The organism is Mesorhizobium sp. M0239, from assembly GCF_040321815.1.
In the GTDB taxonomy this organism is placed as follows: Bacteria; Pseudomonadota; Alphaproteobacteria; order Rhizobiales; family Rhizobiaceae; genus Mesorhizobium.
This window is the reverse complement of record NZ_JAMYSG010000014.1, coordinates 1-194,087: the sequence shown is the minus strand read 5'-3', so window position 1 is coordinate 194,087 and position 194,087 is coordinate 1. Positions and strand designations below refer to the sequence as shown.

The 194,087-nt window shown below is 61.2% G+C and carries 168 protein-coding genes, 2 tRNA genes and 6 pseudogenes; 62 read left to right on the top strand and 114 right to left on the bottom strand.

Annotated features, from left to right (window positions below; translation table 11 throughout):
* Positions 1-60: 60 nt before the first annotated feature.
* The 3 genes from NKI99_RS17100 to NKI99_RS17090 all read left to right on the top strand — a co-directional run bounded on the left by NKI99_RS17100 (position 61) and on the right by NKI99_RS17090 (position 2,862).
* Entirely contained in the window at positions 61-429 is a 369-nt protein-coding gene (locus NKI99_RS17100) for a four helix bundle protein (RefSeq protein WP_352440791.1), read from the top strand.
* A 56-nt stretch (positions 430-485) separates the two neighbouring features.
* Positions 486-1,772, top strand: coding sequence for an NAD(P)/FAD-dependent oxidoreductase (locus NKI99_RS17095; protein ID WP_352441043.1), 1,287 nt, complete (start codon positions 486-488; stop codon positions 1,770-1,772).
* Between the two features lie 262 nt (positions 1,773-2,034).
* Positions 2,035-2,862 (top strand): SH3 domain-containing protein, encoded by an 828-nt coding sequence (locus NKI99_RS17090; RefSeq protein WP_352611482.1) that lies wholly within the window; start codon positions 2,035-2,037, stop codon positions 2,860-2,862.
* 91 nt (positions 2,863-2,953) lie between these two features.
* On the opposite strand, the gene NKI99_RS17085 is transcribed toward NKI99_RS17090, so the two are convergent.
* Positions 2,954-3,700, bottom strand: coding sequence for an SDR family oxidoreductase (locus tag NKI99_RS17085; protein WP_128302651.1), 747 nt, complete (start codon positions 3,698-3,700; stop codon positions 2,954-2,956).
* 314 nt (positions 3,701-4,014) lie between these two features.
* Here NKI99_RS17085 and zwf point away from each other — a divergent pair, with 314 nt between their 5' ends.
* The 3 genes from zwf to edd all read left to right on the top strand — a co-directional run bounded on the left by zwf (position 4,015) and on the right by edd (position 8,079).
* A complete protein-coding gene (zwf, locus tag NKI99_RS17080) occupies positions 4,015-5,484 on the top strand; it encodes a glucose-6-phosphate dehydrogenase (RefSeq protein WP_023809187.1) in 1,470 nt (489 codons plus the stop codon).
* The gene (gene pgl, locus NKI99_RS17075) at positions 5,466-6,182 is read left to right on the top strand and encodes a 6-phosphogluconolactonase (protein ID WP_352611481.1); all 717 of its coding nucleotides are present in this window, start codon (positions 5,466-5,468) and stop codon (positions 6,180-6,182) included. Before zwf ends, pgl begins: the two co-directional genes overlap by 19 nt.
* Before the next feature lie 73 nt (positions 6,183-6,255).
* Positions 6,256-8,079: a phosphogluconate dehydratase gene (edd, locus tag NKI99_RS17070; RefSeq protein WP_352611480.1), complete on the top strand. Its 1,824-nt coding sequence runs from the start codon at positions 6,256-6,258 to the stop codon at positions 8,077-8,079.
* A gap of 68 nt (positions 8,080-8,147) precedes the next feature.
* Here edd and NKI99_RS17065 read toward each other — a convergent pair whose 3' ends face one another.
* From NKI99_RS17065 to NKI99_RS17050, 4 genes are all read right to left on the bottom strand, one after another.
* The gene (locus NKI99_RS17065) at positions 8,148-9,812 is read right to left on the bottom strand and encodes a vWA domain-containing protein (RefSeq protein ID WP_352611479.1); all 1,665 of its coding nucleotides are present in this window, start codon (positions 9,810-9,812) and stop codon (positions 8,148-8,150) included.
* 373 nt (positions 9,813-10,185) lie between these two features.
* Positions 10,186-11,184, bottom strand: a complete 999-nt coding sequence (locus NKI99_RS17060; RefSeq protein ID WP_032908654.1) for a GlxA family transcriptional regulator — start codon at positions 11,182-11,184, stop codon at positions 10,186-10,188.
* Between the two features lie 20 nt (positions 11,185-11,204).
* On the bottom strand, positions 11,205-12,104 hold the full coding sequence (folD, locus tag NKI99_RS17055; RefSeq protein WP_352611478.1) for a bifunctional methylenetetrahydrofolate dehydrogenase/methenyltetrahydrofolate cyclohydrolase FolD: 900 nt from the start codon (positions 12,102-12,104) through the stop codon (positions 11,205-11,207).
* A 180-nt stretch (positions 12,105-12,284) separates the two neighbouring features.
* Entirely contained in the window at positions 12,285-14,831 is a 2,547-nt protein-coding gene (locus tag NKI99_RS17050; protein WP_352611477.1) for a GumC family protein, read from the bottom strand.
* Positions 14,832-15,029: 198 nt separating this feature from the next.
* Between NKI99_RS17050 and NKI99_RS17045 the strand changes: the two genes are divergently transcribed.
* Positions 15,030-16,325 (top strand): lipopolysaccharide biosynthesis protein, encoded by a 1,296-nt coding sequence (locus NKI99_RS17045; protein WP_352611476.1) that lies wholly within the window; start codon positions 15,030-15,032, stop codon positions 16,323-16,325.
* Between the two features lie 2 nt (positions 16,326-16,327).
* Here the strand turns inward: NKI99_RS17045 and NKI99_RS17040 are convergent, their stop codons facing one another.
* From NKI99_RS17040 to NKI99_RS17030, 3 genes are read right to left on the bottom strand one after another with little or no spacing between them, the layout of a single operon-like run.
* Positions 16,328-17,257: a DUF6492 family protein gene (locus NKI99_RS17040; protein ID WP_352611475.1), complete on the bottom strand. Its 930-nt coding sequence runs from the start codon at positions 17,255-17,257 to the stop codon at positions 16,328-16,330.
* Positions 17,254-18,048, bottom strand: a complete 795-nt coding sequence (locus NKI99_RS17035) for a WecB/TagA/CpsF family glycosyltransferase (protein ID WP_023809196.1) — start codon at positions 18,046-18,048, stop codon at positions 17,254-17,256. Before NKI99_RS17035 ends, NKI99_RS17040 begins: the two co-directional genes overlap by 4 nt.
* Positions 18,045-19,217: a glycosyltransferase family 4 protein gene (locus tag NKI99_RS17030; protein ID WP_352611474.1), complete on the bottom strand. Its 1,173-nt coding sequence runs from the start codon at positions 19,215-19,217 to the stop codon at positions 18,045-18,047. Before NKI99_RS17030 ends, NKI99_RS17035 begins: the two co-directional genes overlap by 4 nt.
* A 171-nt stretch (positions 19,218-19,388) precedes the next feature.
* Here NKI99_RS17030 and NKI99_RS17025 point away from each other — a divergent pair, with 171 nt between their 5' ends.
* Genes NKI99_RS17025 through proC form a run of 3 tightly spaced genes read left to right on the top strand, consistent with a single transcriptional unit; the run spans position 19,389 to position 22,577 of the window.
* The gene (locus NKI99_RS17025; RefSeq protein WP_352611473.1) at positions 19,389-20,387 is read left to right on the top strand and encodes a glycosyltransferase family 2 protein; all 999 of its coding nucleotides are present in this window, start codon (positions 19,389-19,391) and stop codon (positions 20,385-20,387) included.
* Entirely contained in the window at positions 20,356-21,702 is a 1,347-nt protein-coding gene (locus tag NKI99_RS17020; RefSeq protein WP_352611472.1) for an O-antigen ligase family protein, read from the top strand. The genes NKI99_RS17025 and NKI99_RS17020 overlap by 32 nt, the downstream gene beginning before the upstream one ends.
* Positions 21,703-21,761: 59 nt before the next feature.
* On the top strand, positions 21,762-22,577 hold the full coding sequence (gene proC, locus NKI99_RS17015; RefSeq protein ID WP_128302663.1) for a pyrroline-5-carboxylate reductase: 816 nt from the start codon (positions 21,762-21,764) through the stop codon (positions 22,575-22,577).
* A 13-nt stretch (positions 22,578-22,590) separates the two neighbouring features.
* On the opposite strand, the gene NKI99_RS17010 is transcribed toward proC, so the two are convergent.
* The 3 genes from NKI99_RS17010 to NKI99_RS17000 all read right to left on the bottom strand — a co-directional run bounded on the left by NKI99_RS17010 (position 22,591) and on the right by NKI99_RS17000 (position 24,605).
* A complete protein-coding gene (locus NKI99_RS17010) occupies positions 22,591-22,983 on the bottom strand; it encodes a type II toxin-antitoxin system VapC family toxin (protein WP_352553694.1) in 393 nt (130 codons plus the stop codon).
* Positions 22,983-23,225 (bottom strand): type II toxin-antitoxin system VapB family antitoxin, encoded by a 243-nt coding sequence (locus NKI99_RS17005; RefSeq protein WP_352553696.1) that lies wholly within the window; start codon positions 23,223-23,225, stop codon positions 22,983-22,985. Before NKI99_RS17005 ends, NKI99_RS17010 begins: the two co-directional genes overlap by 1 nt.
* 66 nt (positions 23,226-23,291) lie before the next feature.
* Positions 23,292-24,605 (bottom strand): NAD(P)H-dependent oxidoreductase, encoded by a 1,314-nt coding sequence (locus tag NKI99_RS17000; RefSeq protein ID WP_352553698.1) that lies wholly within the window; start codon positions 24,603-24,605, stop codon positions 23,292-23,294.
* 339 nt (positions 24,606-24,944) lie between these two features.
* Between NKI99_RS17000 and NKI99_RS16995 the strand changes: the two genes are divergently transcribed.
* From NKI99_RS16995 to NKI99_RS16985, 3 genes are all read left to right on the top strand, one after another.
* The gene (locus tag NKI99_RS16995) at positions 24,945-26,351 is read left to right on the top strand and encodes a PTS galactitol transporter subunit IIC (RefSeq protein ID WP_352553700.1); all 1,407 of its coding nucleotides are present in this window, start codon (positions 24,945-24,947) and stop codon (positions 26,349-26,351) included.
* Positions 26,352-26,424: 73 nt separating this feature from the next.
* Positions 26,425-26,886 (top strand): PTS sugar transporter subunit IIA, encoded by a 462-nt coding sequence (locus NKI99_RS16990; RefSeq protein WP_127267974.1) that lies wholly within the window; start codon positions 26,425-26,427, stop codon positions 26,884-26,886.
* Between the two features lie 17 nt (positions 26,887-26,903).
* The gene (locus tag NKI99_RS16985; RefSeq protein WP_023809203.1) at positions 26,904-27,191 is read left to right on the top strand and encodes a PTS sugar transporter subunit IIB; all 288 of its coding nucleotides are present in this window, start codon (positions 26,904-26,906) and stop codon (positions 27,189-27,191) included.
* Positions 27,192-27,224: 33 nt separating this feature from the next.
* Here NKI99_RS16985 and NKI99_RS16980 read toward each other — a convergent pair whose 3' ends face one another.
* The 3 genes from NKI99_RS16980 to NKI99_RS16970 form a co-directional block, all read right to left on the bottom strand.
* A complete protein-coding gene (locus NKI99_RS16980; RefSeq protein ID WP_352553702.1) occupies positions 27,225-28,619 on the bottom strand; it encodes a multicopper oxidase family protein in 1,395 nt (464 codons plus the stop codon).
* Between the two features lie 103 nt (positions 28,620-28,722).
* Positions 28,723-32,532: a methionine synthase gene (gene metH, locus NKI99_RS16975; RefSeq protein ID WP_352611471.1), complete on the bottom strand. Its 3,810-nt coding sequence runs from the start codon at positions 32,530-32,532 to the stop codon at positions 28,723-28,725.
* Positions 32,533-32,663: 131 nt separating this feature from the next.
* Entirely contained in the window at positions 32,664-33,482 is an 819-nt protein-coding gene (locus NKI99_RS16970) for an alpha/beta fold hydrolase (protein ID WP_352553706.1), read from the bottom strand.
* Between the two features lie 190 nt (positions 33,483-33,672).
* Here NKI99_RS16970 and NKI99_RS16965 point away from each other — a divergent pair, with 190 nt between their 5' ends.
* The 5 genes from NKI99_RS16965 to NKI99_RS16945 are packed head-to-tail and all read left to right on the top strand — an operon-like array spanning position 33,673 to position 38,296.
* Complete coding sequence (locus NKI99_RS16965; RefSeq protein ID WP_352611470.1) at positions 33,673-34,926, top strand: ABC transporter substrate-binding protein; 1,254 nt, start codon at positions 33,673-33,675, stop codon at positions 34,924-34,926.
* Positions 34,927-34,929: 3 nt separating this feature from the next.
* Positions 34,930-35,667, top strand: a complete 738-nt coding sequence (locus NKI99_RS16960) for an ABC transporter ATP-binding protein (RefSeq protein ID WP_352611469.1) — start codon at positions 34,930-34,932, stop codon at positions 35,665-35,667.
* Positions 35,664-36,377, top strand: coding sequence for an ABC transporter ATP-binding protein (locus NKI99_RS16955; protein ID WP_136617183.1), 714 nt, complete (start codon positions 35,664-35,666; stop codon positions 36,375-36,377). Before NKI99_RS16960 ends, NKI99_RS16955 begins: the two co-directional genes overlap by 4 nt.
* A gap of 12 nt (positions 36,378-36,389) precedes the next feature.
* Positions 36,390-37,265, top strand: coding sequence for a branched-chain amino acid ABC transporter permease (locus NKI99_RS16950; protein WP_126067682.1), 876 nt, complete (start codon positions 36,390-36,392; stop codon positions 37,263-37,265).
* The gene (locus tag NKI99_RS16945; protein ID WP_352441065.1) at positions 37,262-38,296 is read left to right on the top strand and encodes a branched-chain amino acid ABC transporter permease; all 1,035 of its coding nucleotides are present in this window, start codon (positions 37,262-37,264) and stop codon (positions 38,294-38,296) included. Before NKI99_RS16950 ends, NKI99_RS16945 begins: the two co-directional genes overlap by 4 nt.
* 24 nt (positions 38,297-38,320) lie before the next feature.
* Here NKI99_RS16945 and NKI99_RS16940 read toward each other — a convergent pair whose 3' ends face one another.
* The 4 genes from NKI99_RS16940 to NKI99_RS16925 all read right to left on the bottom strand — a co-directional run bounded on the left by NKI99_RS16940 (position 38,321) and on the right by NKI99_RS16925 (position 42,809).
* A complete protein-coding gene (locus NKI99_RS16940; protein ID WP_352441067.1) occupies positions 38,321-39,637 on the bottom strand; it encodes a M20 family metallopeptidase in 1,317 nt (438 codons plus the stop codon).
* Positions 39,638-39,695: 58 nt separating this feature from the next.
* Positions 39,696-40,601 (bottom strand): MurR/RpiR family transcriptional regulator, encoded by a 906-nt coding sequence (locus NKI99_RS16935; protein WP_128302676.1) that lies wholly within the window; start codon positions 40,599-40,601, stop codon positions 39,696-39,698.
* Positions 40,602-40,771: 170 nt separating this feature from the next.
* Positions 40,772-42,412 (bottom strand): peptidoglycan L,D-endopeptidase MepK, encoded by a 1,641-nt coding sequence (locus NKI99_RS16930; protein ID WP_502895929.1) that lies wholly within the window; start codon positions 42,410-42,412, stop codon positions 40,772-40,774.
* Between the two features lie 322 nt (positions 42,413-42,734).
* A tRNA-Thr gene (locus NKI99_RS16925) sits at positions 42,735-42,809 on the bottom strand.
* A gap of 161 nt (positions 42,810-42,970) precedes the next feature.
* Here NKI99_RS16925 and NKI99_RS16920 point away from each other — a divergent pair.
* The 9 genes from NKI99_RS16920 (at position 42,971) to yacG (ending at position 48,522) form a co-directional block, all read left to right on the top strand.
* Complete coding sequence (locus tag NKI99_RS16920; RefSeq protein ID WP_023809256.1) at positions 42,971-43,165, top strand: hypothetical protein; 195 nt, start codon at positions 42,971-42,973, stop codon at positions 43,163-43,165.
* 146 nt (positions 43,166-43,311) lie between these two features.
* Entirely contained in the window at positions 43,312-44,604 is a 1,293-nt protein-coding gene (murA, locus tag NKI99_RS16915; protein ID WP_023809257.1) for a UDP-N-acetylglucosamine 1-carboxyvinyltransferase, read from the top strand.
* A 91-nt stretch (positions 44,605-44,695) separates the two neighbouring features.
* Positions 44,696-45,130, top strand: a complete 435-nt coding sequence (locus tag NKI99_RS16910) for a DUF2948 family protein (protein WP_023809258.1) — start codon at positions 44,696-44,698, stop codon at positions 45,128-45,130.
* A gap of 7 nt (positions 45,131-45,137) precedes the next feature.
* Positions 45,138-46,430, top strand: coding sequence for a histidinol dehydrogenase (hisD, locus tag NKI99_RS16905; protein ID WP_352611468.1), 1,293 nt, complete (start codon positions 45,138-45,140; stop codon positions 46,428-46,430).
* A 6-nt stretch (positions 46,431-46,436) separates the two neighbouring features.
* Complete coding sequence (locus NKI99_RS16900) at positions 46,437-46,922, top strand: UPF0262 family protein (protein ID WP_013530198.1); 486 nt, start codon at positions 46,437-46,439, stop codon at positions 46,920-46,922.
* A complete protein-coding gene (locus NKI99_RS16895; RefSeq protein ID WP_081734750.1) occupies positions 46,910-47,371 on the top strand; it encodes an arsenate-mycothiol transferase ArsC in 462 nt (153 codons plus the stop codon). The genes NKI99_RS16900 and NKI99_RS16895 overlap by 13 nt, the downstream gene beginning before the upstream one ends.
* Before the next feature lie 87 nt (positions 47,372-47,458).
* Positions 47,459-47,677 carry a translation initiation factor IF-1 gene (infA, locus tag NKI99_RS16890; protein ID WP_006200926.1) on the top strand — a complete coding sequence of 73 codons (219 nt, stop codon included), beginning with the start codon at positions 47,459-47,461 and terminating at the stop codon, positions 47,675-47,677.
* A gap of 21 nt (positions 47,678-47,698) precedes the next feature.
* On the top strand, positions 47,699-48,328 hold the full coding sequence (locus tag NKI99_RS16885) for a Maf-like protein (protein ID WP_128302679.1): 630 nt from the start codon (positions 47,699-47,701) through the stop codon (positions 48,326-48,328).
* Positions 48,325-48,522: a DNA gyrase inhibitor YacG gene (gene yacG / locus NKI99_RS16880; RefSeq protein WP_128302680.1), complete on the top strand. Its 198-nt coding sequence runs from the start codon at positions 48,325-48,327 to the stop codon at positions 48,520-48,522. Before NKI99_RS16885 ends, yacG begins: the two co-directional genes overlap by 4 nt.
* 4 nt (positions 48,523-48,526) lie before the next feature.
* Here the strand turns inward: yacG and NKI99_RS16875 are convergent, their stop codons facing one another.
* From NKI99_RS16875 to NKI99_RS16850, 6 genes are all read right to left on the bottom strand, one after another.
* Positions 48,527-49,897 (bottom strand): alpha-glucosidase/alpha-galactosidase, encoded by a 1,371-nt coding sequence (locus NKI99_RS16875; protein WP_128302681.1) that lies wholly within the window; start codon positions 49,895-49,897, stop codon positions 48,527-48,529.
* A gap of 19 nt (positions 49,898-49,916) precedes the next feature.
* Complete coding sequence (locus NKI99_RS16870; RefSeq protein WP_128302682.1) at positions 49,917-51,584, bottom strand: ABC transporter ATP-binding protein; 1,668 nt, start codon at positions 51,582-51,584, stop codon at positions 49,917-49,919.
* 10 nt (positions 51,585-51,594) lie between these two features.
* Positions 51,595-52,734 carry an ABC transporter permease gene (locus NKI99_RS16865; protein ID WP_128302683.1) on the bottom strand — a complete coding sequence of 380 codons (1,140 nt, stop codon included), beginning with the start codon at positions 52,732-52,734 and terminating at the stop codon, positions 51,595-51,597.
* Between the two features lies 1 nt (position 52,735).
* Positions 52,736-53,743 carry an ABC transporter permease gene (locus tag NKI99_RS16860; protein ID WP_127296635.1) on the bottom strand — a complete coding sequence of 336 codons (1,008 nt, stop codon included), beginning with the start codon at positions 53,741-53,743 and terminating at the stop codon, positions 52,736-52,738.
* A 111-nt stretch (positions 53,744-53,854) separates the two neighbouring features.
* Positions 53,855-55,933 carry an ABC transporter substrate-binding protein gene (locus NKI99_RS16855; protein WP_128302684.1) on the bottom strand — a complete coding sequence of 693 codons (2,079 nt, stop codon included), beginning with the start codon at positions 55,931-55,933 and terminating at the stop codon, positions 53,855-53,857.
* A gap of 132 nt (positions 55,934-56,065) precedes the next feature.
* The gene (locus NKI99_RS16850; RefSeq protein WP_352441086.1) at positions 56,066-57,532 is read right to left on the bottom strand and encodes an alpha-glucosidase/alpha-galactosidase; all 1,467 of its coding nucleotides are present in this window, start codon (positions 57,530-57,532) and stop codon (positions 56,066-56,068) included.
* A gap of 212 nt (positions 57,533-57,744) precedes the next feature.
* Here NKI99_RS16850 and NKI99_RS16845 point away from each other — a divergent pair, with 212 nt between their 5' ends.
* Positions 57,745-58,653, top strand: a complete 909-nt coding sequence (locus NKI99_RS16845; protein WP_352441087.1) for an AraC family transcriptional regulator — start codon at positions 57,745-57,747, stop codon at positions 58,651-58,653.
* Positions 58,654-58,680: 27 nt separating this feature from the next.
* Here the strand turns inward: NKI99_RS16845 and NKI99_RS16840 are convergent, their stop codons facing one another.
* The 5 genes from NKI99_RS16840 to NKI99_RS16820 all read right to left on the bottom strand — a co-directional run bounded on the left by NKI99_RS16840 (position 58,681) and on the right by NKI99_RS16820 (position 64,964).
* The gene (locus NKI99_RS16840; protein WP_352611467.1) at positions 58,681-60,708 is read right to left on the bottom strand and encodes an aldo/keto reductase; all 2,028 of its coding nucleotides are present in this window, start codon (positions 60,706-60,708) and stop codon (positions 58,681-58,683) included.
* 35 nt (positions 60,709-60,743) lie between these two features.
* Positions 60,744-61,838 carry an ABC transporter ATP-binding protein gene (locus NKI99_RS16835; protein ID WP_352611466.1) on the bottom strand — a complete coding sequence of 365 codons (1,095 nt, stop codon included), beginning with the start codon at positions 61,836-61,838 and terminating at the stop codon, positions 60,744-60,746.
* Between the two features lie 8 nt (positions 61,839-61,846).
* Positions 61,847-62,683, bottom strand: a complete 837-nt coding sequence (locus NKI99_RS16830; protein WP_023809271.1) for a carbohydrate ABC transporter permease — start codon at positions 62,681-62,683, stop codon at positions 61,847-61,849.
* Positions 62,680-63,540 (bottom strand): carbohydrate ABC transporter permease, encoded by an 861-nt coding sequence (locus NKI99_RS16825; protein WP_023809272.1) that lies wholly within the window; start codon positions 63,538-63,540, stop codon positions 62,680-62,682. The genes NKI99_RS16830 and NKI99_RS16825 overlap by 4 nt, the downstream gene beginning before the upstream one ends.
* 152 nt (positions 63,541-63,692) lie before the next feature.
* Entirely contained in the window at positions 63,693-64,964 is a 1,272-nt protein-coding gene (locus tag NKI99_RS16820; protein ID WP_352611465.1) for an extracellular solute-binding protein, read from the bottom strand.
* A gap of 85 nt (positions 64,965-65,049) precedes the next feature.
* On the opposite strand from NKI99_RS16820, the gene NKI99_RS16815 reads away from it, so the two are divergent.
* The 3 genes from NKI99_RS16815 to NKI99_RS16805 all read left to right on the top strand — a co-directional run bounded on the left by NKI99_RS16815 (position 65,050) and on the right by NKI99_RS16805 (position 67,863).
* Positions 65,050-65,943 (top strand): helix-turn-helix domain-containing protein, encoded by an 894-nt coding sequence (locus tag NKI99_RS16815; protein ID WP_352611464.1) that lies wholly within the window; start codon positions 65,050-65,052, stop codon positions 65,941-65,943.
* A gap of 321 nt (positions 65,944-66,264) precedes the next feature.
* A tRNA-Phe gene (locus NKI99_RS16810) sits at positions 66,265-66,340 on the top strand.
* Between the two features lie 212 nt (positions 66,341-66,552).
* On the top strand, positions 66,553-67,863 hold the full coding sequence (locus tag NKI99_RS16805) for a tyrosine-type recombinase/integrase (RefSeq protein WP_352611463.1): 1,311 nt from the start codon (positions 66,553-66,555) through the stop codon (positions 67,861-67,863).
* Positions 67,864-68,127: 264 nt separating this feature from the next.
* Here NKI99_RS16805 and NKI99_RS16800 read toward each other — a convergent pair whose 3' ends face one another.
* The 19 genes from NKI99_RS16800 to NKI99_RS16710 all read right to left on the bottom strand — a co-directional run bounded on the left by NKI99_RS16800 (position 68,128) and on the right by NKI99_RS16710 (position 89,009).
* Positions 68,128-69,438, bottom strand: a complete 1,311-nt coding sequence (locus NKI99_RS16800; protein ID WP_352611462.1) for a type II toxin-antitoxin system HipA family toxin — start codon at positions 69,436-69,438, stop codon at positions 68,128-68,130.
* A gap of 12 nt (positions 69,439-69,450) precedes the next feature.
* Positions 69,451-69,744, bottom strand: coding sequence for a helix-turn-helix domain-containing protein (locus NKI99_RS16795; protein WP_023689355.1), 294 nt, complete (start codon positions 69,742-69,744; stop codon positions 69,451-69,453).
* Between the two features lie 685 nt (positions 69,745-70,429).
* Positions 70,430-70,708: a DUF2274 domain-containing protein gene (locus NKI99_RS16790; protein WP_023689356.1), complete on the bottom strand. Its 279-nt coding sequence runs from the start codon at positions 70,706-70,708 to the stop codon at positions 70,430-70,432.
* Between the two features lie 13 nt (positions 70,709-70,721).
* Positions 70,722-71,939 carry a TraB/TrbI/VirB10 family type IV secretion system protein gene (locus tag NKI99_RS16785; RefSeq protein WP_023729046.1) on the bottom strand — a complete coding sequence of 406 codons (1,218 nt, stop codon included), beginning with the start codon at positions 71,937-71,939 and terminating at the stop codon, positions 70,722-70,724.
* Positions 71,940-71,949: 10 nt separating this feature from the next.
* The gene (trbG, locus tag NKI99_RS16780) at positions 71,950-72,978 is read right to left on the bottom strand and encodes a P-type conjugative transfer protein TrbG (protein ID WP_031245469.1); all 1,029 of its coding nucleotides are present in this window, start codon (positions 72,976-72,978) and stop codon (positions 71,950-71,952) included.
* The gene (trbF, locus tag NKI99_RS16775) at positions 72,968-73,699 is read right to left on the bottom strand and encodes a conjugal transfer protein TrbF (protein ID WP_023766656.1); all 732 of its coding nucleotides are present in this window, start codon (positions 73,697-73,699) and stop codon (positions 72,968-72,970) included. The genes trbG and trbF overlap by 11 nt, the downstream gene beginning before the upstream one ends.
* Positions 73,700-75,019, bottom strand: coding sequence for a P-type conjugative transfer protein TrbL (gene trbL / locus NKI99_RS16770; RefSeq protein ID WP_352611461.1), 1,320 nt, complete (start codon positions 75,017-75,019; stop codon positions 73,700-73,702).
* A gap of 36 nt (positions 75,020-75,055) precedes the next feature.
* A complete protein-coding gene (gene trbJ, locus NKI99_RS16765) occupies positions 75,056-75,781 on the bottom strand; it encodes a P-type conjugative transfer protein TrbJ (RefSeq protein ID WP_023669263.1) in 726 nt (241 codons plus the stop codon).
* Positions 75,778-78,228: a conjugal transfer protein TrbE gene (gene trbE / locus NKI99_RS16760; RefSeq protein WP_352611460.1), complete on the bottom strand. Its 2,451-nt coding sequence runs from the start codon at positions 78,226-78,228 to the stop codon at positions 75,778-75,780. Before trbE ends, trbJ begins: the two co-directional genes overlap by 4 nt.
* Entirely contained in the window at positions 78,222-78,494 is a 273-nt protein-coding gene (locus NKI99_RS16755) for a VirB3 family type IV secretion system protein (protein ID WP_352611459.1), read from the bottom strand. The genes trbE and NKI99_RS16755 overlap by 7 nt, the downstream gene beginning before the upstream one ends.
* A complete protein-coding gene (locus NKI99_RS16750) occupies positions 78,494-78,802 on the bottom strand; it encodes a TrbC/VirB2 family type IV secretion system protein (protein WP_023669260.1) in 309 nt (102 codons plus the stop codon). The genes NKI99_RS16755 and NKI99_RS16750 overlap by 1 nt, the downstream gene beginning before the upstream one ends.
* Positions 78,803-78,813: 11 nt before the next feature.
* Positions 78,814-79,782, bottom strand: a complete 969-nt coding sequence (gene trbB / locus NKI99_RS16745; RefSeq protein ID WP_023669259.1) for a P-type conjugative transfer ATPase TrbB — start codon at positions 79,780-79,782, stop codon at positions 78,814-78,816.
* The gene (locus NKI99_RS16740; protein ID WP_023708017.1) at positions 79,779-80,192 is read right to left on the bottom strand and encodes a CopG family transcriptional regulator; all 414 of its coding nucleotides are present in this window, start codon (positions 80,190-80,192) and stop codon (positions 79,779-79,781) included. Before NKI99_RS16740 ends, trbB begins: the two co-directional genes overlap by 4 nt.
* Before the next feature lie 117 nt (positions 80,193-80,309).
* Positions 80,310-82,340, bottom strand: a complete 2,031-nt coding sequence (locus tag NKI99_RS16735; RefSeq protein WP_352611458.1) for a conjugal transfer protein TraG — start codon at positions 82,338-82,340, stop codon at positions 80,310-80,312.
* Positions 82,341-82,727: 387 nt separating this feature from the next.
* Complete coding sequence (locus tag NKI99_RS16730) at positions 82,728-84,023, bottom strand: RES family NAD+ phosphorylase (protein WP_352611457.1); 1,296 nt, start codon at positions 84,021-84,023, stop codon at positions 82,728-82,730.
* Between the two features lie 323 nt (positions 84,024-84,346).
* Complete coding sequence (locus tag NKI99_RS16725; protein ID WP_031195071.1) at positions 84,347-85,441, bottom strand: hypothetical protein; 1,095 nt, start codon at positions 85,439-85,441, stop codon at positions 84,347-84,349.
* A gap of 76 nt (positions 85,442-85,517) precedes the next feature.
* Positions 85,518-87,410, bottom strand: a complete 1,893-nt coding sequence (locus tag NKI99_RS16720) for an ORC-CDC6 family AAA ATPase (protein ID WP_352611456.1) — start codon at positions 87,408-87,410, stop codon at positions 85,518-85,520.
* An 18-nt stretch (positions 87,411-87,428) separates the two neighbouring features.
* Positions 87,429-88,547 (bottom strand): phosphoribosyltransferase-like protein, encoded by a 1,119-nt coding sequence (locus tag NKI99_RS16715; RefSeq protein WP_352611455.1) that lies wholly within the window; start codon positions 88,545-88,547, stop codon positions 87,429-87,431.
* Between the two features lie 102 nt (positions 88,548-88,649).
* On the bottom strand, positions 88,650-89,009 hold the full coding sequence (locus NKI99_RS16710; protein ID WP_352611454.1) for a helix-turn-helix domain-containing protein: 360 nt from the start codon (positions 89,007-89,009) through the stop codon (positions 88,650-88,652).
* 35 nt (positions 89,010-89,044) lie between these two features.
* Between NKI99_RS16710 and ybiA the strand changes: the two genes are divergently transcribed.
* Positions 89,045-89,542 (top strand): riboflavin biosynthesis intermediates N-glycosidase, encoded by a 498-nt coding sequence (ybiA, locus tag NKI99_RS16705; RefSeq protein WP_032897321.1) that lies wholly within the window; start codon positions 89,045-89,047, stop codon positions 89,540-89,542.
* A gap of 38 nt (positions 89,543-89,580) precedes the next feature.
* Here the strand turns inward: ybiA and NKI99_RS16700 are convergent, their stop codons facing one another.
* The 3 genes from NKI99_RS16700 to NKI99_RS16690 form a co-directional block, all read right to left on the bottom strand.
* On the bottom strand, positions 89,581-90,489 hold the full coding sequence (locus tag NKI99_RS16700) for a carbohydrate kinase family protein (protein WP_196815060.1): 909 nt from the start codon (positions 90,487-90,489) through the stop codon (positions 89,581-89,583).
* 52 nt (positions 90,490-90,541) lie between these two features.
* Entirely contained in the window at positions 90,542-92,473 is a 1,932-nt protein-coding gene (locus NKI99_RS16695) for a hypothetical protein (RefSeq protein ID WP_352611453.1), read from the bottom strand.
* Between the two features lie 662 nt (positions 92,474-93,135).
* Positions 93,136-93,957 carry a hypothetical protein gene (locus tag NKI99_RS16690; RefSeq protein ID WP_352611452.1) on the bottom strand — a complete coding sequence of 274 codons (822 nt, stop codon included), beginning with the start codon at positions 93,955-93,957 and terminating at the stop codon, positions 93,136-93,138.
* 954 nt (positions 93,958-94,911) lie between these two features.
* Here NKI99_RS16690 and NKI99_RS16685 point away from each other — a divergent pair.
* On the top strand, positions 94,912-95,313 hold the full coding sequence (locus NKI99_RS16685) for an E2 ligase fold family C protein (protein ID WP_352611488.1): 402 nt from the start codon (positions 94,912-94,914) through the stop codon (positions 95,311-95,313).
* 253 nt (positions 95,314-95,566) lie between these two features.
* Positions 95,567-96,094, top strand: coding sequence for a hypothetical protein (locus NKI99_RS16680; RefSeq protein WP_352611451.1), 528 nt, complete (start codon positions 95,567-95,569; stop codon positions 96,092-96,094).
* Positions 96,095-96,293: 199 nt separating this feature from the next.
* Here the strand turns inward: NKI99_RS16680 and NKI99_RS16675 are convergent, their stop codons facing one another.
* A complete protein-coding gene (locus NKI99_RS16675) occupies positions 96,294-97,709 on the bottom strand; it encodes a mannose-1-phosphate guanylyltransferase/mannose-6-phosphate isomerase (protein WP_352611487.1) in 1,416 nt (471 codons plus the stop codon).
* Between the two features lie 240 nt (positions 97,710-97,949).
* Positions 97,950-98,936, bottom strand: a complete 987-nt coding sequence (locus NKI99_RS16670) for a nodulation protein NodZ (protein WP_352611450.1) — start codon at positions 98,934-98,936, stop codon at positions 97,950-97,952.
* Between the two features lie 969 nt (positions 98,937-99,905).
* Between NKI99_RS16670 and gmd the strand changes: the two genes are divergently transcribed.
* From gmd to NKI99_RS16655, 3 genes are all read left to right on the top strand, one after another.
* Positions 99,906-100,976, top strand: coding sequence for a GDP-mannose 4,6-dehydratase (gmd, locus tag NKI99_RS16665; RefSeq protein ID WP_023692482.1), 1,071 nt, complete (start codon positions 99,906-99,908; stop codon positions 100,974-100,976).
* A complete protein-coding gene (fcl, locus tag NKI99_RS16660; RefSeq protein WP_023772716.1) occupies positions 100,976-101,920 on the top strand; it encodes a GDP-L-fucose synthase in 945 nt (314 codons plus the stop codon). Before gmd ends, fcl begins: the two co-directional genes overlap by 1 nt.
* Before the next feature lie 340 nt (positions 101,921-102,260).
* Positions 102,261-103,682: a phosphomannomutase gene (locus NKI99_RS16655; protein ID WP_352611449.1), complete on the top strand. Its 1,422-nt coding sequence runs from the start codon at positions 102,261-102,263 to the stop codon at positions 103,680-103,682.
* A gap of 161 nt (positions 103,683-103,843) precedes the next feature.
* Here NKI99_RS16655 and tnpC read toward each other — a convergent pair whose 3' ends face one another.
* From tnpC to pdxR, 7 genes are all read right to left on the bottom strand, one after another.
* Complete coding sequence (tnpC, locus tag NKI99_RS16650) at positions 103,844-105,322, bottom strand: IS66 family transposase (RefSeq protein WP_352611486.1); 1,479 nt, start codon at positions 105,320-105,322, stop codon at positions 103,844-103,846.
* Positions 105,323-105,431: 109 nt separating this feature from the next.
* A complete protein-coding gene (gene tnpB, locus NKI99_RS16645) occupies positions 105,432-105,758 on the bottom strand; it encodes an IS66 family insertion sequence element accessory protein TnpB (RefSeq protein WP_224690299.1) in 327 nt (108 codons plus the stop codon).
* Between the two features lie 26 nt (positions 105,759-105,784).
* Positions 105,785-106,231: an IS66-like element accessory protein TnpA gene (gene tnpA, locus NKI99_RS16640; RefSeq protein ID WP_023772704.1), complete on the bottom strand. Its 447-nt coding sequence runs from the start codon at positions 106,229-106,231 to the stop codon at positions 105,785-105,787.
* Positions 106,232-106,336: 105 nt separating this feature from the next.
* Positions 106,337-108,733: a transketolase gene (locus tag NKI99_RS16635; protein ID WP_352611448.1), complete on the bottom strand. Its 2,397-nt coding sequence runs from the start codon at positions 108,731-108,733 to the stop codon at positions 106,337-106,339.
* A gap of 51 nt (positions 108,734-108,784) precedes the next feature.
* Positions 108,785-109,735: a PDR/VanB family oxidoreductase gene (locus NKI99_RS16630; protein ID WP_352611447.1), complete on the bottom strand. Its 951-nt coding sequence runs from the start codon at positions 109,733-109,735 to the stop codon at positions 108,785-108,787.
* Between the two features lie 6 nt (positions 109,736-109,741).
* Complete coding sequence (locus tag NKI99_RS16625) at positions 109,742-110,233, bottom strand: MOSC domain-containing protein (protein ID WP_023758446.1); 492 nt, start codon at positions 110,231-110,233, stop codon at positions 109,742-109,744.
* Between the two features lie 159 nt (positions 110,234-110,392).
* Positions 110,393-111,898, bottom strand: coding sequence for a MocR-like pyridoxine biosynthesis transcription factor PdxR (pdxR, locus tag NKI99_RS16620; protein ID WP_352611485.1), 1,506 nt, complete (start codon positions 111,896-111,898; stop codon positions 110,393-110,395).
* 74 nt (positions 111,899-111,972) lie between these two features.
* Between pdxR and NKI99_RS16615 the strand changes: the two genes are divergently transcribed.
* Together NKI99_RS16615 and NKI99_RS16610 are read left to right on the top strand one after the other, a co-directional pair.
* Positions 111,973-113,205, top strand: a complete 1,233-nt coding sequence (locus NKI99_RS16615) for a trans-sulfuration enzyme family protein (protein WP_352546075.1) — start codon at positions 111,973-111,975, stop codon at positions 113,203-113,205.
* A 52-nt stretch (positions 113,206-113,257) separates the two neighbouring features.
* The gene (locus NKI99_RS16610; RefSeq protein ID WP_352546074.1) at positions 113,258-114,160 is read left to right on the top strand and encodes a dihydrodipicolinate synthase family protein; all 903 of its coding nucleotides are present in this window, start codon (positions 113,258-113,260) and stop codon (positions 114,158-114,160) included.
* A 202-nt stretch (positions 114,161-114,362) separates the two neighbouring features.
* Here the strand turns inward: NKI99_RS16610 and NKI99_RS16605 are convergent, their stop codons facing one another.
* Both NKI99_RS16605 and NKI99_RS16600 read right to left on the bottom strand, forming a co-directional pair.
* Positions 114,363-114,554, bottom strand: a complete 192-nt coding sequence (locus NKI99_RS16605) for a hypothetical protein (protein ID WP_352582421.1) — start codon at positions 114,552-114,554, stop codon at positions 114,363-114,365.
* 3 nt (positions 114,555-114,557) lie between these two features.
* Positions 114,558-115,022, bottom strand: a complete 465-nt coding sequence (locus NKI99_RS16600; RefSeq protein ID WP_352604075.1) for an ATP-dependent DNA ligase — start codon at positions 115,020-115,022, stop codon at positions 114,558-114,560.
* A 305-nt stretch (positions 115,023-115,327) separates the two neighbouring features.
* Here NKI99_RS16600 and NKI99_RS16595 point away from each other — a divergent pair, with 305 nt between their 5' ends.
* The 3 genes from NKI99_RS16595 to NKI99_RS16585 all read left to right on the top strand — a co-directional run bounded on the left by NKI99_RS16595 (position 115,328) and on the right by NKI99_RS16585 (position 121,203).
* On the top strand, positions 115,328-115,786 hold the full coding sequence (locus tag NKI99_RS16595; protein WP_352604077.1) for a (2Fe-2S)-binding protein: 459 nt from the start codon (positions 115,328-115,330) through the stop codon (positions 115,784-115,786).
* A gap of 3 nt (positions 115,787-115,789) precedes the next feature.
* A complete protein-coding gene (locus tag NKI99_RS16590; protein WP_352611446.1) occupies positions 115,790-118,000 on the top strand; it encodes a xanthine dehydrogenase family protein molybdopterin-binding subunit in 2,211 nt (736 codons plus the stop codon).
* A 1,139-nt stretch (positions 118,001-119,139) separates the two neighbouring features.
* Positions 119,140-121,203, top strand: coding sequence for a carbamoyltransferase family protein (locus tag NKI99_RS16585; RefSeq protein WP_352611484.1), 2,064 nt, complete (start codon positions 119,140-119,142; stop codon positions 121,201-121,203).
* A 149-nt stretch (positions 121,204-121,352) separates the two neighbouring features.
* On the opposite strand, the pseudogene NKI99_RS16580 reads toward NKI99_RS16585, so the two are convergent.
* From NKI99_RS16580 to NKI99_RS16570, 3 genes and pseudogenes are all read right to left on the bottom strand, one after another.
* Positions 121,353-122,005 (bottom strand): annotated as a pseudogene (locus NKI99_RS16580) (transposase); the annotation flags it as partial.
* An 815-nt stretch (positions 122,006-122,820) separates the two neighbouring features.
* A complete protein-coding gene (locus NKI99_RS16575; protein WP_023783766.1) occupies positions 122,821-123,459 on the bottom strand; it encodes an FMN-binding negative transcriptional regulator in 639 nt (212 codons plus the stop codon).
* Positions 123,460-123,508: 49 nt separating this feature from the next.
* Entirely contained in the window at positions 123,509-124,153 is a 645-nt protein-coding gene (locus NKI99_RS16570) for a helix-turn-helix domain-containing protein (RefSeq protein WP_352553827.1), read from the bottom strand.
* Positions 124,154-124,242: 89 nt separating this feature from the next.
* Between NKI99_RS16570 and NKI99_RS16565 the strand changes: the two genes are divergently transcribed.
* Positions 124,243-125,388 carry a trans-sulfuration enzyme family protein gene (locus tag NKI99_RS16565; RefSeq protein ID WP_352604082.1) on the top strand — a complete coding sequence of 382 codons (1,146 nt, stop codon included), beginning with the start codon at positions 124,243-124,245 and terminating at the stop codon, positions 125,386-125,388.
* Between the two features lie 534 nt (positions 125,389-125,922).
* Positions 125,923-127,569, top strand: a complete 1,647-nt coding sequence (locus tag NKI99_RS16560) for an MFS transporter (RefSeq protein ID WP_023809301.1) — start codon at positions 125,923-125,925, stop codon at positions 127,567-127,569.
* 752 nt (positions 127,570-128,321) lie between these two features.
* On the opposite strand, the gene rlxS is transcribed toward NKI99_RS16560, so the two are convergent.
* The 8 genes from rlxS to NKI99_RS16520 all read right to left on the bottom strand — a co-directional run bounded on the left by rlxS (position 128,322) and on the right by NKI99_RS16520 (position 135,339).
* Entirely contained in the window at positions 128,322-130,292 is a 1,971-nt protein-coding gene (gene rlxS / locus NKI99_RS16555; RefSeq protein WP_352611445.1) for a relaxase/mobilization nuclease RlxS, read from the bottom strand.
* 187 nt (positions 130,293-130,479) lie between these two features.
* Positions 130,480-131,136: a lytic transglycosylase domain-containing protein gene (locus tag NKI99_RS16550; protein WP_434059680.1), complete on the bottom strand. Its 657-nt coding sequence runs from the start codon at positions 131,134-131,136 to the stop codon at positions 130,480-130,482.
* Positions 131,137-131,153: 17 nt separating this feature from the next.
* On the bottom strand, positions 131,154-131,702 hold the full coding sequence (gene lepB, locus NKI99_RS16545) for a signal peptidase I (protein ID WP_352611443.1): 549 nt from the start codon (positions 131,700-131,702) through the stop codon (positions 131,154-131,156).
* A complete protein-coding gene (locus NKI99_RS16540) occupies positions 131,699-131,968 on the bottom strand; it encodes a helix-turn-helix transcriptional regulator (RefSeq protein WP_023735797.1) in 270 nt (89 codons plus the stop codon). Before NKI99_RS16540 ends, lepB begins: the two co-directional genes overlap by 4 nt.
* A 170-nt stretch (positions 131,969-132,138) precedes the next feature.
* Positions 132,139-132,462 carry a DUF736 domain-containing protein gene (locus NKI99_RS16535; RefSeq protein ID WP_023762782.1) on the bottom strand — a complete coding sequence of 108 codons (324 nt, stop codon included), beginning with the start codon at positions 132,460-132,462 and terminating at the stop codon, positions 132,139-132,141.
* 654 nt (positions 132,463-133,116) lie between these two features.
* On the bottom strand, positions 133,117-133,332 hold the full coding sequence (locus NKI99_RS16530; RefSeq protein WP_198020838.1) for a hypothetical protein: 216 nt from the start codon (positions 133,330-133,332) through the stop codon (positions 133,117-133,119).
* 273 nt (positions 133,333-133,605) lie between these two features.
* Positions 133,606-134,568 carry an ArdC family protein gene (locus tag NKI99_RS16525; RefSeq protein WP_352611442.1) on the bottom strand — a complete coding sequence of 321 codons (963 nt, stop codon included), beginning with the start codon at positions 134,566-134,568 and terminating at the stop codon, positions 133,606-133,608.
* Positions 134,569-135,105: 537 nt separating this feature from the next.
* Complete coding sequence (locus NKI99_RS16520) at positions 135,106-135,339, bottom strand: helix-turn-helix domain-containing protein (protein WP_352611441.1); 234 nt, start codon at positions 135,337-135,339, stop codon at positions 135,106-135,108.
* Positions 135,340-135,443: 104 nt separating this feature from the next.
* On the opposite strand from NKI99_RS16520, the gene NKI99_RS16515 reads away from it, so the two are divergent.
* Positions 135,444-135,725, top strand: a complete 282-nt coding sequence (locus NKI99_RS16515; protein ID WP_081731037.1) for a DNA -binding domain-containing protein — start codon at positions 135,444-135,446, stop codon at positions 135,723-135,725.
* 94 nt (positions 135,726-135,819) lie between these two features.
* Here the strand turns inward: NKI99_RS16515 and NKI99_RS16510 are convergent, their stop codons facing one another.
* The 13 genes from NKI99_RS16510 to NKI99_RS16450 all read right to left on the bottom strand — a co-directional run bounded on the left by NKI99_RS16510 (position 135,820) and on the right by NKI99_RS16450 (position 149,936).
* Positions 135,820-137,730 (bottom strand): putative bifunctional diguanylate cyclase/phosphodiesterase, encoded by a 1,911-nt coding sequence (locus tag NKI99_RS16510; RefSeq protein WP_352611440.1) that lies wholly within the window; start codon positions 137,728-137,730, stop codon positions 135,820-135,822.
* A 292-nt stretch (positions 137,731-138,022) separates the two neighbouring features.
* Positions 138,023-139,204, bottom strand: coding sequence for a 5-demethoxyubiquinol-8 5-hydroxylase UbiM (gene ubiM / locus NKI99_RS16505; protein WP_352611483.1), 1,182 nt, complete (start codon positions 139,202-139,204; stop codon positions 138,023-138,025).
* A 692-nt stretch (positions 139,205-139,896) separates the two neighbouring features.
* Positions 139,897-140,295, bottom strand: a complete 399-nt coding sequence (locus tag NKI99_RS16500; RefSeq protein WP_245260241.1) for a BON domain-containing protein — start codon at positions 140,293-140,295, stop codon at positions 139,897-139,899.
* Positions 140,295-140,474 carry a CBS domain-containing protein gene (locus NKI99_RS16495; RefSeq protein ID WP_286462603.1) on the bottom strand — a complete coding sequence of 60 codons (180 nt, stop codon included), beginning with the start codon at positions 140,472-140,474 and terminating at the stop codon, positions 140,295-140,297. The genes NKI99_RS16500 and NKI99_RS16495 overlap by 1 nt, the downstream gene beginning before the upstream one ends.
* Before the next feature lie 162 nt (positions 140,475-140,636).
* Positions 140,637-140,807: a cbb3-type cytochrome oxidase assembly protein CcoS gene (gene ccoS / locus NKI99_RS16490; protein ID WP_023735807.1), complete on the bottom strand. Its 171-nt coding sequence runs from the start codon at positions 140,805-140,807 to the stop codon at positions 140,637-140,639.
* Positions 140,804-143,086 (bottom strand): cation-translocating P-type ATPase, encoded by a 2,283-nt coding sequence (locus NKI99_RS16485; RefSeq protein ID WP_352611439.1) that lies wholly within the window; start codon positions 143,084-143,086, stop codon positions 140,804-140,806. Before NKI99_RS16485 ends, ccoS begins: the two co-directional genes overlap by 4 nt.
* Positions 143,083-143,580: a FixH family protein gene (locus NKI99_RS16480; protein WP_023776424.1), complete on the bottom strand. Its 498-nt coding sequence runs from the start codon at positions 143,578-143,580 to the stop codon at positions 143,083-143,085. The genes NKI99_RS16485 and NKI99_RS16480 overlap by 4 nt, the downstream gene beginning before the upstream one ends.
* Positions 143,577-145,136 carry a cytochrome c oxidase accessory protein CcoG gene (ccoG, locus tag NKI99_RS16475; protein ID WP_352611438.1) on the bottom strand — a complete coding sequence of 520 codons (1,560 nt, stop codon included), beginning with the start codon at positions 145,134-145,136 and terminating at the stop codon, positions 143,577-143,579. The genes NKI99_RS16480 and ccoG overlap by 4 nt, the downstream gene beginning before the upstream one ends.
* 129 nt (positions 145,137-145,265) lie before the next feature.
* A complete protein-coding gene (gene ccoP / locus NKI99_RS16470) occupies positions 145,266-146,129 on the bottom strand; it encodes a cytochrome-c oxidase, cbb3-type subunit III (protein ID WP_023809313.1) in 864 nt (287 codons plus the stop codon).
* Between the two features lie 2 nt (positions 146,130-146,131).
* Entirely contained in the window at positions 146,132-146,281 is a 150-nt protein-coding gene (locus NKI99_RS16465; RefSeq protein ID WP_023766610.1) for a CcoQ/FixQ family Cbb3-type cytochrome c oxidase assembly chaperone, read from the bottom strand.
* 11 nt (positions 146,282-146,292) lie between these two features.
* Complete coding sequence (gene ccoO, locus NKI99_RS16460) at positions 146,293-147,024, bottom strand: cytochrome-c oxidase, cbb3-type subunit II (RefSeq protein ID WP_023735813.1); 732 nt, start codon at positions 147,022-147,024, stop codon at positions 146,293-146,295.
* A gap of 11 nt (positions 147,025-147,035) precedes the next feature.
* Entirely contained in the window at positions 147,036-148,646 is a 1,611-nt protein-coding gene (gene ccoN / locus NKI99_RS16455) for a cytochrome-c oxidase, cbb3-type subunit I (RefSeq protein WP_023809314.1), read from the bottom strand.
* Positions 148,647-149,189: 543 nt separating this feature from the next.
* On the bottom strand, positions 149,190-149,936 hold the full coding sequence (locus NKI99_RS16450; protein ID WP_023735815.1) for a Crp/Fnr family transcriptional regulator: 747 nt from the start codon (positions 149,934-149,936) through the stop codon (positions 149,190-149,192).
* Positions 149,937-150,090: 154 nt separating this feature from the next.
* Between NKI99_RS16450 and hemN the strand changes: the two genes are divergently transcribed.
* Positions 150,091-151,440 (top strand): oxygen-independent coproporphyrinogen III oxidase, encoded by a 1,350-nt coding sequence (gene hemN, locus NKI99_RS16445; RefSeq protein WP_023766605.1) that lies wholly within the window; start codon positions 150,091-150,093, stop codon positions 151,438-151,440.
* A gap of 335 nt (positions 151,441-151,775) precedes the next feature.
* Here the strand turns inward: hemN and queE are convergent, their stop codons facing one another.
* The 3 genes from queE to queC are packed head-to-tail and all read right to left on the bottom strand — an operon-like array spanning position 151,776 to position 153,561.
* On the bottom strand, positions 151,776-152,510 hold the full coding sequence (gene queE / locus NKI99_RS16440) for a 7-carboxy-7-deazaguanine synthase QueE (protein WP_023735817.1): 735 nt from the start codon (positions 152,508-152,510) through the stop codon (positions 151,776-151,778).
* Positions 152,507-152,863, bottom strand: a complete 357-nt coding sequence (queD, locus tag NKI99_RS16435) for a 6-carboxytetrahydropterin synthase QueD (protein ID WP_023673552.1) — start codon at positions 152,861-152,863, stop codon at positions 152,507-152,509. The genes queE and queD overlap by 4 nt, the downstream gene beginning before the upstream one ends.
* Positions 152,863-153,561 carry a 7-cyano-7-deazaguanine synthase QueC gene (queC, locus tag NKI99_RS16430; protein ID WP_023766604.1) on the bottom strand — a complete coding sequence of 233 codons (699 nt, stop codon included), beginning with the start codon at positions 153,559-153,561 and terminating at the stop codon, positions 152,863-152,865. The genes queD and queC overlap by 1 nt, the downstream gene beginning before the upstream one ends.
* 403 nt (positions 153,562-153,964) lie before the next feature.
* On the opposite strand from queC, the gene NKI99_RS16425 reads away from it, so the two are divergent.
* The gene (locus tag NKI99_RS16425; RefSeq protein WP_023735820.1) at positions 153,965-154,354 is read left to right on the top strand and encodes a hypothetical protein; all 390 of its coding nucleotides are present in this window, start codon (positions 153,965-153,967) and stop codon (positions 154,352-154,354) included.
* Between the two features lie 923 nt (positions 154,355-155,277).
* Here the strand turns inward: NKI99_RS16425 and NKI99_RS16420 are convergent.
* The 4 genes and pseudogenes from NKI99_RS16420 to bluB form a co-directional block, all read right to left on the bottom strand.
* Positions 155,278-155,532, bottom strand: coding sequence for a helix-turn-helix domain-containing protein (locus NKI99_RS16420; protein WP_023735822.1), 255 nt, complete (start codon positions 155,530-155,532; stop codon positions 155,278-155,280).
* 522 nt (positions 155,533-156,054) lie between these two features.
* Positions 156,055-157,875, bottom strand: a complete 1,821-nt coding sequence (gene glmS, locus NKI99_RS16415) for a glutamine--fructose-6-phosphate transaminase (isomerizing) (protein ID WP_352611437.1) — start codon at positions 157,873-157,875, stop codon at positions 156,055-156,057.
* A gap of 421 nt (positions 157,876-158,296) precedes the next feature.
* A complete protein-coding gene (locus NKI99_RS16410; RefSeq protein WP_352611436.1) occupies positions 158,297-158,473 on the bottom strand; it encodes a class I SAM-dependent methyltransferase in 177 nt (58 codons plus the stop codon).
* Between the two features lie 315 nt (positions 158,474-158,788).
* Positions 158,789-159,409, bottom strand: a pseudogene (gene bluB, locus NKI99_RS33845) (5,6-dimethylbenzimidazole synthase).
* Positions 159,410-160,138: 729 nt separating this feature from the next.
* Here bluB and NKI99_RS16395 point away from each other — a divergent pair.
* Both NKI99_RS16395 and NKI99_RS16390 read left to right on the top strand, forming a co-directional pair.
* A complete protein-coding gene (locus NKI99_RS16395) occupies positions 160,139-161,035 on the top strand; it encodes a hypothetical protein (protein ID WP_352611434.1) in 897 nt (298 codons plus the stop codon).
* 454 nt (positions 161,036-161,489) lie between these two features.
* Positions 161,490-162,269 (top strand): Crp/Fnr family transcriptional regulator, encoded by a 780-nt coding sequence (locus tag NKI99_RS16390; protein WP_023766597.1) that lies wholly within the window; start codon positions 161,490-161,492, stop codon positions 162,267-162,269.
* Positions 162,270-162,708: 439 nt separating this feature from the next.
* Here the strand turns inward: NKI99_RS16390 and NKI99_RS16385 are convergent.
* Positions 162,709-163,540 (bottom strand): annotated as a pseudogene (locus NKI99_RS16385) (hypothetical protein).
* Positions 163,541-163,569: 29 nt separating this feature from the next.
* Between NKI99_RS16385 and NKI99_RS16380 the strand changes: the two are divergent.
* The gene (locus NKI99_RS16380) at positions 163,570-163,782 is read left to right on the top strand and encodes a hypothetical protein (RefSeq protein ID WP_352611489.1); all 213 of its coding nucleotides are present in this window, start codon (positions 163,570-163,572) and stop codon (positions 163,780-163,782) included.
* A gap of 84 nt (positions 163,783-163,866) precedes the next feature.
* On the opposite strand, the gene NKI99_RS16375 is transcribed toward NKI99_RS16380, so the two are convergent.
* The 6 genes from NKI99_RS16375 to panB all read right to left on the bottom strand — a co-directional run bounded on the left by NKI99_RS16375 (position 163,867) and on the right by panB (position 167,997).
* On the bottom strand, positions 163,867-164,277 hold the full coding sequence (locus tag NKI99_RS16375) for a DUF2285 domain-containing protein (protein ID WP_023766596.1): 411 nt from the start codon (positions 164,275-164,277) through the stop codon (positions 163,867-163,869).
* Positions 164,278-164,335: 58 nt separating this feature from the next.
* Positions 164,336-164,710: a transcriptional regulator domain-containing protein gene (locus NKI99_RS16370; RefSeq protein WP_352487474.1), complete on the bottom strand. Its 375-nt coding sequence runs from the start codon at positions 164,708-164,710 to the stop codon at positions 164,336-164,338.
* Positions 164,711-164,732: 22 nt separating this feature from the next.
* Complete coding sequence (locus tag NKI99_RS16365) at positions 164,733-165,365, bottom strand: acyl-homoserine-lactone synthase (protein ID WP_352611433.1); 633 nt, start codon at positions 165,363-165,365, stop codon at positions 164,733-164,735.
* A gap of 93 nt (positions 165,366-165,458) precedes the next feature.
* Positions 165,459-166,184 (bottom strand): LuxR family transcriptional regulator, encoded by a 726-nt coding sequence (locus tag NKI99_RS16360; protein ID WP_023735835.1) that lies wholly within the window; start codon positions 166,182-166,184, stop codon positions 165,459-165,461.
* Positions 166,185-166,276: 92 nt separating this feature from the next.
* Entirely contained in the window at positions 166,277-167,140 is an 864-nt protein-coding gene (gene panC / locus NKI99_RS16355) for a pantoate--beta-alanine ligase (protein WP_352611432.1), read from the bottom strand.
* Positions 167,137-167,997: a 3-methyl-2-oxobutanoate hydroxymethyltransferase gene (gene panB / locus NKI99_RS16350; RefSeq protein WP_352611431.1), complete on the bottom strand. Its 861-nt coding sequence runs from the start codon at positions 167,995-167,997 to the stop codon at positions 167,137-167,139. The genes panC and panB overlap by 4 nt, the downstream gene beginning before the upstream one ends.
* A 173-nt stretch (positions 167,998-168,170) precedes the next feature.
* On the opposite strand from panB, the gene NKI99_RS16345 reads away from it, so the two are divergent.
* The 11 genes from NKI99_RS16345 to groL all read left to right on the top strand — a co-directional run bounded on the left by NKI99_RS16345 (position 168,171) and on the right by groL (position 180,146).
* On the top strand, positions 168,171-169,139 hold the full coding sequence (locus NKI99_RS16345; RefSeq protein ID WP_023735838.1) for an NUDIX hydrolase: 969 nt from the start codon (positions 168,171-168,173) through the stop codon (positions 169,137-169,139).
* A 67-nt stretch (positions 169,140-169,206) separates the two neighbouring features.
* Positions 169,207-170,181 carry a quinolinate synthase NadA gene (gene nadA / locus NKI99_RS16340; RefSeq protein WP_352611430.1) on the top strand — a complete coding sequence of 325 codons (975 nt, stop codon included), beginning with the start codon at positions 169,207-169,209 and terminating at the stop codon, positions 170,179-170,181.
* On the top strand, positions 170,178-171,719 hold the full coding sequence (locus NKI99_RS16335; RefSeq protein WP_352611429.1) for an L-aspartate oxidase: 1,542 nt from the start codon (positions 170,178-170,180) through the stop codon (positions 171,717-171,719). The genes nadA and NKI99_RS16335 overlap by 4 nt, the downstream gene beginning before the upstream one ends.
* Positions 171,719-172,573 (top strand): carboxylating nicotinate-nucleotide diphosphorylase, encoded by an 855-nt coding sequence (gene nadC, locus NKI99_RS16330; protein ID WP_023766589.1) that lies wholly within the window; start codon positions 171,719-171,721, stop codon positions 172,571-172,573. The genes NKI99_RS16335 and nadC overlap by 1 nt, the downstream gene beginning before the upstream one ends.
* Positions 172,574-172,667: 94 nt before the next feature.
* Positions 172,668-173,666, top strand: coding sequence for a biotin synthase BioB (gene bioB, locus NKI99_RS16325; protein ID WP_050592767.1), 999 nt, complete (start codon positions 172,668-172,670; stop codon positions 173,664-173,666).
* Positions 173,663-174,811, top strand: a complete 1,149-nt coding sequence (locus NKI99_RS16320) for an 8-amino-7-oxononanoate synthase (RefSeq protein WP_023814406.1) — start codon at positions 173,663-173,665, stop codon at positions 174,809-174,811. Before bioB ends, NKI99_RS16320 begins: the two co-directional genes overlap by 4 nt.
* Entirely contained in the window at positions 174,808-175,443 is a 636-nt protein-coding gene (gene bioD, locus NKI99_RS16315; RefSeq protein WP_023735844.1) for a dethiobiotin synthase, read from the top strand. Before NKI99_RS16320 ends, bioD begins: the two co-directional genes overlap by 4 nt.
* Positions 175,443-176,708, top strand: coding sequence for an adenosylmethionine--8-amino-7-oxononanoate transaminase (locus tag NKI99_RS16310; RefSeq protein WP_023766586.1), 1,266 nt, complete (start codon positions 175,443-175,445; stop codon positions 176,706-176,708). Before bioD ends, NKI99_RS16310 begins: the two co-directional genes overlap by 1 nt.
* Positions 176,705-177,688, top strand: a complete 984-nt coding sequence (bioZ, locus tag NKI99_RS16305) for a 3-oxopimeloyl-[acyl-carrier-protein] synthase BioZ (protein WP_352611428.1) — start codon at positions 176,705-176,707, stop codon at positions 177,686-177,688. The genes NKI99_RS16310 and bioZ overlap by 4 nt, the downstream gene beginning before the upstream one ends.
* A gap of 430 nt (positions 177,689-178,118) precedes the next feature.
* Positions 178,119-178,415: a co-chaperone GroES gene (gene groES, locus NKI99_RS16300; RefSeq protein WP_019863563.1), complete on the top strand. Its 297-nt coding sequence runs from the start codon at positions 178,119-178,121 to the stop codon at positions 178,413-178,415.
* Between the two features lie 63 nt (positions 178,416-178,478).
* Positions 178,479-180,146 carry a chaperonin GroEL gene (gene groL, locus NKI99_RS16295; RefSeq protein WP_352611427.1) on the top strand — a complete coding sequence of 556 codons (1,668 nt, stop codon included), beginning with the start codon at positions 178,479-178,481 and terminating at the stop codon, positions 180,144-180,146.
* A 1,059-nt stretch (positions 180,147-181,205) separates the two neighbouring features.
* Here the strand turns inward: groL and NKI99_RS16285 are convergent.
* From NKI99_RS16285 to NKI99_RS16220, 14 genes and pseudogenes are all read right to left on the bottom strand, one after another.
* Positions 181,206-181,364, bottom strand: a pseudogene (locus NKI99_RS16285) (ATP-binding protein); the annotation flags it as partial.
* Positions 181,365-181,591: 227 nt separating this feature from the next.
* Positions 181,592-181,693 (bottom strand): annotated as a pseudogene (locus NKI99_RS33840) (IS6 family transposase); the annotation flags it as partial.
* Positions 181,694-181,719: 26 nt separating this feature from the next.
* Positions 181,720-182,406 carry a response regulator gene (locus tag NKI99_RS16275; RefSeq protein ID WP_352611426.1) on the bottom strand — a complete coding sequence of 229 codons (687 nt, stop codon included), beginning with the start codon at positions 182,404-182,406 and terminating at the stop codon, positions 181,720-181,722.
* A gap of 720 nt (positions 182,407-183,126) precedes the next feature.
* Positions 183,127-184,167, bottom strand: coding sequence for a P-type DNA transfer ATPase VirB11 (virB11, locus tag NKI99_RS16270; protein ID WP_023814397.1), 1,041 nt, complete (start codon positions 184,165-184,167; stop codon positions 183,127-183,129).
* Complete coding sequence (gene virB10 / locus NKI99_RS16265) at positions 184,151-185,287, bottom strand: type IV secretion system protein VirB10 (RefSeq protein WP_031214017.1); 1,137 nt, start codon at positions 185,285-185,287, stop codon at positions 184,151-184,153. Before virB10 ends, virB11 begins: the two co-directional genes overlap by 17 nt.
* Positions 185,280-186,164: a TrbG/VirB9 family P-type conjugative transfer protein gene (locus tag NKI99_RS16260; protein ID WP_023814399.1), complete on the bottom strand. Its 885-nt coding sequence runs from the start codon at positions 186,162-186,164 to the stop codon at positions 185,280-185,282. Before NKI99_RS16260 ends, virB10 begins: the two co-directional genes overlap by 8 nt.
* Positions 186,161-186,874, bottom strand: a complete 714-nt coding sequence (locus NKI99_RS16255; RefSeq protein WP_031214019.1) for a type IV secretion system protein VirB8 — start codon at positions 186,872-186,874, stop codon at positions 186,161-186,163. Before NKI99_RS16255 ends, NKI99_RS16260 begins: the two co-directional genes overlap by 4 nt.
* Positions 186,871-187,029: a type IV secretion system lipoprotein VirB7 gene (locus NKI99_RS16250; protein WP_081731114.1), complete on the bottom strand. Its 159-nt coding sequence runs from the start codon at positions 187,027-187,029 to the stop codon at positions 186,871-186,873. Before NKI99_RS16250 ends, NKI99_RS16255 begins: the two co-directional genes overlap by 4 nt.
* A 27-nt stretch (positions 187,030-187,056) precedes the next feature.
* A complete protein-coding gene (locus tag NKI99_RS16245; RefSeq protein ID WP_023737139.1) occupies positions 187,057-187,944 on the bottom strand; it encodes a type IV secretion system protein in 888 nt (295 codons plus the stop codon).
* Positions 187,945-187,999: 55 nt separating this feature from the next.
* A complete protein-coding gene (locus tag NKI99_RS16240) occupies positions 188,000-188,683 on the bottom strand; it encodes a TrbJ/VirB5 family protein (RefSeq protein ID WP_023737138.1) in 684 nt (227 codons plus the stop codon).
* Positions 188,684-188,696: 13 nt separating this feature from the next.
* Positions 188,697-191,066 (bottom strand): type IV secretion/conjugal transfer ATPase VirB4, encoded by a 2,370-nt coding sequence (gene virB4, locus NKI99_RS16235; protein WP_023737137.1) that lies wholly within the window; start codon positions 191,064-191,066, stop codon positions 188,697-188,699.
* Positions 191,066-191,392: a type IV secretion system protein VirB3 gene (locus tag NKI99_RS16230; RefSeq protein WP_023679584.1), complete on the bottom strand. Its 327-nt coding sequence runs from the start codon at positions 191,390-191,392 to the stop codon at positions 191,066-191,068. Before NKI99_RS16230 ends, virB4 begins: the two co-directional genes overlap by 1 nt.
* Positions 191,392-191,697, bottom strand: coding sequence for a pilin major subunit VirB2 (gene virB2 / locus NKI99_RS16225; protein ID WP_023673707.1), 306 nt, complete (start codon positions 191,695-191,697; stop codon positions 191,392-191,394). The genes NKI99_RS16230 and virB2 overlap by 1 nt, the downstream gene beginning before the upstream one ends.
* A gap of 74 nt (positions 191,698-191,771) precedes the next feature.
* The gene (locus tag NKI99_RS16220) at positions 191,772-192,557 is read right to left on the bottom strand and encodes a type IV secretion system lytic transglycosylase VirB1 (RefSeq protein ID WP_023766572.1); all 786 of its coding nucleotides are present in this window, start codon (positions 192,555-192,557) and stop codon (positions 191,772-191,774) included.
* Between the two features lie 1,289 nt (positions 192,558-193,846).
* On the opposite strand from NKI99_RS16220, the pseudogene virG reads away from it, so the two are divergent.
* Positions 193,847-194,087 (top strand): annotated as a pseudogene (gene virG / locus NKI99_RS16215) (two-component system response regulator VirG); the annotation flags it as partial.

Below are 194,087 nucleotides of genomic sequence, written 5' to 3'. Positions count from 1 at the left end.
GAGTAGGGGAGTAGGGGAGTAGGGGAGTAGGGGAGTAGGGGAGTAGGGGAGTAGGAACGAATGGCCGAAAAAACAGGCTCCTACAAGGACTTGCTGGTTTGGCAGCAGGCGATGGACCTTGTAGTGGCTATTTACGGCGCAACGAAATCTTGGCCAAAGGAAGAACTTTATGGACTGACCAGCCAAGCGCGACGCGCTGCAAGCTCGGTGCCGGCAAACATAGCGGAGGGGTATGGCAGAGAAATTCGAGGCTCTTATCTGCAGTTTCTCCGTATTGCCCAAGGATCATTGAAGGAACTGGAAACTCAGCTTCTGATTGCTGAACGCACCGGCATCGCGCCGAAAGCGACGACGGCCTCGTTGTTGGCGAACACCGAAAGTGTGGGAAAGCTTCTTCGACTTCTCATCCGTAGACTTGCAACCGGATAGCCTCCCCTACTCCCCTACTCCCCTACTCCCCTACTCCCCTACTCCCTGCGAGCATCATGCCCTACCAATCCCCGATCTCCCCCGGCCGGTCCTGGTATGAGGACACAGCCGGTCCGAGACCTGAATACCCGGCGCTGGATGGCGACCGGGCATGCGATGTCGTCATCGTCGGCGGCGGCTTTACCGGTTTGTCGGCGGCGGCGCATCTGGCCAAGGCAGGCACCAATGTCGTGCTGATCGACGCTTACCGCTTCGGCGATGGCGCCTCCGGGCGCAATGGCGGGCAGCTCGGCACCGGCCAGCGCGTCTGGGCCGAGGACCTGGAAGCCGAGTATGGCTTGGCCCGCGCCAAGGCGCTGTTTGATCTTGCCGAAGAGGCCAAGGCGCATCTCCTCGAATTCACTGCCGCCAACCAGATCGATATCGACTATATGCCGGGCCAGCTCTCGGTGGCGCACAAGCCGCGCTATGTCGACGACTACAAGGCGCATGCCGAGATCATGGCGAGCCGTTTTTCCTACCCGCATATCTCGTTCATGGATGCCAGGGAGACGGCGGAGCGGTTGGGCTCGACCGCCTATTTCGGCGGCACGCGCGACACCGGCACCGGCCACATCCATCCGATGAAGCTGGTGATCGGCACGGCGCGGGTGGCAGCGCTTGCAGGCGCGCAGCTGTTCGAGGGGACGCCGTCGACCGGCATCATCTCCAGCGGCGGCAAGGTCAAGGTTTCGACACCGAGGGGGACGGTGACGGCGCAGAAATGCCTGATAGCGGTCAACGCCTATGGCGGCGCGCTCGAGCCGGTTAGTGCGGCGCACATCATGCCGATCGGTTCCTTCATCGGTGCGACCGTGCCTCTGGGAGCGGACTCGAACGTTTTGCCGGGCGGCGAGGCGGTCGACGATTCCCGCTTCGTCGTGCGCTATTTCCGCAGATCGAAGGACGGACGGCTGCTGTTTGGCGGACGCGAGGTCTATGGCGTCAACGATCCGAAGGATATCCACATTCACATCCGCCGCCAGATCGCGGAACTCTATCCGGCGCTCGGGGATGTCGAGATCACGCATGGCTGGGGCGGCTATGTCGGCATCACGGTGCCGAGAAAGCCTTTCGTGCGCGAAGTGATGCCCAATGTGATCTCGGCCGGCGGCTATTCCGGCCACGGCGTCATGCTGTCGAACTACTTCGGTAAACTCTATGCCGAAACCGTTGCCGGCAACCGCGACCGGCTGAAGCTGATCGAGGATCTGAAAATCCCGCCGTTCCCCGGCGGTCGGCGCTTCCGCACGCCGCTGCTGTTCCTGGCGCTCAACTGGTTTGCGTTGCGGGACAGGATCTAGCCGACCGACCTGGTGTAATATTGTAATATTCATTGTAACATTTGTTGCCCGTGCGACGCATTGCGCAATTTCCCGCAAAGGCGCAGAATCCCCTATAATGGCGTACTGATGCCACAATCGCAGGCGAAAGCTGCCGGTTCTGGGCGATTGTTCGGGGATTGTTGCGGGACTGCCCGCGTTGTTTTTTTGACCTATGCGGATCAGACGCCGGACTTCCGGCACCGACCGATAGAACGTCGGCCCGCTTATGGAGGTGGCAAGAGTGAGAGAGCCCTTCAGTTTCGGTACGCCGGAACGTCGGCGCTTTGCCATGCAGTTCGGATACGACATGCGGCCGTCCTTCTGGCAGGAAATCCGTTCGAACTCGCATCTGGTGATCGCCGCGATCGGCACCGCCGCACTGCTTGGCGTCGCCGCCGTGGCGCTGTGGCTGGCATTGCCGGCCAGCGACAGACAAGCGGCAGCGAGCCCCGAGCAGACCATTCCAACGGTTCCGGTGAAGACGACGAAAATAACCCCGGTTGGGGCCGCGGTCGCCGCGGCAGCCGTGCCGCAGGCGCGCAAGTCCGACGCTATTCCGACAACCGTGGCGGCCGCGCAAGCCAACATCCCCGCACTCGCCGCCAACGATCCGCGCTGGACCGGTTCGCAGCCGAAGGACGCCGCCACTTCCGATTCGACTGCTCCCAGCCAGGCAGCGGACAAGCAAGCTGCGGCATTCGCACAGCCGGCAGCCGATACCGATGCCGCCACCGAACTTGCCAAGGTAGCCGCGCCCAGCGCAGCCGCGGGCAACCACCCCGACGGCGCACAAACCGCCGCCATCCCCGCGGTGCAGCCGCAAGAGCCAGCGGCAGAAGGCGATGACAGCCAAGCCAAGGCGAAGCCCAGGAAAGCCGCAGCCGCCGGAACAGGGCGCATCCTGAGGGCCGTGACCATGCGAAGCGGCCCGAAGAAAAATGCCGCCGCCATCGGTACGGTGCCAGCCAAAACCTCGGTGCAGGTGATGAGCTGCAAGAAATGGTGCCAGATCACCTACAACGGCAAGACCGGCTGGATCTACAAGAGTTACATCAAGACTGGCGCGTGACGTACCCCGCTCTGCGTGAGGCAGGCCTGTTGTTCTGATGCATGTCGTTCTCCCAAACCGGGGCCGCTTTCGAGCGACATACATCAGGCTTTCAGATGCAGCGGCCGCCATCGACCTCCAGCGCCACGCCGGTGATGAAGGCGGCCTCGTCCGAGGCCAGCCAGAGTGCGGCGTTGGCGATGTCGAGCGGCGTCGAAAGCCGGCCGAGTGGGATCGATGCGCGGAACTTCTCGCGGATCTCGGGCGTGTCGGCGCCCATGAATTTCTCCAGCATGCCGGTCTCGCCGGCAACCGGGCAGAGGCAGTTGACGCGGATGTTCTTCGGCGCCAGTTCCACCGCCATCGATTTGGTGGCGGTGATCGCCCAGCCTTTCGACGCATTGTACCAGGTGAGGCCGGGGCGCGGCCGCAGACCCGCGGTGGAGGCCGTGGTCAGGATGACGCCGCCGCCCTGCCGCTCCATGATCGGCACCACGGCAAGTGCCGCGTGATAGATCGCCTTCATGTTGACGGCGGTTATCAGGTCGAAGGTGTCCTCGTCGACGTTGAGCATGTCGCCGTTGCGATGGGTGTAGCCGGCATTGTTGACCATGATGTCGATGCGGCCGAAGGCGCTTTTCGCGGCATAGACCATCTCGTCGAATTCGGAGCGCAGCGAGACATCCGTCTGGGTCCAGATCGCCGCTTCTCCGATCTCGCCGGCGACGCGCTCCGCGCCCCTGGCGTTGAGATCGGCGACAACGACCCTGGCGCCCTCCTGCGCAAAACGCCTGGCAATGCCCTCGCCAAAGCCCGACGCAGCGCCGGTGATGATCGCAACCTTGTTTTCCAGACGCATGTTTTTTCCGCTCACTATTGGTGACCATCAACGGGCACGTCATTGGCGCTCATCCGCGCAAAGCCACGGCTTCTGACCGGATTGGCCGAAAGATGTGGGTCCATCGCCGATTTCTCCTTTGGCTTTCGCGTCGATCCCGCTCTATGCTGCAACTGCGAAGGCTTCCGGAGCCGCGCCTTCGACAAGCCTCCGGGTCATCGGACTGTCAAGGGGCCGGCGCATACACCCAGATGTGACACCATGGCACTGGAAAATTTAAATCGATTAGATTATATCAGCCGCGTCACAGCGACCGGCGTCAAAGCGGACAGACCATGACCAGCCAGATCATCCCCGTCGAGCCTTTCGACTTCATCATTTTCGGCGGCACCGGCGATCTGTCGGAACGCAAGCTTCTGCCGTCGCTCTATTATCGCCAGCGCGACCATCAGTTTTCGGAGCCGACACGCATCATCGGCACGTCGCGCTCGAAAATGAGCGATGAGGAATTCCAAGCCTTCGCCAAACAGGCGATCTCCGAGCACGTCAAGCCGGCCGACATCGACGCCAAGGAACTGAAGACTTTTCTGGCGCGGCTGTCCTACGTCTCCGCCGATGCGACGAGCGGCGCCGGCTTCGACAAGCTCAAGAAGGCGATCGGAGACAGCGACCGCATCCGAGCCTTCTACCTGGCGGTGGCGCCGGCGCTGTTCGGCGACATCTCGCACAAGCTGAAAGAGCACAATCTGATCACGCCGAACTCGCGCATCGTGCTGGAAAAGCCGATCGGCCGCGATCTCGATTCGGCACGCAAGCTCAACGACCTGGTCGGCGACGACTTCCACGAAAGCCAGATCTTCCGCATCGACCATTATCTCGGCAAGGAGACGGTGCAGAACCTGATGGCGCTGCGTTTCGCCAACGCGCTCTACGAGCCGTTATGGAATTCAGCCCATATCGACCATGTCCAGATCACAGTCGCCGAGACCGTCGGTCTGGAAGACCGCGTCACCTATTACGACAAGGCCGGCGCGCTGCGCGACATGGTGCAGAACCATATGCTGCAGCTGCTGTGTCTCGTCGCCATGGAAGCGCCGTCATCGATGGATGCCGACGCCGTGCGCGACGAGAAGCTGAAGGTGCTGCGGGCACTGAAGCGCATCAACGGCAACGAAGCGCCGAAGCACACCGTGCGCGGCCAGTACCGCGCAGGCGCCTCGGCCAGCGGAGCTGTAAAGGGCTATGTCGAGGAGCTTTCCCACGACAGCAATACCGAGACCTTCGTCGCCATCAAGGCCGAGATCGGCACCTGGCGCTGGGCGGGCGTTCCGTTCTACCTCAGGACCGGCAAGCGGCTGGCAACCCGGGTTTCGGAAATCGTCATCGAATTCAAGCCGATCCCGCATTCGATCTTCGGCGACAGCGCTGGTCCGATCTTCGCCAACCAGCTGGTCATCCGGCTGCAGCCCGACGAAGGCGTCAAGCAGTTCATCATGATCAAGGATCCGGGTCCGGGCGGCATGCGGTTGCGCCAGATCTCGCTCGACATGAGTTTTGCGCAGTCCTTCGATGGCCGCGCGCCGGACGCCTATGAGCGGCTGATCATGGACGTCATCCGTGGCAACCAGACCCTGTTCATGCGCCGTGACGAAGTCGAGGCGGCGTGGAAATGGATCGACCCGATCCAGAATGCCTGGGAAAGTGCCAGGCAGGAGGCGCAGGGCTACACGGCGGGCACCTGGGGCCCATCGGCCTCGATAGCACTGATCGAACGTGACGGGCGGACATGGCACGAGAGCAATTGAACAGCGCCGCCTATAGCTGGAACGGCTTCGCCGGGCGCCAGGAACTGGCGGCCGCCCTTGCCGGCCATGTTGCAGGCAGACTGACCAAGGCGATCGCCGAGCGCGGCACGGGGCTGCTCGCCGTCTCCGGCGGCACCACGCCGGCAAAATTCTTCGCCGCCCTTTCGGCGATACCTATCGCCTGGGACAAGGTGATCGTGACGCTGGTCGACGAGCGTTTCGTGCCGGCCTCCTCGCCACGCTCCAATGCCGGGCTGGTAGCCGCCAATCTGTTGCAGAACGCGGCCAAGGCGGCTCGTTTCGTGCCGCTCTATCACGAAGCCACCAGCATCGAGGATGCGGCCTCGTCCGATGATGCAGCGCTCCGGTCCTTGCCATGGCCGCTCGATGTCGTCGTGCTCGGCATGGGGCCGGACGGCCACACCGCTTCGTTCTTTCCCGATGCCGACGATCTGGCAACGTTGCTCGACCCGTCTTGCGACAGGATCGTGCTGCCGGTTCATGCGGCAAGTGCGGGCGAGCCGCGGCTGACCCTGTCGCTGGCGCGCATCGTCGAAGCCGGCTTCATCGCGCTGCACATAGAGGGTGAGGACAAGCGTACCGCCTTCGACGGCGCGGTTGCGCCCGGGCCGCGAAAGCCAATCCGTGCCGTGCTCGACGCAGCACATAAGCCCGTAGAGGTTTTCTGGGCCCCCTGAATCTCGATTTACTCTGGTCCCGGCAAACGGCGGGAGGATGTTTCCGGGACCTCGCCTGAAAGGACCGACCGCCATGACCGCCAGACGCGACATCGAAGCCATCACCGAACGCATCCGTCAGCGCTCAAAACCAGGCCGCGAGCGTTATCTCGGCCGCATCGTCGAGGCATCGAACCGCACCGCCAACCGGGCTGTGCTGTCGTGCGGCAATCTCGCCCACGGCTTTGCGGTGTGCAGCCCCTCGGAAAAGCTCGCGCTTGGCGCCGACAAGGTGCCGAACCTGGGCATCATCACCTCCTACAACGACATGCTGTCGGCGCATCAGCCGTTCGAGACCTTCCCGGCGCTGATCAAGGACGCGGCCCGCGAAGCCGGCGGCATCGCCCAGGTGGCCGGCGGCGTACCGGCAATGTGCGATGGGGTCACGCAAGGCCAGCCCGGCATGGAGCTGTCGCTGTTTTCGCGCGATGTCATCGCCATGGCCGCCGCGATCGGCCTGTCGCACAACATGTTCGACGCCGCCGTCTATCTCGGCGTCTGCGACAAGATCGTGCCGGGGCTGGTGATCGCAGCGCTCACCTTCGGCCATCTGCCGGCGGTGTTCATTCCGGCCGGACCGATGACATCAGGCCTGCCCAATGACGAAAAAGCCAAGGTCCGCCAGCTCTTCGCCGAGGGCAAGGTCGGACGCGCCGAACTGCTGGAGGCCGAGTCCAAATCCTATCATGGGCCGGGGACCTGCACCTTCTACGGCACGGCGAATTCCAACCAGATGCTGATGGAGATCATGGGCCTGCACACGCCGGGCGCTTCCTTCGTCAACCCTGGCACGCCGCTGCGCGAGGCGTTGACCCGCGAGGCGACGAAGCGGGCGCTGGCGATCACCGCGCTCGGCAACGCCTATACGCCTGTCGGCCGGATGATCGACGAACGCTCGATCGTCAACGGCGTCGTCGGCCTGCACGCCACCGGCGGCTCGACCAATCACACCATCCACCTGATCGCCATGGCGGCGGCGGCCGGCATAGCCATCACCTGGCAGGATATTTCCGACCTGTCGGAGGCGGTGCCACTGCTGGCGCGGGTCTATCCGAACGGCCTCGCCGACGTGAACCATTTCCACGCCGCCGGCGGGCTCGGCTTCCTGATCCGCGAGCTGCTCGACGAAGGCATCTTGCATGAGGATGTGCAGACGGTGTGGGGCGAAGGCCTGCGGCCCTATGCGGTCGAGGCAAAGCTCGGCGCCGACGGAGGCGTGGTGCGCGAGGCCTCGCCGAAGGCAAGCGGCGACGAAAAGGTGCTGGCGCCGTTCAACAAGGCATTCCAGGCGACCGGCGGCCTGAAGGTGCTGTCAGGCAATCTCGGCCACGCCGTCATCAAGACTTCCGCGGTGAAGCCGGAGCGGCGTATCATCGAGGCGCCGGCCAAGGTCTTCGACAGCCAGCAAGGGCTGAACGATGCGTTCAAGGCCGGCACGCTGATCGGTGATTTCATCGCCGTCATCCGCTTCCAGGGGCCCAAGGCCAACGGCATGCCGGAGCTGCACAAGCTGACTACCGTGCTCGGCATCCTGCAGGATCGCGGCCAGCGCGTGGCGCTGGTCACCGACGGACGCATGTCGGGCGCCTCCGGCAAGGTGCCGGCGGCGATCCATGTCACGCCGGAAGCGGTCGAGGAGGGTCCTATCGCCAGGATCCACGAAGGCGACATCATCCGGCTCGACGCCGAAGCCGGCACACTCGAAGTGCTGGTGCCGGCCGGCGACTTCGCTTTGCGCCGGACGGCGGATGCCGATCTCATCGGCAACGAGTTCGGTTTCGGCCGCGAGCTGTTTGCCGGCTTTCGACAACTGGTCGGCCGCGCCGATCATGGCGCCAGCGCCTTCGGCACGGCTTGACGGCAGTTCTGCGTAGTTCACAAAAAAGGGCGGCACATGGCCGCCCTCTTGCGGTTGTGCATACGATTCTATTGCACGGTTAGCTCGGCTCGCTCGCCGGCCTTGACCGTCACGTTGCCTTCTTTGGAACTGTTGTCGGATTTCTCCGAGACGACGGCGTAGTCGCCCGCAGGGATCGCTGCCTGATACTTCTGGTCGAATGCATAGCCAAGCGACTTGCGGTTGCCGTTGATGTCCTTCTTGGCCTCGAAAATCTCGATCTTCGAGGCTCCGGGCGCGGTGATCGCCAGCACGCCGGCATTCATTGCGACCTTCAGATCCTGAAATTCGCCCACCTTGACAGTGAACGGCTGCTCGACGACGGCGAGATCAACCGTCGCAATCAACACATAGTCATCGGGTGGCAGATCGAATTTGCTGTCGGGTCCGTAGGCATAGGTCACCTCGTCCTTGGTTCCATCGATCTTCTTTTTTGCCTTGAGCACCTTGAAGCCGATGCCTGAACCGTCCGCCTTGTCGCCGCCGGCAGCATAGTAAGCATTGGCAACGACATGGCCGACACCGGCAATCATGTCCTTTTCCACGGTCTTGCCGGCAGCCAGCGGGATCGTATCGGTAGCCACGCCCTGCCCGATCGTGACAGTCACCTTCTGGTCGCCGGCCGGCAACACGGCTTTCGTCGTCCCATAAAAGGTCGCGGGCATGTCTGCACCCGGATAATCGATGACGACAGCCGCGCCATCGACGACATCCGCCCCCGCGTTCGGTCGCGGGTGGATGATCAGCGTGCCGGCATTCAAGTTGAAAAGCGGCTTGTAGACCTGGCCTGCCTCGATCTTGACCTTCTGCTCGGTCTTCGCCTGGCCGTCACTGGCCACGACGATATAGTCGCCCGGTTCCAGATTGGCCTTGTAGGCGCCGTATTCGGTGCTGACGTAGTCGCCGCGCGTACCGTCGGGTTTCGCCTTGTAGATTTCCCAGGCGTTGCCGTCGGTGACGGGATCGCCGCCCTCGGCAAGCACTGCTATCGGCTGGAAATTGAAGTCCGGTTTGGCCGGCTCCGGTGCGGGCGCTGGCTCCGGTGCCGGAGCGGGTGCCGGTTCCGGCACCGGCGCCGCCACGGTCTCGGCAAGCGCCTCCTGCAGCGCCTTCTCGTCGGAGGCCTGGATGTATTTGCCGCCGGTGTTGTCGGCGAGGCAGGCGATCTGCTTGCCCTCGTCGGCGGTGAGGCCGAAGCCGACGACATCGGCGGTGAAGTCGACGCCGGATGCCTCGAGCTCCTTGCCAAGCGCGCAGGGGTCGCCGCCGCATGTTTCGAGCCCGTCGGTGATGAGCACGACGGTCGCCTTGTCCTCGGTGTATTTCAGCGCCTCGGCCGCCTGTTTGACCGCCGCCGTCAGCGGCGTCTTGCCGAGGAATTTCAGGCTGTCGGCGGCGGCCGAAATGGCGCTGCCCGAACCTGCCTGAGGCGGCACGATCAGCTGGATGTCGTCGCAGCTGCCCTTTTCACGATGGCCATAGGCCATGAAGCCGATCTCGTCGTCGGTGGGGACCGATTGAAGCACGGTTCGAAGCGACTCGCGGGCGATTTCGAGCTTGGGCTTGCCGTCGATCTGCGCCCACATCGAGCCGGACGCATCGAGAATGATGATGACCTTGTTTGCGGCGAAGCCGAACGTCGTCATCGACAAAAGGAGGACCGCCGCCGCGACACTCCGTGCAAGTCCCGCCATCGAAATCTCCTAAATCCACCCCTGATCCGGGCGGCAAGCTATTTGACGCGGCGCCGGGACACACGTCCCGGCGCCCGGTGCGTAGGGCTCCGAACCCAGCTTGACAAGGACCTGACGACAGCCAGTTCGGTGGTGCCGGCAGTGCCGGCAGTTTTTGCGATAGGAATTTTTTCTTGACTCTATGCCCTCAGCTATGATACATTTTCGCCCATGGTGCTGATTTGCGCCAAGTGACCCGCCGCACAGGCGGGTTTTTCGTTTGATGCACCGTCAGCCTACGCGGCGAAGGCACCGAAGGAACCCGTTAACCCGAAGTCGCTGCCCTGGCCCGATGCGCCGGGCCGAATGCCGAACTTTTCAGCGGAAGCGGAATTCAATAGGTCGTGCGGCGCTCTTCCGAGGGCGGCCTGCCGAATTGCAGCCGGTAGCTCTGGGCGAAGTAGGAATGCGAGGTGAAGCCGGTCGCGATCGCCACGTCGAGGATCGGCATGTTGGTCTGGCGCAGCAGTTCGCGCGCCCGCTCCAGCCGCAACCGCATGTAATAACGGCCGGGCGTGACGCTGAGATGGCGCAGGAACAGGCGCTCGACCTGGCGCACCGAAAGGCCGGCGGATTTGGCCAGCTGTACCGCCGACAGCGGCTCGTCGAGGTGGTCGGCCATCAGTTCGACGATACGCCTAAGCTTCTCCGACTTGCCGGTCAGGTCGCGTTCCGGCCCGACGCGCTGACGGTCGCCGGCCGAGCGGATGCGTTCGTGCTGGAACTGGTTGGCGACGCCATTGGCGAGGTTCGAGCCGAAATCGCCGCGCACGATCTCCAGCATCAGGTCGATCGAAGTGGTGCCGCCGGCACAGGTGTAGCGCTTGCGATCGATCTCGAAGACGTTGCCGGTGCAGTTGATGTCGGGGAAGCGTTCGACGAAGCCGGCACGGTTTTCCCAATGGATGGTGCAGCGATAGCCTTCGAGCTGGCCGGCCTCGGCCAGCAGATAGGAGCCGACCGACAGGGCACCCAGCGCATTGCCGCGCCGGCCCCAGCTTCGCAAAGCCGCCAGCACCTTGCTCTTGCCGGGGAATTCCGTCGTCAGCCCAACCGAGACGAACAGGATATCGACCGGCGGCAGGTCGGCAACGGCATAGTCGATCTTGAGCGGCAGGCCGTTGGAAGCCATCACCGGATCGCCATCGGCCGACACCGTCGTCCAGCCGTAGAAGTCACGGCCGAGCAACCGGTTCGCCGACCGGAACGTATCGATCGCGGCAGCCAGCGAGAACATGGAGAACTTGTCGACCAGCAGGAATGCGAACTGCCGGCCACCTTGAACGGGGTCCGCGATGACCGGCCGTTCTGAGGGAACACTGGGGTTCGGCAAAGCTGCGGCTTTCTGGCGGGTCAGAAGGACGGCCGTTTCAATCCGGCCGCAAGGTAGGCCGAGGCTAACGTATTGGCCATCAGCATGGCAATGGTCATAGGCCCGACACCGCCAGGCACCGGCGTGATGGCGCCGGCGGCCTTGGCCGCTTCGGCATAGGCGACATCGCCGACGAGACGGGACTTGCCCTCGCCCTTTTCCGGCGCCGGAATGCGGTTGATGCCGACATCGATGACGGTGGCGCCTGGCTTGACCCAATCACCCCTGATCATCTCCGGCCTGCCGACGGCCGCGACAAGAATGTCGGCGGTGCGGGCAAGTGCCGGCAGGTCCCTGGTGCGGCTATGGGCGATGGTGACGGTGCAATTGGCGGCAAGCAGGAGGTTGGCCATCGGCTTGCCGACGATGTTGGAGCGGCCGACGACGACGGCGTTGAGACCGGACAAATCCTTACCGCGCACCCGCTCGATCAGAAGCATCGAGCCGGCCGGCGTGCAAGGCACGAAGGCTGTCTCGAGTTCACCGGTGCCGAGCTTGCCGACATTGATGAAATGGAAGCCGTCGACATCCTTTTCCGGCGCGATGGTCTGGATGATCTTGCCGGCGTCGATGTGGGCCGGCAGCGGAAGCTGCACGAGGATGCCATTGATGGCCGGATCGGCGTTCAGGTCGCCGATGATCTTCAGCAGTGCCGGTTCCGAGGTTTCGGCCGGCAGCGTGTGCTGAACGGAATGAAAGCCGCATTCCTTGGCGGTGCGCGACTTGGACGCGACATAGACCTGGCTGGCGGGATCCTCGCCGACGATGACCACTGCAAGACCAGGCTTGGCCTTGCCCTTGGCGACAAGTTCAGCCGTCAGGGTCTTGACCGTCCCCACAACGTCCCCGGCAACGCTCTTGCCATCAATCACTTCGGCCATGGACTACCCTCAACACCAGAATGCCCAAGTGCGTCGCGTTCCAAAGCGCCGCCCTTTTGGAAAGTTCACAGCGCGGCATTTTCACGAAAATTCCAACATGCAATCCCGCCAAAGCGCCGTCCCATGCCGTTTACGCGAAACCGGCATGTTTTTGTACGGCACCTGGAAGAATTTTCTGGCTCAGAAGTAGCGGCGGCGCGCGCGGCTCTCGGTCAGTTCGCGAACCGCTTCGCGGAATTCGCGCAGGCTGGCGCGGATTTCCTCGATTGGCGCTTGCTGCTCGGCATCCTCCACGGCCCGCGAAGGCTCCGCCGATCGCTGATGAGGCTGAGGCGTCTGCTGCTGCGGGAGGGGCGGCTGTGGATAGGACTCGGAAGCAGGCTGAGCCGGATCGGGCTGCTGCCCGGCATTGGCGGCCGGCATGGATTGCGAATAGGGATAGCCCGGCGGCTGCGCGTAGCCCAATGGCTGCGCGTAGGGATAGAGCTGCGGCCCGGAATATGGCCGCTGCTGCACCATGGGAGGCGGCAGTGGCGGCTGCGCCGCCTGCTGCGGATGGCCGCCGGGCTGGAAAGGCGGCGCCGGGGATGCTGTCGCGGCCGCCTGCCGAGGCTCGAAGGCCGGCGCCGACTGGGGATAAGCGCGGTATTGCGGATCCTGCATTGGTTTCGCGTTTTCGGCAGAGGCCCATTCAACGGTATCGAACGGCTCCTCCCGGGATGGCCTGCGGGAGACGGACTTATGCAGTCTCGACAGCAAGGCACCGATCCGGCCGGGACCTTCGGCCGGCGAGACCTCGGCTTGCTGGACAGGCGGTGGCGCGGCCGGCGGTGGTGATGCAGGCGGGGGTGTCGATGGCTGCGGCGCTGGTGTTTGTGGCGGCGCCGGCGGCGCTGCCCGATATGCCTTGTCTTCGTAAGGCGTCCGGCGTTCGTCCGTGCCATGGTCGCGGCGCGAGCGCGAATTGGCGGTGTCACGCAGGCTCTCATAGGCGCCACGCATGGCTCCGAGGCCAATGCCGGAGGCAAAGCCCAGCAACAGGCCGCCGAGCGCGACCACGACCCGCGACGGCCCGTTTGCCTCGAGCGGCGCGAAGGCCTTCGAGATCACGTTGATGTTGGCTGTGTTGATGTCCTTCTGCTCGCCGGTTTCCTTGGCGCGCAGCAGATACTGTTCGTAGACGGAACGCTTGGCGGTCGCCTCGCGCTCCAGTTCGCGCATCGACACCAGGTCGCTGTTGACGTCGCCGCTGCGGACCTTCAGCTGCGCCAGGCGAGAGGCAAGGTCCTGTTCGAGCTGGACCGCGCGCTTGAGGTCGACCTGCAGCGACGAGCCTATACGGCGCAGCTCCGCGGCGATGCGGTCGCGTGCGCCGGCAATCTGGGCATTGAGCGCCTGGAGTTCGGGATGACGCGGGCCGAACCGGATGGCGGCGCGGTCAGCCTCCTGCTTGAGCGACGCATATTGCGAACGCAGATCGCTCATCGTGTTGGAGTTGATCTCCTCCGGCAAGGTGCCGGTGAGGACCGAATTGACGTCGACCGACCGCGCCGAAGCGGCCCGGGCATTCAGCTCCAGCGTGCGGGCGCGGGCAATCGACAGTTGCTCGTTGAGCTTCAGCATCTCGTCATCGCTGATGAGATGGCCCTGCGCGTCGACAAGGTCGTGCGTGGCCCTGAAATCTTCGACCTTGCGCTCGGCGGCCTCGACTCCCTTGCGCAACTCGTCAAGCCGGGCCGTCAGTTCGTCGGTGGCGCGGCCTGCGGTGTCCGACTGTATCTGGCCGAAAGTCTGCAGAAAGACATCCGTCATCGTGTTGGCGATGAGGGCCGATTTCTCGCCATTCTGCGTGGTGGCACTGACGGTGATGACGAAGGTCTTGCCGCCGCGCTCGACCGAAAGGCTCTCGGCCAGATTGCCGACAGCAAGCGCGCGGCGGCGGGCGTCGTCGACACCGCCCGGCCCGTCATTGCGGGACAGGACGGAGCGGATGAGCGACATGACGCTGAGGCCGCCGCCGCCTTGCCCATTGAATTCCGGATCATTGACCAGATTGAGCTTGTCCACGACCTTGTTGAGAACGGTGCCTGATGTCAGCACCCGGACCTGGTTCTCGACGATGGCCAGCGTTGCATCGGAAGCCACGACCGACTGGGTGAGGTCGCGATCGGTGAGCTTCAGGTCGCGTGGGTCGACGATCAGTTCGGTGGTGGCTTCGTATTTCTTCGGCGTCGACAGCGCGATGGTGATGCCGAGCGCGGCGCCCAGTATCGTCGTCGTCACGATCAGCAGCTTCGACTTGCCGACACCGCGCACGACCTGCATCGGGTCGATCAGCGGCTTCCACTGCTGGCTGTCCATGCCGTCGTTTCGGGATACCGACGCGTCGCCCGCAGCGTAAGGTTCCGATGCATGATCGGCGCGACGGGCGCCAGCGGTTTCGGCGGCACTGATTTGTGTCCGTGGCGTGGTTTGCGCGCGGTGCGGCGATGAAGCCCGCTCCTGATCCCCGTCGGTTGCGACCGGATCCGACAGTTTCGGGTTGCGCGCCTCGCGCTGCGAACGGGCGAGGCGATGACGGGTGGCGGCATCCTCGCGCCATGACGGGTCTGCCCGATCGCCTATCGAGACCAGGGACGCGTCGGGTTCGTCGCCGCGCACAGCCTGGCCAAGCGCCAGCAATGAGCGCTCGCGCTTCCAGTCTTCGCGGTTTTCCCTGTCGACCATCGTCTGGAACTTTACCTTTGGCGACCTGCAAACGGCGATTGGCCATTCGTTAAGCCACGCTAAACAGGCATGGAAAACAAAAGGTTAATTTTCCCGCGCCGAAGCGTCGGTTTCTCGCTTCGGTTGCATCTATTTTCGACACAAGCCCAAGCTCCAGAACGGCACGTTAAGTTTTCCGGCCTAGGCTCTCCTCGAGACATGACGCAGGCCAGTGACATACCGCAAAGGCGGCCCCTCGCCCGGATCGGCAGCTTTTTGGCCGAACGACGGGGGCTGCTTCGCGACTATTTCTCGGCGATCAGCGGCGCCGGCGGGCGACTGGTGTTTTCGCTGGCCTATTTCATCGCGTTGGCCAACACGCTGTCCATTTCCGAATTCGGCATGTTCGCCACCGCATCGGCGGCCGGTGTCATGCTGTCGCGCATCCTCGCTTTCGGGTTCATCTCGGCGCTCTACCGCACCGCCACCATCCGCCCCAATCTGATCGGCATCTTCTCCGCCGGCTTCCTGCTGCTCGGCGTGCTGTCGCTGCCGCTGCTGGCCGCGGCCTCGTTCGGCGTCTATCTGCTTTTCTTCGCCGACACCGTGCCGCTGTCGGTGTTTGCGGCAATCGTCTTTGCCGAAGCGCTGTTGTGGCGGCCGGTCGAGGTAGCACTGATCGTCAACAACGGCCTGGGCAAATTCGGCCGCGCCGCGCTGCTGGCCATCCTGGCGACCGCGCTGCGGGCGCTCGGCGCGGTGCTGTTCATGTTCTCAGCACAACACAGCGTCTGGATATGGTCTTGGTTCTATATCGGCGCCAATGCCGCCTCGCTGCTGATTGCCTTCGGCTTCTTCTACCCGCGCCAGAGGCTGCGGCTGCGGGTCGCTCTGTATCTTCGGCGATTGGCCGATTCCATCTATGTGGCCGGCGCCGAAGTGCTGTTCTACCTGCAGATGGAGTTCGACAAGCTGCTGGTGCTGGCGATCGGCGGCCCGCATCTGGCTGGCATCTACGCCATCATCATGCGGCTGGTAGACCTGACGGCCATTCCGATCCGCACCTTCTCGATGATGCTGGTGCAGCGCATGATGCGCGCACCGGAACTGTTGTCACGGCTGGCGGTCAAGAGCGGCATCGAAGGCGGTGTGTTCGCGGTCTCCACGGCAGCGCTGCTGACGCTTGGCATCGTGCTGCACTTCTTCCCCAACGCACTCGGCAAGAATGTCGCCGAGGCTGCCCCGCTGGTGGTGCTGGCGATCTGCGTGCCGGGACTGCGCAATCTTGTCGAATACCAGGCCGAACTTTTGTTCGCGCGCGGCCAGACGCTGGTACGGGCGCTCAATCTCGGCCTGCTCGCCGCGCTGAAGGCACTGTTGCTGACCTATGTGCTGACGACCATCCTCGACACGCCGAATCTGGTGCTATCGCTCAATGTCGTCTTCCTGCTTCTGTATCTCGCCTCGGCGCTGCTCACCTATTCGGCGATGCGCAAGCCGGCAAAGGCGATTTAGCACTAAGAGCGGACTAGCCCGATCAGTCGGCGGATGCGGCCGATCTCGGTGCCGATAAAGGACTGCATGCCGATCGCCACCTGCTCCGGCGCCATGGCGGCAACGAAGCGGCGGAACTCGTCATCCGAAAGCGCTTCGCCGGTCCAGTGGACGCGGCAGAATTCTTCCGAACCGTGGAAGTGGCCGGCGCCCTCCAGCAGATCGTCGACATAGCGGCCGTAGATCATGCATTCGGAGAATTTGCGCGCCGAGCCGACGACCTCGATCCAGTCGCGGCCATGGACCTTCTCGATCTCGGCGCACATGGCCAGCACGGTGTCGCGCCGCCAGGCGATCAGCGTCGAGATATAGTCATGGATCGACGTCCGGGACGGGTCGATGCCGAGTGCCGATCCCGCATTGCGCGACCAGATGCGATGCTCCTCATGACCTTCGTCCGCCAGGACACCGTCGCGGCGAAACAGGCGCACCTTGCCGTCGCGCCAGAAGGCGCCGCAGTCGAAAGGTTTGAGGAAAGCGACGTCTGAATCGCAGAAGATGAGCACGTCTTGAGATGCATGCCCCGAGATGGCGATGCGGCGCAATTGCTGCACATGCCAGCCGCGCAGCGGCTGGGTCTTCAGGCTGAGCCAGACGCGCCGGCGAAACAGGCTGAGCGGATCGTCGACGGCGTGCAGCCAGCGCGGCAGCAATTCACGCTCGTCGACGACCGTGCGGCGGCCGGTTTCCAATTGGCGAAACAGACTGACGTCGCGATGTTCGACCAGGATGTAATGGTGCGCCGCGCCCGAAACGTGGCGATCAAGTGTCTCGCACAGCAGGCGGCAGCGCTCGAAGTCGGGCGCGTAGCTTGCCGTCACGATTGCCGCCGTCGGTGTCTGCCGCAGCGGGCTTGGCTCGACAGCGGCACCTGGCACGAACCTGCTGTTCACTTGATATCCCTCGCTGCTTCGGGTGTCCGCGAGAATTTCTGCCTGACGACGCGCAGCAGGAACAGGGGGTTGCCGACCACATAGCGGCGCCACAGGCGGCTCGGTTCGACAGCCAACCGGAACAGCCATTCGAGCCGCAGCCGGCGCATCCACAAGGGCGCGCGGGGCACCGCGCCGCTCAGGAAATCAAGCAACGCGCCGACGGCGATCGGCAGCGTGCAATGGCGCGCGTCGATGTGGCGTTCGATCCACAATTCCTGGCGTGGCACGCCCATGGCGACGAGCAGCACGTCGGGCCGAAGCGCGGCGATCCGGTCGACGATTTCCTGCTCCTGCGAAGCAGGGAAATAGCCGTCATGGATCACCACGAAGCTGTGCTGCACCGCCAATGCGGCCAGCTTGACCGACGCCGCTTCGGCATTGACGCGCGTCGCGCCGAGCAGGCCGACGGTGAGCGGCGTCGTTGAGGCCTGCAGGAAGGCCGGGACGAAATCGGTACCGTTGAGATTGTCGGGAAATGGCGCCCCGTAGAGGAGTCTCGCCGCCAGATCGATACCGATGCCGTCGGGCAGGATGAGGAAATCATCGAGTGCCTCGGCGAACACCGGGTCGGTATAGGCGATGTTGGCGTTGTGGGCGTTGAGGAAACTGACCTTGGTGAAGCGCCGCTCGGCAATCAACCGGTTCAGCAGGGCGATGGCATCGTTCCAGCGGACCGCAACCACCGGGATGCCAAGGATCGTCTTCAGCTTGTCGAGCCCGGACGCGGCGCGGGCGGAATGCATGTTCACGCAAACGCCTCCTGCCTGACGGGAGCGAGTTTTTCGAGGCCGAGCCGGATGGCGGCGTCGAGCGCCTTGACCTGCGAGCCCCGGAACGCGCTGCCGTCAACGTCGCGGATGTCGGCCGCCGCGGCCTCGAGTGCCCTGGCGAAGGCGGCGGGATCGTCGGTGACGACGCAATTGGACGGACGGTGGTCGATGCCGCGCAGCGAACGGCTGGTGGCGACGGAAGGCAGGCCGAGCTCGAAGGTTTCGATTGTCTTCAACTGGACGCCGCTGCCTGCGGTGCTGATCAGCGGAATGACGGCAGCACCGCGCACGAACGCCTGCGCGTCGGGCACGCGGCCGACAAATTCAACACCCGGATGCTTCGACGTGACGCCCGAAGGCATGTGGCCGGCGATGCGGATGCGAAAGTCGGGCCGCAGATGCGGCACGACTTTGCCCAGGAACCAGTCGAGGCCGATGCGGTTCGGCTGCCAGGTCCAGGTGCCGATCAGGGCGGCGTCGCAGTCGATGCGGCGCGGGCCTTTCAGGGTTGGCGCGTGGGCACCGGTCACCAGTGGCAGCACCGCCGAGCGGTCGTGCGAGGCGACACCGAGGGCGGCGCGGTCTTCTTCGGCCAGGGTGAAGACGAAGCGCGCCCGGCGGCAGAGACGCTCTTCGACGATCTTGAGCAGCCTCGCCTCGCGGCGAAACAGCAGGCGCTGGAAGAGGCTGCCAGCGGCAGCGGCATTCTCCCGCGCCGAAAGATGCTCGACATTGTGGGCAACGAAGATCGAAGGCCGGTCGGTGAACAGTTTTTCGAAGGCACCGGCGAACTGCACGGAATTCAGGACATAGCCATCAACCGGTCCAGCGCGCTCAATGGCAGCGAGAACATCGCTGTCGGACACGGCGCGCAGCTTGACCGACGCGAAGGTGAGACCCGAAAGCAGCGCCTTGCCGACCCAGGCCAGCTTTTGCCGCGCGGAGGCATTGTCCGTGCGCACGTCGATGGCACCCAGCACCACGGTGTTTTCGGGGTCGGCCGCGGGCTTCCCCGGCCAGGTGAAGCCGATGACGGTTACGCGCGCGCCAGCGCGCCGCAAGGCAGCGATGATCGCAGCGTTGGCGATCTCGTAGCCCGAGGCGAGTGCGCCGTCGGGCACGATCGATGTGGCGAACAGCAGATGCATCTCACCTATCCTGTGGTGTAGCCGGTAGCAAAGTGCGGTGAACCCTTGATTAAGCCAGCACATTCGACGGCCGAAAGTCCCTGTCTGGCGGGCTTCTCCGTGCAAGGTGATTAACGAAACCTTATCACCGTGGTGCTACCAGAGCCCAACTCACCATGTGGCTGGACACGGATGATCCCTTTGCCATCGGACGGTTCGGTATCGATCGCTGGACGCACGCCGCGGCTTGACGTCGAGGCCGTCGAAGCCGTCGTCACCTTGCCTACCTTCAAGCGCCCCGAGCAGGTGCTGGAAACGCTGGCGTCGCTGCGCGCGCAGCAAACCGGCAGGCGCTTTGCCGTCATCGTCATGGAAAACGAAGCCGAGGCGCGGGCCGGTGCCAAGGCAGCGCTGCCGCTGTTCGAGCGGGGCGAAATGTCGGGCCTGGTGATCATCGCGCATGAGCGCGGCAATTGCAGCGCCTACAATGCCGGCTGGCAGACGGCCATCCTGCAATTCCCGAACTTCAGACACCTGCTGGTCATCGACGATGACGAAATCGCCGATCCGCAGTGGCTGGAGCGGATGTGCCGGGCTGCCGAAACGCTCGGCGCCGATATCGTCGGCGGCCCGCAGGTGCCCGTGTTTGCCGACCCCGCCCATGCGCGATGGGCAGAGCATCCGGTGTTCGCGCCGCCTTACCGGGAAACCGGACGCGTGCCGGCGCTCTATTCGTCCGGCAATCTTCTGGTCGGGCGCAACGTGCTGATCGCCATGGGTCCGCCCTTTCTCGATCTCAGATTCAACTTCATGGGCGGCGGCGATTCCGACTTTCTCAGCCGATCGGCGCAAAAGGGCTTTGTTCTGGGTTGGTGCGCCGAGGCCAAGGTGCTGGAAACCGTTCCGGCGCGGCGTATCGAAGCCGACTGGATCCGTGCCCGCAGCCTGCGCAACGGCGTCATCTCGACACTGGTCGAAAAGAAGAAGCGCGCCGGCACGCCAATGGCCGGCGCCAAAGTGTTGCTGAAGAGCCTGGCACTGCTTGCCGCCTCGCCGTTTCGCGGCCTGATCCGGCTGGCGCGGACCGGATCGCCTGATATCGCCATCTACCCCGTCCATGTGGCGCTGGGCCGCGTGCTGGCCGAATTCGGATATGCCAATGAGCAATACCGCCAGCCTGAGAAAAACTGAGCGCGCGCCGCTCAGCGACGCGTTCACGCGCGAAGGCGTGGCCACCGCCATTGCCGCGCTGCTGTTCACCGTCATCATGGTGTCTTTCCGGCCGTTCCAGCCGGGCGGCGCCGAACTCACCGGTCAAGGCGGCGACATCGTCAACCAGCTTGGCTTCGGTTCGCTCGGCGCCATGTCGATCTTCTCGCTGATGGCCTTTGCCGATCCGCGCGTGGTGCGCTCGCTGCTCAGCCCGTCCTGGGTGCTGATGCTGGGTTTCTTTTTCCTCTCGGTGATCCTGTCGACCGATCCGCCTTCGGCGATGCGCGCCGCCTCCTTCACCCTGATCGGCATCCTGACGATGGCGACGATCCTGGTGCTGCCGCGCGACGCCGAGGCCTTCTCGAAGGTGATCATCTTCACCGCCGTCGTTGTCATGGGCCTTTCCTATCTCGGCCTCATCGTCTTTCCGCACGAGGCGATGCACACCGCCGACTCGCAGGAGCCCGAACATGCCGGCCTGTGGCGCGGCGTGTTCACCCATAAGAACATCGCCGGGCCGATCATGGCCTGCCTCAGCTTCGCAGGCCTCTATCTCTACCGGCGCGGGCAGCGCTACTGGGGTGCCGGGATCTTCTTCGCTGCGATGATCTTCATGCTGCACACCGGCTCCAAGACGACAGCCGGCCTGGTGCCGTTCTCGATCCTGATCGTCATGTTCCCGAGCCTGATAGGCATGCGGCTCGGCACGCCGATCCTGTTTGCGCTGGCGATCGTCGCGACAGCGGTCGGCACGCTGGGCATCGTCTTCCTGCCGCCTGTAAAACATCTGGCGGCGATCTATTTCCCCGGCATGACCTATACCGGCCGCACGACGCTGTGGGAGTTCGCCGGCAGCATGCTGGCGAAGAAGCCATGGACCGGCTACGGCTATGAAAGCTTCTGGGGCACGCCGCTGCTGCTCAACCAAGATCAGCCCTTCGACCGGCCGTGGGACATCAGGACCATCGTGCACGGCCATGACGGCTATCTCGACATCGCCGTGCTGATGGGCATTCCGGCACTGTGCGTGGCGGTCTACACTTTCCTCATCGCGCCGCTACGCGACTACATGCGAATTCCGTTGCGCAGGGAAAACATCTTTCTCGGCGACTTCTTCATGATGGTGGTGCTGTTCACGGCGCTGAACGCCTTCCTCGAAAGCTTCTTCTTCCATCGCGGCGACCCGGTCTGGCTGTTCTTCGTGCTCGGCGTGCTTGGCCTCAGGCAAGTGTCGCTGCAGCCAATCGCGGTACGCGATCCCGATCGTGGCTCGCGATCTTTCCGTCCATCCTGACAGGGCTTCCCCAGGGAAGCGCCAGCGTCTATGTGATGGCTTCCTTCGGAGGGCTTTCGATGACGATCAGACTTGTTCTCGCCGGCTGCGGCAATATGGGCTACGCCATGCTCTCGGGCTGGCTGAAATCCGGCAAGCTTGCGCCATCAGCGGTCTTCGTGGTCGAGCCCAATGCCGATCTGCGCAATCGCGCCGCAGCGTTGGGCTGCGGCACATCAGCCGATGCCGGCGATATTCCAGCAGACGCCGTGCCCGATCTCGTAGTCATCGCGGTGAAGCCGCAGGTGATCCGCGATGTCACCTCCGCCTACAAGCGTTTCGGCGACGGCCGCACCACCTTCGTCAGCATCGCCGCTGGCACGCCTGCCGCCACCTTCGAGGAAATCTTGGGCAACCGCGCGCCGATCGTGCGCTGCATGCCCAACACGCCCGCGGCGATCGGCAAAGGCATGATGGTTGTGTTCTCAAACAAGCTCGTGTCGGATGACACCAAGCGTTTCGTCGCCGACCTTTTGTCAGCGAGCGGTGAAGTGGCCACCATCGACGACGAGGGCCTAATGGACGCGGTGACCGCCGTGTCCGGATCGGGACCGGCCTACATCTTCCATTTCATCGAAGCGCTGACCGTCGCCGCCGAGAAGGCCGGTCTGCCGACGGCGACCGCCAAGTTGCTCGCCATGCAGACCGTCTACGGCGCCGCCTCGCTCGCCGCCGAAAGCGGCGAGGAGCCGGGCGTGCTGCGCCAGCAGGTGACCAGCCCCAAAGGGACGACGGCCGCGGCGCTGGAGGTGCTGATGGGCGAGGACCGGCTGACAAATCTGCTGACGCAGGCGGTGGAGGCGGCGCGGTTGCGGTCTGTCGAGCTGGGGAAATAGAGCGGACGTCCCGCTAAGCGAGATTCGTACGCGAAAAATCATTGCCCTTGTAGAGCAACACTGAGCCGTGGCTCTTCGCGCAAGCGTAGGACAGGCAATCGGCGAGATTGAGCTGTGCGGGATGCCCGCGTCCCTTTCCATAGTCTGAAAAGGCCTGGACCGCGAGCTTGGCGTCACCAGCGTCGATCGGCACGATTTCGATTTCGGCCTCACGCAGAAACGCCTCTATCGCCGCTTCCACAACAACAGGCTCGACAGCAAGCATGGTGGAGAGCCGCATTGCTGCTTCGAGCACGACTAGTGCTGAGGTTATTTTGCGTGGTGTTGCCTGGATTCGATTGCTCCATTCGCCGGCGTCCCCTTCTCTCGAAAGAATTGCGACAACCACCGAGGTATCAACGAACATCAGGAATGTCCCCACATGTCGTCGATCTCATCCTTACTTACAGGGCGGCCGCCCTGGCCGGCTTTGGCCTTAAGATCCTCGGCGATGGCAGCAAGTCGATCCGCTAGAGGAACGCGTCCGCTTTCCCGTTTCAATTCAGACTCAAGCGCTTCGATGACCGCCTCGGTCATGGAAATCTTGCGTTTGGCGGCGAGCCGCCGCGCCAGTTCGCGGGCGCGCGGATCCCTGATCTGGAGGTTCATTGGCCTGTCCTCAGTGACATTTGCCACTACAAGATAGTGCATTCGTCATGACAGTGCCACAACGGACTATCTTCCGTACAGCATCTCGTCCTGCAGCTGGCGCAAGGCGAACAGCCTTGTCGTCTGGTCGGGCGCCGCATTGTCTGACGTCAGCAACTCACCTTTCCTGACCGGTTTCAGCACCTTGCCGCCCTCGAGCAGGCCGACCGGCACAGCGCGCCGGGCGCGGGCTTCGCCGACGGTCATGGTCCAGGAGCGGTAGCAGGTCTCGCCGATCGCATCGAAGGTCTCGCCGGCGGCAAGGTCGCGCTTGGCGACGGCGCAGACTTCGGCGACCGGCCGCGGCAGCGGCACCATGTCGGGCTTGCCGAAAAGCACGATGCGGGCGGCGGTCAGCGGCACCTCCAGCGACGTCAGATGATAGGGCCGGAACAGGCTGTAATAGGGGCCGTGGCCGACATGCAGATCGTCCATGCGCTCGATGATGCGCGGATGCGTCGCCTCGACGATGACGAAGACGCCAGGCGCGACGCCTTTGCCGACCGTGTAGTCGACGACGCCTTTCTTCAACAGCAGACCGCCATCCTCGCGCGGGATCAGCACCTTGGCGAGATCATCGCGGTCGGCCTTGGGGCCGTGCATACCGGGCACGTCGGGCACCAGCCCGGTGGCGTTGGCGATGGCGCACATCTCGACCATGGTCTTGGAACCGTCGACGAACTCGACCAGCATGCGCGGGTTCATGTTGCGGCGGATGGCTTCGGCGCGATAGTCGTCCGGTACGGCATCGTGTTTGAGCGGGTTGTTCTTGCCCTTGCCGGCCGAGACGATGGTCAGCCCGAGCGCCGACGCGAATTCGATCAGTTCCATGCAGCTCGACGGCTCGTCGCCCGCACCCAACGAATAGACGACGCCAAGCCGGTCGGCCTGCTGCTTCAGATAGCAACCGATGGTGACGTCGGCCTCGACGTTCATCATCACAAGATGCTTGCCGTGCTCCATCGCCATGAGGTCGAAGTCGGCGGCGACACCCGGCTTGCCGGTGGCGTCGATGACGACGTCGATTAACGGATTGGTGACCAGCATCTCGTTCGAGGTGATGGCGATCTTGCCGCTCTCGATGGCGCCGGTGACTTTCGACGCGGTGTCGGCTTCGACCGCCATGGCTTCATCGCCATAGGCGATGCGGATGGCATCGCGCGCGGTGTGCGGGCGGCGCGTCGAGACGGCGCAGATCGAAATGCCTGGCATCAGCATGCCTTGCGTGACCAGATCGGTGCCCATTTCGCCCGAGCCGATGACACCAATGCGCACCGGGCGGCCTTCGGCGGCACGCCTGGCGAGATCACGGGCAAGGCCGGTCAGGGCGACGTTGGTCATGCAAGAATGTCCACAGCTTCGTGATTTGGGATCGGATAGCAGGGAACGGGTTCTATTTGCCAACGAAACCCGGTCTCGACCGGCAATTTCCACGAAATCGTCTCGGAAGGGACGTCCTTCGGGGCTCGATTGGCCGAAGCGCAACCAATTGACATCGCAGCGAACAACCCCAATAAAACATTCGTTTGTCAACAAAGGCAAATGTTCACCGACGCGACAGTCGGGAAGCATTCGCCTCTGGCGCAAATTGGGGAGTGTCTTTGCGCCACGGCGTCAAAGGCTGGATGGAGCATCGTTGCGAGGCGTCGAGCGAAGGCTCGCGGCTCCAGGGGAGGAAAAATGGATACTGTTCTCGCGGGCCTCAAAGGGGCCATCGATACGCTTGGCCCGACGATCCTGCTGCCGATCGTCATTTTCATCATCGCCGTGGTTCTGGGCGCCAAAGTGAGCAAGGCTTTTCGCGCCGCCGTCACCATCGGCGTCGCCTTCATCGGCATCAATCTGGTGCTTGGCCTGATGTTCACGTCGATTGGCGACGTCGCCAAGGCCATCGTCACCAACACCGGCATTCATCGCGACATCATCGATGTCGGCTGGCCCTCCGCGGCCGCGATCGCCTTCGGCTCATCGGTCGGCCTTTGGGTCATTCCGGTCGGCATCCTGGTCAACATCGTGCTGCTGCTGACACGCATGACGCGCACGCTCAATGTCGACGTCTGGAATTTCTGGCACTTTGCCTTTGTCGGCTCGCTGGTGGTCGCCGCAACCGACAATCTGGCCTATGGCATCGCGGTCGCAGCACTTGTCGCAGCACTCTCGCTGCTGTTCGCCGACTGGTCCGCGCGCGCGGTGCAGCAGTTCTACGGCGTGCCCGGCATTTCGGTGCCGCATCTCGCCTCGGCACAGATCCTGCCGATCGCCATTGTGCTCAACTGGATCATGGACCGCATTCCCGGGATCAACCGCATCAACATCAACACGGACACCATCGAGCGCAGGTTCGGCGTGTTCGGCGAACCTGTCGTGATGGGCCTCATCATCGGCCTCGTGCTTGGTGCGATCGCCTTCTACAATGCGGGTGATCTCAGCGTGGTGCTGGCAAAGGTTCTGGGCACCGGCATGACGCTGGCCGCGGTGATGCTGCTGCTGCCGCGCATGGTCAAGATCCTGATGGAGGGGCTGATCCCCGTCTCCGACGCCGCACAGGCGTTCGTGCGCAAGCGCACCGGTGACCGAGAGCTTCTCGTTGGTCTCGATTCGGCGATCCTGATCGGCCATCCGGCCGCGATCTCGTCGTCGCTGATCCTGGTGCCGATCGCAATCATCCTGTCCATCATCCTGCCGGGCAACCGCGTCATCCTGTTCGCCGACCTCGCGGTCATCCCCTTCATCGTCGCCATGACCGCGCCGCTGGTCAAAGGCAACGTGTTCCGCATGGTGGTGATCGGCACGGTGACGCTGGCCATCGGCTTCTACGTCGCCAACGCGCTGGCGCCGCTGTTCACAAGCGCTGCTGTCGCATCGGGCTTCAAGCTGCCGGCGGACGCGCTGCAGATCACCTCGGTGGTCGACGGCTTCCTGTGGGTGCCTTACGTGGTCATCGAGGCGATCCAGGGGATGGGGCTTGTCGGCATCATCGTGATCGCGGTGGTCATCGCGGCATTGTTTGTCCTCTACCGCCGCAATCCGCTCGGCTGGGAGCGGGCCGCAGGCGCCGAGGACGAGCCGGCCGAAGAGACGGCCTGACCTGATAGCGTCCACCCTTTAAACCGATCGTGCGCCCTTTCCGGGGCGCACGATTTCATCGACGGAGCAAAGAATGTCCGACGGCCTCATGCAGCTTCTGGACCCCGACGCGATCGTGCTCGGATCCGATGCCTCGACCAATGAGGAGATCATCCGCATCCTGGCGGGCCGGCTGGAGAGACTTGGCTATGTCAAAAGCAGCTATGCCGACGCGGTCGTGCGCCGCGAATTGACCATCCCGACCGGACTGCCGCTGGAACGCTCCGACAATGTCGCGGTGCCGCACACCGATCCGGAGCATGTGCTGAAGCCTGGCATCGCGATGGGCACATTGAAGCAACCAGTCACCTTCGCCAACATGGAGGATCCCGACGAGATGCTGCCGGTCGGCTTCGTCTTCCTGCTTGCCATCAACGACAAGGACAAGCAGATTGAGGCGCTGCAGGCCGTCATGGCCACCATCCAGAACCCGCAAGCCTTGGATGATTTGAGGTCGGCCAGAACCCTCGAAGACGTGCGAGCCGTACTCGGCTGAAACAAGGAGAAGCAGAGATGTCCAGACAGAAAACCATTCTCTTTGCCTGCGGCACGGGCATCGCCACCTCGACCGCGGTCAATGTCGCCGTCACCGAGGAAATGAAGAAACGCGGCCTCACCTTCAACGCCCAGCAGGCAAAGGCCACCGAAGTGCCTGGACTGGCCGACAATGTCGACTTCATCGTCGCAACCACACCGATCTCCGCTTCGGTGACCAAGCCGGTGATCAAGGGCCTCGCCTTCCTCACCGGCATCGGCAAGGACAAGGTGCTGGACGAGATCGAGGCGCAGTTGCGCAAATGACGGCACAGACGCTACGCGCAGGCTGACGCGGCTTCACACCACCCTGACATAGCTCGTCATTCCCGATTTCTGGTGCTCGATGATATGGCAGTGCAGCAGCCAATCGCCGGGATTGTCGGCGACGAAGCCGAGCTGAACCTTCTCGTTGGGCTGGATGAGATAGGTGTCGGAAATCGCAGGCTGAACCTGGCGCGTCGAGGATGACAGCACCTTGAAGCTCATGCCGTGCAGATGCATCGGATGGGATTGCGGCGTCAGGTTCTCCATGTCGATGACGTAGCTTTGGCCAAGCTTCAGTTCGGCCAGAGGCGCGGTCGGATCCTTGGTGTCGCCGGGCCACGGCACTTTGTTGATGGCCCAGAAACTGTAGCCAAGCGAACCGCAGATGCCATCGCTCGGGACGTTTTCCGCCGTGGCGCTCAGTGCCAGGGAAATATGCCTGGCGCTGGCGAGATCCACTTCCGCCACCGGATTGAGCTCCAGCGGCGCGAGATCGCGAATGTCCCGTTTGAGCGAGTTTCCAGTCGCACGCAGGGTCGCCAGGATTTTTGGCTTGGTGCCCCTGACGTCCCTCAAGCTGACGATCGCACCTTCCTCGTCGGGCATGCGTATGGCCAGCTCCATGCGCTGGCCGGGTCCAAGCAGCAAGGCATCGGGCGAAAAACGTTCAGGCACCGGATTGCCGTCGAGCGCCATGACACTCGCCTCCGCACCGTCGATGCGAAAAGCGTAGATACGCGTCACGTCGGTGATGGCGACGCGCAGCCGCGCCAATCCGCCGGCCGGCGCATCATATTGCGGCTGGTCGAGCCAATTGGCGGTGCGCACCGTGCCGTAAGTGCCGGTTCTCGCGGCATCGCGCGGCCGGAACTGGTCAATGAACTGGCCGTCGTCGCCGAGGCGCCAGTCGCGCAAATTGAGGACGATTTCGGCATCGAATTCCGGATCGCTTGGATTTTCGACCACGATAACCCCCGTCAGGCCGTGACCCATCTGCTCCAGCGTGTTGCAATGCGGGTGATACCAGAAGGTGCCGGCGTCGGGCGGCGTGAAGGCGTAGTCGAAATGATCGCCGGTGTAGACGTAGGGCTGGACCAGGAACGGCACGCCGTCCATCTTGTTTGGAACACGAATGCCGTGCCAGTGGATCGTCGTCGGATCGTCGATCGCGTTGACAAGGCGCGCGGCGAAGGGCTCGCCCTTTTTCATCCTGAGCACCGGCGGCATTCCGGCGTTGCCATAGGTCAGCACATCCCTGGTCTGGCCGACATCCATCAGCTTCGCCTGGATCTTTGCCGTCTGCAAAACCACCGGCTCAGGCGTGGCAGCGGCCCAGCCGCCAAGCCGACCCATGGCCGAAAGCCCGACCCCGCCCGCCCCGGCAACCGCGGCCGCTTTCAAAAGCCTGCGGCGTGTGAGTAAGGTCATTCGGCGCTCCAACTGCAAAGGCGACTGCCCGCGAAGGTGTAACCGCCGCGCCATGGATCACAAGCCGGGAACCCGCGCAAATTCTGTTGAGGGCATGCCGTCGCTATTCAGCCGCCTCGGCGTAGTGTGCCGGCACGTAGTTGAGGATGGGGCCAAGCCAGCGCTCGACCTCGGCCAATGGCATCGCCTTGCGGCGTGCATAATCTTCGACCTGGTCGCGTTCGACCTTGGCGACGCCGAAATAGTAGCTTTCGGGATGCGACAGATAGATCCCCGACACGGACGAGCCCGGCCACATCGCATAGCTTTCGGTCAGGCTCACGCCCGCATTGCCCTCACCGTCAAGCAGCCGGAACAGCGTCGCCTTCTCGGTGTGATCCGGCTGCGCCGGATAGCCGGGCGCCGGACGGATGCCGCGGTAAGGTTCGCCGATCAGCTCGTCGGGCGCCAAGGCTTCGTCGGGAGTATAACCCCAGAATTCCTCGCGCACCTTCTCGTGCATGCGCTCGGCAAAGGCTTCGGCGAAGCGGTCCGCCAGCGCCTTGACCATGATCGACGAATAGTCGTCGTTCGCCCGCTCGAACCGTTCGGCGATCGCCACCTCCTCGATGCCGGCGGTGACGATGAAGCCGCCGATGTAGTCGGGCTTTCCGCTGTCGGCCGGCGCGACAAAATCCGACAGCGCGACATTGGCCTTGCCGTCGCGCTTGGTCAGTTGCTGGCGCAAGGTAAAGAAGGTCGCCAGTTCCTGCGACCGCTTTTCGTCCGTGAACAGCCTGATGTCGTCGCCGACGGCATTGGCCGGCCAGAAGCCGATGACGCCGCGCGGGGCGAACCATTTTTCGGCGATGATCTTTTTCAGCATCGCCTGCGCATCCTCGAACAGCTGGCGCGCGGCGGCGCCTTGCGCCTCGTCTTCGAGAATTTTGGGATAACGGCCCTTCAGCTCCCAGGTCTGGAAGAACGGCGTCCAATCGATGTAGCGCGCGAGTTCGGTGAGATCCCAGTTCTCGAACACCTTGACGCCGGTAAAAGACGGCTTCGGCGGCTCGTAGGCAGACCAGTCGATCCGGTGCGCATTGGCCCTCGCCTTGGCCAGCGGCAGCCGTTGCTTGTCGGCTTCGGAGCGGGCATGTGCATCCGCGACCTTCTTGTATTCGGTGCGCACCGTGTCGACATAGCCGCCCTTGCTCTCGTTCGACAGCAAGGACGACACGACGCCGACCGCCCGGCTGGCGTCGGTGACGTAGACCGTCTGCCCCTTGCTGTAGCGCGGGTGGATCTTCACCGCCGTGTGCACGCGGCTGGTCGTCGCGCCGCCGATCAGCAGCGGAATGTCGAAGCCTTCACGCTCCATCTCGGCGGCCATGTGCACCATTTCATCGAGGGATGGCGTGATCAGGCCGGACAGGCCGATGATGTCGACATTTTGGTCGCGCGCCGTCTGCAGGATTTTCGCTGCCGGCACCATGACGCCGAGATCGATGATCTCGTAATTGTTGCAGGCCAGCACGACGCCGACGATGTTCTTGCCAATATCGTGGACATCGCCCTTCACCGTCGCCATCAGGATCTTGCCCGCGGTCTGGCGTTCGCCATTGTCGATGCCGTTGGCGGCGTTGGCCACCTTCTCGGCCTCCATATGCGGCAGCAGCCCGGCCACCGCCTGCTTCATCACACGCGCCGACTTAACCACCTGCGGCAGGAACATCTTGCCCGCGCCGAACAGGTCGCCGACGACGTTCATGCCGGCCATCAGCGGGCCTTCGATGACATGGAGCGGGCGCTCGGCGGCAAGCCGCGCTTCCTCAGTGTCGGCGTCGATGAATTCGGTGATGCCGTTGACCAGTGCATGGCCGATCCGCTGTTCGACAGTCCATTCGCGCCAGGCGAGATCGCGCTCCTGCGCTTCCTTGCCGGCCGTGCCCTTGAAGCGTTCGGCGATCTCCAGCATGCGTTCGGTGGCGGTGCCGCCGGCCTTGGGCATGCGGTTGAGCACGACATCCTCGCAGGCTTCGCGCAGTGCCGGCTCGATCGTATCGTAGACGGCGAGCTGACCGGCATTGACGATGCCCATGTCCATGCCGCGCTGGATGGCATGGTAGAGGAACACGGCATGCATGGCCTCCCGCACCGGCTCGTTGCCGCGGAACGAGAAGGAGAGGTTCGACACACCGCCGGAAATGTGGACATGCGGCAGCGTCGCGGTGATCTCGCCCGCCGCCTCGATGAAGTCGACGCCGTAATTGTCGTGCTCCTCGATGCCGGTGGCGATGGCGAACACGTTCGGATCGAAGACGATGTCCTCGGGCGGGAAGCCGGCCTGTTCGGTCAAAAGCTTGTAGGCGCGGGTGCATATCTCCACCTTGCGCGCTTTGGTGTCGGCCTGGCCATCCTCGTCGAACGCCATGACGACCACGGCGGCGCCATAAGCGCGCACGAGCCTTGCATGATGCAGGAATGCCGCCTCGCCTTCCTTCATCGAGATGGAGTTGACCAGCGGCTTGCCCTGCACGCATTTCAGGCCAGCCTCGATGATCTCCCATTTGGAACTGTCGACCATGACCGGGACACGGGCGATGTCCGGTTCGGCGGCGATCAGGTTGAGATACTCCACCATCGCCTTCTTCGAATCGATCAGGCCTTCGTCCGTATTGATGTCGATGATCTGCGCGCCATTGGCGACCTGGTCGCGCGCCACGTCGAGCGCGGCGACATAGTCACCCGCCGTGATCAGCTTCCTGAACTTGGCCGACCCGGTAACATTGGTGCGCTCGCCTACATTGACGAAGGGAATTTCGTCCGTCAGCGTGAACGGCTCCAACCCGGACAGGCGCATCTTGCGCTCGATGTCGGGAATGGCGCGTGGCGGATACTTTTTCACCGCCTCGGCGATGGCGCGGATGTGCTCGGGCGTCGAACCGCAGCAGCCGCCGACGACATTGACCAGTCCCTCGCGGGCAAACTCCTCGATCTGCGCGGCCATGAAGTCCGGGCTCTCGTCATACCGACCGAATTCATTGGGCAGGCCGGCATTCGGATAGGCGCAGGTGAAGGTGTTGGCGACGCCTGAAATCTCGGCCAGATGCGCGCGCATGGCGTTGGCGCCGAGCGCGCAGTTGAGGCCGATGGTGAACGGGCTGGCGTGGCGCACCGAATGCCAGAAGGCCGTCGGCGTCTGGCCCGACAGCGTGCGGCCGGAGAGGTCCGTGATGGTGCCCGAAATCATCACCGGCAGGCGCACGCCCTTCTCGATGAAGATCTCTTCCGCTGCAAAGATCGCCGCCTTGGCGTTCAGCGTGTCGAAGATGGTCTCTATCAGGATGATGTCGGCGCCACCGTCGATCAGGCCGCGCAGCTGCTCGCCATAGGCGAGGCGCAGATCGTCGAAGGTCACGGCGCGATAGCCGGGATTGTTGACGTCGGGCGACATCGAGGCGGTGCGGTTGGTCGGCCCGAGTGCACCGGCGACAAAGCGGCGCTTGCCGTCCTGCTGCTCGGCCCGAACAGCGGCGCGCCGCACCAGCCGCGCGCCATCGCGGTTCAGCGCGTAGACGGCATCCTCCATGCCGTAATCGGCCTGGGCGATCGAGGTCGAGGAGAAGGTGTTGGTTTCGAGGATATCGGCGCCTGCGATGGCGTATTGATAGTGAATCTCCTCGATCGCCTTCGGCTGCGTCAGGATCAGAAGATCGTTGTTGCCTTGCTGGTGGCAGGCGCAGCCGGCGAAGGCCTCGCCGCGAAACTGGTCCTCGTCAAAGCCGAGGCCCTGGATCTGCGTGCCCATGGCGCCATCGAGGATGAGGATGCGTTCGCGTGCTGCTGCCGTCAGCGCGGCAAGCACTTCCGAGCCGTCCGGTTTTGCCGCGACGGGGCCGAACAAATCGTCCAGCGATGCAGAATTCTGCGACATTTTTTATCCCTTTGGCGACAGGCCTTTTCATGTCACATAAGGATATCTTTATGTCAATATACGGTAGGTGCGCGTGATTGTCACCCACCTGTCTCGAAGGCGGGGTCTGTGGCGCCGGTTTTCCGACGGACCTACGCTCTGTCGAAGCTTGCCAGGAAGCGGGCGAAGACCGGATTGAAGCGATCCGGCGAATCCCAGAACGGCGCGTGGCCGGATTTGTCGAGCAGATGGGCCTTGCCTTCCCATAGATTGGAGAATTTCACAGCGGAGACGAAATCGATGTTGACGAATGGCTCGTCGATGCCGTTCAGAACGGCGATCGGCGGCGTCTTGCCGGCCACGATCTCGCGCTGGTTCCGCCCGGTGCCGGCCGCGAACTTTTCGAACATCAGGCGCCGCGCCCTTCCATCGGTGCGCGCCACCGTGTCGATGAGAAACGGCTCGAACGGCTCGCCGCAGGTGCTGCGCGCATAGGCCTCGACATCCGCGTCAGTGAAGGTTTCCTGCCCGGCAAGGTGCATATGCGGGCTCGGCTTGAAGCCGTTGCCGACCTCCTCGGGCGAGACGGGCGGCGTGCCGGTGATCATCAGGCCAAGCAGGCCGGGAAAGCGGTCGATCATCTCAAGCCCGATATGGCCGCCGAGCGACCAGCCGAAGACGATGGCCTTGTCGATGCCGAGCAGCCCGAGCACTTCGGCCATGGCATCGGCATAGCCTTCCATGCTGTAGGAACGCTCCGGATCGATCGCATCGCCGGACGCTCCGTGGCCGGGCAGGTCCGGAGCGATGAGGTGGTAGCGCTCGCCCAACGGGCCGTCCAACTGGTTGCGGAAAACGGCACTGGAAGATGAATTGCCGTGGATCAGCATAACAGCGGTTCCCTGGCCACTGGTCTGGCGAACAGCGATCTTGCCGTGGCTGGTTTCAAGGGTCTTCTGCGAGATCGTCATTGTCCGCTCCGTCGGGAATTGCCCTGTTTTAATGCAGTTGCGCGGCAAAGCGCCACGGCTTCCAAACCTTTGCGGGAACCATCTTCCCGGCAAGGTTGCGTTGAAAAATCCTTTTCAAATAAGAACAATTATGCGTAGATTGTCAATTATCCAACTCCCGATGAACGGGAGGAAAACAGGGAACAGCACGATGAAGCCCAAATCCGCCGCAAGTCGAATCCGCCATATGCTGATGAGCACGACGCTGATCGGCATGTTTGCCGTGTCAGGCGCCCCCGCCTTTGCCGAAATCGTCAAGATCGGCCTGCTTGCGCCGCTGACCGGCCCTGCCGCGGCGGACGGCCAGGAATTCCAGCGCGGCGTGCAGATGGCCATCGACGAGGCCAACGCAGCCGGCGGCGTTGCCGGGGATACATTCGAACTGGTGGTCGGCGACGTCAAGGATCAGTCCGCCGGCAACGTCACCAGCGCGGTCGAGCGCCTGCTTGGCGATCCGGGCGTGCACTTCATGCTGACCGGCTATGCCAGCCTGACCAATTTCGAGATCGACAACATGGCCGAAGCGGAAATGCCCTACATGCTGGCGGCCACCTCGCAGCAGACCAGGGACATCATCGCGCCAAGCCCCGACAAATATATGTGCTGCTGGTCGCTGACGCCTTCCTTCGACGCCTACAACACCGACGTAACCCTGTTCGTCGAGAAGCTCGCGGCCGATGGCAAGATCACCCTGCCGACCAAGAAGGTCGCCATCATCTCGTCCGACAACGCCTATTCGAAGACCATCTCCGAAGGCATGAAGAAGACCTTCAAGGAGAAGGGCTGGACCATCACCGTCGACGAGATCGTGCCCTTCGGCGAAGTGACCGACTGGCGCTCGATCCTCGCCAAGGTGCGCGAGAACGTTCCCGATGTCGTCATCAACACTGACTATCTGCCCGGCAATTCGGCGTCGTTCCTGAACCAGTTCCTCGAGCAGCCGACCAAGAGCCTCGTCTTTTTGCAATATGCGCCGAGCGTTCCGGAATTCGTCGAGCTGACCGGCAAAAAGTCGGATGGTGTCATCTACAATCTGCTCGGCGGCGCGTTGACGACGCCGAAGAACCCGCGCGCCGACGAGGTGGCAGCCAAGTTCAAGGCAAAATACGGCGTCGAGAGCGGCACCTATGGCGTCGGCCTCTACGAAATGACCAATGTCTATTTCGACGCCGTCAAGAAAGTCGGCGGCGCGTCCGACCATCCGGCGATCATGAAGGCGCTGTCGGAAACCGACAAGCAGGTCGCCGAAGGGCGGCTTAAGTTCGATCCGGCCACCCACCTTGCCACGCAGGGCGACGACTATATCCCGATCACCTTCTTCCAGATCTGGGATGGCCAGCGCACGCTGATCTCGCCGGAGAAATACGCCACCGGCGCCTTCAAGCTACAGCCCTGGATGAAGTAGGGAATGGCCCTGCTTGAACTGGACGACGTGTCGAAGGCCTTCGGTTCGCTGAAGGCCGTCGACGGCGTGTCGTTCAAGGTCGAGGCCGGCGAGATCTTCGGCATCGCCGGCCCGAACGGCAGCGGCAAGAGCACACTGTTCAACATCATCACCGGCATCCCGTTCGGCCCCGACCGGGGCCAGATCCGCTTTGACGGCATTGCCATAAACGGCAAATCGGGACACGCCATCGCGCGCCTCGGCCTCGCCCGCACGTTTCAGCGCGAGACCAGCTTCGACGGGCTGACCGTGTTCGAGAACGCGCTGATCGGCGCCAGTTACGGCAAGCAGGAAAAGACAGCGGCCACGGCCCGCAATGCCGCCGCCGAGGCGCTGGAGTTCGTCGGCCTGGGATCTCAGTCGTTCGGCCGGCTTGCCGGCGAATTGTCTGTGTTCGAGCGCAAATGCCTGATGCTTGCCACCGCGATTGCCATGCAGCCGCGCATGCTCTTGCTCGACGAACCGGCGTCGAGCCTGACCAAACCCGAGATCGAGACGTCTATCGGCCTGATCCGCCGCACCGCCGAGCGCGGCATCACCATCCTTCTGATCGAGCACGTGCTGACCTTCCTGATGAGCCTTTCGCAGCATCTGCTGGTGCTCAACAATGGCCGCGTCCTGGCCGCTGGCGACCCGGCTGGCGTGATCGCGGACCCGCGCGTCATCGAAGCCTATCTCGGCACGAGGAGATCGGCGGCGTGAACCCCATTCTCAGCGTCGAAGGCGTCACCGCCGGCTATGGCCGCGTCACCGTGCTGCACGACATCTCGCTGGAGGCCGGCCGCTTCGGCAATGTCGGCCTGTTCGGCCCCAACGGCCATGGCAAGACGACGCTGCTGCGTGCGATCTCCGGGCTGCTGCAGCCGAAGAGCGGCCGCATCCTGTTCGACGGACAAGACATTGTCGGCCACAGCGCACGCGCCATCGTCGGCGCCGGCCTGATCCATGTGCCGCAAGGCAACCGGCTGTTTCCCGATCTCTCGATCGCCGACTGCATGGCGCTCGGCGCCTATTCGCCGCGGGCCCGGCCGCATGAGGCGGAGAACCGCGAGAAGGTGATCAAGCTGTTTCCGAAACTGGCGGAACGCTGGCGCCAGCGCGTGCGCACGCTGTCGGGCGGCGAGCGCCAGATGGTGTCGATCGGCACCGCGCTGATGAGCCATCCGCGCCTGCTGATCCTCGACGAGCCGACGCTTGGACTGGCGCCCAAGATCAAGGACGAGCTCTGCGCCTCCGTCATGGACATTTCGCGCGGCGGCGTGCCGCTGATCGTCGTCGAGCAGGATATCGAATTCCTGCTGGAGCTGACGCAGCAACTCTACCTCGTCAACCATGGCGCCGTGGCGACCGAGATCAAGCCGGGCGAAAGCCTCGACCACGGCGAGATCATGTCGATGTATTTTGGCCATTAGGAAAATCCGAAGATGAGCGCATTGGCGGAAATCCTGTTCGGCGGCCTGTTCCAGGGCTCGCTCTACGCCATGATGGCGGTCGGGCTCGCTCTGGTCTGGACGACGATCGGCGTGTTCAATTTCAGCCATGGCGTGTTCATGATGCTGGGCGCCTACATCGCCTGGCAGCTGGTCGAACTCGGCCTGCCGGCGGCGGTCGCCTTTCCCATCGCCGTCGTCGTCATGGCCGGCGTCGGCTGGATCCTGCAGGCGAGCGTCGTGCGGCCGCTGATCGGCCGGCCCAACATCGTGCTGGTCGTCGTCATCACCACGCTGGCGGCCGGGTCGCTGATCGAGAACGGCGCCTTGACCATCTGGGGACCGCGCTCGAAGCAGATCCCGGCGCTGATCGCCGGCAACACCACCATCGGCGGCGTCGGCGTCTCCCTGCACCAGATCGCCATCATCGTCATCACGCCGCTGATCCTGGCCGCACTTTGGATGTTCCTCAACCGCACGCGGCTGGGGCTGGCACTGCGCGCCGTGGCGCAGAACGAAGATGCCAGCCACCTTGTCGGGCTGAACGTCACCGCGCTCTATGGGCTGGCCTTTGCCATTGCCGCGTCGCTGGCCGGGCTCGCCGGCATCTTCATGGGCGGCTACCGCTTCATGTCGCCGGTGATGGGCAGCGACCCGCTGCTCAAGGCGCTGATCGTCGTCGTTTTCGGCGGCATATCGAGCATATCGGGCCCGATCTTCGCCGCCTATCTGATCGGCTTCTTCGAGGCCGCCTGCAGCTATTATTTCGGCCTGTACTGGACGCCGGCGCTGCTGTTCGGCGTGCTGATCCTGACCCTGATGGTGCGCCCCGAGGGCATCTTTGCCAGCCGCTCCCGAGGCCTAGCATGACCGACACGACATCGCTGATCGCGCCTGGCCACGCCGAGGCGGCAACCCCGATCGCTCCAGGCCGCACGCCGTGGAAGCAGGAGGCCATCGGCTTCGTGCTCGGCTTCGCGCTGCTGGCGCTGCTGCCGCTGATCTTCGGCGACACCTATGCCCGCCACATCCTGATCATGGCCTTCATCTATGCGATCGTCGCCTCGAATTGGGACCTCAGCCTCGGCTATGGCGGCGTCTTCAATTTCGGCCATCTGGCGCTGTTCGGCATCGGCGTCTATGCCTACAGCCTGCTGACCAAGCTGGCCGAATTCGACCCGTGGATCGCGCTGTTTGCCAGCGGTGTCATCGCAACCCTGGCGGCGATCCTGGTGACCATCCCGATCCTGCGGCTGAAGGGCATCTACATCATCCTGGTCACTTTCGGCTTCGCGCAGTTGGTCATGCAGGTGATCATCAGCCAGTCCGCCATCACCGGTGGCACGCAAGGGCTGGTGCGCATTCCCGGACTTTACGTGTTCGACCACAATATGGTCCGTGACGGCAAGTCAGCCTATTTCTACATCGCGCTGGCGCTGCTGGTGGCGAGCACGCTGTTCCTGCGCGTGTTCGTGCGCTCACGCGCCGGGGCCAGTATCGTCGCCTTGCGCGACAATGAGGAATACGCCGTCAGCCGCGGCGTCTCGATCGTCCGCCAGCGCATGCTGACGCTTGCCGCGAGCGCCTTCTTCACCGGCATCGCCGGCGCCTTCTACGCCGCCTACCAGCGCAATGCCTCGATCGACGTCTTCGGCATGAGCCTGGCGACCATCATCCTGTCGATGGTGCTGCTCGGCGGCACCAGCACCATTTACGGCGCCATCATCGCCTCCTTCGTGCTGACGATCTTCGCCGAATGGATGGCCGATTTCGGTGCGTGGCGGCCGATGATCACGGCGGTGCTGATCATCGGCGTGATGCTGGCCTACCCGAGCGGCCTGGTCGGCATGATCAAGGCTTCATGGGGCGCCGTCGCCGGACGCCTGAAACGCCCGGCCTGACCGTTTCGGAATAGCGGCTCCGCCTCAGCGGATGCCGCACCAGTCGATGACCGAAGCAGCGATCACCTTGGCGGTCTCGACCACCGATTCGACCTCGACATATTCGTCGGAACCGTGAAAACCGTCGCCCGACGGGCCGAAGATGACACCGTCGACGCCGGCGCCGGCATAGTGCGCGGCATCGCACACAGCGACGAAGCCGCGCGCCTGCGGCGCCTTGCCGACCATGGCCTTGCGCTTCATCAGCGAGGTCACCAGCGGATGATCGACCGGGGTGTTCATCGGCGGGAAATACAGCCCGCCGAGCTCCCATTGGATCGCAGGCGGGTTGTCGCGCAGCCACGCATCGGTCTGGGCGAAATGGTGGACGAACGTCTCGAAATCGCGGCGGTAGTCGGCCGAGTTCTCATCGGGCAGGAATTTCATGTCGAGATCGAGCACCGCGACGTCGGGAATGATGGCCGGGTTGGTCATGACGGTCGGCAGGCCGTGTTCGCCAAGGCCGGTGCCGCCATGCATGACGCCGATGTTGATCGTGTTCATACCGAGCGGCAGCAATGGATGCGATTTCGCCCGCGTCCGGTCCAGTTCATACTGGCGCACGGCGGCGATGAAGCGAGCGGCGATCTCGATGGCGTTGACGCCCGGCTCGAGCCGGTCCTTGTCGTGGCGCTGCGGATAAATCTCGTTGTAGCGCAGCGCCGAATGGGCGTTGCGGCCGCGGATCGTCACCCGCGCCCATTCGAGCCCGCCTTCGACGGGCAGGACATCGCCCCAGGTCGGTTCGGCGACCAGCACCGCCTTGGCGAGCTTGCCCTTCTTCACCGCGTCCATGGCGCCGAAGCCGCCGGCTTCCTCGTCGACGACGGAATGGATGGCCAGCCGGCCCTGCAGCGTGATGCCCGCCTTGCGGATCGCATGTGCTGCGGCGACGCAAGCGGCGACGCCGCCCTTCATGTCGACGGCGCCGCGGCCATAAAGGCGGCCATTGGTGATCTCGCCGCCGAACGGATCCACCGACCAGTCCTTCATCGCGCCGACCGGCACGACGTCGATGTGGCCGCACAGGATCAGGCTGCGGTCCTCGTCTCCCGCCCATTCGCCGACCAGATTGGGCCGGCCGGGCAAGGCATCCCATTGCTCGGTCTTGAACCCGTCCTGCCTGAGGATCGGTTCGAGCAGCGCCTGGACATCCGCCTCGCGGTTGATCGCCGGGTTGGGCTCGAATTTGGGGTTGACCGAAGGGATGCGAACCATGTCGCGGGTCAGGCCGATCAACCAGTCGCGATCGGTCTCGATCTCAGCCTGCACGGCATCGATGATGGTCTGGTTGTCGGGCATTGTCGCTTCCTTCTCTGCGTCGCGGCGCTTTGCAATCGCTGCACTGGGCGCAACGACACTATTTCCTTGTGGTTTTGGATTTGGCGGCGTCGTCGGCCGATGACGACAGGGCGGTATCGAGCGTGACCGCATTGGCGCTGCGGATCCTTTCGATGTCCTCGATGCGCTTGCGCACCCCGGCGCCGTGGCTCTCCAGCGCGTGGGCAAACACGGTTTCCATCTGGGCAACGGCCGTCGCCAGCGTGTCGAACGGCGAGTTGGCGTCGATCGCGGCGACCATGGTCAGGTCCGCTATGTCAGATATCGGCGACAGCCAGACATCGGTGAACAGCAGGATGGAGACGCCGCGCTCCTTGGCCTGCTGGGCAAAGCTCACCACGTCCGACTGGTAACGCCGGTAGTCGAACACGACGAGGAGGTCGCGCTTGCCAAGGTCGATCAACAGGTCGAAATCGGCGGGGCTCAACGAACCGATGTCGCGCACGCCGGAGCGGAACTGCAGGAGGTAGCCGGCCAGCATGGAGGCGATATGCCGGCTGAACCGGCCGCCCAGCAGCACGACCTGGCCCTTGCTCTCCAGCAGCATGTTGACGGCGCGCGTGTAGGCCTGCACCGGCACTGCCGTGCGGGTGCGCTCCAGGCTGTCTGAAACCGAATGGAAATAGGTAAGTGCGGTGCCTTCGCTGGAGCCGCCCGGACGCTTGGCCTCCATCATCAAAAGCGGCGAATGCAGCCTGGATTCGACTTCGGTGAGCAGGCGTGCCTGGAAGTCGGCAAAGCCGACATAGCCAAGCTTGGTCATCAGCCGCGTCACGCTCGGGTCGCTGACGCCGGCGCGCCGTGCCAGCCGGGTCGCGGTGCCCAGCCCCGACATCGGATAATCGGCGAGCAGGACCTGGACGATCTTCTCTTCCGCGGAGGTGAACGCCACGGTCGTATTGGCCAGTTCTTCGCGGATCGACATTGTCATCGCCTATCGTCGACGGAAAGACAATTATCTTACAATTTCGCACATGTTTGTCAAATTTGGAACTTTTCTTACAGAACCATCGAGAGTTCGGCATGACTTGCAATCCCATGACAGCCAAGCCAGTCGTGCAACACATCCACGTCGGCTCGAACGAGGGCTTGCGTCTATCTGAAGCTGGCGATGGGCAGGAACTTGACCGCTGAACCGGTGAAGCGTCGGTGATCGGAGGTCTGTCCTCGCGGCTGGAATCCATCGAGATAGATGTGCTCCGGCGCTGTGCGGATGAGATTGGCGGCAATGACGGACGCCGCCGCAGGGCTAGCTCCGCCGGCGATGCCACGACCCGTCTCAATCAGCCGGCCGGACAACGCTGCCGGCACGATGACCGCGGTGGCTTCGGGATCGAGATTTGGCTGGACACGGTCGGCCTTCGGGCTGGTCCTGACGCGATCTTCGGGCTTCGATTGGGCAACCGAGACCCGCTGGCCGGCCAACCCATTGTGGCCGTCATCGGCGTGGTTCAAGGCCAGCAAGGCAGCGACCGCATCGCCGGCTTTGTCTGCTTCAGGCTGGCGCATCGGGCTTGTCAAGCTTTCCGGTCGCCATGTCGGCAACGGGATGTTGAGCGCCACAAGGTCCGGCGCGCCGCTCGCGGGGCCGGCATCCGACTTGCCCGAGGGAATTTCAGCATCGGTTGCCGCTGGATTGGCCAGTTCGGCCCGCGCCGTGGAAGCGTTGGCTGTTGCAAGTTGCGCGATTTGCGGGGTCGGAATGCTGGTCGTTGGCCCGGTGCGCGGGGCGAAGGCTGGCAGCGGCACTGAGCCCGGCGCCATCGCCATGACGATCGCTTCAGGCGTCTTTCCTTCCGGCCCAATCGACGATTCTTCGACCCGATCGACGGAAGCCATCTGGATGTCAGCGCGCTGGGCATCCTGCGGCGGCACGATCGCGATGCCGGCGGGCCTGGGTTCAACGGACTTGGCCGGCTTGCGTGGCGCCGGCACCGCTTCGGCGACATCATCGGTCTCGTCCGCGCCGCGCCCGCCCAAAAGCGTCGCCAGCAGGCCGCGCGGCCTGCGTTGGCCGCCGTCGGCACTTGCCAGGTCGATGTTGGGCGCGCCGGTGCCCTTGCGCGACTTGTAGGCGGCAAACGCCTGCCCATAACCGGGCAGCGGTTTGCCGTCGCTCGGCACATGCAGCGTATTGCCGTTCGGGAATACCCTTGCGAGTTCCTGGCGGCTGATGCCAGGCCAATGCCGCACATTGCCGACATCCATATGTATGAAAGGCGAGCCGGAGGTCGGGTAATAGCCTACGCCGCCGCCCTGCATCTTGAGGCCGATGTCGCGCAGCTTCTTCAGCGGCACATCCGGCAGGAAGAAGTCCATCGCGCGGCCAACCATGTGTTGGCTTTCCCGAGCCACGCCCTTCGAGCGGCTGCGCAGCATGGCGTTCGTCGCTGGCGACCGATAGGCGCTGACCACGTGAATATAGGCTGTCGAGCCGCTGGCGCGATAGGCCTGCCAGACAAGATCGAGCAGGCGCGGATCCATCTTCGTCGGTTCGTTGCGACGCCAGTCGCGCAGCATCAAATTGATCTTCTTCAATCCCGCCGGATCATAGCGCCCATTGCGCTTGAACACGATTTCAGCCTTCTCGCCCGTATGGAGATGTTGAATCTTCAAAGCACGCGTCTCCGCGAACGCGCCGGTAACGAACAGACATAAGAACGCTGCCATGATGGCCGGCAGTGTCCAAAGACGGGAAGCACCGGGGGCGTTTTGCACGTTTTCGCTCACGTTCATGCCTTGCACGTTCTTTTGTTTCGGGCGGTTTTAGGTTCCGCCCAGATCAGGAGCCTTTCGGCCCTCTTCCTGACAAGCATGGACTTGACCGACGCAGACGGGCATCCATGCCACAATACGTCATGTCGATGAACAGCATCTTGGTTAACGAATCGTGTCTTGCCGGGAATGCGCTTCGGCTGGAGTTGCCTGTGGCAGCCATTTTCTGGAGCAATGCACCGCTGATGAGGTCCGCCAGCACGACGGCCGCGCCGTTCCCGTGTAGCCGCCTCGCCCTTGCAAATGCAGAGGACGAATGTGCGGCAACAAGGATGTTGGAAACTGGTGCTGCGAGAGAGGATTGAACTCTCGACCTCTCCCTTACCAAGGGAGTGCTCTACCACTGAGCTACCGCAGCCGCTGATGGCGGGGCTTCTGCCATATCGAACCGGCAAGCGCAAGGCCAAGCGCAACGCTTCTGTGAAAGCCTTTGCCGGATAGCTTTTAATGACATGGGGGCGCCACAATGTTGGCTATCCCTGAATGGCGGGCTGGCTGCTCACGGGCCAGAGCGGGACAATGGATGACAAGGCAATTCCAGTGAAAAAGGATGGTCCACCGAATAACAGCGCAACAATCCGCAAGGATCGGCTGGCAGAGCAATTGCGCGCCAATCTGCAGAAGCGCAAGGCGCAGTCACGCTCGCGGCGCACCGGAGATGCAGATCAACGGCCGGACGGGCTCGCTGCATCGAAGGAAATACAAAAAGATTAACTCAAATCGGCCACTCTTGGCCCGGGGTGGGCGAAATCCCATTTCTTGAACCAGCGTAATTCTTGAACCAGATCGGCCAATGGTCTAGACGGGCCGCTACTCAAACGATTGAACCGGCCCTGTTTGGCCGAGAGGGACTTTCTTCCATGGATCGCATCAGAATTGTCGGGGGCAACCAGCTCTCCGGAAGCATTCCGATCTCGGGCGCGAAAAACGCGGCGTTGCCTTTGATGATCGCCTCGCTTTTGACCGACGACACGCTGACGCTGGAAAACGTGCCGCATCTGGCCGATGTCGAGCAACTGATCCGCATCCTGGGCAACCACGGCGTCGATTATTCGGTCAATGGCCGCCGCGAGAAGCAGAATGAGGGCTATTCGCGCACCATCAACTTCTCCGCCCGCAACATCGTCGACACCACAGCGCCCTACGAGCTGGTGTCGAAGATGCGCGCCTCGTTCTGGGTGATCGGCCCGCTGCTGGCCCGCATGGGCGAAGCAAAAGTGTCGCTGCCGGGCGGTTGCGCCATCGGCACGCGGCCGGTCGATCTGTTCCTCGAGGGCCTGCAGGCGCTGGGTGCCGACATCGACGTCGACACCGGCTATGTCATCGCCAAGACAAGGAATGGCCGCCTTGTCGGCAACCGCTATATCTTCCCGAAGGTCTCGGTCGGCGCCACCCATGTGCTGATGATGGCCGCGGCGCTCGCCAAGGGCGAGACGGTGCTGGAAAACGCGGCTTGCGAGCCCGAGATCGTCAACCTCGCCGAGTGCCTCAATGCCATGGGTGCGAAGATTTCCGGCGCCGGCACGCCGACAATCACCATCGACGGCGTCGAATCGCTCTCCGGTGCGCGCGTACGCGTCATTCCCGACCGCATCGAGACCGGCACCTATGCCATGGCCGTCGCCATGACCGGCGGCGACGTCGTGCTCGAAGGTGCGCGTCCGGATCTGCTGCAGACCGCACTGGACGTGATCGCCCAGACGGGTGCGGAGATCACGCCGACCAATTCCGGCATTCGTGTGAGGCGCAACGGCGCCGGCATTGCGCCGGTCGACGTGACGACGGCGCCGTTTCCGGCCTTCCCGACCGATTTGCAGGCGCAGTTCATGGGCCTGATGACGATGGCCAAGGGCAAGTCGCGGATCACCGAGACGATCTTCGAGAACCGCTTCATGCATGTGCAGGAACTGGCGCGGCTCGGCGCTCACATCACCCTTTCGGGCCAGACGGCGATCGTCGACGGCGTGCCGAAACTGAAGGGCGCGCCGGTCATGGCGACCGATCTTCGCGCCTCTGTCTCGCTGGTCATCGCCGGCCTGGCGGCGGAAGGCGAGACCACGGTCAACCGGGTCTATCATCTCGACCGTGGCTTTGAGCGGCTGGAAGAAAAGCTATCCAACTGCGGCGCGGTGATCGAGCGGATTTCCGCATAGGCCAATCGCAAGGCCTCGCGGTGCGGTTGCGCGGACGGGAAAGACCGCCTAACAGAAGGTTCAGTTATCAACCTTCAGGTGCGAAATCCGCATGACTGCCCTTAAGCTTATCGCGCTCGACGATCAGGATCTGAGCATCGTTTCGGCCCATGTCCAGGATGCCGTGATGAAGGTCAGCGACCTCGAATTCCTGCCTGCGGCCAAGCGTTTCCTGCTGACCATGAACCGTTTCGTCTGGGAGGCCAAATCCGGCCTGTTTCGCCAGCACAATGAGCGGCGGCAGGCGGTGCTGCATTTCGACCGGGTGCTCGGCGCCAAGACCAACGGCATCGCCCGCGACAAGCCCAATGAGGTCCTGTCGCTGCTGGCGATCAGCTTCATCGAGATCAGCAAGCCGGCGGGCATCGTCGAGCTGATCTTTGCCGGCGGCGGCACGATCATGCTCGACGTCGAATGCATCGAGGCGCGCCTTGCCGATATTGGCGGGGCGTGGGAAGCCACCTCGCGCCCCATCCACAAGGCCTGAGCGTCCGATGGCCATCAAGCTTCGTCAGTCCGACGCCGATTTCGAGCAGCGTTTCGCCGCCTTCCTGTTGACCAAGCGGGAAGTGTCCGCCGACGTTGATGCCGCGGTGCGCGACATCATCGCGCGCGTGCGCGCCGAAGGCGACGCGGCGCTGATCGACTATTCACAGAAATTCGATCGCGCCGATCTGACTGGATTGGGCATCGCCGTCTCGAAGGACGACATCGCCCAGGCCTACACGGCCGCCGATCCAAAGACGATCGAGGCGCTGGAATTCGCGCGCGACCGCATCCGCTCGCATCATGAGCGGCAGCGACCAAAGGATGACCGCTATACGGATGCCGCCGGCGTCGAGCTCGGCTGGCGCTGGACGGCGGTCGAGGCGGTCGGGCTCTATGTGCCGGGCGGCACGGCGAGCTATCCAAGCTCGGTGCTGATGAACGCCGTGCCGGCCAAGGTGGCCGGCGTCGAGCGCATCGTCATGGTCGTACCGGCGCCGGGCGGCATCATCAATCCGCTGGTGCTGGTGGCGGCCGACATATCAGGCGTGTCGGAAATCTACCGAGTCGGCGGCGCGCAGGCGATCGCCGCCCTTGCCTACGGCACCCGGACTATAAAGCCGGTCGCCAAGATCGTCGGCCCGGGCAATGCCTATGTCGCGGCGGCCAAGCGCCAGGTATTCGGCACCGTCGGCATCGACATGATCGCCGGTCCCTCGGAAGTGCTCGTCGTGGCCGACGGCAGCAATGATCCGGACTGGATCGCTGCCGACCTGCTCGCCCAGGCCGAGCACGACACATCGGCGCAGTCGATCCTGGTCACCGACGATCCGGCCTTCGGCATCGCTGTCGAACAAGCGGTCGAGCGCCAGTTGCAGAGCCTGCCGCGGGCCGAAACGGCTGCGGCGAGCTGGCGCGATTTTGGCGCCGTGATCCTGGTTCCAACCATTGAATCCGCGCTGCCGCTGGTCGACCGCATCGCCGCCGAACATGTCGAACTGGCCATCGACGATACCGAGGGTTTCCTGGCGCGGATGCGCAATGCCGGTGCCGTCTTTCTCGGCCGCCACACGCCGGAAGCCATCGGCGACTATGTCGGTGGTTCCAATCATGTGCTGCCGACGGCCAGATCGGCGCGTTTCTCGTCGGGCCTTTCCGTGCTCGATTTCGTCAAGCGCACGTCGATCCTCAAGCTTGGACCGGAGCAGTTGCGTATCTTGGCGCCGGCGGCGATTGCGCTCGCCAAGGCGGAAGGCCTTGAGGCGCATGGACGCTCCGTCGCCATACGGTTGAACATGTAGGCGGCGATGTCTGGCCCCGATCAAACCCGCGCCAGGCTGATCGATGTCGAACTCGATGAATCGATCGGCCGGTCGACACCCGATGTCGAGCATGAACGCGCGGTGGCGATCTTCGACCTGATCGAGGAGAACAGTTTTCAGCCCGTCAATGACAGCGGCGACGGCCCTTACCGGCTGAAACTGTCGCTGGCCGAGCAGCGCCTGGTGTTTGCCGTGGCGCGCGAGGATGGCACCGCCGTCGTCACTCATATCCTGTCGCTGACGCCGCTCAGGCGCATCGTCAAGGATTACTATATGATCTGCGAAAGCTACTACGACGCCATCCGTTCCTCGACGCCGAGCCACATCGAGGCGATCGACATGGGCCGCCGCGGCCTGCACAATGAAGGTTCGCAGACGCTGATGGACCGGCTATCCGGCAAGATCGACATAGACTTCGATACGGCGCGCCGGCTGTTCACGCTGGTCTGCGTACTGCACTGGCGGGGCTAGCCCTGGCACCCGGCGCCCTGCCCCGTTCGATCCTGTTCCTGTGCGGCATGAATGCCGTGCGCTCGCCAATGGCAGAGCAGCTGGCGCGCCGCATGCTGCCCGCCGCCATCTTTGTCGCTTCGGCCGGCGTTCGCGCCGGCGAGCGCGATCCGTTCGTCGATGCGGTGCTTGCCGAGGAAGGCCTGTCGTTGGGCGAGCGTCACCCACGGACCATGGACGATCTCGAGGACGATTATTTCGACCTCATCGTCACGCTGGCGCCGGAAGCGCACCACGCCGCACTTGAACTCACCCGCTCGCTCGCTGTCGAGGTCGAATACTGGCCGACGCCGGACCCGACCGACGCCGCCGGCACGCGCGAACAGATCATGGCGGCCTACCGGGACGTGCGCGAGCGCCTGAAAGCGCGGATCGGGCGTCGATTCACACCTCCGGAGGCCGCCGATTAAGCGTGTTCACAAGCGGACGATTATCATATAGGTTCCGCCGAAATTCCGGCCAGGGCGCTGGAACTACCATCCAAGCAAAGGTATCGAATGCCGAAGGAAGAAGTCCTCGAGTTTCCGGGTGTCGTGACGGAATTGTTGCCGAACGCGATGTTCCGGGTAAAGCTCGAAAACGAACACGAAATCATCGCCCATACGGCCGGCCGCATGCGCAAGAACCGCATCCGCGTGCTGACCGGCGACAAGGTTCTGGTCGAGATGACGCCATACGACCTGACCAAGGGCCGCATCACCTATCGTTTCAAGTAAGCAAAGCCCGACTGGTCCGCGATGAGCATTTTGCAGAAGCTGGTGCTTGCCTCGGGTTCGCCGCGCCGAATCGAGCTCTTGCAGCAGGCCGGCATCGAGCCGGACCGCGTGCTGCCGGCCGATGTCGACGAAACGCCGCTGCGTGCAGAGCATCCGCGCTCGCTGGCCAAGCGGCTGTCGAAGGAAAAGGCCGAGAAGGCGTTCGCGTCGCTGAAAACCGAAGCCGACTACGCGCCGGGCTTCGTGCTGGCCGCGGATACGGTCGTCGCCGTCGGGCGGCGCATCCTGCCCAAGGCAGAAACCCTCGACGACGCCGCCAACTGCCTCGGGCTGTTGTCGGGCCGTTCGCACCGGGTCTATTCCGGCATCTGCCTGATCACCCCGGGCGGCAAGCTGCGTCAGCGGCTGGTCGAGACGCGGGTGCGCTTCAAGCGGCTGCCGCGCGAGGAGATCGACGCCTATGTCGCGTCGGGCGAATGGCGCGGCAAAGCGGGTGGTTACGCCGTCCAGGGCCTCGCTGGTGCCTTCGTCGTCAAGCTGGTCGGTTCCTACACCAATATCGTCGGGCTGCCGCTCTATGAGACCGTGGCGCTGTTGAGCGGCGAGGGCTTCAAGGTGCATGGCGGCTGGCTGGCGGGACCCCGGCTGTGAATTCCGACTCCAAGGTCACACCCTTGCGCCCGAAGCGCCCCTGCCCCGAATGCGGCAAGCCCTCGGCGCGCGACACCTTTCCGTTCTGCTCGACGCGCTGCAAGGACATCGACCTCAACCGCTGGCTGAAGGGCGCCTATGTCATCAAGGCCCGCGACGACGAGGAAGAAACGGACCCCGACGATCCGAAATAGGTCGTCAGGCGGCTTCGATCTTGCGCCTCACACGCGCCCAGGCTGGCAGCCAGTCGCCGTGGGCGGCGAGGAGATCGTCGACCAGTGACCAGATCTGATCGAGATCGAGTTCGGCCGCAGTATGCGGATCCATCATCGCCGCATGGTAGATGTGCTCGCGGTTCTCCGTCATCAGCGCCCGCACCGTCAGTTCCTGCACGTTGATGTTGGTGCGGATCAGCGCGGTCAATTGCGGCGGCAGCTCGCCGATATAGGTCGGCTGGATGCCGGAGGCATCGACTAGGCACGGCACTTCGGCGGCACAGTCCCTGGGCAGCGAGGTGATGCAGCCATTGTTGCGGACGTTGCCGTAGATCACCGAAGGTTCGCCGGTCCAGACAGAATTCATGATCGAGGAGGCATATTCCCGGGACTGCTCGACCTCGATGCGGTCGGCCGAGCGATAGGCTTCCGCCTGCCCCTTCCAGCGCTCGATCTGCTCGATGCAGCGCTTGGGATATTCGTCCAGCGGGATGCCGTACTTCTCGATCAGGTCCGGGCGGCCTTCCTTGATGAAATAGGGCGTGTATTCGGCGAAATGTTCCGAGCTCTCGGTGACGAAATAGCCGAGCCGGGTCAGCATCTCGTAGCGCACCTTGTTGGGACAGCGCGGATTCCAGCCGGGCTTGGGCGCGCGGCCTTCGCGATAGGCGCGCACGAGATCGGGATAAAGGTCGCGGTAGGAACCGTCCGGCTGGCGATGCTCGAACTTCAGATAGAACGCCATGTGGTTGATGCCGGCCGAGCGATAGCGGATCTCTTCGTACGGAAGGTCGAGATCGTGCGCCAGCTCCATTGCCGTACCCTGCACCGAATGGCAGAGACCGACCTGCCTGATGTCAGGGTATTTCTCCGCTATCGCCCAGGTGTTGATCGCCATCGGGTTGACATATTGCAGCATGATCGCCTGCGGGCAGACGGCGAGCATATCTTCGCAGACCTTCCAAAGATGTGGCACGGTTCTCAAACCGCGCATGATGCCGCCGACGCCCAGCGTGTCGGCGATCGTCTGGCGCAGGCCGTATTTCTTCGGCACCTCGAAGTCGGTGACCGTGCAGGGCTCATAGCCGCCGATCTGGAAGGCGACGACGACGAAATCGGCGTCGGCCAGCGCCTTGCGCTGGTCCGAATGGGTCTCGGTCTTCGCCTTGACGCCCAACGTCGCGATCAGCTTGTTGACGACAATGGCGCTCTCTTCCAGCCGTTGCGGATTGATGTCCATCAGCGCGATCGTCGCGCCGGAAAGCGACGGGCGCTGCAGCACGTCGCCGACAATGTTCTTCATGAACACCGTCGAGCCGGCGCCGATGAACGTGATCTTGGGACTTCTTGCCATGCTAACCTCCGGCATATGTTCAGGCCACGTCGAAAGCGGCCCTGACGAGCCGTTCGGTGTAGGCGGTCTTGGGATTGGACAGGACGTCGTCGACGGGGCCCTGCTCGACGATCTTGCCGTTCTGCATGACGATGACGCGGTGGCACAGTGCGCGCACCACCTTGAGGTCGTGCGAGATGAAGAGGTAGCTGAGGCCGCGCTCGTCCTGCAGCTTGCGCAGGAGGTCGACAATCTGCGCCTGGACGGAGAGGTCGAGCGCCGATGTCGGCTCGTCGAGCAGGATGAATTCGGGTTCGAGCGCTATGGCGCGAGCGATGGCGATGCGCTGCCGCTGGCCGCCGGAGAATTCATGCGGAAACCGCGACAGTATATCGCCCGGCATGCCGGCGCTGACCAGCGCGTCGCGCACCCGTTCGACCCGCTCGCGCCGCGTCGCCCCTATGCTGTTGACGATCAGCCCTTCCTCGATGATCTGGCCGATCGTCATGCGCGGGTTGAGCGAGGAGAACGGATCCTGGAAGACGATCTGCATGCGCGAGCGCAGCGGCCGCATCTCGGCACGCGATAGGCCATGGATCGGCTTGCCGTCGAAATGGATCTCGCCGCGCTTGGCGTCGATCAACCGGAGCAAGGCCTGGCCGAAGGTGGTCTTGCCGGAGCCGGATTCGCCGACCAGCCCCAGCGTCTCATGGCGACAGAGTTTCAGGCCGAGATCGTCGACGGCGACCAGCTCTCGCCAGTCCGGTTTCAGGAAGGTGCCGTGGCGCAGCATGAATGAGACGCGCACGCCGCTGGCTTCGAGAATGATGCCGCAGCCCTCCGGCAGCGGCTTCGGCTGCCCATGCGGCTCGGAAGCCAGCAGCCGTCTCGTATAGGGGTGCTGTGGATTGGCGAACAGCCGTTCGGTGACGTTGTGCTCGCACATTTCGCCATGCTGCATGACATAAACGTAGTCGGAGAACTGGCGCACCACGGTCAGGTCGTGGGTGATCAGGATCACCGCCATGCGCAGCTCTTTTTGCAGGCTGCGGATCAGGTTCAGGATCTGCGCCTGGACGGTGACATCGAGCGCTGTGGTCGGCTCATCGGCGATCAGCACATCGGGATTGTTGGCCAGCGCCATGGCGATCATCACCCGCTGGCGTTGCCCGCCCGATAGCTGGTGCGGGTATTGCTTGAGCCGCGCGGCGGGATCGGGAATCTGCACATGCTGCAGAAGTTCCAGTGCGCGCGCCCAGGCCTGCTTGCGGCTGACTTTGCGATGCACCCGGATCGCCTCGACGATCTGGCTGCCGACCGTATAGATCGGGTTGAGCGAGCTCATCGGCTCCTGGAAGATCATCGAGATGCGGTTGCCGCGCAGCTTGCGCCGGGCGCTCTCGGGAAATTTCAGGATGTTTTGCCCGTCATAGCAGACGCTCGATCCGGGGGACACGGTGGCGCGCCGCGACAGAAGGCCCATGACGGTGCGCGCCGTCACCGACTTGCCCGAACCGGATTCGCCAACGATGGCGATCGTCTCGCCGCGATAGAGCTGAAACGAGATGTCCTTGACCGCGTCGACGACGCCATGCTCGACCTTGAAGGCCACGGCGACGTTGCGGGCGTCGATGATCGGCTGGCCCCGGCGTCCGTCATGGTCGTGACGGACGGTTGGTGCGAAGGATTCGGCGAGCGCGACGGACATCTCAGGCACCTCAATAAGGGTCGACGGCGTCGCGCAGGCCATCGCCCAGCGCGTTGAAGGCAAAGACGGTGACGAGCACGAAACCGACCGGCGACAGGATCCAGGGATAGGTGCCGATGACGGAATAGGTCGCGGTGTCCTGCAGCATCAGACCCCACGAGATCAGCGGCGGCTTGACGGCGAAGCCGAGGAAACCGAGGAAGGATTCGAGCAGCACCACCGTCGGGATCGCCAGCGTCACGGCGACAATCACATGGCTCATCACATTGGGAAAGATGTGCTGCATGATGATGCGACGGTCGGTGGCGCCGACCGCCATGGCGGCGCGCACATACTCGATCCGCGCCAGCGCCAAAGTCTTGCCGCGCACCTCGCGAGACATCTGCGCCCAACCCAAGGCCGACATGACGATGATGACGAAAGCGAGGAAGACGTTGGTGGGAGCGGTGACCGGGATCAGCGTCGTCAGCGCCAGATAGAGCGGCAGCTGCGGGAAGGCGAGCACCAGTTCGACGAAGCGCTGCATCCAGACATCGAACCTGCCGCCAAAATAGCCGGAGACCATGCCGACGGTGGTGCCGATGACGGTGATGATGAAGACGACCGTCAGCGCGATCATTAGCGAGACGCGCGAGCCATGGATGGCACGCGACAGCACGTCGCGGCCGAACTTGTCGGTGCCCAGGAAATGCACCGGCTGGCCGTCCAGCGAGCCGAACAGATGCCGGTCCGCCGGCAACAGCCCGAAGAGCTTGTAAGGCGCGCCATGCACGAAGAAACCAAGCAGCCTTGGATGATCGTAGTCGGGACCGACGACGGGCTGGAAAGTGACCGGATCGAGGTCCGCCGAATCGGCCAGCGCATAGACCCTCGGCCGCGCGACGAAACCGCCATCTCTGTCATGGAAAACAGGCACCTGCGGAGGCGCGAAGCCGACATCCGTCACCTTCGGGTCCATTGGCGCGATGAACTCGGCGAACACGGCCATCACCAGCAGCAGCACGACGAGCCAGAGCCCGGCCATGCCGGTCCAGGAGCGCTTCAGCCGGCGCCAGACAAGGGCGAGGTAGCTTTCGTTACCGCGCGCCGGTTTGGCTACGATGCGACCTTCGGCCGGCAGCGGTGGAGGGGATGGATCGCGCGCCAGCATCTCAGCGCTCCCCGAACTGGCGCACGCGCGGATCGAGCAGCACGAGCAGCATGTCGGCGATGATGTTGCCGACGATCAGCGTCGCCGACAGCACCATCATGAAGGTGGCGGTGACATAGACATCGCCGACAGCCATGGAGCCGACGATCGCCGGGCCGACAGTCGGCAGCGCGAAGATGATCGCCGTCTCGATTTCGCCGGTCAACATGTAAGGCAGCACCACACCCTGATACATGATGAGCGGGTGCAGTGCGTTAGGCACGGCGTGGCGCATGACGACGGCGGCGCCGGTCAGCCCCTTGGCCCTTGCCGTCTCGACATATTGCGCGTTCAGCGTATCGAGCAGATTGCCGCGCATGACGCGCATATTGTAGGCGAGCCCGCCGAAAGTCGCGATCGCCACCACCGGCCAGACATGCTTGACCAGATCGACGAATTTGGCCCACGACCACGGCGCGCCCCCATATTGCGGCGAGAAGAATGAGCCGATCTCCGACACGTTGAATTGGAAGACCAGGAGATAGACGATGATCAACGCCATCAGGAAGCGCGGCACCGTCATGCCGAGGAAGGAGATGGCCGACAGCGCCGAGTCGATCCAGGTGTATTGCCGGGTCGCCGCCCATATGCCGAATGTTATGCCCAGCACCGAAGCCAGCAGATGGCAGACCAGCGCCAGGAGAAGCGTGCGCGGCAGGCGCTCGCCGACCACGTCGGCGACCGGTTTGTTGTAATAGAGGCTGTAGCCGAAATCGCCTCGGGTGACGATGCCGCCGATCCAGTTGAGATACTGGAGGGGAAGCGGCTTATCGAGACCATGCTCGATGCGGTAGGCCTTTGCCTGCGCGTCGGCCTCGGCGAAGGAGGCTCCACCCTGGTTGATCGCCTGCGAGCGGATGTAGTCGGCATAATCGCCCGGCGGCGCCTGGATGATGGCAAATGTGGCCAGGCTCAAAATGGCGAGGACCGGGATTGCCGACGCTATTCGCGTGAGCAGGAATCGCAGCATGGACGGTTCGTTTCCTCGTCTCGCCGATCGCGCCCTTGGTTGCGTCCGGAGGTTGGTTTGTCCGGCCCCCCCCGCGGCGCGGCCGGAGGTCTCTCAGTCAGGGAGGTAAACCTAATTCATCGGCCCCTTCTCTCCGGGTTTGCCGGGCAGTTCTTGCGGGAACAATTCGTATTTCGCCTGCTTGTCGGCCGCGACAAAGACCCGTTCGCGGATGATCGAATCCTCGGCCCAGTTGAACATGAAGATCGGCGTGCCCTGTGGGATGTTCGAGAAACGCTTGTTGACGATCAGCGCGCCGGGATACTCCGTCAGGCCGACATTGTAGACGTGCTCCGTCGAGATCTTCTGGAATTGTTTCATCAGGCTGGCGCGCTGGTCATTGTCCTGGGTGGAGACGAACTTGTTGACGATGTCGACGAGGTCCTTTTCGAACGGCATCACATCGACCTCGCCGTTCTCCGGCGCACGATGGTCCCAGCTGGTGCGCGGACCGACCGGGGCAAGCTGCACGGTGTTCTGCACCACCGACGTCAGTTCCTGTTCGTTGCGACGGACCAGCCAATCGAAGCGGCCGGAATATTGCGAAGCGTCGCGTTGGGTCCCGTTGAGGCCGTTGAGCACGACCCGAAGCCCGAGCTTTTCCATCTGGGCGACGACGCCTTCGGCAAGGCTCTTGTCGGTCGTGTAGTCGTTGTTGACCAGCATCACGATCTCGACATTCTTGCCGCCGGCGGTGCCGGAAGGGAAATTCACGAAGCCGTCGCCGTCCGTATCCGTGAGGCCGGCCTTGGCGAGTTCGGCCTTGGCGCCCTCGAGGTCGAAGGGGTAGTAGACCGTCGAAGCGCGGTCGTAGAAGCTGGTTCCTGACGACAGGCCGCCGGGATAGATGGCGGTGAACGGTCCCTTGACCAGCGAGTCGCCGAGCGCCTTGCGGTCGAGCGCCATGGTGACGGCCTTGCGGAAATCCTCGTTGCGGTTCAACTCGCGGATCGCCTGGCCGCGTTCGTCCGGATTGCCCCAGCCATTGGCGGAAAAATTAAAGCGCAGATTGTAGCCGATGAGCCGCGGGCCGAAAGCAAGACGGGCCGGCGCGTTCGCCTCTGCCGCACGCTTCAGCGAGGCGACGAAGTTTTCCGGCTGCTCCAAATTGGAAAAATCGGCCGCGCCGGCCACCGCCTGGACATCGCGGTCGGCCCAGGTCGACAGCTTGTAGTGCAGTTCGTTGAGATAGGGCAGTTGATTGCCCTTTTCGTCGACCTTCCAGTAATAGGGATTGCGGCGCATGACGATGATGTCGTCCGGCCGGTATTCGACCGGCACCCAGCCACCCATCACCGGCATGTTCATGAATTCCGGCGGGAAGGCATTTTTGAACTGATCATAGGTATTCTTCGAGTATTTCGGATGCTGCGGCTTCAGGATGTGCGCGGGGCCCGGACAGAAGGTGCCGTAGGCCATGGCGTACAGGTACTGCTTCGGGAAGGCATCCTTGAAGGTCCATTCGACGGTGTAGTCGTCGATCTTCTTCAGCGTCGTGCCGACGCCGAAGGTTTCCGGCGTCGCACCGTTCAGCGGCGAGACGTTAGGATCGACCACCTCGTCGTCCCAGTAGAACATGACGTCGTCGGCATTGAAGGGCACGCCGTCCGACCACTTCGCTCCTTCGATGAGGTGCATGGTCAGCCTGTGGCCATCGCTCGACCAATCCCAGCTCCTGGCCAGGTTCGGCAGCGGCTCGGTGTCCTTGGCCTCGACCTGGAACAGCGGGGCGGTGCGCGTCAGGCATTCGGAGAGGCCGATGTCGATGCCGCCCCAGCCTTGCGTCTGACCGGCGCCGTAGTTCCAGCCTTCCGGCCGCCCGCCGATGACGTGGCGCATCGTATCGCCATAGACGCCGATGCCGTCCTGCATGTTGCCTGTCTTGAAGACCAGCGGATCTTTCGGCAGCCTGTCTTTCACCGGCGGCAGCTTGCCGGTCTTGACGTATTTCTCGGTGACCCAGTCGGGCTCGTGATATTCGGGGAGCGGCTTGAACTCCAGGATCGAGTCTCGCGCGACATAGTTGATCTTGCCTTCGGCGGGAAACGGTGTCGGCGCCGGCGGAACCGTCGGCTCGGAAGCGTAAGCACTGAGTGCCGAGACGCTCAGCGTCAGTCCGGCAGCAAGGCCGATATTGCGTAAATTCCTCACGGTCTCTCTCCCTCTTGTTTGTCCGGAGCGTTTGCACCCGCTCCGCCTCTTCTCGAATTCAAACGGCTTCGTGGCAGTGGATCCGCCTCCCATGGATCCACCATCACCGCATGAATTTTCAGCCGGCCCGTCTCAGCCGGCTTGCTTCAGCGCGGCTTTTTCGGCGCGCAATTCCTCGATCGAGCGAACGCTGCGCCGTGCGGCGCCCGCCCACTCGCGGGTCTTCACCTGAGATGTCGACAGCCGCTCCCTTGCGGCCGGAACCGCATGGGCATATTGCGGCAGCCAAGCCGCCTGGGCGACGACCATTTCGTCGACCATCTGCCAGACCTCCTCCGGCGTCGAAACCGCGCCGACCAATGGGTCATGCAGCACGGCGAGCTTCAGAAGATCGATGTCGCCTGATATCGCGGCATGCACCGACATGCGCTGGACGTTGATCGAAGCGATGCAGGTGGCGGCGCAGGCTTCCGGCAACGTGATGCCGGCGGCCATGTTGATGCCAAAACGGTCGACGAAGCCCGGCGACTCGATGATGGCGTCCTGCGGCAGGTTGGTAATCACGCCATTGTTCTTGACGTTGAAGTGGCCGCGATAGACCCGGTTGGTCTCCAGCGCCTCCAATATGTGGCTGGCATGCTCGTTGGAGCGCTTCTCCCGGTCGATCGGCTTGGACGCCGCTTCGAGGAACTGCGGATATTCCGTCTCGAACCAGTTGCGGGTTTCGGTGGAGTAACGGAGATAGCCGCCAGTCTCGCCATGGATCCAGTCGGACATATCGATCCAGCGCGTGATCTCGTCGGGACGTTTGCGGTACCAGGGCAGATATTCGGAAAGATGGCCGTTGCTTTCGGTCGAATAGACGCCGAAGCGCTTCAGGACATCGATGCGCAGTTTCTCCTGCCTGGAATAGACGGGATGCGCCTCGAAGGCAGCCACCAGTTCGTCCTTGCCGATGGAGCGGCCGTTCAGGCGCAGGCCGATGAACCAGGTCTGGTGGTTGATGCCGGAACAGACATAGTCGAGCTCCTGCGTGGACTTGGCGCCAAGCACCTCGGCGATCTGCTCGGCGCCGTGCTGGACGCCGTGGCAGAGCCCAACAGTGTCGACCTTGCCGTATTCGATCGCCGCCCAGGTGTTCATCGCCATCGGGTTGGCGTAGTTCAGGAACTTGACGTTCGTCTCGGCGACCTCGCGCATGTCCTTGCAGAAATCCAGGATCACCGGGATGTTGCGCTGGCCATAGAGAATGCCGCCGGCACAGATCGTGTCGCCGACGCATTGGTCGATGCCATATTTCAGGGGAATGCGGATATCGTCGGCATAGGCTTCGAGACCGCCGACCCGCACGCAGCTGATGACGTAGCGAGCGCCTTCGAGAGCCTGGCGGCGGTCGGTCGTCGCCGTCACCCTGGTCGGCAATCTGTTTGCCTCGACGATCTTGTCGAGGATCGCCTTGATCATCTGAAGGTTGTGCTCGCTGACATCGGTCAGCGCGAATTCGATGTCCTCGAATTCGGGCACGCACAGGATGTCGGTGAACAATTTCTTGGTGAAGCCGACGCTGCCCGCGCCGATGATAGCGATTTTGAAACTCATCAGCCGCACCTCATTCCACTTCGAATTGCAGGCAAGGAATGACAATGGGAAGCTGTAGCCACATGCCGACATGTATGCAGGACAAGCCGGAATCGGGCTCGCCAACCTCCCCGTCCGCTCCTCGACTGCGGATCTCTCTCGCTTTTCGACGGGGATTATGCGCTTATTCGCGAGCGCGACCAGAGAAGGATTATGCTTTCGGGGGTAATTTTGTGCTGCAGGATTTGATACAAAACGGACAGTCCATGCGCACGATCTCGCTGCCGCGCGGCCGCCAGCGCCTGCATGCCATGCCGACGAGCACGGGCTATGAAGTGCGCGAGGACGAGATCTACGACTGGGATGGGCGAAAGCGCGGCCAGACGCCGTTCACCGTGCTCCAGCACACGATCAGCGGGACTGGCCGGCTGCGCTACGAGAACCGCAATTACCGCCTGCAGAAGAACGACACATTGCTGGTGCTGGTGCCGCACAACCACCGCTACTGGCTGGCTGAGGACGAGCGCTGGGAGTATTTCTGGATTTCGATGAACGGCGAGGAGGCGTTGCGCATTCACAAGTCGATCCTCAGCGTCTCGGGTCCTGTATTTCGGCTGCAGCCGGCGACGATCGATCATCTTGCCGATTGCAGCCTGCGCCTGATCAAAGGCGCCGCTTCGCCGGGCGCTGCTTCGGCGATAGCCTACGAGGCTGCGATGGCGCTCTATGACGATGTCTTCGGCTCCCATGCCTTTGCCGAAAAACAGAGCGTTATGCAGCCGGTCATCGATCACATCAACGCAAATCTCGACAAGCCGCTGCCGGTGGCGGATCTGGTGCAGATCAGCGGCCTCAGCCGGGCCCATTTCTCACGCTGTTTTGCTGAAAGCGAAGGCTTGCCGCCTGCCGAGTTCGTGCTGCAGCAGCGTCTGCAACGCGCGGCGAAGCTGCTGACCAAGGCGGATTTTCTGCCGGTGAAGGAGGTCGCTATCCTGTGCGGCTTCGAGGACGCGAACTACTTTTCAAAGGTCTTCCGCCGCTGCTACGGCATCACGCCGAGCCAATTCCGCACCACAGGCATGTACGCCAATTTGCGGACTCCGGCCAGGCGTGGCGTCAGGGCGCCTGATGACGAGACCTGACGCCGCGACCGTTAAGCCGGCAGCCAGCTAGGCAGCGCGCAGACTGCCGCCATCCAGCCATTCGAGATCGGCTTGCGAAAGCGTGATGTCGAGAGCGCGCAGGCTGTCGTCCAACTCATCCAGCGTGCGTGGCCCGATCAGCGGGATGGATGGGAAGGGCTGAGCGAGCACATAGGCCAGCGCAATTTGGATCGGGCTCTTGCCCAGTCTCGCGGCAAGTTCGATCGCCCGGTCGCGGCGACCGAAATTCCGCTCGGAGTACCAGACCCGCACCAGTTCCTCATTGTCTTGCTTGTCCCGACCTGCGCGATCGGTGAAGAAGCCGCGCCCCTGGCTCGACCAGGCGAAATTCGGCATCTGCCTGGATGTCAGCCAGGCCTTCCATGCATCCGTGGAGGACGTGACGCAGCCTGCCCAGATCGGCTCCAGCATTTCAGCCAGCGAGAAATTGTTGGACAGCGCGCCGGGCTTTTGCTTGCCGGTGCGTTCGGCATAGGCGATCGCCTCATCCATGCGTTCCATCGTCCAGTTCGAGCCGCCGAACGGGCCGCGGATGCGGCCGGCCTTGACCTCACGATCCATCGCATCGACGAATTCGCCGACCGGCACATCCGGATTGTCGCGGTGCATGAAGTAGACATCGACATGGTCGGTCTGCAGGCGTTCGAGCGACTGGTCGAGCTGCTTGCCGATCACATCGGGATAGCAGAGCGGTGAATGCGCGCCCTTGGCGATGACCACCGATTGCGCGCGCACGCCACGGTTTTTCAACCACTCGCCAAGCAGCTTCTCGGTATAACCACCACCGTAGACGTAACCGGTGTCGAAGAGATTGCCGCCGGCCTCGAAAAAGGCATCGAGCAGGATCGAGCCTGAGGAAAACGTGCGGAAATCCTCAAAGCCGAGCGCCAGCACCGACGCCGGCTTCGACAGGCCAGGGATCGTGCGCTTGGCGATCGCCGTGCCGCCCGATCGCAAAGGCCGGCCGGAGATGGTGTTGGTACGCTGCTGGGCCTTCTCGATCCCGTATTCGAGGCCGGCGGCCGCCCGCCATTTGTCCAGCACGCGCAACGTGCCGAGGCTTTCCGCCCATGCCATGCCCGGCCAGGCGAATTCTTGGCCGCCGGCGCGGATGGCCTCACCGGCTGCGTCGACCTCGAAGGAATAGACATGGCGCTTCTCGTTGACGCTGATGGTCTCGCGCGTGCCATCGGATGCAATGACGTCGATCTGGCCGAGACCAACGTCGCGGTTGCCGCCGGCGAACCAGAAGTCCGGCACTTCGATGCGGCCTTTGGTGCCGAGGATGCGCAGAACATTGTCCTGGTTGAGCGAGATGCTGCAGGAGGCTTCGGCGACAATGCCACCCGGGAACTGCAGCAGCGCCGAGGCCCATTCGTCGACGCCGGACTGGCCAAGATGGGCAGTACCGACCACCTTGTCAGGCTCGGCGAAGGGTTTTCCGGCCGCGGCGCCGGCAATCAACCGCACCATCGAGACGGGATAGCCGCCGACGTCAAGAATGCCGCCGCCGGCGAGATCGTTGGCGTAGAGCCGGTGCTCCGGCATGAAGCGCGGCATCGCAAAACCAAAGCTCGACTTGATCATTCTGATCTCGCCGATGACGCCCGATCTGATCAGTTCCACCAGCTTCAGCGTCTGCGGATGCAGCCGGTACATGAAGGCTTCGCCGAGAAACGTGCCGGCCTTGCGCGCGGCATGCATCATGGCGTCGGCCTCGAAGGCGGTCAGCGCCAGCGGCTTTTCGCACAGCACATGCTTTCCTGCCTCGGCCGCCTTGATCGCCCATTGCGCATGGCCGGGATGCGGTATCGAAATGTAGACGGCATCGATTTCGGGATCAGCAAGCAGCGCATCGTAGCCATCGAGGATGCGGGCGCGGGGGAAACTCTCGGCGAGGCCAGGCTTGGCGGGATTGCGGGCACCGATGGCGACCAGCTTTCCGGTGCGCGAATCGGCCACGCCACCGGCAAAGGACTGGGCGATGCTGCCCGGTCCGAGGATGCCCCAGCGAATGGGCGTGGTTGCGGTCATTGTCATTCTCCTTGAAGGCTGGAAACGGCGGCCGGTCAGCGCAGCCGCAGTCCTTTTTCGTCGAACAGGTAGGATTTGCGGATTGAAACGGTGATCTCTGATGTGTCGGGGACCTTTGTCGCGTCGCGCTGGATCACCACGTCGTCACCATTGGCCGTTCTTGCGTAGAGGAAACTTGTGCCGCCCAGGTGCTCGACCACGTCGATGGCAACCACAAGGTCGGCGTCGCCCTCTCCGGCATTGCCGAAATGTTCGGGCCGCACGCCGACAATGACCTTGCTGCCGATTTTTGGGCTGCCCATTTCGGGTGCAGCGCCGGTCAGCGGTTGCGTGATGCGGGTCTTCTCCTGACCCGCCAGATCGACCACGACGCCACCCGCATCGTGCCCGACAACCCGGCCCTTGATGAAGTTCATCTTCGGCGACCCGACAAAGCCCGCAACGAACTGATTGTCGGGGTTGTCATAGAGATCGAGCGGCCGGCCGATCTGCTCGATATGGCCGGCGCGCATCACGACGATCCTGTCGGCGAGCGTCATCGCCTCGGTCTGGTCGTGCGTGACATAGATCATTGTCGTGCCGAGTTCCTTGTGCAGCCGGGAGATCTCGACGCGCATCTGGACGCGCAATTCGGCGTCGAGGTTGGAGAGCGGCTCGTCGAACAGGAACACCTGCGGTTCGCGCACGATGGCGCGGCCGATGGCGACGCGCTGGCGCTGTCCGCCGGAGAGTTTTTTCGGGCGCCTGTCCATCAATTCGCTGATGCGCAGGATCTCGGCCGCCCGCGTCACCCGCCGTTCGGTGTCGGCCTTTGGATTGCCGGTCATGCGCAAGCCGAAAGAGAGGTTCTGTTCGACGCTCATATGCGGATAGAGCGCGTAGGACTGGAAGACCATGGCGATGCCGCGGTCGGCCGGCTCGACATCGTTGACCACCTTGCCGCCGATGGCGATCTCGCCGCCGCTGACGTCCTCGAGCCCGGCGATCATCCTGAGCAGCGTCGATTTTCCGCAGCCGGAGGGGCCGACGAAGACGACGAACTCGCCGTCCTTGATGTCGATGCTCGCGCCATGGACGACCTCGAAGACGCCGAAGCGCTTGACGACACTGTTAAGCGTGACCGTTGCCATGCTGCCCCTTACTTGACCGCGCCGGCGGCGATGCCGGCGATGAAATGGCGCTGCAGCAGCACGAAGACGACGAGCATCGGCACCGTCAGCATCACCGCACCCGCCATGATGCCGCCCCATGACACCTTGGTGAGGCCGATCAGCGTGCCGAGCGCTACGGGTGCTGTCATCGAACCCGGCTGGCTGTTGATCAAAAGCGGCCACAGATAATTGTTCCAGGAGGCGAGGAACAGGATGATGGCGAGTGCGGCCAGCATCGGCCGCGCCAAAGGCAGCGCGACGAAGAGGAAGATGCGCCATTCCTTGACGCCCTCGACGCGCGCCGCATCGAAGAGATCGTCCGGCATCATCGAAAAACTCTGCCGCATGAACAGCACGCCGAGCGAATTGAACAGCGGCGGGACGATCAGCGCCACCCAGGTATTGGCGAGCTTGAAGTCGCGCGCCACCATGATGAATTGCGGGATCAGCACGACCGCATAGGGCAGCGTTATGGTGCCGAGGATGATGGCGACAACCGCGCCCTTGCCGAAAAACTGGTAGCGGGCCAGAGCCCAACCGGCCATCGACGTCAGCAGCACCGACAGGAATGTGTAAGTCACCGCCACCGATACCGAGATGCCGATGGCGCCGACGAAGTTGGTGTCACGCTGCAGATTGTTGAAATTGTCGATGAAATTGCCGTGCGGCAACAGCTCGATGCCGGGGCTGAAGATGCCGTTGTCCGGCATGGTCGAGAACACGACCATCATCCACAACGGAAACAGCCAGATCAGCGCCAGCGGCGTCAGGAACAAATGCAGAGCGATGCTGCGTCCCAGTCTGGCTGCGGAGCGCGAACTCATTTCGGTTCCCTCGTCAGCCACAGCTGCGCCAGCGTGATGGCGATCGCCAGGCCGGCCATGGTGTAGGCAACGGCCGACGCGTAGCCGAAATTGAGCGACCGAAAACCCTGGCGGTAAAGCAGCAGGCCAAGCGTCTCCGTGCCGCCGCCAGGCCCGCCGCGCTCGGTGATCAGGAACGGTTCGGTGAACAGCTGCATGGTGCCGATGATCGACAGCACGAGGCAGAACACGATGACCGGCTTCAGCAGCGGCAGGGTGATGTAGAAGAACTGCTTGAGCTTGCTGACGCGGTCGAGCGTCGCCGCCTCGTAGACATCTTCGGGAATGGACTGCATGCCGGCGAGCAGGATGATGGCGTTGTAACCGGCCCAGCGCCAGGTCACCGCGATCATGATCAGCGCCATCGCCGGCGTGACGTTGGAAAACCAGTCGATCTTGGGCAGGCCGATGCTGTTCAGGAGCTTGTTGATGATGCCGAAATCGAGGTTGAACATCAGCCGGAACACCGCCGAATAGGCAACCTCGCCGACCACCACCGGGGCGAAGAAGGCAAAGCGGTAGAGGCCGCGCGCCTTCAAGAGCGGCGAGTTCAAAAGCACCGCCATGACGAGCGCCAGCGAGATCATCACCGGCACCTGGATGACAAGGATGAGCAGCGTGTTCTTCAGGGCGTTGAAGAAGGCCGGATCGCCGATCAACCGGCCCCAGTTGAAGCCGGGCGCGAACCGCCACGGCACGGTACGCGTCGCCTGGAAGGAAATCATGAAGGAGCTGATGATCGGCCATACCCAGAAGATCGCGAAGATCAGCAGATAGGGCGTGAGGAAGCGATAGGCCGTGGCGTTGCGATTGCGCATCTTCCTCCTCCTTCATTTCGTTGCCGCTTCGGCCATGGCCCTCGCAGCAGCGGAGCCGGTTTGCCAGCAAATACAGGTCCCGTGGGAGAACCCCACAGGCCGCGACCAGGTCCGGGCGGCGCAAACGCCTGTCCCGGACCCGGCTTGGGAGGTTATGACTTGACGGGCAGTCCGGTTGCCGCCGCGATCTGGCTTGCGGCATCGTCGAGTGCCGTCTTGGCGTCGGGGTAGCCGCCGGCCAGATACTTGGTCTGCACGGCGCGGACGATGATTTCGGCGTCGCTCTGGAACTGCGTGCCGCGGCTCGGAACAACCTTCGGCAAGGTGCCGAGAATGTCCTTCCACACCGCCTGGCCGCCCCAATAAGGCAGGCCTTGCGCGACATAGGGATCGTCAAGCGCCGAGATCAGGGACGGCACCAGGCCGAACTCCTTCAGCATCGTGATCTGGCCTTCATTGGTTCCGAGCGTGTATTTCAGATAGGCGTAGGCGGCCTCCTTGTTCTTCGACGCCGAGGTGATAGCCAGTGAGGAACCGCCGAGATTGGCGGCGCGCGGCCCGTCGGCGGTGAGGCTCGGCATCAGATAGACGCCCCATTTGCCGTTTTCACCGGCAGATTCGGTGCGAATGGTGCCCTCATACCAGCCGCCATAGATCTGGGTGGCGACGGTGCCGGCGGTGTTGTTGGTGATCTTGGTGCCCCAGTCGGCCGACGAGATGATGCCGGCGTCCTTCATCTCCTTGACCTTGGTCATGGCATCGACGCATTTGGGCTGGTTGACCGTGATCGATTGTCCGTCCTCGGAGAAATAGGCGCAGCCCTGTTCGTTGGAGATCATGCGGAAGAATTCCGAGTCACCGTTGAAATCGGCATTGGTCATCGAGACGCCTGGGTTGGCGGCCTGGATTTTCTTGCCGGCGGCGATGAAATCATCCCAGGTCTTGATCGAAGTCGGATCGACGCCGGCCTTTTCGTAGAAGTCGCGGCGATAAAAGGCGGCCACCGGGCCGGAATCCCACGGCATTGCGTAGGCCTTGTCGCCCACTTCCAGCTCGGTGCGCTTGAAATCGGGGAACTTTTTCTGGTCTTCGGCTGTGTAGCCCAGCGTATGCAGGTCGACGAAGCAGTCGGGGAACTGGCTCCAGTAATTCTCGGCCTCACCGTTCTCGACGGTGACGATGTCGGGCAGGCCTACGCCGCCGGCGGCGCAGCCGGCGATCGACTTGTCGTAGGTTGGCTGGTTGCCGAGATCCTGGACCGTGACCTTGACGTCGGGAAATTGCTTGTTGAAGCCGGCAATGGTCGCCTTCAGCGATGAAGCCGCGACATTCCAGCTCCAGACGGTGATTTCGCCGGATTGCGCGAAGGCCGGGGCTGAGCCCAGGGCAAGCGCGAGCGCGGCGCAGGTCATTGTGATGCGCATTGAAATCCTCCCATTTCATTTGCTCTCTCACTGTGAGCGTGGCTAGACTATGCAGTGGGCAAGGCCTGTCGCCGTCAAAGGGAATATGAAATTGGCGGAAAGTAAGATGCCTGAACGGCCGTTCTACCAGCCTGGGGCCAGCAGCGTGGAAGGCCTGCCGCTGCTCCTGCAGATGTTTCACACCAATCCGCTGGTGATGCTCAAGCCGCATTGGCACGCCCAGGTCGAGGTTAATTTCATCGTGCGCGGCAGCGTGCATTACCGGATGAACGACTACGAGATTTCGCTGTCAGCCGGCGAGATGTGCCTGTTCTGGGGTGGCCTGCCGCACCAGATGGACGATTTGTCCGACGACGCCATCTATGCCGGGGCGCATCTGCCGCTGGTGCATTTCTTCCGGCTGCACCTGCCCACCGATATAAGGCACCGGCTGATGACGGGCGCGACACTGGTGACATCAGCCACCGACCAGTCCGACAACCATAATTTCGAGCGCTGGAACCGCTACGCCCGGTCCGGCGACCAGGCCAAGGCCGAACATGCCGTCAACGAATTGCTGCTGCGGCTGGAGCGGGTGCGGTTCGAGCCTTACCAACTCGTATTCGCAACTCCGACCGACCAGGAAACAGGCAGCCCCTTCGACCAGCAATCGTCGCGCAATGTCGGACGCATGTGCGATTTCATCGCCGAAAACTTCCTCTACGACATCGATTGCGTGAACATCGCGGCGGCCGCCGACATCCATCCCAAATATGCCATGAGCCTGTTCAAGAAATCCACCGGCATGACGCTCAACGAGTATGTGAACCTGTTGCGGCTGAGCTATGCGCAGGCGCTTTTGATGCATCAGGACGCCAATGTGCTGCGCGTCGCCATGGATTCGGGCTTCGGCTCGCTCAGCGCCTTCAACAAGTCGTTCCGCAAGCTCGCCGGCATGTCGCCCTCCGATTTTCGACGCGGCGTGACCGGCGTCAGATAGAAGGCGGCGACCAGTGGCGGGTCTGAGCCGCAAATGCATTGGTGCGCCTCGATCGCCGGCCAAAGGCAGTGCCACGGCATGTCAGCCGTCAATGGCGGCACGGACAGGGATGGCGAAGGCCGCATCGTGCCATGCCGTGCCCGATTCCGGCCTGCAAGCGGCATGGAAACCGGGGCACCGCACGGCATCGCTTTTCCTGCCTGAAATCGCCCACTAGGCGCTGGACAGGCCGAATTCCCGTGCTATAACCCACGCGCTTTCAAGGGGCGCCCACGGCGCCTCGATGAATTCCGGTCAACGAGTTTTCGTTTGCCGGCACAGGCCCAGATAGCTCAGTTGGTAGAGCAGCGGACTGAAAATCCGCGTGTCGGTGGTTCGAATCCGCCTCTGGGCACCATCCCCCCTTCTCCCGACACTCCCTTTCACCGAACCTTCTACGCTGCAGCTTCTGCAAGCGCCTGAAATTGTTGATCTTTTTCAGTCGCATTGCGCAGTTAAGCGGGACAGGGAGCGCTTCAGGAGCATTTGGTCCAACGAGGCGGGGGGATGGTATTTCCGTTGGTATTCGACATCCTGATGGTATCCAAACAGCCAAGGGAGACCTGACGAATGCCCCTCTCCGACGTGAAATGTCGAAACGCCCGCCCTGCTTCCAAACTCGCGAAATTGTCTGACGGGGGCGGGCTGCAGCTATGGGTACAGCCCACGGGCTCTCGCCTCTGGCGGCTCGCCTACCGCTTTGACGGCAAGCAGAAACTGCTCGCGCTGGGCAGCTATCCCCTTATCTCTCTCGCCGAGGCACGGGAGGCGCGCGATGATGCTAAAAGGCTCCTGCTAGCTGGCGTCGACCCTGGAAAGGAACGCAGCTTGCGGAAGGCCGATTCGGCAAAGGACTCCTTTCGCTCAATCGCGGACGAATATGTTGACAAGCTGAAGAAGGAGGGACGTGCCGACCGGACGATCAGCAAGGTCAAATGGCTGCTCGACTTTGCCTATCCGATAATCGGCGACAAGTGCATTCGGGAGATCGAGCCGGCCAGCATCCTTACCGCCCTCCGTCGCGTGGAGGTTCGCGGTCGATATGAGTCGGCCAGGCGACTGCGCTCCACCATCGGCAGCGTGTTTCGATACGCGATCGCGACCTCACGCGCCGAGACAGATCCGACCTTCGCCCTCAGAGGCGCACTCATCAGTCCGAAGGTAACGTCTCGCGCCGCGATTACCGATCCGAAGGCCTTGGGCGGTTTGCTGAGGGCGATCCATGCATTTGACGGACAGCCTACAACGCGAGCCGGTCTGAAGCTGATAGCGCTGCTGTTTCCCCGCCCAGGCGAGCTTCGCGCCGCTGAATGGGAAGAGTTCGATTTTGAAAGCTCGGTGTGGACGATCCCTGAAGCACGCATGAAAATGCGACGGCCGCACCGCATACCCCTATCAAAGCAAGCGATCAGCGTCCTGACTTCACTGAGAGAAATCTCTGGTGATGGATCGCTGCTGTTTCCTAGTGTTCGATCGGCTTCGCGTCCGATTTCCGACAATACCCTTAACGCCGCACTGCGTCGTATGGGTTACAGCAAGGAAGAAGCTACCGCGCATGGTTTTCGAGCAACGGCATCAACTCTGCTGAACGAATGCGGCAAGTGGCATCCGGACGCGATAGAGCGGCAGCTGGCCCACATTGAGAACAACGACGTTCGGCGCGCCTACGCCCGGGCAGAGCACTGGGACGAGCGCGTCGAGATGATGCAGTGGTGGGCCGATTATCTGGATGAACTCAAGAGCAAAAACCTGCGGGTGATCTCAATCGAGGGACGCCGCAAGCCTGCTGTCCACACACCAACGCGACCATCCACTTTGAAACCAACAGCGGCCGTTCATCAAACGCCGATACAAATCTCCAACCGCCGGAAATCATACTGACCGTCGAAAAACGCCACAACTCGACGCCAAATCGTAGGCCCGCATTGTCAGATTTTCCGGAGAGAAAGTTGACCGCGTTCGGCGGGAAGCTGCCGTTCTGCAGCCGACCCCATTTCCGTCATTCAAGCTGCCGATGGCCGGTTCCGAAACCGGCCATCTACCCGGCCCGGGGCCGCGCGCTATTAGAGCGAGAATCCCGTGGGCAGTGTGCGGTCCGTCCGTTTCGCCGGCATTAGTCCGTGGATCCGCTATCCCCGCCCGACTTTAACCTCCACAACCTTCCTCTCCATAGATCCGGGACAAGCCCTTGATGCGCGTCGCGATCGCGTCGACGAGGCGACCAACGATCTCATGGATGATCCCCTCCTGGCGAAGCTCTTGGGCGCACTCCGATGCCATATCGGGCATCACCGCGAGCTGATGGCGGATCGTCCGCACCGTGTACTCGCCGCCAACCTTTGCTGAGGACGCACAGCGCCCCCAGTGGCGCGGCATGATCTCCTCGATGGGATAGACTCTGTCGATCTTCATCGCCAGTTTAAGGTCGCGCATCTCAGATTGGATCTCTCCCCCGAGGTGCGGCAGAATGGAGGAGATGTCGTAGAGCGGAGCTAGGCGGGCCTCGCCCTGGGCTCCGAGCAGCATCGAGTAGTTCTTTGCATGCGCGTCCGTGCCGGCGATGATCCAGTTGAAGACGTTCGCGGCCATGAAGATCTGACGGTCTTGGACGGGGTCGAGGGAGGCCGACAGCACCTTTCTGGAGATCGTCGTGATACCTGGCCCACCCTGGTTCTCGTACTTGAGCGTCGGCATCACCGACAGGGCCTGGCACATGTCCTCCTGATGGATGCGGATGGTCTTGCCCTCGTTGTTGCGGCGGTCGTAGCGCTCGATAACGATTGCCTTTTCGCCTGCGAAGTCGAGAACCTGGCTATGTGCAGCGTCCATGCCGAGCTTGGATGCAAGCTGCAGGCAGAAATGCTCGTTCTCGGTATGCCCGTGCAAGTGCGGCAAAGGCGGCTTGAAGATGTGTGTCGTGGGCGTGTCGCCTAGAGGGATCCCCCAGCGATTGCTGCCCTTATCGAAATGGAACGCCGTCTTTGCCTGCGCACCAGCGAGACTGAACTGACCAGGATCGCCGATTCGCCGGGTCGCTGCACCATCTTTGCGCAGATCGCGCAGGCGGTCGCCGATCTGCGCCTCGGTGAGCAACTCCACGTTCTCGCCGCGGGAAATCTGGTCGCCACGCGAAAGGAACTGGACGGCGCCGGCGCAGTCGCGGCCGACATTCTTGAGCAGGGCAAACGGGTTTCGGGCGGAGACCTGGAACCTCTGCGCCCATCTGGCGAGGGTCTGCTCATTATCCGGCAGTAGGCCCCAGAGGAATGCCTCGACGACCTTGCCCTCGTAGGTCCTGGTGATCGTCGGCATGGACAGGGAGAGCGGGATCGCCACCGGGCCTTCCATCCATGCCTCGTGATAGGAGAACGAAAGCTTGCCGCCCTGCAGGTGGTGGAGCCCCCCAACCGGTCTGCCAGCGATATAGACGTCGAGGGTGTCGATCGGGTTCATCATGATCATCGTCATCTAGAGCTTGTAGGGAATCTCGTCGTCGTCATCGTCGACATGCCGTTCATCGGCATTATGATGATGATCAGCCGACGTCGGCGCCGGCGGGATCTGAAAGTCCATCTCCACACCAAGCGTGGTCAGCGCCAGCAGCACGTTGCCGATCTCGGCGCTGGGCTTGCCGTTCTCGATCCACGACACCCACGTCTGCGTCGTGGTGATCATTTTGGCCAAGGCAGCCTGTGACAGGCCGCGCCGGGTGCGGGCCTCCTTGATCAGGATTCCAATGTCGCGAGCTGTTCTGATCTTCATGGCGTATACGATTTCTGTATGAGCTAGCCTGATATAGGCTCATATATGACGGGTGTCAATATACGTTACTATATCAATTTAACGCTATATAGGTTCACATATCGGCAACCTTCATATACCAACCTATATAAAATCATTGCGCCACGCAACAATGTGCGATCGACCTTTCGCCACGGTACCATCGAGAATGACCGCTGGTCGAGAACTCAACAACTTGTCGGGGCCGGGAGCGGTCTGGTCCGCTATTCAATTACTGTTGGCGAGAAGCTGTCATTCAGCATCCGGTCTGGCGGCATCGTGACAAGATCGATTTTTGTCCGAAGAGAACGAGGCCGGCCGCAAGAAAAAGCCACGGCTTTTATGCACTTATTGTCTAGCAGGCTTAGTTGTTCCCCTGAAACTTGAATCTCCCTCAGACTCAGTGTCTTCTCAAGGTAGCCGCTGGGAATTAGACATGCCTTCAGGCTCGTTTCAACACCGCGTGTGGCAATGGATTGTCGCGTGCTTTCCGACGCCGGCTCACCTCGATGTACAGGAGCGCAATCATCGCTTCCTTGAAGAGGCGCTCGAACTCGCTCAGGCGAATTCCTGCACAAAGGAGGAGGCACTCGAACTGGTGGAGTACGGACCGGCGGCAACGCGGTCAGGATCAAGAACCTAGCGTGCTCCAAAACGACACCAAGCGCTAACCGTTGTCCAGTGTGGAAGATGATTGCCTTCGTGGTTTCTCCGACGCGCCGGCGCCCGGCAGACCTTCCTTTCTGGCCTTGGCAAACGCCCGGTCGCCTTCCAGGAACCCGACCAGCATAAAGGGGATCAGTTCCGCCACCGTTTCGGACTCGCCATAGGTCTCACGGTAAAGTGCGGCATAGTCGTTGAGTGCTTGGCTCAAGTCGGCGCCAACGGTGATGGTGATCTTCGAAGGTGTCCGGTCCGGAAGTTTTCCGAGTTTCAGGTTAGCCATGAAGTCCTCCTGTTCACCCCGTGTATGGCCGCAACACGAGGTCCTTGTGCACGATGACGCGCAACGGCCAACCAGGGCGCACGGTGATCGTGGGTTGGACGTTCAGGTTCTTTTCAGTGATCCGTTGGCCCGCTTGACTGACGTTCTGCTGGGTGGATTCACGAATTGCCTTGACCAAGTCGCTTTCATTTTCCCCAAAGCTCAACTCGGTACCAACCCCCAGCAATGTGGCTACCGCGACGCCCTTGATCAACTGCCAAGTATGGAAATCCACCTTGTCCTCGAGCCCGGCATAGCCGGCCGCGTCGGTCACGGGCAGATTGTCGATTTCGGTAGAGGAGCCGTCCGGCATCACGATGCGTTGCCACACCAACAGAGCGCGCCTTTGCCCAAAGGCTACAACGCTGTCGTAGGTGCCGATCAGCCGTGAGCCCTGCGGGATGAGCAGGATGCTGCCGGTGACGCTGTCGTGCACATTCTCGGTGATCTGGGCGACGACAAGGCCGGGCAGATCGGAATTGATGCCGGTGATCAGGCTTGCAGCGATCACGCTACCGGCCATGATCTGATAGGGCGAAGCCGGCGTCTGCAGTGCATGCGGGTTGTAGATCCCGCCGGTGTTCCGTTGATCGATGAAATCGAGCTTGCGCTGTTGATTGTTCTGGTCGCCCTCGGCCGGCGCGACGGAAGCTCGCTGGCCTTCGGTATCTGGCTGCGGAGACGCCGTCTCGAAAGGCGAACGTCCGCCCTGCCCATTGCCAAAAGCTTCCGTCTGCTGGGGCCGGTTTTCGATGCGGAAGAGGACTTGCGACTCGCGCGCCTCAATCGCTTGTTGTGCAAGCCGCTGCGCCTCGGCGGAAACGTCTTGCCCAGGTGCGATGCCAAGCTGGCGCTGGTGCTCGAGAATAGGACGGCCGAGATCCCCGGGCAGCGGCGGTCCAAGCACCGGAGCCTTCGGCTTGCTCCCGGAATAGTCCTTGGGCAGCGATTCAAGTCCCTCGGCGGTCGGGTTGCGGTCGGTGCTGTAAAGCTCTTCAGCCTGCTGCTTCAGGCGCAGTGCCGGCCCCTGCAGCGCCATCATCGTGACGCCAAAGATGGTGGCGGAGCCAACAGCTGCGATCGCGACGATTATGCCGCGCTTGAAGCGCACGGCCCGGCGCGGTGAGGCCCGCAGCTGCAGCTGTTCGGGATCGAGTTTGGGCGGAACATTGGGGCGGGACGTGTCGGTCATGAGCCTCCCCTCACCTGCCAAAACGCGAAAAGAGCGATATCCGCCGCGGCAGTTGCCGTCCGTCGGTCCTGGTGATGCGCACCACCTGCTGCTGCTTGGCGCCGAGACGGAGTTCAGCCGCGGCAAAGAGGCGCTCGACGATGTAGTAGTTGCCGTGCATCCGATAGTTGACGAGCTGGTTGTCCCCGTCAGCACCGACGATGAAGAGCGGTGGCGCCTCGCCCTGATCAATGCGCTTCGGGAACTCTATGTAGACCTTGCTGCCATCATCGAAGGCGCGCGTCGGTCTCCACGGCGGCGTGTCGCCGGTGATCGAATAGCGGAAGCGGATGTTTTCGAGTGCTACGTTCGAGGCCGCGGGCATTTCAGCCTCTGCCTGAGCGTTGCGCCGCCGAAGCGCCACGAGTTGGTCTTCGCTGTAAATCCAGGAGAGCGCCGCCATGGCAGTTTTCTCAGTGCTTTGAAGCTGCAGGTGATAGGATCGCCTGTCCGTCGTGATGACCAGATTGGTGGCAAGCCCCGGCGCGAATGGCTTCACCAGCACATGAGTGCGCTGGTCATCGCCTGAGCCACTAACGGTGTCACCGATCACCCAACGGACCGTATCGCCGGCTGAGACCGAGGTCAGCTTCTCGCCCCGCTGCAATGAGATATCGGTGACGCGCTCCGGCGCGGCGTAGAGCTGGTAGAGCGCGCCGTCGGCAAAGGGGTAAACCTGCACCGCATTGACATAGCCAAACTTGGTGGGTTGTTGCGTCGCCGCCTTGTTGGCATCGGCGACCTGTTCTTCCGGCGAGCGCTTATCTGGGGCGGGCTTGCCGGGTGCGGGCATCAACTGACCAGGCAACGGTAACGGTTTCGGCACTTCCACGACCTTGACCGGCTTCTCCGGCGCCTTCTCGATCGCGGCTGGTTTGAAGTCCTCGTGGTCATAGGAAATCTGAGGCGGCGGCACTGGCTTCGAGGCACAGGCCGAAAGAACCGCAACAGACGCCGACAGGATCAAGGCAGCACGAAGCAATGGGGCTCTATTTGTCATTGGCGGGCTCCTTAGGGGAAACGGGGGTTGGCGCGGCGCTGTCGAGCTCGCGCGACCAGTCGATGGCGTTGATGAAGACGCCGAGCGGGTTCTTGCGCAGCTGCTCGGTTGTCCTAGGCGGGCGGATGAGGATGGTGAGGATCCCGATCCAGCGCGTCGTGCTGGCGAGGCTGCCGCGCTCGAACACCTGCTCGGTCCATTTGACCTGGAACGAGCTGTCGGAAGCCCTGACCACGCTGGTCACCTGTACTGACACGCTGCGCGTGCCGATTTGGCCGAAAGGGTCGTTCGCCTTGGCATATTCGTTGAGGAAGAGCGCCGCTCGGTCGGTGGCAAAGTCGTAGGCCGACAGCCAATTCTGCCGCACCAGAACCGCATCGGTGGAAACCGAACGAACATTCTGGATGAAGCGGCTGAGATGCCAGGCGATCTGGGCATCGTCGGGCTGGTAGTTTTGGACTGCCGGCCCGACCGCGTGCGCCTCGCCAAAGCGGTCGACCTCGACGACATAAGGCACGACGCGGCCCTGCATCGACTGCCACAGAAGCCCACCGGAAAGCCCCGTCGTCAGAGCCAGGCAGCCAAAGGCCATGAAGCGCCAGTTCTTGGCCTGGACGCGCGCCGCGCCGATGCGCTCATCCCAGAGTTGGCTGGCCTTCTGGTAGGGTGTTACGGGTTCGGGCGTCTTTCCATAACGCTGAACGGGTCGCTTGAAGAGCATCTAGTCTTCCTTGTCATTGAGGGAGGGATTGGCGCCGCTTCCGCCCCGATCTCCATCGCGCACCGCCTGCGTGGCAGCATTGCGATGGGCGCGTGCGGTCTGTTCGGAACGCAGACGCCTTGCCCAGGCAGGCGCGGCCGCGGGAGCTACAACTGGAGAGCTTCCGCTCATCGAGCTGGTCGGCATGCCGCCGGTCATCCAGCCGGCATCGCGACCGGCGTCGGCACTACGGCGGAATGGTTCTGCTGCGGATCGCATTCCCCGCATCGCGGCGCCGCTAGCGGCACTCGCAACCCCCTGCAGCCCAGCAGCTACCCCGGACAGCCCGGACTCGGGCGATGTCGCGCGCCCCGTTTGCCAGGCGACGGTGGCAGCGGACCCCATGGCGGTGCCGGCACGGACTGCGGCGAGGCCGCCGCCTGTTGCCATGCGCGCGCCGGCAAACGCAGCGCCTCCGGCAACGAGCGTTGATCCAGCTGCGGCCGCCGTTGTTCCAAGTGCCGCGCCGGCGCCAAGCTGCGGCGCGCCGGAAACGAGACCCGAGGCAATCCCGGGGCCGAAAATGCCGAGCCCAAGCAGCGCCAGCGCACCCAGCACCTGAGACATGGCCGCCGCCAGGTCCGGCTCCTGGCCCTGCAGGGCGGAAGCGAACTCGCCAAAGAGCGTGGAGCCGATGCCGACGATGACGGCAAGCACCATCACCTTGATGCCCGACGAAATCACATTGCCGAGCACGCGCTCGGCCAGAAACGCCGAACGGTTCCAGAGCGCGAAGGGCACCAGGACGAAGCCGGCCAGCGTGGTGAGCTTGAACTCGAGGATGGTGATGAAGAGCTGGATGGAAAGAATGAAGAAGGCGATGAGGACCAGGAACCAGGCCAGAAGCAGCACGAAGATGGTGAGCGCGTTACCGAAGATCTCGGGGAAGCCTACTAGCTGGCTCGCTTGATTGAGGAGCGGCCAGGCGCCCTCGAAGCCGGCCGCGGCAATGCGGCCTGGCCGCAGGAGACTGTCGGCGGACAGGTTGCCGGCCGATGCGTTGATGCCGAGACCGGCAAAGGAGCGGTAAATTATGTCGGCGAGGTTCTTGAAATTGTTCAGGACGAAGGCGAAGGCGCCGACATAGAGCACTTTGCGAACAAGCCGGCCGAGAATGTTGGGCTCGCCGCCGAACGCCCAGACCAAGCCCGCGAGCGTGATGTCAATGCCGATCAGAATGGTGGTGAGAAAGGCGACGTCGCCCGAAAGCAGACCGAACCCACTGTCAATGTAGCGGGTAAAGGTCTCCATGAAGCGATCGATGACTCCGAGGTCGTTCATGTCGCCGCCTTCCTCGTTGTCTTGAAGAACTGCCGCTCAGTTGCCGGGATAAGCCGTGCCGGTGCCCAGGAAACGCTTCGTCGTCTCGCGAGCGGCTTCCTCAGACTGCGCCTTGCGCGCCGCATCCTCGGCTTCGGCCCGGAACTGGGTCGCAAGCAGCGTCTGGATCTGCATCTGCTGCTTGGTCGAAAGCGCGATCAGCTGATTGGTAGCCTGGCTTGCCTCGAGGGCACCTGCCGCGCCCTGACTGCGATTGACGAGATCGGTAAGCAAGTCGCCATCGGCCTGCACGTTCTCGACGATCTGCGACTGCGCGCTCATGGTCTGGCGGAACGCCTGCATGGCGCTCTGCCAGCGCTCGCGCGCGGCGCTCGCCACATCGCTGACCTTGATGGTGGCGTCGTAGCTTTCCGGATATTGCTGGCGCCACTGGTCCTGCAGCTTGTCGAGATCGAAGCTCAGGCCGCTCGCCTGGGTCATCAGACCGTCAATCCGTTGGAGCGAGCCGGTAAGCTGGCCCACGGAAGAGAAATCCAGGCGCTGAAGGTTGCGCGCCATGTTCTGCAGCATGGTCGCCTGGTTCTGAAGCGACTGGATTTGGTTGTTGATCTGCTCCAATGCGCGTGCTGCCGACAGCACATTCTGCGTATAGTTGGACGGGTCAAACACGATGAGCGCATAGGCCGGCTGGACGTAGTCAGCCATCGGTTTGGCAATCAGGGAAACGGTGACCAGGCTAGTAAAAAGGCGGCGTCCGATCATGACGATTGCTCCTTGTTAGGTTGAGGAAATTGCTGGAGAAGCTCGGCAGCCCAATCCAGGCCGCGCGCACTGAAGAAACGGGCGGCAAAGCTGCCCTGCCCTTCTTCGGAAAGAATATTGTCGATCAGGGTCTGCGCGGCCGGGTCGGAGGCGCCGCAAAGCGCAAGAGCGATCGGGCCTAGCCCGAGCTCGAAGAGGCGATTGCCGCGGCGCGACTGCAGATAGTAGTGGCGCTTCGGCGTGGCGCGGGCGACCAATTCGATCTGTCGCTCATTAAGACCGAAGCGCTCATAGGCTGCCCGTGCCTGCGGCTCCACCGCACGATCATTGGGGAGAAAAATGCGCTGCGGGCAGCTCTCGATGATTGCGGGTGCGATAGAAGAGCCGGCGATGTCGGCAAGCGACTGCGTCGCGAAGATGACGGAGACGTTTTTCTTACGCAGCACCTTAAGCCATTCGCGGATGCGGGCGGCAAAGAGCGGGTTGTCGAGATAGACCCAGGCCTCGTCGAGCATGAGCAGCGTCGGCCGCCCGTCAAACCGGTCCTCAAGACGATGGAACAGATAGGTGAGCACAGGCAGCACAGCGCCTTGGCTGTGCATCAGCTCCTGGGTTTCGAAACACTGCACATCCGAGATGGCCAGCCGGTCGTCATCGGCATCGAGCAGTCGGCCGAATGGTCCGTCGAGCGTGTAGGGCATCAATGCCGATTTGAGCGCATTGGACTGAAGCAGGACCGACAGGCCAGTCAGCGTGCGTTCCTGCGCCGGCGCGGTGGCGAGGCTGGTGAGCGCCGACCAGATTGCCTCCTTCACCTCCGGGGTGACGGTGACATTCTCGTGGGCAATGAGGCCGGCGATCCATTCGGCCGCCCAGCTCTGTGTGGCCGGGTCGTCGATGTGGCGCAGCGGCTGGAAACCAAGCGCACCATTCGCACCCAACGCATGGTGGTCGCCGCCCATGGCAAGCGCGGCGGCGCGGGCCGAATTGCCTTTGTCGAAGACATAGATTTGCGCGCCAGCGTAGCGCCGGAACTGCAAAGCGATCAGGGCAAGCAGAACCGACTTGCCGGCACCGGTCGGCCCGACAATCAGCATGTGGCCGACATCGCCGATATGGGTCGAAAGCCGAAACGGCGTCGAGCCGCTGGTTTCGGCGAAAAGAAGCGGCGGAGCGTGATCGCCGGTGACCTCGGCAAGGTGCTCGTTCTCCGCTGGACCTGCCCACACGGACGACAGCGGCACGAGATGGGCAAGGTTAAGCGTGTGAACGAGCGGCTGGCGAACGTTGGCGTAGACATGACCCGGCAATGAACCAAGCCACGCTTCGACGGCATTGATGCTTTCGCGAATGGTGGTGAAGCCGAGCCCGTTGACGATCCGCTCGACGGCGCGAAGCTTTTCCGCGGCGGCTTTACGGTTCTGATCCGACACCGTCACCGTTGTGGTGAGATAGCCGAAGCCGACATGATCGCCGCCCAATGCCTGCAGTGCTGCATCGGCATCGAGCGCCTTGTTGTCGGCGTCGCTGTCGACGAGAGGCACCGGTTCGTTGGTCACCACCTCGCGCAGAATAGCCGCGATCGATTTGCGCTTGGCAAACCACTGCCGCCGGAGCCGAGTCAGCGTCTTCGTGGCTTCCGCCTTGTCGAGTGGAATGAAGCGCGTCACCCAGCGATAGGCGAAATCCTGGTTATTGAGCGCATCAAGGATTCCTGGCCGGGTGACGTTCGGAAAGCCGAGAACTGTGAGCGTGCGCAGATGCTGCTCGCCCAGCATCGGCTCTAGGCCGCCGGTCAGCGGCGCGTCAACCAGGACGCCGTCGAGATACATTGGCGTTTCCGGCACGGCGACCGGATGACGGCGTGTCGAGATCGTGCCGTGCAGGTACGTCAGGGTCTCGGCATCGTCGAGCGCGCGCACCTCGGGCACGAAGCCCGAAAGAAGATCGAGAACGCGGTCAGTCTCGTCTCGGAACCGGGCAAGCTCCTGGCGCCAGTCTCTTTCCCCTCCCAAGTCATGCGAGTCGACGAGAGCACTTTCCGCGCGCGCTTGGCCATCGGGCCCAGGCATGAAGACCAAGGTCAGATGATAGATGCTCTCGAAATGCGCGACCTTGCCCTCGAAGGCCGCGCGCCGTTCCTCATCGATCAGCCATGAGGCAGCATCGGGAAGGGCCGAGCTCGCATAGCCCAGCGCTTCGATGCGCTCGGCCTCGAAGAATAATGCCCAGCCAGAGCCGAGCCTTCTCAGCGCATTGTTTGCCCGCGCGCATATGCCGATGAGTTCGGCCTCCGTCGCGCTTTCAAGGTCGGGGCCACGAAACCGCAATGTCCGTTGGAAGCTGCCATCCTTGTTGAGCACGATGCCGGGCGCGACGAGTGCTGCCCAGGGCAGATGGTCGGCAAGCCGGTCGGCTTTGCCGCGGTATTCGGAAAGCTTCAGCATGCAAGCCAGCCCTTTTGACGAAGATGACGGACAAGCACGCTGGCAAAATCCGGATCACGCCGTGCGGCAAAGACCGCGAGCGTGTGGCCGGCGATCCAGAGGATCAGACCGGCAATCCACTGCTGCAGGCCTAGGCCGATGGCCGCGGCCACCGTGCCATTGAGGATCGCCACCGCCCGCGGCGCGCCGCCGAGCAGGATCGGCTCGGTGAGCGCCCGATGGACCAGAACGTCGAAGCCTTCGATATGCTGCTCTCCGGTGCTCATCAGACGACTGCCCCGCCGCCAAAGGAGAAGAAGGAAAGAAAGAAGCTCGAGGCCGCGAAGGCGATCGACAGGCCAAAGACGATCTGGATCAGCCGGCGGAAACCGCCCGCCGTGTCGCCGAAGGCAAGGGTCAGACCGGTGGTGATGATGATGATCACCGCGAGGATCTTGGCGACCGGCCCCTGCACCGATTCCAGAATCTGCTGCAGCGGCTGTTCCCACGGCATGCCGGAGCCGGCAGCGTGGGCCTGGGCCGTGAGAAGAAGCGCGACGGCGGCGAACGAAAGAAAGCGAAGCTTCTTGCGCATGAGGTGACCTTTCAGAGCTGCTGGAGTTGCGGAAGTGTGAGCGGGGTGACGGCGTAATCGCCGCTGCCGTCGAGACCCGTGACCTCGGCGATCGCGTCAACGCGGCGCGCGGGCCCTCTTCCGGCAATAAAGATGACCAAGTCGACGGCATCGGCGATCAGCCGGCGGGGAACGGTGACAACGGCTTCCTGGGCGAGCTGCTCAATACGATAGAGTGCGGAGCGTGCCGAATTGGCGTGAACCGTGGCAATGCCGCCGGGATGTCCGGTGTTCCATGCCTTCAGCATATCGAGCGCTTCCGCGCCTCTGACTTCGCCGACGATGATGCGGTCGGGCCTCAGCCGTAAGGTCGAGCGTACGAGATCGGCGAGTGTGATGGAGCCCCGCCTCGTCCTCATGGCAACGCAGTCCTTGGCCGCGCATTGCAGCTCGCGGGTGTCCTCAATCAGGATCACCCGCTCATCGCATTCGGCGACTTCTGCCAGTAGAGCATTGGTAAGTGTCGTTTTGCCCGACGATGTGCCGCCGGCGACCAGGATGTTGCGCCGCTCGCGCACTGCCTTCCTCAGGGCATCAGCCTGCAGCGGGAGCATGACGCGATCGGCGACGTAGTTGGCCAGCGTGTAGAGTTTTGCCGCCGGTTTGCGGATGGCGAAGCATGGCGCCAGCACGACCGGCGGTAGCAGACCCTCGAAGCGCTCGCCTGATGGCAATTCGGCACTGACAATCGGACTATCTGCATGCGCCTCGGCGCGTACATGGGAGGCGACGAGCCGGATGATGCGTTCCGCCTCGGCAGGATGCATATGCACGCCTGTATCGACCCGGCCTTCTCCCAACCGGTCGAGCCTCAGCGCGCCGTCGGGGTTGACCATCACCTCGATGACGGTCGGATCGGCAAGGGCCTCGGTGATCGCGGCGCCCATGGCTGTGCGCAGCATGGCTCGGCGGCGGTGGTCCGCTGCGGGATGAGAGTTCATCCTTCGCCTCCGTTGCCATTGCCGTAACCAAGCGAGCGCTTCCCGGAGGCTATCTGGCGACCGACCTGCTCGACGAATTTGTCAAAGCGCTCTTGGGCGATCGCCTGTGTCGCCCGATCCGGAATTGGCGTGTGCGCATGAAGCGTGATTGAAAAGCGGATTAAGAGCGCCAGGCTCTCCAGAGTTATTTCGGCGTCGCGCCTGACATGGTCGAGATCGCGGGAAAGACGGTCCAGCCGCTTGCCGTAGCGCTGGTCGAGCTCGTTTTCACCACGCCGTTCGATGAAGGCCTCGACCGCTTTCGCGACGATTGCCGATTTCGTGGTCGACGGGTTGCGGCTGAGGGTTTCCAGCTTCTCGCTCAATTCGGGTTCGAGCAGAAACTGGTGGCGAATGCGATGGGGCTTCATACGTCTCGTTCCGACTGGCCGGCGCTGATGCGCCGGTGCGAACGAACATCGCCGAGATCCGCAAAATCGCTTATGGGCGTTATCTACGCCGAGATACGCCTCAGTTGCGGAAAGCGTTCAGAAGCCGGGGATGATGTCCTTGTCGTCGCCCCTTCCCTCGTTGAGGCCGTAGGCGCTCGCCGCGGTAGAAACCCGGTCCATGACGCGCTTGTCTGCGAGTGCCTCGGCGTCATCGTCCGACAGATTGAAGAGGTCATCCTGATCAGGCTCCCGAGAGACGACGACGTGGTCTTCAGGCAGGCCGGGATGACGCTGCTGTTGCACGCCGCTCCCTTCTTCGATTGCCGCGACGGCGTGTTCGTCATCGGCAGCGAGACGGCGGTCAACACTGCGGACTTGTCCGCTCCAATCGTCGGGGCGCGACGCAGGACAGTCCGCGTACAGACCGTCGCGCAACACCGGCGCCGGCAGCACCCGTTCGGTGAAATTCGGATCCTGGTAATAGCGCAACTTCTGGGCGCGGATCGGCGGCAACCCGGAAACAAGGATTAATTCGTCAGCTTGCGGCAACTGCATCACTTCGCCAGGCGTCAGCAGCGGGCGAGCGGTCTCCTGGCGACTGACCATGACGTGCGAAAGCCAGGGCGCCAGCCGGTGGCCGGCGTAGTTGCGCATGGACCTGAGTTCCGTCGCCGTACCGAGCGCATCCGATATGCGTTTGGCCGTGCGCTCGTCGTTGGAGGAAAAGGCAATGCGCACATGGCAATTGTCGAGAATGGCGTTGTTCTCGCCATAGGCTTTGGAGATCTGGTTCAAGGATTGCGCGATCAGATAGGCGCGGATGCCGTAACCCGCCATGAAGGCGAGCGCGGTCTCGAAGAAGTCGAGGCGACCAAGAGCCGGAAATTCGTCCAGCATCATGAGCAGTTGGTACTTGCGGCTTTTCTTCGGGTCACCTTCCAGCCGCTCCGTCAGTCGCCTGCCGATCTGATTGAGCACCAGTCGCACCAGTGGCTTGGTGCGCGAAATATCCGATGGCGGCACCACTAGATAGAGCGACATCGGTCGTTCCGCATCCATGAGGTCGGCAATGCGCCAGTCGCAGGCCGATGTTGCCGAGGCAACCGTCGGATCACGATAGAGCCCGAGAAACGACATTGCGGTCGAGAGAACGCCAGAACGCTCGTTCTCTGACTTGTTCAGCACCTCGCGAGCCGCCGAGGCCACGACGGGATGGACCCGAGGTGTGTCCGCCGTGCCGAGGTGGTTGGTGGTCATCATCCGCAGCAGTGTCGCGGCAAACGAGCGTTGCGGATCCGACAGGAAAGTGGCGACGCGCGCGAGCGTCTTTTCTTCTTCCGCGTAGAGCACGTGCAAGATGGCCCCGACCAAGAGTGAATGACTAGTCTTCTCCCAATGATTCCGCCGCTCCAGCGCGCCTTCCGGATCGACGAGAATGTCCGCGATGTTCTGAACGTCGCGGACCTCATCTGAACCCCTGCGCACTTCCAGCAGCGGGTTATAGCGCGCCGATCTCGAGTCGGTCGGATTGAATAGGAGGCAGAAAGAGAACTTCGACCGCCAGCCGGAAGTCAGCTGCCAGTTCTCGCCTTTGATGTCGTGAATGACGGCCGAGCCGGTCCAGGAAAGAAGCGTTGGAACGACCAATCCCACGCCCTTGCCCGAACGTGTCGGCGCAAAGGCCATGACATGTTCCGGCCCGTCATGTCGCAGATAGTGATCCTTCAGTTTGCCAAGGAAAACGCCGGCCGGCTCAAACAGGCCTGCCTTCTCGATTTCCCGAGCCGCGGCCCATCGTGAGGAACCGTAGGTGGTGACCAACCCCCTCTGCCGCGCGCGCCAGAGGGAGCCAGCTATTGCGGCCGCACACCCCAAGAATCCGCTGGCTCCGGCAAGCATGCCGGCCTTGTCGAAGACCTCAGGCGCATAGGCGTCGAAGTGAAACCACCATTCGAACAGTTGCCACGGCTTGTAGATCGGCCGGGCCGCCGCGGCAAACCATGGCGCGCCAAGCTGCGGCTGATAGTCCAGCATGTGGGCGCACCATTGCGTTGCCGCCCATACGCCAACGATGACGATGGCGATCACAACTACGATCTGGCCGACAAGGAGCTTCGTCGGTGTCACGGGCACAGCCTCCACTGTTTGGTAGTAGATGGAAGCAGCATGACGTGACGTTTCAGAATATCGAAGATACCCAATATACGCGCCCGTGCGATGCAGTGAACGTTGCAGGCTTGGAAGACTGGGGCGCCAAGAAGTGTCATCGCGAAGGGCGACGAGCGAATGACTTGTATGGGGGCCGGTTGCGGACGGTCTGGTAATAGGAGACGTCGGCGGAAAGCTGCCATTCCGTGTCCTGCCAAGGCAAAGTTTGCCTGGTTAGCTTCTGCCCCCATTTCGGTCGTTTGATCTACTCCTAAAACGTCCTCGAAGCAGACTGGTGGAGTTAGGCCTTGATCCTCTGGTGGCACGTCGCAGTCGAGACAATCAGGATAATCTCATTGGCAAAGGTTAGTCGGGATCTTCCTCTTGGCCGTTAACGGGCTCGGGAGCCGGAGCGCTGAAAGTCACCCCGTCTACGCGATGCACGCGAAAGCTCTCGGGAATAGGCACGATCCGCGTCCTAGGCGGAGGTTCCGGCGAGAGCCAATCCGACCATAGGCCAGAGTCGCTCGATGGTGGCGTCTCACTCGCCGGTTCGGCTAAAGGCCCAACCACAGAGGCTGATCCCAGGAGCGCTATGTTCCGCCCACCGGGATGTTGCGCAGATCCATAGATTATCGCATCTATTGTGCGCTTCCTACGAGCGAACTCGAATTCGCGATTTGAAAGGTACTCTGCAACAGCCTGCGTTGGTACGTAGTCCAAGTGGACATCGTCGGGGAGGATCGGACGAGCAATCTCGTTCATGAAGCCTGTCATAAACAACCATTGCGCAGCTCGTTTCCGGGCCTTGGTTGCGAATGGGTCATACGCCTTCGGCCTAGTACCAAACAACGTGGTGTCTAACACGCAGATGGGCTCCGTGATGCGGAATTCGGCGACGGCCACAAACTCACCGACACTAGGTCTAAGCTCTGCGATGCAGGTGTCGGAATCATATGCACCATAGAAGGCCGAAATACCCGACGGGTTCAGGCGGCCTGGCTTTCGCAGTCGCTCTGGCGGTGGCCCCAGTTTCCCAGCGAGATCGGCCTGAATCTCTTGGCGCTTGGCAGGCTCATTGGCAACCCTCGCGCGTACGAAGTTGGCCCCTTGCCCTCCAGGGTCTATCATGTAGACAGGCCCTGAACGGTTGATGTCTCGCTGCTGGTGCACATCCTCAAAAATGCGCCGTAGAAGATCCTCCGCCTCCGCATTGAAGAACCGGCGCTGGTGCATCAGACTGGTCTTAAATGCCGACCAAAGCTGGTTGTGCTCGCTTAGCCCCGTCTGCTCTCTCGAGTACCGATAGTCATTATCGTAGAATGCTTCTTCACCGTCGGGCGGCCAATAATTGTCTGCGTCAATGAGTTCAGCGATTAACCCATCAATAGCCCTTGTGTCGTCCGCACCCGTTAAGTCGAGTAGCGTATCTTCAAGGTCAGCTCCCGCAGTCTCGACATATCTATCGTAATAGGCGTCATACGGCCCGCCCACGAAATTCTCTCTAAACACCGGGTCAACAATGGCGGCAACTGCCGTGATCGGAATTCCCTTTTTCGTAGAGTGGAAATCGCAAGAGACCCCGTTAGGAAAAGATCGTCTCTCTTCTTGGATCCGCCTCTTCAATCCGCTTGCGAAAAAGCAATCAGGGCAAACGTTCAAATTCTTCTCCGGAGTCGACAACAAACATTCTGGTCACAGATCCCGCGAGCCCAACGATCGGTGATCACCGAACCGTCTAAGAGTGTCACTTTTTGCTCGAACCGAGTTGCAGAATGTCTAATTTGGCTGACTGCAGCTTACAAGCCGCCATTCCGCTTCGACCTAAACCAACCAACGGGAATCCACTGGACCTCCAGATGAGAAGGATTATCCCGGCAGATAGGAGCCGAGACCGGAACGGCGACTTTCGAAAGGCGAAAACGAGTAACCAGCCATTCCGGTGGTTCAGCCTCCAACGGGCCGGCAATGATCTTCATTCGGTGTTATGTTGCCGCCGTCACTGCTGCCGACGCGGTGGCTGGAATCGGCTCCTCCCATTCCCCGCGTATCCACAACGAGTGAAGTTCAAAATCGGCAGTTTCAGCATTCTGCTCCGGATCTCCGTATACAGCTGTCTCGACATAGGGGATGCCTACGTCAAAGCCGTCGCTAGAGCCCTTTCCAAACTTATGATCATAACACGCGAGCAACACGCCAATCGAAAGCAGCTTTGATGAGAGAGGCGACACAAACAGCTTACAGCCACCCATAGGTTTGAGGGCTTTTTTGTATCGTTCCATGGCCGTGAATATTTGGCGGTATGCCTCGAACGGATTGTATTCGCTTGCAAGCAAGATGTTTGCCGGCTCCACCTTGAAGTCGTCGAACAGAGTGTCACGGTGCTCACCGACCACCTCGTCCCCTCGCCGTGGCTTTCTCGTAGGAAAAGGGATAACCGGGCAAATCTCATCCGGGTTCACATGGTCTTGTATGAGATGCAGTCGGTCACGCTGACCCTCACCCAAAACAGGAAACCACACCCGCGGCCAATTCTGAGTAGTCTGCTCTTCAAGATGTCCGGAGAAGCCAAGAACGAAGGTTACGCTGTCCCTGAGACTGCCTTTCGCCGCGCCGAGATCCGCAGAAACACTCTCGGATGTGGTCACGTGAAGATTTACGCTTGGGCCGTTTGCTTCGGCCAGCTTATCAAGTTTGAAGAGAAGGACGCTGACAGCGGTAAGTGCCACCATGCGCGGCATAGCGCTGATGTCGACAATGACATCGTCAAAGTCGTGACAATCTCCCGCTCTGTCCAATGAAGCTTTGGTATTTCGTGGAGTTACAGCAGCGCCTACGGGGCCTCCAATCTCGATCGGCACAGCAACGATCTTTTCCGCGGGAACGAGTTTCAAGAGTCCTTCGTGGTTGGTCGCCGTGAGTTCCGATCGCTTCGGGCTGTCGCCCAATCCGTTGTCGAACACCAACTGCCAGACCGATATATCGGCGTCCAGGGCATGCAAGCGTCGAGCAGTTTCAAGAGTTCTGATATCGAAACCGCGACCAATCACGAGAAGGACCTTACGCTTCTTGGCCGACAAGCGCCGTCGCCAGAACGTGGTGAAATCGGAGTCGAGTGTGAGGGAGTAGGGATCCCATCGCATTGCCGGGCTAGGACTAGACAAGAGTTGCCTCCTCGGCCACCGCGATTGCCTTCGCTCCTGCTTCTTGCCAGTGAAGCAAGCTCTTCAGTGTTTGATGTCTCCAGCCGCCGTAACCAAGTGGCAGGCCAAAATGTACGCAGAGAAGTCGGTTCAGATAGAACACGACATATTCCCGACCATTATTTCTATGGTCGAGACGTGGCATCAGCAGGTTATGCGACACGAGAGACGTCATGACGTCTCGAAGTCGAATAAAATGCGAGATTTCAGCGTCCTCGCTGTCAATTATCAGTTTTCGATCGTCCATGGTGATCGCAATTCCGGTCACACCGGGTGCGTAGGGGGCGCTGCTTCTGAAAGTCTGTTGGCGACAGTATTCGCCGATTGCTTCGAGCAGGCGGCGCGCCTCGACACCACGCGGAAGGCGGCGCGGAAGCCCATCCCACCGATCCTTCGCAACGCCCCGGATCAGTGCGTCCTGTCGCGCTGCCGTGAGTGGCACCGGCTGATCTCGGTGAAACCGGATTTTCGCAGAGATTTCTTCAAACAATGCGCCTGCCACCTCCAGATACTGGTCCACATTGGAGGATGATACGGCGCTCAAAGACTCACGGCCGAAATAGATTGGCGCTCCCACATCTGTTCGCAGAAAGTGTTCTGCTGCTCGGTCCGTGCCGCTGCCTGATCGTGCTCCGAACTCATCCAATGTCAATGAATCGAAATCGAAGCTTGTCTGCGTTCGTCTCGTATCTCTTATGACCAGAATTTTGAGCAACTGCCATTTGAAGGCGCGTTCGAGAAGGTTGCCGCTTAGCCCGCGAGCATTGGCAAGCCAATTCGAATAACGAGGGCCAACGCCGGCCATCTTAACAACTTCGGCCTCGATCTCCGCCATACGGCCAGTGAGAGCGGTCTCCAAGCTCGGTATGTCGTCGGTTTCACCAATGAGCGGAAACAGTTCGCGCCCTTCGAAACCATCAGCCTTGGCCGCCCGAAGATTGGCGATCGTTTCCACAAATTTGGTATAGGACTTGGTTCTTGTTCCAGACCAACGTTCTTCCAGTTGAACGACGTTCTCGTAATCTCGTTTGCGGAGCGCGCCCTCGGAAAGCAGATCCTTATGCGTAAGAGCCTCTAGCCTTTCAGCGATCCATACTCCGCACTGCTCCCGCGCATTGGTTATGAATTCAATCAGGCTTGCACGCTGTGGAGAAGCCAGCGTCTGGAGTTCGTCCATGAGAAGGACGCGCTTGACCTCCATATCACCCTGCGCGTCGCTTATGCGAACATGCGCAAACCACTTGAGCCCGTCCAAGCGCGCGTGCCCACCTTTTATCGACGCAGGCGAACCCAGATCGTCCATTCGATCATAGAAATCTCGTTCGATGCGCGAGGCCCAGGTAAAAAGCTCCTTTCCTGTAGCGCGGCCCGGAATAGTCGCGTCTGATTCCGGCTCCCATTCAAAGCTGAATTGGTCAAGATCGTCGGGAAATTGACGTTCCGCTCGTTCCAGCACCGACCTGAGTGTCGCGACCACAATTCGTGAATTCAATAGCTCTCGAAAGAGTATGTTGCCGCGGTCAAAGGCACTCAGTTCCTTGTACTCACTGGTGAAGACGACCATCGCACCAAGCAATTGCGGTCCGTCGCGACCGATGGCGCCAACCTCTCTCAGCGCGTCGCGCGTCGCCTTCACCTGCTGATGCTGATCTGCGAGGTTGTCAGTGAGCTTCAGCGGACGCGGCGTAAGAATACGCAGAAACGTAGTCTTTCCGCCACCAGGTGCACTTCGAAGAAAGACGAGACCGTTCCAAGGGTCATCGAAGGACTTGATAACCTCCAAAGCACCCACGCCGAAAAGACGAACAAACTCATCGTCACTCGTCGAGCGCTGGGATGCGCGCATTCGGAATGGATTTCTCACCTACTGTAGCTTTCTGTGGCGGCTAACTCTCGGAAATAGGCCACGAACCGATTGGTCGTCCTCTGCCCAGAGCAGATAGATCGAGTTGTTGGGAGTGTTGTGAGCTAGCACGAGCGGTAGCCTGCAATTGGCGAAACCGTAGCGCTTGCTTGTACCGCCTACTTTAGAATGCTCATCGTCGGCATCGTCGTCAAAATATCGATCATCTGCGACGAGCCCCAGGATTGGGCTGTCGCTTGCATCATCGAGCGGCGTCGTTTCGCCCAGTTTGTGAACCACCTCGAACTCGATTGTGCCCTTTCCGAAGGTCAACTTGGGCAAACGGCTTTCAATGTGCTCGATTGCCTGATCGCCGGCGACATAGAGAATGATGATTATCTTGACGCCGGAATTCGCTATCGCGTCTCCAAGGTTTCCTGCTTTCATTAAGCCGCTAACGATCTTTGCTATCTTCCCGGTCCAACCACCTTGCCCATCCTCTCGAATGAAACTCGTACCGCTGCCAGTGAAATCATCGAGCAGTACGATGTACCGGAACCGGGCCTCATGATCATGGGGTTCTCGACCCAAGATCTTCGTTAGGTGCTTCCGAAGGTCTTGGACCATGCCCTCGCTTTTCGGGTCCGAAACGTCATAGGCATGAAAGACTTGCTCATTGGACATCTCTTGCGGATTCGCGCGACGAAACCAGTCTGTTCGCGCACCGTCGCTCAGGCCTAGAACCAGTGTCTGGCGAAGTCGAGTTCGATACACCACCGTGTCGACGATTGCCTTCACTTTATGTGGATCGACCCCAAGTTCGGTCGCAGTGTCAGCGATTAGGATTGGGCGAATGATCGTCGGGAAGGTAAGCTCCACCAGATGATTCATTTCATCTGTGGATATGAAAAGCAGCCTCTTTCGCACGAAGTTGTAAGCCGCGCGACGCTCTTCACCCCCGGTGAACTGCCCAAGCCAGAGCGCCAGACTCTCGATGAACCGTTTGCCTGGCGAGAACTGCTGATATTCGTCGTATTTGTAACTGGCAAAGCTTTCGAGATAAGCGCGTTCCGCTGCCTTTTCCTCGTCAGACCATTCCATGATTTTTGCCAGCAGGCTTTCCGCCAAATCCTTCCTCATCAGAACTCCCCATGACACCTCTACCCGACCGCAGCGATATACCGCAGGGAGGAGTGCGTTCGTCCAGCGAAATCAACCTGTCCTTACCTTAATTCACGGGATTCACTTGCGGGTGATTTCGCCAACCGCAGCTATGACTTTTGCAAGCCGCTCCGCACCGACCGGTGTATTGTCCCAAGCACGCCGAATTGAGCGCTCCAGCTTTGCCCAGTTCGGATCGAATGCGCGCCGACTGCGTTTCCATGTCGTTCCTTCACCCTGCGTATTTTGCAGCCCGAGGGTCGTGCAAATTCGCACGACGCTTGCTCCGAACGTAATGAATTGCCCCCGACAAATACGCGAAACTTGGCTAGCGTCGACATCAGCAATATCGGCCAGTTCCGCGTAGGAAAGGCCTGCTTCCAAGCGCTTTTCATTGATATGGCGGACCAACTCCGCCCTTTCAATTTGCTTCGGCTTCATGTAAATTTGCATGCACTAAACGATGCGAATTTACAATGGAGTTTTTCGTGACGGATGTTGGCCAGGAAATCCGGTTCTATCGTGCCAGCGAGAAGCCTTACGGGGCCTTCAGCAATCTATTCCGGCGCGAGATTGAATTCGAAGGCGAGCGCTTTGCGACGAGCGAGCACGCCTATCAGGCCGGCAAGGCGCGTAAGCCGGAAGTGAAAGCATGGCTTATGGCGGCACCGTCTCCCGCCCTTCTGGCGATGGCGGCGCACGGGCTATATTACTGGGATGTCAGCCCAGGCTGGTCACGGACAAAGTTTGACAGGATGAGGTGCGTGCTCCGAGCCAAGTTCACTCAGCATGAAGATCTTCGCGAATTGCTGGTATCGACGGGCTCAGCTCGACTAATTGAAACTGCGACCGTCGACAATGAGGTGAATCGGCTCTGGGGAGAAGTGAATGGTCAGGGTCGCAATATGCTTGGAGAGCTACTGATGGAACTCCGTGCAAAGCTTCAGAACGACGGCGTCTCGAAGGCGGCGTAAGAAGAGCCAATGCAAATCTGAAACTGCCGACATCGGGTTTACCCCCGCAAGACAGACCGCGCGTATTCTGCACCACGCTCGCGGAAGATACCGCGAGCACCGAGATAGGCGCAGTTCTCGGCAGCCAGCCGTTGTCCGGCTTCGATTCCGACAACGAATTCGTCAATTGATATCTTCCGGGTCGCGCGTTCGCGGCGGGTCAGCAGCCAATCAATCACGCCAACGCTTACCATATCGCCAGAACCACAGGTGTCGCGCAATTCGGGTGCCGGGTAGGATTTGCACCACGCCTTCTCAGCTCCCCGTCGTACCTCCAGACCAGCTTCTCCGTGCGTCACGATTAGGAAAAGGGCGTCGTGGGGGGCGACCTGCCCCGCCAGTGTTGCCAGACGCTCTGCTGAGAACTTCAGAACGGACGCTGCAGCGACTGCGCGTCTGAAAAGCTCTTTATCGCCAATCGTAGATGGCTCGAAATAAACGATGGACCCTGCGTCGGCCGCAGCTTCCATCGCATCGACGATCGCTCCGGATAATCGATCCGTATAGAAGACATTGCAATTCTTGATCGCCGGCAGAGCCCGGCTCACATCGTCCCAGTCTATCGGCTGATATCGCGGAAGATCGATGGAAGTTTCTGGACACCTAAATTCGAATGTATGTACCCCAGGCCCATGCAGACGCTGAGCAAGGATCGGCGAGCGGATGTGTTCTGTTTGTCGGATGTATCGCGTCTCGGCTCCCGCGTGCCGGAATGCGACCACAAGACGGATGCCAACCTCATCTTCACCGAGGCTCAACACCGGCGCCACATTCCGCTGAAGCATGGCGAGCGAAATCAACACATTCCCGCAAGAGCCACCAAGATCCTCGGACGACACCGCCAACGAGTCCGCGTAGATGCGGTCGAGAACGGTAAATCCTGTGCCGACCACGTCGACTGCACTCATCGGACTCTCCCGGTCACAAGCTGGCTCACTCTGTTTTTTCTCGGTCACCATTTCAAGAGTGCTGATCGAGCTTCAGAGCAGAAAGATCAATCATCATTTCGCATCCCTTCGCACGAGCGGCCTGCAAAATGCGCAGGAGAGCATCCGGACCGCGCAACTTTGATCCAAACAGCGTCCAAGCGCCGCCTGAAGCGCCGCAAACACTGCCAACGCTTAGACAATGCGGTCCAGATAATAGCTCCCGATCATTTCCCAATGGCGAGCCACTATCTCCGATGCCGAGAACGGCCTTGCTCGCATCGCCGGATCGACGGGCGAGCTCCTCTACAACGCGCAGCTTTGACGTAGATGCCAAGACGATATCGACGCTATGGTGAGATCTCAGCACCTTCACGCTGCCTTCGACTATCTGAGGGCAAGCAGCCAGGCTCTCCGCAAAACGCTCGATGTCGATGACATCGGCATAGTCAATCGATACCTGAATTGGACGAGCCTTGATCTCGACTCCGTCGCGAAGCAGGCCTGAGCCCGTTAGCCACCGGGTAACCTCGGCAATGTTCGGATTTCGTTGCGGGGGGTCCTCGGCTATGTCGACGTCGAGCGTTCGAATGTGGGCGCCGTTATAATAACCCATGAGGACATTTCTATATATCCGCTTCGGAAGGGCGTCTCGCAATTTTTCGCCAGCGGAGCCGCCGCGTCCTGTCGCAAAGCCCACCTGGATGCCGTCATCAACCAGCCTGACCAGTTCGTGCATAATCGCTTTGGGAGGAGGACCGAGCCGGGCTTCACGCGGATCGTTCGGTACGACCGTCCCATCATAATCGAGCGCGAGACCGACAAAGCTCGCGCCTGCCAAACTAAGCAGCCTCTCTCGCCCAACGGAACAAAGTGATGCTGATCGCTCATCAATAGGATCAAAGTGCATCCGCGCGGACGCCTTGTGTCGAACCGATGAAGTCAAATCTCGCGAAAGCGTGTCGAGCGCGGGATTGTCATATATCGCCTCGGCAAACGGGCCTCTCCCCGGGCGTCCCGGATCGATACTCGTAGCGTTTCCGAGGTGCTGAACGAAGGATAGACCCCACAAAATGCTGACCGCATTGGCCAATCGGCCACCGTGATCGAACTCAGCATCTTGAATCCGGGTCTGGGAAGGAAGCGCTGCACGGATGGGCTTCCAAACATCGCCACTTTCCGTGGTTGTCAAAGCCAGCACGTACATGGTCTCTGGATGCTTCGCCGCCCAAACATGACGACCGTGAGCGAAGTTTCTGAAATCAGTCCTCTGTACTGGCGCTATTCCGGTCTCCCAAAGAGAAGTTTCAATCAACGTTGCAGCTGCTGCGTTTTGCGGATCGTGCAGAACGAACAGAGTATCCCCAACCTGGAAACCGAAGTCTGGGCTTTGAGGTGCACTTAGCACCTCTTCCGCGCGCTTTCGGAGTTCTTCGGCCAATCTCCCGCGTTGCGGCTGTTCAGTGGTGAGATCTGACGCCATCAACAAGGCGGTCACCATCGAAATCATTGAATGCGTCGCCAGAAACCCATCCTTGGGATCAGCAACTGGCGTAACAATCACTTTGGCGCGAAGACTATCTGAGGCCACAATGGTTGTCGCGCCTTCCGACTGAACTGTCATCAACTGGATCGATTTGCAGCTGGATGCATTTGCGACACGGAAGGCTGCCGCGATGTCAGGATTGTTCGCTCCGGCGCTGAACAACCAGATATCGCATCCATCCCAATTTTCCATAGATAGGACGAACTGCATGGGTGTCATCACCATCGTCGGACCCAATTGCAATGTTGTCCGGCAGCGCGAGAAGAATTCTGCCGTAACTACGGATCCCCCCGAGGCAATAGCGACGGCGAGCCGTCCTTTCCCTTGTGAGAGAGCGAAAGCAATGTCGCCAACTCCGTGCGCGCTCGCCAACTCGATTGTCTCAGGCAACCGGCGCAATTTTTCGGAGAAGATAGTCATTCTGCTCGCCTAACTTCAAACGGACTCGGAGCAAGCGGACGCTGTAGTTCACGAGAACGGATCGTTCGCGAACGCGGCGGGGCAAGCAATCTCACCAGCCCGTGCCTAAGAAACATCGCATATCCAGAGCCGGGCCGCACGCTATTTTCTGCCAACGTATGATGGCACCCATCTTCCAGATAAAGCGCATTAAAACACCAGCTTCCTCACACCACTGCACCAGTTTGTTCCTTTTATGTTCGGTTTGGCGGTGATTCTCAAGCCTCCCTCGTCATGGCTGTCATATTGCCGAGAAGGGATCAGCGCACCCTGTGACATTATGAGTGCAAAGGCGACGGTGAACAAAATATGAGAGGCCGGAGAAGCTAGTACCGCGCTTGGACGCCAACGCCAGTCGAGCATTGAATTCGCACGTCCGCTTAGAAGCTGCAGAAAAAACTCGATCTACGTCCGAGATTAGGCGCTTTGCGGTCCGTCAGGAATGTCGCGCACGCCCTGCGCCTGGCACCACTCGAGGAACTGGCCGACATCCCTGCTGTAAGCGCGGCGGGTGTTCGGATTGCGGATATGCGCGGTGAAGAATTACAGAAACCGCCAGCGGGCGCGCTCGCCGGCGGCGTCGACCACGGGAACTGATGGAGCAGAAAACCCGACGAGCTGGTTCATGGCTTACCCCACGCGTCAAATCGTCGAAGCAGGAGGGCGGCGGTCAAGAGCACGACGTGTAGCCGAAATGTGCTGTCGTCGGGTTCCGAAAGCCCCGGATGCGACCCCGCCGGAGCCAGCCTCTTGAAAAGGCCATTGAGGAACCCTCGGCCGTCATTGTCCCATTCGTTAAGCGGTATGCTCAGAAAACCTGCGGCTGCGAGCTTGGTCCGTCGTGGCTGGCCGCTAGCGAGTCCCGCTGCGGATGGATCGATCTTCTCCGACATCTCGTCGAGCACCGAATCGAGAAAATTGCGAAGCTGCCCATTGGCGCTGGCCCATTGGCCTCGCGCGTGAGCGTCGAGCGCCTGGTCTAGATGTCCCTGCGCGGTAGTGAAACCATGTCGGTCGAGGAGCACCGTCATCTCGGACTGAACCTGTGGCATGCCTATATCCTCTGGCAACGTGCGGCGCAGCTTGCCTGCCACAACTGCGTAGTCGTCCTGCGCTAAGGCATGCTTGAGCGGCACATACACCGGGTGAAGAGTGACAGGCTCAGACCAAGGGTATTCCGGCTCCTCGGACGGCATGTGCTGGACAGCCAGTTCAACCAAAACATTTTCCAGCAGACCACCGTCAACCGGCTGCTCGGGGTTCGCATCCACAAACGCCTTGAGGTCATTCATGCGTTTTTTGACGCTGAAGCCGTCGCTACGAAGATGCCGATATATGTCCGGTCCGAATTCGATGAACAGTGCGCTGGTTTCGGCCTGGCTCGAAACCGATTCCAGAACGTCGATCGCCGCAAGGACGGTTCGACGAGAAAAAAGCACCCCCATTGGCGGCTCCCACAAGCTTATGATAAAAATAGGTTCTCATAAGCTAGTGGCATCGACCACCGAAAATGTGGCGGGCTCGGGGCACCTTCTATCGCCGGCGCATCGCAGTTCGTCGAGAAGTGGAAGCGCGCGAAGGCGTGCGTCATCCTTAATTGGGGTGGCGGCATTCTCTATCCGGCGGGCGAAGGACCTCCCGGCGTTCGTGCGGCCCCTTTCTCAACGGTGAGAGTTTGCCCTAGCAGCTTGACCCACGAGGAGTTTCTGCGCGCGTTATGCTGGGAGGATGCAGCGAGCAGCCTCCGAGGAACGATCGCCATGCCAATGCCAATCAGGGCTGCGTGGGGAACATATGGTCGATCCATCGCGCGCGCAGGCGGCCACGACCTCAAGCGCCATGCTGGGCGTGTGTGTCTCGGAATTGAGACAGCCAGCGCCACTCCTGTCGGACCCGCGAGGAGTGTGGTGATCGACTTGTTTGCGTTGCGCCCGCCGGATTTTCAGGAGGGACAAATTGACTGAAGGCGGCACGGTCAGTATCACCAACGTGATTGAGGCGCTGGAACGCCTTGTCGCCATTTCACACAGTGACACCGTACGGTAAGCTTAGATTTGGTGCTGGTCGCGCTGATAGCCCAGGCCTATTTCCTTTGTGGACGCGCCGCAGAAACGTCCTTGATCGATTGCAGACATAATGTCATCCGCGATGCTTTGACAGGTGCGTGAAATCTTAGTCTGCGAATGCGTACGCATTCCAGCACGCGACGAGGAAATCGGCCACTCGGCGCGCCCGACCGTCTATCCGCCGATTTCCAATCAGGAGGTGGTATGGCTTCAGAACGAGTCGGAAGCCGTCGAGCAATTTCGCCAGAGCGACTTTTATATGATCGCGGGGCGAGCCGAGGCGGACCTACCAACAACTAGAACTCGACGAGGACCGACAGATCCTGAGCTTCAATTTCGCGATCGGCGACAGCTTCGCCGATCGCGCCATTCTCAACCTCCGCGAATTGCCTGGCGTATGGAGCCGGCGCCGCAAGCTGCTTTGCCGCCGCCAACGTCTTTCGAACCGTCTTTGCTTCCCAGCTGACCGGCGCGGAGCTGGACGAGAACATCGACCTCTGTTTATATACCTACAACAAGAGCAACGCTGGCGATTCCAGCCCCTTAGACTTCTCTGTCGACCTCGGTGAAACGCACCTCGTTGGGCTCGGCGCGATGGGCCATAGCTCGCTCTGGGCGCTGGCGAGGCAATCCGGTCTGTCCGGGCGCCTGCATGTAGTTGATCACGAAGCTATCGAACTCTCAAACCTGCAGCGCTACGTGTTGGCCGGTCAGGCGGAGGTCGGGCCTCTCTAAGGCGGCCCCTAGCAACCCACGCCCTTCGGTCCACCGCCCTTGAGGTCGAGGCGCACCCTATGAAGTGGGCAGAATATGTTGCCGCCGGGGCGACTGGGTATTCGACCGAGTGGGTGTGGCGCTTGACACCGCCGCCGACCGTCTAGCTGTCCAAGGTGCTCTGCCCAGATGGATCGCGAACGCCTGGACTCAGGAGCAAGATCTAGGCATCTCGCGGCATGGTTTCGATGACGGCCAGGCTTGCCTTTGCTGCATGTACATGCCGACCGGGAAATCCAAGGACGAACACCAATTGGTCGCGGAGGAACTCGGAATGCCGGAAGCACACGAGGAGGTAAAAACGCTCCTGCAGACCAATACCGGAGTCCCCAATGAGTTCGTAGCTCGGGTGGCTACGGCGATGGCTGTGCCGTTTGAGCCGCTCGCCGCGTTTGTTGGCCAGCCCCTCCGTTCCTTTTATCAGCAGGTTATCTGCGGCGGCCTGGTGTTCCAGCTTAGCGATGGAAGTCGTCTCCTTCGAACCGTGGTTGCGATGGCCTTTCAATCAGCGATTGCCGGGATCAGGCTTGCCGCAGACCTGGTCAAGCATAGTGCGGATTTTCCGATGAGTCCGACGACCAGCACTCGCGTGAATCTACTGCGCCCCCTTGGTTCTTACCTCCATGATCCGAAAGCCAAAGATTCCAGCGGCCGCTGCATCTCCAGCGATGAGGATTTCGTTGCCGCCTACAGGCTGAAATACGGCTGTGCCGTTGAACAGCTGAGCAACGGGTCCGCCTAAGAAAGATCTGAAGTCTTCGTTACCGTGGACGGCGCGCTGTCAAGCGCTCACCGATGTTTTCGACCACGATCGAGTGCCTCATGAGAGTGCGGGGCGGATACCATGACACCCTCGGCCCGCTGCTTGCCAATGTCAGGCCCAGAACCCACGACAGAGATCCTTGAGCGACGCCTCGTCGTTTAACTTTTTGTACTGTTATCTACGTTCGACCATATTCGTCGTCGAAGCGAACGATATCATCCTCGGCGAGATAATCGCCGCTCTGCACTTCAATGATCACCAGGTCAATTCTGCCTGGGTTCTCGAGCCGATGCTTATGGCCGCAGGGGATGTAAGTAGATTCGTTTGTCCTCAGGAACAACTCCTGCTCGCCATTGACGATCTTGGCGGAGCCGCTGACCACGACCCAGTGCTCCGAGCGATGATAGTGCATCTGCAGGCTCAACTGGCGACCGGGCTTCACCTCGATGCGTTTGATCTTGAAGCGCTCGCCTTCCTCCAGAACCGTATAGGAACCCCAGGGCCGGTGTACCGTGCTATGGACCAGATGAGCTTCATGTCCCGAAGCCTTGAGGCCCTCGAAGAGCTTCTTAACGTCCTGAACGCGGTCGCGGGATGTGACAAGCAAAGCGTCCGGGGAATCCACGATCACCAGATCGCTTACGCCCACCGTGCCGATGACGCGCTTGTCGGAGCTCACATAGGAGCCGGTCGTGTCGACCATGTGCACATCGCCGCGTATCCTGTTCCCGCTTTCGTCGGGGGCGATCAAATCGGCCATTGCGTTCCAAGATCCGATGTCGTTCCAATCCATGTCGCAGGGAATCACGGCAAGTTTGTTAGTCTTCTCCATGACAGCGTGGTCGAGCGAGATTCGCGGCGCGGAACCGAAATGCTCAGGCGCGAGTTCGATTTTGGCAAAGCCTTGGCATTGACTGGCGCGGCCGTTCTCGTAGCTGTCGGCGACGGCCTGGAGCACCTCGGGACAATGCAAAACCATCTCGTCGAGCATCGTTTGCGCACTGAAGCAGAAGATGCCGGCGTTCCAGAAGAAGCGTTGAGACGCGACATAGGCTTTGGCTGTATCCAGATCCGGTTTTTCAACGAAACGGACGACGTTCTCACCATCTGCTTCGATGTAGCCGAATGCTGTGTCCGGTCTGGTTGGGGTGATGCCCAATGTGGCGATCCGCCCGAGCTTCGCATGTTCCATGGCCAGGCCCATGGCGTCTAGAAACGCAGGCAGGTTGCTAATCAGGTGATCGGCCGGGAAGACGCACAGGATCGCGTCAGGGCCTTGCGTTGCCCTCGCATGGATCGCGGCTGCAGCCACGGCGGCGGCCGTATCCCGGCCTTCGGGCTCGAGCAGAAAGGTGCGTGGCAGGACCACGGAATCCAGCTCGTCAAATTCGTCCTTGGTCAGGAAGAGGTGTTCCCCGGATGTCACAGCGACGAGTTCCACGACACCTTCTATCGAAGCGGCGCGCAGCACAGTGTGCTGAATGAGAGAATATCCATCCGCTACTTTGAGGAAAGGTTTGGGGTGCGATTGCCTTGAGGCGGGCCATAGCCGCGATCCGGCTCCGCCGCTGATGATCACGGGAATCACTTTCATAACCAACCTCAATTTCGTCTCTGGAGTGATCGCCCGCGTTCTTTCGAGCGTCAGCGTCACGATCGCCGTCGCTCTGGCTTGTCTGCGGCCCCCGCGTAACAGCGAAGTTCTGGCGCGTTGCAGGCGGCGTCAGATGATGACGCTATCGGTAATGTACGACGCCTCCACTGGCGTCGGTGAGAAATGCGCATTCAATTATGCCTGTTGGTTGCGTCTGCCGAATTGCGCAGGTGGCGGGTCTTAACTGAGATCAGAGACTTGGCTGCCTTCTATCAAAGTCAAACGACTTGGCTCTTTCAGATCGAATTCAATTACCCGTGGTGCGAAAAGGCGTGCATATCGTGTAAAGGCGCTCGTCGGGGGAAACCGAATTACGGTATCGCAGCGCCCGAGAAGATACATCTCAACGAGGGCGGAAATTCCGCCGTCAATCCCGAGTGCTGCAGTGTGTAAGGGGCCACCTTGATTGGATCCGAAGTGCTTCGGGACAGTGAGCAGATCGGGAAACCTGGCCGACAGAAGATCCAGTATCCGCGCGCTGTCCGTGCATAAGAACAGCCGCACAGGCCTGGGGTGCGGTAACGCCTTAGCCTTGTCAATTGCAGCGCACACTTGCCGAACGGCGAGCTCCGGATCGGCCCAGTAGGGCGCATGCTCCATGATGTCTTCACCGTTACCGTGCCGAACATGAATCCCGATGATGCTGTGCCCCTCAAAACATTCCTGATAAATGGCATCTATGCGGGCTTGAATTTCTGGCCGAGGCTGGACACTCTGGAACACCTGCCGCTCTGCATCCTCATCGCACCGCCACATCAGACAAGCGTCACACACTACTGTGTTCGCTTCGACATCGTGTTCGGCCTGAAAGAGCTCGCCCAACTCATCGCGCTCTTGGAAAATCTGCTCATCTGGCCGGTAAAGGCACCCGATCGCCGGCCTGTTCCACCACTCCGGGAAGAATGGACCAGGGAAGGAAACGTCGTTGATCCGGTCGTCGGAAATAGCCGGCACGCCAGCGATGTCATTGATCGGCTGGAAGAACACCGGAAACGCATTTGTGAAGGGTTGGTCGAGGTAGCAGGCCCCCCGCCAGTCGATGACTAGAGTTCGTCCCGACCGCTGCGCGTAGCGCCAAGCGGCCGCCAATGACCACAGACAATCACCGAACCCCGTACGCCTCCGAGAGACGACGAACCGGCGCTTTTCCAATCCACTAACATGCATTTTCGGAAATCTCGTTCAGAGAGGAGGTTGCCCGGTTTGGTATCCTTAGTCGACACGTAGACCCTGACGCCGGGCGCTTGGCAGAGGCCGGGCCATAGGGCAGAAGAGCTCACTCAGCACTGCCCACTAATCCCGTGACGCTCGCACAGCTTGAAGCCGATGCCCTCGCTTCCGGTCCAGCCTTCTCTACTGGGCCTCCGCGGCATATGTAAAATCTATTGAGTGGATGCCGGCCATCCATGTGTTGGATGCCATGATGAAGGGCTCGGCTGACGCGGGCCCGGCCAATAGAGCCGAAACAGCCGGGAAACGCTGCGACACTGCCTGCCGAAGCAAATCATTCCGGGACGCCGTACGCCAAGGTGCAAGGCTGCATACAGCAACCGGTACCGGGCGAGATGAGGTCGACGGCTCGACGCGCCTGGAGCCAGCTGATCGACAGAATCTGCAGTCGGCTCCCAAAGTTCTGCACGACCTGTGCCGGATGCTGTGGTGAGGGCTCGGGGCCACGAACTTTGTCCTCGCCCCGAACGGAAGCTCGCGCCTCCGACTCCGGGCCGGCGATGCGCTCTCGCTGCTCGGCCAGACCATCCATTCTGTGGATGCACTTTATCCAAACAATCGATTTCACTGATCCAAACAATTCCCATTAGAAGACGCTGAAGCAAGAAAGAAAGGCGTCCTCACTCACTGATGGATGAGCAAATCAGCTGCAAGGTGCTGGGAGTACATGCGCTCACGGCGTGAGCTGAGCGGCACTCAGACCGCATGTACGAAGCCGACAGGTTAGCGGCGCAACTCTATTTTGCTGTGACTCCAAGCAAGAGGTGTGCTCGGCTGGCGGACTGTCAATGACGAGCTTCGCGCCGCATCTGTCGAAGTGCTCCATAGCGCACGGGGCTGGCCGCACATTGTGTCGGCGTGGCGAGCCGGAGCCGAAACTTTAAACTTTAATAGAGCAGGAATAGAATGGGCGATAGCAGAAAAGTTGCTCTTATTACGGGCATAACTGGACAGGATGGTGCCTATCTTGCCCGTCTTCTTCTCAAAAAAGGCTACATCGTTCATGGGATTAAGCGACGTTCCTCTTCCTTCAACACGGGTCGTATCGAAGACCTCTACCAAGACCCGCACGAATCCGATCCGCGCCTGATCTTGCATTACGGTGACCTCACTGATTCGACTAACCTCATCCGCGTGGTTCAGGAATCTCAGCCAGACGAAATTTACAACTTGGCTGCTCAGAGCCATGTGCAGGTGTCGTTCGAAACACCTGAGTACACAGCAAACGCGGACGGTATCGGTACATTGCGACTTCTTGAGGCGATTCGCCTCCTCGGTCTGACGGACAAGACCCGCTTCTATCAAGCCTCGACTTCGGAGCTATACGGCCTCGTGCAGTCCGTACCGCAGAACGAAACGACGCCCTTTTATCCGCGCAGCCCTTACGCCGCCGCCAAGCTCTACGCCTACTGGATGGTCGTCAATTATCGCGAGGGCTATGGTATGCACGCTTCCAACGGCATTCTTTTTAATCACGAAAGCCCCCTTCGTGGCGAAACTTTTGTGACGCGCAAGATCAGCCGCGCTGCCGCTGCTATCTACCTGGGCAAGCAGGACAAGCTTTATCTCGGCAATCTCGATGCTCAACGCGATTGGGGCCATGCGCGTGAGTACGTGCGAGGTATGTGGATGATGATACAGCAGGATCAACCGGATGATTACGTGCTGGCGACGGGCAAAACGACTCCTGTCCGCCAATTCGTCGAGTGGGCTTTCGAAGATATCGGCGTCGAGATCGAATGGCGTGGCAAGGGTGTCGGCGAAAAGGGCTATGATGTAGCGAGCGGCAGATGCCTAGTCCAAGTGGACCCACGCTACTTCCGCCCCACGGAAGTCGATCTTCTCCTGGGTGACGCTACCAAGGCGAAGGAGAAGCTCGGCTGGGTGCATGAGACATCCGTGCGCGAGCTTGCTGCGGAAATGGTACGCGAAGACCTGAAGGTCATGCAGACATCTGTAGTCATGAAGGAAGCGTAATGTATGATCTGAACGGAAAAACCGTGTGGGTCGCTGGCCACAAAGGTATGGTGGGCAGCGCGGTTGTACGCCGACTCGCGTCTGAAGACTGCAAAGTTGTGGCCGCCCCTCGGGGAGAGCTAGACCTCAAGCGACAGACCGAGGTTGAAAACTTCGTGGCAGTGGTGAAACCGGACGCTATCATTATGGCGGCGGCAAAGGTAGGTGGTATTCTCGCGAACGCCACCTATCCGGTCGACTTTCTTTACGACAATCTGATGATCGAGGCCAATATCTTCGCGGCAGCCCACGAAAACAATGTCGACCGCGTCCTCTTCCTCGGCTCGTCTTGCATCTATCCGAAGATGGCACCACAGCCCATTCCTGAAAGCGCGCTTTTGACCGGGCCACTAGAGCGCACCAACGAATGCTACGCCGTCGCCAAGATCACCGGCATCAAAATGGCTCAAGCCTATCGCCAGCAATATGGCCGCGACTACATCTCCGCTATGCCGACGAATCTCTACGGGCCAGGCGACAATTATGACTTGCAGTCAAGCCACGTCATCCCAGCGCTGATCCGGAAAGCGCATGAAGCTAAGCTCATAAGTGATAAGCAAATCACCATCTGGGGCACGGGCACACCACGCCGGGAATTCATGCACGTCGACGACTGCGCCGACGCATTAGTCTTCCTTCTGAAGAACTACTCTGACCATGATCACGTCAATCTCGGCTGCGGACAGGACATCACAATCCTAGAGCTGACCAGAATGATCTGCCGTGTAGTCGGATTTACTGGGGAGATCGCGCATGATCACTCTAGACCTGACGGTACACCGCGAAAGCTGATGAGCGTCGACAAGCTGCGCACTTTGGGATGGGCAGCAAAGATCACTCTCATGGAAGGCATCGAGAGTGTCTATCATGCATTTCTGAACGGGAGCTACACCGAACGGCGATAGACAATGAGGATTTGCTGCATCTCAGGCCTGTGGCGCTTTTGCGACCCAGAGCATGAATTGGGACGGAGACAACTCGATTGGCGAGCATTCATGTGAGGCAGCGGCGAGGAGGCCCTGCCGGACCTCAGCGCCATCCGCCCGAATCGTCGCCGTGAATGTCACGGTGCGCTGCCCTCGCTGACGCCGACCGCATCAATCCTCACAAAAGCGTAGCCGTCGAGAACCGAACCCGTCAATGGTAACGAAATGTACTTCTGTTTTTATCGCAGGCATTTGTCGGTAGGCATTCCGAACAGGCCAAGGTTTGAGTAAAAACACGGTCAGCAACGTCGGACTAGGTATGAATTTCGGAACAAGTGGATTACGGGGCCTGGCGACAGAATTGGCAGGAGCCGCCTCTGCCCTATATGCAACGGCATTCGCGACATTCCTGCTGGAATCCGGCCTGGCCAGAATTGGCGACGAGATACTCATAGGGCGCGACTTTCGCGCCTCGAGTCCGGCCATCGCCGCCGTCTGTGCGGCGGCGCTGTCCGCGCTCGGCTTCATCGTGGTCGATTGCGGCGCAGTCCCCACCCCTGCCCTGGCACTGTATGCTCAGGCGCGTAAGAGTGGTTGTTTGATGATCACAGGCTCGCACATTCCGGCCGACCGTAATGGAATAAAATTCTATCGACCCGACGGTGAGATCGACAAAGGTGATGAGCGGGAGATAACGCGCATCGCCTTGCAGTTGGAGAAGCGCGGATACGTCCTTGAAGGTGCTGTTGCACGTCGGCAGCACCGGGAGGCCGAATGCAAGGCCTTGTTCATGGCGCGCAATCGAAAGCTTATGGAGATTAATGCTCTAAAGGGCTTAACGGTGGGCGTATATCAGCACAGCACAGTCGCGCGCGATCTCTTGGTTGACATTCTCTCATATCACTGTGCGACGGTCGTAACCCTGGGACGTTCGGAAGTTTTCATTCCTGTCGACACTGAAGCGGTCTCTGACGAGACTGCTCAACAGTTCAAGCTCTGGGCCAAAGAGCATCGGCTTGATGCGGTCGTCTCGGCAGATGGCGATGGTGACCGCCCACTGGTAGCTGACGACCACGGAGACCCCCTTCGCGGTGATTTGTTAGGCCTGATTACGGCGAACTTCCTGCAAGCGAAGGCAGTCGTCACGCCGGTCACATCAAACTCTGGTATCGAGACCGCAGGTTCTTTTAAAGTCGTGCGTACCAAGGTTGGATCGCCATTTGTTATTGCTGCCATGCTCGATTTGGTTGCGTCGGGTCACGAGCGCGTGGTTGGTTTCGAAGCAAACGGTGGTTTGTTGACCGGCACGGACTTTGACCCGAACGGAACTAAACTGCCAGCGCTACCTACACGCGACAGTTTTCTCCCCATCCTCGCGGCACTTTCCCTTGTTAGTACAAGTGGGCAGCCACTGTCGGAGATTGGCAGTTCCTTTCAATTGCCGGCAGCGGCGGCGGATCGCTTGGAAAATTTTTCCGTCGAAAGCAGCACTCGCCTCATGACATACCTTCGTTCAGCGGAAACTAACATCGCCGCCTTCGTCGGGTCGATTGGAGTGGTAAGCAAGGTTAGCGATGTTGACGGACTTCGTATCACTCTCGCGGATAAGCGTGTCTTGCATTTGCGTCCATCCGGAAATGCCCCGGAAATGCGGTGCTACGTCGAAGCCGAAAATCGGGAGGACGCGGAGCTTTTGCTCCGGACTGGATTGGATCGAATTCGTAATTGGACGCAAGGCTAAATAAAAGCCGCCTCCCTGCGTATTCCCAGGTGACCCTGGGGGTCGCACAAGCTACTCAAGCGCGATCAGAACGTCCACAGTGTCCCGGCCCTGTCCGCTTTGAAGCGAACCGGAACGCCCGTGGAAACAGCCGATCCGTACCAGCCACGTAACCGCTGTTCTCAGGCCACGGCCTTGAGTGGTGCGGGGGCGTAGGCCCAGGGCAGCAGGTCGTCGAGTTGGCTTTGCGGATGGCCGGCGACGATGCGGGTGATGACGTCGGTGAGGTAGGCGTACGGGTCGACGCCGTTGAGTTTTGCGGTTTCTACGAGCGAGGCGATGGTCGCCCAGTGCTCGCCACCGCCGTCGGAACCGGCGAAGAGCGCATTCTTCCGATTGAGGGCGATTGGCCTGATCGAGCGTTCGACCACGTTGGAGTCGATCTCGACGCGGCCGTCGTCGAGGAAGCGACCAAGTCCGGCCCAGCGCGAGAGCGGGTAGCGGATTGCTTCGGCGAGCTTGCTCTTCTGGCTGACCAGGGCGAGCTTCTCGCGCAGCCATGGCTGGAGGGTATCGATGACGGGGCGGCTTCTCTCCTGGCGGGCGGTGCGCCGCTCTTCGGGCGAGCGTCCCCGTATCTCGCTCTCGATCCTGTAGAGCTCGGCGATGCGCTGGAGCGCCTCCGTGGCAATCGGCGCGGGTCCGGACTGGGCCAGTTCGTAGAAGCGTCGACGGACATGCGCCCAGCAGAACGCCAGGCTCACGGCATTGCGCTCGGCCAGCGCCCGGTATCCGGCGTAGCCGTCGACTTGCAGGATTCCAACGAAGCCCTGAAGGTGGCGCAACGGCTGTTCAGCCTTGCGGTCGGGCGCATAGAGATAGGCGACGCCGGGTGGAGCGATCCCGCCCCAGGGGCGATCGTCGCGGGCGTAAGCGAACAGCTGGCCCGTCTTGGTGCGGCCGCGCCCGGGATCGAGCACCGGCGCCGTGGTCTCGTCGGCGAAGAGCTTGCCGGACGCCTTCAGCCGCTCGAACAGCCGCTCGTGGATCGGCCGGAGCAGGAAGGCTGCCTTGCCGACCCAGTCGGCGAGCGTCGATCGATCCAGGTTCACGCCTTGGCGGGCATAGATCTGCGCCTGGCGATACAACGGAAGGTGGTCAGCGTACTTGCCGACCAGAACATGGGCGACGGTCGCCTCGGTCGGGATGCCCCCCTCGACAAGCCGTGGCGGAGCCGCCGCTTGCACAACGACCTCCTCGCAGCTCCGGCAGGCATACTTCGGCCGGCGCGTGACGATCACGCGGAACTGGGCCGGCACGATGTCGAGGCGCTCGGAGCGATCCTCGCCCATGACGTGCAGCATTCCCTTGCAGCACGGGCAGACCTTGTCGGGGATGTCGATGACCTGCTCGATACGCGCCAGGTGCGCGGGCAGTGCACCGCGGTTGGCGCGGCGCTTGCTGGCGCGAGCCTCGCGCTTGGCGGGATCAGCGGTGTCCTCCGCGGCGAAGCCCTCCGCCTCGATCTGCTCGGCCTCTTCCAGGCCCAGCAGCAGCTGGTCGACCGGCAGGCTCTCTGCCCTGCGGCCGAAGCGGTGGCGCTGCAGTTCCTTGATGATCTGGCGCAACCGCTCGTTCTCGGCGCGCTCCGCCGCGAGCATCGCTTGAAGCGCGATCGGATCGTTGGTCTGAGGCTCGGCCGGGTTGCTCACAAGGCCGATTCAATCATGCATTCCAATGCTTTGCCAGCGCCTCTAGCCTCCCATGGAATCAACTTGCCGCGACCGGCGCGCGCGTCTCGCGGGCGTCATGCACGCGCCGCCAATCCAACCCTTCCAGGAGCGCCTGCAATTGCGCCGCCGACAACCTCACCACGCCATCGGTGATGGCAGGCCAGCAGAACTTCCCGTCCTCCAGACGCTTCGCCAGCAGGCACACGCCGGTGCCGTCGAAGTACACCAGCTTGACCCGGTCGGCGCGCTTGGCCCTGAAGACGTAGACCGCGCCAGAGAACGGATCGGCGCCCATCGTCTCGCGCACCAGCGCCGCCAGGCCTTCGGCCCCCTTGCGGAAGTCCACCGGCTTCGTCGCGACCATCACCTTGACCACACCCGTCGGCCCGATCACGACGGCGCCTTCAGCGCACGGATCACCGCCGCCACCGTCCTGGCGTCGGCGCCACGACCGACCCGCATGGCGACGCCGTCAATCTCCAGCTCTATCACGCCGGTTTCTCGCGCGGCCTTCCGCTGCCGTGTCGATCTCGTGCGCTTCCCCGCCGGTTCGGGCTCCTGTGCCGCAACCACCGCTGGAACAAACAACGGCTCCGGTGCCGGCGCATTCGCCAACGGCACCCGCGCGGACCGGCGCCAGGCGAACAGCTGCTGCGGGGACAATGCATGTCGCCGAGCCACCGCGCTCACCGTCTCGCCAGCATCGTAGCTTTCCGCCACGATCCGCGCTTTCTCCTCCGGCAACCATTCGCGCCGCCGTCCAGAACCCGTGAATATCTCAAGCCGTCGAACCGGCTCCTCGTCCCTGGACTTAAGCGTAAGCTCTGAAATCGTCATGTGTCGAAGCCCTCAAAGGCTCCGAGCATCGTCGCTCACGACAACGCGCGAAAGGTGCCAACGGGACAGCGCTTACCCAGCCACGGAGCATCCGGTCGCTCATGGTCAAGGCAGCGCCTTCCGGTAGCGAACAGCCGGTCCCGCACTGACCGCCTGCGCCGCATGTACGATGGCGTTGGTGTCCAGGCCGTGGTGACGGTATAGGTCCGCAATAGTCCCCGTCTGGCCGAACTGCTCGACCCCGAGCGCCTTCACGCGATGCCCGTTAACCCCACCGAGCCACGCGAGCGTCGCCGGGTGGCCGTCGATCACGGTGACGATGCCGCAGTCACGCGATAGCGGCGCGAGCAGCCGCTCGATATGACTCAGGGCGCCAATCGCGCCACGCTGCCGGGCACGTTCCGCCGCCTGCCAGCCCGCATTAAGCCGGTCCGCGGAGGTGATCGCGAGCAGCCCGACATCGCGCCGGTCCTCCGCCAGAAGACCCGTCGCGGCAATCGCCTCCGGCGCGACGACGCCTTGATAAGCAATGACGACACTCGCGTTGGGCCCAGGCGGACGCAGCCAATAGGCGCCATTGACGATGTCCCGCGCGAGCGCCGGGTTCCTGTCGCGCGGCGGCTGCTCGAGCGGCCGGGTTGACAGGCGAAGATAGACCGATCCTCCGGTCTGATCACGCAGCCACGTCGTCTCATCCGGATCCCCCTCGCCATTACGTTGCATGTAATCGAAGGCAAAGCGCATGATCACGGACAGTTCGTCGACGAAGGCCGGTTCGAAGGCGCAAAGCCCATCCTGCGCCATGCCGATCAATGGGGTGCCGATCGACTGGTGTGCTCCGCCCTCGGGCGCTAGCGTCACGCCCGAGGGCGTTGCGACCAGCATGAAGCGCGCATCCTGATAGCAGGCATAGTTTAGCTGGTCGGCCGATCGGTAGATGAAGGGATCATAGACTGTCCCGATCGGCAGCAGGCGCACGCCATTGATCGAGTGCGAGAGACCGAGTGCCCCGAGCATGATCATCAGGTTCGACTCGGCGATCCCGAGCTCGAGGTGCTGCCCCTTCGGCCCAAATTCCCAGGTAAAGGTCGACGGAATGCGTTCGGCCTTGAAGGTGTCCGCCATGGTCTCCCGGGCGAAAAGGCCGCGCCGGTTGACCCAGCCACCGAGATTGGTCGAGACCGTCACATCGGGCGAGGTGGTGACAATGCGGTCGGCAAGCAGACTGCGCTCGCGTGCGATGTCGTTCAGGATCTGGCCGAACCCCATCTGGGTCGAGAGCGGCTTGCCGGGCTGCCCCGGTGACGGAAGGGTTTCAGGCACCGGCACCGACGGCGCAGACAGCCTCCTACGCCCCTCACTGAAGAACGGCGCCTTTGCGAAGAAGGCGTCAAGTTCCGCTTCCGGCAAGGTGGCGGCCGCCCATTTGTCCCACTCCTCACCCCGCTTTACGCCCATTTGCAGGCGGTAGTCTTCCATCTGCGTGGGCGTCATCTGCCCCGCGTGGTTGTCCTTGTGTCCGGCAAGCGGCAGACCGTAGCCCTTGATGGTGTAACAGATGAAGCAGACGGGACGGTCATGCCTGGACGCCGCCTCGAAGGCTTCGAGGAGGCTCGGCATGTCATGCCCGCCAAGGTTCGTCATCAACGCCTGCAACTCGTCGTCGGAGCGGCGTTCGATCAGAGTGGTGACCGGCCCTTGGTCTCCGATCTCGTCGAGCAGCCGCTTGCGCCAGGCAGCACCCCCTTGGAAGGTCAGCGCCGAATAGAGCTGGTTCGGACAGCGCTCTATCCACTCGAGCAGCTTCTCGCCCCCCGGCTCGGCAAAGGCAGCCTCTTGCAGAGCGCCGTGGCGCAGGACCATCACGTCCCAGCCGAAGTTGCGAAAAATCTGCTCGAAACGCTGCCAGAGGCCCTCCCGGATCACGGCGTCGAGCGACTGGCGATTGTAGTCGACCACCCACCAGCAGTTCCTGAGCCCGTGCTTCCAGCCTTCGATCAGGGCCTCGTAGATGTTGCCCTCATCCATCTCGGCGTCGCCGATCAGGCTGACCATTCGGCCCTCGGCACGCTCCTTCATCCAGCCGTGACCCGAGACGTAGTCCTGCACCAGCGACGAGAACAGCGTCTGAGCAACGCCGAGACCCACCGACCCGGTCGAGAAGTCGACATCGTCGACATCCTTCGTCCGCGAAGGGTAGCTCTGCGCGCCCTTGTAGCCGCGGAAGTTCATGAGCTTTTCGTGGGTCTGGTTGCCCGCCAGATACTGAAGTGCATGGAAGATCGGCGCCGCATGGGGTTTGACCGCCACCCGATCCTGCGGGCGCAGGACCGAACCGTAGAGCGCGGTCATGATGGTGCTCAGCGACGCGGACGAGGCCTGATGCCCCCCGACCTTGATCTCATCGCCCTCGCGGACGTGGTTGGCGTGGTGGATCGTCCAGGCTGCGAGCCAGGAGACGCAGCGCTCGATCTCGTTCAGATATTCCAGTTTCCTCGTCATTCAGTTTCCCGCAAATCAGCTGCCGGTCTCACAGGACCCCCGCCCAAATGGTCAAAGATCGAGTTTCAACACACCTGTCGCGCGCGATACGCAGGGGATGAAGCGGTGGCCGCGTGCCTCCTTGGACAGGACGGCATCCCGATGGATCGGCTGTCCCGCCAGCATTGCGCATTCGCAGGTCCCGCACACCCCGTTCTCACACGAGGCCATCAACGGCACACCGGCCGCACGCAAGGCGGCCAGTGCCGTGGTCTCAGCCGAAACCTCAACCACCCTGCCCTCAGCCAGTTCTATGACGAATGGTTCCGGTGGCGCGCCATCAAACTCGGGAGGCTGGAAAGTTTCGAAATGAACAGTACCCTCGGGCCAGTGTTGAGCCGCGCGCCCCACAACCGCCATGAAGCCAGGCGGTCCGCAGTAGTATGTCTGCGCGTCGTCCGAACGGTTCGCCAGCAGCGCGGGGATGTTCTGCCGGGTCTGAGGCTCGTCGTCGAAATGGATCCGCACATTGCCGCCAGGAAGATCGCTCCCGATCGCCGCCAAGAGTGGCGTGAGCGCCCGGCTGCGGGTGAAATAGTGCAACTCGAAGGGCTTGGCCTGCCGGGTCAGCGCGCGCGCCATGGCCAGAATCGGGGTGATCCCGATTCCCCCTGCCAGCAGCAAAGTCGGCCCCTCGCCTGGCTTGAGCGCAAAATGGTTGCGTGGCGCGGAGACAGGCAGTGTGGAGCCGACGGCAATGGTTTCGTGGATCCACGCCGAGCCGCCACGGCCGTCATTCTCGCGCTTCACCGCGATGGTGTAGCGGCCAAGCTCGGTCGGGTCGCCGCAAAGTGAATACTGACGCACCTTCCCTTCAGGCAGATGGACGTCGACGTGAGAACCCGCTTCGAACGCCGGCAGCACAGGTTTGCGTGGGTGTTTCAGGTCGATGACCAGCACGTCGCCCGGCTCCTTGCGGGCGGCGGTCACGGTCAGCTTCATGATGATGCGCGGCGACGCCATGGCGTTTCACTCGTCGATGGGCAAGATCAGATCACCGGGGCGGATCACGCCCCCGACCTCGATTGTGCAGTTCAGGCCGGAGCGGTTCAGAAGCCCCTCGTAGAGACCCGGAAGCCCGAGCAACTCCTCGATATACTTGCACGGCACATTCATCCGGGCGGCCCTGAGAATCGTTTCCCCGACCCGGAAGCGTTTGCCGACAAGATGGCTAAGCGGAACGCCTCGTGTCGTCAGATTGCGCCGGTGATCTTCGGGTGCGAGCTTGGCCTTGAAGCCCGGAATTCTGGGTTCGCCCTGCGCGATGGCGTCCAAGACTTCAGCTTCGATCAGCGTCACTTCGCGAACGTCAGGACGCGCGGAATAGGTCCCCGTCCCCAGGTAGTAGCGGTCTCCGACAATGCCTTGGCCGGCAATAAGCTGCGCCTGCGCCAGCTCCTCCATTTCATAGGAGGCAGCGGGCGCGATATGGACGTGAAGCAGCTTTCCTCGCCAGGTCATCATCGCTCTCGGAAATTCGTCTCGTGGAAACCTGCTGCAAAACTGGCCTGATCAACAGCGCCAGTTGCATGGCATTTTCCCGGTCCAGTTGGCTGTTTGGAAAGAAATACGGGGGGCCCTCGGACCGTTTTCAGCGCCAGCTTTCGGCGTCGCCCCGGCTCAGTTGTTCCGCGCCGGCATCGCGTCTTGCACCTGCTTGACAACCTCTCGCAGGACCTCAACGCCCTTCCCGATCTGCCGAATGCTCAAGGCGGCATAGCCCATGACAAGTCCCACGCGATCGGTGCGGCCTTCGTCCGATGGCCGTTCGTAGAGCGGCGAGATCAGGTGTAGCCCCAGGCCAGCGTCACGGGCGGATTCGACCAAGGCCGTTTCCCGCGATCGTGGCAGGTCATTGAACCAAACCGCGACGTGCAGTCCCGCATCTGCTCCCTGGACAGTGATGCGATCCCCGAAGCTGTGCTGCAAGGCACCCAACAACGTTTCCCGACGCTCGCCGTTCAGCCTGCGCACACGGCGCACATGGCTTTCGTAGCCGCCGCTCTCGATCAACGATGCCAGCGCTTCCTGTTCAGCGACCGGCGAATGCCGGTCTGCGAATTGTTTGGCGGTTGCGAAGACCTCCTGCAATTCGGGCGGGACGACGAGGTAGCCGATGCGCAGCATCGGCGAGAGCGTTTTGGAGATCGTGCCGAGGTAGATGACAGCCCCGTGGTCCTCGAGACTGTGCAGCGGAGGGACCGGATTGATGTCGTAGCGATATTCGCTGTCGTAGTCGTCCTCGATCACATAGGCATTGTTGTGCCGCGCCCATTTCAGAAGCTGATGGCGGCGCGCGATCGGCATGACGCCGCCCAGCGGAAACTGATGCGATGGCGTCACATAAGCCAGTCGTGCTCCGATCCCCGCCAGCAACTCGGTCCTCATCCCGTCTTCGTCGACGATGACCGGGATGGGTGAGGCACCCGTACTGGCAAAGACCTGACGCGCCATCCTGTAGCACGGATCCTCGATGACGAAACGGTCGGCGGGATCGAGAAGCAGGCGCGCGCACAGATCAAGGCCCTGCTGCGAACCGTTCACAACTATGATCTGGTCGAGGTCGCAGCTCAGGGTCCGGGCGCGCCAGAGATAGCCCTGAAGCGCCTGGCGAAGCCGGCGCGAGCCGCGAGGATCGTCATAGGCAAGACGCAGCGGGCGCTGCCCCATCGCCTCGTTCATCGCGCGTTTCCAGACCAATGAAGGGAAATCCGACGGCGCGAGGTCGCCATAGCGGAACTCGACCTTCAGCCCAGTCGGCAGATAATCTTGCCAGGGTGACGTCGCGCGCAGCCGCTCGCCATATGCGGACAGGTGGATCGGGCCGACCCGTTGCGCGTGAGTGCGCCCCGTCCCATGACCCATCAACGAAGACGCAACGCGAGGTCGTGCGCCTTGACGGACTTCGATGAAACCCTCCGCAGCCAGTTGCTCATAGGCGACCGTCACCGTGGTTCGCGAAACGCCGAGGTCATTTGCCAGGGCCCGGGAGGATGGCAACTGACTGCCGGTTTCGTAGACGCCGCCGAGGATTTGCTCGCGAAGGGCTTCGTATATCTGGCGTGCACCCATCGCGTGCGAGCGCGCTGCAGACCCGGCACTTGAAGACTGGACCATCTCTTTCATCGCCAACTGGATATTTCACATTGGCCAGGTTGCCGTCAATCTTTCGGAACCCCAAGAGAGATCGCAGAGGCCGAATGACCAGCTCCCATCAATCCGAAACCGATGCTCCCACGGGGTCGCTCAACCGCACCAGCCCCGGATTTGCCACCCGGGCGATCCATCATGGCTACGATCCGGCCGGCTTTTCCAATGCCGTCCAGCCGCCAGTGTTCCTGACGTCAACCTATGGGTTCGAAAGCGTGGCAGCAAACGATGCCGCCGCCGCCCTTGGTGGACGGCTCTATGCGCGCGAATACAATCCCACGACCGAGATCCTCGAGCAGCGGCTCGCGAATCTGGAAGGAGCCGAGGCGGGGCTGGTTGTTGCCTCGGGGATGGCGGCCTTCGGCACTCTGATCCTGTCGCTCCTGTCCCAGGGCGATGAACTCATCGTCCACAAGACGCTTTATGCGAACACGCTTGCCATGGTCGAACAGGCGGTCCCCCGCTTCGGCATCAAGGTCGTCGCGGTCGATCTGTCAAATCCCCACAATCTCGATGCTGCGATCACCGAGCGGACGCGGCTGGTTTTCTTCGAGACGCCGGTGAATCCGCTGAGCCGCATCCTCGACATAGCGGCAATTGCCGAGCGCGCTCACGCGCGCGGTGTAAGGGTTGCAGTCGACAGCACCTTCGCCTCGCCCGCGCTCCAGCGACCGCTTGAGCACGGGGCGGACATCGTGCTCCATTCGCTGACCAAGTACATCAATGGTCATGGCGATGCCCTTGGCGGGGCGCTTCTCGGCGACGCCCAAACGCTCCGTACGCTGCATGAAACGGGCCTGCGCTACATCACCGGCGCAGCGCTCTCGCCCATGTCAGCTTTCCTAATCCTGCGCGGTCTCAAGACGCTGACGCTGCGTATGGAACGGCACAGCGCCACGGCCCTTGCGGTGGCTCGGGCGCTGGAAGCGCACCCGGCGGTGGCATTTGTGAGTTATCCGTTCCTCGACTCGCACCCTGATCAGGTGACGGCGCGAAAACAGATGTCCAACGGATCGGGCATGTTGGCCTTTGGCCTCCACGCTGGATACGAAGGAGCGCGCCGGATGATGGACCGGCTCAACCTGATCATTCGCGCCGTCAGCCTCGGCGATGCCGACAGCCTCATCTATCATCCAGCAAGCCTCACCCGTGCTCGGCAGCCGATCCGCAAGGATGCCCATTTGGCCGATGGAGTCGGCGAGGATCTCATGCGTCTCTCGGTGGGGCTTGAAGACGCTGATGACCTGATCGCCGATCTGCGGCGGGCTTTGGACGTCTTGTAATGACCTGGCGTGCGGCCATCTCTGCGCTCACACATAGATCTGGAGCCTTGCCATGGCATTCCTGAGCGGTCTTTCCGCGTTCCCCATCACCCCGACCAATCGTGACGGCCGCGTCGATAGCGTTGCCCTGCGCAGGCTGATTGCTCGGCTTGGCATTGCTCAGGTCGATTCCATCGGTCTTCTCGGCAGCACCGGCACATACATCTATCTGTCGCGCGAGCAACGGCGGCGGGCGCTCTCCGAGACCTTGGACCAAACGGCGGGGCAAATGCCGGTCGTGGTGGGTGTGGGCGCGCTGCGCACCGATGAAGCCGTGGGGCTCGCGCAAGACGCCAAGGCCCTTGGAGCAGCTGCGGGTTTGCTTGCCGCCGCCTCCTACACCCCGCTTACTGATGACGAGGTGTTCGAACATTTCTCCACTGTGGCGCGCGAAAGTGGCCTGCCGATCGTCGTCTACGACAATCCAGGAACGACGCATTTCCATTTCAGTCCACCCCTTGTCAGCCGCCTGGCAAAGGTGGCTGGGATTGTCGCCATCAAGAATCCGACAGACAAAAGCGATGCGATCAAGAACCATCTGACCGCCCAGAGGCGCACACTGCCGGAAGGGTTCTCGATTGGCTACAGCGGCGACTGGAACGCCGCCGAGGCCATGATCGCCGGCGCCGACACATGGTACAGCGTCCTCGCGGGCATCCTGCCCGAGGTCTGCATGACGATCGTCACAGCGGCGCAACAGGGCGATGCGGCCGAAGCGCGACGGATCAATGCCGCGCTGGTCCCGATCTGGAGCCTCTTCAAGGAGTTCTCGAGCCTTCGCGTCGTCTATGCACTCGCTGAATTGCTCGACATTTGCAGTGCCGAACCCCCGCGTCCCATCCTGCCTCTGCCCCCAGCAGCGAAGCGCCAGATCGCCGCCGCGTTGAAAGGTTTGCCATCGGATGCCAGCCGGTGAACAGCAAACCCCGTTCGGCAAGTGAAAGGAAGTGCATGTATTTACCCGCTCATTTCGAGAACTGATCGAAAACAACGCACTCGGCGTGCTGATAGCCATGGCTGGAGCGGTCTCGACGCCAATCACACCCCTTCGAACTCGACAATCGACTGCGGAGGTACAGACTGCGCAGGGCACTCCGCCCATGCCGCACCGTTCGCCTTCAAACTAGGAATCGGTGTTTACCCATTTGAATGGCATCGAGCCGGCGCTTTACTTCCGGCCCGGTGCGCGCATTGAAGCCGGTGCCAATGCCGCCGGCGAACACCAGATTTCCGTCCTCGACATTCGCCAGAGCACGCTTCCCGACCGCCGTAACTGTTGCCGGGTTCGCAGCCGATGACGATGAACTCATCACTCAGCACGCATTTTGTCTCACCCATTCTTGGCGCCGGCCGGATCGATATGGACTGACACGCAGCTTGGAGACGATGCCGTCGAGGCCGAACTGGCAGACTTGCGCGAGAATGTCGCTGCCGCCGCTGATCTCGTCGCTCAGAACGATGCCGTTTGGGCGGCGTCTCAGCAGGTTAACTAGCGCTTTGCGCCGATCGACGAGTGGCCGATCGCGAAGACCCTCGCCGTCGATCTTGAGCAGGTCGAAGCCGGCAAGCATGGTCCTGACGTCTCCTGCCGCGGCCAAGAGCCCGCTGAAGACTGGGAATGCGCGACAAGCCTTCTGGTCAACGACGAACGCCTCACCGTCTATTATCGCGTCCGAGGCGCCGAGCTCGGCCACCGCCCGGGACGATAGTCGGAAAGCTGAGGGTCCAGTCGTGGAGGTTGTCGAGGTAGGCCCCCATCGATAGTCGTCCCATTTCATTTCGTGTAGCCAATCAGGGCCCTGCCGGACGCGGCCGACCAGCGGTCGATGTTCGCGACGACCCGAATGTCCAGTCTCGTGTAACCCAGCCTAAAGCGGCCTGTCCGCCCCAAAAAATGACATTCAGTTGCCTCCAGCCTTTCGACACGACCCACTTCACGATCTCGTAACTCGCCAACCTAGCGGCTTGTTGCTTGAGCTGCGCGTTCCTAGGGTGTGGTCGCTAGGCCTCAGCAACAAGAGCTCGGTTGCCAGGCGGGCGGAGGCTCAACGAGATAGCCAGCTCAGGACAAGGAGAGCAAGCAATGGTCGCTTTTACCCTCAATGGCGAGGCGCGAACACTCGACGTCGATCCAGAGATGCCGCTGCTCTGGGCGGTCCGTGACGTCATCGGACTCACGGGAACGAAATTCGGTTGCGGGCTTGCCCAGTGCGGCGCTTGCACGGTTCACGTTAACGGCATGCCGACGCGCTCGTGCCAGACCGCAGTCGGCGACATCGAAGGAGCCTCGATCACCACCATTGAGGGTGTGTCGGGCAAGATAGGCGAAACGGTCCAGACCGTGTGGGCCGAGTTCGACGTACCTCAATGCGGCTATTGCCAGTCTGGCCAGATCATGTCGGCCGTGGCCCTCCTTACAGAGACGCCTAAGCCGTCGGACGATGATATTGATTCGGCGATGAGCGGCAATCTCTGCCGCTGCGCCACCTATCATCGCATCCGCGCGGCCATCCACGAGACCGCCAACCGGCTGGAGACTTGAGGCATGTCGCAGTTTCTCTCGAAGCATAACTCCGTGCGGCCCACGCGCCGCTGGTTCCTCGTCGGCGCGGGCGTCACCACCGGCGGCCTCGCAGTGGGCTACCGGCCAGTGCTGGCCGCGCCCGACATCGCACAAACGACCCCTGCAAAGGTTCAGGCGAACCCCTTCCAGACCTATGTCGAGATCACAAAGGAGAACCGAATCATCATCCACTCCTCGCAGTTCGAGATGGGACAAGGCTCCTATTTCGGCATCGCCACCCTGGTTATGGAAGAGCTCGACGGCGACTGGGCGCAGGTGGACGTGGTCGGCGGATATGGCAATACCGCGTTCTACGGCAATCTCGCCTGGGGCGGGGCCGCACAGGCAACTGGTGGCTCCACGTCGATGGGCTCGTCGTGGGAACGCTACCGCAAGGCGGGTGCTGCCGCACGGGCCTTGCTGGTGGCGGCCGCGGCGCAGCGGTGGGACGTGCCAGCCGGCGAGATCAAAGTCGCTTCCGGGGTCGTGTCGCACGCCTCAGGGATGCAGGCGCGCTACGGTGACCTGGCTGAAGCCGCAGCGGGAATGCCGGTTCCCGACGACGTGCCGCTAAAGCCGCGCGACAAGTGGGCCCAGATCGGATCGGACAGCCTCAAGCGCTACGATTCCGCCGGCAAGACCAACGGCGCGCAGACCTACACGATCGACCTCATGATCGAGGGACTCCAGACGGCCGTTATGATCCATCCGCCGAAGTTCGGCGCCGAGATCGAGAGCTTCGACGCAACCAAGGCCAAGGCACTCGACGGCATTGTCGATGTCGTCCAGACGCCGCGAGGCATTGCCGTGGTTGGCAGGGACACCTGGACGGCGCTGAAGGGCCGCGCCCTCGTGGAGGTGACCTGGAACGAGGAGAAGGCCGAAGAGCGCGGCACGGCCGAGATCATGGCCGAATACAACAAGGCAGCAGACGATCTGGGCGCGGCCACCGCGCGCGACGACGGTAACACTCCCGCAGCGTTCGCCAGTGCTGAGAAAATCATCGAGGGGCACTACGAATTCCCCTATCTTGTCCATGCTTCGATCGAGCCACTTAACGCGGCCGCCCGAATCAACGAAGACGGCACCATCGACGTCTGGGGCGGACACCAGATGCCCGACCTTTATCAGGCGGCTGCCGCTCAGGTAGGCGGCACCACGCCGGACAAGGTGAGGCTGCACGTGATGAAGACCGGCGGCAGTTTCGGCCGCCGCGCGGTCTTGGATGCAGATGTCATTATCGAAGCTGTTTCCACAGCGCGTGCACTGGGACGCGGCAAGCCAGTGAAGGTGCAGTGGACCCGCGAGAATGACATGCGGGGTGGGCGGTACCGGCCGGCCTATGTGCACGCAGTCAAGGCGGGGCTCGACAAGAAAGGCAATGTCGTCGCTCTCCATGACCACATCGTGGGCCAATCGGTCTTGGGCGGTTCGACCTCTGCGGCGATGATCAAGAACGGCATCGATCCAACCTCCGTAGAGGGCGCCACCAACCTGCCCTATGCGATCCCGAACCTGAAGGTCGAGCTGACCACCACGGACGTGAACATCCCGGTGCTGTGGTGGCGTTCGGTAGGCTCCACCCACACCGCTTACGCGGTGGAAACCCTGATCGATGAGCTCGCCGCCGCTGCGAACCGTGATCCGGTCGACTTCCGCTTGTCAATGCTCGGTCACCATCCACGGCATGCCGCCGTGCTTAAAGTGGCTGCTGAGAAGGCAGGCTGGGACAAGCCTCTGCCGGAAGGCCGTTTCCGCGGCGTGGCCCTGCATGAAAGCCTCTCGACCTATGTCGCCGATGTGGTGGAGATCACCCTCAACGATGAAAATGGTTTCAAGGTCGACCGCGTCGTCTGCGCGGTAGATTGCGGCACCGCGATAAATCCTGACCAGATTCGCGCTCAGATGGAGGGCGGTATCGGATTCGGGCTAGGTGCGATCCTCCAGGAGGAGCTGACCCTGAAGGGCGGTGTCGTAGACCAAGAGAACTACGATACCTATACACCGCTCAGGATCGAGCAGATGCCGCGAGTCGAGGTGCACATTGTGCCGTCCGAGGAGCCGCCCACGGGAGTTGGTGAGCCAGGTGTGCCGCCGATCGGCCCGGCCGTCGCCAACGCGCTACGGGCGGCGACGGGCAAGACTATCCGCAAGCTGCCGATTATAAAGAACATGTCAGGAATGACACCATGAAACAGCCGCGATGAAGATCGCGCCGTTTTCGAACGCCTCCTGACAGGCGCTCATTTCCATTGGTCAAATTCCGGCGGCTGCCCGCTCCAATATCCGGTTTGGAGACGGCACCCCGTGTTTTGAACGACCACAGACGGGCCTTGGCGCCGGTTCCACTGAAGAACCGCTTTCGAGACGCAAACGCGTCCACTCCATGAAGAGCACAACCGTATAGCACCAGGAAGGCTAGCTACCTCCATCGCTTCGGAGACCCAGGAACCCTCAGAAAACCGAACCTCCCGAGCTCAGAGGCGCTCGTGATCACAATCGCGCTGGTGCGTGGATCATTGTTCAAGGGTTTGTCAATAGGCAGGCGAGATGGCCGATCGACATGATCTTCGCCCGATGCCCTACAAACACAATGCCAGCCGCTGTCACGGAGTCGCGAAGACGAAGGCAATGAGGGTCGACGCCGATACTCATCGTTTGGTTGACAGAGCGCTTGGAATGTCATGCGCTTCACATCGGAGTAGCCATCCGGGAAGCCTGAAGCGCTTTGAAAACGCATGTGCTGCGGCTGTTATTCATAGCGTGGATGACTTTGATCAAAACAATCGATTTCATCACTCTTCCGGAATCGTGCATGGACAAAAAAGAGCCTCACGCACCAATCACACGCTGCTCTATCGCGTGACGAAAGCTGCCTTAGGAATAATCCAAAGGAGAAAATCTTCGATGCGCCCTGACGTGCAGTGGAGGTCGTGCCGAGAAAGTGAGTTGCAACTGGCCGACAATGTCGGGCGGTGCGACCATGGTCGCTTCGGAGAATGAAATCGGGCCAGTTCACGGGGGCGGTACTGTTATTCGTCGACGGCCGCCCTTCCCAAGACAGGCGGCATCGCAAGTTGGTTCTGCCGATGAAAACAACATCGCCGGATACATGTCAGCAGCCGCTCAGGATTGGATGATCCAGCCAAGCTCTCGGCGTGATGGCACTGTAGGCGTCACAGTCGAAGCATCTCATTGATCGTTTATGGGGCTTTCTTCGATGCCGCTGATGCCTGACGGGCGGTCGCAGCTGCAGGCGACAACACGGCCTATTTAGTTGGAAACAGTCGAGGTAAGCCAATTTGGCTTCCCGTTACTATCTGGAGAAAGAAATGCTGTGCCTAGGAATCAGCGGCGGACTTGACCAAGTCCATGAAAACCGATTCGAGCGTCAGAACGCCTTTATGCACGATGGCGCCGCGGTGCTCGTCCGAGACGGAAAGGTGATAGCCGCCGTAGAAGAGGAACGCCTCAATCGAATCAAGCACTCGAACAAGCTGCCAAGTGGTTCGATTCAATACTGTCTCTCGACGGCCGGGGTTCAGCTCAGCGACATTGATCGTGTCGCGGTCTACGCCAGCGAGCCCTATGCCAACGCCATGCTTGAAGGTATGTCCGCTTCCCAACCGGACATTCTCTCCACTCCGTTGGATGCTAAAATGTTGGTGCAGAACCTGTTAGCGCGTGAGTTCGGCACTAAGTTGGACAGTTCGCGTATTTCATTCGTAGGTCATCATCAGGCGCACGCCGTGAGCGCCTTTGCAATGTCGGGCTTCGAACAAAGTCTCATTCTAGCGATTGATGGCTGTGGTGATTTCCTGTCGGGCCTTGTGGCGGTAGGGTCTGGCACAGAAATTACGCAAATCGAGGCTTTCCCGGAGGACAATTCTCTTGGGCTGTTTTATCTCGAGACGATCCGCTGTCTCGGCTACGGCATGTTCGACGAGTATAAGGTAATGGGACTCGCGCCCTATGGCGACCCCGCTCCCTATCGCGAGCTCTTCGATCAGTTCTACGAGCTCTCCGCCAACGGTGGCTACCGTGTTCACCTCGACCGCATCGGTCCGGCGTTGCTCCGCAACATCGAGATCAGGCGAAAGGGAATGCCTTTCACCCAGCAGCATCGAGATGTGAGTGCGTCACTGCAGGAAGCGCTTGAGCGGATCGTGTTCCACATTCTCCGGCACCACCGTGAGGCCACCGGCATGAAGCGGTTGTGTCTGGCGGGAGGGGTAGCCCACAACTGCACGATGAACGGCAAGCTGCTGTATTCAGGGCTTTTCGAAGACATCTTCGTGCAACCCGCGTCTCACGACGCTGGCTGCGCATTGGGAGCTGCGCTGATAGTCTCTAACGAGATGGGCCGCCCCGCGCCGCGTGAGCGACTGCAGGAGGTCTATTGGGGTCCTGATCTCGGGAGCGACCGCGCCGTGGAACAGGAACTGAATGCATGGTCCGGACATCTCGAGGTTGAACGCTCTTATGACATAGCGAGCAGTGCAGCCCACTGGATCACCAACGGCGCCGTGATCGGCTGGGTGCAGGGTCGTTCGGAGTTTGGGCCACGTGCGCTGGGCAACCGCAGCATTCTTGCCGACCCTCGGCCCGCTGCAAACAAGGACCGGATCAATGCCATGGTCAAGAAGCGCGAAGGCTATAGGCCTTTCGCACCATCTGTGCTGGAAGAGGATGCGAGCGAATTTTTCGACCTCCCAGACGGTAAGCACGAATTTCCATTCATGAATTTCGTCGTTCGCGTGCGTGACTCAAAGCGCGCCTTGTTGGGTGCCATTACGCACGTCGACGGTACGGCTCGGCTGCAAACAGTATCGCGCGATGCCAACCCCGCTTACTGGGAGGTCATCAATGCGTTCAAGAAGCGGACAGGCACTCCAATTCTGCTCAATACGTCCTTTAACAACAATGCTGAACCGATCGTGGATACGGTTGCAGACGCGATTGCCACATTTTTGACGACAGAGCTGGATGGACTTGTGGTCGGGCCCTTCCTGGTAAAAAAACGGGCTGCAACGCTGCAGGATTGGACTGCGCTTGCGATTTCATTGCCTCCCTCAGTCTCCCTCCATCAAACCCGTGCTTACACAGCGCGAGATCATCAGGAGACTGTCTGCGAGATTATTCCGAACCACTCCAGCATTGACAGTGTGCGAATTTCAAACGACCTGTTTAATCTGCTGATGCGGATTGAGGGCGAAGCCGTGTTAAGCGATCACCTCAATATAATTGCGCCGGATCAGGCTGAGCATGAAGCTCTGCTGGAGGACCTGCGAAGACTGTGGGAGCAGCGCCTGGTTCGGCTGCATCCCTCACAAGCTGCTCGGATGGATCATGGGTCCGATAAAACGCCGGACCAGCCTAATAGGCTATCAATGTGATAGAGATGCCGCTCAAGCTCGGCCAATCAATAGTGTTCATCGACCCCGCCTGCGAGCTCACCGCTGTGATTTGGGGGGGTCGAGGTCGCCCTGGTCAGTATGCTTAGGAATGCTTTGAATGGGTCGTGTGCCTGGGTTGGAAAGGCGGGTCTGGCCTCACCGGACTTCTGTGTCGAGAGGTCCAGCCCGCAGAACTTTAGAAACTGGCGATGATGACCTAAGCGGCGAAGATCGCCGGCTTCGGCAATGACGGTCAATGCCTTGATCGGTCCGATGCCCGGGATTTGTCGCAGGAGCTGGTAATCCTGGCTGTGCCGCAGCAGATCGTCGGCCTGTGCTTCGATCTCATTGCGGTGCCGGATCAGGCTGCGTGCTTCGTCAATGACCATCCGGAACATGCGAATGGCAGGCGCATCAAATGGCAGTGGCAGTCCGATCGCTGGGCGCGCCGTCTCGAAAATATCCATCAGAATCTGTGTCTTGCTGACCTTGCGGCGGACGACATCCCAAGCTGCTGCCACAAACTCCTCCTTCGTCAGCGCCGTGATGCTTGCTGGGGTCGAAAAGGCATCGAGGAAGGCAAAGAACCAATCGCTGCGGCTGTTCCCCCGGAAGCGATCGATCTCGGGAAAATACAGCGGCAGGTAGTTGTCAGGATGCGGTGCTGGATCTCGGTCTTGGCCCTGGCGATCGCTTCATGTGTCTTCGACAGTTCCTGCACGTCGTTGATGCCGGCTCGCAGCGGATCATGGTAGACCTGCGTCGCCTGGATCCTGAGCATGTGTAGGATCACCTGGGCATCGATCTTCTTGCCGAATATGACGCCGAAGGCCTCAAGAAGCCCAGGCATCTGTTCTCGATTTTGCCTACTAGGCTGACGAGAAGGTCGCGTGCCGACAGCAGCACCCGCACGACACAGGTGCCGTGGCTCTTGGTGCGAACCTGCTTAAACCATCCGGTCCGTCCGATCTGGCAAGGCCCGCCGCTCGTCGGGGCCCGATTTGTTCGGCATCATCGAGAGGGCGGCGCTTGACACGATCGGAAGTCCGCGCTTCGTTAACTCGTTCCAGAGCCAGACCGCAAGCGGTCACGGCTCCATGCCGATCCGCTCCGTCTCCGCAGTTCACAGTCCCGCCCGCATCTCCCGGTCGGGCCCGGGTAGCCATTGCGCTGCAAGGCGGGTCTGATCGCTAGGGCGGCGCCCGCCACCATCTCCATCATCGGTTCGGCGACATAGCCAATCATCTCCCGTAAGAGAAGTGCTTTCAGGCAAGTTCCGCAGGTTCAAGGAGATCGTTGACGGCGGCCACTTGGGAGCTGCGTCGAGTGCATGGTCGAGCTTGCCGCCCAAGGTACGTGGCTTCGAAACGCGTGCGATTGCGCCTCATTCAAGACCGGTAGCGGGTGGTCGCCGACATACAACGGGGCGCAGGCGACTGAAACGAACCCGTCGGCCACTACGGAGCAATCCTGCCGCCTGACCAGGCGCGTGGGAAAGTATCACAACGGTGACCACAGCGTCGCTTCAGGCCGTCAAAAGCTATTGCCGTGCGTCAAGGCGGGCTAGGTGACCCGTCGGAGGCCGGCACCAGCGGCTTTGTCCGGACAAGACAAATGCTATTGGGATTTGGCCGCCGCAGCCGCGAGCATCGCTTCTCCCATCGCAATGGCCCCTTGGGCACGCAGCATTTCACCAGGGTTCTGAATGTCGCGCAAGTCTTTGTTCTGGCTGAGTTTTGATTTTCCAACCAGGCCGGTGATCTCGATCTCCAGGGCGACGATTGCCTTAACCATCGTGTCGATGAAGTCCTTCGGCGCGTCGCCCATCTTCCACGGGGCAGGCTGCGAGGCTTCTTGCATATGAGTGAGCTTCGCCACGTTACGGCGTACATATCGCTCATCATCCCGGACAGTGATGCGTCCGTGGGCGTGGACGACGAGATAGTTCCACGTCGGCACCTGCTTGTGGAGTTCGTGCTTGCTTGGATACCAGTTCGGCGAGATGTAAGCGTCGGCCGCACGGAAGATTACGAGAACCTCATCGCCATTGGCGACTTCCTCCCAGACTGGATTCTTGCGAGCGACATGGCAATTGAGAACGCCCTTGTCTCCCTTCGAGCGGTCAAGCTCGAAGGGGAGGTGGTTCGCGTCCAGTGTGCCTTTGCTTTGGGTGACGAGGATACCAAGCGGGTGTTTCTCGATAAGCTCGAACAGGGCGTTCTGATCAGGGACGGCAAAATGAGGCGGAACGTACAACGGTTTATCTCCTGTCGCGAATGTGCGGTTGCTAGTAATCGGCGGAGCCTTACGGAACGGGCTCCTGAATCTTCGCTGCCGTCGACGAGTGCCCCGGATCTCGGTGTCCACCACGCTCAAGAACCGCCATCGAGAAATGGGCGGGCACATCAGATGCCGCCGCGTATGAGTGCGGTTGGTCAGTGACAAGCCGCGCACTCTCGCCTTCGCTTAAAATGACCACATGGGTACCTACCACAACGCTCAGGGCACCCTGACTGACCGAGATCAACTCGCGCGTATCCGGACTATGAGCATCTGCGGAAAACACGTCGCCCGGCATAATGACCCAGCTCCACAATTCGAACATCGTGCGCCCCGAGGTCGATGAATGAAGTTGTGCAAAGCTTCCCTTGGCGCTTGTCCAAAGCGTCCTCGTCTCTGTCCGCTCAATAGGAAGGCGAACTGTGGAAGGATCGTCATTCAGCAAATCGGCCACGGAGAGCGAAAACGCCGCCGCCAGTCGGCAAAGTATGCCGATACTAGGGTTCGCCTTGCCTTGCTCCAGCGAGACGACGGTTCCCTTGGACAAGCCGCTCAGTTTTGCCAGGCGATCCAGGGTCAGATTTTGGTCGCGCCTCAAGTCTCGGATTCGAACAGCTATCGCTTGCCCAAGGACCTGCTCGGCATCAAAGGCTGTCGTAACATCGGTCATTATATTGACTTAGGACCTCGGCTCACCTATTGCGGTCAGTATAATGACCGGGGCGAAATTGCAACTGCCCGTTAGGAAGGAAATAACCGATGCGTTTTGAGACGAAGGCGATCCACTGCGGCCGAGGGGTCGACGCGTCCACGGGGGCCGTATCCATGCCGCTGCACACCAGCACGACGTTCGAACGCGGTGTCAACGGGTCATTTCCGTCCGGCTTCGAATACACAAGGGATGGAAATCCTACACGCAATGCGTTCGAGGCGGCCATGGCGACGCTTGAGGGAGGGGAAGACGGCATCGCCTTCGCTTCGGGCATGGCCGCGATCGCTGCAGTTTTCGAGAGCCATCCGTCGGCGGGTCGGATCGTTCTGCCGGATGACATGTATTTCGGCATTCGTTCGCTGATCGAAGAGACCGACATTGGGTCTCGTTTCGACTTTGCCCCAGTCGACATGCGCGATTTGGACGCTTTGCGCGCCGCGGTGACATCGAAGCGGACTGGCCTCGTCTGGATCGAGACGCCGTCAAACCCGATGATCCGCGTTGTCGACATTGCGGCCATCTGCGCAATCGCGCACGAGGCAAACGCCTTGGCGGTGGTGGACAATACGTGGGCCACCCCAGTGCTTCAACTGCCACTCGAAATCGGGGCAGACGCGGTGATGCACTCGGCGACAAAGTACATTGGCGGCCACTCGGATTTGATGGCCGGTGTCGTCATTGTCCCAAACGCGTCACCCCTCGGTCGCCCATTGCGGATGGTCCAGAAACACAAGGGCAGCGTCGCAGCGCCCTTCGACTGTTGGCTGGCGTTGCGGGGCCTGCAGACATTGCCGGTCCGCATGCGCGCCCATTGCGAAGGCGCCCAGAAAGTGGCCGAGGCCCTGGCGTCTCATCCGCGCGTCGAAAAAGTGCTCTTTCCTGGTCTGCAAACTGATCCGGGACACGATCTTGCTACGCGGCAAATGAGCCATTACGGAGCGATGCTATCCTTTATCGTCGAGGGCGGAGCCGATGCTGCAATGGCCGTGGCCGGCCGCCTGAAGATTGTTGTCCGGGCGACAAGCCTTGGCGGGACGCATTCTCTGATAGAGCATCGCGCATCCGTTGAAGGTGCGAAGTCCAAAGCGCCAGGCGGATTGCTGCGAATTTCTGTAGGGCTTGAACATCCTCAGGACATTATCGATGACCTGATGCAGGCCCTAGGCGAAACCTTCAAAGCGGGAGTCCAATGACGGGTGCAAGAACTCTGGCGCCGCTTTATGTGGCGGCTGGCGCAGCCGACGATCGGCAGAACAATGTTCCTGCTGAGTAGAACGCACGTCCTCTGGTGAACCGCTATCGCCGTGTCGCATCGTCTCGGGCGCGTGGTCGCATGGGTGATGAACGTCTTCGGGTTTCTGGACGATGGCCACGCGCTCGACCGGAAGCGGAAATACCCAGATTTGCCGTTGACCTACTGCTGCTCGACCTCGTCGGAGATCGCGGTCAACAGATGGGATGGATGTGCTGGCACTACGGCAGTTTGACAAGCCGGCCATCGAGGCGCTAGCACCGTCCAAAGCCAAGAGTCGCAGGGCAGAACTGACCGCACCAAGCGGGCTGCGGGACCCATCAGCTAACGGCCAGGTTGGTACCTCAACGCGCATCAGCACCGTGGATGCCACATTGTCCTTGTTGCGAGCGTGATCTCGGAACTTCGTTGTGACGCAGTCAGTGCGCTGTAAGCAAATGAGCGGAAGAACGACACCCAGTGGAGGTGAGAAGTGATGCGGCGTCAAGATCCTCCGCGCTTTGCGGCAAACACACTGATCCCTCTTCACAACCCGGTCTTTCGTTCTATCTGGACAGCCACGCAGATATCCAGCCTTGGCTGGCTGGTGCAGAGCGTGGCTATAAGCTGGCTCATGGCCACGATTTCAGCCTCCGATCTGATGGTTGCGCTCGTACAGGCTGCATCGACGCTGCCCGCGTTCTTCTTGTCGATCCTTGCTGGAGCCATTGCAGACAGCTTCAGCCGCCGTGGCGTGATGCTTGCCGGACACTGCCTGATCGCACTGGCATCCACGGCGCTGGCACTCTCTGTGGGACTGGGCTTTGCTAGTCCATGGCTGATCCTGGGACTGAGTTTCTTGGCCGGATGCGGCTTTGCTTTGAACGATCCAGCCTGGCACGCCTCGGTCGGCGATATCCTGGAAAAGCGCGACATACCCGCTGCAGTGACGCTGATGTCGGTGGGGTACAACGTGGTTCGGAGCATAGGACCGGCGCTGGGCGGTGTAATCTTGGCTTTGCTGGGCCCCCTTACGGCTTTCGCCCTCGCTGCGCTAAGTGACCTGGTCCCGTTGAGCGCTGTTCTGCGCTCACAGTGGCAAGTTCGCTCTTCGCCTCTTCCGCGCGAGCGGATGACTACGGCCATTCATGATGGCATGCGATTCACGGCGATATCCTCAGAGATCAGAGTGGCGATCGTGCGTGCAACCCTGTTCGGGCTATCAAGCATCTCGATCCTTGCTTTGCTCCCCCTCCTGGTTCGCGACCAGCTGGCGGGAGGGCCAATTGTGTACGGCGTGCTATTGGCCGGCTTCGGCACAGGCGCCTTCATCGCCGGCATTGGCAGCAGCTACTTGAGACGCATCACGTCCCAGAACCGATTGATCACGCTCGCGTCCGTTGCTTGCGCAACGTGCTGCCTTTTGATGGCCCTCACATCGTCGGTGGCTGTGGCGGCGATCGCGCTTGCAATCGGTGGCGCTGGCTGGGTTGTCACCTGGACCGGAACCGACGTGTGTGTGCAGTTGGCAAGCCCAAGGTGGGTCGTTGGTCGCACCCTGTCCATCTATTACGCCCTGACCTACGGCGGCATGGCAGCGGGTAGCTGGATCTGGGGTGCTGTCGCGCAGTACTATTCGCTGACGTGGGCTTTGGAAGGTGCTGCAGCGGCACTGTTGCTGGTCGCGGCTGTGGGAAAGCTATTGCCGGTGCGGCTATGGGAGGAATCGGATCAAGCGGCCGTCGACTTCAGGCCACCAGAACTGGCCCTCCCTTTGAAGCCCAGGAGCGGTCCGATAGTGATTAAGATGGAGTACTCGATACTCGAGGAGAGTATCGATGAATTTCTGAGCTGCATGCGCGAAAGGCGGCGCGTTCAGAGCCGCGCCGGTGCGCGGGACTGGACCCTCCAGCGCGACCTTCAGAAGTCGACGCTTTGGACCGAGACATTCCGCACGCCGACATGGACGGACTATCTTCGTCTAAACCATCGGCTAACGGTGAATGACAGGGACATAGGCGAGCGCCTTGCCGCTCTGCACATGGGTGATTCTCCGCCTCGCATCTCACTTTCAATCGAGCGGTCGACAAGCCCCGCCCCCGGCAGCCAAGTCCAGCCTGTGCCTTTTGTATCGCGCCCGTGAGAAAACCAAGTCTTGTCTGGGCTTGGACACGGAACGAGCTACTCCTTAATTTGTTGAGCCTGCCCGGATTGCAAATCGTTCCGGCCGGTTAGGCGAGCATGAGGATTCGCGTGGCAATTATGTCCATCACGGGTCCCATGTTCAGCCCGACACCCCCCTCTCTGCCGCCAGATCGGCTTGAGCACGGATTCAGGTCGCCTGTCCTTTGCATAGCGGCGGGCAACGAATAGCAAGGGGGCGGAGGGTATCCCCGTCTGCGAAGCGGGCAGAGGAGGATCCGCAAGGCGGGTTGCTGGGGAGACGGGCCGCGCGCCTCTTTACGCCTAGTTTTCTCCGTTACAAAGTCCCCCGGGACGGACTGCCAGTTCACGCCAGGGCCAACAGCATGCTCGCACGGGCGACCGCCGCGTCTGCCGGTCCTGCGAGTAGAATAAGATCGGGAAGTGCGGCTTCATCCTCGATGCCAGAACTCGCGTCGCCGTACCGCGGCCGCCAGAGCCCCTTGCGCTGTCACGAGTCAGCCCACCTTTCTAGCTGGCAGCGCATCGGGAGCCGATCCGCAGCACCTGTCGGCGCGCCTTCCGTGTCAACGCAGAACATGATGCATATTCCCAGCGCTTTTTGACAGAGCGAACTACAAAATGCAGAACACTGACTCTCCGCCAAATGAATGCTGCGAGCAAGCAGCAGGCGGAGGAACTCCGTCTGGGCTGAGTATGTGTTTCAACGCAGACAAATAAATTATAGCCAGTTCACGAAACGCCGGGCCCGCTCCTCTGGCGTCCGATCGTCCAGGAAATCCCCTCGGCGCGCACCACGCCAGACACCTCCTTGCCGATATGATGCTCAAGCACCGGCCGCCAAGGCACCAGCGTGAACTCGCGCGATTTCTCGATGACACCGTATTTTCCGCCGGCGAGCTCGACGCAGCAGCGCAGCGTTCCGTCTATTCGATTGCCATGCTGCGCTTCAGAATACGAGAGCCCGAGTTCGTCCGAGAGCTGACTGGCAACACGGTTCAGCTCTCGTTGGCGCAGCATTGAAAGCATGTTGGCGCGATAGATGACCCGATCCTGCGCATCATGGGCAAGACCTTGCGCGATCAGCCACTGCTGTCGGCGGGCCTGGATCTGACGTACTTCGCGACCGAAGCCAGAGTCGCGCAAGGACTCAGGGTGGGCTGATACCAGCTCCTGGTCGATCCAGGTGGCGCCGTCGAAGCCTACTTGGCTCTCCAGCGGCATTGATGAGAGCTTGTCGACGACAACAGGCTGGGCCCTCGCTCGCTGACGCTCGTAATCCGCGACGCGGTTGAGATGGTCGGGCGCGACTGTCCATGTGCCGTCCGGCTCGCGCTCGACGCCACCGGTCGCACGGCGGATCGCCTCCAGTCGCCGCACGTGCGTTTCGGCAAAGCGTTCAGTGGCCGAGGGGTCATGCTTGAGATGGATATCGATGCTGTAGCGCCCGTCGTTGACCGTGGCGATGCCGGCAATTGTGCGGTCGACTTTTCTTGGCCCGGTGTCCCTCGGCCTGACCCGCACTATGCAGCCCTCTGGTGTCGGTTGGGTGGCCTCGCCTTTGCCGATATCAAAATAGTGGCTTTTGCCGTCCACGCCGTCGACGACGAGGTAATGGCGGTCAGTGATTTCGTCGGCCAGCCCGCGCCCGACGACACGTCCGACCACGGTTTGAGCCGACCCGTCGCATCGATCGTGGATAAGATGGTCGGCGGCACTGCGGACGAGCCCCTTGCCCGTCAGCTCGCGATGGATGGTCTTGACGATGTCGCCGCGCGCGCCGATGCGGCGTAGCGTAGCTTCGAGCTCATCCTCCAGGCGCCAGCGACCGGCAGGCATCTCCTCGGCGAGGCCCATCCGCTCGAGCTTGCGCAGGCGGCCCTGGTGCAGCGTCTGGCGAAAGGTGTCTCGGCTGGCCGGTGAGACACACCCCTCATCGTCGCGCATGCGCATCAGCTGCCGGTCGATGCTGGTGAAGCGTTCCTGATCCATCTCCTGGCGCAGGCGCTGCTCGATCTCGCGGTCGGTGCGCGGGCCAAGGTCGAGGCTAACCAGTTCGGCTGCGCGCTCGCGCAAGCCAGAGGAGATGTAGTCCCGCGCTATGACGAGGTTTTCGCCGTGATTGTCCCTGCCGCGCACGATGATGTGGGTGTGGGGATGGCCGGTGTTGAAATGGTCGACGGCCACCCAGTCTAGCCTGGTGCCGAGGTCTTCTTCCATTTGCGCCATGAGGCGCCGGGTGAGCGGCTTCAGGTCATCATACTCGATACCGTCTTCAGGGGCGACGATGAAGCGGAACTGATGACGGTCACCGTTCGCGCGATCGAGAAAGGCCCTGCCGTCCGCGTGGTCATTGTCGGCAGCGTAGAGCTCGCCACGCTCGCTTTCCCGGGTGACGCCGTCGCGCTGGAGGTAGCGGAGGTGCGCACGAGCCCCGTCGACTCCCTTGCCGGCCAGCTTGACGATGCGTGCCTTGACGACTGCGCGCCGCTGCCGAAACGCCGCGTGGCGGTCGCGCGCTCTAAGAACGGCGGCAGCGGCCCCGCCGCGCCCCACCCGGCTTCCGATGAAGCGGCTGCCGCGTCCGCTCCTGCCGCCTGCTCGGTTGACCGCGGCCTGCACCTGGCCAGCGTAGCGTTTGCCCGCCTTCGAGCCGCGCGAGCCAATTTTGCCGAGCTTCGGCGTGAATTCGTTATCCTGCATGCGGCCTCCGATGAGCCAGCAGCAATTTCAGAGGCTTGCGCGCCAGACCCTCCTGGACCCGGAGGCAACCTCCTGGGAAAACGATGTGCAGACAAAGACTTGGCCGCCTCCAGGAGGCGCTGCCTTTATCTTGCCTTCCGCGCACCTGCCCCCCCTGGCCCCCGCCCGAACCACGGTAGCCGCTGCCTCACCTGCGATCCGGCCGGCCTGATCTTGCTCGCTCCGATCCGAGCGGCACCAGGAGTTGGCCATTCGGGCCGGTCACGGAAACACCGTTTCGGAGAAAAAACAGCGACTGCCCGGACGGGATTCCCGGCGCGCTTTTGGAACGGGATTTGCCGGTGAGCGCGTCCATATCGGCGGCCGAAATGCCCGCCGCCTTGATCTCTTCCAGATACGAAACCGTCTCGCTGGGCAGCGGTCGCCCGCGCTGCAAATGCTGCTCGTAGCGCTCCGGCCCGGCGTTATAGGCTGCAAACAGGCCTGGAAATCCGAAGCGGTCATACATGGCGCGCAGATAGGCAGTGCCTGCCAGAATGTTGTCGCGAGGGTCGTGCGGGACGGCTCCGAGGCCGAGCTCTGCGCGCAACTCCTCGTAGGTGGCTGGCATCACCTGCATGAGGCCAATGGCGCCGGCGCTCGACGTGACCGGCCGCCCATTGAGCGTCGTCTGCCCCCGGCTTTCGGCATCCATGACGGCATAAATCCAGGTCTGTGGAATGCTGAAACGCCGGCTTGCTTCGGCTACGAAGGGCTGCCATCTTGCAAGCTGCGGACTATGGGAGATGACGACCGGCTTCGTGTTGGTCGCGGCGGAACAGGAGCATGGTGCGAGACACGCCATGCTCAGCATAAGGAGGGTCACTCGGTCCATAGCGGCACGAGCCTCCCGATGATGTTTTCGGCCGGCACCGGCCCGAAATAGCGGCTGTCGAACGAGCGATCTTTATCGCTGCCGAGCAGGAAAACCTCGTCGGCGGCGAGTTTTCGGCATGCATTCCACCAAGGCAGCGGACGGTGCTGCGTGTCGGTTGCAAGCCGGCGCGCGGCTATCTCGCCGCCGATGATGATGGCGTCGCCGAAGGTGCAGACATGCTCGCCGGGCAGCGCCGCAAGGCGCTTGACCAGCGGCACGTTGCTGGGCAGATAGAAGCGTTCGGCGGCGAGATCGGCGACCGGTCTTGGTGGGCGGACGAGTACGAGATCACCACGAGCGGGCGATCTGGATGCGGCGCGATAGAGGCCGACCGGCGCACTGGCCGAGGCGTTCCAGACCAGCCAGGGCGATGGTTTGCCGAAGGCGGCGAAGCCGATCAGGCCAAGGCCGATTGTGGCAACGACGATCGTCTTGCGGGCTCGAATGCGCCGCAGATGGCTGCCGATCAGACGGATGGTGGGACGCCGGCTCATGAGCGGCCTCCCTCACCGGCCGAGCCGGATTCGTGCGCGCCATCCTCGGGCGCGGTCTCCTGCGCGTGCCCCTTCGACCAGTCGTCGAGTTCGTCGATGTGATAGCGGACATAGCGGCCGTGCTTGCGGAATTGTGGGCCACCGCCTTTGAGGCGCATCTTCTCCAGCGTGCGCTGGGACAGCCCGATATAGAAGGCCGCCTGCGCGGTGTTGAGAAACGGACTGCCCTTCTTGGCGCGGGCTGCGCGTTCGTTTTCGTCGTCCATGATGATCCTCGGTTCGTTACGGGCAAGCGAGGCGAGGATCGGCGAGCGAGATCGTTTTGGGGACGGGCGAAGAGTGGGGGGCGAGTTTTCGCCGCCCCCTTCGGCGGCCTCACGGGTCCTGAGAGAGGCCCTGCGCCGGTTGGCGGCGCAGGGCTTTGCGGGTCGGCCGGTCAGTCGACCGGGTTCCAGATGATGGCGTAAGTGTCGTCGTCATCCTGGCCGGCGGCGCGGCCCAGATTGGCGTAGAGCTTGCGCGGGCCAAACTCGGGGGCCGCAATCGACAGGCTCACATAGTCCTTGCCGGAGGTCTCACCGGTGCGGATCCAGGCCGCACCCACTTCGACCCCTTGCGTCAGCACCCGGAAGTCGGGATGGGTGTCGGCGCTCTTTGCCTGATTGGGCACGATGTCGATGTCGGCGCGGACGCTGAGCGTCTTGAGCTGGCCCTTGTAGCCGCCGTTTTCCTGTTTGGTGACGTATCCGATTGCGGTCATTTTCAGTCTCCTCTTGGTGCTCGCAGGGGACCATTCCCCTGCGATGGCGGACCGTGATGGGCGCGTCCGGACCGCCGGAACCGGCACGGCCGCAGCGCCAGCGGAGGACCCGAGCGGGGAGTTTTTTTGAAGCGAAGCGGCGCGAGGAAGCCGCCGCAGGCGGCGGGGAAAAAAGCTGCCGGCGAGGGTTTCGGGCCGGCCGGATCCGCCCATAGGTCGTCAAGCCAGGCGCAGGGGAATGGTCCCTGAGACACAATGGAGACAGGTTGCGCGATCGGGAGCACAATAAGCAGGCGGCAATATGCGGGGGGCCGGCGGCGCGGGCTCTCTCGGCAATCGGATTGGCAATTGGACCCACGCGCCTAGCGCCTCAGCAAGCAATCCGGGGCGGTGCGGGGCTGCCGAAATGGGGGCGAATTGGCGTTGGAATTTATCGCACGCGGCACTGGCTCGGCAAGACGATCAATCGGAGCCGGCGCGGCCCGGAGCGGCGCGCGCGTCCTTAGCGGCAGTACTCGAGAAAACGCCGCTCGGGCCCTGATCGACTATTCGCCACGAACAGCGACTGCTTCCTTGCGCACAGATCGGCGAATAGGAAGGCCTCGCGGCTGGGCAGCTTTCGGCCGGGAATTTGATCCAGCGTGCAGCCAGGCCTCAACTTGAGGCGGCGGCCATTCTCGCCACCAGGAAGCCGCGGACCTCCCAGGCGAAACTGCTGTCCGCGCCATGCTTGCCGCCGATCTCGGCGAGCATCGAAACGGCGATTTCCTTGTCGCGCAAGCGATCGAAACGCCATTGTCCGGTTGCCGCCATATGCCGACGACGCGCACGATATTGTCGTCGCCAAGCGCCCACCTTGCGCGCGAACATGCCGGCGGCAGCAAGGGGTCGCGATTGCCGCTGGCCACCACCGGGCAGGCCAACAGCTTGTGCCGCATATTGCCGAATGCGGCGTCAGCCTTGCAGCCGGCAAGGCTGGCAGTCACTGTCTCGTTGGCTGCGCGCTGCGGCCCGGGGCGCACCTTGGCGATGCAGATCGGCATAGTTCAGCATCGGGCCGGTGAGTTCCGGCGCCGTCAGAAATGGGCATCTCCTCGCTATCCGGCGTCGGCTCGGTCGTGGCCAGTTGAGCATCGGGCATCGTCATGCCGCAGTCCCTTCTTGCGCCTCGCCTTCCGCATCGGCCTGAAGGCCAAGCAGGAAATCGGCGGCCTTCGAGGCGAGGCTGGCGGCACGGAAAATGGCGCGGTTGTCCTCGCGCAGCACCTTCAGCCATGAGCCGATGTAATCGGCGTGACGCACGGTCGGCTCGATGCCGAGATTGCTGCAGACGAAGGCGGCAGTGATTTCGGCGACCAATTCTTCACGCGCGTAAGCCTTGGAGCCGAAGGAGCCGGAGAGGTCGCGACCAAGCCGCGTCGGGTGGCCGGTCCAGTGGCCAAGCTCGTGAAAGCAGGTCCGGTAATAGTCGATCTGCTGATGGAACGCCGGCTGCGGCGGCACCTGAATGTGGTCGCTGCCCGGCATGTAGAAAGCGCGATCGCCGCCGACCCTGAAATCCGCACCACTGGCGCGAATCAGCGTTTCGGCCTGCGGCGCGATCTCGCACTGAGGCAGCGGCTCGGCGGGGGCATGGAGGTGTTCCGGAAAATTGTCGCACTGCGCGACATTAAAGACGGTAAAGCGCTTCAGAAAAGGCACGGCCTGTGGTGCATCGCCCTCGTGGCGTGCGCGCTCCTTCTCGTCCTTGGGGACAAAGCGGTCGGCATGCACGATGGTCGTGCCGCGCTCGCCTTTCCTGACATTGCCGCCCAGGGCAAGCGCCTGCCGGAAGGTCAGCCAATTCTGGCTGGGATAGCTGCGCTCGATGACGGCGCCCCACAGGATGAGGATATTGATGCCGGAATAGCTGCGCCCCGTGGACGCATTCCTCGGCAGGCCGAGGCCTGCTTTTGCGCTGCCCCATGGCTTGACCCATGGCACGGTACCGCGCTCCAGCTCGGCAATGATGCGGTCGGTGATCTCCTGATAGAGGCTGGCGCCCGGGCGCCTGCCCTTGCCTGCGCCAGCCTCTCCGCTGGTGGTACGCTTGCTGTTTGCACGCATGTGTTATCCTCCGCTCACCAATCGCCGCGCCTTTCCCCGGAAGCGGGGTGGGCGGCGAGTCGCGACCGGAAGGGCCCGCCCAGTAGGCGGACCGCATCCGAAGGACCGGAACGAAGAGGAGGACCCTGAGCGGCACGCGAAGGGTTGCGGGCTGCCGCAGCGGGTCTAGAAGGGAGTGCCGCCCGCCTCGCGCCACCGGGAAAGGCCAACAGACAAACCGCGCCGCCCGCAAGGGCGGCGGCCGTCACAGCCCGAAGGGCTGCCCACGCCAAGGGGCGAAGCCGAATGGCCGAGACCGCCTGAGCTTGCCGAAGAAAAGCGGGCTCGGTTCACGAGCACCTGGTGCGCGTCGTCAGGCGCGCGGGCGCGCGCCAAGTTTTTTCGCACATGGTCAGGCGGCGCAGTTACGTCGAGAACCCAAAGGCACCGCCGCCGTGCGCGCGGCTTCCTCCGAAAACCAGCGCTCGCCTTTCAACAAATTGAGGCATTGTCCTAGACAATATTCCTGTCCGGATCATGATAGATGCGGCGCGCCCGCTAGGACCGGAGGCTGGACAGAATCTCGCACGGATCAGCGTCAATGGCCGCAGTTATGTCGAGAAACTCGATGACGTCGAGACGCCGCTCTGCGCCCTCGTACTTGGCCACGAAGGATTGGGGACGACCAAGCTTGTCAGCCAGCTGCTCCTGGGTCAGGCCTTTGGCCTTGCGCAGCGAAACCAGCTGGGCCAGAAACCGCTGGTGGCGGGGCGATCGAAGGTATTTGGGCATGGAGGCGAACCGGTCGGGTAAAGACCGGATCAGCGACTAATCCCGGTTTCGGATTATCCCATCTTGGGATATACTGCGTGCGCTCACAGGCGAGGTTCGCAGGCATGAATGGACCAATGGGAACAGATGAGACTCGAAGCTCAACTTTGAGCGATGAAGTCCCCTGGTCGGAGAACCTCACGAGCTACGACAGGGAGCATTTCACAATCTACCTGCGGATCCTGGATGCCTGCGCCGACAATGCCAGCGAAAAGGAGATGGCCGAGCGCATTCTCGGCATCGACCCGTCCATTGACCCGGTCCGCGCCCGCAAAGCTCTTCGCAGCCATATCGACCGTGCGAACTGGATGGTGACGACCGGCTACAAGGAACTGTTCGCCGGCTGATGCACAACGCCCACTGCCACGTGTTTCGAGCAGGCAAGTCTCTGTAGCCAAATTCGGCAGCGCACGGCCGCGACGGCCGGCGCGGCGGGAGCGGTCACAACTGGTTCGCGTGCTGTTTGACTGCCATTTCCAGTGCTTGCATCAAAGGCACAGCCTTGGAGAAGAGGAAGCCCTGAGCGGTTCGGCAGCCAAGCTTGTGCAGGGTTTGCCGATCCGCCTCTGTTTCGACGCCCTCGGCCATGACCTCGATCCCGAGCATGTCACCGAGTTCGATGACCGATTTGACAAGCAGTCGGTCCTCTCGGGACTTGGCCAAGCCGCGAATGAAGCCCTGGTCTATTTTCACCTTGCGTATCCGACGGTCCTTGAGAGATGCCAAGGTAGAAAAGCCGGTGCCGAAGTCATCGAGCGCGATGGAAATACCGGCATGTGAAAGCCGTCCGAGCTTTTCATCCACTCTGTCCGGGTCCACCGGCGATTCTTCGGTAATCTCGATTTCGAACATCGTCGCAGGCAGGCCTCTTGCCGCCAGACCATCCAGAACCATGTCGTCGATATCGCCGGCTTCCAGTTCGCGAGGGGAAACATTCATCGCCACACGAATGTTACGACAGTCAGCTTTCACCAAGCCGTCGATAAAAGCACAACAGTCGGCGAATACGGTTTGCGTCAGCAGCTGAAGCATTCCGGTTTCGCGTGCGGCCGTGATGATTTCGGGTGGAGAGATGGCACCATGCGTCGGATGGGACCATCTCAGCAAGGCTTCAAAACCGACCACGGTCTCGGTTTCGAGTTTCACGATCGGCTGGAACCAAGGTTGCAATCTTCCCGTCTTTATCGCCGAATGAAGATCCCGTTCGATCGACTGGCGACGTTGCAGTTCCCTGTCGAGTTCGGCATCGAACAGGCAAAACTCGTTCCTGCCATGGCGCTTGGCCGTATACAGGGCGATATCCGCCCGCAACAACATTTCAGTCAGGCTCGGCGTCTGCGCCAAGTATATCCCTATCGATGCCCCGACCCGAACGGACGCGACCTCGATATAGGGGCGAGCAATTTTGGCTATGATATTGGAGGCGAGATCACTGGCAGAAAGCGAAGCTCTCGTTGAGGGAAAAACCAGCACGAATTCATCGCCGCCGATACGAGCGAGCGTTGAGCCTTCGGGTGCTTCCTGCTCTATGCGGCGGGCGATCATGACAAGCAGTTCATCACCGGTCCTGTGACCGTAGGTGTCGTTGACAGATTTGAAGCCGTCCAGATCAATCAGCATTGCCACGAAGGGGCCATCCGCGCTCTTGAACCGACCGATGGCGTGTTCAAGGCCCCGCCTGTTGAGAAGGGCGGTCAGATGGTCCTCCCTGGAGTTGCGCTCCATTTCCGACGCAAATCGCTCTGCCTCATGTCTCAGGCGGCTTGCTTCGCGGAAGCGCGCCTGCCCAACAAACGAAGCTCGGACCAAGCCGCCCATGAAGAGCAGAACGGTGAAAGCCAGAATGTAGCGTTCAAAATTGCCTTTCGCCAAAAGGCACGCCACCGTGATGAGGAGTGGAGGTGTGATGAAGCTGGTCGCCGCCGCGGCATACGAACTGCCATATGTAACCGCACCAGCTGAAATGCCCGCCAGTATGACCAGATGCATCGGTGCTTGTGGTGTTGTGTATCCAACAGTCAGCACGGCCGGGAAGGACCAGGCAAACCCTGCCAGAAGGGCAAGGACGCCAAACATGCGAAGGCGCGGCAAAACGCCAAGCAAATCCTGATGGCGCCCCGTTTCCTTTAGCTGAAAACGGGCGAGTGCAAGCCGGGCGGCATTTAGCGCATTGACGACCAGGAACCAGCTGGCAGCGGCAAAGCCGCCGCCAGAAAGGGCCTGCACCGCGCAAATCAGGCCTGACAGGATCGCGCTTATCGGCATCGACACGAAGAGCCCGGCCCTCAGGTCAGCAAGCTGATCCTGACGGATTTTGGGCTCCAGCGATTCTTCTTCCTTTAGGGGTGCCATGAATGGACCAGCTTGCTTGCGTCGTTGTTCGCGAGGACCAAACCTATGCAAGCCCACTGAAGGACGGGTTAACTACCCAGCGAGGGTAACCAGTGCGCTCACCATGCTGCGGGTCACACCTTTGGCTTGCATTGCGGAATCATCAAGGCTTCGCCCGCGCGCGTGCCTTGATCCGAATCATGCCATGATCGGCAACGTCACCAGGAAGCAGCCGTGCCCGCGACGACGCGCGCCAGCAAGACAAGGAAGCCTCGCCGAGACAGCGTTCCAGAGCGGCAGCGCTCTGTGCGATTCACCGCCTGAGCATGGCCGAAATGCCATGGCGGACAAAGGGAAGATGTTGGGCAAAGCGGAGCGCAGCATGTCTTGCAAGCCGTGCCGCCGGGTGCTCGCTTGAGTAGAGACCGACAAGCATGTTGGTGGCATGATAGAGCGGCCCCGCCGACAGCCGCAGCCGGCTTTCGTATCTGCCGAGCATGTCGGGATCGGCAATGTCGCGGCGGGCGCGACATGCTGTCAGTATTTTATGAGCGAGTTGCTTCTGGCCGCTGAGGCCGATGTTAAAGCCATGCGCGGTCACCGGGTGCATGCCGATGGCAGCATCGCCGATCAGTGCCGCACTCGGAGCCGAGAACTTGTGCGCCCAGGTCGTGACCAGCGGATAGGCATGGCGGGTGCTTGCCAGGGTCATCTGCCCGAGGCGTCCTCGACACCTGTTCATCAATTCCATGCGGAACAATTCGTCATCGAGAGCAGACAGTCTGTCGGCCTCGCTTGAGCGCAAAGTCAGAAGCAGCGACGACACGCCTTCCATGAGCGGCAACATCGCTATGGTCTGATGGTGGTCGAACCATTCGACCGCGATCTGGTGATGGACGCGCTCGTGCCTCACTCGGCAAATCAGCATGGAGTGGCCAAGCGGATGGATGGTGGCGCCAATGCCGAGCAGGTCGCGCATCGCGGACAAACGCGAATCCGCTGCTACGAGCAGCCGAGCGGCCAATTGCCTGCCATCAGAAAGCGTTATGACCGCCTCGTCTTCGCTATTTGTTGCATTGACGACCGAGTTGCCGCACAGCAGCCGGGCATGATCCTGGAAGTGGACAATTTTGAACAGGGCATCGCGGATCCGACAATTTGGGACCAGAAATCCGAGTGGTTCCCCAGATCCGCTGGGAGCATCGAAGCTCAGGGCGAAAGGGCTGGATCCGTTGAGCACGCGCGCGCCATGAAGCGGTGATTTGTCCGATGCGGGGATGGCATCCCAGGCGCCGAGCTCGCGAAGGATTCTCACTGATGCGTGGGTCAGCGCGATCTCGCGACCGTCGAAAGCCGGATTCGCCAGGCTGTCGAGCGACTGCCGTTCAACCACTGCCACCTTGAGTCGGCTCCAGGCGAGCGATGCTGCGAAGGCAAGTCCGACCGGCCCAGCTCCGACGACAATGATGTCGAATGTGTCGACATAGCCGGCCATCAGCGTGCCGCCAAAGCGGCTATCTTCGATACGAAGCGCTTTTGAAGCATCGCAATCACCCACGGTTTGCCGCTCATCTCCCCAACTCGATAGACATGCGTTCTCCGTTGGAAGCCTGGTCAATGAAACCATGCCGATGAAGAGATAACGCTGATCTGGATCAACCAGGCTCGACAAACCCGGCAGCGGCGGGTTCACGGTCGAGTGGTCGATTGCCGTGAAAACGTCTGCATGTCTGGGCATTCTGAATGGTCGGCTTCCCAATCGCGTGCCCCTCCTGGCCAAAGGTTCGGCAACGTATTGTGGCTGATCCGTTCTTCGCACGCGCGCCTCGCGGGCAATCGCCAGCAAAGATTCGGTCGACTGACGACCAGCATCCGCACAGTCGTTGGCGCCGCCAACCGGTTCAGCCTCGCGGCTCTTCCCGATCGATAAGGACCCGCTCGGCGGAGCCGTCGAGATCTTTGTATTGGCCGCTCTACAAGATCCACCGGAAGCCCCGGTCCAAGCCCCACCAAAACAGGCAGCGGCCATCGCATTTCCGTCAGGACGGGCGTCTTGCTGCCGACAGCGTGCTCTCCGACCATAACGCGCTAGACGCCGAAGGAACTCGCCGACGGCCTCATGTCCAAATGATGTGGGAAGGGAGCAAACCAAAGGGACTCTGCTTGGCGTCCCCGCTTTTTTCGCAGCTATGAAACCATCACTGAGAACGGATCCGTACTGAGGAGGAGGCGGTCCTTGACTTGCCCGACGCCGGCAACCTTCTCGGCCGCAACGATCGCTGCCTTCCGCTGACGCTCGTCGACAATCGCCCCCTTCAGTTCGACAAGGCCGTCGCTGACCCTCACATCGATCACGTCACCACCGCTCCAGGTTTGTGGCTGCAGTTCGGCAAGGATAGCCTTGCGGATCAGTTCGTCATCGGGTGGCGTGGTGCCCTGTTTCGACATGGCGCGGATCAGGACAAGCAGCAAATCAGTTCGCGTGATGATGCCGACGACCCTTTCCCGATCGACAATCGGGACATTGTTGATGCGGTGTTGCATCATGAGGTCGACAGGAGGCGCCGAGATGACGTGTGTGGTCATCACCTGATGGATAATCCGTCCATTCGAGCGCACACATAGTCATTGGCGGTTGTGCCCGGGCCAAGATCAAGCTCCAGCCAGCGCGGACGCACACGCTGGGTTCCGAGTTCCTCTCGGCGCAAGAAGTCGCTTTTGCTTACAATGCCAACCAAGGTGCCGTCGCTGGTCGTTACCGGCAGGCAGCTGACTTTGCTTCAAAGCATGACCGCTTCGGCGATCGTCGCGTTCGCATGCGTCGTGATGACTGGCTTTGTCATTAAGGATTCGGCTTGCATCCTCACCCTCCTGATCTTTCGTCGGACGACGATAGGACATCCCGACCCGCGGCGCGTTGATCTGAGTCACGTGGAACCAGTGGCATTCTCCGCGCCGTCGTCGCTGTCGATGAGAATGCGCTCCGCCGCGCCATCGAGATCCTCGTACTGGCCGCTTCTCAACGCCCAAAGGAAGCCGGACAGGCCGAGTGAGCCGAGGAATAGCGCTACGGGGATGAGGTAGACGAGCGTCGTCATGACGATTGAGCCAAGGCGCCGGCGCGCGCGGGCCTGTCTTGCCGCGCAATTGCGGACGACGCACCCGTTGCGAAGCCTTGCAGACGCATGGCATTTCCAACCACGAGCAATGACGAGGCTGACATCGCGACCGCGGCGATAAGAGGCGTAACATGGCCCAGAATGGCGATCGGCACGGCAACAGCATTATAAACGATCGCAATTGTTATGTTCTGTCGGATCAGGCTTCCCGCCTTGCGCGATACGTCAACAGCCAGCGGGACCGCCAAGAGGCTTTCGCGCAGGACAACGAAGTCGGCTGCATTGCGGCCAATGTCGGCGGCGGTGGCGGGTGCGATCGAGACATGCGCAGCGCTCAGCGCCGGCGTATCGTTGAGCCCGTCGCCAACCATCAGAACCTTGTGCCCGTCCCTCGCCAGCGTCTCGATGCGTTCAACCTTGCCGGACGGCAGCAGGCAGGGAACGAAATCATCGACACCAAGCCCGTCCGCAACCTCGGCGCAGGCTTTCGCGGTGTCGCCCGACAGCATCTCCACGCACATACCAGCGTTGTGCAGTTGATCGATGGCTGCCCTGGCGTCGACGCGCAGCGCATCCTCGAAATCGAAGGTCGCGACAATGATCCCGTCTTTCGTCAGAACCGTCCCGCCATAGCCATGTCTGCCTTCGCGGCCGGTGCGGGCTTTCCATCCTCCGCGTCGACCCAGCCGCCAGGTGCTACCGGCGGCAGCGGCTTCGATGCCGAATCCCGGCTGCTCGGTGACGGCATCGAATTTGTGCTGCCCGCCAAGGCGGGCAAAGCCGGCTATGGCCTTTGAAAACGGGTGACGCGAGTGCGCAGCCATGTCTCCCGCGATTGCCAGCATGGCCGGATCAATCGAGTCCGCATTGACCAGCCGGGGCTGGCCGAGGGTGAGCGTTCCGGTCTTGTCGAACACCGCTCTATCAATCGTCGCCAGGCGCTCCATGGCCGAACCGTCCTTGACCATGATGCCGTTCTCGAACAGGCGCCGCGCCGCGACCACCTGGACGATCGGTACGGCGAGGCCGAGCGCGCACGGGCATGTGATGATGAGAACGGCAATGGCGATGGTTATCGCCCGGTGCCAGTCACCGGTCGCCGCCATCCAGCCAAGGAACGTCGCGAAGGCGGTGAGATGAACCACCGGGGCATAGAGCGCTGAAACACGATCGGCGATCCGGCGATAATGCGCGCGGCCGCCCTCTGCGGCTTCCATGAGCCGAACCATTTCCGCCAGAAACGAATCTTTCGCGGCGGCTGTCGCCTCGATCGTCAGCGGGCCGGTTAGGTTGAGGATACCGGCCTGAACGGCTTCGCCTGCTGCTACGTTTCGAGGCGTGCTCTCGCCGGAAACCAACGAGCAGTCCAGATCCGAGGCCCCTTGAATGATCTTGCCGTCGACGGGGATTCTCTCGCCGGCAGCGATCAACAGCAGCATGCCGGGTTCGATCTCGCCAACCGGCAGATAGTCGCGTGCACCATCGCCGCGCAGCACCATGGCGCCACGTGCGGCCAACTGGGACAGGCCTTTGACGGCGGTGCGGGCACGTTCGCGCATGACATGATCCAACGTGCGGCCGATCAGGAGGAAGAACAGCAGCGACACCGATGCGTCGAAATAGGCGTGGTCGCCATGGGTGATCGTCTCATAGAGGCTCATGGCGTATGCCAGCGACACCCCGACCGCGATCGGCACGTCCATGTTCATGCGACCGTGGCGCAACGCATTCCAGGCCGAGCGGAAGAAGATGCCGCCGGCGAAGGCTAGTGCAGGGATGGCGATAAGCGCCGAGACCCAGTGGAACAGGTCGCGGGTAGCGCCTTCGGCTCCGGACCAGACCGAGACCGAAAGCAGCATGATGTTGCCCGCCGCAAAGCCCGCAACAGCGACGGCGCGGATGAGCTCCGAGAGCGTCTTGTCCTTTGTATCGGTGTCGGCTTCGAACAGATGTGTCTGGTAGCCCAGGCGTCCGAGGATAGCGACGAATGGCGGAACGTCGTCGCCGCGCCAGCGGATAGACACCCGCCTCGTTGACAGGTTGACGCGGGCGGCTTCGACATGATCGAGCTTTCCCAATGCCGTCTCGATAGTCTGAATGCAGGCACCGCAGCGAACGGCCGGTATCGAAAGCTCGGTCTGATGAAGGTCGTCGCCAAGTGATCGGCTCGCCAGCTTGATTTCCTGGCTGGACGGCAGGGCCGAGGTCACGCTGACCATATCCAGCGCCATTTCAGCACCCGGCGCACAACAGCTCATTGCAGCGCTCCATGGGAAATCACGATCCTGCGCACGTCGCGATACGGTTTATCCAGGCCGGCATCGGCGTCGACTTCGACGATCCAGACACCATCCTTCGGCAAATGCTGGGCGGCGAATTCCTGACCCGAGGCGAGGACGAGCTTGATGGATTCATCCTCTTTTTCGTAAGCGGGATGGCGAAACAGCGCCTTCACGCCATGCAAGGGAACCGGTTTGCCGGCGGCGTCGATGAGGCCGTAGCGGACTTCACCCGATGCGATGGTCAGCTTGCCGGTCCAGCCGAGGGCTGCCTGCGCCCGCCCTTCCTCGGCCTTCCTGTTGAACTGCTGGCTCGCCACATAGGTGTTTTCGACGACCAGGCCGGTCCAGCTCGTGTTGGCAAGCGTCGCCATGGTCAGATTGACCGCGATGACCACACCGAAAAAGGCCAGGATGATGGCCAACATGTGCCTGCCGGTGAATTCGCGGGTTTTTTGTGTTCTGGCGCTCATCTGGCAGTCTCCGGCGCGTTGAAGGTGGCGGTGTACTCGTTCGACTCGAAGCTGGCTCTGTCCTCGACGCGGAACTTGAAGGTCTGTGCCGGAGCGCGGATCTGGTCCGCCGGCTGGCGAACGAAGACCCTCAGCATTTTCAGGCGGTCGGGTTCGACCGGAATGGCGAAGGAACGGCCTGCGGGGATGTCGTCGCCGACGACGACGATGTCAGCGCCTTCAAGGCCCTGCATGGTTACGACGATCGTCCTCGGCTCGGGGATCATGTTGAGCAGCTTGACGGTGTAGCCGTTGCGGATCGAGCCGTCGGAGAGCGTCACGAATTGTGGATTGCGGTCGTGCAGGACATTGATTTCGAGCCGGTCGCGCGTCAGCAGCGAGTAGAGGAGGCCCAGGCCGATCAGCGACCACATAGCCATGTAGACATAGGTGCGTGGCCGAAAGATCTTGCGGATGTGGAAATGCGCCACTCTGTCCGAAAACAGGCCGTCATCCGTCCTGACCAGCGCCGGATTGACTGAGCTGGACCCGCCTGCAGTCGCCAGCATCATGTTGGCGTTGTAGTCGGAGAGCGTCGCATAGGCGATCAGCCCACGCTCCTTGCCGAGCTTGTCCATGACGCCGTCACAGGCGTCGATGCAGAGCGCGCAAGTGATGCATTCGAGCTGCTGGCCATAGCGAATGTCGATCCCCATCGGGCAGACCGCGACACAGGCATTGCAGTCGACGCAGTCGCCCACGAGCTGGCCTGCGGCCAGCACCTTCTTGGCATGACGCGTGCGCGGTTCGCCGCGCCAGTCATTGTAGGTGACGGTGAGCGAACTTTCATCGAGCATGGCTGCCTGGATGCGCGGCCATGGGCACATATAGGTGCAGACCTGCTCGCGCATCAGCCCGCCGAACGTGTAGGTCGTTGCCGTCAGCACCGCGACGGTGATGTAGGCGACAGGCGCTGCCGTGCCGGTGAAGAGTTCGCCGAGCAGCGTCGGCGCGTCAGCGAAATAGAAGATCCAGGCGCCGCCCGTCAGCGCGCCTATGGCCAGCCAAACGGCGTGTTTCGATACCCGCAGCACAAGCTTGCGGGGGGTCCAGAGACCGGCATCAAGCTTGATACGAGCGTTGCGGTCACCCTCGATGGCTCGCTCGACGACCAGGAACAGATCGACCCATACGGTCTGCGGGCATGTGTAGCCACACCAGGCACGGCCGACAGTCGAGGTGATCAGGAAAAGACCGACGCCGGCCATGACCAGAAGGCCGGCGACATAGTAGAATTCCTGCGGCCATATCTCGATGAAGAAGAAATAGAAACGCCGGTTGGCGACATCGAGCAGCACGGCCTGGTTCGGGCTAAACGAGCCCCGATCCCAGCGCAGCCACGGCGTCAGATAGTAGATGCCGAGCGTGACCGCCATCACCAGCCATTTGAACTGGCGAAAGCTGCCCGAGGCCCGGTTCGGGAAGATCTTCTTGCGCGCGGCGTACATTGGCTGACGCACCTTGGCGGAGTCGACCGGCGTGGGTTCGATCCTTTCTATTTGCGAGTTATCAAGCACGAGAAGCTCCAGTTACCAGCGACGATTTCGCCGGAAGCCGACTCATCGGTTCTGGATGATGCCGAGGCCCGGCTTGCGCCGGGCCTCGTCGCTTGGCGGGAGGGGGAGGACGAGAATAGGCTTCTGCTCCTATTCTCCGCCGCCAAGCGAATGGATGTAGACCGCCAGTTCCTTGACCTTGGTCTCGCCGAGGCGCGCGCCCCAGGCCGGCATCACGCCCTGTTTCGGCGCGGTGACCTGGGCGGCGATGGCCGCTTCGCCTGACCCGTAGAGCCAGATGGCGTCGGTCAGATCTGGAGCGCCGAGTTCCTTGTTGCCTTTTGCATTGTCGCCGTGACAGGCCACGCAATTTTCGGCGAAGACCTTGGCGCCGGGCGCGACCAACGATTGATCGCCGACAGTGCCGGACAGGCTGGCAACGTAGGTGCTGACCTGTTTGATCTGATCGGCGGTGATGATGTCGCCAAAGGCCGGCATTTCCGACAGGCGCGTAGCCGGGTCGGAGGCGAAGCGGATGCCATGAGCGATCGTCTGCTGGATCTGGTCCACCTCGCCGCCCCACAGCCAGTCGTCGTCATTTAGGTTCGGAAAGCCCTTGGACCCTTGGGCGCCAGAACCGTGGCACTGCACGCAATTGACCTTGAACGCGGCGGCGCCGGCAGCGACGGCGAATTCGCGCAGCGTGTCATCCGCAGCAATCTCCGAAACACTTTTCGACTCTATTGCGGCGACATATTTGCCCTTTGCCGCTTCGGCCGCGGACAACTCGTTCTTGACTTCGTTGCGGCTGGAATAGCCAAGTACACCCTTTGTCGCGGAGTGCAACAGCGGCCATGCCGGGTAGGCAATTGTGTAACCGATCGCCCAGACTATGGTCATGTAGAAGGTGATGACCCACCAGCGCGGGAGCGGGTTGTTGAGCTCGCGAATGCCGTCCCACTCATGACCGGTCGTCGAGATGCCGGAAACCTCGTCAATGTGATCGCTGCTCATGATCAGTCCTCCTTCAGAGGAATTTGAGCTGCTTCGCCGGCTTGCCTGCGGCTGCCGGGACGAAGTGCAAAGGCAACGGATCCGATGAAGAAAAGAGCCATGGCAAGCAGGCCCCAGCTGTCGGCAAACTCCCGCATGAAATTGTACGTCATCGCCATTGTCCTCAGCGGTAGCCGGCGGTCTCATCGTAGTTCTTGAAATCGACAAGCGTGCCGAGCATCTGGAGATAAGAAACCAGGGCGTCCATTTCGGTGACTTGCTGCGGATCACCGTCGAAATCGCCGATCCTGGCCTTGGGGTAGCGGGCCTCGAGGCCGGACGTGTCGGCATTGGGATCAGCCTGCGCCATCAAATCGGCATTGGCGTTAGCGACCATGTCGTCGGAGTAGGGGACGCCGACGCGCCTGTTGGCAACCAGATGCGTCGAGAAATCCTTCACCGCGATCGGCGTATCCTTCAGAAAGCCATAGCTCGGCATGATGGATTCCGGCACCACGGAACGAGGGTCCGTGAGGTGCTCGACATGCCAAAGATTTGAGTAGCGATCGCCAACCCGAGCGAGGTCCGGTCCGGTGCGCTTCGATCCCCACTGGAAGGGATGATCATACATCGACTCGGCCGCCAGGCTGTAATGCCCATAGCGCTCGACCTCGTCACGGAACGGGCGGATCATCTGGCTATGGCAGAGATAGCATCCCTCACGCACATAGATGTTGCGCCCGACGAGTTCGAGCGGCGAGTAGGGCCGCATGCCTTCGACCTTCTCGATCGTGTTGTCGAGATAGAAGAGCGGCGCGATCTCGACGATGCCGCCGATTGTCACGACCAGCAGCGACCCGAGGAGAAGAAGTGTAGCGTTCTTCTCGATGACCGCGTGTCTGTTCATCAACCTCATTTTCTGTCTCATCATCGCGCAAGCTGGAGGGCGGGAACGGAGCCGGGCATCGGATCCTCCTCGCGCCGGTAGCCAAGGATGGTCATGGCGATGTTCCAGGCCATGATCAGGGCGCCGGACAGGTACATGGCTCCGCCGATGGCGCGCATGATGTAGTAGGGGTGCATGGCGGCCACGGTTTCGGCGAAGGAGTAGACCAGGAAGCCCTGCTCGTCGTATTCGCGCCACATCAGGCCCTGCATGATGCCGGACACCCACATGACCGACGCGTAGACAACGATGCCAAGCGTCGCCAGCCAGAAGTGCCAGGTAACGAGGCGCAGCGAGTAGAGCCGTTCACGGTTCCACAGCTTCGGCACCATGTAATAAAGCGCGCCGAACGAGATCATGCCAACCCAGCCGAGTGCGCCCGAATGGACGTGTCCGATGGTCCAGTCGGTATAGTGCGACAGCGAGTTGACCGTCTTGATCGACATCATCGGGCCCTCGAAGGTGGACATGCCGTAGAAGGCGATGGCCATCACCATCATGCGGATGATCGGATCGGTGCGGAGCTTGTCCCAGGCGCCCGACAGCGTCATCAGGCCATTGATCATGCCGCCCCATGACGGCATCCACAGCATGATCGAGAACACCATGCCGAGCGTCTGCGCCCAATCGGGCAAGGCGGTGTAGTGCAAATGATGGGGTCCAGCCCAGATGTAGAGAAAGATGATTGCCCAGAAATGGACGATCGACAGCCGGTAGGAATAGACCGGCCGGTTCGCCTGCTTGGGTACGAAATAATACATCATGCCGAGAAAGCCGGCGGTCAGAAAGAAGCCCACGGCGTTGTGGCCATACCACCATTGCGTCAGAGCGTCCTGGACCCCGGAGAAAGCCGAATAGCTCTTCGAGCCCAGGAAGGAGGCGGGCATGGAGAGGTTGTTGACCACATGCAGCATCGCGATGGTGACGATGAAGGACAGGTAGAACCAGTTGGCGACGTAGATGTGGGGTTCCTTGCGCTTCAGGATCGTGCCGAGGAACAGGATGAGATAGGCGACCCAGACGATGGTCAGCCAGATGTCCACATACCATTCGGGCTCGGCGTATTCGCGGCTCTCGGTGATGCCGAGCAGGTATCCGGTTGCGGCCATGACGATGAAGAGCTGGTAGCCCCAGAACACGAACCAGCCGAGATCGCCGCCGAACAGCCGGGCGCGGCAGGTGCGTTGCACGACATAGAGAGACGTGCAAAGCAGCGCGTTGCCGCCGAAGGCGAAGACGACTCCCGACGTATGCAGTGGCCGCAAACGGCCAAAGTTGAACCAGGGCTGGATGTTGAGATCGGGATAGGCAAGCTGCAGCGCGATGACCACGCCGACAAGCATGCCGATGACACCCCAGAACATGGTGGCGATGGCGCCATAGCGGATTGGCCCGTCCATGTAAGCGGACGGGTCGATCGGCGCGGCAGGCCTGAACTCAGTGTTGCGCAACAGGATCGCAGTGAAGCCAGCCAAGGCGAAGAATAAGACCCACATATGCTGGCGAAAGGGTTCATTCACCCCAGCGCCAGCGGCCACCAAAGCCGCGAATGCGAACAGGCTTAGAAGCACGATTTCTTTGCCGAATTTCATCGCAAGCCCCGATTTCCAATTCCGGCGGATGCCAAACCGCGGTGCCTTATTGCGCAGCCGTCGCCTGCTCGCCCTGATCCATGTCAGAGCCGCACCATTTTGCTTCGAGCAGCATCGAGTTCGTTGCGATCAGACTGTGTCGAATGTGGAAGTGCAGCACCGGCCGACGGTTTATGGACAGGCCCGGCGTCCCCAGTCGGGGCCCGGGTAGGAGGCGACCGTGGGCGTGTGGGGAAGCGCACCTTGACGCTGGTAAGCAGGCCGATGCCTTACCGAACGTCGATCGTTTCAATGCCTTGGAACAGCCAGCGCCAGCGTTGCGCTGCCTTCGCGACATTTATAGTTTGGACGGCGATTTTCGCCTGCGTATGAGGCATATTGACTTCGGCCAAGTGTGGATGCTTCGCCGACGAGCCCAAACGCAACTGGCGTATACGATCGGAATTAGAACGGGCTGTCGCTACGCGATGTCTTCTGAGCCCAACGCGAGCATGCCCTGCCCCGAATGAAGTAAGTGGCGTGGGCCATGCAGCTTCGTGTCATTCAAACGGCTATTGCGCCTCGGCCGCCGCAGCGCCGTTCCAGCCGGCTCATGCTGTCCACGGTGACGCGGCGGTTGTTCTCGATCCGAATCACGCCGTCCATTCTCAGGCTGGTCAGCTGACGGCTCACGGTCTCGTTAGTGATTCCAAGGAAATCAGAGATGTCGGCACGCGTCATCGGCAGCTCGAAGCACGCCGACATAGCCGCCGGGTCAACATTGGAGTCGATGTTCCGGGCAATCATGAGGAGAAAGCTCGCCACCTTCTCTGGTGCGGTCTTGCGCCCCAGAGTCACCATCCATTCGCGGGCCTCGTCAAGTTCGTTCAGCGCCTGCTTGAGCAGGCGATGCACAAATTCGGGTGACTGCTTCATCATCCGTTCGATGGCCGCTCTCGGAAACGAGCATAGCGAGACAGCTGTTGCCGCTTCCGCATTGATCGCACTTTTCATCTTGAAGGGCCGTCCCAGAAAATCCGGCGCGAACTGGAGACCGACGATCTGCTGGCGGCCGTCCGAAAGGCTCTTCGTGAGCTTCACCACGCCTGAAAGCACGTTTGAATAACAGTCGACCGCCTCGGCGTCGCCGATCAGTTCGACCCCCGGCTCGATATTGTGCCGCGACGACGTCTTGGCGAGCTGAGCCAAATCGTCTGGCTCGAGCGCGCCACAGACACCGCGGCGCCGTGCCTCGCAAGGCAAGCAAAGAACGGGAATGCCGGAACTGTGAATATCCTGCCGTAATGTCATTCGATCGCTCTACCGGTCCAGTGCGGGCAGGATAGCAATCCACGGTAGAAAAATCCTTGCGGCAGTTTGTCCGTGCTGAAGGTTGATCGAAATCAGGGCTTAGGCTCATTCAAGCATCCACAGTTCGGGCGACGCAAACACGGTGGACCACGACATGCGACAAAAGCTAGCTGCCAGACTTGGCGAGAACGTCCCGCGCTATACCAGTTATCCGACTGCGCCCCATTTCCATGCGGGCGTCGATGCCGTCGTTTACCGAGGCTGGTTGGAGGCGCTCGAAGGTGGTGACGAGATATCGCTTTACCTGCATATTCCCTATTGCGACAGGCTCTGCTGGTTCTGCGCGTGCCATACCAAACAGACCCGCCACTACGAGCCGGTGGCCGCTTATCTGCGCTCGCTGTATGCGGAGATCGCCACGGTTGGCGGCCTTGTTACCGGCAAGGGCCGAGTTCGCGCGGTTCATTTCGGCGGCGGTTCCCCGACGATGCTGGAACCTGAGGATATTGTGGCGCTGGGAAGCGTCCTGCGCAACAGCTTCGCCTTTCTTCCCGGCGCCAAGATCAGCGTTGAAATCGAACCCAATGATATGGACGATGCCCGCCTCGATGCGCTTGCCGAAATCGGCACGACCCGTGCGAGCCTCGGCGTCCAGGACTTCGATCCGAAGGTTCAGAAGGCAATCAACCGCGAGCAGAGCTTTTTGCAGACCAAAGCGGTAGTCGACGGTGTTCGTTCGCGCGGCGTCGAATCGGTCAATCTAGACCTGCTCTACGGCTTGCCGCACCAGACGAGGGAGAGCGTCTCCTCCACCGTCGCGCAGGCGCTGACCTTGGAACCCGACAGGATAGCGCTTTTTGGCTACGCCCATGTGCCGTGGTTCAAGAAACATCAGACCATGATAGACGAGGCATGGCTGCCCGGTCCCGCGGAGAGATTTGCTCAATTGCAACTGGCGGCGCGGGCGATCGTGGACCAGGGGTACGAAGCAATCGGCCTCGACCATTTCGCCAAACCCGGCGATGCCCTGGCCCTTGCCGCCCGCGCCGGAACACTGCACCGGAACTTTCAGGGTTACACCGACGATTGCTGCGAAACCTTGATTGGGCTAGGCCCATCGTCCATCAGCCAGTTTCGGCAGGGCTATGCGCAGAACATGCCTTCGACCAGCGAATATCGATGCACGGTTGATGACGGCGGGCTGGCCGCTGTTCGGGGTATCGCACTTTCCAACGACGACCGCGTTCGCGGCTGGATCATCGAACGTTTGATGTGCGACTTCGCCTTCTCGGCCATCGATCTGGTGGAACGCTTCGGCGAGGCCGGCCAGAGGCTCCTCCTTCAGTCAAGTTCCATGGCCCTCCACGATCCGGTTCGATTGCTTGAACTTGATGGCGACAGATTCGTTGTGCCGGCTGAAAGTCGCCCTTTCGTCCGAAGCATCGCGGCCAGGTTCGACAAATATTTCGAAACTGGAACGGCCAGGCACTCGGCGGCAGTCTGAGCACCGCAGAGGAACGGTCATGGCTCTCACTCGATCGTGAACCGATTGCGATCGTTTTCCACTGTTGACCGGCGACCGTCGGCCGAGACGGTTCGAAGCGGACCAGACGCGTCTTGGCATGGCGACGATGTCGCCCGCTCATGCCCTGCCTGTGAGATCATGGTTGTCGGCGACAGCTCCCTTCGACCTTGCAAGGAGAATGCAAGGTGCCGTGCAAGCGGCCGACAACACTTGGGCCGGTGGCAGAAGTCCGCAAGCACCCCGGCAGCGCGGTCAACGTTGAACCACCCGTTCACCCGAATATGCCGGTGCAGTTCAGGTGGAAAGGGCCTGGCCTAGACGGCTCTCTTGTTACCCCAGAGCATAACGTGCAGCTGCGGTAGCACGCGGGCTTCGAACCATTTGTCGCGGGTCACGCTGTCAACCAGCCACTCCATGCGCTTCAATATTCCGTCAAGGTCGACGGGCGCGTCATCATTTGCCGGGTGTGGCGGCGTGTGATTGCCGGGTTGCAGATAGATCGGAAGTTGCGGAAATTGCGCAGCGGCGTCTTTCGCGTAGGCGTAGTCCCTTTCGTCGAAAACAATGAGCTTGAGCACGATTTGGGGCTTGCCTTGTGCCGCCTGGAGGCACGCCTCGACAGCGGCCCAATCTGTCGTCATTTGGCTTGACGGCGGCTTTGGGCTGAGGATCAGCACGTCAAGGTGCGCAAACCAGTCCCTGGCAAGCGAACCTTGGGTTTCCAGCGCAAAACGGTAACCGTCACCATGGCCTCGGTCGATGAGCGCGCCGAGCGGCTGGATGGCCGGATTGCCGCCTGACAGTGACACCATAAGCGGGCGGCCACCGGAAAGCGCAAGCACATTTTTCCACACCGCGCCGACGGACATCATCTCCCATTCATGGCGGAATTGATTGTCCACAGCATGCAGGCTGTCGCACCAGGAACAGCGAAAGTCACACCCGCCGGTTCTGACGAAGATCGTCGGCAAACCTATGAGCACGCCCTCGCCCTGGATCGTCGGCCCGAAAATCTCGCTAACGCGGATTGCGGGATGCGTATTGGTCATGGCCGGTATTCCGCCCAGGTTTTCGGCGTTTCGCTCACCCGCACGGCCGCGGTTTCGCTCAGGCGTGCCTTGCACCAGTCGTAGAAATGTCTGGCCAGATATTCCGCCGTGACTTGCTCGTGTCCCAGCACGTCGTTGAGATGTCGGTGGTCGAAGCTCTCGTCTATGTAGCGTTTGAATGGCGCCAAATCGTGGTAGTCGCGCACGAAGCCGTGATCGTCCAGTCCATCCGCTGAAAGCTCCACTTCGACGATGTAGTTATGTCCGTGCAGGCGCGCGCATTGGTGATCGGGTGGCAATGAGGTGAGCTGATGCGAGGCTGAGAAGTGGAATTCCTTGGTGATGCGGAACATTACGCGGTGGTCCTTCGCAGCGCTCCGAGCCAGAAGTCGGAGTCCTCGTACTCGGTTGGGTCCGGGTGCCCAGCGATGTGGAACGCCTCACGCCGCTCGACGCAGGTCCCGCACCTCCCGCAATGACGCTCGGCGCCCTTGTAACAGGACCAGGTCTGCGCAAAGGGCGTGCCGTATGTGGCTCCATCCCTAACAATGTCCGCCTTCGTCAGGTTCACATAGGGTGCATAAAGGCGAATCTGCGCGTAGCCGTCGAGCGCGTGGTCCTGCATCATCTGGAAAGCATCGATGAAGGCCGGACGGCAATCGGGATAGACAATATGATCCCCACCATGCACGGCCGTCGCCACCGCGTCAGCGTCTTGCGCTGCGGCGAGGCCGAAGGCAATGGCCAACATGATGGCGTTCCGGTTGGGCACCACCGTTACCTTCATCGTATCTTCGGCATAGTGCCCATCGGGCACGTCCACATTGTCGGTCAGCGCGGAGCCGGAAAGGCCGCCGCCGATCTCGTGGATATCGATGATTCGCTGCGGGACGCCCAGGCGCTCCGCGCAAAGGGTGGCGAAGCCCAATTCCTTCCTATGCCGTTGGCCGTAATCGAACGATAGCAGGCCGGTAAGCTGGTGCTCCGCTGCCACCTTGTGAGCAAGAGTAACGGAATCCAATCCGCCGGAGCAGACGACGAGAGTCTTCATCGTTGGGTCCTTGTTTTAACCGGGTAGGCTGCGACCGGAGATTTCTCTGCGCTCCAGTACTTCAGGAAAACCATTTTGTGAAGTGAACGGAGACCAGTTTCGTGCGCTTGCGTGCGGTGCGCAAAACGCCCTCGCGGTGAGCTGCAAGGACACGGACTGGTGAGACGTCACGCTTCAGCGGAATGCTCAAGCGGCCGCTGCTCGCGGACAAAGTTCTCGACGAGCAGAGCCTGGCGGTTCGGAGCGCCGAGGGACGCCACTGCAACGGTTGCAGGGTACAAGGAGCCCGGATGGCTTGCCGCAAAGATGACCGGCAAACCCTGAATAACCGGTGATGAGCCGACATCTGTGAACAAGCGGTGTGGTCGATTGCAATCACCCATGTCTTGCGCACAGGTACCTTATGTCAGTGGATGAACTGAACTTGATGGTTTTACAGATGGCAGTCGAAAGCGTCCGCTCGCTCTCGTTGAGCTTCGCTGAAAAAGCCGCCGAGATAGCCACCAGGAGCCGCGGCATCCTGCTTTTCGACGTGCGGATCGACGGTGACGCGCAGGTCCAGCGGGTCGCAGCCATCCGATATCACGGCGGCCAATTCGGCGTGCTGGCGTTGGATGTACACGGCCTAGTTACCCACTATTGCATCGTTAACGGTATGTTCTCACATTACATTGCGTCCTTGGAGAGCTGGCACAGGATGCCCCTGTCGATGCAGGCCAAGATGGATGCCAACGGCAATGCCCGTCTCTTCGTAGCCGCGTTGCGGGATGCCGGACATATGCTGGGCACCTAGCATTGGGCGAGAATGCATCTGTGAATTTTGCATGTGCGTCACTGCGATGGCGCCGGCATGATCGTCATGCTCCAAAACGGCTGCGGCCCCCGCGAAGCGGTCGCCGCGATGATGGTGATCAACGGCGTTGCATCGATGCGAGCGTAGACAGAGGTCTCCTCCTGGCATCGAGCGCATGCAAGGAGCTACGCAGCGCAACTGCATCAAGTATTTTGAAGGGACGACCTCATGCATGGAGCTTGCGCTGCATACGGGCGGCGCGAGCCGCGTTACCATCCAGCAGAGAGGGTGCTTGCGGTACTCTCAATGACCCGAGATCGCAAATGGACGTGGGTAAGCACCAGAACTGGCAACACCCATGGTGGTCCGCTGGACTCGCTGGAGGAAGCACAAGGTGTCGGCGGGCAGAGCGCAGCGAGTGCCTACCTCGATCTTTCTAGAAGCGCGCCGGCAGCCTGGGCGGGGGGCTTGGGGTTAGACTGCCGGCGCACGCCACTCACGAAGAGCGGCCCCTTTTCGTGGTTCGAACACCCATAGTCAACCCGGAAACGTCAGGATGCCCGCCATGTTATTTTCAGAGCGGCGCGATGCCGGCCATGTTGGCCGATTCAGCCTAGGAGTAGCCACTCTCGTAGGCCGAGTTGATGCTCAAGCGCCAGCATCGCCTCGCCGAACTACCAAGAGTTCGCCGTTACAATCCTTCGTCGCGAGCCGATGCCCTCGTGCACGTTTCGTAGCACTCCGGGCGGCTACATCGCCTTGTTGTTCGCGAGCCCATGTGAAGGGTTCCTGCATCGGAAAGTTGACGAGATTCTCTTGGCGGTACTGCGCCAGAGGCATCCCAACGGAATCAGCGTCTACAATCAGCCGCAAGCTTCACATCACAAGAGCGGTAGTCCACCCATTGCGGATCATCCGACTGATCAGGCGGCGTCCGAAATGTGCGACTCTGCCTCAAGGATTCCCACAGGTATGGAAAGCGATCTCGCTATCCGATCCCGATATCCCTTGTTGTACCTCAGACCTCGCTCGATGTTTTGAATTTCCTCAGCGGCAAGCCCGCTCGCGACCGTCAGGTCCTCGATCGAATACCCAAGGTGCTCACGATAAGCGCGGACGATGTGGGTCCCCTGCGACATAGCCGTCAAGACTGGTTCGGGAATGCGCGAATCGTTCATAAACATCTCCAAGAACATGGGAGCTCCCTCGGGAGATACCCCCCCCCGGCGGCGCAGACCAAGCAAATCAAAAAATGGACGTCCATTCAGCCGGACCGGCCTCATCCATGGAATGGGCCGCCTGAATTAGGAGCTGGGTCGGAATATGGCGGCTCACCTCCTTCTAATCAAGAAAGCCAACGGCGAGAATTATTCGCGAAGGATCGCAGGTCGGATGCGCTACAGCCGATCAGGCCATCTCAGGAGGGGGCCCTGGAACTCTGAACACCAACTCGAACTCCCGGTACGGACACTGCTTCCTTCGGCCAATCTCCACCGGCGGGGGAGCGAAAGACCCACTCTTGAAAGCCCCCGGCTGCGTGCTGACGTCGGCTCTAGGAAGCTCGATCGCCCTGTGCCCCGATCGACCGGCCGAAAAAAGGGATTCCAAATTCCAGCAAACACTGGTCATCTGGTTTTCATCCGGATCCAGACAAAGGGTAGCTTTCCATCGAGAGCTTCGCCATCTGTACAGGTTCACAATCATTCGACCGTGACCGATTTTGCGAGATTGCGCGGCTGGTCTACATCTGTCCCCATGAAGAGCGCCGTGTGGTAGGCAAGAAGCTGTATCGGCAGCGAGAAGATCATTGGCGCGATAATCTCGTCGACTACCGGCAGCACGAGCGTGTGCATGGTGTCGAGTTTCGATGCGGCTGCCCCATTTTTATCGGTGATGAGGATAATCCGCCCTCCACGGGCAGCCACTTCCTGCATGTTGGAGACGGTCTTGTCGAAAAAGCGGTCATGGGGCGCGATGACGATCACCGGCATGTTCTCATCTATCAATGCGATTGGCCCGTGCTTCAATTCACCCGCTGCATAGCCTTCGGCATGGATGTAGGAAATCTCCTTGAGCTTCAGCGCTCCTTCCATCGCTAGTGGGAAACTGGTGCCACGGCCGAGATACAGGACGTCACGACACTTTGACAGTTCGCGCGACAAGAACTCGATCTCCGGCTGGATGCTGTTGAGTACCTGGCCCATGACGCGCGGCAATTCGGCGAGGCTCCTGACGAGTGCCTGCAGCTCGCCTTCGGGGACGGTCCCGCGGGCTCTGGCGGCGCTGATGGCGAGTGCGGCTAGAACGGCAAGCTGGCAGGTAAAAGCCTTGGTAGAGGCGACGCCGATCTCCGGTCCGGCAAGGATCGGGAAGACCGTATCGGCCTCCCGAGCGATGGTCGATTCGCAGGCATTGACGATAGCGCCAATTTTCAGCCCACGCTCCTTGCAGTACCTCAACGATGCAAGCGTATCGGCGGTTTCGCCGGATTGCGAAATGAAAAGAGCCGCGGACTGCGGCGGCAAAGGGATCTCGCGGTAACGGAATTCAGACGCAACGTCGATTTCAACCGTCAGGCGCGCATAGCGCTCGAACCAGTATTTTCCGATCAGTCCGGCGAGATAGGCGGTCCCGCAGGCAGAGATCGCCAAGCTCGGAACCTTGGCGAAATCGATGCCAGGAACCATGTCGCGGCCCTCTATGATGTTGATGTAACGACGAAGAGCATGGGCGACGACCTCGGGCTGCTCGTATATTTCCTTCTCCATGAAATGGCGATGGCTGCCCTTGTTGGCCAGATCGGCCGCGGCCGTGGAGATATGGCGCGGACGCTCGACGGGATGGCCGTCGATATCGAAGATATGGGCGCCCGAATTGCCGACAATGGCCCAGTCGCCGTCCATGAGATAGGTAATTTCATTGGTGAAGGGCGCAAGAGCGATCGCGTCGGAGCCCAGGAACATCTCGCCGTCGCCGTGACCGATCGCCAGCGGTGGTCCGTTGCGCGCCGCCGTGATGGTCGACGGTTCATCTTCGAAGAGGATGGCAAGCGCATAGGCGCCCCTGACGCGTTTCAGCATGGCACGCGTGGCCTCTTGCGGCCTCATGCCCTCGCGGCGGTATCTTGCCAAGAGATGCCCAACGACCTCGGTGTCGGTGTCGGTCTGGAACTCGGCGCCATCCGCCGCCAATTCGTCCTTCAGCTCGGTGAAATTCTCGATGATGCCGTTATGGACGACGGCGACACCGTCGGTAAAGTGCGGGTGCGCATTGCGTTCCGTCGAGGCCCCGTGGGTTGCCCAACGCGTGTGGCCGATGCCGACTTTGCCGCTCAGCGGCTCTTCCTTCAGTCGCCTCTCAAGATTGACAAGCTTGCCCTCGGCGCGCCGGCGGTGCAAGGCACCGTCGATGATCGTCGCAACGCCGGCGGAATCATAGCCGCGATATTCCAAACCCTTCAACGCGCCGATCAACCGATCCGACACCGGCTGTTGCCCAACGATGCCAACAATCCCGCACATGTTCGTCTCCGCATTTTTGCGAGCAGCATCAGCCCACGCGAGACGGATACCCATCCGGCCGCTTTAAGTGGCGGCCTTGTAGTAGTATTCCATGATATTGGTACAATTGATTGTAGTGATCACTACCATCCATCCCATGGATAGGTCGGCTGCTGTGGGGGCCTAAAGTTCTATTCGCGCCTGACGCTCTTATGAGAATCGCAGACTCACCCGCGGCAGGATCACGGCCTCAGAAAGGCCAGCAGGCCTTGGACAGTGGACGGACGACCGGCCTGCGAGCCCTAGTCAGGCAGTCCGGCATGTAGAAGCATTGTGCCGCCGACTTCGGGATCGGCGATGGTCTGTCTCGGCGACAGCCTGAGTTCGCTTCGCGGGCCGCGCGGCTCGCCCAGGACCGTCGTCGTCTCGCGCGGCGCCGGTGTCAGTTGACGATGGCATAATTCCCGCCGGGGGCGAGCGCCTCGCGCACGGCACGTGCCAGCCGCGGTCGGTCCGGGACGCCATGGAAAGCGTTGGCCATGAAGACGAGGTCGGCGGGGCGTGACACCAGAGTAGCGAGTTCATAGGCGTCGCCGGCGACGAATTTGCAATTGGTCACGCCGGCGCCGGTAGCGGCGCTGCGTGGCCTCCAGCTGGTCGGCGTCGATGTCTATGGCGACGACATGGCGGGCGACCGTGGCGATCGGCACAGCCGTCGCCGCAGCAGAGGTCGACCACCTCCATGCCCGGCTTCAGCCCGGTTGCCGCCAGCGCCATCTTCGCTGCGGTCCGGTTTGTCAGTGCTCTTTCCTGGCCTTGGCAAGAACACGAACTTCGGCTTCGGTCCGGAATGGCAATGTACCCCGATGGCGAAGGGCGACCCGATCTGCGTCAAGCTCATCGCCAGGGAAGAGACGAAGTGATGGGCACCCCCCTACCGCTGATTACCACCGGCGGCCGCCTCGCGTTCCAAGGTGGGCATGTCGTGCTCCTCGCAGGCTAGCCGAGGCAGAAATAACCGATCAGCGTCCACTCGGGCGGCGTGTCGAGAATCTCGGCCATCTCGGTCACATCGAGGATCGACACCCAGCCCATGCCGATGCCTTCCGCCCGCGCCGCTAGCCACAGTGTGTGCACCGCCATGACGGCCGAATAGTCGATGGTCGCCGGCATGGTTATGCGACCGAGCCCAAGGCCTTGTCCGGTCGTGCGGTCGGCGAAAACCGCGAACTGACAGGGCGCCTCGTTGTGACCGGCAAGCTTCAGCCGGGCATAGAGTGCAGCGCGCTCTCCCGAAAAGCACGTGAGCGCCTCGGCATTGCAGCGTTCGAAGCAGTCTCTCACCGGCGGTGCGCCGCTCGAGGCTGTCGACCACTACGAAGCGCAAGGGCTGGCTGAGGCCAACGCAGGGCGCAATGCTGGCGAGCTCGAGCAGCCGTTCCAGCTTGCCCTCCGGCAGAGCCGTCGGCTCGAAGCGCCGCACATCCCTGCGCCAGCGCAGCAGCGTGATCAGCCCGGCCCGAAAATCGTCGGCGAAATCGGGAGGTGACGGCATGGCAGTCTCGTTCGGGGCTAGGGATTGCAGTAGGGAGTACGGTGTGGATTGCCAGCTGCCTATTGCCCAAGCTGGCTTGTTGCGTCCGACTAGCGCGCCATGCGGCCCTAACCGCAAACGATAGAAAAATGTTTCTTGGTGGGCGGCGCTATTACGATGCAATCCAGCAAACCAGTTTCGATCAGCTCGCACGGCGGTGAATCATGTGCCAGGGCCTTTGCTAAATGCGCCATTGACACTCAGGCGCACCCGTATCGCTCACCAGGCCTCGGAATGCGGAGAACGTCGGCCTAGAACGCGGCGACGGCGACAGGCGTCTCAGCTTGCATATACTCGTTCCTGCCGCACCGCCTGTAACTCATTTTGCTTCCGACCACGTCGGCCTCGATGTCCCCGAAGGTTCCCCAGGTCATTCGCAGATACCATCGTCTGACGTCATAGCGCCTGACCAGCACCAGCTGCCCAATTTCATGGGCATTGCTGAGCTTCCAGTCGCCCGCAGTTTCGCCTTCCACCAGTGTCAGGCATCACCCAATTGGGACTCATCCCTCTCACAGTCAATTCGCGGTTGACTTATTTGTCTCCGGCGAAGTGCGACAGCTGCTCGTATCCAGCAGCGTGAGCGATAGTTGATCAAATGCTGCCAATGAGTTTTGATACTGCAATCTTTAGACAGCCGCCTACCATGAATGTGCCATCGCGTTTCGGCGATCGAAGGAGCGAAGCCGGGTGTCCAGTCGTCACTACATATTCCCGGAGAACAGCGAACCTCTGCGGCTATCGCGGCGGCTTGTAGAGGGAATGATCTTCGGAAAGGACGCTCTCCCGCAATACGCCGGCACACGCCAGCGGGTCGTCTCGGTGATAGTTGAGAACGAAGGCACCGCGCCGAATCGGATTCTAGATGCCCAAGGAGCCTATTGGGTTTTCGATGCTGCGGGCGATATCCGAAAGGGCCTCACACGGTCGACTAGCGACATTATGAGCGCCACCTTCAATGATTCCGACAACAAGGGAACGGTGGTGGCACTTCAGCCAAAGCTCTCCAAGAAGAGGGCTGAGGAGGAGCACCGCTGGGTAGTGGGCAAGGCCGAACTCGACAGGATTGCCGCAGACATCTGGCCGAAGGTGAAGTCGGACAAGATGAGATCCGCGCAGGGGGTTTCGGTGAAGCGACCGCCGCTTACCTATGATGCTCGGCACGCACTCGACGAGGCTACCGCAAATCTGTGGAAGATTTCGCACGCAGTAGCTGAACTTAAGGAGCCGAGCCTGAAGGGCTTTGCCCATGAGGCTCGTTCGAGAGGTGCCGACCGCCCGGAGCACGAACTTCTCTACCAAGCCATCGCCCAGTTGGCAGATCAGCGACTCGAAATTCTGCGACGTCGCAGGACCGGGAAAGGCGTCTGGTATGCCATAGTGGGCGTAATAAAATGGAACGGCGACCACGTAGGCCAGAGCGTAGCCAGGTTCCACGAGAAGTGCGAAGGAAAGCGTTCAGCGGTCGTCGCGGCGAGAAAGCTTCTCGCCGAACATGCCGGTGAATTCGCGGAAAATATGACTGTGGAGGCCGAAGTGCTGACTGACCTTGAATGGCAGGGCAGGCTCCCTGAAGTGGAAGATTGAGGGTCGCGCCATGGCGGGCTACTTGATTTCGGTGTCGCAGATGCGTGGCCAAAGACCGACACATGCTGCCAGGCATATGCATCTGCGGCGGGTTTGACTTTTGATATTGGGATAGGCAGGAAGGCCGCTTGCTGTACAGACGAGCTTATCGGCGAGGTCGAGAATCCTAGTACCGGTCAATGGTAGTGCATCCACAGCAGTCTGATTTCGACAGCCGTCGTCGAGCCGGAGTGCGCACCGCCCTGTGCGGTGAGGCCTCCGTAAGGTCTGGGTATCTGAATGCCGTGTTAGCGCGGGCGCGCCAAACCTTGGCTCGCGCCGGTCAAGGCAGTTAATCAAAAAAATGGGACATCCGGGGTTCGCAGGCATACAGTGTGCCATCGACGGCAACTCTAAGGGCGTCCGTCGGCTGTGAGCGATCAACATGCTTCCGCCCCAATAGGGAGAGGGAGCTATGACAGACTCCAGTTCACAAACTCACACTGCCGCGCAACGCGACACCCGCCAAAATTCCATCTATCGCAATTCGCTGCTGCTTCGAATGTGCTCGGCAGATTTGGCATTGCTGCAACCTCACTTGGAAAGCGTCTCCCTTGGACTGAAGACGCATCTCGAAGTGGCGGGGTCACCAATCAGAACCGTGTACTTCTTCGAGAGCGGTCTCGGGTCAGTGGTGGGCGAACTGCGGCCTGGTATTGAAGCTGAGATCGGAATCATTGGTTGTGAGGGCATGACCGGCTCAGCGCTTATCATGGGCGATGACCGATCAACGCACGATTGTTACGTGCAATTAGAAGCCCGCGCCTTTGTTATCGACGCGGGCCTCTTCACCAAGGCGCTTTTGACAAGCCCAACCCTGCGAACTTTTCTGCTCCGCTACGTTCACTACTTTCACCTCCAGGCAAGCTTCACCGCGCTCAGCAATGCCCGGATGAACATCGTCGATAGGCTCTCAAGATGGCTGGTGATGTGTGATGATCGCGTCGACGGAAACCGCTTGGCGATTACGCACGAGTTCTTATCAGTCATGCTCGGTGTCAGGCGGCCCGGCGTCACCATAGCGCTGCAAATGTTAGAGGGGCAAGGTCTGATACGATCGATGCGAGGAGAGGTCGTTATCCTTGATCGCACGCGTCTGATTGCGCTGGCTGACGGGTCGTATGGCAGGGCTGAAGCCGAATACGCTCGGCTAATCAGCCAACTGCCTTGGCCGCAGGCGCCTGATCGCCAATGAATGTGCTCGAACATGGCCGATCTCCTGCATTGAGGCCATGTCCGGGTAAGCCGCCTAAACAGAGCCTTCACCGCCGACGTTGCCGAGCATCAGATCCAAGACGAAGCTGTCATGCCGGCACCGTTGCATGCGCCGCCCGAGGAAAACCGCCCCTCGCATCCATTCAGGATTCCGAAGCACGATACGGCTGTGCACCACCTTCCGGCCACTGCAAAGGGGACCCGAGATGACTCGGTCCGTAGAGGAGGTTTTCGAAGAGCATCTGAGGCGATATCTAGGAGGATCTTGGGGCGCACTGCCATCTAACCTCGATTAAGCAGGCATTCATGCGCTGGTTGGAGCAATGGCGAGACTCATTGCACCAGCCCAGTTCAAGGCATGTGCGGACAACCGCTTTGGGCGCCGAACAGATCGATTGGCGGCATAGCCTTATCTTGCCTCACGGGAAGGCTGTTTCGGGACTTTTCGAAATCAGCCCATGGAAGCGGCGGCGTGATGGAGGAGAAACCCCGAAGCCAACTTCCATCATCAGCCGTGGCCTGTGCGCCGGCACGGTGCCCATATGGAACCCAACGGATCCTCGACGAAACCGAAACCGGCCTCGCCGGTCAGCGTGACCGGGCTCTGCTTGCCGTACACGTCCAGAATCTCTTGCGCGGGATGGCCGACGACAAGCGTAAGTTGGTGCTTGAGGGCGCGGCGATCATGGCTTCCGCGGACATAGACATGCGGGCCGGTCCCCTCGTCGACGGGCACCAGATAGAAAAAGAACTTCAGCATCCGCCAGTCGTCCAGACCGAAGTGGTATTTGCCGAGCGAAGCCAGGTTCTTGTCGGCGTCCGACGCCTGGCCGGTCGGGAAGCTCCACCAGACGCGCGTTGTGATCAGCGTCGCCTGGCCGCCGAGATAGTGCGCGGCAATATCCATGAGCAGCGGATCGTTTTGGATGGCAACGGCCGAGTTACAGCCCAGAATGCGCTCGAAATGATGACCGCTGAGCAACGGACGGCCAAACCGCGCCTCAGCCTCCGCATGCTCCGCCGGCATGAAGTCGAGTCGGCGATCGAAATTGCCGAACAAGGTGTGCACCTGGCGAATGCGGCTACATCTTCAGCCACCATTGTTGGCAGGACGAGGCCGGGAAAAAGCCCATCCATCCGCAGCGCGTCGAGAACGTCCTGGCAATTGATACCGGCAAACATCGTGTCCTGGGCTCTTTGCGACCTTCGGACCGGCTTTGCACCACGCCAGTGCATTCTCCGTGCCGGCATGGTGCGCGCCAACAGCCTTGAGGATCCCGATGACCGTTATGAACCCCGACAAAGCCGGCGCGGCAAGCCTTGAGACTATCGCGCGAAACGGCAGCATGCTGCGTCGCATAGCCGTACGCATTCCGACCTACCTGTCGGATATTCGCGAGAACCCGGCGTGGCTGCCCATGTTCATCATGAATGCACTCATCGACGAAGGTTGGGTCCCAGTGCTTCGCCGCGATTCGCCGCGGAAGAACTAGGCGCTTGCCACGTTTTGTGCAACGCACAATTGCACTCAGAAATGGAGGTTGCGCGTTCGAATAAGACAATCGCAACCACCCCAATTACCTCAGGAACTGTCTGTAGCCGCCGCCCATCAGGTAGCGGCCACGTTGGATGGCGCGACGTACCTGATCGCGAAGATGGCCACCTGGATGACGCCAATCTTCTTCGACGCGGCGTGTCCCGAACAAGGCAATGGCGACCTCCTGATGAGATGCTCCGGCAAGCGAGCCATCCAAAGCCTGGAGTACGATACGCAGACGCGCTCCGCGGTGTTCCGGCGGAAAGCAAGCAGCTGACAGGCGGGCGCAACCATTGACGTGGTTCAAGAACTGAAGGGCAGCGACATGGAACTTGAGGTGCTGCGGCTGAACGATCGCGTCAACATATAGCCGCAACGGGCGGAGGACGGACGCACCGGAAACGGCGATCTGCAGACTCCGGCAGTTCTCCCTCAGCAGCACGTGCTGCACGCCCGCAGCTGTCAGCAGGATGTCCTTGCAGCATGAGAGCGAAGAAAGGTGAAGCGGTTCAAAATCGTGGTCGAGCCCAAGCGGCTCCGCGGCCGCTCGTAGAATACAGGCGCAATCGCGCGGATCCCAAAAGACCCTTGCCGATGTAGCGTCCGAAAGTGGCGCGTCGGCGAAAAAGAAGGCTCCATTGTCTTAGGAGAGCTGATCCTGTCGTCAACTCGATTATCTGCATGTCGCCTTGGGGTCCGACAATGCAGGCGGACGGTGCCATTTTGGCGTGGTCGCGCTGGAATTGTGGATTGCGCCGAAGAAACTCCCAGGCCCAGCCAGTGCGTGGCAATCGTCTAGCATAGTGGTAAGCGTCGTGGCGACGCCAGTCCGGCCAGCATACAAGGCCGACCGTCGCTTCCTTGGACAGACCAGCATCCTTCATGGCTCAGGTGTCCACTATGGCGCTATGCCGACGGGCCTAGAACCGGTTGCCACAGTACCGGTCCAATCAGACGTCCCCTGCAGCGGATGCGCAAAAGGCTCGCGTGGGAAATCTCGAGAAACCCAGCCACCGCCTCCGTTTTGCCGACGCATTCGGGTTCTCCGATGCGCGACAATGGCCACGTAGCCAGGCGGAGGATCCGCTCCATGCGCGTATCCGTCACCGTTACTATCCGGGTCAGATCCTTGGCCAAGCCGAACTCGATCATGCCCGCGAAGAGCTCGTAGGTCGCCTGGGCCAGCCCGCCCGCAGCCTTGGGCGCCGACGGAGGAAGATCGAGCGCGAAACGACTGCTCTCCCATATGTCGGTGGTCGAGGGCACGACGTCAGCACCCAGCAACACCGGGAAGGTGTCGCGCAACATTGTGGGTCCGGTGCTGGGCAGAAGACGCACGCAACCGCGAATTCGCCAGTCGGATCCTTTGAGGAGCAGATAGACGGGCTTCAGAGCATCAAACGAATCGGATTCCATCTGGTCTTCGGTATCAACTTCCCAATCGAGCCTTTCCTTGAACACCCGAAACCTGAGCCCGTGCATCTCTTTGAGTTCGCCTGCAAACTCGTTGTAAAAGTCTGGTGTTATCAGTTGCATCATGGTCGCCTCCATGTGGGATGTGTTCCCGCCATCGAAAGGCAAAGCTGACAGCGATGCAGCCTGTAGAGGTTTACAGGTATCGTGGCTGAAGAATCAGGATCTCGTCTGGCCGGAGGCAGCCATGCGTGCAACGGCCTGGTTGATCGTTCGAACGCCAAACTTTGCCTTGGCGTTTTCCAAGTGAAAAGTCACGGTGCGCTTTGAGACGCCGAGAAGCTGGCTGATATCCCAAGCCGACTTGCCGCGCGCCGCCCATTTCAGGCACTCGAACTCCCGCGGGGTGAGCGTTACACCATCCACCACGCGATCATCGGCGAGCCTGCGCCGGACATGGATATGAAAGTTGATGGCCACCAGCTGCAATGCTTTTTCGTAACGTGCCAGTGACCGCAACAGAAGCGGACGGGACTCGTCGGAAGCAAAGGTCAGGGCAGCAAACCGGCCGAGATGATCATGCATGGACATCGTCAGGCCGCCGCAGATGCCAAACTCAGCCGCACTCTCCAGAATTTGTTGCTGCGAATTCGGCAGACAGTGTCGAGCGCGGTCCACACCCCAATCGAATGTATCCCAGCCTTGCAGCCCGCGCAGGATGACCGGATCAAGACTGTGGTACCGCTGTTGCAGATAACGTGATGTCCAGGATGAAGGATAGTTTGAAATCAATTGGGGGGCGTCGCCGGAGGCCGACGGGTAAGTGAAATAGGCGAATAGCGGGAAGTCGAAGCCGGCTGCAGCGGAGGCCATTGCCTCACAGAGATCGGCAGCATCAACACTTGCAGACAGTTGCTCGACGAAGTTCTCAAACACGCGATGCATTTGCCCTGTGCGTAACCTCCGTTCGCTCAATGCCAGGCAGAGACCTTGTTTTAAACGATCCCGGACGGATACAGCGCGTGCCGAGAACGTGGCTAATCTGTTGAACCAATCCGAAATAGTCTGACGTTGTCTATGAGGCGTGTGCCGCCGAGCCAGGCCGCGACAAGCAACCGTGCCGGTCGATCAAGGCTTGGCATCGGGTGCAGATCTGCCTCTTCGCGAAGTTCCAGGTATTCGACCTCGCGATAGCCTGCAGCCAGAATTGCTGCGCGAGATTCTGCAAGCGTTGGCAGGACGGGTGAGCCGCGCCCAAGCCGCTCAGCCGTCTTGAGCAGGACCGATGATAGCTTGGGAGCAACAGCGCGTTGCGCTGGCGAGAGCCGCACATTGCGCGATGATAGCGCAAGACCGTCGGCTTCACGGACTGTCGGACAGGCAACAATGGTGATTGGAATATCCAAATCCCGGGCCATGCGCCTGACCAGGTGAATTTGCTGAAAGTCCTTTTCGCCAAAGAAGCCGAAGTCAGCGCTGGTCTGCAGGAAGAGCTTGGTGACGACGGTCGCCACGCCATCGAAATGTCCCGGCCGGAAGGCACCGCACAGGCCCTCGCTGACACCGGACACCGAAACGGTGGTGGCGAAGCCCGCCGGATACATCTCCTCTGCATCTGGCGCATAAAGCAGGTGCGCGCCAAGCGGTGCCAGTTTGGCGGCATCCTCGTCCTCGGTGCGCGGATACGCGGCAAGATCGGCCTGGCTGTTGAATTGCTTCGGGTTTACGAAGAGCGTCACGATCACACGGTCTGCCTTCTCGAGTGCAGCGCGCACCAGGCTGAGATGGCCCTCATGCAGGACGCCCATCGTTGGCACCACGGCAATCCTCACGCCCTCGCGGCGCCATGCGGCGACGATTTCGCGAAGCTGGTCAGCGCTCCTGACGATCGGCACGCTCACGCTGCTTCTCCGCTTTTGGTGGCTTGCGTGTCGGCGGGCGTGGGCGCATCGGCAAACACGTGCTCGGCGGCCGGAAACTGGCGCTCCTTCACCTCGTGCGCATAGGAAGCGATCGCAGCCGCAGCCGCCTCCCCCAGTTCAGCATAGCGCTTGACGAATTTGGGTCGGAAGTCGCCGAAGAGGCCCAGCATGTCGTCGACGACGAGAATCTGGCCGTCACAGGCTGCCGAGGCACCGATGCCAATGGTCGGGGCCGCCACCTCCCCCGTGATCCGGCGGGCGAGCGCCTCAGGAACCTTCTCCAGGACGATCGCAAAGGCGCCCGCTTCGCTCACGGCAAGTGCGTCGCGCCTGATGCGCTCGGCATCCCCGCCCCTGCCCTGCACGCGGTAGCCACCGATGGTGTTGATGGCCTGCGGCGTCAAGCCGACATGAGCCATGACCGGCACGCCGCGTGCGGCGAGGAAGCCGATCGTCTCTGCCATCGTTTCGCCGCCTTCGAGCTTGACGGCCGTGCAGCCGGTCTCCGACATGACGCGCGCAGCATTTCGGAAAGCCTGCTCTGGGCTTTCTTCGAAGGAACCGAACGGCAGGTCGACGACCATCAGCGCCTGCTTGATGCCACGGCGAACCGCCTGGCCATGCGTGATCATCATCTCCAGCGTGACACCGAGCGTCGAGGGCAGACCGTGGAGAACCATGCCGACGCTGTCGCCGACGAGCACCACATCACAATGGGGATCGACAAGCCGCGCGACTGGGGTGGTATAGGCGGTAAGGCAGACGAGCGGCGTCCCACCTTTGCGCGAACGAATATCCGGCGGTGTGATCGCCTTGGTATCACCAAACGCGCTCAATGGATCCTCCTTCCCCTACGTTACCAACCGCGGGTGTCGCCTTTCGCACATTTTTGTGCAGGTGCGAAGAGCAAAAAAATGGCCGTGCAGCTGTGGGGTGTTGACGTGCCGACAGGCGCGCTTACACTAAATCGATTAAGTGCCCCCCCGAGCTGGCAAACCAATTCGCGAACATGGACGATCAGGCAATACGACTCAGGAAAGACAGAGCCGCCGTGAATGCCGACGACGTCAAAGTGGACCTGATCGCCTTTGTGGTCGCCGTAAACGACAGTGAACCCTGTGTGCTCACCATCGGCCAGGCGGACACCTTGCCCTCCGGTCCCTTTGCGCTTGAGCACCGATCGCTGCAATCCGGCTTGAGGGGGTGGGTCGAGCAGCAGACCGGCCATCGGCTGGGGTACATTGAGCAACTCTACACGTTCGCTGATCGGGATCGCATCGGCGCCGAGCGCCAGCAGCGCGTCATCTCCATCAGCTATCTTGCATTGACCCGCAAGGAACAGGCAGCGGGCCCGCCCAAGTGCGGATGGCAGAGTTGGTATGAATATTTTCCATGGGAGGACCATCGCTCCGGCACGCCTCCGGTCGTGCTGGATGTTCTGCGACCACGCCTGATTGAATGGGCAAACGGCGTCCGCGATGCGGCCACGCGACGTGAACGCTGGCAGCGGGCGACGATAGCCTTTGGCTTCGACGACCGCCTTTGGAACGAGGAACTCACGCTGCAACGCTATGAGTTAGTTTACGAAGCAGGCTTGGTCCAAGAGGCCGTAAGAGGGCGGGACGGGGCGCCCCCTCCGCTGGTGCCCAGCAAGTCCATGGTCGCCGATCATCGCCGCATCGTGGCGACCGGCATTGCGCGGCTGCGCTCCAAGATCAAATACCGGCCGGTCGTCTTTGAGCTGATGCCGACGGTCTTCACGCTTTTGCAGCTGCAGCGAACCGTGGAGGCGCTCGCCGGCAGGCTCATCCACAAGCCGAACTTTCGCCGACTGATCGAACAGCAGGAACTGGTCGAGGAGACCGGAGAGGCCACTACTGAGACCGGCGGCCGGCCAGCGAAGCTTTTCCGTTTCCGCCACGCCGTTCTCGACGATAGGCTCATCGCCGGGACAAAATTGCCGCTGGCGCGGGGTTGACATCCCTTATACTCACAGCAAGTATATGCTGGTTATTTTCAATTAGAGTATAAGCGGGAGAGGGTTGATGAGCGCCATGCTGCCTGCGGCCGCGTTGCTCTACGAGCGCGTCCGGCGAGTGATCCCGCCGATCGAATGGCCGGCTTTCGTCGACGATATCGAGGCGATCCTTGCACTGAAGCGCGAGCGCAACGCCATCATCCTGGCGCACAACTATCAGACGCCCGAGATTTTCCATTGCGTGGCCGACATCGTCGGCGACAGCTTGGCATTAGCCCGCACGGCTGCGACGATCGAGGCGCAAGTCATCGTGCTGGCCGGCGTCCATTTCATGGCCGAAACGGCCAAGCTCCTTAATCCGGACAAGACCGTGCTCATTCCGGATCTCAGCGCCGGTTGCTCGTTGGCGGAATCAATCACGGCAGAAGACGTGCGCTTGATGCGCCAGCGTTATCCCGGCGTTCCGATCATTACTTATGTAAACACGTCGGCCGAAGTGAAAGCCGAGTCGGATATCTGCTGTACATCCGGCAACGCCAAGGCGGTCGTCGAATCCCTTGGGGTTCTCCGGGTGATCATGCTGCCGGACGAATATCTGGCCCAGAATATCGCCGCCCAGACAGATGTGCAGATCGTCGCCTGGAAAGGGCATTGCGAGGTGCATGAGCGCTTTACACCGGCCGACATCCGCGAGTTGCGCGAAAGCCATCCCGGCGTGGTCGTGCTCGCCCATCCCGAATGCCCGCCCGACGTCGTGGCTGAAGCAGATTTTTCCGGCTCGACGGCTGCCATGTCCGACTATGTCGAAAGGCAAAGGCCGCCACGTGTCGTGCTGATGACGGAATGCTCGATGAGCGACAACGTCGCGTTAGCGCACCCAGAGGTCGAGTTCATCCGGCCCTGCAATTTGTGCCCGCACATGAAGCGGATCACGCTTGCCAACATCCGCACGGCGCTCGAGCAGAACCACCATGTCGTAACCATCGAACCCGGGATCGCCGGGCGCGCGCGGCTTGCGGTCGAACGGATGCTGGCAGTTTGAGCGCCGACCTCCGCAGCTTCTTCGGGCGTCCCATCATCATCGGCGGCGGCATCGCCGGACTGATGACCGCGCTTCAACTGTCGCCGGAGCCGGTGCTTCTTCTGTCAAGGTCGCTGCTGGGAGCTGACAATTCGAGCACCTGGGCACAGGGGGGTCTGGCTGCAAGTTTCGGCGAAGACGACGATCCGGCAATGCACCTGGCCGATACGCTTGCTGCCGGGGATGGTCTCTGCGACAGAGACGTGGCGAGCCGCATCCTCCAAGCCGCGCCCAAGGCGATAGAGGGGCTTGCGGCCTTTGGGGTTCCCTTTGACCGCACTCCGAAAGGATCACTGTGCCTCGGATTGGAGGCCGCACACAGCCGACGTCGCATCGTTCATGCGCATGGGGACGGCACCGGGCGTGAGATCATGCGTGCCCTGATCGCGGCTGTGCGTTCCACTCCGTCGATAGTTGTCGTGGAGGGCGTGGAAGCGCGCCGGCTGGCCGTGCGAGAGAATGCGATCCGGGGCGTCTGGGCGAGCTGTTCGATCGGACCTTTCTTCTTCGGCTCACGGCGGGTCGTCCTCGCCACCGGTGGCATCGGGGGACTGTTTCTCGACACCACGAACCCTTGTGGCAGTTGCGGACAAGGCCTTGCACTTGCGGCCCGCGCTGGAGCTGTCCTAGCCGACCTCGAATTCATCCAGTTCCACCCGACCGCGCTTGACGGCCCGGAACGCCCTATGGCGCTGGTCAGCGAGGCTGTCCGAGGCGAAGGTGCTGCCCTGATCGATGAAACCGGCCAGGCTTTTCTCCAGAGCGTGCCAGGGGCGGAACTTGCGCCTCGCGATGTCTTGGCCCGCGCCGTGTCGAACCATCTTGCGGACGGCCACCGTGTTTTTCTCGACGCCCGACAACGGCCTGGCCCGGCATTCGCTCGACATTTCCCGACAATCGCATCAGCCTGTCGTGGAGCGGGCATCAATCCCGCCCGCGATCTCATCCCCATTCGGCCGGCCCAACACTACCACATGGGTGGCGTTGCAGTGGACAGCTCCGGCAGAACCTCCGTCAAGGGGCTGTGGGCCTGCGGCGAAGTCGCTTCGACAGGACTGCATGGCGCCAACAGGCTCGCCAGCAATTCCTTGACAGAAGCCATCGTGTGCGCCCGCTGGGTCGCTGAAAGTGTCGCCGGGACGCCTGCGCGCAGAACAAGGCCTGCGTTTGCCAACGTTTACCCACCGCCCGCTCCGATACCCGTGCGTGTTTTCCTGTCGCGCGCACTCGGCATCGTCCGGGACGGTGAAGGGTTGAAAGCAGCCGCGCGTGCCTTATTGCCGCTCGCCGAAAGCAAGGATGCGGTCTCGGATCCGGCGGCTGTCGGGCTAATGATCGCGGTTGCCGCCTTGTTGCGCGAAGAAAGCCGCGGCGCTCATTACCGGACAGATTTTCCTCATCATGCGACTGCCGCCCGACGGTCCGAAATCACCCTCGAAGCCGCCTTGGCTACAGCGCGGGGACTCGGACACTCGCCAAGTCTCGAAGGGCCGAAGTGATGACACTTTCACCGCTACCCACGGTCGTGCTTGAGCCGCTTGTACGGGCAGCTCTTCTTGAAGATCTTGGCAGAGCCGGCGACTTGACCACGCAGGCCATCGTCCCGAAGGAATACCAAGCGGGAACCGTGTTGGTGGCGCGACAGTCCGGAGTTGTCGCCGGCCTCGATCTGGCGATGCTCGCTTTCGGCTTGATTGATCCTGCTGTCGAAATCTCGGTGGAGCGCGCAGACGGCTGCAATGTCGTGGATGGAGAGATCATTGCATCAGTGGTTGGCCCGGCCCGGGCCATTCTCACAGCCGAAAGGACGGCACTCAATTTTTTGTGCCATCTGAGCGGCATCGCCACGGCAACGGCATCGATCGTCGCTGCGGTTCGTGGGTATGGCGCGAAGATCGTCTGCACCCGCAAGACGACGCCCGGATTGCGGGCAGTCGAAAAGTATGCCGTGCGCGCAGGTGGCGGGTCCAATCACCGCTTCGGTCTGGACGATGCAATTTTGATCAAGGACAACCACATCGCCATCGCAGGCGGCGTCCGCCCAGCGCTCGAGCGAGCACGAAGAGCGGCCGGTCATCTCGTCAAGATCGAAGTCGAGGTCGATACTCTGGCCCAGTTGGAGGAGGTACTTGGCTTCGCTCCCGATGCGGTTCTGCTCGACAACATGTCCCTCCCCGATCTTCGCCGCGCCGTCGCAATGGTCGGTGGCCGCGCTATCACCGAGGCTTCTGGCGGGATCACGTCCCATACAGCGCGGGCGGTTGCCGCGACCGGCGTTGATCTGATTTCGGTCGGCCGACTCATCCACAGCGCGCCGATCCTGGATATCGGCCTCGACCATCGGGGCTCATGATTGTCTGAGTCAGGATTGGGTCAACTGTCCTCTCCGATCGTCAACAGTCAGATAGCAAAGACCCCGCAAGACAGACCGGAGGAACAGCATGGACATGCAAACGGCAAGTTCAACGCAGACATCGCCACAGGCTCAATCCCCTGACCCCGGAGCGTGGACCCTGGAGAAGGCTCAGGCACTTTACCATGCCCCCTTCAACAATCTCCTCTTCCTGGCGCAAACGGTGCACCGCCAGAATTTCGATCCAAACAAGGTCCAGCTCAGCCGGCTGCTCAGCATCAAGACGGGAGGATGCCCGGAGGATTGTGGCTATTGCAGCCAGTCGGCGCGTCACGAAACCGGCCTGAAGGCGTCGAAGCTGATGGAGGTCCGGCGCGTCATCGCCGAGGCGACCAAGGCGCGTGATGCCGGCGCCACGCGTTATTGCATGGGCGCGGCCTGGCGAAACCCCAAGGCGCGCGACATGGATGCGGTGGTGGCGATGGTCGAAGGCGTCAAGGCGCTGGGCATGGAGACCTGCATGACGCTCGGCATGCTCGATCTTGAGCAAGCCGCTCGACTGAAGCAGGCGGGCCTCGACTACTACAACCACAACATCGATACGTCGGAACGCTACTACAGCGAGATCATCAGCACGCGCGGCTATGCCGAGCGGCTCGACACGCTTGAGCAGGTTCGTCGATCCGGCATCAAGGTCTGCTGCGGCGGTATTGTCGGCATGGGCGAAGATCCGGTGGACCGGATCGACATGCTGGTGACGCTGGCGAACCTACCCGAGCCGCCGGAAAGCGTCCCGATCAACATGCTGATCCCGATCGCCGGCACCCCGCTTGCCGAAGCCAAGCCCATCGAGCCGATCGAATTCGTGCGCGTGATCGCCCTGGCGCGCATCATGATGCCGAAATCGCATGTGCGTCTTTCCGCCGGCCGCACCGCCATGACCGACGAGATGCAGGCGCTGTCCTTTTTTGCCGGTGCCAACTCGATTTTCGTCGGCGACACGCTGCTGACGGCGGACAATCCCGGGGAGGACAAGGATAGCCTTCTGTTCCGCCGTCTCGGCATTGAGCCGATGGAACTCGAGGCGCAATGAACGGGGCACCGCTTGCCCGCTATGACGCGACCTTGCAGGGACTGGCCCGCAAGGACCGGCTGCGGACGCTTGCGCCGCGCGCAGGTCTCGATTTCTCGTCGAACGACTATCTCGGGCTGGCCTCGTCCAGGAGACTTGGCGATGCTGTTGTGGCGGCGATTGCGCGGGGCACGCCGGTTGGCGCCACCGGGTCGCGGCTGTTGCGCGGCAATGCACCGGAACACGAGCAGCTCGAGGCAGACGCGGCGGCATTCTTTGGAGCCGACCGCGCGCTGTTCTTCGGCAGCGGCTACATCGCCAACTTCGCTCTGCTGAGCGCCCTGCCCCGGAAGGGCGATCTTTTGGTTCTCGATGAGCTCGCCCATGCCAGCATGCATGAGGGTGCGCAGGCCGGGCGCGCACAGTTCGTGCTGGCCGCGCACAACGATGCCACCGCTGTTGAGGATGCGATCACACGTTGGCGCGCCGCAGGCGGCATGGGATGCGTCTGGATCGCGGTGGAGAGCCTTTACAGCATGGATGGCGACTGCGCGCCTTTGGAGAGCCTGGTCGCGCTTGCCGATCGGCACGGCGCATTCATCGTCATTGACGAGGCGCATTCGACCGGCGTCTGGGGACCGGACGGCCGGGGGCTTGCCGCCGCTTTCGAGGGCCGCGACAACATCGTCGCGCTCCACACCTGCGGCAAGGCGCTCGGCGCATCTGGTGGGCTCGTGACCGGGCCGAGGGCACTGTGCGAGTATCTGATCAACCGTTGCCGGCCATTCATCTACGCCACCGCGCCATCGCCGCTGATGGCAGTGGCAGTGCGCGAAGCACTCGCAATGCTCGCCGACGAGCCTATGCGGCGTGTTCAGCTGCATGAACGCGTTGCCCTCGCCGGCCGCCAGCTGGCCGAGCGCTGCGGCGTGATACCCAGCGGCTCGCAGATCCAGCCCCTCGTAATCGGCGATATCAGGCGCACCATGGCAGTGGCGGCGCGCCTGCAGGCCCGCGGCTTCGACATACGCGGTATTCGTCCTCCGACCGTGCGCACGTCGCGGCTGCGCATCTCACTGACGCTCAATATCGGCGAAGCCGACATTTCCGCCATGGTCGAGGCGCTGGTCGAGGTGTTGGCCCAAACATCACCGGAGGCGGTATGACCCAACGCATCGTCATCACCGGAACCGACACGGGAGTTGGCAAGACCGTGTTTGCGGCTGGGCTCGCCGGTTTGCTCGACGGCTTTTACTGGAAACCGGTGCAATCGGGCCTCGACGGCGAGACCGACAGCGAAGTGGTCGCGCGGCTTGCCGGCTTGCCCTCAGAGCGCGTGCTGCCGGAAGCCTACCGCTTGCGGAGCCCGCTGTCGCCGCATCGTTCGGCCGAGATCGACGGCGTGGCGATCAAGGCTGCCGATCTTGCTTTTCCCGTCCTACCGACGCCGCTCGTCATCGAAGGCTCCGGCGGCCTGATGGTGCCGCTTAACCGGCGCACAAGGCTCATCGACATCTTCGCTGAATGGCGGCTGCCCGTTATTCTGTGCGCCCGCACCACGCTCGGCACCATCAACCACACCTTGCTCTCGATCGAGGCGCTCCGCGCCCGATCCATCCCGTTGGCCGGCATCGCTTTCATCGGCGATGAGATGGCCGATACGCAACGGACCATCGTGGAATTCAGCGGTGCGCCGCAGCTCGGCAGGCTGCCGCACCTCGATCTGCTGACCGGCAAGACACTGAGGGACGCAATGATTGCCGGCTTCGCCTTCGCCTCGATTACTGGAGGTGACTGATGTCGCAGTCTCATGTGTGGCATCCCTTCACCCAGCACGCGCTCGAGCCTGCGATCCCAGAAATCGTCCGGACTGAAGGCGCCTATCTCCGCAGGGCCGACGGCGCCCGCATCCTGGACGCCATCTCCTCCTGGTGGGTCGTCACACATGGCCACCGCCATCCCCGCATCATGAAGGCAATCGAGACAACCGCGTCGAGCCTCGACCAGATTATCTTTGCGGGCTTCACGCACGAGCCGGCAGAGCGCTTGGCCAAGGCGCTTGTCGGCCTCGCTCCCGCTGGACTCGACTGGGTGTTCTATTCCGACAGTGGCTCGACCTCGGTCGAAGTAGCGCTGAAGATGGCGCTCGGTTATTTCCGCAACATCGGCGCCCCACGCTCGCGCATCGTCGTCATGGATCACAGCTATCATGGCGACACGATCGGCACGATGAGCGTCGGTGCGCGTGGCGTGTTCAACGCCGCCTACGAACCCTTGCTGTTCGAGGTCGCCACCATCCCCTTTCCGGCAGCGGGGCGCGAGCAAGAGACGCTGGATCGTTTAGAGGCTGTGACCCGCGATCGACGAGCCGCAGCCTTAATCGTCGAGCCGCTGGTGCTGGGCGCCGGCGGCATGCTGATGTATCCGGCTTCAGTTCTGGCCGAATTGAAGAAGATCACTGAGGCCTCCGGCACGCTGCTGATCGCCGACGAAGTGATGACCGGCTGGGGGCGGACCGGAACCATGTTCGCCTGCGAGCAGGCATCGATCTCTCCAGATATCCTGTGCACCTCGAAAGGCCTGACCGGCGGCGCCATCCCGCTGGCCGTAACGCTTGCCACCGATGCCATCTTCCAGGCTCATTATTCCGAGGACCGGAAGAAGACATTTTTCCATTCGAGCTCCTACACTGCCAACCCGATTGCCTGCGCGGCAGCACTTGCCAATGTCGAGATCTGGCGGGACGAGCCGGTGGCCGAGCGCATTGCGGCCTTGAGCGCAATGCAGGCCACCGGGCTTCGACGCTTTCGCGACAACAGCTTCTTCACCGACTGCCGGGCGACCGGCACGATCGCGGCGCTCGACCTGCGAACCGGTTCCGCAGGTTATCTCGCCGAGATCGGACCGAAACTGCGCGCTTTCTTCCTCGAGCGAGGGCTACTTGTGCGCCCGCTCGGCAATGTCCTCTACCTTCTGCCACCCTATTGCATCACCGGCGACGAGCTCGAGCGACTCTATGACGCCATTGAGGAGGCGGGCGAACGCTTCGGGTCCAGGCCATGAGCAAGTCGTCGCGCATTCTCGGGTTTGGCCATCATGCGCCTGGGCGAAAGGTGGCGAATGCCGAAATCGAGAGCAATCTCGGTCTTGATCCAGGCTGGATCGAAAGGCGTACCGGGATACGGTCGCGCTTCTGGGCAACCGACGAAGACACGCTGTCTGGTCTTGCTGCGCAGGCCGGCGACATGGCGCTGGCGAACGCCGGTATTGCGCGCCACGACATCGGTCTGCTGTTGCTTGCCACCTCGACGGCCGACCATCTTCTGCCGCCGAGCGCGCCGCTGGTCGCACACAAGCTTGGCCTTGGCAGCGCAGGCGCGGTGGATCTGACAGGCGCCTGCGCCGGCTTCATCTATGCGCTGATGTTTGCGGACGGATTTACCCGCCTGCACGGCAAAGCGAGCCTTGTTATCGCCGCCAATATCCTCAGCCGCCGCATCAATCCAGCCGAGCGCGCAAGCTCGGTCCTGTTTGCCGATGCCGCCGGCGCTCTGGTGATCGGTCAGTGCGATGATGCTGATCGGGGCATTCTCGGTGCCTCGGTGGCTTCGGACGGCTCGCGATACGGGCTGATCCAGATTCCCGCAGGAGGAAGCAACAAGCCGTTCCACGGTGACCTCGATCTCGCGCAAACCCGAATGAGGATGACGGACGGCCGCGAAGTGTTCGCAAAGGCCGTCGAGATGATGACCAATTGCTCGATAAGCGCGCTAGCCGCTGCCGGAGTGCGGCCACACGATCTCGGCCGGTTCGTGCCCCATCAGGCCAATACTCGGATTTTCGACGCGGTCGGGAGGAACCTCGGCATCGCCGACCAAGCAATTGTCAAGACGATTGCCGAATACGGCAACTCTTCGGCCGCGACGATCCCGCTGTCGCTCTCGCTCGCCAACCAGACGGAGCCATTCCAGCCTGGAGAGAAAATCCTTCTGTCGGCGGCAGGTGCGGGTCTCAGCGGCGGCGCTCTCGTGGTTGGAATCTAGCCGGCCGGCTCACGCGCGCAGGACTGGTCATGAATGGGAATAGGGCAACAGAACCAATGCCAAAATGGCCTTCTGAAGCTCGACACGACCGAGCTGACGCAGCACGACCCCGTGCGAGCCTCTGGATGAGATCAAATGCATCACCTGTTGCATCATTCGTGCCATCTGAATAAAGCTCAAATACAAAGGGTGAGCCGCCCCATATATGTCTGATACCCGACATTGTTCACATAAAAGGCTCGATGCTTACACGCTCTTTGCTCTCTTCTCTTTGCTGTCTGCTCTTTTCTCTTTGCTCTTTGCTCTTTCGTCTTGACTAGCAGGAGCATGCGGCTTATCTCATTGCCGCGTTAGCACTCGCTTCCGCTGAGTGCTAAGCACGCTCCGGCAACGGAGAACCGTTCAACATCCGCACCAAGGACATCCAAAAATGGCAAAGTCGAATTTCCGGCCGCTGCATGACCGCGTGGTCGTTCGCCGGGTCGAATCCGAATCCAAGACCGCCGGCGGGATCATCATCCCGGATACGGCGAAGGAAAAGCCGCAGGAAGGCGAGATCATCGCCGTCGGCTCCGGCGCTCGTGACGAAGCTGGCAAGCTGGTCCCGCTGGACGTCAAGGCCGGCGACCGCATCCTGTTCGGCAAGTGGTCGGGTACCGAAGTCAAGCTCAATGGCGAAGACCTTCTGATCATGAAGGAATCCGACATTATGGGCATCATCGGCTGATATCAGGCCTTTCCTTCGCACCATCAAATCTGAATTTCGGGCGAGATGCCCAGGAGTAAAAAAATGGCTGCCAAAGACGTAAAATTCTCCCGCGATGCCCGTGAGCGCATGCTTCACGGCATCAACATCCTCGCCGACGCGGTGAAGGTCACCCTCGGCCCCAAGGGCCGCAACGTCGTCATCGACAAGTCGTTCGGCGCACCGCGCATCACCAAGGACGGGGTCACCGTCGCCAAGGAAATCGAACTTTCCGACAAGTTCGAAAACATGGGCGCGCAGATGATCCGCGAAGTTGCTTCGAAGACCAACGACATCGCCGGTGACGGCACCACAACCGCGACCGTTCTGGCGCAGTCGATCGTCCAGGAAGGCAACAAGGCCGTTGCCGCCGGCATGAACCCGATGGACCTGAAGCGCGGCATCGATCTGGCCGTGACCGAAGTCGTCGCGGCGCTCGGCAAGGCTGCCAAGAAGATCAAGACCTCCGAGGAAGTTGCCCAGGTCGGCACGATCGCCGGCAATGGCGACGAGTCGGTCGGCAAGATGATCGCCGAAGCGATGCAGAAGGTCGGCAACGAAGGCGTCATCACGGTTGAGGAAGCCAAGACCGCCGAGACTGAACTCGAGGTCGTCGAAGGCATGCAGTTCGACCGCGGCTATCTCTCGCCCTACTTCGTCACCAACGCCGACAAGATGGTTGCCGAGCTCGAGGACGTCTACATCCTCCTGCACGAGAAGAAGCTGTCCAACCTGCAGGCGATGCTGCCGGTTCTCGAAGCCGTCGTGCAGACCTCGAAGCCGCTGCTCATCATCTCGGAAGACGTCGAAGGCGAGGCCCTGGCCACGCTGGTCGTCAACAAGCTGCGTGGCGGCCTGAAGATCGCCGCCGTCAAGGCGCCGGGCTTCGGTGATCGCCGCAAGGCCATGCTGGAAGACATCGCCATCCTCACCGGTGGCCAGGTCATCTCCGAAGACCTCGGCATCAAGCTCGAGAACGTCGGCCTCAACATGCTCGGCCGCGCCAAGAAGGTGTCGATCTCCAAGGAGAACACCACCATCGTCGACGGTGCCGGCAAGAAGGCCGAGATCCAGGGCCGCGTTGCCCAGATCAAGCAGCAGATCGAAGAGACCACTTCGGACTACGACAAGGAGAAGCTGCAGGAACGTCTGGCGAAGCTCGCCGGCGGCGTTGCGGTGATCCGCGTCGGCGGTGCGACGGAAGTCGAAGTCAAGGAAAAGAAGGACCGCGTCGATGACGCCCTCAACGCGACCCGCGCGGCCGTCGAAGAAGGCATCGTTGCAGGCGGCGGCGTCGCTCTCCTGCGCGCTTCGGCCGACATCAAGGTCACCGGCGTCAATGCCGACCAGGCCGCCGGCATCAACATCGTTCGTCGTGCGCTGCAGGCTCCGGCCCGCCAGATCGCGGCCAACGCCGGTGCGGAAGCATCGATCGTTGCCGGCAAGATCCTTGAGAACAAGGGCTTGACCTTCGGCTACAACGCCCAGACCGGCGAATATGGCGACATGATCGCCATGGGTATCGTCGATCCGGTCAAGGTTGTCCGTACGGCTCTCCAGGACGCGGCCTCGGTCGCCGGCCTGCTGGTCACCACCGAAGCCATGATCGCGGAGGCTCCGAAGAAGGAGTCGGCTGGCGGCGGCGGCATGCCTGGCGGCATGGGCGGCGGCGGTATGGGCGGCATGGGCGGCATGGGCGGCATGGATTTCTAATCCAGCCCCTATCAACCTACAGCGGAAAGGGCGGCAGCAATGCCGCCCTTTCCTTGTGTGCCGAACATGATCGACAACTTGGAGTGCGTCCCGAGGATCTCGTCAGAATTAGGATCTTGTCCGATCGAGCAATTCGCGGGCTCAACCTGGTCAAACCGGCGCCCCCTACGAACTGCCCGATCCTTGAGGATTCCGCTGCGCGACAATCACGATGATTCATTCAGTTGGTAGCTATAGGCGGTGAATCATGAGGGGCATTGAGGAGCGTGGCAAGGCGCCCATCTCGGCATTTAACCCCATCGAGCGTGATATCCGAGACAATTCTCTCATCGGACCGGCGGCTGGCGTTGAAGGACCCGGTGAATCATCCTGTTCTATAGTGGAGCAGACGCGCTCTGAGCCTCAAGATCAAGCGTTTCCTCCTCTGAGTATCCTTGATCTGCCGCTGGACATTCTCGTTGATATTGCTGAGCGGCTCAGCCCGATGGATCTGCTGAGGTGTCGCACACAAATCAAGAGCTGCGTGTCGCCGCGATGATAGTCGCAACGCCTCAAGAAAGGCGGATCCAGGTTCAGGCTCGTCGTCGTGGCCGAGAGGCCTCGTGACGCCGACGACTGCGCTTCGGCCTTGTGGGGCCTCGGAGCGGGCGTGGCAGCGCTTGCACCTGAGCTCCAGCGGCGTCTCATCCTGCTTGAGCCCAGGTCTCAGACCATTGCCCTGGAGGGCCTCGGAGCAGGCGTGGGTGGCCTTTGGCCAACCTCCAGCGACTTGTCTGCGGATTTCACTAAATTGGGACAGCCGTTTTAGTAAATCGCGAACAAGCGTTTCGCTAAGTCGCGGACAACGGAAGCGATCGAGTTCCGGTTGCCTTTGCTGTTAGGAGTGATTGATTTCGGTTATTTCGCTGAAACGCTGAAACGCCATATCCAGCTTTTCCAACGGTAAATTGGGCACTGTCCAATACTTTATTTCTTGAGAAATCCAACGTTTTTGCCGCGCAGTGACGTTCGGACATAGCAAGGCCTGTCCCATACCTATGAATACGTTTGGCTGAAGCAGACCGATGGCTGCGCGTCGAAGCCGAAGCCGTCGAGTTCGCGGACAAACGGGAACTGCGCGATCTTGCTCGACATGAGCGTGTCGAGCTGGTCGCGGATGGCCGTCAACTTCAGCCGATCCAGGATTGCGATCAGCAGGTCATGATCTAGCGTCGTCATCACCAGCTCCCTCCGACCACCGCTTCGTACTCGGCGAGTGGCCGCAGCAAGGTGGCCGGGGGTGATCTTGATGCGCTCGGCGCGCACCGGCCCTTCGAAGCCGGCAACGCCGACAAAAGGCTCTGTCGCAAACCTGGAAATGGGGGTGTGAACGGCCATTTCGGCCTGTCCGTCAGGCAGCGAGGATATCGAAACAGCGATCGACAGACTTGTAGTCATACCTCGCCCTGTCGCTTGCCAATCATGTGGATCATCTCGATGCCGGAGAGGATAACCACGGCGCTCGCCTGCGACTTGAAGCCGATGGATCGAATGCGGCGCTTGATACGCAGTCTGTTCTTTCAATTTAGACCAACTATGCGGATGCCGCCTCAGTCAATTCAAGAAGGTAACCAATGCCGCGCACGGTCGTGATCCGTGGCGTTGCACCTGACCTACTCAGGTGTCCACGTAAGCGATAGATTCCGACTTCAAGCGCGTTGGCAGATACCTCGTCGTTGAACGAATAGAGGTGATCTTCCAACTGCGCACGAGGCACGATGCGGCCTGCACGGATAAGCAGATGCTCTAAAATACATAGTTCGCGGCGTGCGATCTTCAGAGGATGACCCGAGACGGAAACCTGTCGGCCGATCGGATCGAAATTGAGATTGCCAAATACAACGATGGGGTCGGTCACCTGTGTCGACCGGCGCAGAATGGCTCTCATTCTGGCGATGAGCTCATCGGAAGAGACGGGCTTGAGCAGAAAATCGTCCGCGCCACCGTTGAAAATTGCAATTCGCTTCTCGAGATCGTTGATGCTACTCATAATGAGGGTTGGAACTGAATGCCCGTCGCTCCTTAGCTGTCTCAGCCAGCCCAAGCCATCGCCATCTGGCAGAGCCAACTCCAGCAGGAGAATTTCATAGGTTGCGCAACAGAATGCCCTCGACGCCTGTTCCAGGTTGCCAACTACATCAACGGCAAAACCGCTATCCCCGAGCGCAGCTCGCACGGCGCGCGTAAGATCCACGTGATGATCAATGAGCAGCGTTCGCATTTCACGTCCTATCAAGGTAGGACAGGTCACCGTCCGCTGTAAGACCGGGGCGACAGCAGAAGTCGCGCAACTCTTCGTAGTGTTCGTAACGCTCTTTCCGATGGGTGATCGCGGGAGAATGCAAGCCGCACGCCTGCAATAGTCGGGGATGGAACACGTGAAGACCTGTTGACGGGCTGAAACCGTCGGTCGGCCAGCCCACAATGCCACCGACTCTGCCTGCGATTTCTCTGCGCATCGATCCTCCTATATGGGTTGCGTCGCAAACTCCAGCTGAGGTCGCAAGGGCAGGTTGCGGCTTTGTTCATTGAGAGGACCCCCTAGAGGCAATACCGGGAGGATTCCCTGTATAGCACTTCCCGATTTACCAACCGGTCATTCCGAACCACGTTCGGCGGCTTTGAAGACGCTCATTGAGCGCGGCTAGGTAAATCAAGGGTACGACCTGCCGGGTATCGATGCCGCTTTTGAAGCAGGCATCGGCACCAGCTCGCTGAGCGTCGCCCGCGCAATTCAGCGGACGCGCTCGATACACCCAGTCGAATCGTGCCGCAGCTTGCCGCGCCGACAGGGCGGCCGAAGAGTTCAGGCTTGTGACCGAAGGGCTACGCCCAGTCGTCCTCCCATTATCAACCTCGGTCAAATCAAAGTGACGTTGAATCTGAACAAGTTGCGCCATCATATCACAAACGACTTACCGATCCCCGACGTGCCCTAGCCTTAGTGCTTATTAAGAAGATCGGCTACTGTCTCTCCGCGTCGCCGGGCATCGGCGGCGAGCCACACCTCCCCCACCTCATACACGTCGCCGTGGGTACGAAACGGCACAATGACGTCAACGGCAGCCGACAGCAGGTCAAGAAGCGTGTGGTCTTCCACAGCAGCTCCTTGCGGGCTGCTCTTGACGAGTGAAAAGAGCTTTTTAAAGCCTTGGACCGGATCCGCCCCATGAATCGTCGATATTGATCCCGCATGGCCGGAGACGACTTCGCTAAGGTAGGCCCAAGCAGCATCATCGCGCATCTCGCCAAGCAATATTCGATCAGGGCGCATGCGCAAGCTGGCTTGCAACAGTTGCTCGGCTGTCACCGCACCTACGCCTGCTCGGTCCTTCGGATAGAGTAACCGGACATGATTCTCGTGCGGGATTGCAAGTTCGAGCGTGTCCTCGATACTTATCAGCCTCTCTTGCGGGGGTATAGCGTTGATCAAAGTCTTGCTCATTGTCGTTTTGCCGCTACCAGTAGGTCCGCAAAGCAGCATCGTAAGCCGCCCGCAAACGCACGCTCGCAAAAATTGCTCCAAGTCACCATGGTCGTAGTGCTGAAGAATCGTTTCGTCCTGCCGCTCTTGGCGCTCCTTTCGTGACCGCCATTGATTCCAACGCGAGTATTCGTAGCGAGAAGAAACTTCCTTGAGTTCGGTCACACGACTTGAGGGACGCCGTATCGTCAGGCTTATTGTTCCTGAGGGAACAGCGGGCGGCAAACAGATCTGCAGCCGCTCTCCGTTCGGCAGCTCAGTAGCACAGAGGGGGCTTTGCGGTCCGACATCTTGCTTGCGCAGCGCTCCAGCGAGGATCGCGATGTCCTCCAGATCGTCATAAGATAGCGGTAGCGGATGTTTGGTGAAAACGCCGGCCTGTCGGACAAAGGCTTCCCCAGGCCGGTTGATAGCGACCTCTTCGGTCCTTGGCTCCTCAAGCCATTTCAGAACAGGGTTGAGAAGCAAACGCAATTGAGGGTCAGCCTCCGGTCGCATTGTTGTCTCTCCGGCGTTGGCGATGTTGGGGGGGGGCTGGCGCCACGGCGGTCGCTCTAAGATCGTATACATCTGAGAAATCGAGGTCCCGAGCCACAAAGATGGATACAGCATCTCCCTGGTTTTTCTTCAGAGTTGGCGGAACGTTGATCGTTGCTCTAAGGGTCGTCTCAACGGCTTGTCCGGCGTTGCTCTGGAAGCTGTTGATGCCGCTTCCTCCACCTGAGCTGCCAGCGTATTGACCGGCGGCCTGAAACGCGCCTTGAATGACGCTCATGAGCATTGCTCCGCCAAAGCGCTGCCAGAAGTGATTATCCACCGTGCCAGGCATTCCGGAGCGGCCGAGCTCGTCAGCGCCCGGCGATGCTAGCGAAACGAGGGCATGGTCAGGCGTTTCGATGCGCGTCCACAGCACGAAGACACGCGCATCCCCCTGTTGGAGACCACGCTGGATCTCGCCAATCACGGTCGTCCCGCGATCCAAAAGCACCACGTTGTTGGTGGCGCCGCGGACGTCTTTAGGTAAGACGCACTTCACATAACCCGGTAAATTTGTGTCGACTGCCGTTTGCAAAATGCAGGGGATGATCGTTCCTTGAGTAATCACGAGATCAGGGTGCGGCAAAAGTGTGGCCCGGCTTGGCTCCTGTATATCTGGCTTCAATCGCGCCGACAGATCGCCAGCGTCTGAAATCTCATCCGAGGTCACGGGAGCATCCCTATGGTTGTCTTCGCTCCGCTGACCGTCGGTGGGCATTTTACTGCTGCCACTGTAGGCGAAAATTGGTGTTTCCTCCGGCGGCGGATCAGCTGAAGTCGGCGTGGATGGCGCAGGATCTCCTGCCTGCGCCGCCTGTACGGCTGCTGGAACTTCGGGAGCAATCTCAATCGGCACGGGGCGGAATGGTTCGGCGTCGGCGACAATTGGAGGTTTTGGCTGAGTTGGTTCGTCTTGTGTGCTGGTACGACCTCCGAGCCAGATGAGTGATAGAGATGAGATGAGAACAAGAGCAGCGACGGCCAACTTCTGCAATCCCGAAACATGCCGGCGGGCCGGCTCCGAGACCATCGATCCGGAGGCATGGACATCATGTCCCGACTGTGGGCCGGTTTCATTCATCGGCCGAGCCTTTCAAAACGCGCCACACGTCGGGTGTCACTGTACCGGTCCCTGGCGCTCGTCCCACAGGGTCATAAGCCCTGTTGAAAATGGACAAGACCGTATTGCCATCTCTCAGACGCCATTCCCGGGCGACTGCGGATACTTCAACATAGTCCCCTTTGACCGTGTAATTGGCAGCGGCTTCCTTGCCGTCGGGATTGATAATGTAGAGGGAGGGTATGCGGGAATTGCTTGCGAAGCCAAATACGGTGGTAAAGCCATTATCGAAAACTTCCAGCGGCGACAGCGATCGATCGCCCTTTGCGACGTAGTGAAAATTGCTTTCGTCCGGACTGGTAGTTGCGGCGGGCCGATTCAACAAATCCTGAACTCTCTCGTCGCGCAGCACTTTCGCCCGGGCCTGACCAAGAATCGAGCGCCTTTCTGCGTCCTTTCTCTGAGCAGCAGCCTCATCAGCAGGATAGGTGAACTGCACACTGTAGTATAGGTCAGGTTGCTGCTCATCGAGTTTTGGCATCGCTCTCGTTGAAATACTGAAGACGTATCTCCGTGTGCCGGACTCACTCTCGGCCAGCACGATGACCGGCTGCGGCGGGAGCATCCGGCTAGCCTTAAAAAAGAGATAGTTGGCGCGCGGGAGCGCAGCCAGGTCTTTGCTATTGGAAACGGCCACGGCTGCGACTGTCTCGTTGGCCGCGAATGTGACAACCAGCGTTGCCCCCACTGCGGTAGACAGGCGCACCACTTCGTCAGGACGGTAAGCCAGGTAGCGCATGCGCGCATCATGCTTGCCGGCAAGTGGTGTGTCTTCCGCGGACGCTTCCATCGTTAAGAAGAGTGAACAGACCAGCGCGAGAAACGCTCTTTTTGTCATGGCTGCACATAGCCCAGGTTCGATACGCTATCTTCCGAGCTTTGATAGGAAGTGATGAGTAGACCTCCCGGATTGGTGAGCCTCGATTGCCCAGGCAGACCCGTCAAGCGCTCGTAGCGGATGGTAGCTGTCCAGGTGGTCACTATCGGCATCTGCCCATCGACAACAAGCGTACGTTTGTAACGGATCTGTTGAACGTCCGGACTGATGTCGTTTGAAGAAATATGCCCGACCTCGAGCTTGCCGCGCTTGCCGACCGTGACTTGCGGCGAGGTGGGATTCGGATAGTTGAAGAAATCTTGATATTGCTGTCGCACAGCCGGCGCGCTGAAACTGGATACGAGGTCATAGGCGTATTGGGCTGTATCTGCTGTGTACCCCTCGCGCAGGCGTACATATTCCCACAGCGAAGCATTTATGACGGCTCGGTCTTGGGTTGCCGGCAGTCGAGACACTGACACTTCGCTGTCGACGGTCCCATCCGGCCGGACCCAGAGGAACACAGGTACGAGCTTGGCCAACGGGACCATGGCAGCGATGGTAAATGCCTGGGCAACATTTCCTAGGACCGCCGCTGCGGCAAAGGCGATCAGGGCCTTTGACAGGCGCCGCGCAGACTTCGCTCGTGACGTTTGAAACGCTTCCACCTTCTTATAGTGGGCGGCTAGCGTTTCTCTCTCCACCAGAAGGGCATGTTCAGGAAATTTCACTTTGGCTCTTCCGCGCATTCGACCTGAAGATCCTCAGGGGTGGTTTCCCATTGTCCCACGTTCAGTTGGAATGGGGCACCCGCGCACGTCGCAAGCCCATGGCTCGTCTTGCAGGCGGCCAAAGCGAGGATTGACAGAAGTAGGCAATATTTCATGTTTTTGGCACCGAGCTTGTCGATTGATTAACCACCCGCCGTTTTGGCAAAGTGGCGATTGAGGCTGTTAAGAGGTCGGTTCGCACCTCCCCAAGAGCCGCCGGCGATGCTGCTGGCGATCGTCGGAAGCGCGACGATCAGAGCGTCACCAGCTAGGAAAAGCATGTCGAGCTCGTAAAGCCCGATGATCTTGGCTGCTGTCGTGCCCGAGAATTTGATCATCAAAAGCATGGCTGCCAGCGAGACTGCTTCGGCAGCGATTACTATCGTTGCAACGATGTTGAGGAGGAGAAGCAGCAGCCCGTACGAGAGCAGTTGGCCGATCCATCTGGTGGCTATGTCTCGAGTGTGATCAAAAAGGTAGCCTACAAGGACCAGGGGGCCGATCGTCAAGAGCACCTTCGTCAGAATTCCAACGGCATCGTAGATCTCGAACGCTGTCCACAGCGCGCCGTAGAAAATCCATTGCGCTCCCTCGAAAGCAAGTATGTCCTGGCCGTTCATAGGCCCAATTTCGGAAGCAATCAGCTGAAAGACATACTGGCTTGAAGCAAACATGAGATCGAGCTTCTGGGGGATTCCGATGAAGGGCAAGTCGCTGCCACTGATGTCGTGAGCCAACCTCGGAATCGTTTCGTCGAAAAGCGCTTCAATGTACTGCTGATAGTTGGCCTGCCCTAAGATAAGGGCGACGACAATCGACACCATGATTACGCGCGAGATACCCCCGCGCGCATCGACTTGACCACGCATGACCAGACAGCCTTGGATTATTATCCAGAGCGTGACACACGCAACCAGAGGCGCACTGACCGCCGCTTGGACGTTTTCAAGCACTTTGTGCAGCCCGGACGTGAAGGCCCCATGAAAGATCGTGTGTATAGTCGTGAATGGCGCGGGAATTTTGAAATTCATGGCGTGAGCCTGATGTGTCCCTGATCAGCGCAGCTGAGCCTGATGAACTCAGCGTTCACGGGAGGAGGTCAAAAATGCGAGCGGTGTCCCGATGTTCGCGACGCTGCGTGGCGGCCTCCTCAGCGGCATGAAGGCTCCCTTGTGCAGTGGCCATAGTCAGCAGACTCGTGGCCTGGGCATTTTGGATCATCGCATCGTGAATCTGCTTGAGGACCAGACCGTTGGTCACGGTGGCCTGCATAATATTTCCCGAGCGGGAAAGCTGACCAAGCGTGCCGGCGTTATCCTTAAGGCGCTTGTCCATCATGCCCAAAGTGTCGGCTGCAATAGCTGCGGCATTGGCGGCCCCAGCGATTTGTCCCTTTAACAGTTTCGCTTCTGAATCGTCGCCCGTGACTATCCGATTTGGGTCCTCCGCAATGTTACGGGCGATAATCGAAGCTGGCGCCCGAGCATCAAACATCTGCTCCTCCAGCTTATTGCTCGACGGGTAATGATTTCCTTGGTTCAGTGAGCTTAGCACTCCCGTGACAGCGAATGACGAGGTTAGCATTGTCACCATTTCGATCGTCGTAGCGAGCGTCTCGATTGACCTCTCAAGGATCGCCGCATTGGAAATCGCTGTTAAGGTCGATTGTGTTTCTGTTACAGGGTCGGTGACGATCCATTGCGACCGGGCCTGTCCGTGAAGCAGAAGGGAAGCAGCAAGGGTCGTTACTGCAAGTTTGGCAAGTTTCATGAATATTCCTCCGTCAGTCTTGAACTTCATGGTACCGGGCCATGAACTTGTCGAGCCACCCACTTGGGGCGTCTCCGTGCTGGTTGCGAAGCTGGTCGGCAAAGCGCACTGTGTTGGCCCGCCCCGAGAGTACGGCTACGTACTCGCGCATCTGCCCAAGATCGAATTCGCAAACAATACTCCCGCTATCGCGCTTGAGCAAAAACTTGCGGCTGCCGATTGCCATTCCCTGGCGGATTGCCTCGAACTCCTGCGCAGTGCACTTCAAGCCATCGACATACGCAGAGCGGTCCGCCGTCGGTGATGGGTAGAAAATTTTCGTCATACATTGCGCAACGAGACTAGCTCCGAGAGGCGATTCCAGAACGTGTTCAGGCTGCTGCGTTGCGAGTATCAACATGCCGTTGTTTTTGCGGACCGTGAGCAAGAACTTGTCGATAACGGCCGAGAATTGGGGGTTGAGTAGATAGAATCGAAATTCGTCGCAGCTCATCACGAACCGACGACCATCGACGATAGCGCCCACTCGATGCAGAAGGTATGCGGCGGCCGGTGCACAGACCTCCTCATATTCCAGGAGCTGCGTCATGTCGAAGCCCGTAATGGAGGCATCCAGCCTTACTTCGTCCACGTCGCCGTCAAAGGCCCATCCAAGCGCCCCCCCTCTACACCACCGCTGCAGCCGTGCTCCTGCGCCCTCGGAGGGGCTGTGCAATAGGAACTCGCGCAGGCCCGCAAGTGAGCGCATAGGGGGTTCGAACGAAAGCTGACGAACAATGCCGCGTTCCAGCCGACGGCTTTCCTCCGGCGAGATCGGACCACGGCCGTCACTCTCGATCAGGGCCATCAACCACTCGCGCAGAAAGTCCCGAGAGGCGGAGGTGTTGTCCAGTCCACGCAGAGGGGCCAAGCCGCTCGGAGCGCCTCTGCGCAACGCAAGATATGTCCCTCCCGTGGCTCGCACCAGCAGTTCACCACCCCGATCCTTGTCGAAGAAGACGATCGCACCATTGCGATCGACCAAGCTTTGCTCAAGCATCGCGAGGACAAAGGTCATCAGCGTCGTCTTGCCTTTGCCAACGGGCCCGAATATTGCCGTCATGCCGACGTCATTCTCATGGGGGATGTAGTCGAAAGAAGTTCCACCGTTTGTGCGAAAGCGCGCAACAGCATTGCCCCAGTGGCCGGAACTGGAACCGCTTGGGAAGTTCTCAAATGAGACGAGCCCGGCAAAATTGTGTGAGGTGATCGCCCCCGGGCGCGTGCGCCACCTGTTGTTCCCCGGAAGTTGGGACCAATATGCGGCCTCCATGCCGATGCCCTCTTGGACGATAACGGCGCCCGCGTCGGCCAGCCGTGCGCGGGCACTTGCTGCGCGATCTGCAAGGCTATTGAGGCTGTCGGCATAGACGCACAGGCTCAGATGATGCGAACCCATCACGAATTCGTTGCTTGCCAGTGCGTCCTCTGCCTCGGCAAGTTCATTGATCTGGGTGAGAGCCTTGTCGCCGGCACTCGTCATCTGGCTGGACTTAAGGCTTAGTTTGGCATGAGCTTGCGGGCGAGTGAGGAAGGAAAAGCTCTGGCTCAGGACAAGCGGGAAGTTGGCGGACAGCAAGGAATTTAGCATGCCCGGCCGCGTCGTCGCCGGATATTCACGGAACGAAAACAATGATCCGACGGAGCTATCCCCGGGCCTTCGAATCTCAAGCGCCCGCTTCCCGCAGATGACCTGGTCAGTGTAGATCGAGGCGCCAAGTGAGCCGGTAACCATCGGAACCGGAAGAAACCGGCAAGTCATCATGAGCCGAAGCGCCTCGCCGATTTCCGTGAAGAGCACGTTGCCTTTCTCACGAATACCCAACCGGCGCAGACCGTAACCGCCGAGTGCGCCAGCAATGATGTGCCAGAGGTCTTCCAGGCTCCGCATTTGGGTGGCTAGATCGTGCTCATTCCGTCTGCGGGACTTGGCAATCCGCAAGCCGATCTTGCCGATTGCGGTGCGGGGGGACACGATCAAAGTGAGGAAGTGATCGTTGCGAAAGAGCTTTCCCGACAGCACACGACGCTCGTAGGCCTCGCTCAGACTGCCAGCGAATGCACTTTGAAACCGGCGCGGCGCCGGCGCCGGCACATCGTTGTGTCTCACAAGATGAGCGTATATCGAGACATTGTCATCGGCGATGTTGCGCAAGAGAGTGTTGAACGCGCGGCAGCGCGAGTTGCGCATCTCAGCGTCTTCCAAATCAAAGGGCACACCGTTCACATGTGCCATGGCCATGATCGATCCGTCTTCCAGAAGGACAACCTGATCGCTTACGTGACCAACATACGGAAGGTAGATCTCGCCAGACCTCTCGGTCCGGCCGCTGGCGCCGAACATTACACCATTCCTCTTCCGCGTTTCGGCACTCTGATCGGATTGGCGCTGACGCTTGCGCCTCCCCAGACCGGCCCGTCCACGCTTCTGCCGGCCGTCTGCAAATAGAGCAGCACGACGCTTGCCGCGTTATAGTCACGCTCAACAACCAGCCGTGCTCCGAACCAGAGTGGCGCGAGAACGATTTCGTAGAGCGGGTTCTGAAGGATAATGATAACAAGCCCAGCCAACATCATGAGCAATCCGGCCAGCGTCAGCGGCACCCCCAGAAACAGTGCGGGGCGCGTCGCCGCCACATAGAGGGTGCTCACTTCCAACCGGTCGCTCATCAGCCACCGCCTATGAGCGCCTTGCCCAGGAAGCTGGCCCCGAACATGATGACGATCCCTCCAACGACACCCGCAACCAGGCCAAGTGAAGCACGACCGAACATCCAAGAGATACCGATGGCTACGAGCCCGAGCACGGCCAGTGATTGTCCAAAGGGCCCAAGTATGAACGTGCAGATATTCTGGACCATCTTGGCAGGATCCGTCCCTCCGGTCACCTGAGCCGCGGCTGGCCCGCTGTAGAAGACCGTCCACGCCGCGCCTGCAGCAGCGGCCGGTACATATTCAGCCGCCATGCGCAGCATGGAAAAAGGCGAAGGAACACGCGTTTTAAGCGCACGAAGTATCTTGAGTGGCGTCATCATTGCATCTCCATGTTTCAATCGAATACGAGTTTGTTCGGGTTCGAGGGTTCCCGTGCTTTCGCAGCCTGGCTGCCTGTCGGATCGGAGGGATCGGCCCCGGAGCGGTCTGGCTGATACGAGCCCCAGATGTCCCAAGAATCTTGGTTAGGCTGCTTCTTTCTATTGGCCTGTTGGCTCTGCTGGAGCAGAGGCGGCACGGCTTTCCGACCGGGTGCCTCAAGGTGCGGCACATCTCGAGCAGTCGGCTCCAGCGTTCTCTCAAGGAGACTTGAGATGTCCTTTGCGGCCGACTCGACCTTGCGTACATAACCGTTGGCGAAGCCATGCGTGACGTCGCCCGTGTTATAGGCCGAGATGGCACGGCGAAGCGCCAGTTGCTGTGCCACAGCAGTGGTGCCGCCGGCATACCGGCTTTCAAGCAGGTGGGCGGCAGCCGAAAGCGAGGCGCAGGGCTCGAAAGCCCTTTCCGGCGTGAGATTGAGCACGGCAAAGTTCTTGCTGTTTATCTGCATCAATCCAACATCGACAGAATGTTGTGCTTCGAGGCGTTCCTTGATGCCCCGCGTGGCTTCCAGGTGGTCTATCCAGCGAAGCTGCTCACCTGTGGTGTTGTCATGAGCCACCAGCGTTTCAAAGCCACTTTCAATCTTGGCAATCGCGGCGAGGGTGGACGGCGCAACCCAGGGGGCGCATTTGCGCGACAGGCTGCGGAACTCACGCGGAGAAAGTGGCGCGGGCTCGGCTGGGAGTGACATGGATGTCATCAGGACGATGGCCAGCGGCCAAGCTGCAATAAACATTCCCTATCACCTACCTTTCCAAGCCGCCGGACGGGTTCTGGCCCTGTCCGGCACGCGCTTATCGGGGAGGTTTGTTACTGTGTGATGTTCAAGTTCAGCTTTTCGGTTTCAATTGAAGCAAAGACGGTTCGTATCAGCGTGGGTGAGCATCTTGCGCATGCGTGCGTGGCGCGGGCCCGATCAGCCAGCGACATCCGGAGCATCTTGGTACAATGACTCCTGTACAGGATTGCTCGTCCCGGCCGTCCGTTGCTCCTGGAGTGTGGGCCGCGACTTTGGCGTCATGGATGGTACTTCTGTCAGCGCCAAGCCAAGGACAAAATGGGGAGCTTGGCGGGCTTGTTCAGGCTCGGGATCACCGTGGGGAATCGACTAAGGCGATAAAGCGGCCCAACTTTGCCGGTATGCTGCCGGTCCTTAAAGAGCAGCCATGCGCGGCCCTGCACACTCAGATCATTGCTTGAGACGCGAGCTCGTCCGCGAAGCTGGCTCGAAGGCGCAAATCCGCGGCGGCGAGGGTCAACTGGGAAGACGTGGCGGCGCAGCCCATCCTGGTGCGAGCCTCGTTCAGCTGTTCGGCCGCCGCCGCCAAAGGGTGGATCATGCACAGTCCCATCGGCAGATAACCGCACGTCATTGACGGAGTCCGACGGCGCAATGGACAAGCATAGTGACACGCTCAAGATGGAGGAGTTGCAGTAACTGAGAAATGTTAGCCCGGACGTTCACCGCAACCGGCGACCTGCCGGTCGCCGAACAGCATTTGAGGCCGCCGGCCACCTTGGACGAAGCCGGCTTGGCAGGAGACACACTATTTTGCACAAGGCCGCTGCAGCGAATCACGGTCTTCTTCCGCCGACCGCCTCTCCGATCAAGCCAAACGCCGCGCTGCTCAACCATGTCCGAGCTGGATCCACGAGCCGGAGGATATCGAGATGATCCAGGTCCGCAAACTCCAGGATGACCAGGATGCAAGGGCATAGCAGGAAACTTGGCATCCATGAGGTCGAACTTGAGTGATATTGGCAGGCCTGCACCAACGGGGGAGCTCGAAGCGAAAAAGCGAAGGACCACACGGCAGGGTCATGTCGGCGCTTGGACCTGTCTGGTGGCCACGGGCTGCCTTGGTGCGGTCAATTCGCTGGGGATGAAAAGAACAGGACGAGCACGGCCTCACATTGGCCGCACGCAACGGCGAGTGGTATCAAGGAGCAGCTGTTCTGGGTCGGTGCCCCAGGGTTGCTCGGCAACAGGTTTAGACAAGGGGATTCAAGATTGAAGGTGTGCCGTTGAAACATGTTCTTGTCATTGACGATGATGCCGCAATGCGGCGCCTCATCGCCGAGTATCTCACGATGCATGCCCTGAAGGTAACCGCAGTCCACGATAGCAAGCAGTTTGACTATGTTCTTTCACGTGAGCCAGTCGATCTCGTGGTTGTTGATCTTAACCTAGGCCGGGAGGATGGACTTGCGATCGTCCGCAATCTGGCGACAAAATCGGATGTTCCTATCATAGTGATCAGCGGCG

Coding starts and splice junctions, on each gene's coding strand:
- NKI99_RS17100 (WP_352440791.1), top strand. CDS start 61: ATGGCCGAAAAAACAGGCTCCTACAAGGACTTGCTGGTTTGGCAGCAG.
- NKI99_RS17095 (WP_352441043.1), top strand. CDS start 486: ATGCCCTACCAATCCCCGATCTCCCCCGGCCGGTCCTGGTATGAGGAC.
- NKI99_RS17085 (WP_128302651.1), bottom strand. CDS start 3,700: ATGCGTCTGGAAAACAAGGTTGCGATCATCACCGGCGCTGCGTCGGGC.
- zwf (WP_023809187.1), top strand. CDS start 4,015: ATGACCAGCCAGATCATCCCCGTCGAGCCTTTCGACTTCATCATTTTC.
- pgl (WP_352611481.1), top strand. CDS start 5,466: ATGGCACGAGAGCAATTGAACAGCGCCGCCTATAGCTGGAACGGCTTC.
- edd (WP_352611480.1), top strand. CDS start 6,256: ATGACCGCCAGACGCGACATCGAAGCCATCACCGAACGCATCCGTCAG.
- NKI99_RS17065 (WP_352611479.1), bottom strand. CDS start 9,812: ATGGCGGGACTTGCACGGAGTGTCGCGGCGGCGGTCCTCCTTTTGTCG.
- folD (WP_352611478.1), bottom strand. CDS start 12,104: ATGGCCGAAGTGATTGATGGCAAGAGCGTTGCCGGGGACGTTGTGGGG.
- NKI99_RS17050 (WP_352611477.1), bottom strand. CDS start 14,831: ATGGTCGACAGGGAAAACCGCGAAGACTGGAAGCGCGAGCGCTCATTG.
- NKI99_RS17045 (WP_352611476.1), top strand. CDS start 15,030: ATGACGCAGGCCAGTGACATACCGCAAAGGCGGCCCCTCGCCCGGATC.
- NKI99_RS17030 (WP_352611474.1), bottom strand. CDS start 19,217: ATGCATCTGCTGTTCGCCACATCGATCGTGCCCGACGGCGCACTCGCC.
- NKI99_RS17025 (WP_352611473.1), top strand. CDS start 19,389: ATGATCCCTTTGCCATCGGACGGTTCGGTATCGATCGCTGGACGCACG.
- NKI99_RS17020 (WP_352611472.1), top strand. CDS start 20,356: ATGAGCAATACCGCCAGCCTGAGAAAAACTGAGCGCGCGCCGCTCAGC.
- proC (WP_128302663.1), top strand. CDS start 21,762: ATGACGATCAGACTTGTTCTCGCCGGCTGCGGCAATATGGGCTACGCC.
- NKI99_RS17010 (WP_352553694.1), bottom strand. CDS start 22,983: ATGTTCGTTGATACCTCGGTGGTTGTCGCAATTCTTTCGAGAGAAGGG.
- NKI99_RS17005 (WP_352553696.1), bottom strand. CDS start 23,225: ATGAACCTCCAGATCAGGGATCCGCGCGCCCGCGAACTGGCGCGGCGG.
- NKI99_RS17000 (WP_352553698.1), bottom strand. CDS start 24,605: ATGACCAACGTCGCCCTGACCGGCCTTGCCCGTGATCTCGCCAGGCGT.
- NKI99_RS16995 (WP_352553700.1), top strand. CDS start 24,945: ATGGATACTGTTCTCGCGGGCCTCAAAGGGGCCATCGATACGCTTGGC.
- NKI99_RS16990 (WP_127267974.1), top strand. CDS start 26,425: ATGTCCGACGGCCTCATGCAGCTTCTGGACCCCGACGCGATCGTGCTC.
- NKI99_RS16985 (WP_023809203.1), top strand. CDS start 26,904: ATGTCCAGACAGAAAACCATTCTCTTTGCCTGCGGCACGGGCATCGCC.
- NKI99_RS16980 (WP_352553702.1), bottom strand. CDS start 28,619: ATGACCTTACTCACACGCCGCAGGCTTTTGAAAGCGGCCGCGGTTGCC.
- metH (WP_352611471.1), bottom strand. CDS start 32,532: ATGTCGCAGAATTCTGCATCGCTGGACGATTTGTTCGGCCCCGTCGCG.
- NKI99_RS16970 (WP_352553706.1), bottom strand. CDS start 33,482: ATGACGATCTCGCAGAAGACCCTTGAAACCAGCCACGGCAAGATCGCT.
- NKI99_RS16965 (WP_352611470.1), top strand. CDS start 33,673: ATGAAGCCCAAATCCGCCGCAAGTCGAATCCGCCATATGCTGATGAGC.
- NKI99_RS16960 (WP_352611469.1), top strand. CDS start 34,930: ATGGCCCTGCTTGAACTGGACGACGTGTCGAAGGCCTTCGGTTCGCTG.
- NKI99_RS16950 (WP_126067682.1), top strand. CDS start 36,390: ATGAGCGCATTGGCGGAAATCCTGTTCGGCGGCCTGTTCCAGGGCTCG.
- NKI99_RS16945 (WP_352441065.1), top strand. CDS start 37,262: ATGACCGACACGACATCGCTGATCGCGCCTGGCCACGCCGAGGCGGCA.
- NKI99_RS16940 (WP_352441067.1), bottom strand. CDS start 39,637: ATGCCCGACAACCAGACCATCATCGATGCCGTGCAGGCTGAGATCGAG.
- NKI99_RS16935 (WP_128302676.1), bottom strand. CDS start 40,601: ATGTCGATCCGCGAAGAACTGGCCAATACGACCGTGGCGTTCACCTCC.
- NKI99_RS16930 (WP_502895929.1), bottom strand. CDS start 42,412: ATGAACGTGAGCGAAAACGTGCAAAACGCCCCCGGTGCTTCCCGTCTT.
- NKI99_RS16920 (WP_023809256.1), top strand. CDS start 42,971: ATGGATGACAAGGCAATTCCAGTGAAAAAGGATGGTCCACCGAATAAC.
- murA (WP_023809257.1), top strand. CDS start 43,312: ATGGATCGCATCAGAATTGTCGGGGGCAACCAGCTCTCCGGAAGCATT.
- NKI99_RS16910 (WP_023809258.1), top strand. CDS start 44,696: ATGACTGCCCTTAAGCTTATCGCGCTCGACGATCAGGATCTGAGCATC.
- hisD (WP_352611468.1), top strand. CDS start 45,138: ATGGCCATCAAGCTTCGTCAGTCCGACGCCGATTTCGAGCAGCGTTTC.
- NKI99_RS16900 (WP_013530198.1), top strand. CDS start 46,437: ATGTCTGGCCCCGATCAAACCCGCGCCAGGCTGATCGATGTCGAACTC.
- infA (WP_006200926.1), top strand. CDS start 47,459: ATGCCGAAGGAAGAAGTCCTCGAGTTTCCGGGTGTCGTGACGGAATTG.
- NKI99_RS16885 (WP_128302679.1), top strand. CDS start 47,699: ATGAGCATTTTGCAGAAGCTGGTGCTTGCCTCGGGTTCGCCGCGCCGA.
- NKI99_RS16875 (WP_128302681.1), bottom strand. CDS start 49,897: ATGGCAAGAAGTCCCAAGATCACGTTCATCGGCGCCGGCTCGACGGTG.
- NKI99_RS16870 (WP_128302682.1), bottom strand. CDS start 51,584: ATGTCCGTCGCGCTCGCCGAATCCTTCGCACCAACCGTCCGTCACGAC.
- NKI99_RS16865 (WP_128302683.1), bottom strand. CDS start 52,734: ATGCTGGCGCGCGATCCATCCCCTCCACCGCTGCCGGCCGAAGGTCGC.
- NKI99_RS16860 (WP_127296635.1), bottom strand. CDS start 53,743: ATGCTGCGATTCCTGCTCACGCGAATAGCGTCGGCAATCCCGGTCCTC.
- NKI99_RS16850 (WP_352441086.1), bottom strand. CDS start 57,532: ATGAGTTTCAAAATCGCTATCATCGGCGCGGGCAGCGTCGGCTTCACC.
- NKI99_RS16840 (WP_352611467.1), bottom strand. CDS start 60,708: ATGACCGCAACCACGCCCATTCGCTGGGGCATCCTCGGACCGGGCAGC.
- NKI99_RS16835 (WP_352611466.1), bottom strand. CDS start 61,838: ATGGCAACGGTCACGCTTAACAGTGTCGTCAAGCGCTTCGGCGTCTTC.
- NKI99_RS16830 (WP_023809271.1), bottom strand. CDS start 62,683: ATGAGTTCGCGCTCCGCAGCCAGACTGGGACGCAGCATCGCTCTGCAT.
- NKI99_RS16825 (WP_023809272.1), bottom strand. CDS start 63,540: ATGCGCAATCGCAACGCCACGGCCTATCGCTTCCTCACGCCCTATCTG.
- NKI99_RS16820 (WP_352611465.1), bottom strand. CDS start 64,964: ATGCGCATCACAATGACCTGCGCCGCGCTCGCGCTTGCCCTGGGCTCA.
- NKI99_RS16815 (WP_352611464.1), top strand. CDS start 65,050: ATGAAATTGGCGGAAAGTAAGATGCCTGAACGGCCGTTCTACCAGCCT.
- NKI99_RS16805 (WP_352611463.1), top strand. CDS start 66,553: ATGCCCCTCTCCGACGTGAAATGTCGAAACGCCCGCCCTGCTTCCAAA.
- NKI99_RS16800 (WP_352611462.1), bottom strand. CDS start 69,438: ATGATGAACCCGATCGACACCCTCGACGTCTATATCGCTGGCAGACCG.
- NKI99_RS16795 (WP_023689355.1), bottom strand. CDS start 69,744: ATGAAGATCAGAACAGCTCGCGACATTGGAATCCTGATCAAGGAGGCC.
- NKI99_RS16790 (WP_023689356.1), bottom strand. CDS start 70,708: ATGGCTAACCTGAAACTCGGAAAACTTCCGGACCGGACACCTTCGAAG.
- NKI99_RS16785 (WP_023729046.1), bottom strand. CDS start 71,939: ATGACCGACACGTCCCGCCCCAATGTTCCGCCCAAACTCGATCCCGAA.
- trbG (WP_031245469.1), bottom strand. CDS start 72,978: ATGACAAATAGAGCCCCATTGCTTCGTGCTGCCTTGATCCTGTCGGCG.
- trbF (WP_023766656.1), bottom strand. CDS start 73,699: ATGCTCTTCAAGCGACCCGTTCAGCGTTATGGAAAGACGCCCGAACCC.
- trbL (WP_352611461.1), bottom strand. CDS start 75,019: ATGAACGACCTCGGAGTCATCGATCGCTTCATGGAGACCTTTACCCGC.
- trbJ (WP_023669263.1), bottom strand. CDS start 75,781: ATGATCGGACGCCGCCTTTTTACTAGCCTGGTCACCGTTTCCCTGATT.
- trbE (WP_352611460.1), bottom strand. CDS start 78,228: ATGCTGAAGCTTTCCGAATACCGCGGCAAAGCCGACCGGCTTGCCGAC.
- NKI99_RS16755 (WP_352611459.1), bottom strand. CDS start 78,494: ATGAGCACCGGAGAGCAGCATATCGAAGGCTTCGACGTTCTGGTCCAT.
- NKI99_RS16750 (WP_023669260.1), bottom strand. CDS start 78,802: ATGCGCAAGAAGCTTCGCTTTCTTTCGTTCGCCGCCGTCGCGCTTCTT.
- trbB (WP_023669259.1), bottom strand. CDS start 79,782: ATGAACTCTCATCCCGCAGCGGACCACCGCCGCCGAGCCATGCTGCGC.
- NKI99_RS16740 (WP_023708017.1), bottom strand. CDS start 80,192: ATGAAGCCCCATCGCATTCGCCACCAGTTTCTGCTCGAACCCGAATTG.
- NKI99_RS16720 (WP_352611456.1), bottom strand. CDS start 87,410: ATGCGCGCATCCCAGCGCTCGACGAGTGACGATGAGTTTGTTCGTCTT.
- NKI99_RS16715 (WP_352611455.1), bottom strand. CDS start 88,547: ATGAGGAAGGATTTGGCGGAAAGCCTGCTGGCAAAAATCATGGAATGG.
- NKI99_RS16710 (WP_352611454.1), bottom strand. CDS start 89,009: ATGAAGCCGAAGCAAATTGAAAGGGCGGAGTTGGTCCGCCATATCAAT.
- ybiA (WP_032897321.1), top strand. CDS start 89,045: ATGGAGTTTTTCGTGACGGATGTTGGCCAGGAAATCCGGTTCTATCGT.
- NKI99_RS16700 (WP_196815060.1), bottom strand. CDS start 90,489: ATGAGTGCAGTCGACGTGGTCGGCACAGGATTTACCGTTCTCGACCGC.
- NKI99_RS16695 (WP_352611453.1), bottom strand. CDS start 92,473: ATGACTATCTTCTCCGAAAAATTGCGCCGGTTGCCTGAGACAATCGAG.
- NKI99_RS16690 (WP_352611452.1), bottom strand. CDS start 93,957: ATGGGGGTGCTTTTTTCTCGTCGAACCGTCCTTGCGGCGATCGACGTT.
- NKI99_RS16680 (WP_352611451.1), top strand. CDS start 95,567: ATGTACATGCCGACCGGGAAATCCAAGGACGAACACCAATTGGTCGCG.
- NKI99_RS16675 (WP_352611487.1), bottom strand. CDS start 97,709: ATGAAAGTGATTCCCGTGATCATCAGCGGCGGAGCCGGATCGCGGCTA.
- NKI99_RS16670 (WP_352611450.1), bottom strand. CDS start 98,936: ATGCATGTTAGTGGATTGGAAAAGCGCCGGTTCGTCGTCTCTCGGAGG.
- gmd (WP_023692482.1), top strand. CDS start 99,906: ATGGGCGATAGCAGAAAAGTTGCTCTTATTACGGGCATAACTGGACAG.
- fcl (WP_023772716.1), top strand. CDS start 100,976: ATGTATGATCTGAACGGAAAAACCGTGTGGGTCGCTGGCCACAAAGGT.
- NKI99_RS16655 (WP_352611449.1), top strand. CDS start 102,261: ATGAATTTCGGAACAAGTGGATTACGGGGCCTGGCGACAGAATTGGCA.
- tnpC (WP_352611486.1), bottom strand. CDS start 105,322: ATGCTCGCGGCGGAGCGCGCCGAGAACGAGCGGTTGCGCCAGATCATC.
- tnpB (WP_224690299.1), bottom strand. CDS start 105,758: ATGGTCGCGACGAAGCCGGTGGACTTCCGCAAGGGGGCCGAAGGCCTG.
- tnpA (WP_023772704.1), bottom strand. CDS start 106,231: ATGACGATTTCAGAGCTTACGCTTAAGTCCAGGGACGAGGAGCCGGTT.
- NKI99_RS16635 (WP_352611448.1), bottom strand. CDS start 108,733: ATGACGAGGAAACTGGAATATCTGAACGAGATCGAGCGCTGCGTCTCC.
- NKI99_RS16630 (WP_352611447.1), bottom strand. CDS start 109,735: ATGGCGTCGCCGCGCATCATCATGAAGCTGACCGTGACCGCCGCCCGC.
- NKI99_RS16625 (WP_023758446.1), bottom strand. CDS start 110,233: ATGACCTGGCGAGGAAAGCTGCTTCACGTCCATATCGCGCCCGCTGCC.
- pdxR (WP_352611485.1), bottom strand. CDS start 111,898: ATGAAAGAGATGGTCCAGTCTTCAAGTGCCGGGTCTGCAGCGCGCTCG.
- NKI99_RS16615 (WP_352546075.1), top strand. CDS start 111,973: ATGACCAGCTCCCATCAATCCGAAACCGATGCTCCCACGGGGTCGCTC.
- NKI99_RS16610 (WP_352546074.1), top strand. CDS start 113,258: ATGGCATTCCTGAGCGGTCTTTCCGCGTTCCCCATCACCCCGACCAAT.
- NKI99_RS16605 (WP_352582421.1), bottom strand. CDS start 114,554: ATGAGTTCATCGTCATCGGCTGCGAACCCGGCAACAGTTACGGCGGTC.
- NKI99_RS16600 (WP_352604075.1), bottom strand. CDS start 115,022: ATGAAATGGGACGACTATCGATGGGGGCCTACCTCGACAACCTCCACG.
- NKI99_RS16595 (WP_352604077.1), top strand. CDS start 115,328: ATGGTCGCTTTTACCCTCAATGGCGAGGCGCGAACACTCGACGTCGAT.
- NKI99_RS16590 (WP_352611446.1), top strand. CDS start 115,790: ATGTCGCAGTTTCTCTCGAAGCATAACTCCGTGCGGCCCACGCGCCGC.
- NKI99_RS16585 (WP_352611484.1), top strand. CDS start 119,140: ATGCTGTGCCTAGGAATCAGCGGCGGACTTGACCAAGTCCATGAAAAC.
- NKI99_RS16570 (WP_352553827.1), bottom strand. CDS start 124,153: ATGACCGATGTTACGACAGCCTTTGATGCCGAGCAGGTCCTTGGGCAA.
- NKI99_RS16565 (WP_352604082.1), top strand. CDS start 124,243: ATGCGTTTTGAGACGAAGGCGATCCACTGCGGCCGAGGGGTCGACGCG.
- NKI99_RS16560 (WP_023809301.1), top strand. CDS start 125,923: ATGCGGCGTCAAGATCCTCCGCGCTTTGCGGCAAACACACTGATCCCT.
- rlxS (WP_352611445.1), bottom strand. CDS start 130,292: ATGCAGGATAACGAATTCACGCCGAAGCTCGGCAAAATTGGCTCGCGC.
- NKI99_RS16550 (WP_434059680.1), bottom strand. CDS start 131,136: ATGGCGTGTCTCGCACCATGCTCCTGTTCCGCCGCGACCAACACGAAG.
- lepB (WP_352611443.1), bottom strand. CDS start 131,702: ATGAGCCGGCGTCCCACCATCCGTCTGATCGGCAGCCATCTGCGGCGC.
- NKI99_RS16540 (WP_023735797.1), bottom strand. CDS start 131,968: ATGGACGACGAAAACGAACGCGCAGCCCGCGCCAAGAAGGGCAGTCCG.
- NKI99_RS16535 (WP_023762782.1), bottom strand. CDS start 132,462: ATGACCGCAATCGGATACGTCACCAAACAGGAAAACGGCGGCTACAAG.
- NKI99_RS16530 (WP_198020838.1), bottom strand. CDS start 133,332: ATGTTCGCGCGCAAGGTGGGCGCTTGGCGACGACAATATCGTGCGCGT.
- NKI99_RS16525 (WP_352611442.1), bottom strand. CDS start 134,568: ATGCGTGCAAACAGCAAGCGTACCACCAGCGGAGAGGCTGGCGCAGGC.
- NKI99_RS16520 (WP_352611441.1), bottom strand. CDS start 135,339: ATGCCCAAATACCTTCGATCGCCCCGCCACCAGCGGTTTCTGGCCCAG.
- NKI99_RS16515 (WP_081731037.1), top strand. CDS start 135,444: ATGAATGGACCAATGGGAACAGATGAGACTCGAAGCTCAACTTTGAGC.
- NKI99_RS16510 (WP_352611440.1), bottom strand. CDS start 137,730: ATGGCACCCCTAAAGGAAGAAGAATCGCTGGAGCCCAAAATCCGTCAG.
- ubiM (WP_352611483.1), bottom strand. CDS start 139,204: ATGGCCGGCTATGTCGACACATTCGACATCATTGTCGTCGGAGCTGGG.
- NKI99_RS16500 (WP_245260241.1), bottom strand. CDS start 140,295: ATGACCACACACGTCATCTCGGCGCCTCCTGTCGACCTCATGATGCAA.
- ccoS (WP_023735807.1), bottom strand. CDS start 140,807: ATGACGACGCTCGTCTACCTCATCCCCGTAGCGCTATTCCTCGGCTCA.
- NKI99_RS16485 (WP_352611439.1), bottom strand. CDS start 143,086: ATGAGCTGTTGTGCGCCGGGTGCTGAAATGGCGCTGGATATGGTCAGC.
- NKI99_RS16480 (WP_023776424.1), bottom strand. CDS start 143,580: ATGAGCGCCAGAACACAAAAAACCCGCGAATTCACCGGCAGGCACATG.
- ccoP (WP_023809313.1), bottom strand. CDS start 146,129: ATGAGCAGCGATCACATTGACGAGGTTTCCGGCATCTCGACGACCGGT.
- NKI99_RS16465 (WP_023766610.1), bottom strand. CDS start 146,281: ATGACGTACAATTTCATGCGGGAGTTTGCCGACAGCTGGGGCCTGCTT.
- ccoO (WP_023735813.1), bottom strand. CDS start 147,024: ATGAGGTTGATGAACAGACACGCGGTCATCGAGAAGAACGCTACACTT.
- ccoN (WP_023809314.1), bottom strand. CDS start 148,646: ATGAAATTCGGCAAAGAAATCGTGCTTCTAAGCCTGTTCGCATTCGCG.
- NKI99_RS16450 (WP_023735815.1), bottom strand. CDS start 149,936: ATGACATTACGGCAGGATATTCACAGTTCCGGCATTCCCGTTCTTTGC.
- hemN (WP_023766605.1), top strand. CDS start 150,091: ATGCGACAAAAGCTAGCTGCCAGACTTGGCGAGAACGTCCCGCGCTAT.
- queE (WP_023735817.1), bottom strand. CDS start 152,510: ATGACCAATACGCATCCCGCAATCCGCGTTAGCGAGATTTTCGGGCCG.
- queD (WP_023673552.1), bottom strand. CDS start 152,863: ATGTTCCGCATCACCAAGGAATTCCACTTCTCAGCCTCGCATCAGCTC.
- queC (WP_023766604.1), bottom strand. CDS start 153,561: ATGAAGACTCTCGTCGTCTGCTCCGGCGGATTGGATTCCGTTACTCTT.
- NKI99_RS16425 (WP_023735820.1), top strand. CDS start 153,965: ATGTCAGTGGATGAACTGAACTTGATGGTTTTACAGATGGCAGTCGAA.
- NKI99_RS16420 (WP_023735822.1), bottom strand. CDS start 155,532: ATGAACGATTCGCGCATTCCCGAACCAGTCTTGACGGCTATGTCGCAG.
- glmS (WP_352611437.1), bottom strand. CDS start 157,875: ATGTGCGGGATTGTTGGCATCGTTGGGCAACAGCCGGTGTCGGATCGG.
- NKI99_RS16390 (WP_023766597.1), top strand. CDS start 161,490: ATGACAGACTCCAGTTCACAAACTCACACTGCCGCGCAACGCGACACC.
- NKI99_RS16380 (WP_352611489.1), top strand. CDS start 163,570: ATGACCGTTATGAACCCCGACAAAGCCGGCGCGGCAAGCCTTGAGACT.
- NKI99_RS16370 (WP_352487474.1), bottom strand. CDS start 164,710: ATGAAGGATGCTGGTCTGTCCAAGGAAGCGACGGTCGGCCTTGTATGC.
- NKI99_RS16365 (WP_352611433.1), bottom strand. CDS start 165,365: ATGATGCAACTGATAACACCAGACTTTTACAACGAGTTTGCAGGCGAA.
- NKI99_RS16360 (WP_023735835.1), bottom strand. CDS start 166,184: ATGCATCGCGTGTTTGAGAACTTCGTCGAGCAACTGTCTGCAAGTGTT.
- NKI99_RS16345 (WP_023735838.1), top strand. CDS start 168,171: ATGGACGATCAGGCAATACGACTCAGGAAAGACAGAGCCGCCGTGAAT.
- nadA (WP_352611430.1), top strand. CDS start 169,207: ATGAGCGCCATGCTGCCTGCGGCCGCGTTGCTCTACGAGCGCGTCCGG.
- nadC (WP_023766589.1), top strand. CDS start 171,719: ATGACACTTTCACCGCTACCCACGGTCGTGCTTGAGCCGCTTGTACGG.
- bioB (WP_050592767.1), top strand. CDS start 172,668: ATGCAAACGGCAAGTTCAACGCAGACATCGCCACAGGCTCAATCCCCT.
- NKI99_RS16320 (WP_023814406.1), top strand. CDS start 173,663: ATGAACGGGGCACCGCTTGCCCGCTATGACGCGACCTTGCAGGGACTG.
- bioD (WP_023735844.1), top strand. CDS start 174,808: ATGACCCAACGCATCGTCATCACCGGAACCGACACGGGAGTTGGCAAG.
- NKI99_RS16310 (WP_023766586.1), top strand. CDS start 175,443: ATGTCGCAGTCTCATGTGTGGCATCCCTTCACCCAGCACGCGCTCGAG.
- bioZ (WP_352611428.1), top strand. CDS start 176,705: ATGAGCAAGTCGTCGCGCATTCTCGGGTTTGGCCATCATGCGCCTGGG.
- groES (WP_019863563.1), top strand. CDS start 178,119: ATGGCAAAGTCGAATTTCCGGCCGCTGCATGACCGCGTGGTCGTTCGC.
- groL (WP_352611427.1), top strand. CDS start 178,479: ATGGCTGCCAAAGACGTAAAATTCTCCCGCGATGCCCGTGAGCGCATG.
- NKI99_RS16275 (WP_352611426.1), bottom strand. CDS start 182,406: ATGCGAACGCTGCTCATTGATCATCACGTGGATCTTACGCGCGCCGTG.
- virB11 (WP_023814397.1), bottom strand. CDS start 184,167: ATGCGACCGGAGGCTGACCCTCAATTGCGTTTGCTTCTCAACCCTGTT.
- virB10 (WP_031214017.1), bottom strand. CDS start 185,287: ATGAATGAAACCGGCCCACAGTCGGGACATGATGTCCATGCCTCCGGA.
- NKI99_RS16260 (WP_023814399.1), bottom strand. CDS start 186,164: ATGACAAAAAGAGCGTTTCTCGCGCTGGTCTGTTCACTCTTCTTAACG.
- NKI99_RS16250 (WP_081731114.1), bottom strand. CDS start 187,029: ATGAAATATTGCCTACTTCTGTCAATCCTCGCTTTGGCCGCCTGCAAG.
- NKI99_RS16245 (WP_023737139.1), bottom strand. CDS start 187,944: ATGAATTTCAAAATTCCCGCGCCATTCACGACTATACACACGATCTTT.
- NKI99_RS16240 (WP_023737138.1), bottom strand. CDS start 188,683: ATGAAACTTGCCAAACTTGCAGTAACGACCCTTGCTGCTTCCCTTCTG.
- virB4 (WP_023737137.1), bottom strand. CDS start 191,066: ATGTTCGGCGCCAGCGGCCGGACCGAGAGGTCTGGCGAGATCTACCTT.
- NKI99_RS16230 (WP_023679584.1), bottom strand. CDS start 191,392: ATGAGCGACCGGTTGGAAGTGAGCACCCTCTATGTGGCGGCGACGCGC.
- virB2 (WP_023673707.1), bottom strand. CDS start 191,697: ATGCTGCGCATGGCGGCTGAATATGTACCGGCCGCTGCTGCAGGCGCG.
- NKI99_RS16220 (WP_023766572.1), bottom strand. CDS start 192,557: ATGTTTATTGCAGCTTGGCCGCTGGCCATCGTCCTGATGACATCCATG.